The sequence below is a fragment of the Enterococcus sp. DIV1083b genome, from assembly GCF_051713705.1.
GTDB classification, from domain to species: domain Bacteria; phylum Bacillota; class Bacilli; order Lactobacillales; family Enterococcaceae; genus Enterococcus_D; species Enterococcus_D casseliflavus.
In genome coordinates this window covers 288,126-518,811 of sequence record NZ_JBIOQJ010000001.1, presented here as the reverse complement: position 1 = coordinate 518,811, position 230,686 = coordinate 288,126, and the positions used below count along the sequence as shown (strand labels likewise).

Sequence of the window (230,686 nt, the reverse complement as noted above, 5' to 3'; positions counted from 1 at the left end):
CTGCTTGCAAAAGCGGGTTTGAGTTGATCCATGATCGTTTTGAAGCCGGCTGCTACATCTTCATAACTTTCAAATTTATTCTTTTTCAATTGCTGCAGCTTCTGTGATTGCATCCGCATCCTTCCTTTCAATCAATGTCGCTTTAATAAAACCATAATATTCTCCGTAGACCGTCACCACATCTTGCAGTTTCAGTTGTTGACTTTGTTCATTGAATACTTGGTACTGTCCAGCCACTGTTTCTAGAATAAATCGATCCCCTTTCTCAATGTCTGCTGTTTTCGCATCACTCTTTACGATGGTGCCAGATAGCTTCACGAATTCATGCACCGGGACGACACCTTGCGAAAAATCTTCGTCAGAATAACAAAGCGCTCGTTCTTTTAATTGCTTTTCGCTGCTTTGAGAAAATGCTTGCGTCTGCGTTGCTTCATTTGGAGAACAAGCAGTCAACCCCATAAGTAGACCCAGGATAAATAACGAATTAATCCACTTCATTTATGCCACCCTCATTTTTAAAACGCTTTCTTCATTTCAAATCATACTTTTTTTTAGGAAAATAATCAATAGTTTTTCCTAAAAAAAGTAAAATTTTTACTTGCGAGCAATTTCTCTCTTGGTTTTTTTACTAAAAAGAAATATACTGAAGAGGAGAAGCATTGGAGGAGGGATTCTATGGCTACGATTACCGACATAGCGACCATAGCTGAGGTATCAATATCAACCGTATCACGGGTTCTGAACTACGATCCTAGTCTTTCAGTGACCGAAGAAACCAAACGAAAGATTTTCGAGGCAGCTGAAAAACTAAATTATACGAAATACAAAAACAAGCAAAAGCAGCGTGAACTACCAGTGGATGTACCAAAAAAACACAACAAATCGATCGGGATCGTTCAGTGGCGGATGGATGATGAAGAATTGGAAGACATTTACTATATGTCGATTCGTTTGGGTGTGGAAAAACGCGCCGCCGAACTGGGTTGTGATCTGTTAAAAATCTCCAACCTTGATGAGTCAGTGATCCAGTCCGTCGACGGCTTACTGGCGATCGGCAAGTTCACAGAAGAGCGGGTCAAGAAACTCCATGAGCTACACCCCAACCTCTGTGTGATTGGCAGTAACTTTCCGCTGGATGACTACGATTCTGTCAATACCGATTTTACGCAAGCAACGGAGTTGGCTCTTTCTCACTTGATGGGACTTGGTCATCAAAAAATCGCCTTTATCGGCGCCGAGGAAAGTCAAAATATGTATGGGTATCGGCGGTACAAAACGCCAACGGTCAACACCTATGTCGATATGATGCAGCATTATCAGCTGTTTGATGAGGATTATTTCATCGTGAAAGAAAATAGTCGGTTGGATGTCCAAACGGGGGAAGAATTAACGGAGCAGGCTTTGGCTTTGTGGCAAGACCGCTTGCCGACTGCGATTTTGGCAGCCAATGATGCCTTTGCGATCGGGGTCATCCATACGTTAACGGCTCATGGAATCAAGATTCCTGAAGACATCAGTGTTATGGGCATCAACGATATTTCGGTGTCCCGCTATGTCTCTCCACCCCTTTCTTCAGTCCAAGCATTTACTGAAGAGATGGGTGAAACGGGGTTAGAGCTACTCTATAACCGCATCGAAAATCCTGGGATCGCCAGACGCATCTTTTTAAGTACACAGCTGGTGATTCGTCAATCTACCGCAAAACCAAAAGAAGGCTGAGAAGCTGCGGTGTCTTCTTGCATTGATCAACGTCATTGCAAGGAAGCACCGCATCCTTCTCACCCTTTTTTTATTTTAATGGTCGTTTTGATTTCCCCTGTCTGCTCAAGCGCGTATTCGGCTTGGATCAAATACGCTTGTGCCTGTACACCATGGTGGTCTTGATAAGTGACTGGCTGTATTTGGATCTTATCACTGGTAAAACCAAGAACACAGCGTGCTTTTTTTGTCATTAGTTGAACGGTCTTATCTTGCACCATTGGTGGTATGTTCGTAATAAAGTTTTCCACCACCAGATTCTTTGGTTGGTGCTCGTCAAAGACAAAATGGTCTTCGATCGTTACTTGTTGCTGCGAGACCACGAAGCGCCGCTGGTATTCAGTGACCGCTGCTTTCGGATAGAACGCACTGAGGTCTAAGTCAAATTGCTGGTCATTGACCTGTAGCACTGTCGCTTCCTCGGCTGTTGTGCGTTGGGTGTGCTGGTTGATGATCGGCAGCGAATGACTGATTGCGGCTGCGGGAAAGTAGTGATAGCGCGTGTTCTCGTCAAAATACTCTTTGGTGTACTCCCCTGCACCAAGGTCCGTCAGAAATAACTCCTCCGTCGTTCCTAAAACAAAATGACCGACATCGAGATGATTGTGGCTTTCTTGATTGCTCCCCCCTTTGGCAGCAAAAAAGAGATCCTGCTGCACATCTTTTGCCATGAACCACTGTGCTTGTTCAAAATAGTGATGAAATGAGGCATTCGTTTCTCGTGTGATCGCTTCGTTATGCCAATACAAATTTCGATAGCTGTGGGCAAACCGGTAGCAAGGATCAAAATCTAACGGACTGACCCCCGATAATTGAGGAACCGCCACGCCCAAATGCTCGTAGCAATAACTGACCAAGCCACTAGGCAGTTCGATCGCCGAATAATCAGAAAAAGGAATGTAATGCCCTGGAGAAATCATCGTGTAGTAAGGAAAAGCGGCAATTTTTCTGGTTTTAGGCTGCTTTAGGTAGGTGTCTTCTTGCAATACTTCTGCCAACAATTGCGCATAATACAGAAAATAACCAAACCCATACGCCCAGTAACCGACGCCTTCTACACAAGCACCATCTTCGCCAAAGCTGTTGAGATAGCTTTGCATTGCAGTATCCAATCGTTTGATCATCCGCAATTGTCGCTTGCTTTTTTTCGGCAATACATAGAGCGCCGTCATTCCAAGACAGCCACCAATAACTGCGGACCAATTGTTCTCTTTTGTCTCCCACTCCCAGGTTTGCTCCTCGAAGGGTAAAAAAAGCCGTTGATCGATCTCATACAACACTCGTTCTGTGATGACTGGTGAAAGGTCTCCTCCAACCAACATAAACAACTCTGCTAAGGATTGCCCAGTTTCAGCTGCAAAAAGATCGACTGTGTGGCGCGCTTGCGAAGAAAACTGGCCATCGACAATCGGCAGATGCGCTGGCAGACACCATGTATATTCATTGCAGATTTCCCAAATCACTTGCTCCAACAGCACTTTGATCGCTGCCTTACGCTCCATTTCATAAGCAAGTCCTAAAACCACCAACATCCGTCGGCGGGCAAAATAATGGGATTCGAAGGCAACACGATTCCCCGATTCGAGATACTCTTGATAGCCTTGATAAGGCAAATAGGGAATCTCACCAGTCTCAAGATAAGCCTGTGCCGCCTGTAAAATTTCTTCTTTTACATCTGCTGGATTCACGCGTTTTCCTCCTGAATGGAGCGTCCGAAGACTTCGATTTGGGTCAACGCTGGAAATGGTGAGGGATCGTCATTTTGGATCAGCTCATGCAATTTCACCCAAGTGACCGTTCGCGGCTGGAAAGAAAACCGTTGAGGCTGGCTGCTTTTGACCGTCTGCAAGATTTCTTGACTGCCATCGGAAAACGCCAACGTGACTTGTTGCCAATAGCTATCATGGGGAAAATCCGCCCGTAACGTAAGCGCACATTGGTCGATGCGGACCTCATGACCAAAGTCGATCGTCAAAGCGGCATCTGCTTGTTGATTGATCCCCCATGAGCCATAGGGATAATTGCCATGAGACGTATTGGCAAAAATACCATCAATGGCGTTACAAGCGAAAAACGTCGCATCATCTCTTGTTTCAACATTGGCATGGGCATGCGGATAGGCACCCAAGAATTCTTTTTGATCATGAGGGTTTAAGGCGACGTTGCGGTAAGCCGCTAGTTCTTCTTTTGTTGCTACCCGCACACTCAAATAATGGCTTTTCCCAGCAAAACGGCCTTCTGGCGCGGCTTCTTTGGCATTTTCACTAAGATGTACGGGGTAGATCCACTCGTTGCCTTTGATGTACACCAAAGTAGTCGCCAGCGTTTCATCGAGTGTGACCCACACAAATTGTCCACTGCGTGAGAGCGAGACAACGATTTTATCTCCGTCCTCGTAACAATACGCTTGGGATGCCAACGTGACAAAGTCTTCCGCCGACGCTTGAAGAAGGGTAGGTTCACTTTCAGGTGTTCGTTTGCCTTTTTTTACTTGATGCTTCTGGTCATAAATCGTTAAGGAAATCTGGGTCATTGCATGTAGCTCCTCTCGTATTTTCTCCATTATAGCGATGTCGACAAAAAAATGTAACTGTTTCCAGCGGTTTTTTACTATTTTTTTACTTAAAATCGAGAAATGTAACAGTTTCCATTTCTTTATTTTACTAAATAAAGTAAAATAACAAATAAAAGGAGCTGTTTACATGAGAAACTTCCAAGAAGCATTAAGTAAGAACCCTCTTCGAACCAAAACCGATCTAGAAGAGGCCCTTGTTGATCTGGTCACTCCCGTATACGAATGTATGGCACGACAAGGAACTCCCGGGAGGGTCCACCTAGGAAATTCAGGAGCAGTGTACACCCAGGAAAAGAGTGACGTCGAAGGCTTTTTACGGACACTCTGGGGATTGGGCCCATTGTTCAGCCAAGAAGAAGCGTGCCTTCGTTACCCAAAACTTTTTCAACAAGCCAATGCCGGGATCGTTGCAGGCACCACCCCGACCTCTCAGGAGTACTGGGGAAAACTGCATGACTACGACCAATTGTTTGTGGAAATGGGTGCCCTTGCTAGCTATTTGATTTTTACCAAACCCGTCTTTTGGGATCTCCTCACACCAAGAGAGCAAACAAATCTCTTTGATTGGCTCAATCAGATCAATCAGCACACCATCCCTAAAACCAATTGGCTCTTCTTTCGGATTTTAGTTAATACCTTCTTTGAAATGGCAGCATTGCCTTTTGTAGAAACCACCCTTTTGGCTGATCAAGAAGAGATCGAGAGGTATTACTTAGCAGACGGCTGGTATTTTGATGGCTATGAAAACCAAATCGACTATTATATTCCTTTTGGGATGCAATACTACGGACTCCTTTACAGTGTTCTTACCTGTCGTTCCCAATGCCCGTATCAGTTTAGCTATCGTCAAAGAGCTGCTACGTTTGCTCAATCCTTTAAGCAGTGGTTCACGAAAACTGGTGCAGCATTGCCTTTTGGTCGTAGTCTAACGTATCGGTTTGCGCAATCAAGTTTCTTTGCTGTCGGTGCTTTCGCCGATATAGAATATGAAGGCTTCACAAAAAATGAAGGAAAATATTTACTGTTACAAAACATGCGTTACTGGTTTCGCCAACCAATCTTTACGCAAGAAGGCTTTTTAAGTATTGGCTATGCCTACCCCAACCTAAATATGGCTGAAGGCTATAACGCACCAGGATCGCCTTATTGGGCTTTCAAAAATTTCTGTGTATTGGCAATCCCAGCGGATGCTGAATTTTGGACGCTTGAGGAGCAGGTGCCAACCTTTACCACACCGGTGCGCAATCCGCATAGTCGGATGCTCTTGGTGCATAACCAAGAAGGCACAGAATTGCAAGCTTTCACTGCGGGGCAACATTCCCACGAACATGCTCACGGCAATGCCAAATACGAAAAGTTTGTCTATTCGACAACGTTTGGGTTTAGCGTACCGAAAGCAACCGTTTTATTGAAACAAGGTGCCTATGATAATACATTGGCGATCTCAGAGGGGCAGACGGATTTTAAAACAGCTTTTGGTTACGAAGCCTTTGCGATTGAAGATGACTACGTCTATAGTCGCTGGCGCCCCTACGAGCAGGTCGTCATCGAAACCTTTGTGATTCCGATGTATCCTTGGCATCTGCGTTACCATCGGATTCAAACGGATCGAAGGTTGCAACTGGTCAATGGCAGCTTTGCAGCACCAGCTGATGGTGCTGCGCTTTCTAGCAAAGAAGGCACCTTTTATCAAAGCTCGGTTGGCTGTGCCGGTATCAAAAGCTTCCCGACGCATCAAGAAGGTACCCTCTTGATGCCAGAACCCAACACGAATCTACTTTATAGTCGAACAGTCATCCCTCAAATAAGCAAAACCGTTCTCGCCGGACAACAGGAATGGCTCGTTGCGTGTTTAGGCAATGCCTTTTCTGATCAGATTCCATCTTTTGATGTCACTATCACAGCGGACAAAGTAGCAATGAGCCAAGGGGATCAGAGAAAAACCATTCAGCTTAGCTACTAGCAAAAAAATTACTGGCAAATGCTAGTAGAAAAGCTACCGAAAACACCTTTCTGATTTACGGGATTGAAGAATGTCCCCCCCAGAAGTTCGATTTCAGTCTAAGGTTTCAGCGTCGGAACATTCTGATCTCTCCGTTTCTATTGGCAAAAAGCAAAAAAATACTTGTACCACAAAACGGTGCTTCACGTATTGTGAAGTGCCGTTTTTTTGGTACAAGTGATTCATGTTTTGATCGACGATCAGTGCTTATTTCCCAAAAAGCTTTTGGAGAAACCCTTTTTTCTCAGGGGCTTCCTTTGTTTCAGTCACCTGAAGCGGTCCAGTTTCCTTCACGACTTGCTGAAAGCCACGATTGTCTTGCAGCAACAGACCGTTTAGTTCCAGGATCCCAGACAGACTGCCAATCATCCGCCGCACCTCTCCCGCACTTTTACCGAAAAAGCGCTGGTCGTCATTTGCTTCGGCTTCTTCCAAAATAACCAGCAGCTGTTGGATGCTTTGATTTTGTTCACCTAAGACGTACGACAACTGGTCAACTTCCACTGTTGTAGTGGCCGCTGACGGTACTAAATCCGTTACGAGCTTTAAGCTATCTAAATAATCCTTTAAGTCAAAAATGAACGTTTGTGCCGCTTCATTGTTCATTAATTGGCTTTGACTCAACTTACTTTGTAGCGCTTCCAATTCGTTTGAACGTTTAGAAAGTTCGCTTACGATCGTTTCTGTATCCATACGCCACCTCCTAATGACATTGTCCCGTTTTCTCTTTCATCCGTCAAGAATTCGTCGGACTTTTTTCTGCGTTTTTACCGATCAGACCTGCCTATTGCTCCTGTTGGTACTTTGTCGGTGCACAGCCATAGCGCTTCGCAAAGAGCCGATTAAAATGGTTGATGTTTTGGAACCCTGATTGAAACGCCGCCTCTCGAATCGTTAGTGTTTCGTTGCTGCGTAAATAAAAAAACTTTTGAAACCGAGCTTGCAATAAATCTTCTTTGGGCGTGGTATGAAAAAATTGTTGATAGAGCTTATAGAATTGGCTTTTACCGATGGAAAGCTCTCGGCTAAACTGGTAAAAATCCCATTGCTGTTCGCAATTGACTAACATTTTCAACCGCATCGCTTGAAACAGTTGATAGTGTTCGTTTTGTGGTTGCGGGATGCTTTCTTCAAAATTGCGTTCAAGTAAGACCAATAGGTTTGTCATATACGCCGCGATCAATTCTTCCGTGTGCCGTTGTGGCAACAAGGATTCATGATTGATCTTTTGGATCAATTTGTTGATTTGTTGAATATTTTTCGGCTGGAACAGTTGATTACAAGGGATCGCATAGGTTTCTTCGATCACCTGATCCGTTTGAAACTCAACAAAGCTATTAAAAAAATCTTCTTTGCCACGATAATCTTGATAGACGGTTGGAGGAAAAAGAATGCAGCTACCTTTTTCACTAGTTTCTTGATGACCATCTTCAAAAGTGAAAACCATTGGAGACAACGTCAACACGAAAAGATAATGCTTTAAGCCAGAGGGGCGATAAATATGATCGGAAACAGCATTGTGCATTTGAAATCCTGAATAGGTTACGTTCAACTTCTCACTCCTTCCTACTTGTCTTTAGTATAAAGAAAACGGACAAAACGTCAATAGAATAAGACAGAATGTAGTGTTTATTTTCATGGACTATCGCTAAAATGAAAGAAAAGAAAGGGGTTGCAAAATTGAAGAAAACTACGATGTATTTAGACAAACACTTTATTTTGGCACCAGTCGACGAACGGATCTACGGCTCTTTTGTGGAGCACTTAGGGCGCTGTGTGTACGAAGGGATCTATCAACCAGAAAGTCCTTTTGCCGATGAGCAAGGCTTTCGTCAAGATGTCGCTGCCTTGATCAAGCAGTTGAATGTGCCGATCGTCCGTTACCCAGGAGGCAATTTCGTCTCTGGGTATAAATGGGAAGATAGCGTCGGCCCTAAAGAGCAACGGCCAGCAAAAATCGATTTGGCCTGGCGGGTGATCGAAAGCAATCAGTTCGGCTTAAACGAATTTATGGATTGGACCAAACAAGTCAATACGGCACCGATGATGGCGATCAATCTTGGGACACGAGGAATCGAAGCAGCGAAAAACTTGATCGAATACACCAATTTAAAAGGCGGCAGCTATTATAGTGACCTCCGTCGTGCCCATGGGGTGGCCGATCCTCATGACATCAAACTTTGGTGTCTAGGCAATGAAATGGACGGTCCTTGGCAAGAAGGACATAAGACAGCCGATGAATATGGCCGGCTCGCAGAAGAAGCTGGCAAAGCGATGCGTTTGGTGGACCCAACGATCGAAACCGTCGCTTGTGGTAGTTCTTCTCTCACGATGCCGACCTTTGGCATGTGGGAAGATACAGTATTAAGTCATTGTTACGATCAAGTCGACTACATTTCCATGCACCAATATTATGGCAACCGTAACGGCGATAGCCAAGATTATCTAGCAAGCAATGTCGCAATGGATCAGTTCATCAGTCAAGTCGCAGCAATCTGTGATGCAGTGAAAGCCAAACGCCGAAGCAAGAAGACGATCAATATTTCCTTCGACGAATGGAACGTCTGGTATCACTCAAATGAACAGGATCAAAAAATTGAACCTTGGAGTCAACACCCACCACAATTAGAAGATGTCTATCACTTTGAAGATGCGTTACTCGTCGCAAGCATGATGATCACGATGCTTCATCACGCAGATCGCGTTAAAATCGCCTGCATGGCACAGCTGGTCAACGTGATCGCACCGATCATGACTTCCGATACTGCCGCTTGGAAACAAACGATTTTTTATCCCTATGAAATGATCAGCAACTATGGTCGCGGTCACGTGTTGCATAGTATCCTTCGAGGAGCTGATTTCGATAGCAGCCACGGAAAAGCTTCTTATGTGGATGCCATTGCGATCGAAAATGAAGATGACTATTTGACCTTTTTCTTAGTAAATAAGGATTTGCAGGATGCCAATGAATTCACTTGCGACTTGCGTCAATATGATTCATTGCAAATCGCTACCCATCAAGTCTTGCACCACCCAGACTTGCATGCCGTCAATACCGAAGCAACCCCGAACAACGTTGTGCCCGTCAATGGAAAAACAGCGGAATTGAATGACGGCATTTTGCGTGTCGTCTTGGAAAAACAAAGCTTCCAGATGCTACGCTTGAAGAAAAACGTCAGCAAGTAACGAGCGTATCTGTTTTAGCCAAAAAAAGCAGCAGCCTTGGTGACATCCTGAAAAAAAGAGACTTTTACGGAGTGGAGAAATCCACTCCTTTTTTATGATCCCCCTGTTCACTTGCTATTTTTCGCATTCTTAACTGATCTGGGCAAAAAGGCGGCAACTGCCAGCTTGTTTTCCAAAAAAAGAGACGACAAAAGAACACCCTGCGGCAGCTAAGATACCGCAGGGTGTTCTTGATTCATTGTTTAGCCGTTATAGGCATCAACGATGATTTGTTTCAATTCAGAGATTAGTGGTTCTTTTGGATTTGCTGTTGTACATTGGTCTTCATAAGCCAATTCAGCCATGCGATCAACTGTTGTATCTAGTGTTTGTTGAGTGACGCCTTGCGCTTTCAAGCTCATGTCGATACCCACAGATTGTCCTAATTCGTAAACAGCTGTTGCCAATGCTTCAACCAATTCAGCCGTTGTTTTGCCTTTAAGGCCTAAGAATTTCGCAATGTCTGCGTAATCTGTATCGGCACGGAAGAAGTCATATTTAGGGAACATTGCATGTTTTTGTGGGTCTTTGGCATTGTAACGGATGATGTGCGGTAAAAGAATCGCATTTGTACGTCCGTGAGGAATACCATATTCACCACCGATTTTGTGGGCTACTGAGTGACAAATACCTAGGAATGCATTGGCGAAGGCCATACCTGCCATTGTTGAGGCATTATGCATTTTTTCGCGAGATTCCATATCAGGTGTTTTCACTGATTTTTCTAAGTAGTCAAAGACTAACTTGATTGCTTGTAAGCTCAATCCACGAGTGTAATCAGATGCCATTACTGACACATAAGATTCGATCGCATGAGTCAAAACGTCCATTCCAGTGTCTGCTGTAACAGAAGCAGGTACTGACATTACGAATTGAGGGTCAACGATTGCTACATCTGGTGTCAATGCGTAATCAGCTAATGGGTACTTCACGTGTGTTTCACTGTCAGTGATAACCGCAAATGGGGTTACTTCAGAACCAGTACCAGACGTTGTTGGGATACAAACGAATTGCGTTTTTTCTGGTTTGTCGATCTTGTATGTCCGTTTACGGATATCTAAGAATTTTTGTTTCGCGCCGAAGAATGAAGTATCTGGGTGCTCATAGAACATCCACATGCCTTTGGCAGCATCCATTGCTGATCCACCACCAAGGGCGATCACTGTATCTGGTTTGAAATCAACCATCATTTTTGTTCCAGCGTAAACGGTGTTTGTTGATGGGTTTGGTTCTACGTCAGAGAAGACTTCGATTTTCACGTCATTTTTACGACGAGCAAGTACTTCACGAACCGTATCGCAATAGCCGAATTGAACCATACCAGGGTCACAAACGATCATGACACGTTCAACGTTTTCCATTTTCTCCAAGTACATTAGAGAGTTCTTTTCAAAGAAGATTTTTGGTGGCAATTTAAACCATTGCATATTATTTCTCCGTTTCGCTACAGTTTTCACGTTGATCAAGTTCACAGCAGAAACATTTCGTGATACAGAGTTTTTCCCGTATGAACCACAACCAAGTGTCAATGATGGAATCATTTCGTTGTAGATATTTCCGATACCACCTTCTGCAGATGGTGTGTTAACTAAGATACGGCAAGCTTTCATGCGTAGGCCGAAGGCTAATTGCAAGTCTTCGTTTTCAGTGTGGATCACAGCTGTATGGCCTAATCCGCCTAAATCAAGCATTGCTTCACATTTTTCGAACGCGTCTTCTGTGTTGTTTGCTTTGATCATTGCTAAAACTGGAGAAAGTTTTTCTCTTGATAGTGGGTAATCAGCACCGACACCGTCAAGTTCAGCGATCAATAATTTTGTTCCTTCTGGTACGTTGATGCCTGCTAATTTCGCGATTTCCATTGCTGAATGTCCAACGATTGCTGGATTTACGGCATATTTTCCTTCGTTCATCACGGCATCTTCAAGTTTTTGTAATTCTTTTGCTTTTACAACATATACTTGATGTGCTTCAAATTCTGCTTTCACAGAGGCATAGACTTCTTTATCAACGATCACTGCTTGTTCAGAGGCACAGATCATTCCGTTATCAAAAGTTTTTGATACGATCAAGTCATTGACTGCTCGTTTCACTTTCGCTGTTTTTTCGATATATGCAGGTACGTTCCCTGGTCCAACACCTAATGCAGGTTTACCAGTTGAGTATGCTGCTTTGACCATGCCAGCGCCACCAGTTGCTAATACGATCGCAATTCCTGGGTGGTTCATCAATAAGCCAGTCGCTTCGATTGATGGATGTTCGATCCATTGCACACAGTTTTCAGGTGCCCCAGCAGCGATGGCTGCATCACGAACGATACGTGCAGCTTCTGCTGAACATTTTTGTGCAGATGGGTGGAAAGCAAAAACGATCGGGTTACGTGTTTTCAAAGCGATCATTGCTTTAAAGATCGTTGTAGATGTTGGGTTGGTTGTTGGTGTTACCCCACAAACGACACCAACTGGTTCAGCGATTTCGATCAAGCCTTTTTGTTTGTCTTCATTGATCACGCCGACTGTTTTGTCATGTTTGATACTGTTCCAAATATATTCTGAAGCGTACATGTTTTTGATCGCTTTATCTTCATAGATACCACGGCCAGTTTCTTCTACTGCCATTTTAGCTAAAGGCATATGTTTGTCTAATGCTGCCATTGCCATTTCATGAACAATGTGGTCCACTTTTTCTTGATCAAAGCTTTCCATTTCCTTTAACGCCACATTTGCCTTCGTTGCTAAATCGTCGATCATTGCTTGTACGTCGATTGTCACTTCTTTTTCCAATGTCTTAGCCATTGTATGTCCTCCTAGTTTTTAAACATGTTTTGTTTGTTAACTACTTCACATACAGATCATACAACATCTTTTTCCGTTTGTAAATAGTTTTTGTGATTTTTTTCACAGTTTTATTAAACTCCCTTTAAATTAAGCGTTTTCATCGTTTTGCACCGCAATATTCCTTGAAAAAACTATCCTAGGCAGTAAGAAAAATGAATGTGTTATATTGAACAATATCTAAATTATTTATAAAGATTCGTGAACATGTGGCTTACTTAAAACGGACCATTCCGCAATCCGCTGCCCTTTCTCAATGAATTGTTTTTTACGTCCGTACTCACAAGCCTTCAACACTAGCGGTGAGGCATTGGCGGCGTGAAATTGTTCCAGCGGCAAAAAGACACAGCCTAACGAATCTTGTCCATCAAACTGCGGGGCATGTGAAATTGGTGTTCCTGCTGTTTCTTCGATTTGATAAAAAACACAGATATGATTGTTCATTGTTGTCTCTTTGTATCGCCAAGGATAGAGAAAATTAATTGTTCCTAATTGATGATAGCTAGTGACGGTCATGCCGGTTTCTTCTTTAAATTCTCGGCACAGCGTGTCTTCCAGCAATTCACCTGCCTCCATGCTGCCGCCTGGTAAATCATAGCGGTTTTGATAAGGTCCCGCCTTCTTTTTGATGACGGCCAAGTAGTTGCCTTGAAACAAAATTCCATATACTCCAAATGCGGTATGGTACATCTTCTCAACTCCTTTTATTGATCATATATCTTCCAGAAGCAAGAAGCAACAGATTGCCAAGTTTGGCTTAATCCGCTGCTTTTGCATTCCTAATCGATGAACCAAAAAGACTGCTGACCAATCCTCTATCGCCAGCAGTCTTCTATTAATTGCCTAATCGCCTGAAGGAAAAACCCCCGCCGATTCTTTAAATTCACGAATATCGGAAGCTGAAAGTACATTCAAGAAGGCGCATAGCAAGTGAATGGTTTGACGATAATCTTCTTTATGAATTACCAAGCGGGAAGAATGCATATAGCGGGTGGGGATCGACAGGGTCATTGCTGGGATGCCTTTCATTGCTTTATGGATATTGCAGGCATCGGTGCCGCCAACAGTCATAAAATCGTGTCGGAAAGATAGCTGCTGCTCAAAAGCGAGTTCTTCCATTTTTGCCACAAGACCGGGATTGCCGATCGTCAATGAATCAAGTACGGAAAGCACGGTCCCTCCGCCTAATGTCAATCCGCCCTGATCAAACAAGGTATCTTCAGCTGTCGTCACATCCAATGCGATCGCTAAATCCGGTTTGATTTGGTGTGCGGCCGTGCGTGCACCGCGAATACCGACTTCTTCTTGAGTTGTAGCAGCAAAATAAACATCCACTGCCAATTCTGAAGAAGCTAAGTTTTTCATTACTTCGATACAAGCTGCTACGCAAACGCGATCATCCCAAGCTTTACCCAGCAAAAAATCAGGATCATTCATTTCACGAAACATCGTATGCGGCGTGACCATATCCCCAATGGCGATCCCCAGATCTTTTACAGCTTCTGCCGAGGCCACACCGAGGTCTAAGTAAAAACGATTTGCCGGAATGACTTTGTTTTTCTCGCCTGTCGGCATACCATGAGGCGCACGGCTTCCGATGACGCCCACAAATTTCTCTCCAGATACTGTGGTGACACGCATTTCCTGTGCCGGCATGACGTGTCCCCACCATCCGCCTACCGGCAGAAGTTTTAGATAGCCCGCATCTGTGATTTCTTTTACCATAAAACCTACCTCATCCATGTGAGCAGAAAGCATGACTTTCGGTGCATTTTTCTGTGTGCTTTTTTTGACGAGGATCAGCGAACCTAAGGCATCATAGAACAAGTCATCAACATATGGCTGTGTATATGCTTTGACGATACGAGACACTTCTTTTTCCCGCCCGCCTATCCCATCAGCTTCACTTAGGGCTTTCAGAAGCTGAATATCTATTGTTTGATTTGTCATTAAAATCGTCTCCTAGCGGTTTTCTTCTTTGAAAGAACGGATTGCTTCTTCGTCAAGCTCAGTCAAAAAACGCGCCAATGCTTGCAGTGCTGTTTCATAGTCGCGGCGGGCAACGACTTGAGAAGCAGTGTTCTTGTTCCGCACAGACAAACTCGCTAACAAAATAGGACATCCGGTACGCAATTTGTTGAACCAAGCCCCATCTGATGCTTCAAAGGAAAAATAACTCTGACAGGGTAGATTCGCAGTTTGACAAACTGCTTTCAAGCGCTCCAGCGGCAAGCGATTTGGCAGAACGGTCGGATTGTAATACGTCAGCAGAAGGCCTTTACCAAAAAAACCTTGCTGATCTTCTTGTTCGTTTTGGTAATCCATTGCCTGGGCAGTATCAAGAACGATCGTAAAATCCGGTGCTGTTACATTGGCTGCTGTCTGAGCTCCTCTGGTACCGACTTGTTCCTGCACCGTACAGCCGATCATCAGATCGTAGGGCAATTTGACACTAGCAGCTGCCATTGTTTTGACTAAATCAATGGTTTGACTAACATTGATGCGCCCGTTCCAATTGGACGCAATCCATGCTTGTCCATTGCTGGTTTCTTTCATTTTCGGCGCAAAGGTCACCATGTCACCTAAAGTGATTTCCTCCGCTAAAACCGCATCTTTTGATGAAAAACCAAAATCCAACAGTACTTCATCTTTTTGACTTTTGCCATGATTGTCTTTATCGATGCCTAAAACCACCCCAAAATACTTTTCACCGCTACGGGTGATTAGCCGAACTTCTTGCCCTAGCAAGCTGTTGGCTTCGATTTTTCCCATGATGAGTCCGCGGATCAGTCCATTTGCTTCGATTTTTTTCACGAAAAAGCCTGCTTCATCCATATGAGCGCTCACCAGCACTTTAGGAGCCGCCGGTCTTTCTGATCGAATGACGGCATAAATAGATCCTAGATTATCGTAGATGATTTCATCGCAATAAGGCGCATACTTTTTTGCCAGTAATGCGGCTATCGGCTTTTCTCGTCCGGAAACACCAGGTGTATAAACGACTTCTTCTAACTGACGCATTAATTCTTCCATATTCTCGCCCTTTCTAATAGCAGTGCTGTTCAGCGAAGGCAGTGATCTCTTGGTGTGCTGCTTTCATTTGGCAAAGCGTCAGCATATCATTCATTGCCTCGGTCAATCCAGTACCGCCTTTTTTCGGCATCTTCACGATAGTGACTTGGTCTTTATATGTTTCAATTGCCTGCTGGCACTCTGGCGACATGGCGGCAACTGCTGGGATCTGTACTTTTTCTTCAATGATCTGCGCTGTTTGGGCAGCCATCTCGCCATACTTTTCATAGTTGAAACAAGGTCCACATAAGACCGCATCTGCTCCGAGTTTTTGAGCCATAGCAGCAATTTTTAGTGACGATTCTTTCGGATTTTGTAAATAATAGTCATCTCCGCAATAAATAGTGGCGAGAACATCGATTTCCTTTTGTTTCAGCAATTTCTCAAACATTTTGACTGATCCGATCGCCGTTTTTTGTCCGCCAAGCGGCTGATCACCATGCTCCTTGCCGCCTAATCCTGCTTGAATCTGATCTAATAGAAAAATAATTTTCATGGTTGCATCCTTTCTAAAGCAAATGATCGATGGAAAGATCATCAAAAGATAATTCCAAAGCGTCATTTTTGGCTTTTTCTGCTTCACGTTCTTCCTTCAGATATTGTTTGTCCAGCGTCATAATAAACGGATAATAGATCAAGCATCCAATGGCTAACAAAACAAACTGCCAGATTGAAGCTACCAGACTACCGGTACTCAAGTAGCCGGAAAAACCGATCGGAGTTGTCCATGGTAAAGATATCCCTGTTGTATAAGGAATCAATCCAAGATTCGTTACGAGAGTCGACAGCAAAAGATTGATCATCGGCACGGCAATAAAGGGAATAATGATAATTGGGTTCAATACGACCGGCAAGCCGAAAATGATTGGTTCATTGATCCCGAAAATCCCCGGCACTAGTGATAGTTTCCCTAATTCTTTGATTCGTTTTGATTTACAAAACAGCACCATGATGATGACTAGTGACAACGTCGAACCGCCGCCGCCAAAATTGGTAAAGAAGTTTGAAAATGGATCGGTAAAGATATTCGGTAACGCTTGTCCCGCTTGAAATGCATCTAGATTTTCCATCGTTAAAATACGCAAAATCGGTGAAAAGACGGAATTGGCGACTGCTGGACCATTGATGCCGAAGAACCAGAAAATCGTACATGCCAGACTGTAAATCAATTGGGCAGTCAAGGTATTGCCCGCTCCCTTGAGAGGCATTTGCAAGACATTAAAAATAAAGTCATGTACGGTACCATACGCGGTCAATCCAAATAAAATGTTGATAATAAAGAATAAAAGCATAACGAGGGCACTCGGAATCAATGCGGCAAATGATTTTGTAACAGCAGGCGGAACCCCATCTGGCATTTTGATCGTCCACCCTTTTTTCGTTGTATAGGCATAGATTTCAACAGAAAGGATCGCTGTCAGCAAGCCGACAAAAATACCGTTTGTTCCTAAATGATTGAAAGAAAGCCCGCTTATTGGGTCCGCAACGCCTTCAACTACCAATTTATTCGGCGTTAAGATCAAAAAGGCGATGACGGCAACGGCAGCTGCTTGGATTGGGTCGGTCTTCTTTTCTCTTCCGTAGGCATAGGCTGTTCCTAAGCAAGAGAAAAAACCGACCGTATTAAAGACAGAACCGGAAACTCTAGTCACCCATGATTCCCACCCGCTGCCAAAAAGTCCTGCCCAAAATTCTGACCATCCTGGTATCGGGAAATTGGCAAACAGCAAGAAGATCGAGCCAACGATTACCAGCGGCGTTGTGATTAAAAAACCATCGCGTACAGCGATCAAGACTTTATTTTGTCCGAGTTTGACTGCCAGAGGCATCAAAATATTTTCAATTTTATTGAACATTCCATTCTTCCTTTCATCTTGTGTCTTTCATGGTAAAGCTGGTTGATTCCTTGATCAAACTGGCGCTTTGATCCGTTCTTCATACGCCTCCAACCATTCTTTCGTGATGGGTTCGATCACGGTTGTCTGCTCAGGTCCTGGTGTTGCCATAAAAATAGCAGGCTCTTGATTGGTGGTTGCGACACTAAAGGTAAATTCTACATTGGTTGCCACCCCCCAGCGACCCTGTTTATCTAAGGCGATCAGCGAGAAGGCGCCGGCTTTGCCGTAGCGCTTCTTCAATCGCGCTTCAAAGTCGTAAACGGCTTGATCACATGCTTCTTGCGGTGCTAGCCCTTCTCCCATCAAACGGACGATTTCGTAGGAAAGGCAGCCTTTCATCAAGTCTTCCCCTAACCCTGTGGCAGCGGCACCGCCGATTTCACTATCCACATAAAAACCAGATCCAGATAAAGGTGAATCGCCAACACGACCGCTTTTTTTCATAAATAAACCAGAACTAGAGGTTCCTGCTGCCATGCTTTGGTGTTCATCCAGCGCAACTACTCCCACTGTATCGTGGCCGTCATAGGGATCGAGGTTGTTGGCAGCGATCTCTGCTTTGCGCTTTTCCCAAATGGTTTTGGCTCGCGGTGTCAGCATCTCTTTGGGCTGGAATCCTTCGGCAAGCGCATAAGCGACCGCTCCTTGGCCGATCCGAAAACTATTGAATTTTTCCTCACTTAGGCTGCGTGCCACGGAAATAGGATTTTCCACATCGACGATCCCAGCGACGGCACCAATTTTGAAGGTATCACCATCCATGAAGGCAGCGTCCATTTCCAACACGCCTTCTTCGTTTGGCAGTCCGCCATACCCCACCGATTTATAAAATGGATAATCTTCCACTGCTTTAATGGCTGTTTCTACTGCATCTTGGCAGGAGCCCTGTTGCTCTAATATTGCTTTAGCAGCGAGCACGCCATCGTGTGCCATCCGCCATGTAGCAATCATTCCCCACATAACTATCCCTCCATTTTTCATAGCGCTTTCAAGTATATTCTATACGGTATATACTAGTATGTCTATACTAAAAAAAAGAGTTTCTCAAAAAAATTGGAAAAACTCTTCTTCGTTCGTGTCTTCGCTTATTTTGTCAGTGCTTGTAAACTGCGCAAATAAATTTCAAGATTCGTCCGTAGATCGGCAACCGCCATGTACTCATCTTGGTTATGAGCGATCCCTTTTTGCCCTGGAAAAGACGGACCAAAAGCAAGGATGTTTGGCATCTTGCGGGCATAGGTTGCTCCTGTAGTCGTCACGGGGGTTGGATCATTGCCCGTTACTTGGTGATAGATCGTCGATAGCTTTTGGATTTCGGGAACATCTTTTGATCGGCAGAACCCTGGAATGCTGCGAAGGATCGTAAGTCTTGCCCCTTTTGGCAATGCCTTTTGCACCCCAGCGAGCACTTGTTCCTCCGTTACCGATACAGGATAGCGAAAGGCCACTTCTAACGCTAGTCCACTGGCGGATTTTTGGAGAACCACAGGGGTCAAGATCAATTTTCCTGAGTCGGCATCTTCTAGTACTAAATCAAGGCCTTCGCCATAGTGCTGCTGGTGAAAACTTTGGGTGATCCACTGCAAAGCTGCTTGCAATGACGGTGTCTCCGCTAGTTGCGGTGCTGCTTGCTGCGCAAGTTTTGTAATGGCATTGTCCCCTAGCTCAGGGGCATTGCTAGGGGAGCGTTTGCCTAGTGCTTCAAAGGACTGGCTGCCTACGGTTACCGATAGGTGGTCTGGCACATGATCGCGGAATTGATCGCCAGAAAACGCAGCTAACAGCTGCTGTTCTTGGACGGGCAATGGAAAATCAAGTTGCACATTGACGACACCCCGTTCGCCGTAAACCACTGGATACTTGCAGTCTGGCGTAAAACCAAAACGCGGTGGCTGCTCAACCGCTAGATAATGCGGGATATCCGACATGCCGCTTTCTTCATCTGTACCGAAAATGATCCGCAACGGTAATTGCGGTTGATGACCAAGGTCTTTCAATAATTTCATGGCAAACAAACAGCTGATGATCGGCCCTTTGTTATCTAAGATCCCTCGGCCATAAAAGTTGCCGTCTTTTTCAGTTAGTGCAAACGGTGGGTAGCTCCAGCCAGAACCTGCCGAGACGACATCCAAGTGTCCTAACACACCGATATAGTCGGTATCCGTTGGTCCCCAATGGGCATAGCCGATCGCATCATCGATGACCGTTGTTTGAAACCCGTATGCTGCGCTTTTTTCCATGACGTATGCTAACACTTCTCGTGGTCCTGTGCCATAAGGCGCATGGGGTGCCGGCTCACCTTTGACGCTTGCGATCTGCATCACTTCGCTCAAAAGCGTGAGAAATTCTGACCAATTGGCTTCAATACTTGCTGTGAGTGGATCCATTGTCTTCACCTCTAAAGGATTGATTTTATTTTTGACGCACTAATGTATTTTTGAAGGTATATTTGTCTGCTCGGTAATAGGATGTATCGTATAAGATCGGTTTGGCTGATGCGGAATAGGTCATCGAATGGACCAAAAGCATCGGTTCCTCTTGAGGCACCTGTAAAAGTTTCGCAATATCGGCAGGACTTTTCACAGCTTCCACCTCTTGATGGGAATAACCAATCTCGATGTTGGCTTCAATGACTTGATACAAAGACGACTCTAATTGAGCTTTCGTGAGTTCTGCGGTGTCTTTTTGCAGATAGCGTTTCAGTACGTAAAGATTTTCCACCGTCATCGGCTCATCATCAAAGTAACGCAAGCGCACCAAATAAACGATCGGTTCCTTGGCGTAATCGCCAAACAGCTGACCAATCTCTATCGGGAGCTCTTTGACGGTTTCGATATGCAAAACTTCCGTACGGGTCTTTTTCCCTTGGATTTTGGCGGTCTCGGTAAAACTTTGGAGCCCGCCAGAGCCGCTTTGGATCTTGGGCTGTTTCATGACATAGGTTCCTTTGCCTTTTTCTTTCACTAACAAATTCTGGCCAATCAATAGATCGATGGCTTTGCGCACCGTTAAACGGCTACACTGAAATTCCTCTGCTAAATCATAATCGGAAGGAAGCTTTTGGCTCGTCACGTACGTACCTTCATGAACCCGTTGCGCAATCTGCTGGGCAACTTCTTGAAATACTGCTTGTTTTTTCAACGTCTCTCCTACTTTCTTTCACTTTGCTACCATTCATAAAACGATCGATTGGCACTGACGCCAGAAGAAACACTGACAAATGCTTGTTCATCGATTCCTTGGATCATGCCTTCGACAGTCTTGAGTTCTCTATGGGAAATGACCAGTAATAATAGTTTTTTCTGTTGATGATCAAATCCACCTTCGACATCGTTGATGACCGTGATGCCTCGCTGCAAGGCACATTGCAACGTCGTAATGACGGGTTCTGCTTTTTCTGTAACGACCAGCAGCTGTACACGCCGCTGCTTCAGGTTGACGTAGTCGACCATCCGCCCACTGATGAAGAAGGAAATGGCACTATAAAAAGCATAAGGCCAACCAAAGATCAGCCCAGCTGCTAGCTGCAAACTGACATTGAAGCCGATAAAGAAACTGCCGATACTTCTACCAGTGGCTTTTTTCACTAAAATCCCTAAAATGTCAAGCCCACCCGTTGAAAAATCGTCGTTCAATGTCAAGCCCACCGACACCCCGTGCAGCAATCCGCCAAACACGGCACAGATCACCGGATCGGTCGTTAAAGCAATGACCGGTACTACCTTCATCATAACAGAAGACAGGACGACGGTACAAACCGTCATGATGGTAAATTCTCGATCGATTTTGACCCAAGCAACCGCTAACAATGGCGCATTAAAAAAAAGCACCAAAAGCGGGATCGAAAGCTGCAGATTCAACTGCTCATCTAAAAGCTGCGACAACAATTGCGACAAACCAGTGATCCCACTCGCATAAATATTTCCCGGCAGCCAAAAGAGATTTAGGGCAATCGACGACAGCAATGCATAGATCAAAGCAACAAGCATTCGTTTTCTATAACGTGCCATGTTTTTCCTCCTCCACTTCGCTTTTAGTATATATCATTAAGTATATACTGTCACGCAGAAAAAGCAGGCGAAATGAGGGGAAAAACAGGAACGAAGCAATGTAAAAATACGCCAAAATCAAGGAGTAAAACGTTGGTATCAAAGGTTTTTTAAGATTTTTTTAAAGCGAGTAAATCACTTGAAATTCGCTAAAAAATGAATAAAATAAAAAGTGTAAAAACAAAAGAATAAAGAAAGGATGATTCTTATGACACATGAGATTGTGCCACGCCGCTCAGATTCATACAGTATGACACCTTTTGATTTCTTTGAAGATTTTGGCCGCAGTTTTTTTGATGGGTTTCCATCGAACCTGATCAAAACCGATATTCACGAGAATGACAAGGAATTTCTCGTTGAAGCAGAACTGCCTGGCATCCCTAAAGAAAATATTCAAGTAACCTATGAAAATGGGGTTTTAACGATTACGGGACAACACCAGACGGATCATGCGACCGAAGATGAAAAAGGACGTCTGGTTCGCAGCGAGCGCAGCTTGACAAGCGTTCGGCGGCAATACCTGTTAGAAAACGTCAAAGAGGATGAAATCAAAGCCTCTTACGCTGAAGGAATTTTGAAATTGACGTTGCCAAAAGACCAAGGCAAACAAGCGTCAAAGAAACTGATTCCGATCGAGTAACCAAGGTAATCAAAGCACCGCAGCAAAACGAGCGATCTCTGTTTTGCTGCGGTGTTTGTTTTATTTTAGAAACTGTCCGACTACTAAAAAAATGCACCATCGCTTCTGAGAAAGCGACGGTGCGTTTGTGCTTATTCTTTGGTTTCGTCTTGGATGCTCGTTGCGTCTTCGACATCAGCTGGTTCGATTTGTGTTTCAACGGATGCAACAGTTCCAGGTTTCACTGTGCGGATCGCTGAACGATCAAACTCTAAGAAAATTCCTTCACAGTCGATGATCACGGTGCTTTTTTCTGTGTTGACTTCAGAAAGAACGCCGTGGAGTCCGCCGATGGTTACGACTTCATCGCCAGCTTTCATATTTTCTAAAAGATTTTTACGCTCTTGCTGTTGTTTCTTTTGTGAACGACTCATAAAGAACCACATTGCCACTAAAGCAACCAGCATAAAGAGCATTGGTAAAGATTGTGCCATTTTTTTCACCTCGATTTATTTTCTTTCCTATAAGATACTTTATCAGAATTCCTCTATTATTCCCACCATTTTAGTAGAGAATGTTAGAAATTCCTCGCATTTTCCTTGTTGAACCCATACTCTTCAATAAAATGCTCACGGAACTCCAACAAGTTGTCATCCATGATGGCTTGACGGACATTTTTCATCAGATTCAATAAGAAGTAGACATTGTGGTAAGACGTCAAACGCATACCAAAGGTTTCATCACATTTGATCAAGTGGCGGATGTACGCACGAGAATAGTTTTTACATGTATAGCAATCACATTTCTCGTCAATTGGTCGAAAGTCACGGGCATATTGCGCATTTTTCACGACTAAACGACCTTTTGAAGTCATACAGGTACCGTTTCTTGCGATCCGTGTTGGTAAAACGCAGTCGAACATATCGACTCCGCGAATCACGCCATCGATCAAGGAGTCGGCTGCCCCAACGCCCATCAGGTAACGTGGTTTGTTTTCTGGAATCCAAGGGGTCGTAAATTCCAACACGCGATTCATTTCCGCTTTTGGTTCGCCAACTGACAGGCCGCCAATGGAATACCCTGGGAAGTCCATACTGATCAAGTCTTGGGCACTTTGCTTGCGCAAGTCTTCAAAGCCTGCACCTTGAATGATCCCAAACAAGCCTTGCCGATCTGGATTGGCATGGGCTTTCAAGCCACGCTCCGCCCAGCGAGACGTCCGTTCCACCGATTTTTTGACGTAGTCATAGCTTTCATCAAATGGCGGACACTCATCAAAACTCATCATGATATCTGACCCTAATTTGTTTTGGATATCGATCGCTTTTTCAGGAGATAAAAACATTTTCGATCCATTCAAATGGTTTTTGAAATGGACACCTTCTTCGACGATGTTACGCATTTCGGCTAATGAAAAGACTTGGAAACCACCAGAATCTGTTAAGATTGGTTGATCCCAATTCATAAATTTATGTAAGCCGCCTGCTTCTGCAACAATGTCTTCTCCTGGACGTAACCACAAGTGATAGGTATTGCTTAAAATGACACCTGCACCCATTTCTTTCAACTCTTCAGGGGCAAGGGTTTTGACCGTTGCTAATGTGCCGACTGGCATGAACATTGGCGTTGGAAAGGTTCCGTGAGGCGTGATCAGTTCGCCTAAACGGGCACCGGTATGCTTTTCTTTCTTTATCAGACGATAACGAATGGCTGGTTCCGTCATTCATTTCCCTACTTTCTCTCTATACTCGATTAACTGTGCAACGCTATCTATGATAAGGGTTGCCCTTACATTTTGCAAGGAAGTTTAAAGAAACTAAGAGTATTTTCTCCTAGTCATGCGAAACATCTATTACTTTTTTTTGAAGATTTAGCGAAAGTTTGCTATCATGTTATTTATATTGAAGGGAGGTTTTTTGAAATGAAATCAAATAGAGAACTAAAAGCAGAAGCAAAAGCAATGCTGCGAGGACGCTGGAAAGACAGTGTTTTGATGTGTATTGTACCGACTTTGATCTCGATCGCTATCGCATTCGTCATTATCGTCCTTACTGTTATTCCATTGTATCAAAGCGGTATGTTCAATGATCTTGGTTCTACCGATGCAGTCAATTCCGCTAGCGGCAGTGGTGGCAGTGGCGGCGGTTTGATCAGCGGTCTATTTTCTGCCCTATTCGGTGCTGGGATCTCTTGGACTTTCCTTGATCTTTTACGCGGTAAAAAACAGTCGATCCAACCCTTTTCTGATGTCTTTCGTGGCTTCAGTGGTGCTTTCGTGTTAGGGATCATCGTCATTTATATTTTGTCGACTATTTTCACGACGTTGTGGACGTTCCTGTTTATCATTCCTGGGATCATCAAAGCTTATTCTTATTCTCAAGCATATTTTGTCTTTTATGATACCTATGAAGAAACGGGCATGCGGCCAGATTTTCTCAGCTGCATCACAGGTAGCCGTCATTTAATGAGAGGCTACAAAGGGCAACTGTTCATCCTTGATCTGAGCTTCATCGGCTGGCACATTTTGGCCATCATGACTGCAGGAATCGGCTACTTATGGCTGACACCTTACATCAGTGCAACCAAAGCAGCGTTTTATGACAATCTGCCTAAACGAGCACTTGCTTAAAAGATCGGTTCGCCGGTCTTTTTTTTTGAGGAAAACGACCTTTTTCTTTTGCAAACGCTTCCTTTTCGTGTTATAGTATACGTGTAAGGAAGGTAGCAACTCTGTTGGTGGTTTTCGTAAATATCGCAAACTCAATCTACTAAAAGTTGTTGAACGTACAAGTTTCACCTAGTACCAAACGTGTAAAGTAACAAGAAGAAAAACGTAACAAGGATCGAACATTTCCATATCGAAAAATGATACGTCTCATTTTGTATCGGAATACACGAAACATGTGTAAGTTTGTAAATGAAAACAAATTTTCGAGAAACATTGCTTTGCATGGACCACAAAAAGCGACCACCACTTATACCTTCCTCTAGTAGTAAGCTGGGCGACAAAAAAGCAGTTCTAAAAGTTGAGAAATTGTTTCAACTTAAAGAGCCGCTTACGTCGCTCAGTTTTTTTTGTTTATTTTAAGAACATCGCATCGCCAAAGCTAAAGAAGCGATACCGCTCATCGATGGCATGTTGGTAGGCAGAAAGTGTTAGGTCGCGTCCTGCAAAGGCACTGACTAACATCACTAAGGTTGATTTTGGTAAATGGAAGTTGGTAGAAAAAGCTTCCACGATTTTAAACTGATAGCCTGGCGTGATAAAAATACTCGTCCACCCACTATCGGCTTTGATTTGCCCATCAAACTTAGTCCCAATGGTTTCTAGCGTACGGATCGAAGTCGTTCCGACTGCAACGATCTTGCCGCCATTTGCCCGAACCTCGTTCAATTGCGCGGCAGCTTCTTCTGTCAAACGGTAAAATTCGCTGTGCATCTCATGATCAGCGATATTATCGACACTCACTGGACGAAACGTTCCTAAACCAACGTGCAAAGTCAGATAAACCAGCTTGACACCTTTTGCTGCGATCTGCTCTAGCAATTCTGGGGTAAAATGCAAGCCGGCAGTTGGTGCAGCAGCCGAGCCGTTTTCTTTGGCATAAACCGTTTGATAGCGGTCTGGGTCTTCTAACCGTTCTTTGATGTAAGGCGGTAACGGCATTTCGCCAAGTGATTCCAGAATCTCTAAAAAGATCCCTTTGTATTGAAAACGAATGATCCGGCCGCCGTGATCGAGCTCTTCTTCCACCACTGCCTCTAATCGTCCGTCGCCAAAGGTGATCTTCGTGCCGACTTTGGCTCTTTTGGCTGGCTTGATCAAGGTTTCCCACGTATCCCCTTCAATATTATTCAGTAAAAGGATTTCTAAATGGGCACCTGTTTCTTGTTTTTCGCCATAGATACGAGCTGGTAATACCCGCGTATCATTCATCACCAAAGCATCCCCTGGTGCCAATTCATCAATGATGTTATAGAAGTGCTTGTCCTCAAATTTGCCAGTCTCACGGTCAACCACTAATAAACGGGAACTTGAGCGATCGCTTAATGGCGTTTGGGCGATCAGTTCTTCCGGTAATTCAAAATCAAAATCTTCAGTTGTAAGCATGTTGTTCCTCTCTTTCCCTAAATTCTTCTCTATTCTAGCATGTTTTTATAAAAATTGAAAAAACAGCTTTTTATTCTGCCCTTTCTTAGAAAAAAATAAAGAGACTGCTGCCAAGGCGTTCTGCAAAAAAGCCCCCTTTTTCCCAATGAAAAATAACGGGGGATCTTTGCCGTTTCTTTTCTCTATGCATCGCTCCTTAATTTGGACTTGCTTATGGCGCTATTTTTAGTTTTGTCTATACAATTATGAAAAAAATGGGCAGATTATTTGAATAACAAGGGACTTTTCGGCATACTTAGTACAGATTCTAAGCCATTATTCAGATTGCTTAAATAAAAATAGAGGTGACATCATGATTGAGTTTCAGCAGGTATCCAAAATTTACAAAGGTGGTAAAGTCGCTGTTGAAGATGTGAATCTTTCCTTTGAAAAAGGCGAATTCATTTGCTTCATCGGGACAAGTGGTAGCGGAAAGACGACTTGTATGCGGATGATCAACCGTATGACGGATCCTTCTAAAGGAAAAATCTTGATCAATGGAAAAAGCGTTACAGAGATCAACCCAGTGGAATTACGCCGTCAAATCGGCTATGTGATCCAAAGCATCGGTTTGATGCCACACATGACGATTCGGGAAAACATCACATTGGTTCAAAAATTGTTAAAAGTCAGCCAAGAAGAACGCAACAAAACTGCCGAGCGCATGATCGACTTGGTGGAATTGCCGCGAGAAATGCTCGACCGTTACCCCAACGAATTGTCTGGGGGACAACAGCAACGGATCGGTGTTGTCCGTGCCTTGGCAGCTGACCAAGATGTCATTTTAATGGATGAGCCTTTTGGCGCACTAGACCCAATCACTCGTGATTCCCTACAAGATTTGGTCAAAGACTTGCAAGAACGGCTTGGAAAAACCGTCGTCTTCGTTACCCATGATATGGATGAAGCATTGAAACTTGCTAGCCGCATCGTGATCATGAGTGAAGGAAAAGTCATTCAATTTGATACACCAGAAAATATTCTGCAACACCCAGCAACACCGTTTGTGGAAGAATTGATCGGTGAAGACCGCTTGTTGCAAGCAAAACCTGACACGACGCCAGTCAAAGACGTGATGTTGAATACCCCGATCGCTATCACACCAGAAAAATCCTTACAAGAAGCGATTCACTTGATGCGGGAAAAACGGGTCGATACCTTGCTGGTTACCGACAATAGCAACGTGCTAAAAGGCTACATCGATGTCGAATCCATCGACCGCAACCGTGGCAAAGTTACTAGTGTCGGCGATATCTTGAACAAAGATGTCTTTTTCGTTCGTGAAACCGCCTTGTTGCGGGATACCTTGCAACGCATTTTAAAACGCGGCTTAAAATATGTGCCGGTAGTAGATGCCGACAAACATTTAGTCGGGATTTTGACCCGTGCTTCCTTAGTTGATATCGTTTATGACGTGATTTGGGGCGATGAGCCATCGATCATGGAAGCCATTGAGTCGGCGAAACCTGAAGAAACTGAGGAGGTCTAGCGCATGCAAAGCTTCTTTAATGAATATGGCGGCCAATTGGTCACCAAAAGTCTCGAACATTTGTATATCTCCTTTGCGGCTTTGCTCTTAGGGATTCTTGTTGCTGTACCGATCGGTGTGATCTTGACCCGTTTCCCCAAAGCAGCAACGGTCGTGATCGGCATCACCAGTGCGTTGCAAACCGTGCCTTCTTTGGCGCTATTGGCATTGATGATCCCGATTTTAGGTGTCGGAAAAGTCCCTGCTATCGTCGCTCTTTTCATTTATTCCTTGTTGCCGATTTTGCGAAATACCTACATTGGAATGAAAAAAGTCGATTGGAATTACCGCGATGTTGCCAAAGGGATGGGGATGACCAACTTACAGTCGATCATCAGTGTGGAATTACCTCTAGCGATCCCGACGATCATGGCAGGGATCCGCTTATCGGCCGTGTATGTTTTAGCTTGGGCTACCTTGGCTTCTTACATTGGTGCCGGTGGGCTTGGTGATTTGATCTTTAGCGGACTAAACAATTACCAACCGCCTTTGATTTTTGCTGGAACGATTCCAGTGACGATCTTTGCTTTATTAGCTGACTGGTTATTGGGTTTGTTAGAAAACAAACTGACACCAGCTGCCTTAAGGGGGGATGCGTAATGAAAAAAACTTCAAAATTAGCGCTGTTGTTTTCCTTAAGTGTCGCTTTACTGTCCGGCTGTTCTTTTCCCGGTTTAGCCTCGACTTCTGATGAGAATACCGTGGCGATCACAGGTGGGATCACTTCCGAAGCCCAAATTCTTGGCGCAGTGGTTGCAGGTATGGTCGAACACTATACGGATAAAAACACAACCGTCATTAACAACTTAGCAACAACGACCATCAATCACCAAGCGATGATGAATGGCGATGCGTCGATCTCAGCTGCCCGCTACACAGGAACTGACTTGACCACGACGTTAGGGTTGGAACCAGAATCTGATCCGCAAGCCGCCTTTGACAAAGTCAAATCAGAATTTGAGCAACGGTACCAACAGACTTGGTTCCCTTCTTACGGCTTTGATAACACGTATGTCTTTCTTGTCAGAAAAGATACTGCCGAAGAATACGGATTGGAAAAAGTCAGTGACTTGAAAGATGTCGCAGATCAATTGGTTGCAGGGGTCGATACCGCGTGGATCACACGGGTCGGCGATGGGTACGATGGCTTCCAGAAAGCCTATGGATTCTCTTTCCAAAACATCCTACCGATGCAGATCGGTCTCGTCTATGATGCTGTTGATAACGGAAAAATGGATATCGTTTTAGGGTACTCAACCGACGGCCGGATCGGCAGTTACGATCTCGTGATGCTAGAAGACGATCTAAACTTCTTCCCGCCTTATGATGCCGCACCGATCGTCGATGACAAATTATTGAAAGAAACACCTGAAATCGGCGATGCCCTGAACAAATTAGCAGGCAAAATTGATACCGAAAAAATGCAAGAATTGAATTACCAAGTGGATAATGACCTTCTAGAACCAACGGTAGTTGCCGAACGTTTCTTAGAAGAAAATAATTACTTCGAAGGAGAGTGACGAAATGGCAGACATGAATTTATTCCAACAATTTCTTTTCTATTTTCAAGAAAATGGCGGCTATGTTTTTGCCCAGTTCATTCGTCACTTCTTGATTTCAATCTACGGGGTACTTTTTGCCTCGATCGTCGGGATTCCAATCGGGATCTTGATTTCTAAAAAAATGCGTTTGGCAGATTGGGTGATTCGTTTCGCCAATATCATCCAGACGATTCCATCTTTAGCGATGATCTCGATTTTAATGATCGGCATGGGCTTAGGTGTGAATGTCGTGATTTTAACGATTTTCCTTTATTCTTTGTTACCGATCATCAAAAATACCTATACCGGCATGCGCCAAGTCGACCGCAATACGTTAGATGTCGGCAAAGGGATGGGGATGACTAGCTGGCAGCGATTGTATATGATCGAATTGCCATTGTCTGTTTCGGTGATCATGGCAGGGATTCGAAACGCCTTAGTCGTGGCGATCGGTATCACCGCTATTGGCGCTTTCGTTGGTGCTGGTGGACTGGGGGACATCATCATCCGTGGAACCAATGCGACGGATGGTGCATCGATCATCTTAGCCGGTGCTTTACCAACTGCCTTGATGGCGATCATTACGGATCTTGGGTTAAGCTTTATTGAACGCCGCTTAGATCCAGCCAGCCGTACTTCACGCTAAACTTATTGGGAAAAAGCAAAAACCGTTGTGACCATTTATTGGTCGCAACGGCTTTTTTGGTTCGGTCATTTTTCAGGAAAGTATCGCTTCAGCCGCTTCCCTTCTTAGGGTTAACGCCCTGCTCTTTTTTGCTATTTATCCATTCCGTATACTTCGACTTCATAGATTCGGGCTGCTGAGTCTGCTCCTTGTGTTGGTTTATCGATACTGATTTTTACATATTGCACCTTCTTGACGGCAAACGTATTGGTGCTATTGCCCGCTTCATTTTTCAACGTTCGTGAAACTGGCTCATAGTCTTTGCCATCTTCACTGACGAGCACCGTATACGCCCGCGTATTCATGTCTGGGCCTTCTCCACCAGCTTCCGCATGGGCGAGGCGTACTTCACTGACCGTTTGTGGTCGACCGAGATCGATCATCAACTCATGAGGCGCATTGCCTGTCGCACACCACTTCGTACTCAAATCACCATCCAGGGCAAAAGCTGGTGCTTCGGCATCATTGACAAACGATGAAGCAGTTGCTTCGGTATCTTTTGAAAGCAGCAGCAACTCTTTTGGCGCATCAGCAGAAATCGTGATCAATCCCGCCATTTCCAGAGGGGTCTCTCCTGCTTCGTTTTTGGCAACAAGCGTGACTTTGTAGGTACCTGGTTCCGAATAGGTCACTTGGGGATTTTCTTCTGTACTGCTGGTGATATCGCCGCCTTCAAACGTCCATTCAAATGCTTCGGTATTCGCAGATGAGGTATTCGTGAAGGTGATCGTTTCCCCCGGTGCCGCTAAGGTTTTAGAGGCTGTAAAGGCTGCTTTTGGCAGCTGATTGTTCGGCCAAGTGATCTCCACCGTATCGGATAGCTTGCCGCGATTGCCATAGCGATCCACTGCCACCACCGCGAACTTGGTTTTCGTCCCTTTTGGTCGTTCAACGGCATTCAAATAGTGGTTGGTTGCTGGCGTAGCTGCTAAGAAAGAGCGTGAGCCGTCATCGTTCAATTGGTAGACCTCATAAACGGCAGCTGTCTTGTCCTTGGCAGCTTCCCACGTTAAACGGACACCCGCATAGTTGCCCTCTTCTTCATCAAAGAGCACATCCTCAACCGTCAATGCTTCGGCAGCGAATTTCTCCGCTTTCTGATCTCCGATCGTTAATTGCCCTAAATTCAATTCATAGACATCACTGGTTTCTTTCGTGGTTATGTCATAACCGATCGCTGTCACTTCCCCTTTGATGTCTTTCAATGAGTAAGTGATCGTCGTCCAGTCTGTTGCGACCTCTTTGTCTCCTTTGATCGTTTGTGTTGAACCATCAGCTAAAGTCACGACCAAATCAAGAGCTGTCGGTACCGTTGCTTTGACAGTCGTCGTCAGCTTCGTCTTTTTCGTCACAGGAAATGCTGTCTGATACAATGCCATGTGACTGGTACTGCCTTTTGTCATCTGTCCACGTAGTTTCAATGCATTTCCGCCATTATAGGCATCCGCATAATTGATTGATACAGCCAGATCATTGTCTTTTCCATGGTCAAAGACCCAACGATAGGTCGGCAAAACAGCTTGCAAGCTTCGGTTGTTCCAATTGCGGCTGGACACTTTTTCTCCCTCGATAAAATAGTTGTAGCCATTCCCCAGACTAAAATTCGTCACAAAAGGCAGCTCTGTGATAGCGGTCTGTTCCAGGGCATAGGTGGAGATCCCAGGCCACTCTGTCGCTTCTGGCAGCTGGCTTTCCCGAGGATCGCCTGTGTTATTGACCCAAAAAGCATTCTCTTTGCTTTGGAAATCATCCGGCGTACTAGCAGAAGAATAGGTCCAGCTTGGCACATACAGGCCTAATGAGGTATAAGGAATGCCTTTTTCATCCGTAAACAGATCCCAGCGTACAGGCGTTGAATAACCATTTTCTTGCACATCGATCCCAGCAAAAAGATCGTAAGGATCGACACCGATTTCACGGGCTTTTTCATTGGAGGCCTTCAACAGCTCTTTGTCCGCCAGTTTGTCAGTGGTCCACCAGAAATTCAAGAACATACTATCTGCCAATGGGTTCATCTCTGCATCCACCAAATAGGCTTTGTTCTTATCCGTCAAAGCGTTTTGCCAATCCATTTTCCCATCACTCGTCATGGAATCATACCACATGATCTCTAAATGCTCGTCGGCTTGTTCTTTGAATTGGGCGATCAGTTCTTGCATCGCTTTGGCGTGGCTTTCATTTAGTCCTTTACCATCAGCCCCCGATTGTTCGACACCTTCCGCTGCATCATCAAAACTAGTGACCGCCGTATCGGTTTCTTGATTGATGAACCAGCCATCAAAGCCATACGTATTGGCAACTTCGATCATTTTTTCTACGATCGGAAAGTTGCCGTCCTCATCCTTAGCTAAAAACGTATCTAGCCATTCCAACTTCCCACCATGGGCAGTTTGTGGAAAGAAGATCGTTCCTAAAACCGGCACGCCATTCCTATGAGCAGCATCTGTCACATCAGGACTTGGTGGTACGATGATCCCTTCGCCAGAAGAGCCGCCCCAATAAACCAATTGATCGATGTATTGCCAATAAGAAAAGACATTGGCATCAAAGGTATTGATCCCACGTGGTGCATTGCCGCTCGTACTGCTATTCATGATCGAAAGCGCCACGACTTTGGTTTCTGCCGTTTGCGTGTCATTCATCTTCGGCAACGTCTCTTTAGCTGCCCGCTGCGCTAATGGAACAACGCTGGTATTGTATTTCGCATCTGGATCTTTTTCAAAAGACCATGCCAACAAATCCTCTGGGAACCAATAAGACGACTCCGGTTGATTGTCCATCGCTTTTTCCAACGTACTTTTGGCTGTTTCTTGGTAAACGACTTTTCCAGTTGTCTTCGCCTCACTTTGGGTGCAGCCGCCGATTGCCGTTGCCGCTGCTAATACCAACAAAGATGCGCCAACTTTACTGATTTTCCTTGTCACACTTCTTCCTCCTTGTTTTACATAAATCCGCCAACATTCCTACACTAAAACGATAACGCTTTCAAAGATAGGAATATAGGAACAAATTAAAGAAATCATGCAACAAATCCAAGAAGGTTGAGTTTAGAAAAAAAAAGAGCCTCCTTTTTGGGAAGCTCTTTTGTGATTTTATTTCTTTTAGACGATAAAAAAACGTTTAGTTTCAGCATAGAATGCGCATCTGCCAGTATTATTAATCATCAAACTTGTTCCCACATTCCTGCAGGACAGTTTTTCTTAGCTAAATTTGCGCGAAACCGATAAAAGCAGCCGCATTTGGTACAGGTATGATTCAATCGCAATGGACAAGTCTCACAAACAGCGATTCTCCTACTGACGATCTCCGGCGAAGCCAAGTCGCTTTCTAAAGAAAGTTGTTCTGCAATCAAGGATTCAATGTCTTCCTGTGCTGCTGCAGCAGCATCTTTCACTTCGCATCCTTTACAAGTCATGGGATCAGACTGTCAATGAGATCGTTAGAACACTCATTGCTGGCACCCGCAAGCTGACTTTGTTCTCTTCAACATCGTAAGCGGTGAAGTCTTGGATCACCACATCTTCAGGATGATCAAAATCATTGTGTGCGTTCATTTTGTCCCCCACGATATAACGAGCTTCTTTCACTTCATTGATCGCTGTTTCCAGGGAGAAGGTTAATTCTTCCGTGCCTTGGGTAGCAAAATTACAAACCGATAGATGGATCGTATCCTCTTTTTTCGAAATCGTATACGTAATGGTATCACTGCTAGTTCCATGGCTATCAATGGTTTCAGCATCTTGATGGACTTTGTACAAATCAAAGACATGATAGCTTGGGGTTTTCACCATTTGTTCGCCATCTGTCAAAATCATCGCTTGCAGGACGTTGACGGTTTGTGCGATATTTGCCATATGCACTCGCTTGGCATGTTTATGGAAAATATTCAAGGTGATCGCTGCGACCATGGCATCACGAATCGTATTTTGTTGGTATAAGAAGCCTGGATTCGTCCCAGGTTCTGCTGAGAACCAAGTGCCCCATTCATCAACAATGATTCCCACACGCTGTTCTGGGTCATACTGGTCCATGATCGCGCTGTGGCGGGTCAATAATTCATCCATGTAGGCTGCTTTTTCACAGGTCACTTGCCACTCTGCCTCATCAAATTCCAAGGCGCTCCCTTTTTCTTCCCAGCCCTGCGGATGAACGTAGTAGTGCAAGCTTAGGCCGTCCATCAACCAATGGGCGTTTTTCATCAGCGTTTCTGTCCAATGATAGTCTGCGACATTCGCTCCGCCAGCAACTTTGTAGATTTTTTTGTCACCGTATTGGCGGACATAGGTTTGATAGCGGCGATACAGATCCGCATAGTACTCTGGCCGCATATTGCCGCCGCAGCCCCAGTTTTCGTTTCCTACACCAAAGAATTTCATTTCCCACGCATCTTCATGGCCATTTTCTCTGCGAAGATCAGCCATCGGAGAAATGCCATCCATCGTGATGTATTCCACCCATTCCGACATTTCTTGCACCGTTCCGCTGCCGACATTGCCGTTGACATACGCGTCACATTCCAGCTGCTTGATCAATTCAAAAAATTCATGGGTCCCGAAATGATTGTTTTCAGTCACGCCGCCCCAGTGAGTGTTGACCATCGTTTTGCGGTTTTCTTTAGGACCAATCCCGTCTTTCCAGTGGTATTCATCGGCGAAGCAGCCGCCAGGCCAACGCAGCACAGGGATTTGAATGTTTTTCAGTGCTTCAACCACATCGATCCGCATCCCATTTTTATTTGGGATCTGCGAATCTTCTCCAACGTATAATCCTTCATAGATACAACGGCCTAGATGCTCTGCAAAATGACCGTAGATATATTTGCTAATCGTTGTTCCTGATTTTGTGTTTTGAATATTAATCGTCATTGTTATACTCCTATTCTTTGATTCCCCAAATGGACTCATTATTATCGCCAATCGTTGAGAACGTTAATTTTTGCTGCTCAAACTCTGTTATTTCCTGAGTTAATAAAATTCCTTTGAAGGTCGCTTCTTCAAAAGTCAATGCCAAGTATCCCGCATCGTACGTCCAAGTTCCGGTCAGGTCACCAGTAACGCTTCCATCTTTTTGAAGCTCGATTGTCTGCGTTTTTAGCATGGTCGTTCCATTGTCGGTACCATGGTTAATGATTTCATAGCGCCCGATAATGTCATCTTCTGTCAAAGCATCCGCTACTTGTTCATTGCCTCGATACTCGTAGGGTGCTGGAACTGGCCAGCCTTCCTCATTCATATACATTCTGTTGACCCGCACTTCATGGGCTTCGGTTCCATTGTTAAAGCGCGTATGGTACACCAAGGACCACTGACCATTCTCATCGATGATCGCCGAATTGTGTCCCGCTGCTCGATACCCCATTTGTTGAAACGAGAATTGGTAGTTTCCAATCAATTTGATGCCGTAGTTTGAATTTTGGTCCCCTTGTTCTAAGATTGGGCTATTTCCTTGGGCATCAAGGTAAGGTCCTTCTGGTTTTTCAGCGCGAAACAGTCGCATATTGTAACCACCTTTTGCTGCTAAACCACCGTAAGTGACGAATAGGTAATAATAATCGGTTTCCTCATCATATACAATATAGGGACCTTCTCCTGATTGATGATAGCCGCCAAAAAGCTTGATCCCGAAATAGCGATCAATGATACGCCCATCTTCCGTCGTGCTATCTTCCCCAGGATACATTGGTTTTCCAGTGGCTGGATCAACTTCCAATAAAAAGATACCGCCAGACCAAGAACCATAGGTCATCCATAGTTTCCCTTCTTCATCATAAAACAACGCTGGATCAATGGCGTTTGGTGCATAATCGGTGTTATACGTCAGACCATCTTCGATCGCCCAGTTTTCACTGAACCCACTGATTTTCCCCTCTTTGATCAATTTGGCCAAATGGGTATTTTGATAGTTGGTATTGCGTTCACTACCATCTGTCGAATCTTTTTCTGTAAAGCCAGAATAGATCACGGTATCCGCATAGCTATAGGGTCCTTCGATCGTTTTAGCTACGGCCAATCCAATCGCTGAACGCCGCCAAGTAGAACTAGCTGAGTAGTAGAGCATGTAGGCTCCTTTGTCTCCATTTGACCATTCATAATCAGCATTCCAAATGACATCTGGTGCCCAAAGGCTGTAACCACCTTGTGAATCGGCATCATCATAGCCTGCCCATTCAAAAGTCTCAGCTAGATTTTCTTTTGTGTTACCATAGATCATATTGTCTTCCATTGATTCATATTCGTGAGTGAAAGGCACTTCCCAAGTTTGTAAATCTTCTGTTTTCGCTTGGGCGAGATGCGAACCAAATACGTAAAACAGCTCTTGGTCACCAACATGAATAGAAGTAATCGATGGGTCATGAATCGACACTCGATTTTTTGTCGTTGTTTCCCACTCCTTTTGTGAAAGTTGCTCAGCAGCATCTCCTGTTTGACAGCCAGCAAGAAATAAACTAGTAAAAAAAACGGACATGGTTAAACAGAGCATTTTTCTTTTTGTATTCATTTTTTCCCTCTCTTTTATCTATCCTTTGACTACACCGGGTTCGCCAAAATCAGGTAATCCATTTTTTTTCCAAGTAAACGGTTGGACATACGCATGTCGATTGGGATTTTCTAAAGGATTACTGTAATCATTTTTTTCTGGTCTTGCATGATACACTAAGATCTCTTGTTCCCCCTCCTCATCGACTGTAAAGGAGTTATGTCCTGGTCCGTATAGGGAATTTTGTTCAGAACTTGAAAAGACTGGTTCCTTCAACTTATGCCAAGAATACCCATTCAATAAATCACTATCCTCATCTGCCCACAACAGTCCCATCGCGTAGTTTTCATCCGTCGCACTGGCTGAATAAGTAATGATCACTTTTCCATTTCTAATCAAAGCAGCTGGTGCCTCGTTCACTTTGAAGCCAATTTTTTCCCATTCATAATAAGGAATGCTCAGCAGAATCTGCTTTCCTTTCAATGTCCAAGGATTTTCCATCTCTGATAAATAAAGATTGGAATTGCCTGGAATGTTTGGATCTGCTTGTGCCCAGACATAATACAATCGGTTCCTGTGTTCAAATACCGTAGCATCTAAACTGAAACTCTCAAATTGCGTCTTGATCTGTCCTTTTTCTACCCACTCGCCTGCAAAGGGATCTTCATTCGCATTTTCGATCGCAAACATCCGATGATGATGCTGATCATTTCTGACTTCTCCATGATCTGCAGCAGCAAAATAGATGTACCATTTTCCTTGAATAAAATGAATCTCTGGTGCCCAAATCAGTTCACTCATGGGGCCTTCGGCATGAGCCGTCCAGATGACTTTTACTTCACCGTCAGCCAGTCCTTTCAAGGTTTTTGCGCGTCTTAATTCGATTTCCTGATACCCTGGTTTTGATCCAGTGAAGTAATAATATCCATCGGTATGCTTGTATATCCATGGGTCTGCTCGTTCTAATACAATCGGTTCCAAATAATTTTCTGCCATAAATTCTACACCTTCTTAAATAATTCCGTTTTCCGTTTTTAGTATTTTTATTGCTTTGTTTTTAGACATATACATCGTCGTAGCTAGTAAATAGAGGACAACACCGATCACATCATAGATGATCAAATGGATGATGACACAGGCGATCATCCAACGTATCGTTCCTTTGTTTATTTGTTTGTCTCGCATATTCTTCGCGTTGATCCAACTGATAACGCCCATCAAAATCGTCGCTAACGCAACGATCATAACTACCTTCGATATCATTCCTACCAGACTTGACTGCAAGTATTCATACTGATTTTGATTTTGAAATGCTGCGATCCCTTGTTCTTCAAACCAAGGATAATACCCAAACATCGTTACAAGACCAATACAGACATCCCAGACCGCACTGGCACGTAGTAAATTTCTTTCCAATTTTCGATTCATGATCTTCACTATCCTTTTATTCCTGCATTTAAGTTCATAGATTCAATGAAGTATTTTTGAGCAAATAGAAACAGCATGACGGTGGGAATGATCGCAATCAATGCCGAGCCCATCAATTGACCAATCATTCGGTAGTTGCCATAAATGTCTTGTAGTAATAGCAAACCGGCTGTGATCGGCATTTTACTAACATCCGTATACACGATCACTGGCCACAAGAAATCATTCCATGAACCTGTGAAAGAAAAGAGGCCTGCAACGATCAACACAGGTTTGATCAAAGGAACGATGATCTCTGCAAAAATTGTAAATTCATCTGCACCATCCATTCGTGCTGACTCGTCAAATTCAAGCGGGATACCTTTCATAAACTGTCGCACAAGAAAGATATTTCCCATTCCTGCTAAGCCTGGAATGATCATGGCAAGAGAAGAGTTGACCCAGCCGAAGGTTTCAATGATTTTGTAAGACGGGATCAAATTCACTACACCGGGAAACATCGAGATCCCCATCAAAAGATAAAAGATACGATCACGGTATTTAAACCGCATTCTGCCATAGCCATAAGCGGTCACTGAAACAACGATCACAACTAAAACAGTGTGCGTGACTGCGATAAACATTGAATTCCATAACCACTGCATAATTGGTGCAGTAGACGTATTAGTCAAAATCGCTACATAGTTATCTAATATCCAGTTTACGGGTAATAAACGAAACCCAGTGGAGACGATTTCGGTTTGAGAACGAAAAGAAGTGGCGAAGCTAAAAATCAATGGAATAACCCAGATGATACATAAAACGATCAGAAACAAATATGCGATGACCATACTAGGTATATGTTTCTTTTGTGTATTCATTTTTTTGCCCCCTTAAGTATTGCTTCTATCTAAAAGAAAATATTGAAATACGGACACACACATAATGATCAATCCTAAGATGACTGCCATTGCCGAAGCCATTCCTGCAATTGATTCTCCTTGACTAAAAGCCAGTGAGCGGATATACATCATCAATACAGTCGTGCTTTGGTTTGGACCTCCACCTGTCATCATCAAAGGCTGTGCAAAGACATTAAATGCTCCAGCAGTTGTCATCACGATCGTATATAATAGTGGAAAGCGAATAGATGGCAAGGTCACATTCAAGAATTTTTGGAATGCTCCCGCTCCGTCGATCTCTGCCGCTTCATAAAGGTCTTCATTGACACCCGCTAAAGCTGAGCGATAAATGATCATGTTACCACCGATCGCTCCCCAAATGCTGACAACAAAAATTAAGATCCAAGCATAGGGTTGTCGCGAAGCCCAAGAGAAATCGAACCCAAAAATATTATTGACGGCACCTAATCGAGAGTGGAAAATCAATGACCAAATCAAAGAACCTGCTGAAACAGAGATAAGACCTGGAATATATAGAATTGCTTGAAAAAGTCCTTTCAGCTTCACTTTTTTATGTTGCAATGCAGCTGCAATCATCAGTGGAATGATGATTTGTAACGGCACCATGATCAAAACGAAAATAAAGGTATTTTTCAAACCATTCCAAAATTGGGTATAAAACGTCGAGGAACTATCAAACAATAATGTTTTATAGTTGTTAAAACCGACCCAGACTGGATCAGAGATCAAATTCCATTGCGTAAATGAAGCATAAATACCATAGATCGTTGGAATACATACAAAAATAATAAAGAGTACCATGTGTGGTCCAATGAATGCGATCGATGCCCAGTTAATGCTCTTTTTTTTCATTCCTTTCATTCCCTTCTAAAAATTGGAAAAGGGGATAGAATTATCCCCCCTTCACTTATCTAGCTACTTCTGCAATCTTATCTTCGACATATTGTTGCATCGTTTCTAATCCTTCATCCATATCTAATTCACCGTAAGCGATATCTGTACTATAAACATCTAATGCTTCTAAGACATAAGAGAAATAAACGTAGTCAAAGATGTAAAGTGTTTCTTCTTCCTCTGGTGTAGAAGTAAAGAATGATTGTGGGTATTGTTGGTAATCATCACTTTCTAAAATATCTTTACTTGCAACGATTTGACCGGCTTTTGCCCATTCGATCGAGTTTGTACGAACGAATTCTAAAAATTGTGCGATTACTTCTTCTTTTTCTTCTGTTCTGCTTTCACTCTTCAACATGCCAAACATATGAGAAGCTGCTCGGTTGGTTGCGATGTCATCTGAAGTCGAATAAATATTTGTTACGCCCCAATTCAAGCCCTCAACCGCATCATGAGCGGTAGAAGTCCAAGTACCATCTGTTGATAAGAGTACGTTTCCGCCTTGGAACATCAAATACCCATCTTCTCCATAAGGTGTCATCAGGCCTGCATCTGTTAACGCTTTAATTCTTTCTAACGCTTCTTTCATTTCTGGCGTATTCACCGTCGGGTTCCCAGCATCGTCTGAAATCGCGCCGCCTAAGTTACGGATTTGCGCTAAGATAACCCAAGAAAGTAACGCATTATTTACGACATAATCGCCTTCTTCCATCTGCCCTGCTAATGACATCATTTCATCAAACGTCACGATGTTATCGTCTAACCAAGAAGTGACATTGTATTTTTCTAAAAGATCTTGATTGTAATACATGGCACTGGCATGGATATCTAATGGGATCGTATATTGAGTATCGCCGATTTTCCCTGCATTCCACGCCGTATCTAAATAATTGCTTTCTTCTAACTCAGGTTGATAAGAAACCAGACGATCAACCGGATCAATAATATCGGAATTGACAAATTCCTCTACTTTATAAGAATGCATCAAAGTCAAATCTGGAATCCCACTTTTAGAACTTACAACCGTACTTAATTTAGTGTACATATCAGACGTGATCACATGATTGATTGTATAATCGGAACCTGATTGTTCATTGAATTCATTTACGATCTGATCCATATAAGCGCCATCATCACCAGTAAGGGGTGACCAAAAATTAATCGTGTATTTTTCTTTTTCCGCTGCCTGATAACGATTAAAACCAATAAGGGCAACTGCAACGACTGCAACTAAAGCACCAATAATAATAAGTTTCTTCTTCATGTTTTTCCCTCTTTCATAGAAATTGAATTTTGGTCTTTGAAGCCGAACACGCCTATCCTCCTTCTCTTATTTGCTATCCCAGCATTTATAATTGCATTATTCATTTCTAGCGTTTGCAAACACTTTCAATTTACAAATAAATCATAACTTGATTTGTAATCGCTGTCAACAATATTTTGATTAATTTATTTAGGATAATATCTATATTAATTAATAAATATATTAATAACTAGCGAAATAAACAACGCTATTTACACAAATTAGCAAATATGTTAACATTCAAGTAAATCAAACAGTTTAAGCGGAGGTGACACGATGCAATTAGAAATCAATCAAGAAGCATTGCCTGTCTATGAGGCACTTGCCAGTAACGTGCGAATCAAAATCATTCAATTGCTGGCTAAAAACAAGATGAATGTCAAAGAGTTGGCACAGGAGTTGGGCTTAAGCAGCGCCATCATTACGATGCACATCAAAAAATTAGAAGAAGCCAAAATCATCAAAACAGAGCGTGTGGGGCAAAAAAAGATTTCCAGTTTGAGAGTGGATCATATCGATATCAACTTTCCTGAGAAAATCTTTAATGCCTTTGATACGAAAGAAACGGCGATACCGATCGGTCATTATACAAATTATTCGGTAGAACCAACGTGCGGGCTTGCTACTTCAGCTGATTTTGTGGGAATGGTGGATGAACCGAAGTTTTTCATGGATCCTCGACGAATGGATGCCCGCATCTTGTGGTTTACGAAAGGATTTGTTGAATACCAATCGCCAAACTTCTTAGCAAGAGAAGAAAAACTGGAAATGATGGAGATTTCAATGGAAGTTTCGTCTGAATTTCCTTTTTCCAATAACAACTGGCCGTCAGACATCACCTTCAGCTTAAATGGTGTGGAGCTTGGTACATGGACTAGCCCAGGGGATTTTGCAGATATTCGCGGCAAGTATACACCGGATTGGTATCCAGACAATCTCAATCAGTACGGGTTATTGAAGACGATCCGCATCATGGATCACGGAACTTACATGGAAGGTGTTCCTCTTTCCGACATTACGATCAAGGATATACCTGCCTACGAAGATACGTGGCACTTAAAAGTGGAAGTCAAAGAAGATGCCGAGCATGTCGGTGGTTGTACCCTCTTTGGCAAAGGGTTTGGGAATTACGATCAGGATATCAAACTGAAAATGTTTTATAGCTAAAAAAAAACGCTAGTCTTAGCGGCTGATCCAAACATTTCTTTTGGGAATCAGGTCGCTAAACTAGCGTTTTTGTTATTTCTTCAAATGGTAACTGTACGTACTTACAATGATGTTCTCACGCCAAGAGAGTCTGAAACGCAAGCGCAGGCTTGTTTGGTTGTGCAAAATATTTTGCCAGCGACGTCTTGGGACAAACTGTGGAATGATGACGGTCGTTGTGTAATTGTGTTTGGCTGCATTGCGGCTGACTAGATCCACATAACGCAAGATGGGATTTTCAATCGAACGATACGAAGAATGAACGACGGAGAAACGCACGTCTGGGAATTTTTGCTTAAATTCTTGTTCGATCTCTTTTTCTTTCTTCACATCTTCATCCAACGAGACGTGCATCGCCACGACATAATCACCAATCGATTGGGCATAGTTCAATGCGCCGATATTTACTCGGGTAACATTTCCGACGAGAACGATCACGGTATTTCCTTCATAGACATGCAGTGCTTCTTGTTTTTCCAATCGCAGCTGTTCTGCGACTTTTTTATAATGATCATGGATCTTGTAAAAGATATACAAGAGGATCGGCATGATAATGAAAAATGGCCAAATATCGCCTAAGCGATACATGAACAAGATGGCAATGATCGCAAAAGAAATCAAAGCCCCAATGATGTTGGCGATCGATTTAAAGAACCAGCCTTTGCCTTCTTTTTTCCATTTGACGACCATTCCGCTTTGGGATAGTGCAAAAGGAATGAATACCCCGATGGAATACAACGGAATCAAACGCTCGGTCGATCCTTGGAAGATAAACAATAGGACGATGGAACCAGCAGCTAAGGTGATGATCCCGTTTGAGTAGCCGAGACGATCCCCACGGTCTTGATACATGTGTGGCATATATTTGTCTTTGGCTAAGTTATACGCCAACACGGGGAAGGCGGAAAATCCAGTATTTGCGGCAACTGCTAAAATCAGCGCTGTGGCAAATTGCAAAACGTAGTACATAAACCCATGACCAAAAACAGCAGAGCCGATTTGAGATAGGACGGTCACTTCTGCTTCTGGTACGATACCGTACCAATAGTTGATAAAAGTGATACCGACGAAGAAGAACCCTAAGATCGCAGCCATGATCGTCAAGGTCGCAGCTGCATTTTTCGCCCGTGGTTTTTTGAAAAATGGCACCGCGTTACTGATCGCTTCGACCCCCGTCAAAGAAGAGGAACCTGATGAGAAAGCCCGTAAGATCAAGGCTACGGATACCCCAGGCACCACAGCTCCCGGCAGTGCGGTTGCATTCAACGGTTGCGCACCAGTTACGATGTTGTACAAGCCGACCACGATCAAGACTGTGATCACTGCGATAAAGGTGTAGACAGGAATCATCAAGAAGCTAGCTGATTCTCGCAGCCCTCGCAGATTCATCATCATGATCAAGAGTACGATCACGACAGAAATGGCCACTTGATGGCCGAACAACGCTGGCACAGCAGAAGTGATGGCTTCTGCCCCTGCTGAGACGGATACTGCTACTGTCAGCATATAATCGATCAACAGTGAGCCGCCGGCAATCAGGCCCGCATTTTTCCCTAAATTTTCACTACTTACTACATACGCCCCACCACCGTGAGGGTATGCATGAATGATCTGACGGTAAGACAAGGTCAATGAAATCAAAAGAATAATAACAAAAGCAGCGATCGGTAATGAATACCAGATAGCAGCAGCGGAAAGTGCCACTAATACGACAACGATCTGCTCTGTCCCATAAGCAATCGAAGACAAAGCATCAGAAGATAGCAACGCAAGGGCCGCCGTCCGGCTCAGTTTTTGTTCATCATTCTCTGCGGATTTCAATGGACGTCCGACCAACAAACGTTTCAAATACTCCACTTTTTCTACACTCCTTTTCATGAAAAAATCCTTCGTTAAACTTGTAACGATATCCTCACAAATATTGAATTATCAAGACTGTATGCTACTCTTGTAACCGCGAAAAGTCAATGAAAATCAGATGAAAAAACGACCCTTTTTCCCTCTTTTGATTATTAGAAATTTCACGTGATGGCACAAAAGCAGAAAGAACAAATGCTCTTTCTGCTTTTCGATGTTAGTGGAAGAAATGACTTTCTTTGGAAATGTCGCTTAATTTCTTCGTAGAGTTGACTAGATAAGGATACGCGTAGGTACCGACGATCCCAAAGACCAGGAACAAAATCGTTAAAATAACCAATTGTGGCACGGCATTTGGCCAATAGATCCCGCCAGCTGATTCTCTTAACAGATTGACTGCATGGGTAAATGGCAGCAGCGGATTAATGAATTGGAAGAACTTCCCAGAAACTTGGATCGGGTAGTTTCCTCCCCCACCTGAGATGGAGAGAACCAAAATGATGATGGCGATCCCTTTCCCGAGGTTGCCGAACAGTCCCGCCAGTACGTAGACGATCATCATAAAGGCGAGTCCGACGAGTAATGCGAAGAAGACACTGTACACAGGGTTGTGGACATCGACGCCTAATAAAAACATATTTCCTAGGGTCACGATCAAACTTTGGGCGACTGCCATCGTCAAGAACGTCAGCATCCGTGCCACAAAGGTTTCACGTTGTGTAAAGCGTTTTTTGTCTTTCTTCTCTAAATGATACTCCGTTGTAGCGACACTTGACAACAATAATGCCCCTACCCACAAACACAATGCGGTATAAAATGGTGTGCTAGCTGAACCATTGTTGGCGATTGGGTAGATTTCATTGCTTTTTAATTCCACTGGTTGTTTGAAGAAGTCGGCTTCATCCGTGGCATCAAGTTTCAATAATTTGATGACCTCCCCAAGATCGACTTCATTTTCTCCTACTCGGATCGCATCAGCGGCTTTGTGGATGCCTGCTTTGATACTTGGCCAATCGTTATTGATTAAATCAACAGCCGCATCCAAGGCTTTTTCAACTTCTGGCAGTTTTTCATCCACCATCGCCATCGTAGAACTGATTTCTGATTTGATGGTTGGCCAATCGTTTTGCAAGAAGTCTACGGCCAACCCTAATTTTTCTTCGACAACTGGCAATTCGTTGTTGTACAGGTCGGCTCCTTTGTTGATGGCATTGACGATTTCATCCATGTGACCATTCAGCATCGTATTGGCATCGTGCAATTCTTGCTTGATGGCAGGCAATTCTTTTTGGTATTTTTCCAAAATCGTCACGGCATTGCTGACCACTGATTTGGTGGAAGACAGCAACGAGTCAAAATCGATCTCTTGGGCTTTTTTCAAGACATCTTCGGCGGTGGTGATGGTTTCGATTAGTTTGGTTAGAATATCGTTGATGGTGGTGGTGATTGAATCAACATTGATGCTGTTCATGAGATTGGCAACATTTTGAGCAGCTGCGGTAACTTCACTAAGATATTGCTTAGCTGCCTTAACATCACCGCTTTGCACAGCGCTTCTAACCTTAGTTAACAATCCAGATACATTCGTCAAGCGCCCTTTTACGTCAGTTAACTGACCGATAACGCCTTGAATTTGGGCATTTTCAGCTGAGCCTTCAATATTTCCTAAAAATGCAATTAAGGCATCTAGCATACTTTGTTGTTGCTGAATACTTTGCTGCAACCCATCAATCGTTTGTAAAATTGATTCTCGATCTTGGTCCAACTGATCTTGATCGATTGAATCATTCAGTGCTTGCGACCACTTTGCTGTGGTGGTTGCCACTTGACTGATCGACTCAATCGTTACCTTCACACTGCTAGAAATACTTGGCAGGGCATCTTGTAACTGTTGCGCCCCATCTTTGGTCGCGGTGGCGAAGCTGGCGGCTTGGTCGCCTAGTTGTTCGATCTGTGGTAACGCGGCTTGCACTTGTTCAATGACTTGCAGTCCTTGCTTGGCGGTGTCGATGCCATCCGTCATAGTGCTGGCAATGTCATCGAAATCATCGTCGATCATCTTCAATTGTTTACCAGCATTTTGGATCTCTGGGATCTTTTCTTGCAAGGTCAAAATGATGCTGGCTTCTTTCTTCAATGCAGGCAGCTTATCGTTTAAACCGATCAGTTTTTCCCCCATGGCATCCACTTGTGGGATATAATCGGTGAATTCTTCGGCTTTTGCGATCTTTTCTTTGATTTCTGGAAACTTATCGTGCAAGGTGACGATCTCTTTCGTATAGCCATCGATCGTAGCCAAATTGTCATCGGTGTCTAAGATCATCGATTTGACTTTGTTGATGCTAACTAAGTTGGAATCAATGTCATAGCCGATTTCATTGAAGACTTTTATCAACGTGGAGCTGGCGGTTTCAATAAAGTTTTGTGAGATCTCTTCTTGAAGGCTGCTGGCTCCTTTATCGGTGATTTTTGGTGCGATGGCGTTGATTTTTTGGTTGCTATAATACTCGATGGTCGGTTTTTCGATTTTTCCACTGGTAAAGCTGATCAGATCATCTGAAAAATCCGCTGGTAGGTAAATACCCGCGTAATATTTTCCTGACTTGACCCCTTCTACTAAGTCCTCTTTTGAATCCAAGAAGCGCCAGCCCAACTGCTTGTTTTTATGGAGGGTGTCGATGACTTCATCACCGATATCGATGTGCTTGTCTTGAAATTCTGCCCCTTTATCCGCACTGTAAACGGCGATCGGCAATTCACTGGTGTTGCCGTATGGGTCCCAGAGGGCTTTGATATTGAACCACGCATAAAGCGAGGGTAAAATCATTAAGGCAATGATCAAAAATGCAGAGATTGGATTGCTGAAAATTCGTTTCCAGTCCAGTTTATATAAATAGAAAACATTCTTTAGTTTATTCATTTTTTCTTCCCCCACTAGTTCTTCGTCGAAGGATAATTTACCATGTTTTTCCCCTGCCGCCAACGGCTAGGATCGACCAAGAAAAGTCCTTTTGACAAATGGACGTTTTTGTCAAAATGAAACCCCTTTACTTTTTGTTTTTTTTCGCTTATTGTTAAACTTTCTTTAACTTTACCATGATGGCGAAAAACACACCACTCATATCCTTTGATCTGTTTTTTTACAGGTCTTTCCTATACAAAAAAAGTTTCCTTTTTCTGCAACGAAAAAGGAAGCTTTTTTAAGTATTATTTCAGTTGATCCTGTGCCAATAACTCATACACATACTTCAATGAGGTAGCTTCGCCATATAACTGAAGATCTGCTTTTTCCTCTGGGGAATAGACTTGATCAAAGCTTTGATCGGGAATCAGCACGACATCGATGCCCGCACGCGTCGCGGCTGTTGCTCCCACAAGAGAATCTTCCATGACTAAAGCTTTTTCCGCTGCGACTTGCGCTTTTTCTAAAGTCAGCAAGTAAGGTGCTGGATCAGGCTTATGGGCGGAGACGTCATCGCCAAAGGTCTGATAGTCAAAGGCCTGCAACAAATCGAAATGCGCCAACAATTCAGAGGCTCTTTTTTTCATCGTCGAGGTGGCTAATGCCGTTTGGAAGCCTTTCTCACGAGCCAAGGCGATGGTTTCTTTCGCATAGGGTTTGGTTTTGAAGGTGCCATCGGTTATTTGCTGGGCAATATAGACTTCCCGTTCTGCTCGTAATTCCTGCACCCGCTGCTGACCGCCTACGAGGTCGGCTAATTTAGTGGCAGTCTGTTGCCAACTTTGACCACGCCAACCAAAAATATCAGCGGCTGTAATCGGAAGCTCATACTTTTTAAATAGCGCCAACCACCCATCAAAATAGACTTTTTCAGTATCGACTAACAATCCATCAAAATCAAAAATCAAAAGTTCTTTCATAAACGCTCCTTCGTTTTGCTAAGATTTTTTCCTCACTCACTGGGGATCAAGACATCTCCCGACTTTTGTCAGCAGCTGCTTGCACTGCTTTGATGACAGCCGCCCGAAAGCCATTTTCCTCTAAGGTTTTGACTGCTTGGATCGTTGTGCCCCCTGGCGAGCTGACACGATCCTTTAAGACGCCTGGGTGTTCCTTCGTCTCTAGTACCATCTTCGCTGCGCCTAATACCGCTTGAGCAGCAAATTCATACGCCATCGGACGCGGCATTCCTTCTGCCACTGCTCCATCTGCCAAAGCTTCGATGAACAAATACGTGTAGGCTGGTGAAGAACCGCTGACACCAATGACTGCATCGATCATGCTTTCTGGTACTTGCTCGGCTTTGCCCAGGCTTTCAAAAAGCTGTTTGACTTCGTTGGCTTCGGCTTCCGTCACTTGACCGTTGGGACTGATAGAAGACATCCCTTCCCCCACCAGTGCAGGGGTATTTGGCATGACCCGCACGATTTTGTGCGCACCGATGATTTCTTCCATTTGCGCGATCGTCACACCCGCGGCAATAGACACTAGTAAATGCTCCTTGGTCAAGCCGTCTTTTAAATCAGCAAGCAAGCGGGGAAAGACAAAAGGTTTGACTGCTAAGACAAGGATCTCTGCTTTTTCGGCGACATCTGCCAGCTTAGTTGTCCCAGTGATCCCGGTTTCTTTTTCTAATTGTGCCAAAGTCGGCTCGTAGCGATGGTTATAAACCAAGATCTCTGCTGCTTCATACAGGTTTGCTGCAATCAAGCCGTTGATGATGGCTTTTGCCATGTTACCGGCTCCTAAAAAGGCGATTTTTCTCATAGTTTTCACGCTCCACTTCTGATTTTGGTACCACTTTTTGCTAAAAAAGCCTAATCAATGACTAGGCTTCAAACTCGATCATATACGGATGCAAGGCGGTGTTATAGATCCCTTCTGTATATTCTACCACTTCTCCTTGTAGATCATACGAATAACGGGTTCGTTTCAAGGCAGCGACCTCTGGCGTGATCATAAACTTCTGTTGCTCTTCGGTCAAGGTCGTTGCCACGAACGCATCTTGAAAGCGATCGATGATCATTCGATGTTCATCCAATAGGCGATACAATGATTTTTCTTCAAAGACCTCGATGGAGGTACCCTTTAGCTGCTTTGGCAAATGGTACTCATAGTAAATAAAGGGTTGGTGGTCAAAATAATACATACGACGTAAACGCATGACTTCTTTGCCCATCAAAGAATACGCGGGGTGCTCAGGCGCAAGTTCGACTAATTCATAGCTGAGGTTTTTCTTCGTGTATTCCTTGCCAGTCTTTTCAAGCAATTGGCTAAACGTCGTGCCTTTTGACAGCTTGTTATAAGGGCGATTGCTTAAAACCGTCGTCCCACGTCCGCTGCGTTTTTCCACATACTCATCTGCCGCTAACAATTCGATGGCTTTGCGGACAGTGATCTTGCTGACATTGAAGGTGGCTTCCAATTCTGTTTCCGTCGGTAAAAATGAACCAATCGGGTAGCGACCCGACATGATGTCTTCTTTGAGCTTATCGGCAACATCACGGTAAAGAATGTGTTTGCGTTTCATTGCTATCTCGCCTTTCTCTCATTGGATTGGTCTTGTTCTCCCTATTCATCAAAGGTAGGAATGTCTTCTGGTTGCGGCTCGATCAAGACTTTCCGCGGCTTGCTGCCTTCAGAAGGGCCAACAACACCTTGATCTTCTAATTCATCCACTAACCGAGCCGCTCGGTTATAGCCGATGCGAAAACGTCGCTGCAAGAGAGAAACGCTGGCGGTCTGCATTTCCACCACAAGGGCTTTGGCATCTTCGAATAGCTCATCTTGCGGTTGTCCGCTGCTGCCGGTACTCGTTTCTTCCTCAGTGACCATCATTTTTTCTTCATAATTGGCTTCTTGCTGATCGGTCACGAATTCAACCACTCGTTCGACTTCTTGGTCGGAGATAAAGGCCCCTTGGACCCGAATCGGTTTGTTCTCACCCATCGGCAGATACAGCATGTCGCCGCGTCCCAGCAGTTTTTCGGCTCCGTTCCCATCAATGATGGTCCGCGAATCGACACCGCTGGAAACCGCAAAGGCCATCCGTGATGGAACATTGGCTTTGATGATCCCTGTAATGACATCCACACTTGGTCGTTGCGTTGCCAGGATCATATGGATACCTGCTGCCCGTGCCATTTGCGCCAAACGAATGATGGCATCTTCGACTTCGTTGCTGGCAACCATCATCAAGTCGGCTAACTCATCGACGATCACTACAATGAATGGCAAGATCGGACGATTTTCGCCGTCTTCTAAATTCTTATTGATCACTAAATCGTTGTAGCCAGTAATGTTTCGGACCCCAGTTGCCGCAAATTTTTCGTAGCGCTCTTCCATTTCCTTGACAACTTTTTGCAACGCTTGCGCCGCTTTGCGGGGATTGGTCACGACAGGTGTCAAGAGATGGGGAATCCCATTATAAACATTTAATTCAACCATTTTCGGGTCGATCATCATCAGTTTGACTTCATGGGGTTTTGCCCGCATCAAAATACTGGTGATGATGCCGTTGATGGCTACGGACTTCCCGCTCCCGGTCGATCCGGCAATCAAGAGATGGGGCATTTTCGTTAAGTCTGCCGTTTGGACACGGCCAGAAATATCGCGTCCTAAAGGTACTTCTAATAGTTTATCTGGATGATCCGGTTGGGCTTCGATCACTTCTCGGAATGAAACCATGCTAACTGCACTGTTCGGAACTTCGATCCCAATCAATGATTTCCCTGGGATCGGCGCTTCCATCCGCACATCTTTGGCAGCTAAGGCCAAGGCGATATCGTCGGTCAACCCGACGATTTTGCTGACTTTGACCCCTACTGCTGGTTGAACTTCGAATTTGGTTACTGCTGGTCCTAAGCTGGCTTTGACGACTTTTGCGTCAACACCGAAGCTTTGGAAGGTGGTTTCTAACACACCGATATTTTGTTCGATCTTTTTGTACTCACTGCTTTGATCCGTTGAAGGGATCGAATCGAGTAATTGCGCTGAAGGCAATTCATAATCACGATTTTCAGCTTCTTCGGAAATCTCAAATTCCAACACTTCACCATCATCATCAAGGATCTCTCCGTCTTCATTGACCTTTTTGCTTGGTCCCGGTTTGTTTCCTGCTGGATGTGGTGCTTGAGCGGCCTCTGGTCCCGCCGCTTGCGGCAATTCCTGGAAGTGGTCGATGGGTACAAAGCTCAGCTGCTCTGGTTCAAAATCAGCTGGCGCTTGCATCTGTTGTTCTTTTGCTGATTTTTCGTCTTCTGTCATTGGTCGGACTTGATTCTTTTCTTTGATCTCCGCCATGACTGCTGCTCGTTCGGCTTCTTTTTTGGCTTCTTTCGCAGCTTGTTTCTCTGCTGCTCGTTCCGCTTTGCGGGCTTCTCGTTCGGCTTGCTTTTCTGGAGAGCCTTCTAACAACCGCTGCAGCTTGTCACCAGCTGCTTGCAGGTGCTCGACTAACTCGTGGCTGCTCATTTGGCTGAACAAGAACGCCCCAATCATCATGAGTAAAACAGCGATGATGTAGCTGCCGATCTGGGAAACAAGAAAATAGGTCGCCCCATAGAGCATGGCGCCAATCATTCCGCCCCCGACATTTTGGGTCACTTGGCTGCGCCGAATATCGCCTAACAGCGTCATCCACGTCGTTTGGAAGATATTGGCTTGTTCTCCCACCACATTACTAAAGATTTGCGCATGGAGGATGATCAGTAAACCAAAATACACCAATACACAGCCAATCACTCGCCGAATACTCTTAAAGCGAGCATCGGTCGTTTTGATCGCTAACCAGACACCATAAGCGGCTAGGGCAACACTCAAAAATTGGTACGTGTTTCCGCCAACGATCCGAAACCCGTTGGCAATCAAGGTTCCTAAAAAACCTAAATGGAAAAAGCCAAATATCGAAAACAAGACAAAGAGCAGGCCGACGCCGACCAGCATTAATTTCTCTTGCTGTTTTTGTTGTTTTTTTGTTTTGCGTTTCTTTGCGCGTTTTTTTTGCGCCATTTCTATCCCTCTTTTCATCTTTCCCTATTATAACGAAAAAAGAAGGCGAACAAAAGTTTTCCTGTGAGAAATTTTGGTTAGCTGTTGGAATTTAAGGAAAAAAGAGGATGTCTGCCAGATATAGCAGTGATCATCCTCTTTCTAGCTGGTCAACAAATTCAGCGACTGTATAGACAATCAGTCCCGATGATTCAAAATCAGCTGTATTGGTCGTTACTAGACTGTCGATTTGATTTCGCTTCGCACAAGCTGCTAAAACAGCATCCTCAAAATCTGTCATTGTTGAATCAAGCGCCTGAAGGCAATCTGCTTCCGTAACGGTTAAGACGGTATGCACTTGGATCAGTTTTTTGACTTCCCTCCGAGCATCGACTCCTGCTGCTCCATCGAGAATATAGAAAAGATCCGTTAAGGTACTTGCCGTAATCACGCCCTCGCAAAGTCCATAAATGGAACTGTTGTATATCTGTTTGATGGCTTCTTGATGGCTTTTAGACCCTCTTCCTAATAAATAGTCAAGGATCACATTGGTGTCAATCACGACTCGTTTGGCTTTGTATTTGGTCATGCTTATTTTATTCTCCCAGATATTTTTTCCTACGCCGTTCGTTTCTTACTTTTTTGATGTCCACAACGTCAGGTGTTTCAAATGAATCTGCTAAAATGCCTTGCAAAGAATCGACTAAACGAAGTTTCTCCTCTGGGGACAACGCTCCTACTGACTGCTTTTCTGTAATAACTAACTGTTTTTTGCCATTGACTTCTTCTGCCAGTTCCATTTCTAGTTCAGAACCTACCTGGAGATCCAATTTCCGAATCATTCTCTTAGACAAACGAACCCCCTGTCCGTTGCCCCACTTAATCAAATGAGCGGTCTCTTTATAATGTTCCACTCGGCTCCCCCCTCTTTATCGGATTTTCCTTACTACCTATCATTATAACATGAGCACGTATATGTATACACAAGTATATACTTCAATCGTTCCTTCTTTCCTTAAATACGCAAAAGAAATGAATGTATAAAAAAACACCAGCTGCTAAGCAGCCAGTGTATCTTGTTGACTTGTTTTTAGTTTGGTGTGACGTCTTCGCCAAACCACTTTTCAGAGATTTCAGCAAAGGTGCCATTGTCTTGCAATTCTTTCAAGCCATCATTGATTTTATCTGCCATGGCTTGATCGTCTTTACGCACACCTACAGCAAAATCTTCTGCTTCAAAGGGGCTTTCGATTTCGTTGAAGTCATCGGTTTTGCCTGTTTGAGTCAAATAATATTCTGCGTAGACGCGGTCGATCAAAAGACCGTCGATCCGACCGTTTTCTAGATCGATAAAGGCTTCATTAAAGCTGGCATACAAGGTTGCGTCATTGCCGTCTACGAGATCCTTCAAAACTTTCGGTTGGTTGTTGAAGGTCTCATAACCAGAAGAACCTTCTTGGGCGCCTAAGACTTTGCCCGCCATATCATCAAAGCTAGTAATGCCGCTGGCTTTTGCTGTGACCAAGACTTGTTTGTTTTCCATATAAGTATCTGTAAACAATACTTTTTCTTCACGAGCTGCGGTTTTGGTATACCCGTTCCAGATCATATCGATGGTGCCATTGCTTAGTTCGGTTTCTTTCATGGACCAATCGATTGGTTGAAATTTGACTTTGGTTCCTGTTAGATCCAAAATCGCTGTGGCTAAATCCACATCAAACCCAACGATGTTGCCTTGGTCGTCTTTAAAGCCCATCGGTACGAAGGTATCGTCTAGGCCGACGATCACTTCTTCTTTGTCAGCGGCACTTGTTGTGGTGTCATTGCTGCTGCCGCACGCCCCTAATAAAAATACACTTGCTACTGCGATTCCCGTTAATAGTAATTTTTTCATTTTGTTCTCCCCCTTATTCTCCTGCTACTTTTAATAATTGATCGCCGATATTTTCGGCAAAAACCAAATCATGGGTCACCACGATCTGGGTCACTCCTTCTTTTTTCAGATCCAAGATCAGCTGTTCGACTTGCTGTCTCAAGCCTGGATCTAAGGCGCTGGTAGGCTCGTCATAGGCCAACACTTTGGGATTCATCGCCATCGCTCGTGCGATAGCCACCCGTTGCCGCTGCCCCCCGGACAATTGGAAGGGATATTGGGCTAGTAGGTCACTTAACCCTAGTTTTTCTGCCAACTGTTCGGCTTTTGCTGTATACGCGGCCTTGTCTTGTTTTAGCACCATTTTTGGCGCCAAAGTGATGTTTTCAAAAACTGACAAGTGCGGAAACAATTGGAAGTCTTGGAAGACGACACCGACGACTTGTTCTTGTTCTTTTGTGTCGGTGGGATCAAAGGCTTTGCCATCCAGTAAAAAGCTTCCAGAATCGATCGTTTCTAACCCTGCTAGTGTCCGAAGCAAGGTGGTTTTCCCGCCACCGGAAGGACCGACCACTGCTAAGATACTGCCGTCTTCGATCGTCAAGTCTAGCTGATCGATGACTTTTTTGGCGCCAAATGATTTTGATACTTGTTTTAGTTCTAACATATGTGGTTCCTCCTAACGGTAATAGTCCAGTTTGGTCTCGATTTGTTTTAACAATAACGTAAAGACGCCTGTCATCACCAAGTAGATCAAGCCGACCCCAACTAACGGAAGCAAGGTACTGTCTCGCTCCATGGCGATTTTCCCGATTCGCATCACGTCTGACAATCCTAAGATGTAGACGAGGGATGTGTCTTTGACAAGATTGATGACTTCATTGCCGACAGATGGCAGGGTGATCTTGACGACTTGTGGGATGATAATTTTTTGGATCGTTTGGATCGGGGACAAACGCAAGACTTTCGCGGCTTCGTATTGTCCAGCTGGAATCGATTGGATCCCTCCACGGAAAATCTCAGCAAAATAAGCAGCGTAATTGATAATAAAGGCGATCAAGGCTGCCTCAAAGCGGTCAAAGACGATCCCTAAGATCGGCAGACCGTAGAATACGAAGATCAACTGCAGCAATAAAGGCGTTCCTCGCATCAACCAAACGTAGACTTGCACGATCAATTTCAAAATACGCAGGCGACTGGCTAAAACAAAGGCCAACAAGATGCCTAAGGGAATGGACCCGATTAAGGTCAGTGCGAACAATTTAACGGTGATTCCAGTTCCTGAAATCAGTTGGGGCATAACATTGACTAAATACTCAAACATGGTGACTTCCTCCTTGATAGGTTTCAATTTCGATTAGCAGCGATACAGCTTAGCGACGGTTTGCTCCGACGCTTATGTGACGCTGGGCGTTGGCTGGTGAGGGGCAACTGGCAAGTTTCATTTTTCTAAAAAAGAAAAACAAAAAAAGCGCACACTGGCATTTGCCAGAGGACGCTTGATACGTGGTTCCACCTCAATTTGCCTTTCCTTCACAGGAAAAGGCCTCGTGCAGTCCTTGTGATCCTTCCACTTTCTGTTTTCGGTGAGATGCAAAAAAAAGAGAAAAAAAAACGTCCCCTAGCCATTACAGCTAAAGGACGTTATCAACGCGGTTCCACCTTTGTTTATCAGTGCTTCACAGCAACTGAACTCAGAAAGTCATCAATCAATGACTGCTGCTGTAACGGGCAAACCCGGTCTCTCCTACTTTTCTTTCGGAAAAACGACTCCAAGATGTGTTTCACAACCATGCGTTATCTCTTTGCACCAACCAGAGACTCTCTTCAAACAGCAAGCCTTGCTACTCTTCTTTTCGATGTCTGTTTCATTAAGTTGTGTCTTACTTTACTCGCTCTTAAAGAAAATGTCAAACATTTTTTCTGAAATTTTCGAAACTTTGTCGCATGCACCGATTTCGAGGGGAAGATTCAGGGAAAAGAAGACGCAGCTGCTTAACCGAAGTACGCTTCAGCTAAGGCTTGTCCTTGCTTGATTTTTGCCCATTGCTGTTCAGTCGAAAGCTCATTGCCGCAGTCACAAGAGGCAAAGCCGCATTGATGAGAAAGATAAAGCCGCTCCTTAGGAATGATTTGGCTGGCTTTGTCTAATAAAGCGATCACTCGCTCTTCATCGTCTAATGTGGCGGTTTTGCTGGATAATAAGCCTAAGACAACCTCCACTTCTGGACGATCTTTCAGCACTTCTAAAGCCGAGATATCACCAGCACGGTCATCGTCCCACTCTAGGAAAAAGCGGTCATAATGCTGATCACGCAAGAATTTTTCGGCGATCGCTTTGTAGGTACCGCTGGCGGCCGCGCGGCTTTGGTAATTGCCGCGGCAGTTGTGGGTCCAGACTTTTAATCCTAATTCGTGGGCGTAGTCAGCGACTTCGTTGTTGATCGCCACGAATTCATCGGCTAACGCTTCTAAGCCGTCATTGCCTTGGGTAAAGAAGCTCTTGTCATTGTCTTCGGCAAATAATTCCCATAAACAATCATCGAACTGAACGATCTCACCACCGGCTTCTCGGTATTCCTGCAAGAATTCTTTGTAGGCGTTAAGCAGCCCTTCCCGCAAGGCTTCTTTCGTTGGATACACCTGACCTTCACCAACGAGGTCGTTAAAGACAGTCAGCTCGGTAAAGGCGTGGGCAGCCCCCCAGACGGTGATTTTGACTGGCAGGTCGCCAGCTTGGCGTTTGGTTTCTTTAAACAATGTCAAGTAATGATGGTTTTTGCCAGATAATGGTTCTGTGATTCGGATGCCGATGTCTTTACGCGTTTCAAAATGTCCACCGTCCAAATCTTCAAAGGCATACCCATGATCGGAAATATAGCGCTCAACGCCTTTTAATCCCCAGAGAAAATCCAGGTGCCACATTGAGCGGCCGTGTTCGCCGTCTGTGATGACTGTGATGCCGTGTTCTTTTTGCGCTGCAATGATTTCAGCGATCGCTTTTGCTTCCGTTTCTTGGTAGCCAGGAAACGCATCATAAAACGGGTAGCGGATGTCCTCCCGATGCTCGATTTGATTTTTGTAGTCCAATAAATCTTGTGGTCGTAACAATGACCCCACAAGCTGAAATTTGTCTGTTGCCATATCCATTCCTCCTATACAAAGTTTTCAAAATTGTTAGATTTATTCTAGCAAACATCTTATACTATAGATAATACTTATAAACTTATATATTCCATAGGCAATACCTATAACATAAAAAGGAGGTTGCATCCCATGCGTATCCAGCAGCTTGAATATTTGGAAAAAATCGTAGAAACTGGCTCTTTCAATGAAGCCGCTAAACAGCTTTTCATCAGTCAGCCCTCCCTCTCTCAAGCCATGAAAGAGTTGGAAAAAGAGTATGATCTGCAGCTGTTTTACCGCAGTAAATTAGGGGTGACCTTGACCGATGATGGCCGTTCCTTTCTCAACTATGCTCGAAATGTTTTAGACCAAGTCAATCTCTTGGACGAACGCTTTCGCAAAGACAGCCATCGCAAGCATGTTTTCAGTGTTTCCGCACAACACTATGCCTTCGTCGTCCACGCCTTCGTGGAGCTGGTCAAACAGTTAGGGGAAGATGAATTTCAATTCACCTTGCGAGAGACCCAAACACAAAATGTACTGGATGATATCCAGACGTTTAAGAGCGAATTGGGGGTCATTTATCTGAATGATTTCAACACGACAGTCTTGACCCGTTTGATCCACGAAAAAGACCTGCAATTCATTCCTTTATTTGAAGCCAAACCCCACGTCTTCATCGGCCGAGAAAATCCCCTGACTCAGAAAAAAAGCATCACATTAGCTGATTTGGAACCATATACCTATTTGTCGTACGAACAAGGGGAAACCAATTCCTTCTACTTTTCTGAAGAGATCTTAAGCACTTTACAGCGCAAAAAACACATCCGCATCAGCGATCGTGCCACGATCTTCAATTTGATGGTGGGTCTCAACGGCTATACCATCAGCTCTGGGATCATCAGCAGTGAGCTGAATGATGAAAAAATCGTTGCGATCCCTTTGGAGGTCGATGATGCGATGACACTAGGTTACCTAAAACACAAGAAAATGGAACTGAGTGAGATGGCTTTGGACTATCTCGCCTTGTTGAAGCAGCATATCAAAAACTACGGTTTCGACGTCTTTTAAAAAAAACGATCCGCAGACAGTCGGTCGGGCTACCTTAGTAAGGTGTCCCAACCCTGTTGCGGATCGTTTTGTTTCTTTTGTGCTTTTTTGTTCTTAAACTGTCTTACGTTGGCGTTGTGGAGAATAAATCAACGCAATGGTTTCCATTCCCACTCTTCGACTTCGGCGATATCATAGCCGTTTTCTCGAATAAAGTCATGGTGATACGCAACGGTGTCTGCCATTTTTTGGGCAAAGTCCGTTGCTTTTTCTCCATAGACCCATTCGGCGGCGTCTTTGGCTAAGTGGAAGCGATCCAATTCAGAAAGGATCCGCATATCAAACGGTGTCGTGATGTCGCCATTTTCTCGGTACCCATGAATATGAAGCTGTTGGTTGCGACGGCCAAAGAAGATATCGCGAATCAGTCCTTCATACCCGTGGAAAGCAAACACGATCGGTTTGTCTTTCGTAAAGTAGGCTTCGAATGCTTCATCGCTTAACCCACGAGGATCGACTTCTGGACGACGCAATTTCAATAGATCGACCACATTGATGAAGCGGACTTTCAACTCTGGGAAGGCTTCAATCAGCAACGAAACAGCAGCTAAAGCTTCCAAATTCGGTTCCGTCCCAGCAGCTGCGATCACAATATCGGGTTCTTGTCCTTCATCTGTCGATGCCCAGTCGATGACTTTCAAGCCATCTTTGACAAGCACTTTCGCTTCATCCGCCGAATAAAACTGCGGACGTGGGTGTTTTGAAGAGACCACTAGATTGATCTTTTCTTCAGAAGCGAGCGTTTCTGCCATGACAGCCATCAAGCTATTGGCATCGGCTGGCAAGTAGACCCGCACAAAGTCGGCTTTTTTCTCTGCAATATGGGTCATGATCCCTGGATCTTGGTGGGTGTACCCATTATGGTCTTGTTGGAAGACCGTTGATGAAGCAATCAAATTCAATGAGGGGTACGGGTTGCGCCAGTCAAGATCATGGGCTTTTCGTAACCATTTGAAGTGTTGCGTGATCATAGAATCAACGACTCTTAAGAATGACTCGTAGCTGGCAAAGAAGCCATGACGACCCGTCAGCACATAGCCTTCCAAGAAGCCTTCTGCTTGATGTTCTGATAATTGTGAATCAATCACACGGCCCACTGAAGACAGCCATTCATCATAATCAGGATGTTTTGGCTCCAACCATTGGCGGTCCGTGACTTCAAACACATGGTTCAACCGATTGGATTTGGCTTCATCTGGGCCAAAGATGCGGAAGTTGTCGGGATTTTCTTTGATGATGTCACGGGCAAATTTCCCAAAGACCATCATGTCTTGGGCAGTCGTTTCCCCTGGTGTCTCAATCGCAATGGCATGTGCTTGCCAATCTGGCAAGCGTAGCGGTTGCGGATCGATCCCCCCATTGGTGATTGGGTTGACCGCCATCCGCTGCTCTCCTTTTGGTGCCAATTCTTGAATCTCAGCTTTGATGCGGCCGTTTTCGTCAAAAAGCTCTTCTGGACGATATGACTGCAGCCAATCCGTCAAAGCATCCACGTGTTCCATATGTTTCGCATTGACAGGGATCGGTACTTGGTGGGCACGGAAGCCCCCTTCAATCGGCTCGCCATCCCAGACTTTCGGTCCAGTCCACCCTTTCGGTGTGCGAACGATCAAAACAGGCCAATGAGGCATAGCGGCTTCTTCCGCAGAACCTTTGCGGGCTTCTGCTTGGATCGCGTGGATCTGTTCAATGGCTTGATCCATTTTCTGTGCCAATTGCGGATGAACGGCTTCTGGATCGTCCCCTTCTACGAAATAAGGGGTCCAACCCATGCCTTCAAAATATTTCGTGAGATCTTGGTCACTTTTACGAGCCAAGATCGTTGGATTGGCAATTTTGGCGCCATTTAAATGCAAGATAGGCAAAATTGCGCCATCATTGACTGGATTGATAAAGGTATTTGAAAACCAGCTGCCCGCTAATGGTCCAGTTTCGGCTTCGCCATCACCGACCACTACTGCTGCAATGACATCGGGATTGTCTAAAATAGCTCCGGTAGCGTGGGCGATGGAATAGCCTAGCTCGCCGCCTTCATGGATCGAACCTGGCGTTTCAGGTGCCGCATGAGAAGCGATCCCACCTGGGAAAGAGAAGGTTTTGAATAGATGTTTCATCCCTGCTTCGTCTTGGGTGGCTTTTGGATAGATCTCGCTGTAGCTGCCGTCTAAATAAGCATTCGCAACCATGACTTGTCCGCCATGGCCTGGTCCTTCGATATAAAACATGTTTAAGTCGTACTTATTGATGACGCGATTGAGATGGGTGTAAATAAAATTTTGCCCTGCGATCGTTCCCCAGTGACCAATCGGATTCACTTTCAAATCTTTTTCTTCGATGGGGCGGCGCAATAAGGGATTGTCTTTCAAATAAATCTGACCAACGGAAAGGTAGTTGGCTGCTCGCCACCAAGCGTTCATTTTCTGATAATACTCTGGTGTATCGTAGGTTGTCTTCATTGTGCTCCTCCTTTTAGTCCATTGTTCCACTCTTACATAAAAGTCTATGCCCCCTATATTTAAAAGTCAATTTTGCTGATTGCTGGTGCTTTCAGGGGTCTGCTTATCCGCACTTTGCAGCTAGAAGGCAAGAAAGCTTAAGAAAAACGCAAAGAAACCGCCGACCATCGCCAACGGTTTCTTTTGTGATTGGGTACTTATTTGATCGTTACGTATTCTAATCCCACAAGCTTCGCCCATGTTTCGATCTGATCAGAATTTAGGACAAGTGAGACAACGGTGTGATGGCCACCGCCTGTTTCGATCCACTGTTTGACGCCATCGTGGAAATTTGGTTTTGGTGTCCACATTACTCGTGCAACCGGTAGTTTTGGTGCTTCTTCAGTTGGCTCAAAGGCATCGACTTCATTGATCAATAATTTGTAGTGGGTGCCAAAGTCGGCCATCGAAACCACGACACCTTCGCCGCCTTGGCCGTCAAAGACGAGTCGGGCTGGGTCTTCACGATCCCCCATCGACAATGGCGAAACCACGATTTTTGGTTTGTTGGCTGCTAATACTGGATCGACTTCCATCATGTGGGATTGCAAGATGGCTTCTTTTCCTGGTGTCAGCTCATAGGTATAGTCTTCCATAAAGCCAGTCGCTTTATTGTGGGCCATGATTTTCATCAAGCGGTCAATAGCGGCGGTTTTCCAGTCCCCTTCACCAGCAAACCCATAGCCTTCTGCCATCAAACGTTGTACAGCTAAACCAGGCAACTGCTGCATACCATATAGGTCTTCAAAGTTCGTGGTAAATGCCGTATAGCCGCCTGCTTCAAGGAAGCGGCGCAGACCGATTTCTTGTTTGGCTTGGGCTTTGACATGACGTGCCCATTCTTCTTTGTCGTAATCGCCATAATCGAAATCATACAGCTGGCTGTATTCTTCAAAGAGTGCATCGACTTCTTCGTCAGTCACCGCATCGACGACTTGAACCAAATCGCCGATCCCAAAATAATCAACGGTCCAGCCAAATTGGATCTGTGCTTCGACTTTATCGCCTTCGGTCACCCCAACGTTACGCATGTTGTCGCCAAAACGAGCGACTTTGATTTGGAAGCTTTCATTGTAGCCGACTGCCACGTCCATCCAAGCAGCGATTTCTTTTTGGATGGCTTCATTTTTCCAATAGCCGACAACGATTTTGTTTTGCTTTTTCAAACGGGCATTGATAAATCCATATTCTCGGTCACCATGAGCCGCTTGGTTCAAGTTCATAAAGTCCATATCGATGGTTTCCCATGGAATTTGTTCATTGTATTGAGTGGCAAGGTGCAGCAATGGTTTTTGTAATAATTTCGTGCCGCGAATCCACATTTTTGCTGGTGAGAAGGTATGCATCCAGGTGATCACCCCAGCGACTTCATCCCGATAGTTGACTTCTTTCATGATTTTCGTAATCGTATCGGCAGTAACAGCGAGTTCTTGTAAAACGACTGGATAAGGCAGCTTTGAGCTGTCATTTAAGCTTTTGACCATTTCTTCTGCATGGTCCCGTACTTCTTGTAATGCTTCTTCTCCGTATAAGTGCTGTGATCCTACGACGAACCAAAATTCTTTTTTCCCGATTTCTAACATTCTACTTGCTCCTTTTTCGTTATTTTTGCCCGTAATAGGCATTTTCTCCATGTTTGCGTAAATAATGCTTGTCTAAGACCCGCTGCGGCAATTCGGGTGCGTAACTGTTCAGCTGGCGCGTGATAAAATTCATCTTAGCAACTTCTTCTAAGACCACTGCGTTCATCACCGCCGCATCCGCCGTTTTGCCCCAGGTAAACGGTCCATGACCGTGAAGCAAGACACCAGGAATTTCTTCTGGCGTGATGCCGCGTTCCTTAAAGGTTTCGACGATCACCTGTCCTGTTTGTGCTTCATAGCCTTCATCGATCTCGGTTTGCGTCAAAAAGCGGGCACAGGGGACTGCTCCATAAAACGTATCGGCATGGGTCGTGCCCATCGCTGGCAAATCGATTCCTGCCTGAGCCCAGCTCGTCGCCCAAGTAGAATGGGTATGGACGATCCCACCAATTTCTGGAAATGCTTTGTATAAAACGGCATGCGTTGGCGTATCGGAGGAAGGATTTTTCGCTCCTTCCACTACGTTGCCCTCAAAATCACAAACCACCATATCACTGGCTTGCATGGTTTCATAGTCAACACCGCTTGGTTTGATGACAAACAACTGCTGTTGGCGATCCACTGCTGACACATTGCCCCAAGTGTATTTGATCAATCCTTGCTTAGGCAATGCCAAATTGGCCTGAAAGACTTCTTCTTTTAATCCTTCTAACACAAAATTCCCTTCTTTCTTTTTAAATCAACGCATCGATTGCCGCTTGCTCGATCGGCAACCCTGCTTGGTAACGTTGGGTAAAGACGGTGAACCCCTGAATGTCGGCTTCCGTTGGGGCTAACGTCACGCCGTGGTCATTTTTAAACACTTGATCTGCTAAGAATGCGGCCAAGGATTGTTCTGGCGTATGACGGCGAAGGTACGCTGCTAAAAGGGCGATCCCCCAGGCGCCGCCTTCACCAGCTGTCTCCATGACCGTGACTGGGGCTTCCATGACAGCTGCCAAGACACGCTGGGCAACTTCTGGTGTTTTGAAGATCCCACCGTGACCAACGATTCGATCAATAGCGACGTCTTCGGCTTCCAGAATCTTCATCCCGATCTTCATCGCACCAAAGGCACTAAACAGATGTAAGCGCATGAAATTTGCTAAAGTAAAAGAACTCTCTGGCGATCGGACGAAAAGTGGCCGTCCTTCAGGGATCTTAGTGATATTTTCACCAGAATAATAGCCATAAGAAAGCATCCCGCCACAGTCTGAATCCCCTTTCAATGCTTCGTTGAATAAGGTCGCAAACAATTCTTCCGTTGAAAGTTTCATTCCAGCTGCGTCGGCAAATTCGCGGAAAAGTTTGACCCAGGCATTGATCTCCGAGGTACAGTTATTCGTATGGACCATCCCCACCAAATCACCAGAAGGCGTCGTGACCAAATCGATCTCTGGATACACTTTAGTTAAGGGTTCTTCTAAGACGATCATGGCAAAAGCAGACGTCCCGGCTGAAACATTCCCGCTTCGCTGTGCCACACTATTCGTGGCAACCATGCCAGTGCCCGCATCGCCTTCTGGCGGGCATAACGGGATGCCAGCTTGCAAAGTACCAGTTGGGTCGAGTTTTTTTGCCCCTTCTGCCGTCAATGTGCCGGCTGGTTCGCCTGCTGTCAACACTTGCGGCAAAAGGTCTTTGATCTGCCAAGGATAGCCTTGACTGCTGATTTGTGCATCAAATTGCTGCAGCATATTCGCATCATAGTTTTTTGTCGTACTGTCGATTGGGAACATCCCTGATGCATCGCCGATTCCGATAACTTTTTCCCCTGTCAGCTGCCAATGGACGTAGCCGGCTAAGGTAGTGAAAAAAGCAACCTCTGGGACGTGGGCTTCTTGATTCAAAATCGCTTGATACAAATGCGCGATACTCCAACGCTGCGGGATGTTGTATTGGAACAATGCCGTCAAGGCTTTTTCTGCTTCTTCCGTGATCGCATTGCGCCATGTCCGAAAAGGTACCAACAGCGTGCCTTGCTGATCAAAAGCCATATAGCCGTGCATCATTGCAGAAAAACCGATACTGCCGATCGTCGTCAAAGGTACCTCGAATTGCTGTTGGATGTTGTGCGCCAACTCTTGGTAGCTGGCTTGCAGTCCTTGCCAAATCGCCTCTAGTGAGTAGGTCCAAATTCCTTGCTCCAATTGATTTTCCCATTCAAAGCTACCCGAAGCGATCGTCTGAAACTGCTCATCGATCAAGACAGCTTTGATCCGTGTCGAGCCTAGCTCGATCCCAAGAGACGTGCGCCCGTCAATAATTGCTTGCCTTACTTGTTGCGTCATCTTCTTATTCTCCTTTTTGGTTATTGACTGAACCGCGAACGATCAGCTCCGGTTCAAAATAAAAGCGTTGCGCTTCTGTTGCCTTACCTGTAGTGATCCATTGTGCCGCCAATTCCCCCATCGCTTCTTTCGGGTGAGTCAGTGTGGTGATCGTCGGTGTGGACAAGGTGCTAAGAGGCGAGTCATCGTTACCCACGATCGAAAAATCAGTAGGAACGTTCTTCCCAGCAGCCGTCAATGCTTGAATCAAGCGATGCGCGATCTCATCGTTGTAACAAACGATGCCTGTGACTTGATTATCGGCAGCCGTCAAGCGCTGGATCGCTTGTTCAATAACGGCTTCTTTCGTCTCCGTCGTATACGTCAAGACGTCTTCTGCTGCAAACGTCCGCTTGGCTTGGGTCAATGCTTTGACAAACCCTTTCATCCGATATTTCCCTTGTAAGTCATCGATTTTCGTGATCATCATCAACTGCTGATGCTGTTGTTCTAATAAATAATTGGTTGCTAAAAACCCAGAACGTGTATCGTTGACACAAATATGCGGCAAGTCTAGTTCTTCGTAATAGGCATTGATCATGACGAGAGGAATCCCAGCTTCTTGGAGGGCGACATAATAGGCAAGATTCGGGTTGTACTGGCTGCTCTTCGTTGGCTCAACGATCAACCCGTCTACCCCTTGATCCATCATTTGCTGCAAGCACGCTCTTTCTTGCTCATGGTCATTGTTGGTTGATCCTAGAAGCAGTGAATAGCCTTGCTCCCGCAATGTCTGCTCCACGCCGCGCATGATCGAAGGGAAAATATAATCAGACAAATAGGTCATGATGATCCCAATCGTTTTGCGGTTTTTATGATTGACAGTCTCAGGTTTTGAAACGTAGGTGCCTGAGCCCCGTTCTTTTCTTAAATAGCCTTCATTGACCAAAACAGCGATCGCTTGGCGCACCGTGTGACGGCTATAATGAAATTCTTCCTGTAAGGTTGCTTCTGAAGGGATCGCATCGCCTTCTTGATAGGTGCCTAAGCGGATCTTTTCTCTTAAGATATCCGCAAGTTGTTCGTACTTATTCGCCATTTTAATCCCATCTTTCAAAAGTTGTCCGTACATCTAAGATACCAAGAAACCGCTTCCGTGTCAATTGCTGCTATGACTTTTTTTCTAAAAAAACCTAACGAAAAGAAGGCAAATGATAAATTCCCCTTATTTTAATCAGAATAAAACGAATCAAAACACTATTTGTTGTATAATTGAATAAAATGTTGCTTATTACGTTTAAGGAGGTAAGTATTTTGACGAGAACACCTAATGAAACCTACGAGGAACCCATTATTTTGTATTCAAAAAAATATCGAGAAAATCGCAGACATGATGCCAGCTGTCGTTGGCTTATTACGAAAAAAGGCGTCTGGATAAACAACACCCATCCAAAAATCCCGGATGAAAAGATCCCCATGGCAAAAATTGCCGATGTGGAATTACATATAGGCAAAGGTCTCTTAGTGGACTACCTCCGACTGCAGGTACCAGGTAATTCTCAATTGCTCTATTTCACCAATCGAATCGATGCCCAAAAAGCCTATGAATTTTTAACGGATCATTTGGCAGCACTTGGTGGGCAATCAGCCAAAAGTTACGTGGATGAAGAGGCTGGAAAAATCAAATTACTTTCCTATCATTATCGTGATGCTTGGGTCATTTCAGAAGATACCCTCACGATCATCGATTACAAGAAGAAAGCGAAACAGGTTCTGCAGATTCCCCAAATCACCAGTGTCAATCTGAAAGAAGTTGCTGAATCAGGACTTTGGAAAGGCAATGGCTTTTTAGAATTGTATATTGGCGGCGGAGCGATCAGAGAAACCCATTCCTTCAGACGAATGGAACCGAATCACTCCCTTTGCTTTGCCGAAAAAGACTTGGTGATTGCTCGGATCATACAGCGCTACCTCACCAACTTCCCTCGGGAGCGGTCGGTCCCGTTAACGAACCCATCGCCGCCGCCAGCTGCGAAGCCGACGGAAGCGCTCATTGCTGAACTACGTGAACTAAAAGTGTTGGTCGACGAAGGAATTTTGACTGAAGAAGAATTTGCCTTCAAGAAAAAACAACTGTTAGGATTATAGAAGCAATCGCTTCGGAGAAAAAAGCAGTCCTCCTGCCATGAGAAGGCAGAGCTTTCGGTGAAGGGCTGTGCTTTTTTCCTGGGAAAATTTTGAACGGTTTTTTTAGAACATGCTATACTAATTGAAGAATACGTAGAGTATCTCAAAGGAGGTCTTTCTCATTTTTTCTTTTAATGACATCAAAGCACGTTTCCCCCAGGCAACGTTGCATGACAAAGTTGCCACAACGAAGGATATCGAATCCATCGCCTTCGGCAAAAAATATATTTGGCTGCCAACTGACCAATTAAGTGACAGTGAAAAATTGCTGATCCAACTGGGAAACGGCTCTTTGCAACCAGAAATCGATAACCGAAACCATCCATGGTATCCGATTTTATTTGAACATCAGCCCGTTCAAGAGCCAGAGTGGATTCGCTTGCTGCAAGTTCATTTCACCCGAACCATCGACTCTTTGCAATCCGAATGGCTCGCAGAGATCCAGCAAATGCTCCCTAGCGTGGTGGATCTTTTTTTCCTCACCGAAGACCATGCAGTGATCGTAGAAAAACAAGATGGTGCCAATTTGCCCATCGAAGATCTCGACGGCTTATTCGTCGCTTTGGATATGGATTTCGACTGCTATTCTCAGCTGTTCGTCGGTCCCTTCCATCATCCGCGCCACGATTTCACTACCTTATGGGCAAGTGAGTCTAGCCTGTTCAAAAATGAGTTAAAAACGAAAACCACCAGTAAAAGTATGGATCTGCCCAAAGTGGTCTTCTCTCTTTTTCGCAACGGCTTTTCCGAGTATATTTCCTTGTTTCGTACCTTGTATCTAGATTGGTTTGAAGAAGAGACCGAAACGATCATTCAATCCCTGTGGCGCAATCAAGGCAATGCAAGCTCCACAGCCAAAGAACTGTTCATGCATCGGAATTCTCTCCTATATAAGATCGATAAGTTTCAAACACTGACGCGCTTAAATTTAAAAAATATGGATGATCTGCTGCTTTGCTATCTATTGATCGATCAGTTCACCCATCAGAGCAATTAAACAACATGCACAAGAAAACGTTTTTTTCTTGTGCATGTTTCCGTTGCACCTTCGAAGCGTTTTCATTTATGATGTTCATGTAAACTAAATGGAAAGAGGTAATCCCAATGGTAGAAATGGCCTTAAAAAATATCCACAAAAAATATGATAATAATGATGCGTATTCGGTAACTGATTTTAATTTAGATATCGCGGATCGCGAATTCATCGTTTTCGTTGGACCTTCTGGTTGCGGAAAATCAACAACGCTTCGAATGATCGCTGGTTTAGAAGATATTTCTGAAGGCGAATTGAGCATCGGTGGAAAAGTAATGAACGATGTGGCACCAAAAGACCGCGACATCGCGATGGTTTTCCAGAACTACGCATTGTATCCCCATATGACTGTTTTCAACAACATGGCATTTGGTTTGAAATTGCGTAAATACGACAAAGAAGAAATTAAAAAACGGGTAGAAAATGCCGCTGAGATCTTAGGATTGACAGAATACTTAGATCGTAAACCAGCTGCCCTTTCAGGTGGTCAGCGTCAACGGGTTGCCCTAGGCCGTGCCATCGTCCGTGATGCCAAAGTCTTCTTGATGGATGAGCCGTTGTCAAACTTAGATGCGAAATTGCGGGTTGCCATGCGTGCGGAAATCGCAAAGTTACACCAACGTTTAGAAACAACGACGATCTATGTAACCCATGACCAAACAGAAGCGATGACCATGGCTGACCGGATCGTTATCATGAAAGATGGCTTCATTCAACAAATCGGTTCACCAAAAGAAGTCTACAACACACCGAAAAACATTTTCGTTGCCGGCTTTATCGGTTCACCAGCAATGAACTTCTTCAATGTTACGTTGAAAAACGGTATGATCTCTGATGGACAAAGCTTGAACTTACGTATTCCTGAAGGCAAGAACAAGATTCTTGTGGAAAAAGGGTACGAAGGCAAACAATTAGTCTTTGGTATTCGTCCAGAAGATATTCACAGTGAACAAATCGCATTGGAAGCTTCTCCTGAAGCAACTGTACGTGCCGAAGTAGTCGTATCTGAATTATTAGGTGCAGAAACGATGCTTTATACACGCGTAGGTGCGACTGAATTTATCTCGAAAGTTGATGCTCGTGACTTCCACCGTCCAGGTGAAACGGTTGATTTGGCTTTCAACATCAACAAAGCACACTTCTTCGACAAAGATTCAGAAAATGTCATCACACTTCCTTAATTTGTAGTTACCATGCACTGTTCTCGGATTTGCCCCCTAGGCAGTCGCATTTAACTAATATCCACTTTTATTCCTTATTTGTATCCCCTAAAAACAGACAGTCAGCAGACTGTCTGTTTTTGGGTTTCGTTGTGTTTCCTACGAAACGCTTAGTTACGAACGAGAAACCAGAAGCGGTGTAAGCAGCTCATTTCCCCCTCCTACCGCCCACAGCCACGATGCTTTAAGTACATGAAACACTCGTCCATCACTTGCCTTTAGACAGCATACGCGTGGTGTCAGCTTCGTCCTCTTCCCCCTCAACTTCTCTTTTGTTTGTCTATGATGCGATGTCCTAAACACGAGAAAACGAACCAACGGGCTTGCCACGCATTGCTGCTTAAGAGGGGCTTTCTTGGCTAGTGTAGGCAGAAAAGCACCGCAAAAAGAGTAGTGCTTGTGGGGGATGACAAGCACTACTCTGGGGAGCCTATTCAACTGCTGACCACCTAGCTTTTTGCCAAGCTGCTGGTTAGCGATCGTTTTGCAAGAGGGTCAGGCTGTCTGCAAGGACAGCTTCGCCATCTAACAACTCGTAATCTGTTTCTTTGATCAATTTATAAGGCACCGCTTTGACCATGAGAAAGTCTTTCAATCGATTGACTTCGTACTTCGACTGCGGACCGATCAGCAAGGCATCGACAGTCTGCTGCTGCAGGATCTGTTCAGCAATGATGGCTGGTGCCGAATAGATATGCACGGCTAATCCTTTTTCATCTGCAGCTCGCTGCATATTTTTCACTAAGAGACCCGTAGTGATACCTGCGGTACAAATCAATAAAATCGTCTTTTGTGCTTGTTCCTCCATAAACAGGCCCTCCTACGATATTTTCTTTTTCTTATTGTAGATATCCAACACGACCGCCAGCAGCAAAATCAACCCTTTGATGGCTTGCTGCCAATCGACACCGACTCCTAAGATCGACATCCCATTGTTTAAGACACCCATCACGAGCCCACCAACGATCGCACCCATCACAGTACCAATACCGCCTGAGGTGGAAGCACCGCCGAAATACACTGCGGCCATTGCATCTAATTCCATTGACGTTCCTGCTTGCGGGGTGGCTGCGTTCAACCGAGCGGCTAAAACCAAGCCCGCCAAAGCTGCCATCATCCCCATGTTCACGAAGACCCAGAAGGTGATTTTCTTCGTCTTGATCCCAGAAAGTTCGGCTGCTTTTTTGTTGCCGCCGGTTGCATAGATTTGACGACCAGCAACGGTTTTGTTAGTCAAAAAGCCATAAGCAGCCACGATCACCCCTAAGACGATCAAAATGATCGGATACCCTTGATAAGAGGCAAAGATATAGGTAGCGCCGAGAAATACGACCGCAGTAAAGACGGCTTTAAAGGCAAAGGCTGCCATTGATTCCACTTCAAAAAGATTTTTTTTGCGACGCTCACGGGTCCGCCATTGGCCTAAAATCAGGATGCCCGTGATCACTACACCTAAAATCATGGAAAGTAAATGGATCTGACCGCCTGCAATATCTGGCAAATACCCAGTAGAAATTTGTTGGAATGCCTTGGGAAACGGCGCCAATGATTGACCCCCTAAGACGACTTGGGTCAGTCCTCGAAACATCAGTAAACCAGACAAGGTCACGATAAATGCTGGGATACCGACATACGCGACCCAGAAGCCTTGCCAGGCACCGATCACTGCGCCCATCAGTAAGCAAAGAGGCACTGCCAGCCAAGGACTGATGCCGTTATTGACCATTAAGACGCCTGCAATCGCACCGACAAACGCCATCACGGACCCTACGGATAAATCAACATGTCCTAACAAGACGACCAAGAGCATACCAGCTGCCAAAACGAGAATATGACTGTTTTGCAACACGAGGTTGGTGATATTCAGCGGCCGCCAGAAAATCCCGTCGGTCATGAGCTGAAAGGCCACCAGCAGCACTGCTAAGATAATGATCATACTGTATTTGCTAAAGATTTCCAGTGCCTTTTCTTTCAGCGAATGGCTGCGTTCTTTTTTTAATTTATTGGTTGTTTCCATCTCAAACCCCACTCTCTTCTAATGTCATTAGATTCATCAATCGTTCTTGGTCCGCCTCTTCCCGTAACACTTCGCCCGTGAAGCGGCCTTCGTTCATCGTATAGATTCGGTCACACATGCCTAATAGTTCTGGCAGCTCCGAGGAGATGATGCAAATGGCTTTGCCAGCTGCTGCCATCTCTTCGATGATCGTATAGATTTCGTATTTCGCCCCGACATCGATCCCACGGGTCGGTTCATCTAAAAATAAGATGTCTGGTGTGGTCATCAGCCATTTTGCCAAAACGACTTTTTGCTGATTCCCGCCGCTCAAGCTGCCGACGTTTTGATAGATCGAATTGGTTTTCGTCCGCATTTTTTTGCGGAATTCTTCAGCCATCGTGACTTCTTTTTCTTTATCGATGACCCCTTGGCGGCTGATTTTGGCAAGACTAGCAATGGTGGTATTCTCGCGAATATCCATCAGCAGATTCAAACCCAGCGCTTTTCGATCTTCCGACACATAGGCTAACCCATTTTTGATGGCGGTTGGCACGTCTTTGACAGAAATCGGTTGGCCGTCTTTATAGACTTCCCCCGAAATCGAACTGCCGTAGGAATGACCGAAGACACTCATGGCAAACTCTGTCCGTCCCGCACCCATCAAACCGGCGATGCCGATGATCTCTCCTTTGCGGATCATCAAGTTCAAATTCTCATTCACCACACGGGTATGGTCGATTGGATGATGGACCGTCCAATTTTTGACTTCAAAAAACGGTTCACCAATAGTAGGGTTCCGCTCTGGGTAGCGATTGGTCAAATCTCGCCCAACCATGCCGCGAATGATGCGCTCTTCAGAGATTTCGGCACCACTCAGCGTCTCGATCGTTTGCCCGTCACGTAAAATCGTGATGCGATCCGCCACATTGACGATTTCATTCAACTTGTGAGAGATGATGATCGAGGTGATCCCTTGGTTGCGGAACTCTTTGATCAGCTCTAACAGATTGGCACTTTCTTCTTCATTCAACGCCGCGGTTGGCTCATCTAAAATCAACAATCGGACGGATTTTGAAAATGCTTTGGCAATTTCCACCAGCTGTTGATGCCCGACACCGATTTGTGAAACCAGCGTATTCGGGTCTAATTTCAAGCCAACGATCTTTAAGAGGTTGTCTGTTTTTTTTTCGGTCAGATCCCAATCAATGATGCCGTGTTTGGCTTGTTCGTTTCCTAGAAAGATATTTTCTTTGATCGACAGGTAAGGACTTAATGCTAACTCTTGATGAATAATAACGATTCCTTTGTCCTCACTGTCCCGCAAATCTTTGAACTTGCATAACTCCCCTTCATAATAGATCTCTCCGTCATAGCTGCCGTAAGGATAGAGTCCGCTTAAGACATTCATCAGCGTGGACTTGCCAGCGCCATTTTCTCCACACAGTGCGTGGATCTCTCCTCGCTCGATCGAGAGGTTGACGTTATCAAGGGCGCGAACCCCTGAAAACTCTTTGACGATGCCTTTCATCATCAAAATATTATCTGCCATGTTCTTTCACCCTTTTCCTTTTTATGTAAAAGTGGTGCGCTGCCTTTGTAAGAAAAGCGAAAAGAACGAATAGTGGGGATGATTCGTTCTTCCCTACTGCTTTCGGGGAAACTAGTATCTTTTCTCGCTGGATCAGCGCTTCTTGCTTAAATGCCTAGCTCTTCTTCTGTATAGTAATCGGTATCGATCAGTTCTTCTTTGTAGTTGTCGCTATCCACAGAAACGGGATTTGACAAGTAGGTTGGTACGACTTTGACGCCATTGTCATAGGTTTCCGTATCGTTGACTGGCACTTCCTCGCCATTGGTGATGGCTTCGATCATTTCGATCGTGTTTTTCGCCAACACCCGTGTATCTTTGAAAATCGTTTGGGTCTGTTCGCCCGCGATGATCGATTTCACCCCTGCCACCGTCGCATCTTGACCGGTAATCACAGGTAGTGGTTTATCGGAAGAACCATAGCCAACGCCTTTAAGCGATGAAATGATTCCTAGGCTGATTGGATCATAAGGTGAAAGAACGGCATCCAATGTTTGATCCGTATAGTTGGCACTCAACAAGTTGTCCATCCGAGCTTGCGCAGTTGAACCATCCCAACGCAAAGTAGCGATTTGGTTGAAGTTGGTTTGACCAGAAGGAACGACTAGCTGTCCGCTGTCAAAGTATTGTTGGAAGACCGAAAGGACCCCATTATAATTGATCAGTGCATTGTTATCATCTGGAGAGCCGCCGAATAATTCAATGTTAAATGGTCCTTCACCGTCTTTGAGACCCAATTTGTCTTCAATATAAGACGCTTGCAGCACGCCGACTCCAAAATTATCAAAGGTGGCATAATAATCGACGTATTCCGAGTTCATCAGTAAACGGTCATAGGCGATGACTGTGATATCTTCGTTATGGGCTTTTTCCAACACGTCTGTCAGTGCCGAACCATCGATCGAGGCGATCACTAAAGTATCAACGCCTTTGGTGATCATATTCTCAATTTGTGCCACTTGGTTTTCTACTTTGTCTTCTCCATATTGCAAGTCAGTTTTATAGCCGAGCTTCTCTAATTCTTCTACCATGTTGTCGCCATCTGCGATCCACCGTTCTGCCGATTTGGTCGGCATCGCGATCCCAACAAATCCTTTGTTTCCGTCACCGTTTGCCCCGCTGTCTGATCCATTCCCACAAGCTGCTAACAATCCGCCAACCAATAAGGTGGATGCTAGGACGACCAATTTACCAAAAGTACCTTTCATTGTGATCCCTCCATGTCTTTTTCTTACATTCTCAGTATAGCCAGTTAAGGAATCGCTTACATTTAGATTTTTTCGAGGTTTCTTGGATTTCTTGAGAAAAAACGACTCAGTTGCCCCCTTTTCTTTTCGTAATCTTGGATTTTTTAAGATTCCCTTGGTTTTTATTTGATTTGATATTTTGTGTAAAGCGCTTCCGTATTTTTTAGTAGAATAGACCATAGAGGTGAAAAAAATGAGGAATATAAAAATTGGGTTACTCCTTTGGTTGTGTTTGTCTTTCTTGGCTGGTTGCCAAGCAGTCAAAGAAACGACCGCTGAAACATCGGAAGAAAGTATCGTGATCGGTTTTTCTCAATCGGGAACGGAAAGCAGCTGGCGCAAGCGCCACACCGAATCGATTCGCACTGAATTAGAGAAGGAAGGCTATGAAGTGCTCTATCGTAACGGCTATATGAATCAAGAACGTCAGATTCAAGATATCCGCAGTTTTATCGTGTATCAAGTCGATGCCATCGTCTTTACCCCGATTCAGGAAAACAATTGGGAACCGATTTTGGAAGAAGCTGCGCAAGCGGGGATTCCCGTTTTCGTGGTGGACCGTCATGTCAACGTCAGCGATCCCTCCTTGTTTCTGACTCATATCGGGCCAAGCTTCAAAGCCGAGGGCAATCGTGCAGGTCTCTACGTCAGCAATTATTATAAAGAACATCAAAATGAAACGATCAATGTTTTAGAATTGACGGGACTGGATGCTACTTCTCCGACGTATTTGCGCTCAGAAGGGTTCCGAGAAACCATCAAGCGTGATTATGCCCACAACAATGTAACGATCCAAGTCAAAGATGAGCTAAATGGTGACTTCATTCGCCGCAAAGGCAAAGAAGTCATTGAACAATACATCGCAGAAGGCAAAATGGAGCAGATCGATGTCTTGTTCAGTCACAATGACGAGATGACTCTTGGCGCTCTTGAAGCCCTCGAAAAAACCGATATTGAGCCAGGGAAGGATTTGGTGATCGTATCGATCGATGCCCAAAAAGAAATGATCGACAAATTGAAGCAAGGGATCGTCAATTGTGTCGTTGAATGCAACCCAGATGCTGGTGTGTTCGTCAAAAATGCCATCTCGCGCTACTTGGCTCGCGGCGCCGATGCCATTCCTCGTGAAATCTATGTCCATGAAACAGTTTTTTCCAGTGATATGGACTTTGATCAGATTCCACCGAGAAATTATTGAGGAGATGAAGATGAAAACAAAAAGTATCAAGGGCATCTTCCAGCAGACCAACAAACTGATGATCCTCGTCGCCTTTATCCCCCTCGTAGTAAGCAGTGTCTTTTACTCGCGGCAGATTTTTATTTACCAAAACACCATCAACAATATTGAAGAAGCCAATCAATTATCGGAAAAAGTCGATGCCATTGTCTTGGAAGAAATGTGGGATTTAGTCTTTGGTCAAAAAACCGTCGCACAAGTCCAAGAAACCAATGTGATCGATGAACTAAGGAGCGATCTGCAGCACATTCAAGAAAATACCAGCACTGCCAAAGAGCTCAATATTTTAGCAGTCGCCTTTCGGACGCTCGATTCTTTAGAAACCTATCAGCAACAGTTGATCGATAATATTCTCAACGATGAACCGGTGGAACAAAACCAATACGTCATGATCCAAGTGGATTCGGTGATCGATTTGCTATCCGATATTTTGCAGCAGTTTGTCGGGGTAGAGATCAGCTTAGCCAGCCAAACCAATCACGAATTGGTCCAATCCGTGTTGCTGCTGATCCTTTTTCAGGTCGTGTTGCTTTTGATCATCTTTGCGATCATCAATAAAAACCGCCGCTTTGTTCGTGACAATCTGCAATACCCGCTGGATCGGTTGTTAGACCTTTCCAATGAACTATCCCAAGGACATTTGAGCTACCGAGCAGAACTGCCCGAAACCCCAGAGCTGCGGACTCTGACGAGTAGCTTGAATCGAATGGCAGATGACTTGACTCGGCTCTTGGAAGAAAATGCCTTGAAGCAGTATCACTTAGCCCAAAGTGAGGTGCGGGTCTTACAAGCCCAGATCACTCCACATTTCATCTATAATAGTTTAGATGCGATCGTTTCTTTGATTGAAGCTGCCCGTTACGAGCAAGCAACCGAAATGACTTATGCGCTGTCAGATTTTTTCCGCATCTCCTTAAGCAAAGGGCAAGACTGGATTCCGCTGGAAAAAGAATTGCGGCATGTGGACGATTACTTGAAGATTTTGCAGATCCGCTATGGCAGGATGCTGTCTTACACCATTGAAGATCAAACTGTCAGTCCAGAACTACAGGTTTTGAAAATGGTCCTGCAGCCCCTTGTTGAAAACGCCGTATATCATGGCACCAAGTTTGTCCGTCGTGTCGGCATGATTCGAATCACAGTGTCAGAATTGCCTCAGCAGATTCAAATGACCATCAGTGACAACGGTGTTGGGATCGACCCTGAGCGTTTGCAGGAGATTCGTCGTAACCTTAAAGAAACCACTGATCCCGCCTCTGAGAGCGGCTATGGCCTATATAACGTCTATCGCCGTCTCCAGCTGAACTACGGCAGCGAAGCGCAACTGACGATCCACAGTCAATACCAAGAAGGTACCACGATTAACGTCACAGTACCAAAAAGGGAGGAACCCAACCATGTACAAAGTGTTCATAGTTGAAGATGAACATCTGATTCGCGATAGTTTGCGCCACCAAATCATGACTCTCGCCAAACAATACCCGATCGTTTATAGCGATGAAGCAGCAGATGGCGAATTGGCGCTGGCTTCGATCCTTGATCTGCGTCCTGATATTATTATCAGTGATATCAAAATGCCGTTTATGGACGGCTTGGTCTTTGCGAAAGAAGCCAAGAAATTATTGCCGCAAGTTCGCATTATTTTCGTTAGCGGCTTTGATGATTTTGACTATGCAAAAACGGCACTGCAGCTGCAAGCAGACGATTACTTGCTCAAGCCCATCAAAAACGAAGAATTAGAACAAGCCATCAAAACCGTCGTTCAACACTTAGATGAACAACAAGCCACTCATCAGCAATTATCCAAAGAAGACGATTTATTCGAAATGGAAATCAAAAAAAATCACTTTCTGAATCACCTCTTTAAACAAAAGATCACGATCTCAGAAGCCTTTTTGCAAGCAGAAGAACTGGGCCGGCGCTTTTCAGGCAAACAGTTTTGTGTGCTGTTAGCAAAAACCCCCTTCAATCAAAGCTTTTCTGACTACACTCGCTTTAGCCAGCAGCTGACCAAAGCCTATGAACAAGATGATGCCGTCTTGTTCTCCAGTGTGTCTAGCCGCTTCATCAAGTTTTTGCTTTTTGACCATGACCGAGAACAAGTTTTAGAAAAAGCCTATCAGATCGCTCAAAGCCTCGTTCATGGTTCTGGGGAAGAAGTAGCAGTGGCGATCGGACCGGTAGCAGATCGCTTCTCGGGTATCTCTCTTTCTTATCAGAAAGCTCGTGATATGCTAAAAACCTATGGTAGCATCCGCAAGGAAAAAATCATCAGCTATGAAGACGACATTCGCGAAGGGGAACTGTCCCCCACCAATCCCTTCAAAACCGACCTTGCTTCACGGCTGGCAAATGCTGGGAATCAGACGATCCCTGAGCTGATCGCTGAATTGATGGCGCCTCAAGGAACCGTTGAGCGAACACAAATGTACCGTTTGTTCGTCTTAGTCGAACTGTTGGCATTGTTGAAGAAAAAAGACAGTCATTCGCTGCCCCAGATCATTCAGCACGCCCATGACTTAGACTATCTAGCGGCATTGACCCATGAGCCAGAGAACTATCAAACGACTCTGGCAGAACTGTTGCCATTATTAACCAAACAACCAATCAATCCTGCAATGGCGAAATATCAAAGCGTCATCAATCAAGCCAAAACCTTTATCAGTGAGCACTTTTCTGATCCCAATATTTCCTTAAATGTAGTTGCTGAAAAAGTTCATTTGAGTCCAGCACATTTCAGCACCATCTTCTCGCAAGCCACTGATTCTACGTTTATCGAATACTTGACCGAGCAACGGTTGACCTTAGCTAAGGAACTGCTGTTAACGACCAATCTGCGGCTATCTGAGATCGCCTTTGATGTTGGCTACAATGACCCAAATTATTTTTCCTTTTTGTTCAAGAAGAAAGAAAAAATCTCACCGAAAGAATACCGTCAAAAAAATGCCTAGATGAGTGAAGGGATGCAAAAAAAAAGAGTGAGGGACAGCAAAATCGTCCTCACTCTTTTTCATTTTCTACTTCATGCAGTTATTTCTTCTCCATAGCAGCTTTTAAAGCAGCTGCTAATGGGCTTTCTTGCGGTTCTTCTTGATTGATTTTATTCATCAAGCGGCGTTCTTCGTGTTTCGACAGCTTTTTGCCGCGCTCTTTTTTATCCGCCATTTTTTCGGTGGTCCCATCGAATTTACAGCGGAAATAGGCGCCGTTTTTGCCTTCAATGATCTCCATCTTTCGGTGGCATTGCGGGCAGCGTCGGTTTGAAACTTTCGGGTCTTTCCGACGACGGTACTTGCAGGTGCCACTGGAGCAAACATAGATCTTGCCATCACGGGTATTTTTCTCCCGCAAGGGTTCGCCGCATTCGGGACAACGTTTTTGGGTCAATGAGAAATCTTGGTACTTGCTTTCGCTTTGCTTGATTTCTTTGACCAGTTGTTTTGTGTCTGCTTCGATTTGTGCGAGGAAGGTTTGGGCAGAATAGGTGCCTTTCGCAATGGCTTCCAGTTCCTTCTCCCATTTTTCCGTCAATTCTGGTGTCACCAAAGATGGATTGACTAAGACTAACAGCTGCTTGCCTTTTGGCGATACTTGCAAGCCGCTTGGGGTCCGCTCCATCAGCTCAGATTTGATCAGCTTTTCAATGATCTCCGCACGGGTTGCCGGCGTACCAAGACTGTGTTTTTCCATTTTGCCTAAAAGAGTTCCTTCATTCAACGGTTTCGGTGGTGTAGTCAACTCTTTCTGGATGGTAAACTCAGGCTTGACGGTACTGCCTTTTTGCCAAGCCACATTACTGGTTTCTTCTTCAGAAGTCGTTTTCCATCCCGCTTCTAACACGGTATTGCGGTTGAATACAAAGGTTTCTGAACCAAAGGTCACGGTCACTTTCTGCTGCTGCTTTTTATGGGGTTTCGCAAAGAGCATTAAGAAACGACTAACGATCATTTGATAGATCCGTTGTTCATCGGTAGTTAATTTTTCATAACGTGCCCGCTGTTCCGTTGGCAATAGGGCATGGTGATCGGTAACTTTTTTATCATTGAAGACAGCTTGCTGCACCACTTGTCCGCCATTTTTCAAGTATCCTTTGACTTCTGGGGCAAAATCCGCAACTGCCTGCAGGCGTTCCTTCATGGTTGCCTTCATATCATTGGTCAAATACTTGGAATCCGTCCTTGGGTAAGTGACGATTTTATGGGTTTCATACAAGCTTTGAACAAGCGACAAGGTCTTCTTGGCTGAAAACCCATAACGCTGATTGGCTTCTCGTTGGATCTCGGTCAAATCATAAGGCAATGGCGCGCTTTCTGTTTTGACCTTCTCTTCGATCGCTGTCACGCGACCATTTTGTTGACTCATTTGCTTGACCAATGCTTCGGCGTCGCTGCGTTCTTTTAGTTGATAGGGATTTTTTTGCTGCAGGCGGGCCTTGGCATCGCCTACGTTTAGGGTAATCACGTGATAGGTTTGCGGACGGAAACTCTCGATCTGCATTTCCTGACTGCGCACCAAAGCTAAGGTAGGGGTTTGGACCCGACCCGCACTAAGATTGTCTTGATATTTGACCGTCAATGCCCGGGTGACATTCAACCCTACCAGCCAGTCGGCTTTTGCCCGCGCAAGGGCGGAGTAGTAAAGATTATCGTAGTGCTTGGCTGACTGCAATTTTGCAAAGCCTTCTCTGATGGCTTTAGGGGTTTGCGAAGAAATCCACAAACGTTTGACTGGTTTGTCAAAACGAACCCACTCCAAAATCCAGCGAGCGACTAGCTCCCCTTCTCTTCCCGCATCGGTGGCGATCACGACTTCCCCGACATCTTTTCTTTGAGCCAGTTGTTTGATGGCTTTTAGTTGATGACCGGTTTTTGGTAACGGCTTGATCCCGATGGACTTAGGGATCATCGGTAACGTTTCCATCTGCCATGATGCCCAGTCTTTGTTTAAATCTTCAGGCATTTTCAAGCCCAATAAATGACCAAGGGCCCAAGTAACGATCGCCTTGGGTCCTTCGTAATAATTTTTATGTTTTTGCTCACAGCCCAAAACTTTGCTGAGGTCTTTGGCAACGCTTGGCTTTTCCGCTAGAATTAGTTGTTTCATAAAAATCTTTCCTGCTTTCATCGACGACTTGCTGATATTCTTTAAGCAATGCCAGTCCAATATATTGTTGGAGGTAATCGTCGCATTCTTCGCACCAGCGTTCGTCTTCTTCATTCCAAAAAGCCGTCATAAAGTTTGATTTTGCATTTATGTACGAATACTCTTCTCTGATTTCTTGCCATTTTTGTTCATAAAATGACTGCGCCTCGCTGAAAGTTGCAAATGTGAACGCCTCTTGAATATCTGACTGCCATCCCTCAAAAAACCACCACGGTTCATTGTCCCCATACATGACTACTACTTGATACATTCCATTGCTCCTTTCACGATTCCTTCCTCATATTAGTCACTTTTACTTAAACTTGCAAGGAATAAGTTTCAGCATTTAAACATTGCTTTAAAAATTCATTAAACCCTCGTTTTTTTGTACGATTTATCGGTTGTTTAAGATTACATCATTTCTATGCCCCTATAGTCTAGCACAGATGTTTCCTGTTGTGAATATAACATCAAAAGATTAAAAAAATATCAAACAAGATTTATTTTAACCTCGTAAAAAAAATTTGACTGCGATGGATATGCTACAATAATGACAACCACGAAATTGCCAGGAGGTGCCCCATGTATCTCGAACAAATCACTTTTCCCGATCAAGAGACCGAGTTTGATTTTTTCCTTTCCATCAAACGAACCGTTTATGATTCTTACTACCCTTTTCAGATTCTCAGTGCCCGCCTTTTTCAGCAGATCGATTTTGAACCGGTCACGATTTTATATGGCGGCAATGGTTCTGGCAAAACCACCGCATTGAACGTGATTGCCGAAAAGATCCACGCGCAGCGCTTTGCTGCGTATAATCGCTCGAATTTTTTCGAGGACTACTTAGCCTACTGTACTACTGGCAGCATCGACGAACCGCAAGAAAAAGTACTTTTGACCAGCGATGATGTCTTTGATTACATGCTGGCTATTCGAAACTTGAATCAAGGGATCGATCATCGCCGAGAAGAAGTATTCCAAGAATACTACCAAGCAAAGTATGCGGACTTTCGTTTCACAGGTTTTGACGACTACCATAAATTGAAGAAAATCAATCTTGCACGATCCAACACACAGTCCAAATTCACCCGCAAGCACTTGATCGACAATGTCCGAGAATATTCCAATGGTGAAAGTGCCTTTCGCTTCTTTCAAGAAAAGATTCGTCCCAACAGCCTTTACTTATTAGATGAACCAGAAAATTCTCTTTCTGCTGAGCGTCAGTTGGAACTGGTGCAGTTACTGGAAGATTTTGTCCGCTATGAACAGTGTCAATTCATTATTGCTACCCATAGTCCTTTCGTTTTATCTTTAAAGGAAGCCAAAATCTATGATTTGGATCAAACGCCCGTCGATGTTCGGAAGTGGACCCAGTTAGCTAGTGTCCAGCAGTATTACCGCTTTTTTCAAGCACACCAAGCCGAATTTGATGATCGATCATGAGCCAAGCAACCCAGTTTCCGTCAAAGATTTCTTTTGGCGGCTTTTTTTTCCGCCACACTCACACAAAGACTAAAATCAAATTGATCAGAGCAATAAAGAAGGCGACAACTCCCGCAATTTTGCCCCACTTGACTTCTGCTTGATTATACTGATCGGAATGCCCCGCAATCTGAGAGGACAAAAAGTAGAACTTTTTAAAAACAATCAAATACCCGGCTAAACCCCATAGTACGGCTAAGGCAAGATGGTTGATTTGACTTGAAATGACCTGAGTCTGATGAAGCATCACCACCCCTACGATACTAACGACAAACCCCGATTTCATGAGATTGGCTTTTGTACGATTCATGCTCCTCCCTCCTTTCTTTTAAAAATGCCAATACATCAAAAACATTCATTTTCTATCTAAATTATAGCATAATTTGACTATTTTTTTAAAATGGAAAGCGCTCGCTCTAATCGGATTTTCGAATTGATTTATAAAAAGCCCTAGCTAAGTGCAACTGATTGGTTCAGTGTTCTTAGCTAGGGCTGATTGTGTTAGTGGTTAAACATATTGTAATTCTTTGGCTTCTTTGTAGGCTGCATCGATCAAACCGCCGCCCAAGCATTCCATCCCGTCATAAAAAACGACTGCTTGTCCAGGAGTGATGGCGCGTACTGGTTCGTCAAAAATCACTTCTGCTCGATCTCCATCTAATAGACGCACCGTTACCGGTACATCTTGTTGACGGTAGCGGAATTTTGCTGTGCATGAAAATTCCGTTCCGCGGTCTTGTTCTGTAGTAAAGTGGATTTGGCTTGCTTCCAAGCGATCTGCATACAATGCGGGGTGATGGAATCCTTGCCCCACATACAAAGTGTTGGTCGCCAAGTCTTTGCCTACTACAAACCATGGTTCTTGAGTGGCACCACCGCCGCCAATGCCTAAGCCTTGACGTTGTCCGATGGTGTAGTACATCAAGCCATCGTGTTGTCCTTTGACTTCGCCATCTAATGTAACCATATTGCCTTTTTTCGCTGGCAAGTAATTACTCAAAAATTGTTTGAAATTCTTTTCTCCGATAAAGCAGACACCCGTGGAATCTTTTTTCTTAGCTGTTGCTAGACCTGCCCGTTCAGCGATCGCTCGTACTTCTGATTTTTCCATGCCGCCTAGTGGGAACATGGTTTTGCTCAATTGTTCTTGTGACAATTGGCTTAAGAAATACGTTTGATCTTTGTTGTTATCCACGCCTCGCAACATATGAGTCACGCCGTTTTCATCAACGGTCACTTGCGCATAATGGCCAGTTGCTACATAATCGGCACCAAGATCCATCGCATAATCCAAAAAGGCTTTGAACTTGATTTCCTTGTTACACATGACATCTGGATTTGGCGTCCGTCCGGCACGGTATTCTGCAAGAAAATATTCAAATACACGGTCCCAATATTCTTTTTCGAAATTCACTGAATAATAAGGAATCCCGATTTGCGCAGCCACTTTGGCTACGTCTTTGTAGTCTTCTGTTGCGGTACAAACACCGTTTTCATCGGTATCATCCCAATTTTTCATAAAGATCCCGACAACATCATACCCTTGTTCTTTCAGCAAAAGTGCTGTTACTGACGAGTCTACCCCGCCACTCATTCCAACCACCACACGGGTGTTTTCGTTAGACATGATCGTTTCACCATCATTTCAATTATAGATTCTGAAATCATCTACGATTTGAAGGTCGCAACTTTTCAGTAATTTGCATTATACAACAAAACACAAAAAAGTTCACTGTTTGCTGTCTTTTCTTATAAATTCCTTTTTTAGAAAAGTCATCTGGAGGATACCCGCTGTCCGTTCTTCCCCCCATTCAGACCAATAGAAGAAGCGCTGCTTTTTGTGTATCTTATCGATAGCCGTCCAAACGACTCCCATTGTTCAAAGACAACTAGATAAGCGAATGCTAAGAAGCCGCATTTTACCTTTTAAACGGTCGTTTGTCATAAAATCGTATGGAATTCTTCAGGAAATGTAGAAATGCCGCTATCAGAAAAAGACTATACTTCTCTTAGATACTACTTTACGAGGAGGGGCATTTCATGAGATCACACACAGGGATATCGAAAACTAGGAGAAACGACGGAAAGAAAAGAAAAAGCCTTGCGCTACTACTTTTTCTCATCGGTGGTATTTTTGTCATTCATTACGTGATTGATCAGGTCAGGGATGCTGCGTTTGATCAGACAGCGCTTGTCTCAAAAGAGTTCACTCACCAAGCCAATCAAGCGATTCAACAAGCGATGGCAGACACGCAGCAAGTGCCGTTGATTGTACAAGCCGATCAACGCTGGGGCAATGACACATATGGATATGGAGAAACGCAAAATACGTTTGCAGCAAACGGGTGCGCTATTGCTTCTTTAGCGATGATCGATTCTTTTTGGACGGATCATCCGTCGAATCCTGACAAACTATTAAAGTGGGCTGGCGATCAATTTTATCTTCCCAAACAAGGAACGAGTTGGCAAATCTTTCCTCAGTTTGCCGAAGCTTTTGGTTACCAATTTGCCGATTTAGGAAGTTCCTTTGCGGCTGCCTATGAGAAAATGACACAAGGCATCCCCGTTGTGGTCTCGGTTCAAGCAGGAACCTTTACGACCTCAGGACATATCATGGTATTGGCTTTGAACAAAGAAGGAAATGTTCAAGTATTCGATCCTAATGATTCCCTCGAAAAAGCCCATTATGAGAAAAGCTATCCTAACGATGTCTTTCAAGCAGAAGGAATCCATTATTGGAGCTTTTGGCTTTGATGTTCTGATCGGCTGAAACTGCAAAAACACGCCAGTTTTGCGACAAAAAAAGACTAGCCGAAGCTAGTCTTTTGCTTATCTTACTATTATTGAACGCGTGGTTCGTTGTTTTCTTGAATACGCGTCGTTGTTCGGTTGAAGGCACCTTTGGCTTTACGTGTTTGTTTTGACGCAAAGTCGCCAGTTGTTTCTGCCGCACTGCTTACTTTGTCTTGAACTGTTTCAGAGTCTTTTTCGAATTGTTCACGTGTTTTGACATCTGCTACGTTCACGTTTACTTCGATGACGTCTAAATTCGTCATTTTGTTGACTTGTGTTGAAACAACCTCTTTGATTTGGTCGTAGATCGTGGTCATGTCGCTACCGTATTCTGCAACGATATCAAGATCGACTGCCACTTGTTTTTTCCCAACTTCAACGTTGATCCCTGAAGTCACATCATCGGTGTTGACTAATTTACCTGCAATATTTGAGAAGAAACCGCCATCGACTGTTAAGAGTCCGTCTACAGATTCTAATGCAATGCCTACGATTTTTTGAATCACTTTATCTTCGTAAGTTAATTCTCCTTTAACACCTGTTGTTGGTTTTGTTTGGTTTTCCATCGTACATTCCTCCTACTATAATCTTGATATAAATTAAACTAATAATGTTACCAAAGTTAACGGCGCGGTCTTTGAAATTGTTCAAAGAATCCGACTTCTTTGAGATAAAATCCCAGATACATACCTAGTGCCGTAAACAGCACCAGCAGTATGGTTTTCAAAAAGCCGATCGTTAGAAACAGGATCGCTAGGATCAAACCGAAACCTGCAAAGATAAGCGGGATCTTATAGTGGTAGAACCATTCACTCATACCTGTTCCTCCTAAACTACACGCGGCTGGTCATGGGCTGCTGGCGTTTCTTGCGTATCTTTTAAGACAACTTCCGTTTGGATATTGCTTTCGATACCGAAAAGCTGCTGCAGACTGCTGCTGATCTCACCAACCAATGCTTCTTGTTTTTGCGGGATGGCTGCTGTTTGTTTCATTTCTCCATCGATTTTTACGGATACTTTATTCTTGACGATTTTGATTTTTACGGATGGCTGATGGATGAAATCTGCTTGTTTCACCCGTTCAAGCACAAAATGCTCTAACGCCTTCTTCTGAATCACTAAATCGCCTGTCTTATGGGAAATGATCAAGCGGTCCGAACGTTTTGGATAAAACAAAACGACAAAGAGCGCGATCACGGTAAAAATGGCAAAGCCAACAGATAACCAAAAGAGCAGCATACTCATGGAAGATCCGACCCAAGGATATTCATCCAAAGGAATCAAGTAAACAGGCAATGAAGCCGCTTGCTGATTGGCGATGATCCCAAAATAAAAGACAAGTAAGAGTAAAAGCAATCCGATGATAAAAATCACTTTAGAAATCTTACGCATTGGCAACCTCCTTTACTGCTTTCTACTTAAAGCATACACATTTCTTAAATATCCATCAAATAATAACTCTTGGAATCGATTATTTTTTACATATAAAGTTTATTTTTATCAAAAAAATTTCCTTAATCAAAGCTTGCTGTCAAAGTCATCACAAAAAAAGCAAGCCGCCCAAATCTGTTTGGACGCTTGCTTTTTTTGTTATCTGTTAACGAGCCAGCTTAGTAAGTTCTTGTTGTTTTGCATGATACAACACCGCCAGTTCATTTTCGGAAACTGGTCGACCAAAAGGACGCGGCTGTGGCAGAAACGCCAATTCTGGTGCATCGACTCCTACGTTGAGATTCTCAGCGATCGGTACACTGTGATGATGAATATGCCCATGCAGATTACGGCTGTTTTTGGTGATCCCCAGCAGCATAGGATAATGGGTCAGTATAAATTGCTGATGAGCAAACTTCAGCAAGACACCGACATCTTCAAACGCATACTTTTCGGCTCCCAAACAACCAGGATCATGCTTGCGCAAGTACGCAAAGAAAGCTCGGGTATCATGATTGCCTTTGATAAAAACGATTTTGCCCTGCAGCTGTGCTAACAGCGCAGCAATTTCTGGAAAGCCCGCTTCGTAATCAGGGTGCATCGCGACATCCCCTAAATGATAGACGACATCTTTATCCGCAACGACCTCATTCCAGCTGGCGATCATCGTTTCATGCATTTGCGTCACTGTCTCAAAGGGGCGTGGGGCAAAGTCATTGTCCCCGAGCAAGGCTGCATGAAAATAGTGGGTATCAGACGTAAAAAATTTCATAGTCGCTCCTTACCTTGGTGCTTTTTCTGTGATCAGCGTCTTTAAATCATCGCTAGCGGCTGCTTTTTCGTCGGTGCAGGAAACCGCGCATCGATTGCTGCCAATTCGCTTTGGGAAAAAACGATTTTGCAAGCTTCAATGTTCTGCAGCATATGCAGCGAGTCACTGGTTTGGGGGATCGCTAAGACGTGGGGTTGTCGAAGGGTCCATGCCAAAAGCAGCTGAAAGATCGTGCAGCCTTTGGCTTCTGCCAGCTCTTTCAACACTTCATCATTTTTGAAGTGGTGCCCTAGCCGATCGCCTTGAGCAATGGGTGAGTAGGCAATCACAGGAATCTCAGCCTCTGCCTGCCAAGGCAAAAGATCGTATTCGATCCCCCGGGCACCTAAATTATAGAGTACTTGGTTGGTGGCACATTGATCGCCGTTTTCTAACCGCAACAGCTCCTCCATATCTGCCACGTCAAAATTAGAGACGCCCCATGCGCGAATTTTTCCAGAGGCTTTGGCAGCTTCTAGTGCGTCAACTGTTTCTGCTAACGGCACATCTCCTCGCCAGTGGAGCAGATACAGATCAAGATAGTCGGTGCCTAAACGCGCTAAGCTGCGGTCTAAAGCTTTCGGCAATTCATCTGCGGAGGCATTCCAGGGATAGACTTTTGAAATCAAATAAAGATCCCCTCGTGTAAAGGGCTGGATCGCCTTGCCAACTAGCGTTTCTGCGTTTCCCTCGCCGTACATTTCTGCGGTATCGATGACAGCCGCTCCAGCTTTGATGCCCGCTTGCAACGCATCGATCTCGGCTTTTTCCTTGGCTGGGTCATCCCCCATATGCCAAGTCCCCATGCCGACGGCTAGCACTGATTGCTTGTTTAAGGTTCGTTTCATCTTGATTCCCTCTTTCTCGTCTTAACTCATCCTGTTCCTGCGAACACCTAGGGTTTGTTTTCTATAGTATAAAAAGAAACCGCCAAAGATACAAAAGAAGTGTATCAATCCCATGCCTGCTTGGCGGAGTGACACACTTCTTGCCCTTTGAATGATATAGCTGCTTTTGGCAAAAGCTTACGCTTTGACAAACAACCCGCGGCTGATAAAACCATCCATTAAAAAGTAAAATTTTTCTTGCAGCATTTTGTGCTGTTCATCTTTGAAAATGTTGACTGCTTTTAACCCATTGGCTGTCGTGATGGACATCTTGAAGGTTTGCAGATCTTTTGCAACAGTGATTTTTAATTTAAAGCCTTCTTTGCTTTGGGGTGTTGCTTCAAGGCCGCGAATCAATTGGAAGTTGCCGCCGTTCGTTTCTGTAAAGCCATTGTCCCGCAACGTATATTTTTTTGCTTCAGGAGCAATGCGGTATTGGGTTGCTGCGCCTAAAACGGTTGCTGTTGTTTCAAATGCCATGTTCTTCACCTCTTTAACATCATTTCTTTCATTATAAATAGTTTTCAGCGAGATTGCTAGCTGTTCTCCTACTTTTTCGTTGCTAAGACAGTTTCTGCTAATAGCAGAGCAAATGCTTCGATTTCCGCCAATGTGTTGCCATAGCCAAAGCTGACTCTGACCGATTCCCGAATAGCTGGATGCTCTTTGCCCACCATCGCTTCGAGCACATGGGAGGGCTCCACATTGCCCGCCGTACAAGCGCTGCCTGTCGAGATCGCAGCCCCTTTTAAGTCCAATTTCATCAGCAGCAAGTCACTGCTGACACCTGGGAAACGCAGATTCAAAATATGCGGCAATTTGTGTGCTGGATCACCATTCAACTGAACATCGACGCCTTGTGCTGCTAAGGTCTCCATCAGTACATCGGCAAACGTTTGATATTGTTCCGCCGCTGCTTGCTGCGCTTCGGGGGTATGCAAAGAAGCTGCTTTGGCCATTCCCATGATGGCTGCTAAGTTTTCCGTCCCTGCTCGCCGTTTTTCTTCTTGCTCGCCGCCATGGAGTAGCGCAGGCAGCGACAAGCCATCTCGTTTATACAAAAAGCCGATCCCTTTTGGTCCGTTGATTTTGTGAGCAGAAATGCTTAGAAGATCAATACTGTTTTCATTGATTTCAAGCGGGATCTTGCCATAAGCTTGCACGGCATCGGTATGAAACACGGCGGGATGCTCCCGTAAAAGGGCCCCAATTTCTGCAATCGGCAGCAAATTGCCCGTTTCATTGTTTGCCGTCATTATGGATACTAAAATCGTATCGGGACGTAAGGCAGCCTCAACTTCACTGACGGCCAATTGCCCCTTTTGATCTACGGGCAAATAGGTCACCTCAAAGCCTAAGCCTTCTAAATAGCGCATACTCTCAATGACCGCCGGATGTTCGATCTGGGTCGTAATGATATGTTTGCCATGTGCTTGTTTGCTAAGGGCTGTACCGATGATTGCTGTATTATCACTTTCGGTACCACCACTATTAAAAATGATCTCATGTTCTTTGACTCCTAGCTGCTGAGCGATCGCTTGACGAGCCAATTCTAATTGGGTGTGGGCGTCTCGACCATAATGATGAATGCTTGATGGATTGCCAAAAAATGTCTGCATCGTTTCACTCATCACTTTGATCACTTCTGGATGCAGCGGTGTCGTTGCTGCATGATCTAAGTAAACCATTCTTTTCACCTATCCTTCATTACTGCCATTATAACAAATCTTCCTCAGACGTCTATCGTGAGTGTCCATACGAAAAAACCTGTCAGTCAAATGCGGAAAAATCGCCAATGATGACAGGCAGCTGAACGAGTTCAGCCTTACGAAAAATCAGGAACGTGTGCTGTTTTGCTTGTGCGGCTCACGTCACTTACTGATCGTTTTATTTTTTTCCAGGTTCAGAGGCAATGACAGTCAATTCACCAACCAATTCCCATTTCTTGATCGGGTTTGGCAAAATGCAGCTCGTGCCCATTTTTAGTTCATAGGAATGACCGTCGATCATCAAATGCCCATACCCATCGATCACGGTCATCAAGGTATAATCGGCCTTTTGTGCCAACGATAATTTTCCACGTACTTCCCACTCATACACATTGAAAAATGGCGTTTCAAGATAGGTAACGACTGCTGATTGTCCTTGTTTGACCTCACGGATCGATAATTCTGGCGTCCGTGCAGGAATCGTCGTCACATCGATCGATTGTTGGATATGCAGCTCCCGAGTTTGTCCTTGATCATCGGTACGATCATAGTCGTACACCCGATAAGTCGTATCCGAACTCTGTTGGGTTTCCAAGATCATGATCCCTTTTCCAATGGCATGGATCGTTCCACTTGGCACATAGAAGAAATCGCCTTTTTTCACAGGGACTTTTGTTAACAAATCATCCCAACGACCCGCTTCGATCATTTCCGCAAGTTCTTCTTTGGTTTGTGCATGGTGGCCATAAATAATTTCCGCACCTGGTTCGGCATCAATGATGTACCAGCATTCCGTTTTCCCTAATTCCCCTTCATGGGCTAACCCATACGTGTCATCAGGATGGACTTGAACGGATAGATCATCTTCTGCGTCTAAAATTTTAATTAATAATGGAAAGACTGGTTCGTCTGAATGACCAAATAGTTCTTGATGGTCTTGCCAAAGATCCGCCAATGTTTTGCCTTTAAACGGCCCATTTTCAATGACGCTCACCCCATGAGGATGCGCACTGATCGCCCAATCTTCACCGATCTTGTCGCTCGGTAAATCAAAACCAAAAACAGAATGCAGGCGACTGCCGCCCCAAATTTTTTCTTGAAAAACAGGTTTCATAAACAATGGTTCCATAATTGTTCCCCTCTCTAGTTGTTCGTGCATATTATAGCATGAATCCGCTTATTCGGCAGTTTCTTTTAAGTAACATTGCAGGATTTCGTCACGATGACCCAAATAGCTTTCTCGATGATCCACTGGATGGACCCGATTCGATAAGAAAATAAACGCTTTTTTGTTAGGGATATCTACTGCGAGAAACGTGCCTGTATAGCCTGTATGAAATAATTGATACGGTGCACCTAACAAGTCCCAACCATAGGTGCGAGGCTTTGTGCTTTCAGGCGTCTGCCGCTGAGCCAGCGCCTGCATGACTTTTTCTGAGAAAAACGGCGCTCCTTGCTGCTGACCATTTACCAGTAACAGTTGAACGAAAAGCGTCAAGTCATCCACGGTAGAAAACAACCCTGCGTTGCCGGCATGGTTTCCCAACACCCGTGCCTTAGGATCGTGGGTGATTCCTCTAAGGATGCTGCCGTCTGGCTGCTGCTGGGTAGGCACGATCATTGGCAGCTGTGAGGGAGGAAAAGGCGGAAAGCCGCTGTTCTTCATGCCTAAAGGCGTCAAGACTTCTTCTTGAAAAATCTCGGTCACTGGTTTTTGATACAGCTCCTCCAATAAAAAGCCCAGCAAAATCGTCCCAGTATCCGTATAGTTGACCGTTTGACCGATCGTATCACTGCTTTCAAGCTGCAAATACGCCTCGCGCAAGGCAGCAGCATCCAACTGGTCTCGATGAGGAATCCACGTGTTGATGGCTGCCGTATGCGTCAGCAAGTGCTTGATCGTTACCCGATCGTCTTTAAACGCTGGCAGCCAACGAGTAAGCGGCGCCTCCATCTCGATTTTTCCTTGATCCCACAATTTTAACAGAACACTCGTTGTACAAACGACTTTCGTCAATGAGGCTAAATCAAACAAATGATCTTTCGTCATAGGTTCGGTTTTCGGAAGAAGCGCTGCCTGTCCGAATACATGGGTCTCTTGGGTTTCACCAGCGATAAAACGCAGCACCGCTCCTGGGAAAACGGTCGGCATTTTTTCTTGAATGAGCTGTATTGTTTTTGGGTACATTGTCATCGTTCCATACTCGCTCCTTTCAGGCTTGTCTTGCTTCTAACTTTAGCACTTTTCGCCAATGAAAAAAACTACCCATTAAGGATAGTTTTCAGATTTTTTTCTAATCAGTGTTACATAGATTACTCGTCAGCTGGTGCAGCTTTTGCTTGCGCCTTTTGGATGATTCTCAAATAACTGTAACAGGCACATTGGCTACCTAGTCCCCCTACGATCAATCCCGCGAGTAAGGGATGGATCAAGACGAGCAGTAAAGCGAGGCCACTCAACAGCCCTAGCAACATCAGTGTCTGCAACGGTGCCCAAAAGATGATGAAAAAGCTTTTGATCAAGGCGAGCCGCATGGGTGCCGCCAAATGCACACTGTCGCAGATAAAATACAGCAGCCACACGAGTAAAATGATACTTAAAAACAAATAACCGACAGCCAATAAGGGCAGCTGAAAGGAATCGATTTGGCGATAAGAGCCTAACAGCAGCAAAGCGAGACTACCGAAAAAGAGGCCTGCGGCAAAACTGCGCCGATAATTTTCCCGATAGAGCCGCCAAAAGGTCCCTCCGATGGCCTGTCGTGGTTCTTGATAGTACAACCAGCGCCGCATGACCCCAAATAAAGCAAAGGTCGCTGGCAAAAGAATGCTAGGAAAACTAATGATCAAACCAACCAAAGAGAAAAGAAACTGACGAGGAGAGCTGGGGAAAATCAGCCCCAAAGCTAGCAATAGAACGGGCAGATCGAACAGTAACCAGTAGCCATTCAAAAGCAACATACTAGCTATCGCTTGACTGGCACCATACCAACGATACCATCGTTCATTTCCCATCAGTCCGCCTCCTTTCTCTAATCAGCTGATTTACCCTCTAGCGGGCTAAGTTTTGTAGATTTTGCTGCCATTTCTCTGTTTGATAATCCAGCAACTCTTGATAGCCCGCTGCTTGTGCTTGGGCTTCCGCCTCAGCAAAGATGTCACGCACTTCTTCATCGCTGTCAGCAAAGATCGCTGAAGCATTGGCTTCTTCAAAAATATCGTTGATCCGTTGCTGAATAATTCCTTCTGGTGAGTCTGGCATCGGGTTGATCGCCGCAAATTCCGTGTCGTCTTTTTGCGTGTCCCAAGTGATGGCATGCTGCCATTTCGTTGCCCAGTTCATTTGATCTTCTGGAAGATTTAACTCAAATTTTGTTTTGGTATTGTCTAAAAAGGCGGAGTTGCCGTTCCATTGGAAACTTGATGTTGCTTGCTCAATCTCCGAAACGCCTGCACTGTCTTCTGCATAGGCATCCGTAAATTGCGTATAGCCTTCTTCGTCAAAGCCATCCCAATACTGGCCTTCTGGACCAAACATCAAGATCGATTGGCCCAACGGTCCTGTCAACCAGTCTAAGAAGGCAAAGACTTTTTCTGGGTCTTCTGCATTTCTAGTAATGACACTGACATTCCACCCTAGCATTTCATAGGAACCTGGGAAAATATTGTCAGGATCTAGTCCTGGTTTTGCAATCGGCTCGATATAGAAATACCCCGCATCTGGATTTTGTTCTTGCAAGATGTAATGGGCATCGCGAGCATAGTTGGACGGGCTGGCAGCCGCATAGACAGCTACACGACCACTGGTTACTTTTTCTGCCACCATATCTGCATCTTGGGTCAAGGTATCTTGGGTCATCAAGCGCTCACGGTACAGTCTTGACGCATATTCAATCGATTCTACGTAGTTTTCATTGGCAAAGATCGAGGTCAATACGTCGCCTTCAGGAACAGCGCGAATGCGGATATCTGCGGGTGAACGCCCTTCTGCAAATGCGGAGTACAAGACATTGATCCCTTGTCCGCTGACATCTGTTTCAAATGGAATGACATCAGGAAACTCTGTTTGAACTTCTTTCAAATACTCATAAAGATCCTCTGTTGTTTTCAATTCTGGCGCCCCTAAAGCATCATGGATCTCTTTATTGACGACATAACCGGCATTCCCGAAAGGCTCCGAGCTATACCAGTTGGGAAACTGATAAAGTTTGCCGTCTTCTGAACGAAGCATGTTCAGGATGTCTTCTCCCGCCCATTCTTTCAAGTTTGGATACTTATCCAAGTAATCATCAAATGGCACTAAGGCACCCGCTTCTCGCAGCCGTTCCACATCCGACCCTCGATCAAGCCAAATAAAATCAGGTAGATCATCGCCAGCGATCATTGTGCTTAGCCGCTGTGCTGCATTCCCGCCACCATCGATTGCGCGAATATCTACCTTGGTCAGTTCTTTGATAGCAGCAGTTGCTGGATCATCTCCCCAACGATCCATCGTGTACCAATCATAATTACCAAACATCGTGATCTCCAACGGTTCACTACCTAATTCAAAGACCTCCGAACTGTCACGGTCATTCGCTGCCGCCCCATCACTTTCTTTTGTCCCTGACTCACTGCCGCAAGCAGCCAGTAAGAGACTCATCGCAGTCACTGACAGCACGCTTTTTAATACCTTTGCTTTCATTCTTTTATCCCCTTTCAACGTTTCGTTCCTTCTCCCCTCTAATCAAGAGAGTTCCTCCTGCTCTGCTAATCTTTCAACGAACCAATCAATACACCTTTTACAAAATACTTTTGGACAAACGGATAAACCATTACAATCGGCAAAGTCGCCACCATCATAATTGCCATTGATAAGGACTTGCCAGTGACACCAGTCATTTCCGCCAAACGTGCTGCTGAGCCAGAATCGATTTGACTCATTTGCGAACTCACCGTATTCGAATTCAAGACTCGCTGCAAAAAGGTCTGCAAGGGAATGAGATGATCTGAAGTAATGTAGATGCTTGGCATAAACCAATCATTCCAATGCCCAACGGCGGTAAATAGCGACAAAGTGGCAATGACTGGACCTGATAACGGCAAAATGATTCGGAAAAACGTGCCCCAATACCCACAACCATCAATTTTCGCTGAATCCTCCAATCCTTTCGGCAGTTGCTGAAAGAACGTACGGAAGATGATCATATTCCAAACACTGATCAGACCAGGAATGATCATTACCCAAAAAGAATCCATCAGTCCAAGTGAACGTACCACTAAAAAGGTTGGAATCAAGCCGCCGCTGAAGAACATCGTGAGGATGAAAAAAATCGTAATAAATTTTCGCCCCATCAGTTCTCTTTTTGACATTCCATATGCTGCCATCGCTGTCAGCATGATCGATGAAAACGTCCCGATCACTGTCCGTAAGACACTGATGAAAAAGGCATTCATCAAGCGCTGATCTTGAAAGACGATCTGATAGTTTTCCAACGTGAATTCTCTTGGCCAAAACGTGATCCCACCAGTCACCGTGTCACGTCCAGAATTAAAGGAAATCACCAGCGAATTCCAGAAGGGATAAAACGTCAAGAATGCAAGCGTTATCAAGAAGAGGTAAATAAAAATCATCATCGCTTGGTCGCCCCAATTTTTCTTCATTGTTCATTTCCTCCTCTGCTGATTACCATAAGCTGTGACCCACTTTGCATGCGAAAAAGTTTGCTCCGCTCAAAAGAGTGACACTAATGACTGCTTTGAACAAACCAACAGCTGTTGCGTATGAATATTGAGAGTTGCTGATCCCTACCCGATACACATAGGTATCAATGACATCCGCCACATTTCTAAGAGCTGGATTGCTCCCCAGTAAAAGCAAATCTTCAAAGCCCGCATTCAATAAGTTACCGATCTCCAAAATGAGAAAAATCGTAATGATTGGAACGATCGAAGGCAGAGTGATCAAAAAGACTTGCTGAAATTTCGTTGCGCCATCTAGTGATGCTGCTTCGTACAGTTGCGGATCGATCCCAGCAATGGCTGCCATATAGACGATCGAGCCAAAGCCAATCGATTTCCAAAGATTTGTCGTAACGATGATCGTCCAGAAATAGCGAGGGATCGATAAAAAGTTGATTGGTTCATCGATTAGGTTTAAACTCTCCAAAGCAATATTTAAGCTACCGTTATCCATCGATAAAATCGACATCGTAAACCCCGCCACGATCACCCATGATAAAAAGTGTGGGAGATAAGTAATCGTCTGCACCACACGCTTGAAGGCAACGTTCTTGACCTCGTTAAGCATCAATGCCAACAAAATCGGTGCTGGAAAACAAATAGCAATCTTTAGCACACTGATCATAATGGTATTCCGTAAAATTTCCCAAAAACGTGGTTCACTAAAAAAGCGCCGAAAATTATCAAAGCCGATCCATGGACTGCCTGTCATACCTTCAAAAATATTGTACTGTTGAAACGCCATCAAAATCCCGTACATTGGGATATAACTAAAAATGCCTACCAGTAAGATCGCAGGCAGTACCATCATCTGCAGATCCCACTGAGCAAAATATCGCTGTATCCACTTTTTTTCCATCACATCTACTCCTTGTCTTCCCAATTCCACCTTGTCGCACCCACAATAGAAACCGCATACAAAATAAACAACGAACAATCTCTGCGTCCAGAGCCATCGAATCTCGATTCTTTTTTATTATAAATTAAGAATAACCATAATTCAATATAATGTTTAGGTTTTTTGAATCATAATAGCTATTATATTAAGTTTTAAAACAAGCACCCAAACTATTAAATAACAAAACAAGAAAAGCCAAATAGATTGGACCTGCTCTGCTAATACAGATAAACTACCGTTTTTTCAATGATTGGTCTTCAAATCGATGTAACAGGTTTTTGCACTCTTTCGTGCGAAATAAAAACAAAAGTTTCTTTTTTTGACAAAAAAAAAGAAAAAGCAGAGAATCGCCCTCTCTGCTTTTTCTTTCATAAGCTATTATTTTTTAACGATAAACCACCATTCGATACCGATCGCATCGTAGGTCGTCAACAACTTCCGTTTTTTGTCGATGAAGAACTCTTGGTTCTTCTCAGACAAGTGCTTTTCCAATGTATCGATATCTTCTTGACTGATGGAGATTTTCAAGAAGTCTAAGCCAAGCACCTCATGGGTCGGCAAATCGATCGTACCACCTTGTGCTTCAGTCAAGCCGACTTGGAAGTCACCATCATTGAGGATAAATTCCTTCGTTTCGGCTTCTTTTGTTTTCAAGCCTAAGCTTTCTTCTAAGAAAAGCTGCTCTTTGGCTAGATCACTGACGTTTAAATACAGCTTGCCAAAATGAGCTTCTTTTGATAAGCCAGCCGCTTTTGCAGGTGCCGCTTTGATCAATTCTGCTTCGTCTTTTGGTACCGCAGTTCCTGCGGGTGCTGTAAATAAGACTTCAATTTTGTTCCCTTCTGGATCAGCTATAATAAAGCCTAATTGATTCGCTTCATAACGAGCTTCTTCGAAAGCAATCGCTTTTTGTTGGGCATTGCTCGCGATAGTTGCCGCTTCTTCTAATGAGGATACGGCTAAGACGATGCGCTGCATTTTTTTGATCTCGCCGAAGTGATCGTTGGCACGCGGGCTTTCTTCCAACCATAAAACTTCTCTATCTAATCCTTTTAGACCAAAGATGGCCAATTCATTTTCTTCTCTTTTCAACTCAAAACCAAGTACATCCCGATAAAAGGCAATCGCTTGATCACGGTCTTTTACCCGGATTGCAACAGTCAGCAACTTCGTACTGCTCCCCAATAAGAAATCTGTCATTGTTTCTCCCCCTACTTACATATGTACTCATTGTACTGATAAAACGAAATTCTAGCAAATGAAATCCCTACCTATTTTATTCTTTTTTTAGAGAAAATAAGAAGAAAAGCACAGAAAAGTCAGAATTTTGCATTTTTATGAGTAGAGAAGAGGCATTTGGGTGTTGCTGATGGCTTCAGCTACAGACAGCTGCGGCTGGACTTGCCGCGAGGATCTGGGTTCCTAAACGATCGATTCGATCGGTGATACAAACGGCAGCTACCCCTGCTTTCAAGGCTTTCTGCGCACTTTTTAATTTTGGCAGCATGCCGCCTGTGACTACTTCTTCGGTGATCAAACGGGGGATCTCTTCAAAAGAAACAGCTGATAACCACTGGCTTTCTTGCTTGATCCCAGGGACATCCGTCAACAAATATAGTTTTTCGGCTTGTAAACTAGCAGCAACCTGACACGCTACTTCATCGGCATTGATGTTCAGCCATTGCCCCTCTGGGGTAATTCCTAGCGGTGCTAGGATCGGGACATGTTTTTTCTCTGTCAAGAGCTGCAGGAAAGCAGCGTTGATTTGTTGAACCTTCCCCACCTGTCCTAATTTTTCTTCATTAATGACTTCTCCTTGAATCAGTTGATCACAGCCAGCATTCAGTCCTACGGCATGGAACCCAGCTTGCTGGAAAGCGGTCGTGATCAGCGGTTGAACTTGTCCCAAAAGGACCATTCTAGTTACTTCAAGCGTCTGGGGGTCGGTCACCCGCAGGCCGTCTTTGATCGTGACTGTCAACGCCATTTTCTCCATCATTTCTGAGATGTAGTGACCGCCGCCATGGACGATGACTACTTTTTTGCCCGCAGCTTGCCAATCTGCTATCGTCTCAAAGAATGACGGGGTTAAATTGTCTGAGGCGACACCGCCGATTTTTACTACGATCGTTTCCATCTACTCGCTCCTTTTTGTCTAGTACCTGATTTCTTTCAGGTATGATATAGTGCGTTGATTTTCACATAGTCATACGTCAGATCACAGCCCCAAGCGGTGCCAACGCCTGTCCCTTCTTTCAGCTCGACAGCGACTTTGACTTCATTTTCCGCCAACTGTTCTTGCATGATGGTTTCGTCAAAAGCTACCGGTGTCCCTTGGACAAAGACGGGAATGTCGGCTAATGCAATCGATATTGTTGCTGGATCGATCGGCTGCCCACTATAGCCCACTGCACATAAGATACGCCCCCAGTTCGGGTCTTTGCCAAAGAGGGCTGTTTTGACCAGTGGCGAACCAACGATGGTTTTGCTGATCATTCGGGCTGCTTCATCGGTCACAGCTCCACTCGTGTGAGCTTCGATCAATTTGCTGGCGCCTTCTCCGTCCTTTGCAACTGCTTTGGCTAGTGCGGTCAGAACTGCTTTGAGCATCCCTTTAAACTCATGATAAGCTGGCGTGTCAGCTTCAATCGTTGGATTTTTGGCTAACCCGTTGGCTAAAACTAACACCATATCATTGGTGGATGTATCGCCATCGACCGTGATTTGATTGAAGGTAACGTCGGTTAATTCTTTCAGCAGTGCTTGCAAGAGTGCTGGAGCGATCGCCGCATCCGTCGTAACAAAGGCCAGCATCGTAGCCATATTGGGATGGATCATACCAGACCCTTTGGCACAGCCCGCAATAGTCACCGTTTTGTCAGCGATCGTTGATTGGATGACACTGCTTTTTTCAGTCAGATCCGTCGTCAAAATCGCTCTTTGAAATCGGTGGGCATCCCCTTGCCTGTTTAGTTGCTGAATCCCTGCAGTGATTTTTTCCATCGGTAAGCTCTTACCAATGATCCCGGTGGAGGCTACCGCAAAGGCTTCGGGACTCGTATGCAGCTGGGCTGCTGCCAATTCTGCCATCTCTTGTGCATCTTTTAAACCTTGCTCCCCGGTACAAGCATTGGCATTGCCCGCATTGACGATCACGCCTTGCAAGGTGCCTGCTTGCATTTTTTCCTTTGTAACGAGAATGGGTGCCGCTTGTACTTGATTGGTGGTAAAGACTGCCGCAGCACTGGCTGGCACTTCAGAGACGATCCAACCAAGATCGACTTTCTCTTTCTTCAGACCGCAATGCAGACCGTCGGCAAAAAAACCTTTGGGGGTTGCGATCGTTCCTTCGATTTCTTTCATTTTCTTTCCTCCTACTGCCACCTTTTTGCGGATTGTCCACTGGCTGACACGAGTATCCTCACGCGTCTGTTGGCTATTTTATGGATATAACGGTGCTTGCATAAGACCAGTCGTTTCTGGTATCTTTGCCCATCGATTGAAGTTTTGGATCGCTTGGCCAGCAGCCCCTTTGCCTAAATTATCGATCACTGCGACAACGGTCAACACTTTGGTCAGCGGATTGAAACATATGCCAATGTCACAAAAATTCGTTCCCGTCACTTGCCGCAGCTCGGGCAGCTTTCCTAACGGTTGCACTCGGACAAACGGATGGTCTTGATACGTTTTTACGTACTGCTCATAGATGTCCTCTTGCGAAATCGCGTCTTTGATAGGCGCATAAAGCGTCATAAAGATCCCTCTTTTGACAGGCAGTAAGCTGGTAGAAAATTGGATCGGCGGCATTGCCTGATCCCATTGCTGAAACTGCTGCATGATCTCAGGAATATGCTGATGCTGATTTGGCTTATACATCGTCATGTTATCCGCAGCGGTTGCAAAGTGACTGCTGTCCGTCAATTTCTTACCAGCACCCGACAAACCCGACTTGCCATCAAAAATCAACGTACCGCTGAATAGTTTTTGCTGAACCAACGGCGCAGCAGCTAAAATGGCAGCAGTCGCATAACAGCCTGGATTGGCGATCAAATTGCCAGGAGTCGTTGCAAACTCAGGCAGCGAATAGGTCGCTTGTGCCAACAATTCGGCAGGTGCAGCTTCTTGGTGATACCATTTTTGATAGCTATCCCGATCCTTCAATCGCAGATCACCAGAAAGGTCAATCACTGGAAAGTCATTTGCGACAAAAGTCGCTGCGAGTTCTTTGCTGATTCCAGCAGGAGTCGCAAAAAACACGAGTTGATTTTCCTTTTGGATTTTTTCTGCATCAAAAGGTTCGATCAGCCGCTCCGTCAGTCCAATTAAATGAGGATACAAAACTGATGAATTTTCATGCATAGAATGACTATGCAAGGTGCCCACCTCCAATTGGGGATGTTGCTGGATCAAACGAATCAATTCAATTCCGGTATACCCTGTTACACCAACGATTGCTGCCTTCAAATACGTCACTCCTCAAAAGAATTTACTTAAGATTATAAGAAACTCCCATCGCTCTGTCAATGATTATTTATAAAACTATTCAAAATAAATTCGCTATTATTCGGTTTTTATAAGAAAAAAAGCCCGAAAAATCTATTTTTATGCAATTATGCTAAGACAGCTTGCAAAATCGCCAAGGCTGCTGTCGTTTCCTCTTGCGAGATCGTTAAAGGTGGCAGCAAGCGCAAAACCTTGGTTCCCGCTTTTAATGCGAGGAGGCCTTGGTTCCGCAGTTGGGTCAACACGGATTGCAAGCTTTCCGAATCGGCTAATTCGATACCGATCATCAATCCTTTCCCACGAATCGCCTGCACCTTAGATAGTCCTTGCAATCCGTCGAGAAACTGCTGCTGGCGCAATTGAACATTGACTTGAATGTCCCCTTCTTGCAACACACTGCAAACGGCACTAGCAGCGGCCATCGCTAATTTATTGCCACCAAAGGTCGAACCGTGACTACCGGGTCCAAAAGCCGTTTGCAAATGGCTTTTGCCTAGCATCGCTCCGACAGGGATCCCGTTACCAAGCCCTTTTGCTACGGTAAAAAGATCAGGTTCAATGCCATATCCTTCAAAAGCAAACAGTGTTCCTGTCCGTCCCATCCCGGTTTGGATCTCATCCACCACCAGTAGTACCCCCAACTCCTGACAAAGGGCTGCCACCGCTTGGACCCACGCCACCTCAGCAGGGATCACACCGCCTTCGCCTTGGATCAATTCTAAAAACACGGCTGCCGTCTGCTCATCTAAAACGGCTTGCAATGCCTCAAGGTCATTAAAGGGTACATACACCATCTCTGGTACTAACGGTCCAAACCCATCATGGATACTACTTTGCCCAGTCAAAGACATCGCCCCAAAGGTTCGACCATGAAAAGATTGTTCAAAACTAATGACTTTGCTGCGGCCAGTCGCTTTGCGAGCCAGCTTTAAAGCAGCTTCGTTCGCCTCAGCGCCACTATTGCAAAAATAAGCCAGATACGGTTCGTCTGAGGCGCTCTTTTGATTTTGGGTCAGTTTTTGGGCAACTTCTTCTTGCAACTGGCTGTCATACAAATTCGGCACATGCCAAATCTGCTCTGCTTGTGTCATCAATGCGGCTTGCACTTTGGGATGCCCATAACCGAGATTAACGACCCCGATGCCGCTTGTTAAATCTAAATATTGGTTGCCTTGCGAATCTACCACATAGCTGCCGTTGCCTTTCTGGATATCGATGGGTAAACGGCTGTAATTAGGAAAAAGATGACTCATTGGTTTCACTCCTTGTCTTAGATTATTCGAAATTATGTATTAATATACATTTTAACCCAGTTAATTGCAATAAATATTTAAATTAAAGCGATAAAAATTCATAAAAAAAAGAAAGCAGTGACAATCACTGCTTTCTTTCAGTCAACCTTTGGCGGTCTGTTTATCATCATTTGGGGAAGAATTTCTTTCATTACAAACAGTGGATCACGCCACTTCTTCTGAAAATTGACTGTTATACAGGTCTGCATAGAAACCGTTTTGTGCCATCAATTCCTCATGATTTCCAGTCTCAACAATGGACCCGTGATTCATCACGATGATATTGTCAGCATCACGAATTGTAGAGAGACGGTGAGCAACCACAAAGCTGGTCCGATTTTCTAACAAACGACCCATTGCTTTTTGGATCAAGATTTCCGTCCGCGTATCGACACTAGAAGTTGCTTCATCCAAAATCAAAACGTCGGGATCCGCTAAGAAGGCGCGGGCGATCGTGATCAGCTGACGTTGACCTTGGGAGATGTTGCTGGCTTCTTCATTCAAGACCGTATCATAGCCTTCTGGCAATTTGCGAACAAAATCATCCACATGGGCAGCTTTCGCCGCAGCGATCACTTGCTCTTTGGTTGCTTTTTCATTTCCATAATGAATGTTGTCATAGATGGAACCAGTAAACAACCACGTATCTTGCAGCACCATCGAGATATTACTACGCAACTCATCACGAGTCAAGTCTCGGGTATCTTTGCCATCGTAACGAATGCTACCGCCAGAAACATCATAAAAACGTTCCAAGAGATTGATCAGCGTGGTTTTCCCAGCGCCGGTAGGTCCTACGATAGCCACCATCTCACCAGCTTTGACATCCAGATTAAAATCGGTCATCAATAATTTGTCTGGGGTATAACCAAATTGAACATGATCGAAACGAACTTTGTATTCACTGTCTTCCACTGGCAATCCAGAAGGCTCATCAGTCATTTCTTCTTCATCCAAGACTTCAAAGACCCGTTCAGCAGATGCAACGGTTGATTGGATGGTGTTCAGCAAGCTAGCGATTTGAGTGATCGGTTGAGAGAATTGATTGGTGTATTGCAAGAATGCTTGCACATCCCCTAACGTCATGTTCCCATTCGCCACTTTGATCCCACCAAGGACAGCCACGAAGACATAGCCTAAGTTTTTAATGAAGTTCATCAAAGGCATAATGATCGCTGAAATAAATTGGGCTTTCCAACCAGCGGAATACAGACGGTCATTTTCTTCTTCAAAAACGACTTGATCGGCGGCTTCATGGTTGAAGGTTTTGACAACGGTATGACCGCCGTAAGTTTCTTCGACTTGGTCATTGAGCAATCCTAAACTTTTTTGTTGTGCCGCAAAGAATTTTTGCGATTTTGGTGCGACGATCATCACGACGATCAAGCTTAAAGGAACCGTTGCTAAAGCAACCAAAGTCAGTTGCCAACTGATCGTCAGCATCATCCACAAAACCCCGATAAAGGTCACGACACTCGTAATAAATTGGGTCAAGTTTTGTTGCAGGGTACTTGCGATATTATCCATATCATTGATCGCCCGTGACATGATATCCCCATTTGAGTGAGTATCATAGTAAGAGATCGGCAAGCGGTTCATTTTTTCATCTAAGTCACGACGCAGCTCATAAACCGTCCGTTGCGAGACACGGGTCATAATAAACTGTTGTAGAAAGTTGAAGACGGCTGAAATCACATACATGCCGATCGCGATCAAAATGATTTGACCAACTTTCTCAAAATCGATAGGAAATTCTGTTACCTGTTGGCCGGCTTGCATCTGCTGCGCACCGATCATGACACCTTTAAAAATTTCAGTGGTCGCTTCCCCTAAAATTTTCGGTGTTTGGATTTGGAAGATCACGGCTGCGATCGCTAAAACGAAGACGGCAATGATAGCGATGGAGCGTTTCGACATGTACCCGAAAAGCCGTTTGACCGTCCCCAAAAAGTTTTTTGGTTTTGGTCCTTTGGCACCGATGTTACGGCCTGGACCGCCGCCCATTGGTCCGCCACGGTGTTGTGTTGTTGTTTTCTTTTCACTCATGCAAGATCCTCCTCTCTCAATTGTGAAGAAACGATTTCTTGGTAGGTTTCATTGTCTGCCATTAATGATTCATGGGTTCCTTTTCCTACGAGTTTTCCTTCATCCAATACTAAGATCGTATCGGCATCCATGACGGTGCTGACCCGTTGGGCAACCACGACCATAATGCTGTCTTGCATGTCGCGTTTCAGCGCTGCTCGTAAGTTGGCATCGGTTTTGAAGTCCAGTGCGGAGAAGGAATCATCAAAGACATAGACATCTGCTTGTTTCACTAACGCACGAGCGATCGCTAAACGTTGACGTTGTCCACCAGAGAAGTTGCCGCCGCCTTGTTCTACACGGCTATCTAAGCCATCTGCCAGTTCGGAGACAAAATCTTTGGCTTGGGCGATCTCTAAGGCTTGCCAGATTTCTTCATCTGATGCATCGGGTTTTCCGTATTTCATATTTTCACGAATGGTACCAGAAAACAGTACCGCTTTTTGCGGAACAAAGCCCACGACTTCTCGTAGATTGTGCTGGGTGACTTCTGCAATATTGACCCCATTGATTTTGATTGCACCAGACTCCACATCGTACAAACGAGGCAAGAGATTGACTAAGGTCGTTTTCCCTGAGCCCGTCCCACCGATGATGGCAACAAAATCACCAGATTTTGCTTGAAAATCGATATCTTCCAACGCCAATTTCTCAGCGCCTTGGTAGCGATACGCCACATGGTCAAAGGCCAAGGTTGCTTGGTCCCCTTGTAAGCTCAATGTCGCTGGTGTTTTTGGATCGAGAATTTCATCTTCTTCATTTAAGACTTCGTTGATCCGATCAGCTGATGCTTGGGCTCTTGGCACCATCACGAAGATCATGGACAGCATCATAAAGCTGATCAAAATTTGCATTGCATAGGTCATAAACGCAATCAAGTTCCCGACTTCTAAGGTCATTTCGGCAATATAATGACCACCAAACCATGTGATGGCAATGTTCGTCCCACTCATGATCAACGTCATCAATGGCATCATCAATGCCACGATGGTATTTACTTTAATCGCGGTGTGGGTGTAATCTTTGTTGGCTTCATCAAAGCGATTCGCTTCATAATCCGTCTTGTCAAATGCCCGAATAACGCGGACCCCCGTCAAGCCTTCACGAAAGACTAAGTTCAAACGGTCGGTTTTCTTTTGCATACTTTTGAATAAAGGAACGGCAAAATACATAATACCGCCGACCAATACTAGCATGATAGGAATAACGACTAAAAAGATTCGGGTTAATTGGGCATCTTTTTGATAGGCCAAGAAACTCGCCCCAATCAGTGTGATCGGTGCATTGATCATCATACGTAAAAACATTTGCGTCACCATTTGAATTTGGTTGACGTCGTTGGTGGTTCTTGTAATCAATGATGCGGTCCCAAATTTATCAAAAGATCGAGAAGAAAAATTCTCAACTTTTTGGTAAATGTCCGAACGTAGTTTTTGTCCTAATTTTTGTGATTCTCTTGTTGCGAAATACGTATTTCCTAAAGCGGCGATGATACTGATCAATGAAAAGCCGATCATGTAAAAGCCGGTTTTCCAAATGTAATCAATGTCGCCTGTCGCCACCCCATTGTTGATAATATTGGAAGTCAATGTCGGTAGATACAAATCAGAAACGACTTGGATCACCATAAACACCACTGCCATGATTATGGAAATGACGGATACGCGTTTTATCAGCTTAATCATAGGTTTCCCCTCTTTCTTTTTTTGCGCCCTCTCTTAACCAGCGGACTTTACTGTTGAAATCAGCGATCGCTTCGGCAGGATCATAGTCTGGATCAAACGCTGATTGGCGATAGGCTTCGGCAATCGTCGAAAAGACGGTATGCATCAGCAGCTGGATCAGCATTTTCAACTCATGGTCGTCTTTGACTTTCAATAAATCTTTGTCGACCTCTGACAAAAAGATGGCTTGCTGCTTCTGCCGATCGGCTTTGTTTTCTTGATGCATCTTGTGCTGCATCTCTGGCACGACTTTATGGAAGGAACGATAATCCATACTCATAAATAAATTGCGGTAAAAGTTTGCGTTTTTGCCTTTGAAAACCTCGGCGATCATCCGTGAAAAGTACCATTCGAACCCCGCAAACAGATCCCCGTTTTCATGTTGGATCGATTTCAGCAGATCTCGCTGACTATTTTTTTTCAACGTATGGAAATAATAGTAATAAAGATCTTCTTTGTTTTCGAAGTATTGGTAAAAACTCCCGCGAGGAATCTCGGCATCTTTGATGATGTTGGCGATCGAGGCGTCTTTCAGCGGCAGTCTTGAGAATTCTTTTTTCGCCGCATTTAAGATGCGCTTTTGTTTTTCTGGCGGCAAGTGAAAAAATGTATCGGTCGGCATCACAAGCAACTCCTTTCTAATTTAAAATAAATCACAGCTCTCGATATGACACGTTGTCATATGACACTGTGTCATTATACACCCCTCACCAGAGAATGCAAGAATTTAAATTTGACTTTTTTATGAAGGAATCGATTCTGGTCTTTTTATAAAGGGCGTTATTTGAAAAGAAATAACCAATGAAATTTCTGAAAACAAAAAACCTTCGTTTCCCTGATGGAAAACGAAGGTTGCTATTTTTTCATTCTGACGATTATAAATAACAATCATTTTTTCTTGCGGCGCCATAGAATCAAGAAAACGATCAGCAGCAGGATAACACCTGCGATCAGTAAGGTATAGCTTGGCGCTTCATTGGTTTTAGGTAATGTTTTTTCACCATCGGCAGTAGTGTTGCCCTCTTTCGAAGAAGTCGTTGTCGCTGTTTCTTGAGCACTCGTCGATGTTGCGGTCGCTTCTTCAGTCGTACTCGTTTGCGTGCCTGTAGGCAGATACATGGAATCATTTGCCGCTTGAATGATATAAGAGATCCGTCCTGGGACAAAGGCACCTGGATCGACTTGCATCTCTTGTTCCATCTGATTTAAATTGGTCAAAATTGAGATCATCCATTCGTTGGAAACGGCTTGATTCAAATGTAAAAAGACTCCGTCTACTGGATAGACGACCCGCAAATATTCCTGCAGCTGATCCACAACAGGAATCAAGTCAGCAAAACTGGCGTAGCTATTCGCATCAAAAGCCAGTTGCGGCTCAATGGCTTCCCAGGATAACGTCTGATCGACAAACAAGGCACCGATGATTTTTGCTAAGTAAGCAATATCAAAGCCCATCGCATCACTGGAATAACGTAGCGCCAGACGATTGCCATTGGTCAATTCTTCATCTGTCAACTGGTCCAACTGTTCTTGGGTAAATGCGGTCACACTTCCTTCAGTGATCCCTTGGGTTAAGGCGCTACGCAGCGAACTAGGTTCATCGGCTAACGTGTTGATCCCATTGACATCTTGCGTCCCCGTCTCTGCTTGGATCGAGGCAATAACGGCTTGGGAATCGACTGGTTCTTGATTCTCGGTAGTCGTAGTTTCTGAAGCAGCGGATTGATCCGTCTCTTGATTTTCTACTGTACTTTCTTGGACAGCAGCTTGTGTCTGATCCGTTCCTGATTGCGCCTCTGATGAAAGCGTCTCGCTAACGGTAGCCTGATTGCCATTTTCACTCGTAGCTGTTTCATCTGCATGAACCATCAGTGGTGAAAAAGCCAGCGTCATTAGTCCGAACCAAATTATTTTTTTCATCCTCATTGCCTCCTCGAATGGGATCACTCCCTTTGTAACGAAACTGTAACATAAAGGAAAATTTTTCGCAATCTATTTAGTAACTTCTTAAAAAAAACCTCTATCTTTATCCGATAGAGGTTTTACCATTATTTTATCGTTGCCACGTGCATGACGGCTTGACCCGCTTTTGTTTCTGTTCCTGGTAACCCTTCGACATTGGCTACTTGCTCCATATTGGTAATGATCACGAGCATCTCAGAAGCTTTGCCTTTAGCCGTCAACTGTGCCAAATCGACTTGGGCAACTTGGGTAGCTGGTGTCACGGCTTGGCCTTCCTCCACCAGGATCTCAAAAGGTGCTCCTTGCAATTCGACGGTGTCAACACCCATGTGCAGCAGAATCTCTAGCCCGCTGGCAGTCTTGATCCCCAATGCATGTTTCGTGGGAAAAATCGTCGTGACGGTTCCTGCTGCTGGTGCAAAGATCGCACCATTGTCTGGCAAGACGAAATACCCGTCGCCCATCATTTTTTGCGAAAATACCGGATCACTTGATGCACTGATCGATTTTGTCGTGCCTGTTGCTACTGCGTATAAGGGTGTATCGATCGTTGTTGCTGATGAATTTGCTGTCGTTTCCTTTGCAGCCGTTTCACTCGTTTGTTTTGGTTGCGGTTGCACAGTAACGGTTGTAGCTGTTTTTGCTTCTTCTGCCTCGCTTTCTTTGACTGCTTCTAAGCGATCTTTCGGAATCCCAAAGAAGTAGGTGGCAACGAAGCCGCCAGCATAGCCTGCTAACAAGCCGAAAATATAGCCCATCCAACGGCCGTTGGCAATCAAGGGGATCAAAGCTAGCCCTGATGGTCCAATCGCCGTTGCGCCGATATTTGTCAAAGCGCCAATGACCGCACCACCGATCCCACCACCAATACAAGCAGTGATAAATGGTCGACCTAATGGCAACGTCACTCCATAGATCAATGGTTCGCCGATGCCCAAGATCCCAACTGGCAATGCACCTTTGATCATTTCAGAAAGCTCTTTGTCTTTACGTAGTCGTACCCATAAGGCTAAAGCTGCACCGACTTGACCAGCACCAGCCATGGCTAAGATCGGTAATAATTGTGTGCTGCCTGTTGCTTCGATCATTTGAATGTGGATCGGGGTCAAAATTTGATGCAAACCAAACATGACCATTGGTAGGAAGGCCGCCCCTAAGACAAACCCAGAGAAAGCACCGCCCACGTTCAAGACCCAAGTGATCGAACCGACTAAGCTGTCAGAGATCAGACCTGCCAATGGCATGATCAAGAAAATCTCCGTCAAACCGATGATCAGCAAACACAACGTCGGGGTCACGATAATATCGATCGCTTCAGGAATCACTCGATGCAGCACTGCCTCTAATTTCGCCAAAAGCCATACTGCGAAGATCACACCGATGATCCCTCCTTGGTTGGCAGCTAAAGCTTCGCCAGTGAACAAGTTTTGGATCGGGGCTTCTGGGTTCATACCTGTCAGCAAGATGATCGAACCGATCACGCCACCAAGGGTTGGATTGGCTTTAAAGACCTGCGCTGCATTGACCCCAGTAAAGATCGCTAAATAGGTGAACATCCCATTTCTGAGGACGTTTAAAATCATGACATAATAATTCCAAGTATCTCCATCTAATCGGCCAGCCGTGATCATATTGGTCAGGACAGAAGCGATCCCTGCGACGAGTCCTGCACCAACGAAGGCTGGAATCATTGGAACAAAGATATTAGAAATATCTTTCAGCAGCGACTTTAATGGTGATGATTTTTGTTTGGCTTTTTGGGCTGCTTTCATCTCTGCCGTTTTTTCTGATAACGCCTCTTTGCCTGATTTTTGCTGTGGGATCTCTTGCCCTAAATCAACACCAGCTTTTGCCACCATTGCATTGGCTACTTTGTTGACTTTCCCTGGTCCGATAATGACTTGCAGCTGCTCGTCATTGACGACACCCATCACACCGGGAATCTCTTTTAACCCTTGTTGATCGACCTTATCGTGGTCGCGGACGGTCATTCGTACGCGAGTCATACAGTGATTGACTGTTTCTACGTTGTCCATTCCGCCGGCTTCTTGAAAAATCTTCTCCGCTAACTCTTCTACCGTCAGTGTTTCTTTTGCCATTACTTTTCTCCTCCTAACGCCGTTTTGACAAACCCTTGTGCCGTGGCAAGTTTTGCTTGTGCTTCGTCTTTCGTACTATCAGTCAACAGCATCACGATCGCCAATTTGACATTCTGATCTGCTTCTTCAAATGCCGCGGCGGCTGTTTCATAATCAGCTTCAGTTGCCTGCATGATGATCCGTTTTGAGCGTTCCACCAATTTTTCGTTGGTCGCTTTCACGTCGACCATCAAATTATTGTAGACTTTGCCGATCCCTACCATCGATAACGTCGAGATCATATTCAAGATCAGTTTTTGGGCAGTCCCAGATTTCAAACGAGTCGAACCTGTCAGAAATTCTGGTCCACAATCGACCTCGATTGGAAAGCTGGCATGCTGAGAGATCTCCGCGTCTTTATTACAAGCGATCGTAGCCGTTGTGGCACCGAGCTCATTGGCATAGTCAAGCGCCCCGATCACGTAAGGGGTTCTGCCACTGGCAGCGATCCCGATCACCATATCATTTTGGTTCAACTTCAAATCGACAAGGTCTTGTTTGCCTAGCGTTAAGGAGTCTTCTGCTCCTTCGACAGCGACCGTCATCGCTTCTTCGCCACCGGCGATCAGACCGACCACCATCTCAGGTGATACCCCAAAGGTTGGGACACATTCGGCCGCATCCAAGACGCCTAATCGACCACTCGTCCCAGCGCCAAGATAAATCAAGCGTCCGCCCTTTTTAAAAGCGACGATGGTTTGTTCAATCACTTTTTCAATACTAGGAATTTCTTTTTCCACCGCATAGGCAACTTTTTGATCTTCTTGGTTCATTTTTTGACACGCTTCTAAAATCGTCATTTCATCTAAATTGCTCGTTTCACTATTGCGTCGTTCGGTCGTTAATTTGTCTAAATTGATTTTATTCATCGGAATCATCTCTTTCTAATTTAAATCGCATCCCTGCTTTGATTTGTTGGATCAACGGCAGATCGGCTGGTATCACCTGAGCGGCGAGGTTGACTTTTGGGTCTGCCGGCAAAGGTCGTTTGCACACCTGGATCTCTCCCATATAGCGCAAGTACTCTTGGTTATCGATCGTCACAGCACCCACTGGCCGCTCTTGACTCAGTTCAGGTTTGACTTCTGGAATCGCATTGAAACGGGCATCGGCGCTGCGCAAGACATCTCGAGCTTCATCGTAACGATTTTGGTGATTCCCTAAGACGTGTTCAAAGTAAGTGGAACCAAGATCTTTGACCCGCAAAACGATCCGTGCTTCTTCCAGATACGTCGCAAACTGCTGGGCACTTTTTTCAGAAACCATGCCATCGCCAATGTAAACAGCATCGACTGAGCCAGTTGCCAATAAGTCGATCGCTGCGGCAAAAGGCGACCAGTTGCGGTGTCTTTCCAGTGTGGGTAATCCTTGAAATAACGGTCCGCGTTTCTTGGCATCCCCTGGAACAAAGGCTTGGACGAAAAAGCCTTGTGCTTTCAACCAGCGGTTCTTCTCCTGAAACCAGCCAACATCCAGTCCCGTTTCTGTTCGGGGGTAATAATTGTGCCAAGCTTCCAAACGAGTAAAATCGGCTCCATACGCCTGCAGCTCTCGAATGTCTTTTTCCGTCAATGTACTGGCATTCAAACTGATGGTCATTTCTTTTGAAAAAGCTGCGATTTGCTGATTGTCGATCGCATAATCCATTCGTAAACCAGTGACACCGATCTCCCTTAGTTCCGCCAGATTGTCGATGGAAAAGCCCGCTTCTGCTAATGCGTTTCCAGAAATATCTACCATTAAAGACAGCTGATGGTCTTTTGCGAAACCTCCCAAGTCCGTCAAACGCTGCCGATAAGTACTGCGATCATCTTCTGGTATGTGCATGGAGGTGAAAATCCCTTTAAAGCCTGATGCCATCGCAGTCATCTGCTCAAGTTCTGCTACCGTCAAGTCTTCGTTCATAAATACAGAAAAGCCGAACATCTCTTTGCCTCCTTGGTGGGTCACTTTCGTGATACCGTTTTCTATAAAAGCATTATAACTGATTCTTCCTCTATTCGCAACTATATTTCATAATTAAATCATTAATATAGAAATATCGTTTCATTTAATAAGAAAGCTTTACCGTTTAAACTTTCTTATGCCCTTCTTTCTACACTTATGGTACACTTTATTAGGAACGAAACTTGCTTTCGTCATTTTTACATAGTAGGAGGAATCACATCATCAATGATTACAATGGATGATATTATTCGCGAAGGCAATCCAACCTTGCGTGAAGTAGCAAAAGAAGTACCTTTTCCTTTGAGCGAAGAAGATATCGCACTAGGAAAAGAAATGATGACCTTTTTAGAAAACAGCCAAGACCCAGTCAAGGCAGAAGAACTCGAATTAAGAGGTGGTGTTGGTCTAGCAGCTCCTCAATTAGATATTTCAAAACGAATCACAGCGGTCCTCGTCCCTAGCAGCGACCCAGAAAAAGCAGAACCTGATTTTAAAGATGTTCTTTACAATCCTAAAATTCTAAGTCATTCCGTGCAAGAAGCTTGTTTGGGTGAAGGCGAGGGCTGTCTGTCCGTGGACCGTGAAGTCCCTGGCTACGTGGTGCGCCATGCCCGGATTACGATCAGCTATTACGACATCAACGGCAAAAAGAAAAAAGTTCGTTTGAAGAACTATCCTGCGATCGTCGTTCAGCATGAGATCGATCATTTGAACGGGGTCATGTTCTACGATCATATCAATCAACAAAATCCTTTTTCATTGAAAGAAGGCATTTTAGTCATCGACTAACTAAAAAGTCTCTACCGACATTTTGCGGCAGAGACTTTTTTTCTATACTATTGACTATCTTCCTTCACGGTTTTGGCATTAATTGCCTTTCGCTAGGCTTTCTTGATGATCGGCTTTGATTTTTTCTAATAACGCTGGCTGCTCAAAAAGGTCTAATGCCGTCAGCGCTAAAAGTTCCGCCGCGATGGCGATCGATTGCAAGCCTTTTTCACTCTTGGCAGCGGCTTTGAATTCTTCCGAATGACCCGCAATGTAGTCATCTGAAATCGAAACGGTGGGTTGGATCGTCGGGATCACTTGACTGACATTGCCGACATCAGACGAACCAAGGCTTGTTTTGGCTTCCGTATCGATCTCATCGGCAGGTACGCCCGCTTCTTGGGCATGGGCGAAGAAGATCTCATCAAAACTTGGTGTCACGATCACATCGTCGACGGAGTTTTGGAACAAACCAAATTCATAGGTCGCTCCCGTAGCTAAAGCGGCTCCTTTTACGATGTTTTCGACTTTCTCGTAGACATCATTCAAGGTTGCTCGATTGGCAGCTCGTAAATAAAAACGACCGGCTGCATATTCTGGCACGACATTGGCTGCCACGCCGCCATCGGTGATCACACCATGAATATTGACATCTTTTGGTAAATGCAGGCGCAACCCATTGATCCCGTTAAAGACTTGCAGCAATGCTTCTAACGCGTTGATGCCTTTTTCTGGTGCAGCTGCCGCATGGGAAGCCCGACCATAGAACTTGATATCCACTGGATCATTGGCTAATGAAGCCGTCGTTTTGCCATAGCGATGGGCTGGATGGACACAAAGAGCGGCATCGACATCATCGAAGAACCCTTCACGGACAAAACTGCCTTTAGCGGAACCATTTTCTCCACCTTCTTCTCCTGGCGTCCCATAGACTCGAATCTCCCCGCCTAGCTCATCGATGAAAGGTTGCAGAGCACTGGCAGCTAAGACGGAATAAGTCCCGAAGAGATTGTGTCCGCAGGCATGACCGATGCCAGGTAACGCATCATACTCGGCTAAAAAGGCAATCGTTGGGCCCGGTTTTCCACTGACATAGCGGGCATCAAAGCCGGTGCGATGGCCTGCCACATCCTTTTTAACAGCAAAGCCTTCTTTTTCTAATTGGGCGATCAGGGCATCGGCTGAATAAAACTCATAGTTGCTGACTTCTGGGTGATTGTGGATATCTAATGCCAAGGCTTGATAAGCGGCTAAACGCTCTTGGATAAATGGTTTGATGGCTGCTTTCGTAATAGTTGCTGTTGTCATAATCAAATCTCTCCTTTTTATACATGCTTTTTCAGTTTTTTTATCAAATTACATGGTGCTTATTTTGCCCCAAAGGTTTCCCAAGCAGGAACGCTTGATCCTTTTGACGTTTCCTCGATGACTTTTTTCGTATCCTCTGTTTGGTAAGCAGCGACCACTTTTTGGTAAACTTCATTGTCTTCCTCTTCTTTACGGGCGGCAATGATGTTGACGTAAGGACGGGCCGTTTCATCAACAGGCTCTAAAAAGATCGCATCTTCGGTTGGTACAAATCCTGCATCCACCGCCATGCCGCTATTGATGACCGAAACATCGACATCCGAAAGTGCCCGGGCGGTTTGCGCTGCATCAAGTTCTGAAATTTCTAAGTTCAAACGGTTTTCTGTAATATCCGCGACCGTTGGTGTTTGTCCGGCTGCTTCATCCACTTTGATCAATCCAGCTGATTGTAATAAAAGCAATGCCCGACCACCATTGGTCACATCATTAGGGATCGCAACTTTAGCTCCTTCCGCCAAATCGTTGACATCCGTCACTTTGTCGGAATAAATGCCTAATGGCGCATTGACTGTATTGCCGATCGATACGAGATCAGTACCAAATTCTTCATTATAGTTGTCCAAGAAAAATTGGTGTTGGAATGAATTAAGGTCGATGGAACCATCAGCTAAAGCTGCATTGGGTTGATTGTAATCAGAGAATTGGACATATTCTAAATTGATGCCTTCGTCTTTCAAACGATCCTTGACATCATCCCAAACGTCGGTGTCCGCCCCGATCACCCCTAATTTCACCGTCACTTCTTCTTGGTCATTGGCTGCGGCACTGCCATTGTTTCCGCATCCTGTAATAAATAATAATGCTGCCCCTAAGACGATTGATTGTACGATTTTTTTCATTTTTGCTTCCTCCATAGACTTGCTTGATTTTTTATTTGTACGTAAGTGGTGGTCAGTGTGATACTCGTTTAATGAGTAGGTTGCTGACAAATTGACTGATAAAAACGAATACCAAGATGATCAAGGTCGCCATGATCGTGACATCGGTCTGGAATCGGTTGTACCCGCGGGTGATGGCTAAGTTGCCTAAACCACCAGCGCCAACAGCTCCTGCCATGGCGGTCAATCCGATCACATTGATCACGGTCAATGCAGAGACCCGAATGATTCCCGCCACGCCTTCTGGTAAATAGACTCGAAAAATGATACCGAAAGGACTGGTGCCCATCGCTTCAGCTGCTTCTACGACACCGGGGTCAACTTCTAGCAAGGCGATCTCGATCTGCCGAGCAAAGAAGGGGATGATCCCAGCAATCAGAGGAACCAATGCTGCTGTTTCGCCGATGGTCGTTCCAACAAGGAATCGGGTAAAGGTTCCTAGTAACGTCAATAAGATAATAAAGGGGATCGAGCGGACCACATTGATGACTTTATCGAGAAATTCAAAGAGCGGTCGATTTTCTAAAATCCCATTCGGTCGAGTTACTACCAAGACGATCCCTAACAAGATACCTAAGATGCCCGCAATCAAAGAGGTCCAAAAAACCATATACAAGGTTTGGATCGTTGCTGTCACAAATTCATCTTGGATCGCAACAACATTGGGAAAATATCTTTCTAATAAGGCAGCCATCTAAAATCCTCCTTTAATCACATTGTTTAATGGTTCTGCATGATTTTCTTTTAAAATATTGGTGTAAACTCCTTGCGCCTTCAAGTATTCTAAGGCATGTTTACGCTGATGGTATTCGCCAGATAAGCTAACGACTAAGCTGCCGATCGGCACTTCTTGCAAGATCTCCACGTTGCCGTAAAGAATATTGGTGGTCACTTTGTAGCGGCTGTACAATTGGGCGATCAGTGGTTCATTGGTTTGATCGCCAACGTAGGACAGCTCCACCAGCCATTCATTTGGTGCCAAGGAAGAAAACTTCGAACTGCCAAGGATCGTTTCTAAGGCTTGGTCGATGTGCGTCGCCGTTCGGATGAAATCTTTGGTCAATGGTTTTTCTGGTTGACTGAAAATCTGAACGCTTGAACCTTGCTCAATAACTTCACCGTCTTCCATCACTGCCACTTTGTTGCAGATTTCTTTGACGACCTGCATTTCATGGGTAATGATCACGATGGTCAAACCGAGAGTCCGATTTAATTTTTTCAACAAAGCCAATATCTGTAAGGTCGTTTTTGGATCAAGGGCGCTGGTTGCCTCATCACACAGCAAGATCTCTGGATCATTTGCCAAAGCTCTGGCAATGGCGACCCGCTGTTTTTGTCCTCCAGATAGTTGGCTAGGAAACGCTTGGGCTTTTTCTTCCAATCCCACCAATGCTAACAGCTCGGTAACTTTTTGATGACGTTCCTGTTTGGACCGTCCCCCATATTTCAAGGAAAAATCCACGTTATCAAAAACATTGCGACTGTCCATCAAGTTGAAGTGCTGAAAGATCATTCCGATCGTTTTCCGTTTTTCTCGCAGAGCTTTCGCCGAAAGCGTGGTCAGCTCCGTGCCATTGACGACGACGCTGCCGCTACTTGGGCGCTGCAATAAGTTGATTACACGGACGAGCGTACTTTTCCCGGCGCCTGAGTAACCCACGATGCCGTACACGTCCCCTTTGTCGATCTCGATCGATACGTTTTTGACCGCTTGGATCGCGGGTTTCTTTGGTTGATTGAATGTTACTGATATGTCTTTTAATGAAATCATCGTCTTCCCCCTAGTTCTTGTCTTTTTCAATAAAAAAAGGCATCCTCAAACAAGTCACCTGTGACTTGTTTGAGGACGCCTTTTTGCGTGTTACCACCTCAGTTTAAGCTGCACTCGCATACAGCTCCTTTTCGAGTACGATCATACTCTAGCCAGATAACGGTCGCTACCGTCGTCGCCTTGCAAACTACTGCTCGGAACGAATCACTCCTTGGCCATTTTCTAAAAGTCGTTTGATGCTTCTTTTCAGCTACCGAAGCTCTCTGTTGAAAAAACGTGCTTTTGTACTTACCAATTCTTCGTGTGTGGTGCTATTTGATTTTGGGTATAAAAAAAGTCCTTTTACCAGCGTTTGCTAGTAAAAGGACGAATACTCGTGTTACCACCTTTTGTTTAGAAGGTTTCCCTTCCCTCAACCCAACGTCTAGTCGTGCTAGAGATTGGTGCACTTTGTAACGGTAGTGCGCATCCGTGATTGCCTACTTATCGACAATCAATCCTCCAAGGCCATTTTTCATCGCTTCTGACTTGACTCTTTCCACCAACCAGAGTCTCTCTTTGAAGTATCCGCGGTTACTTTCCTTCTCAACAGATTCATTATTCTTGTTGAAGAGTACTTTACTCGAAAATGAACGCCTTGTCAACAAAAAATCACAATTTTTTCATCTGAGGATTTGCCAAGACTTCCGCAAAGCGTCCTTGCCAGATCATTTCGTACCAATCAATGATTTCAGCTGCTGATCGTCCTCGGCTTGGATACGTCGTTGTGGCTTGGGCATACACGACGTTTTGATAACCCAGACCATGCGCGAATTTGATCGTGCCATCAAGGCAATATTCCGTCTGAGCACCAGCAAATTCGATACTACGCACTTGGTTTGTCTGTAAGACCGCTTGTAGATCTGTTTGAAAAAAACTATTGGCGTGTTTTTTTCGAATCAAACGATCCGTTGGTTCATAGGCCAATGCTGGGTGCAGTTGCCATGCTTTGCTACCGTAGGGCAACGTCTCCTCTTCATGCTGAACAAAAATAACTGGTTTTTCTTCTTTACGATATCGTTGGATTCGTTGGTTGACGAACAGCAATAATTCCGACAAATGGTCAATTGTTTGGTCATTTGTTTGACAGACCCCATTTTGCAAGTCAATGATCAATAAGACATCTTGCATCACTTCACTCCTCAATTTTGGTAGAGCATGCCTTTTTCTGCTAACTGTTGTTTGGCTTTTTCCAGAGCCGCAGGATCGGTGTAGCGCAACGTATGCAAGTGTACCCCATTGGTTAAATCTGAGAGCAAGCGGGCTTCTGCATGTTTGGTTTTGTTGATGAAATCAGTCACGTCTTGGTCTGTTTGGATCTGCAAATTGCCAGTGATCTCTCCATAGATCTCATGCTCAACGATGACATCGACCACTTCCACACCACAAGCGACAAAGATGCGCAATTCTTCTTCCGTTTGTTCAGGTCGATGCTGCACTGCGAGCTTGCTGACATGTCCTGCCTCATCCAACAGCGCTTGCAGCCGATAGCCGCGAGCCGTAGCCACAATCGCTTCACCAGCTGCTCGCAATAAGGCAATGTCCCCAACGATGATTTGACGGCTGACTCCGAGGGATTCTGCCAGTTTGCTGGCACTGATCGCTTTGTCCGCTTGCTTCAATGCCGCTAAAATGTTTTCTCGACGTGTTCCTCCATCCATACTCATTCCTCCAATTGATTCTCTTGATAGGTTTTTGAGTGTTTCATAATTGATTGAAACATAGCCAAAATCGTTTCTTCATAGGCTTGATTAGAAATCGCCTGCCGAATGTTTTCCAGCACTTTCTCTTCACGATTTTCATCTAATACTGGCAATTGACTGCTTTTCTTCAATTGTACGATTTCGTTGACCGTGCTCATACGTTTTTCCAAAAGATGCGTGAGTTGCCAATCAATGTCATCGATCGCTGCCCGCTGAACAGCCAAGGGATCTTGCTGGTTGTTTTCTTCTTCTAAATCGATCGTCTTGATGACCCGTGCTGGATTTCCCGCCAACACAACATTGTCTGGGAATGATTTGGTAACGACACTGCCAGCGCCTACCACGACATTGTTGCCTAAGCGGACCCCTGGCAAAATCGTGGCCGCGCCACCAATCCACGCGTTATCGCCAATCACGATCGGTGCCCCTAATTCTAAGCCGCTGTTTCGTTTGACCGGATGCAATGGATGAGTCGCCGTAAACAACCGAACATTGGGTGCCAGCATACAATTGTCGCCAAAGGTAATCGGGCAAACATCTAATAGCACACAGTCGTAGTTAGCATAGAAGTTTTTGCCGACAGAAATATTGTAGCCATAATCAAAGCGGACATTCGGTTCGATATAGATTCGACCAGTCACAGAGCCGAAAGTTTCTTTTAGTAACTGCTCTTTGATTTTTGTATCAGTTTCTTGGTTGATCAGGTTCATTTGTTCACGGGCATATTTTCGATCTGCCACCAATTCTGGATCTGGGGAAAAGTACAATTCGCCAGCAATCATTTTCTCTTTTTCGGTACGTTGTGTCATATCATAAACTCCTTCATTCAATTTTCTGGAAAAACGTTTCGGCTGCTGCGGTCAACATGCCATATTCATTCGGGATCGCCAATGGTTCCTTATTGATGACCAACACCTGCTGGCTGTAATCGACTAGCCCTGCAAAAGGATAGACTTGCAGCGAAGTCCCCACGACCACCGTCAGGTCGGCTTGAGCAACGGCTTGAATGGCTCCCTCAATGGTTTCATCCGTAAATCCTTCCCCGTAAAGCACGATCGCTGGCCGAATCTGACCACCGCACCCTGCATGGTGCCAATCTTGCAAATACGATTGCCAAGGTACCGAATTGCCGCATTTTCGGCAATAACAGTTGTACAAGGAGCCGTGAAAATCGATTCTTTGGTGACTGCCTGCTTTTTCATGCAAGCCATCGATGTTTTGCGAAACGACCCAGACGGTTTTCTTCGCTTGCAGCTCAGCCATTTTCTGATGAATGATATTAGGCTGTGCTTGAGGATGGTAGAGGTGCTTGACGAACTGATAAAATGTTTCCGGTTCGTTTTCTAAACAGTCATGGCTTAACAAATACTCTGGCTGGGCCACTCCTTGATAGACCCCTTTTAAGGAGCGGTAATCAGGAATGCCAGATGGGGTCGAAACACCGGCACCCGTCAAAAAGGTCACGGATGATGCGGCGGTGACCGCTGCGATTGCTTGCTCAATAGATACCTTCATCGTTCTAACTTCCTTTATGGCTTTTCTCTTATTCTAACCGAAAAAGAACCGTTTTTGCGAAAAATCAGCCATTTTCTTTTTTAAAAGCAACTAATGCTTTTTCGTGCGGAATTGCTTATAATAGATGCAACAAATGCAAGGAGAATGGGAAAACCAAATGAAAATTTTGATTATCGAAGACAACAATGAGATCAGCGAAATGTTGGCTACTATTTTAGCAGCTGACTATACTGTCCATCAAGCCTATTCAGGCACGGAAGGTCTGCTACTTTTTCAGCAAGATGCTTTCGACTTGATTTTGCTAGATCGAATGCTCCCTGGTAAAGATGGGACACAAGTCTTGCAAGAGATTCGCCAAACCTCCACGGTCCCCGTCATTATCTTGACTGCCTTAGATGAACCAGCCGATGTTTCCACCCTTTTGCTGGCGGGTGCCAATGATTACTTGACCAAACCCTTCAATGTCGAAGAATTAAAAGCCCGTATCATTGTTCAGTTGCGCACAAATAAACAAGCCTCTCCTGTTGCCAGCAGCCTCTCGTATAAAAACATTCAACTGTTGCCTGACTCGTTTCAGCTGCAACGAGGAGAGGCAACGGTTCAGTTAAAGAAAAAGGAGTTTGAGATTTTTTCCCTGCTCTTAGCCAACCCAAAAAAAGTTTATACCAAAGAAATGCTCTATGAAGCTGTTTGGCAAGAACCTTACTACGGTGAAGAAAACACGATCAATGTCCATATCAGCCATTTACGCAGCAAAATCAAAACACTCGATCCAGAGGAAGCGTATATCGATACTGTCTGGGGCATCGGCGTCAAGCTAGCTTAAAAAGGAGGAACCTCATGCATATACTTCAGTTTTTCGCCGCTCTGATCGTTGTGTTATTGTTGGGCTATTGGTTTTTCTTACTCTATGATCTGAAAAAGTACCACCAGCAATTAGCAAGAATCAGCGAAATCGAAACAAATCAAGAGATCCATTTGCAGACCCGAGTGCCCGCTTTAAAAGCGATCGCCTTGTTAAACAATCAGATACTTAGAAAAAATAAGCAGCAGCACTATCAAATACTGCAAGAAAACCAGCAGTTGGAACAAGCCATTCAAAATATCTCTCACGACTTGCGCACACCTTTAACGGTCGCCAGCGGCTACACACAACTGCTGCAAGCCGATAAGACCCTCAACAACCAACAGCTGCAGCTGTTGGAAAAAGTCAGCAGTAACCTAGAAAAAGTCGAAAATCATCTGGAACAGTTATTGACCTATCAGCGCCTCAAAGACAATCAACTGGCTTTGACCTTAGAAGAATTCGATCTTTCTCGTTTGCTGGAGGAGGAACTGCTCCAACTCTATCCTTCTTTTGAGGAAAACCATTTATCACTGACGGTTGCGATCCAACCCAATATCATGATCATTTCAGATAAAAAAAGTTGGCAGCGTATTTTTCAAAATGTCCTTGGTAATCTGCTGGAACATGGCAATGAAACGGGAACGATCCGCTTGAAACAACAAGGAGATCGCATCGTTTTCCAACAGGAAAATCAGCTGAGGACACCGATCCAGCACCCAGAAAAATTGACTCACCGCTTTTATACGGAAGACCTTTCACGGCACAAACAGCAAGCTGGACTTGGTCTGTATATCATCGCGGCATTGACTCATGCATTAGCTGGCGAGATTCAACTGGATACAACCGAAGAGACGTTTCGTTTGACTTTGTCTTGGCAGCAGTCTGCTAAGTCCCGTTAATCACTGGCTACACGGACAAAAACGCCCAACAGTCTGACCTTTTGCGGTCGGTCCTGTTGGACGTTTTTCTTTTCTTTATAATTCTTGTCTCTTAAACACCAGATGTGCAGCCAAAAGACAAAGCAACAAACTGATCAGACTCCCGACAAAAATTGGTTGAACCATTTCCCACGTTTTGAAAGTGGTCATAGTCACCATTTCTAATCCGCCTTGGAAATCCAAGTATTCTAAGAATTTCCAGGTTGGCAAAGAAAAACGTGCAATCGCAAAGCCCATCGGAATAAAGATCGTCGCCAACACGCTGACTGCTGTATTTTTGGTCAAATACAACACCAACAAGGCAAAGGATGAGGTAGCCAGTAAGATCAATACAAAGCCAGCGAAATAATACACTAAGTTTTCTAGCTGAGAGATGTCTTCAAAGCCGACACCACCAATGATCGTCCCCGTAACAAAGCTCACTAAGCATATAGCCAAAATTTGCAAGACAAGTACCAACGCATACACTAAGAATTTTCCAAAAAGATAGGCGGGTTTAGAAACACCGACGGTAATGATATTCTTCATCGTCCCTTTCGTGTACTCACTCCCTAAAACTTGCATCACTAACGGCAGTGAATAATACAATAACATGGAAGACAGGCTGGTCTGGATCGCAAGAAAGCCCGTCATTTCGGCAAGGCTGCCTGTGGTTTGCGTACTATCTCCCAGGGTGACTCCCACGTCACCATTTGAAACAACCGCTAAAATCACCAACAATAAAATAATTCCTTCTGTGATCCAAAAACTTTTACTTTTAGATAAACGATACAAATCTGCCCGAATAAAATTCAACATCTTAATTTCCCCCTTCACTTGTCACTAACTCTTTGAAATACGACTCTAGGTTTTCCCCTTCAAAAGAAATCTGGTCGATAGCGATCCCTTCATAAACCAATTGACGGATTAGATCACGAATCAATACATTTTCTTGGTAGATGTGGATCTTGTGGTCACTGACAACTTTATATTCAGAAATCAGCTGACTGTCCAGTAAGCGGCTAGCTGTGGCTACATCATCGACTTCTAATTGAATAAACCGTTTCGCCATCAGATCGAATTCGTGTTTGGTCATCTCTTTGATCAGACGCCCCTCACTAATGACTCCAAAGCGTGTAGCCACTAAGTACAGCTCTTCTAAAATATGGCTGGAGATCAAAATCGTCATGCCGCGTTCTTGATTCAATCGTAAAAGCAGCTCTCGAAATTCAACGATCGCGACAGGATCCAAGCCATTGATCGGTTCATCTAAAATTAGAAAATCTGGCTGATTCAATAAAGCAATCGCTAAGCCCAGTTTTTGTTTCATCCCTAAAGAAAAATCACGGTATTTCTTGTTGCCGACATTGGTCAAACCAACAAACGCCAGTGCTTTACTAACGGCATCAGGTTCCACCACCCCGCTGATTTTGCAATAATAGTTCAAATTTTGTTCTGCGGTCAATTGGTCGTAAGCAACTGGGGTCTCAATCACATTACCGACCCGTTTCAGCATCTGGATGTAGGATTTGCCGCCTTCAACACCAAACAATTGCAGACTGCCACTGGTGGGTTGGATCAACTGCACGATCGCTTTTAGTAAGGTCGTCTTCCCAGCACCATTTCTCCCTACCAATCCATAAATATCTCCTTTGGCGATCGTTAGATCGACATCATGCAGCGCCAGCTGTTTGCCGTAACGCTTGTTTAATCCTTTGATTTTAAGAACATTTTCCATTTCTACTTCCTCCTTGCTTGCTTCTGTGATCATTCTAGCAAGCAGATCTAAATCAGCTATTAACTAATTATTAATTGATTCTTAACTCGTAGTTTTTTGCAAAAAAAACAACTTATTTCTATTATACACAGCTGAAAATGCACCTTTTGAAGAAAATCCCTCTTTGGCAGCAACCCCTCTAGCAATAAATATAGCAAACGATCATTTTGCTGCAGCTTTTGCGCTTTGTTTTTTGCCTCACAAAGAAAGAGATTCCTTCATGACAAGGAACAAAAAACGTGGTAAACTAGTCACGAATCAAAGTGAGGTGAAATACATTGGTAGCAGCTATTATTTATTGGGCAATGATCATTATCAGTTTCGGTTGGTTGGCAGTCAGCTTATATTTCTCTATCTTCTATTTAGCACGTAAAGAAAATGGCAATTTATGGGCATTTGGCTTTTTAAATGTCATCACAGCAATCATTCAAGCCATCGTCCTTGTGGTTTACCGTACCTTAGGACAAGATTGGGGCGTTACACAATACTCAAGCCTCATCTATCTAGCACTTGGCTTATTGCTTGGCTTGACAGTCATCCAAGCTGTTTTAGGCCGTGAACCAAAAGCGAAAGTCGCTTAAGGGTTCCAATAGACACTCGTAAAAACGATCCGCTTTCTCTTTGATAAAAATAGGGAAATGGTCGTTTTTTTGTTAAAAAGAATTGACATTTGGGTGCTTTTCTTCTAAACTCTGAGAAGAATCAAATTAAATACGAGTACCCTTTAACATTTAGGTAGAGGTCGCGAGGTTCATTAATCCTGCTGAGTGAAGCAACACGTTTACAGCAGAGCTAGGGAACATCGCCGAAACAAGATCGGTTTTGCTTGCATCGATTTTGTTGGGCCGCAAATGAACAATTTGCGGACTGTCTTAGCTTGTCTAAGTTGCGCTATGTTTTGTGAAAGGTTTGTCGACGATGACCTGTCAACAGCCGTTTTCCAATCATGGAGTACGGCTGTTTTTTTGCTTTTTCATCCTTACCTGCTTGTCCAACTCGTGAAAGGAAAGAGATAAAATGAAAAAAAATAATTGGATCTGGGCGGTCTTCGCCCTCTGTCTAACCCTCATTCAGCTGCCCCTAACCGTGCAAGCGGATGACCAAACGCCTGCGGAACAATTCCGTGTCGGTATGGAGGCAGGCTATGCCCCCTTCAACTGGACGCAAACGACGGACGCCAATGGTGCCGTGCCGATTTCTGGGGAAGAAGGCTCGGCGTTTGCCGGCGGTTACGATGTCCAGATCGCCAAACGAATCGCTGAAGGTTTAGGCAAGGAATTAGTGATCGTTAAAACCCAATGGGACGGTCTGCCGCCAGCTTTACAGGCGGGGACTATCGATGCCGTCATCGCTGGTATGTCACCAACGGCCGAACGCCGCGAGCAAATTGATTTTACCGATCCTTACTATGAATCCGACTTGGTGGTCGTAGTACGTAAAGATGGAGCATTCGCCGATGCCAAAAGCCTCGCCGATCTTTCGGGGGCAAAAATCACTGCTCAGCTGAATACCTTCCATTATACGGTCATTGATCAAATCCCTGAGGTCCAAAAAGAACAAGCCATGCGGGACTTCTCCTCCATGCGCGTTGCTTTAGCTTCGGGCATCATTGACGGCTACGTCAGCGAACGTCCAGAAGGCGTCACTGCCGTCGGGGCAAATCCTGATCTGAAGATGGTCGAGTTCGATGAAGGGGCCGGTTTTGAAACCAATCCAGAAGACGTCCAAGTAGCAGTCGGGATGCGCAAAGGCGATCCCGATGTTGAAAAAGTCAATGAGATCCTTGCAGGAATCTCTGAAGAAGAACGGGTTTCCCTGATGGATCAAGCAGTCTTAGATCAGCCTGCAGATGCCAGCGGAGAAACGGCGGATCAAGGTCTGATCGCTGATTTCAAAAAAATCATTGATGATTACGGCATGCTCTTTTTACGAGGCGCTGGCTTGACCTTATTCATCGCGATCCTTTCAACGATCATCGGATTAATCATCGGTCTTTTAGTCGGTATCTTCCGGACACTGCCGCTTTCAGAAAATCCAGTAGGACGTTTCTTCCAACGAATCGTCAACGGCCTGCTGACCATCTATATCGAAGTTTTCCGCGGTACCCCAATGATGGTTCAGGCAATGGTTATTTTCTACGGAACGGCTCTAGCCTTTGGTGTCTCCATGAATCGCACGCTGGCAGCTGTGCTGATCGTTTCTATCAATACGGGTGCCTACATGTCTGAAATCGTTCGTGGAGGGATTTTTGCTGTAGATGACGGCCAATTTGAAGCAGCTCAAGCCATCGGAATGACCCATTGGCAAACCATGATCAAAGTCGTGTTGCCGCAAGTAATGCGCAATATTTTACCAGCTACCGGAAATGAGATCATTATCAATATCAAAGATACTGCCGTCTTAAGTGTCATCAGTGTTGCGGACCTCTTCTTCCAAGGTACATCAGCTGCTGGAACGAACTTCCAATACTTCCAAACATTTGCGATCATCGGTGTGATCTACTTAGTCTTGACCATCAGTGCCACCCAGATCTTGCGCTTTGTTGAACGCAAAATGGACGGTCCCAGTGCGTATGTCAAATTAGAAGACATCAACCCGAACGAATAAGGAGGAAGAACATGTCAGCAATCATTGAAATTGACCATTTAAAAAAGAGTTTTGGCGACAACGAAGTCTTAAAAGACATCAGTTTGTCTGTTAATAAAGGAGAAGTTGTCACGATCATCGGTTCTTCTGGTTCAGGAAAATCCACACTTCTTCGCTGCATCAACTTGTTAGAAAAACCAACCAGTGGGCAAATCATCTACTTAGGTGAAAATGTGCTGGAAAAAGGCTATGACTTGCCGAAATACCGTACGCATCTAGGAATGGTTTTCCAATCCTTTAACCTATTCAACAATATGAATGTATTAGAAAACTGCGTGACGGGACAAGTCACTGTTTTGAAACGTGATCGCAAAGAAGCAGAAGCGACTGCCAAAGAAAATCTGGAGCAAGTCGGTATGGCTCAATATGCCAACGCCAAGCCTTCCCAGCTTTCAGGCGGACAAAAACAACGGGTAGCCATTGCCCGCGCCTTATCGATGAATCCAGATGTCATGTTGTTTGATGAGCCGACTTCTGCGCTGGATCCAGAAATGGTCGGTGAAGTGTTGAAGACCATGAATACGTTAGCTCATACTGGCTTGACGATGGTGATCGTTACCCACGAAATGGGCTTTGCCAAAGAAGTGTCTGATCGGGTCATCTTTATGGATCAAGGTGTCATTGCCGAACAAGGGACGCCTGAAGATATCTTTATTCATCCAAAAGAGCAACGCACCAAAGAATTCCTTTCCCGTGTGTTGAATTAATTTTCTGTCTTGAAACACTTAGCGATCTTCTTCCGAGCTTTTTCGTCCTTTTTCAGTACGCTTGGAAGAACTCAATGCTAAGTGTTTTTTTATTGCAGGAGGAGGAATTGTCAGAATTTATCAAAAAATCACAAAAAACCATTGCTATTTGTTAGAAACTTTGTTATTTTTTTTAAAACTAAGGAATTATAGGAGCTTTCATTTATGGAAAAAAAGTTACAGTTTAAGGATTATATGTATGTTGGATCAATGCTTTTCGGTCTTTTCTTTGGTGCCGGAAATCTGATTTTCCCCGTTCACATGGGACAAGAAGCTGGCGCGAATGTCGGCTTAGCCAACCTTGGCTTTTTAGTTACAGGGATCGGCTTGCCATTTTTAGGGGTCATTGCTATTGGCGTTTCCCAAAGCAGCGGTGTTTTTGAATTAGCTTCTCGGATCAATCGCCGCTATGCAATGATATTTACGATTTTGCTTTATTTAGTGATTGGGCCATTCTTTGCTTTGCCCCGTTTGGCTACCACTTCTTATGAGATCGGGATCGCTCCCCATGTTTCGTCTGACATGCAAACTTGGTTATTGGCGTTGTTTTCTGCCCTCTTCTTTGGCGCTGCCTGGTGGTTTTCTCGTAAACCAAGCAAAATCTTAGATTATGTAGGGAAATTTTTGAATCCATTATTTCTGGTCTTACTAGGCGTTTTGCTGTTTTTTGCTTTTTGGCAACCTCTAGGAACCATCAGCGATGCGCCGATCTATCCTAGCTATCAAAGCGATGCTTTCTTTACTGGTTTCACCAACGGTTACAATACCCTTGATGCGCTGGCATCTTTAGCCTTCGGGATCATCATCGTCTCGACGATTCGTAATATGGGGGTTGAAAAACCCACGACAGTCGCAAAAGACACGATCCTTTCTGGGTCTGTCAGCATCGTGTTGATGGGGATCATCTATACCTTACTTTCTTATATGGGAACCAAAAGTCTAGGGCAATTTCCTATCAGCGAAAACGGTGGGATCGCTTTGGCACAAATCGCCAACCACTACCTTGGCACTGTTGGCAGTCTGCTGTTGGCTTTGATCGTTATCTCCGCTTGTTTAAAAACTGCCATTGGTTTGATCACGGCTTTTTCCGAAACCTTTGCTGGATTGTTTCCCAAGCAAAGCTACGGGTTCTTTATCGCTTTGACAAGTATCTTGCCAGCGATCTTCGCCAATGTCGGCTTGACCAATATCATCGAGTTTTCTATTCCAGTCTTGATGTTTATCTATCCACTGGCGATCACGTTGATTTTGTTGGCGATCATCAGTCCCTTGTTTCATCATCGTGCCAGTGTCTATCGAATGACGACATACTTCACATTGATCGCTGCAATCATCGACGGCTTAAATGCAAGTCCTGCAGTGATTACCAACAATGCTTTCGTGCAAGGAATCTTGTCTTTTGCATCAGATTATCTGCCTTTCTTCCAAATCGGGATGGGGTGGGTCGTACCGGCTGCGATCGGATTTTTGATCGGTTTGCTATGGTCGTGGTTCAAAAAAGACCCTGTTTCAGCCTAAATTAGTTAAAAAGATGAAAATAACCTACCTTTTTTTAAAGGGTAGGCTATTTTTTTGATTAAAAAGACTGACAGTTTCGTAAAAAAAAGATACAATAGAGCCACAAAGGAGGATACCTATGTTTTATGAAGAACTTATGATGGACCCGCAAACATTAATTAAATTTAAAATATTCCGGCGTATGCTGACTCTGCAAAACCCTAGCCACCCAATCGCACAATTGGCAAAGGAAATGGAGTTAAGCTACCAACAAGCTTTTATAGAGTTGACTGAGATCGACCAAGATCTAACTGAGTTAACTCCGGATCATATGTCGATACTCGGTCGTGGCGGTAAATTACAGCCTCAGAATATCGCGGTAACGATCGATGAATACCGCTTCTATTTATTGAATAAAAGCGTTCCGTTCTTATATGTTCTTTACATGCTGAATGAAGACCATCCTACGATCACGGATTTTTGTGCAAAATACGATGTCAGTCGTTCAACGGTGTCTCGCAAATTTGAACATCTAAAAAAACATTTGAAGCAATTTCAGCTTCGCTTTACGTACACTGAATCAAACTTGGTGGGCGATGAGCGTCTTGTGCGGCTCTCCCTATTCAATATCATTTGGTTAGGTACTCGTGGAATAGAATGGCCATTTGCGATCGCTGAGAGTGAGACAGAAAAAATGGTGGATCGATTCACGGAGTACTTCCCAATGACTCATTCTTATCTTGGCCGATTAGAGTTGAAATATTTCGCCGCCTTGATTCTTTTACGAATCAAAAAAGGAAATTTTGCCAAATACGACAAGCGGTACAATTTCCTAATGAAAAATAATCCATATTTCGATTTTGAGCGTTTGACACAAGTCGTTGATCCTGAAGTTTCAATGACAGACAAACAATTAAAAGGCGAATCAGGGTTTATTTACTTGATGGCGCAAATCTTCCCATTCTATTTGAGTCCTGAAGAAGAAGCGTTGCAACAAACCTTGCAATTCTTTTCAAGCAAACAAAACCCAGTTTATCCATTAGTCGCAGACTTGTTAGCAGAGATGAAAGCAACCTTCTTTGCTTCACAACCTGGCCTGTTAGATGAGCCATTGGTCGTGGGTAATTTAATCAATGTGACTTTCGGCAACTACGTTTTCCGTCAGCCGTTTCCAAATATCTATCGCTTGCTGACGCCATCGATCAATCGCGGGTCTGCTGAAGAGCAGCTGCAGCAAAAAATCGATGAATTCTTAACGAGTTATCGCGAAGAATCCGCGGTGGACTATATCAACGATGAAAACCAAGAGCAGATGGCAACGATGTATACCCACGCCCTGCTGCCGTTTTATGATCAAATCCGTTATTCGAATCGTTTACGGGTAGGGGTTGCGTTAGAAGACAATTTCTTAGTCGTTCAAGGATTGAATCAATTCTTACATGACTTGACCTTCGTAGCAGCAGAACCTTATGATCTAAACCAGCAAGAAAACTATGATGTCATCGTTAGTTCCAATCAGTTGATGAAAAAACTCAAACCAGAAAAAATGAGTTATATTTGGGATTATGCGGCAGATGATCGGCAATACATTGATTTGTATCGTACCTTGAAAAACCGTTTTGATGAAAAGAACCTTTCTCTGTAATCAAACCGTTACGGTTTCTTAAGAACTTCCGAAAAGATTTGTCACAAAATATTCATATTTATCTCGTATACTCTATGTATACCAACAAACAACCCTAACTAACACTTTTTCATTTTTAACTCCTTCCCGTCGGCCACCCACCGACGGGTCTTTTTTTGCTTCTTTTCGCAGCCAGCAAACTTAAACACTTTCCAATCTTTTCTCCACAAAAAATTCATATTTGGACAGTATAGTATACATAACCCAACAAACAACCCTAACTAACACTTTTCATTTTTACTCCTTGCCTGTCAGCTACCCACTGACAGGCTCCTTTTTTTCTTACGGGGTTTGCCGTATACTAAAGCCAGGAGGTGTCCTATGACAAAAGCCATTACGACAGTTGACCAATACATTGCAACAGCTCCAGCAGAACGACAAGCGACTTTAAAAAAGGTCCGTCAAACCATCAAAGCCGTTTTACCTGAAGCGGTTGAAAAAATCAGTTATCAAATGCCTACCTATCATCAGGGAGAAACTATCGTGCATTTTGCCTGCGCCAAACAGCATCTTGGCTTTTATCCCACGCCTTCTGCGATCACGGCCTTCCAAGAAGACCTACACCCCTACAAAACCAGTAAAGGGGCGGTTCAGTTTCCTTTTGCACAGCCGATCCCTTACGAACTGATCGCTGTGATGACCGCTTGGCGACTCGCAGAAGTCAAAAACAAGCACGCTTAACCAGCAATAAAAAAACCGCTGTGTCTAATGACGCAGCGGTTTTTTTGCTATGCACAGGCTTGTCTACAAGCCAGGTTTTGTATTCAAGGTGCTAACTTTCAGCACATGATGCAGGGGAATAATCCGCAGCTGCTGACGGTCGCTTTGTAATTTCAAGACAACTTGTTCTTTTGCTACCGTTTTGCCGACGATCCAGCCGGTAACGGTTTCAAAACCACCCAATTTCTCTGTTTTTACTTGCAGCACGACCAGGTGCTTGGCAGCGGCTGCCTCTTGCAGCGTTCGCTGGATTTCTTTGACTTTTTCAGACTGATTCTTCTTGTCAGCATCATCACTGAAAAAGGTATCCAGCAACGTTGTGGATGTCATCACAATGAGTTTGCCCAATTGTTTGATGGGCGATGGTTTCTTTTCCATTGGACATTCCTTTCTGCGCGTTGCAGCAGTTTATAAAAACCACACATACGTTCGCATTTCCATGGTTCTATTTTAGCAAATTTTTGGTAAAATACAAGCGAACACGCCTTATTTTTCAGAAGAAATAACCTCTAGCCAAAAAGGAATTCCTTCTTGTAGCAGTTGATAGGTCTCTTCGAAATCTCCTGTATAATAAGGATCTGGTACTTCCGCGGTTTCTTTGCCAGGAACAACACTCAAATACGAACGAATCTTTGCGGTGGTATCGGCAGGTGCCAGCGCTTGAAGTGTTTCAACATTGCTTTGATCCATACCGATGATCCAGTCAAATTTGGCAAAGTCTGCTTCTGTGATCTGCCGTGAAATGAGTCCCTCGCTGGATAAGCCTGCTTGACGCAATCTTTTTTTGGTTCCGGGATGAGCAGAATGTCCGACTTCCCATGAGCTGGTCGCTGCCGAATCGATCTGCCAATCCAATTTGCGTTTTGCTATTTCTGCTTTATAAATAGCTTCTGCCATGGGGGAACGGCAAATATTACCTAAACAAACAAATAAAACTTTCGTCATCGCTCACTGCTCCTCTTTTTCATAGATTTGGTGGCCAAAAAATTCCACATCCTTCGCCAAACGAAACAATTGCGTTGCAATCTCTAAAGGGGTCTCTGGAAAGTCGTTGTGAATCCAATTTTCCAAAATGCCTCCGCAGCCGTAGGAAAAGAACCGGCTATAAAATAGAATGTCTTGTTTCGTCAATTGTTGCTCTTGATCGACCTCCAAGAACAAGCGCTGAAAAAGCGGTTCTGTGATCTGTAGAAATCCATTCATTAAGATTTCGCGGTCATAAGCCAGTGATTTGCGGTAAAAGGCCGGCGCTTGTTTCATTGCTTTCAACATGCGCAAGGCGGCTTCTTCCCAGTTATCAAGGGAGACATCTTCTGTCGTCAAAAAAATCAGGGCATCTTGCCGATAGATCCATTGGATCAAAGCTTTTTTATCAGGAAAATGGTAGTAAAACGTCTGCCGATTGACTTGCGCCTTTTCGGCGATCTCCTGTACGCTGATTTTATTCACTTCTTTGGTCTCACAAAGGGTGATCAATGTCTGGCCAATCACAGCCTTCGTTTGTTTCCCATCCATCATAGGGCACCTCTTTTTCTTCTCTTTCTATCATACCAAATTTTCCTGCAAAAAAAAATCCTATCAAATGGTCCTTTTTCACAGACCTTCCCCGAAACCTTCATCAGAGCAATAGATTCCTGGGCGCTTTTTAAAATAGGACAGGTTTCTACAAAAAACGTCTGCCTCCATTTGAGGCAGACGTTGCTTTCGATAGTTAAACGGCAGGTTGCTCATTGTGCCATTTTGGTTTGAAACTGTTCTCTTCGAATCACACTGACTTTTTCAGTGAAATTGGCCCAGTCGATGGGTCTAGGTGGTGCCAGCCATAAGATATGGTCGATCCCCAATGCACCATAAAAGGGTAAGTTTGAAAGAATCAGATGCGTATGATCATCTGGGTAACTTTGGAATTGGACATTTAAATCGAGGATTTTTTCGATATTCTTTTGGATCATCTGATTGTAGGAATCGCCAAATGAAAAGTCCACGCAGACATACAAGGGAACCAAAATCTCTTTTAGCGGAATCGTGGAAATCAACAGAATCAGATACCTGAAAAACAAAAACTCTTTATTGTTCCATAAGATCGGCCGGTTGCGGCTTTCTTCCAGATAGTTACGGCAAAAGGCAGCATATTCTGGATAGGTTTCAAGAAAATACGTCACATCCATATATTGGTATTCATAGCGAGAACTAAAGGAAAACGACAAAAGCTGATAATGGATCGTTGTCGTTTCAGCATGAAGAAGTGCCAACGTGTCCGCGGTTAAGGAAAACTGCTGTTGGACGGCTTGAATAAAATGCTCGTTTAATTGTTGGATATAGGTTTGTTCTTGATCGATGTAGCTATTGTTGTCGATCAGCCAGCCCTCAACGATCAAAAAGCGCAAAATATCTCGAGCTTCACGCTCTAGCACTTCTTGATCGGTGATCGTCAAAATCTCCTGCAGCCAGCGTTTCAATTCCTCAATGATCACGAGATGTTTGGGCAAGACTAAATCATTTTCCACGCTGTTTTGCAGGTAATGACCATTCGTCATCCGTGCCAAAACGATTCCTAGATAATGTTTCTTGCGAATCCGCATGCGAGCAGACTGTTCTGGTTTAAGCCAGGTGCTTTCATTAAAACGATCAAAGGTCTTTTCTTTTTCTAGGATTTCTTTTGGAAAAGGCGAATGATTCAGATAGTATTCCTTCATAAAAAAGAGAAAAATAAATTCCCTGATCTCACTTTCCTCCCCAACCAGCTGAAATTCTTTCGTCACTTCAATATCATATTCTTTCAAGATCAGTTTGAACTGTTTAAATTCTTTATAGACGGGATTATGGCTTAAATAGTGATTGGTGGCAAATTCGTATAAAGAAGACAATTGCTCAAAAAAACATTCTTTCAACATGGAAAATTTCAACGCTTGATCCAAATAATAGGTCAGCAGTGTATCGGAAGTTGCCAGCCCCGAGGCATTCAGTTTAATGACCGTCCCATCGGTCACGATCTCAAATTCCTCGTTCAATCCAAGTTCATAAAAATCAAGATTCAATTCTTGAACGGTTTTGTTGATCAAAAATTCCGACATGGTCAATTGATCCATCAATGTTTCCTTCGTTTCCGAAAGAGCGACTGCGTTTTCCAAATATTGCAGCATCACCAGTTTTCGTTTGTCCGCCTTATTCAAAAATGTCACAAACATGCGTTTTCAAGCCTCCATTGTTTTTTTGGCCATAAAGGACGTTTCCTGAAAATAAGTAGCACAAGCTGGCAAGATAAGAAGGCTTATCATCGCCATCACCATCTGTATTATTTCCTGGCAGTGCTAGATCGACGTTCAAACGATCCGGCGCAAAGACATCCTCCAGCATGACTCGTTGGGCAAAATGTTTTTGCTTTTCCAAAAAACTGCTTTCTGACAGTGAGGATCGCTCCGGCTCTTTTTTCGGAACGGTTTCTGGTTCAGGCGCGGGTTGTTCTTTGGATTCTTCCATTTCAGTTGGCGGTTCCTCCACTTTTTCTGGTATTTCTTCTGGTGGGTCCGTGGGGACGATTTCTTCTGAGGGGTCCAGCGGATTATAAATGGTCGCAAAAACGACTTGTTCTGTAACAAGATCGATCATTCCGATAATCATGCACGCACCAATGACAAAGCCAAATCTGCGTTTCATTTTATTCACCCTCCTTATCATCAGCGCATCTTCTGATGATGTTTCTACGACGCTGAACGGTCCAACAACTTATGGGCGCCCAGCAGACATCCACTAATTATAAATAAAATAACAAATAAAAGAAACCAATTTTTCATTGATTGTTGTTTCCATACCGTTTCTTGTTTTTCAACCATCACTTTTGCTGCTTTCGGCGTGCTGATTGTCGCCGCTGGTTTTTGTGGGTGATCGGCAGTTGCCTGCTCAACAGGAATTGCTGTCAGCACGTACCGTTCTTCTGTTCGAGTAGGCGTAGGACAAGTGATCAAGGTCAATTTTGGTGTCTGTTCTTCCTCTAGCACCGACAAGTCCGACTCGTCTACGATTTTTTTATCCGTGATGATATACTGTTGGCTCTCCTCGAGATAGGTCACTGATACTTCCATCCCCACCTGTGCTTCTAGCAACTGACCAAATAACAAACTTTGTCTGCCAAGATGATGCCCTAAAACCACAAAATTGCTATTTTTCAACGAACGTTCGGGAAACATCACGACGCCGCCTCTCAGCAGCTGTTGATTCGTTAGTCCCACCAACGGCGGCTGCTGGAAATCGATCGCCTCGATTGCGACAAAGCCGTACCCAGTGATCGTTGTCGGCTGAGGCGCCAATACATCTGACAGAGCTGGCATTTGGATCGTTTCTTCTTCTGGAATCGTTGCCGGCAGCTGCGTGGCTATCGTCAATTGCGTGGTGCGTAATTGCCAACTGACGATGCTTTCTTTTAGAAAAGGCAGTGCCAGCAAAAGAATACCTACGATGATCAACCCATCGATCAAGCATTTCTCAAAGTGCTCACGCTTCATCCGTTTCATTTTTTTTCTTTCGTCGGTACCATAAAAGCAGCAGCAAGGCGAGTAGTAGCAACAGTCCGCCGATCAAGAAATAAAGCCATGTGTAATCTGTTTCGATCGTCACATCCTTCTTATTAAGATCACGTGCGACCTCTCCAGTCACTGTAAATTCTTTTTCGAAGGTCCATTTATAGAGATAGCTTTCTTCTTCGCCTTCTTCATTTTCAATTTTGTATTGCCCTTCATCGCTTTTTCCACCATAAGCAACGGAAGTCAACACGTAGGTCCCTGCTTCTAAACGTTGTCCTTCTAAAGAGATTGGGTACGAGAAGTTGGAATTAGGTGCCATTTGCATTCGTGAGGTATCCGAAGAATACATGACGTCGCTATCACCTTTTTTCTTCACTTCATTGATCAGGCGTAATGAATTCAAGTAAGCTGCTTCAGGATTTTGAAGGGTGACATTGATAGTATTTCGGGCGTTGACTTGACCTGGTCCAACATCCAGCAGTTTTAGATCCGGTGAAACTTCTGTTGTGTTTTGTCGCAGTAAAATCGCAACGACATAGGCATACTCATTCTTGATAGCTAACCCTTGCTCTTCTTCACTGTCAGCAGTATCGGCTTCCTCTGTCGTCTCTTTTAAGGTCAATCCGCCTGCGATGACCCCTTCAAAGGATTCTGAAGGCATGGTGATCTTTAAGGGCAAGGTGATTTGGGATTGTTTGGGGATCGTGATCTCTTCATCCACTTCAATCAAATCAGCCATATCATAAGGCAAGGTTTCGTCCGCTTCGATGTCATTTTCGCCATATTCCACGACTCCGTTTAAGTTTGTGGTAGCTGAAGCGATCACTGGCGCGATGACGACCTCTTGATCGGTGTCATTACGCAATTGAACTTCAACGGTTTGTACCGTACCCGGCGCCATTTTCAAGTCAAAATAAGTTTTTTCTTTATCGATTTGATTTTCTGGAATTACGGGATTGACGGCAAAGTTAAATTCAGAAGCGGTTCCTATCGTTGGTACAAAAAAGAAAATACTTGCAAATAGGAGCGCCAAAAGCTGGTTGATTTTTTTCATGATGGATGTCCCTTCTTTCTATGTATTCTCCTTAAACCACGAAAGGGTTCAAGGAGAAAGCTGGTACTTATGGGTTTGTTGGTGTGTCTGTCAGTAACCAAGTAAACGTGGTGTTGTATTGGCTGGCATATTTTGTCGTTGAGCCTGGAACTTCCAACTCAATGCTATCCATAGCTGCAGCTAAACTATCGCCCCAGCTCATTAGATAGGTCCCTGCCCCTTCGCCATCTTGGGCACTCATCACTAAGGATTGGGCACCATTTGGATTCAATGTGATCGTTGAACTCACATTTGATGGTTTTGGTGACAAGGAAGGTGTTACTACAGTTCCCTTCGTCAAGCGAATTTGCGCGGCGGACAATTCTTGATCTTCTGCTGTTTTGAACTGACCATTTTGGCGAACATTCAATGTCCAACCGCTCTCTGTTCCCCGATTGTCTGTCACTTGGACAAAATTTGGTCCTTCTTGATTATCACCAACTGAATCCACATATTTTTGGGTTTCCGCATGGTAGATCTCTGTTTTTGAGGTGATTTTTTGCGTACCAAAGTAAAGGCTTGAAGCAAAATCAATCGATAACGGTCCGTTGGTTCCTGGATTTGGTCCATCTGGGTCCGTTGGGTCAACTGGTTTGATCGGATTTTCTGGATCTGGGTCTGTTGGACTGATTGGATTGGTTGGGTCTGTATTTGGTTCAAAAGTGATCTGTCCGTTTGAATTGTATTCTGCGCTGTCCGCTGCTTGTGCCAGCACAGGAGCAGCGAAGCTTAGCCCTAATACTGAGAGAAATGCTAGTGTTTTTTTCATGTCTATACTCCTTATCCTTCCGTTCCTGGTGTATCTGATAATACCCAAGTTAGTGTAGTCGTGTAGCTAACGGCATCTTTTGGTGTGCTGCCGGGTACAGAAAGTGCGACTGCTTTGGTAACATCTGCTTGTACTTCTTGGCCATCCTTATCTATTTCAGTGACCGTCTCAACGCTTCCCCAAGCGTTGACCCATGTTCCAGCACCCGTTTGATTTGCTGCGGTCATCACCACTGATTCAGCACCTGCTGCATCCAATGTGATCGTCGCTTCTGCCACTGGAGCAGTAACGCCGATCGCATTTGATTTAACGGCAGGACTTGTTAGGGTAATGACAGAACCAGTCAATTCTTGATTCAACGTCGATTCGTTTTTGAATTGACCATTTTGCTTCACAGACAACCGCCAACCAGCATTACTACCGCGATTATCCGTTACTTGAACATAATTGGCAGTTTTTAATGTAGAAACTGTGTCATCGTCATTCAAGTACCCTTGTGCTCGTGCATAATAGACTTCGTTTTTATTGGAGATTTTATTGACGCCAAAATCTAAGCTAGAGGCATAATCGATCGATAATGGTCCATTCGTTCCAGGGTTTGGTCCATCTGGATCGGTTGGATCCACAGGATTGACTGGGTTTTCTGGATCTGGATTTTCTGGATTGACTGGGTTCGTCGGATCGGTATTTGGAATAAAATCAACCGCCCCATTTGAGGTGTAAGAAGCCGCTTCAGCTGCTGAAACCTCAGTTGCTGCACTCGCTGCTGCCAATACGGCAAGACTTAAAAAGACCCATGCTGTTTTTTTCATTTCTATTTGACACTCCTTTATCTGTTTTACTGAAAATCAGTGATTTTAATTGCTTTCAGGGACATTCTTTAAATTCCAAGTCAATGTCGTCCGATACTCTTTGGCTAATTTTACGGAACTGCCTGGTACATTTAATTTTACTGCCGTTGACCCTTCCGTTGCATCGTTCCCAAACTTGTAGATCCAAGTGCCCATTCCTTTTCCGACAGGTGCGTTGACCAATGTGATTTCACTATCGGGTACAAAGGTATGATTTGCCGTAACCGTTGGTGCATACTGCATATCGGTGACCGAAGTTGCTGCACCTGAGGCGATCGATAATGAAGCCCCGACTAGTTCTTCGTCATCAGCCGTTTTGAATTGTCCGTTTTGCACAACGCTCAATGACCAGCCTTCTTGCGTTCCTCGTTTATCTGTTACTTGCACATAGTTTGGTCCAGCAGCGCCAGCTGTGAACTCTTGCAGCTGTGCGTAATAATCTTTTGTTTCGGAAGTGATCAGTTGGTTGCCAAATTGAAAGCTTGAAGCAAAATCGATCGATAATGGTCCAGCTGTTCCAGGGTTTGGTCCATCTGGATCGGTTGGATCGACGGGATCCACCGGTTTTTCTGGATCGGTCGGATCAACTGGATTGGTTGGATTCGGGTCCGCTTCAAAAGTGATTGCTCCATTTGAGGTGTATTCAGCGGCATTAACGGTTGTTGGTAACAGAGCAGTGCTCATCAATAGAATGCCTGCCGTCAAGAAAAGTTTTTTCATTTTTTGTTCTCCTTTTGATTAAAATGATTCCTGCTGCCAACAAAACGACAAGACCACTGCTTTGATAGCTATTAAAGTGATCCGACCCTGTTGCCGGCAGAATGTTGTTGCCTTTTTGATTTACTTGTTTATTCCCTTGCTGTTCTTTTACGGGCTCTTCTGGCTCCTCAACTGGTTCTTCATAGACACCGAAAAAGGAAGTAATGCCATTGCTGTCATAGGCACCTGCTTCGGCTGCTGAAACGAGCTGAGGAAACATTAATAGACAGCCAGCAATAATACCGATCATGATTTTTTTCATTTATTTTCCTGCCTTTATGGGTTGCCAGGTGCCGAAACTAGCTGCCAGCTCAAGGTTCCTTGATAGTCCCCGACTTTTTGCTGTTCGACTGGAACGGTAAGCTTGATTCCTTCATTCTGACTTTCGCCCCAGTGCTGGTTCACGACGTATGTGCCATTTTCTGTCAATTCCGTTTCCTCGATGATCATTTCCCCACTGGTTATCATCTGTTCTTGACCGTTTATCACAAAGCGGAAGACATCGGTTAATTGATCTGTCCCATCCGTTAATGGCTGTTGCTCTTTGACCGTCAAGCGCCATGGACTCCGTTCGGACCCTCTCGTATCTTTCACTGCTAGCTCGCCTGTGATCGTTGGCCAATAATCTTGTGTTTCTGTGGCAACTTTCTGCTGCCCAAAATCAAAGTCTGTTGGCACACTGCTTAAAATAAGCTCGCCGGCAACTGCGACATTGACGACTTTTTCTGCCCGTTGACTGCCTGCTTCATAATGGTAAGCCGTTGACACATTTTTCAACAGCTCAGCTTCCGTTGCTTGCTGGATCGCGGCAAAAGCTTGTGGATCGACAGTCGGTGGTACATTTGCCCGATTATCTGCAAAAATCGTGGTTGCTTGGGTATAGTCTGCCAAAGCGGCTTCATCGGCCAGCGCCGTTGCTTCCGGTAAGGTCAAACGGACATCTTTTGCATAGACGGCAAATTGCCGGTCGTCAGAAATGACACTTTCATTTTTGACCACCACCAGATTCACGGTAGTTTCTGCCTGATTCTGATCGTTTTCACCTACTGAGAAAGTGATCGCTTGTTTGCGATAGACCGCTGTTTCTAACGGTTCTTGAATCGCATCTAAGACCTCATCTGTCAGCGTATCCTTAAAGAAAGGACGCCCGCTGGCTTCGAGATAAGTCACGGCTTGTTCTTTTGTCAGCGATTGTGCCTCCTGCTCTGTAAGGATCACATTGCGGGCTTGGACTTCCGCCTTATTTGAGTAGCGGACACTGATATCGTAACTATACTCCCCATCAGGACTCGTCCAATCAACTGGCTCTGAATCTGGTTGTTCCGTCAACTGCTGATCCGTGCTATCCAGCTTGCTGGATTTGATTTGACCCCCATAGACCCATGAACCGGACGTTTGAGTTTCTGGTGTGAACGTCAATGTTGGCAATTCCGTTACCGTGTAGGGAATCAATAAACGCCCTTTTTGCACCTGCGTCCCCGCCTGCTCAGTTCCCCATGCTTGCAAAGTCAGCGGCGTATTGTTCTCTTTGACTGCCGTTACATTGTGACTAATGGCACCGATCCCATTCGCGACTCCGGGTGTTTCGACTTCGTAGTTAATGATCGAACCTGGTATCGCGATACCGTACCCGTTGGCTGCATTGGTCACATCGTTGTCCCCGATAAAGGTTTTCCCAGTCGCTTTTTCGATCCCGCTGAAATTGATTGGTGTGATTGCTGCAGCATTAGCAGCAGTTGGATTTATGGTCAGTACTTGATAGGCACTAACCGCCCCAAACCAAGTTCCTTGACTGTTGACTCGAGAACCTGCATCATTGGTCGTCGTTTTCAGCCACGTTAAGTGATCTTTGTCCGTATCTGGTGTGGCGAAATCTGACAGATTGATTCGCCCCGTTCCCGGCGGCGACTCGATTGTCCCTTTGTCTTCTACCGTTAACTTCGCCCCAGAAATCAAATTCGTTGCGGAAGAAATCCCGATACCAGCATCCTTGGAAAGATGGATGTCACCGAACTGATGATAGGTCGTTGCGTGATTGGCAGCAGTCGCTGAACGGCCATTTTTGATGTCTCCCCCATTGGCCATCAGCTTGATGCCGTTTGTCACATTCAATTCGGTAAAGTTGACGATCCCCAGACCCGTCACAGCGATTGGATCAGTTTGATAAGAAGCTGTCCCATCGACATTTTCACCAAAGTTCATCTTCACTTGATTACTGCTGTTGGCTACGATCGTGTTCGTAAAGTTATCTGACGCGTTTCCGCCTGAGATCCCATTGATACTTTTGGCTCCTTGAAGTCGCATCTCGACATCTCTTAAAATTTGATTGGAAGAAATATTGGAATAATACGTGGTGTATAAATTCCCGATACTTGATCCTTCCGCCTGGATATTCATATAAATTTTGCCACTTCTCGTATTGCTAGCAGTCCGTCCGCCATCACCATAGATCGTTGCCCCATTCAGCGCATCTGACCCCGGCTTTGTGTAAATGTTCAATGTAATCGTATTGGAGCTGTCGGTCCCAACGATATTTGTACTGTTAAACGGATTACCGCCTGAGATGTTCGTTCCAGAAGGAAGGGCAAACTCACCATCGTAATTTCTCAAATCCAATGTCAAACTGGCATTTCCTAATAACCGTCCATTGTTCGTAACACCGCCTGAAAAACCATTAGACCCTGTACGTGGAGTACCTGAGAAGTTTCCGCCAAACACTCGATTATCTGAGTTTCCGTTAATGGTGTGGGAAGAAGCGACACCATAAGAGGCACCGAGTGAGGCATTGATCACCCCATCATAAACCGTTACTGCGACATTGCCGGTCACTAATAAGTCATCCCAGCCGCCACCAGATAAAAACCAGTCTACTTGCCCATTATTTACTGTCGTTCGTCCATCTCCGTAAACACGGCGTCCAGTATAGCCTGTTCCTTCTAGCGTATCGACGATCCCAGAGTTCAAAGTATTGGAAGAATTTCCCTCAATGACACCTGAGAAGGAACCACCGTAGGTCCAGCGAGCAACCGTGTTATTCAAGATCGTTTTGGTATTCCCTTTAATATAGATATCCCAAGCTGTTCCTGGATAACCGCCGCCACCAACGATATCCCATCCAGATGAATAACCTCTCGTTTTATTGCTCGTTGAGTAATCTAGATTTGTCGGTCTGGTGCCTGTGTAAGCAATCCCATCTCCCCCAGGACTACCATCCGAAGTGATCGTACCAACTTCAATCGTCGTATTTCCCTCAACATAGCCGCCTCGACCAGCTGCCGTCGAATAAATCGCACCGTTTGAAAAGGACCCGCTGACTAGATGAGAAGTGATATCGCCATAAACTTTAAAACTTGCCGCTGCTTCTGCCAGTGCTGCTCGTTGCTCAGGAGTATAATTGTCATACGTCGTCGTATTCGAAGCCCCCATTGAACTTTGAGTCAAGGTACTAACGTTGTTTCCCCCACCGCCGTTAAAATCACCAATTCCGCCAACGCTGGCACTCGGTCCCGCTTTCACGGTGTTGACGATGTTTCCTGTGATGGTACCAGTATTCCGGTTGCCACCTTCAAATTCACTCCGTCCAGTGGAATAGCTGCTGGCATCAAGGTTGGTCACGATGGCATCCTTAGAACGGTCAGAGCCGATGTTGCCATAAAATGAACCGCCTACAAACCGATTGGATATACCTGACCAACCGCCAGCACCCGAGATCGTACTGCGGATCGTTCCATTGATGTTGCCATATTGAACGCCACCAGCAAAAGTACTTAAACGGAAGCTTGCATTGGTGGTTTGAATCGTCGTTTCAACATTGCCTGTCACATTGGCTGTATTGGAAGCGTTTGTTCCAAAACCACCGCCATAATAACTACCTAAGGTCCCATTCAAACGATTGATCGTGACACTGGTATTCCCATCAATCGTACCGATATTGGCACCTCCAGCGATCGTACTGATATTACCTACTGTATTATTTACGACAATCGCTGTATTCCCGGTCAACGTACCACCGTTTTGATTCCCCCCATAAATGTTCCAAGTTCCTGAACCTGTCGCATTCAATGTGATTGTTGGGTTTCCCGAAAGGTCGCCATTGTTGCTTCCCCCATAAATCGCAAGACCATTCCCGGTGGACCCACCGTTCAATGAAAGGCTATACCCATTCATGTACATCCTCGTACCACTATAGTTGAGGTTTCGAATCACTACATCAGAACCGAAGTAAATGTCCGTGCCAAGTGCAACTGTGCGACTCCCAGTGGTCAACGTTGTTGCATCTGTGATGGGATCATCACTATGCCCTGTGATGATCAAGCGGCTGACTTTTCCTTGTAGCGCATAAAAAGTCATGTTCGTATTATCGACTGTGGCTGGAATCGTCTTTGAAGTCAGATTCGTTGGCAGTGATAGCGATCCACCCGAGCCAACATACAAAGCAAATTCTTGGCCATTGCCGTTTTGATACATATCAAACAACGCTTGACGAATGCCTTCAGCACTATTGGTGTATTCCGCATATGCTGATCCATCTCCAGCTGGGCTTGGTACAGCGATCACTTTCGTTTTATCGGCTTCTGCAATGATCTCTTTGATCGATTGCTCTGCCAACGAGATGTCCGCCGCTCTTGCCTTAACCGTCGGTTTAAAAACAGCAGTTAAGGTTTGGTTCTCCGTGAGAATCAATTCGGTCAACGCTTGACTTGTATAGACCGTGCCATCTAACGACCAGCCTTCAAAAGCAGTATCATCTTCGAAAACTGGCAACTCACTTTCTTTTAGTGCTTCCCCTTTGTTTTTGCTGATCTGAGTGCGGGTTTCCCCGGTAGCAAATAGATGCTCCGTGTCTGTCAGAAAGGTCACCTGTACTTCTTCTGCAGCTTCCGATGAAGCTTCTGTTTCAGATGAAGCTGTGTCAGTGGCTCCTGTAGACGAATCTGTCGAAGCAGGTTCACTAGATGCTTGCACTTCAGTTTCGTTCGTCTCTTCCAGACTGTCGATCGATGAAACGACAGGGTCAGAAGAAGACATACTTTGTTCTTCACTTGTTTTTGTAACACTTTCGGCTTGTGCCACTACCATTGCATATGAAAAACACGGACCTGATGTTAGTAGAAAAACAAGTAAAGTTGTTAAAAACCGTTTCACTTTATCCCTCCTATCTAAAAAAAATAAACGTATCGCGCAGTGCACGCCCTGTGTTACAACTCTTAGTTTAGCGAGTTGGCGAAAGAGAATTATAATTCTTTTTTTCTTCCATTCAAAATTATGATTATAATTGATTTTTCATAATTCTGATTTTTGTAACTTCCACATCTTAGAGCTATCTGTGACTCATCGATTGAAAAAAAGCGCAAATTATCAGGATGAACCATCGATTGTTTTCAAAAAACTGCTTTTCTCTTTCATAAATCATACAAAAAACGAGGGATAAATCAACACTCATAATTAAATTAAGATGAGAAAAATAAATAAAAAGTTAGAATATTTGACAAAATTCAGCGGCACAAAACTCTTTTCTAACGACCTAAAATAATAAGTTAAAAGAACGCTTCCTATCTTCTGACTGTAGATAATGATAATGTTATAATCAAAAATGAATAAAAAACGTTATTTAAAAATCCCATTGCACATAAAATAACAAAATAAAAATTATTATTTTTTTTATAAATCACTGATTTTGATAAAATAAGTAAAGTTATTTTTGAAATAACGCAAAAAAAGCCTCAAACAGCGTTCTCTGTTTGAGGCTTTTTCAACTCTTTTTTCTTTAATGGATCAATTAAATAAATGATCCGCCATCCACAAAAGTGGTATAAATATGCTCGTCCGCCACTGGATCCCCTTGGATCGATTGTACGATTTTCTCAGCTGCCACCATGCCCCATCGATGTTTCGAATAGGAGATCGTCGCTAAGCGCGGCTGCACAAAAGCGCCTAATTCCGTGTTATCAAACCCGATGATGCGGATCTCTTTTCCGATGCGATAGTCGGTCTCGCGGACATATTTGTAGACACCGATCGCCATCTCATCATTGAAGGCAAAGATATCAATGGGAAACTGGGGATTATTTGCTAAGAGCTGTTTTGCCGCTCGATAACCAGAAGGTTCCGTGAAGTCACCAGGAATGACTTCATAAGGAATACCAAAGCGCGTCAATTCTTTCGTACTGGCTTCCAAGCGCTCCCGACTGTCGTAGCCTTTTTCTGGCCCTGCTAAGAGGAAGACTTTTTGGCTTTGTCCAGCGATCAAGCGATCGATCGCCAGCGCCGCCCCTCCTTTATTGTCTAACAAGACTTGATGGATATTTTCATGAGACAAGACACGGTCTAACACGACGATTTGATGTCCTCGTTGGGCGTATTGCTCGATTTCCTTTGCTGGAAACGTCCAATCCAAAATGATGGCACCGTCCACCATCCGCTCAGGAATAAACAAGTGTGATTTCTTGCCGCTGCAGACGATCATTTCATAGCCGAAAAGTTCCAACCCTTTCTTGATGCCATCTAGCAATTCCCCATAAAAACTTCCGGCATAATCGGCGAGATAAACACCGATGATGTTGGTTTGTCTGCGTTTCAGTGTGCGAGCAGCCATGTTCGGAACATAGTTCAATTCGTTTGCGATCGCTTGAATCCGCGCGCGGGTTTCCTCGGTCACTTTTGGACTGCCATTCAATGCATACGAAACGGTGGATATGGAGACACCCGCTTTTTGGGCAATATCTTTGATTCCTACCATGGCTTCTCCTTTCTTAACGATAAATATCGATCGTATTGGTTTGGTTTTCGTTTAATTTGGCGCAGAGTGCTGCTTTCTTCAGGACAAGCGCACCTTGACGGTAGCGATTTTCCGCAAACTCAGTGGACATTTCTTCCCCGTTGATCAATACTTTCGGCGTACTTGCCGAATGATAGACGATTTCGACCGGCCGATCAAAGAGTCGATACGTCAGTGTCAATCCTGCTAGCTCCGCTGGCAAGACAGGATCAAGTTCAACGTGATCAACAAAGGTCCGAATGCCTAACACATTGCTGATCAACTGATTCATATAGATCCCTGGACCACTAGAATAGATGCGCCAGCCGCCTTTGACGCCGACTGCTGCCTCCTTAAGTTTACCAAAATTTTCTTGGGCTTCAACCCTTGTTTTGAAATCGCCATCAGAACTGCTGAAATACGCATTTGCTTGACGAATCTCCGCGTTTTCGACCCGTTGAGCGATCTGGATCGGATTGATGACCCCAAGCGCTTGCCAAGTCTCTTCTTCTCGACCTAATTTCGCCATCGCTTCGGTAAAGCGGATGTGGGCGTGAACGTACTGCAAACCGATTTCTCGTCCAAAGTTGGCTGCTTGTTCTGCTCGCTTGAAATTGGTGCTGACACCACCCGCATAAGTCGCTGGACGATTCATCAAGCGCACCCCATCTGGAAATTGCAAATGCTCCTTGATGATCGCCACATGATGATCGGCTTGTTCGGGAGATAACAGCTCACCGATCATGCTTTGTTGCATCGGCAGCAAGCGGTATTGGATACCAGTTTTCTTGTCAGTCGGATGGACCATCAGTTCCACGTGCTCGCTATCTTCCATATAGACAAATCCTGGCAACGTGCCATCAGCTAACATGTATTTTTCAAAGTCGTGTTTGATGCCCTTAGACAGTTTTGTTAAATGTTTGGCATACTCTGGGTCAAATGCCTGCAACTGGCTGGCTAATTTTTTCAATACTTCATAGGTCAAGGCAACGGTCCAGCTGCTGGCCATTTGTTTCTTCAACTTACTGTTATTTGGCTGCAAGGTGTCATCCCAATCGCCATCGCCATAACAAGACAGATACGTTCCTTCCAAGAAGTTCGCTTCGATATACGCCACTTCTTTTTTCAAATGATCAAACAATGAAGCTTTGGTCTTGGTTTTCAAGAAGGTCGCGCGATCCGTATAAGGCAGTTCTTTTTCCAAAATCGCGAAATCTTTGGTTTTTTCGAGATAGTCACTAACGACTTTCATTGGCCAGACGATCACATCTCCGTGGCTCTCATCGGCTTTTTGTTTCTCATAGCGGTCAAACATAAACCATTGTGGCCAGTTGCCGTCATCTGCAAATTGATTTTCAAACAAATGCTCGATGATGGACGCCACCATTTCAGGACGATTAAGTGCTAAGAAATACTCAGTCGGTCCTTGGGAAACGTCTCGAGTCCCCCAAGCAGCACCACCGTACTGTTCAAGACCATGAGGAGACAGGTAATGAACAAGCATATTGTGGGTGTACCAACGTGCCAAGTGATTGAAGGATGTAACGTCCGCCTGCGAATGTTTCAATTCAAACTGATTCAACAAATCATCGACAAAGGCCGTATAGGCAGTGTCTTCTTGCTGGCGATCTAACGTTTCGGAAACAAAGGGTTCACCAGTCAGTGTGCCTTGGATCACGAAGGAAACCGTCGCCTGTTCTGCAAAGGTCAATACGGTCGTGCTATCAGCAGCGGCCACATTGAAGATTGCTTCATCGGTCAGTTCAAAAGGTTGAGCTGCATGGAGATAATACGTCAATTCTGGATAAGTTTCCGCAATCGGTGAATCCGCTGTTCCTTTTATGGTGAGCAATTGTTGGTCTCGCGTAACAGTAGCAGTTGGTGCGGCTTCATCGATCCCCATCACAAATTGATTAGTGATGGCCCAGGTGTAGGCACGTCCTGTTTCACTGGTGATGGTGGTTGCGATCGTGCGTCCCTTTGCTTTCGTGAAGGTCGTTACTTGAATGACATCATCCGCTGTTTTGTAGTACCACGTCGCCGAATTCAAGCCCATTTCAAAAGCAGATGGCATCGTTAAAATCCGCCATTGATCGCCGTCTTTCAGGTAGATCCGCTGACCAGAACGTTTGACCAGATTCAATGAGTTGCGGCTATTACTCAACAATTTGTTCATGTTCGTATTGCCTAATACGATTTGGGAGTTAAACATCCCCGTCATGTAAACGGTCGTGCTCAAAATGGGTTGATCAACGATCAACTCTTGTCCGCTCATCAAAATATGCCCATGGGAGCGTTCCATCTGTGCTTCTTTTTCCTTCAACACGACATGGTGATAGTCAGGGGTAAAAAAGGAATAAAGCTGCTTATCAACGATTTCCACTGCTTCTTGCTGCGGGAACCGCTCGTTGATTTCTTCTGTGGAAAATGTCAGCCCTGTGAGTGGTCGACCGAAGTTTTTTCGTGGCTGCGCCGTTGCTTGCAACGAGTCAAAGGACAAGGCTTGATACGTTTCTTTCAGCGTTTCAAGTGCAAACTGCGGTTCATTGACTGCCGTCGCTTGATTGGCTTTGACCGCTGCGTAAAAAACGATTTCTGTAGGCGTCTCACTTACCATCAACCATTGCGTTTGCAGTGCCGTATAGGCAAATTCGTATTGATACACTTCATTGGCTAACGTTTCTTGGCTAAGTGCAGCTGGTTGATTCGTTTCTTTGTAGCTGCGACCGAAAAATTGATAGCCATCCGTTGAGAAGCCTTTTAAGGCTTGGAAGCTGCCCTGTTCCACTAATGGAAATTGACCATTTTGTGGTTGATTTTGGCGCGAAGAAAGCACGATGCGATCCTTATCATGGCTAACATGATGGTCGATATATTGCGAAACATAGGCTTCATTGGATTGAACAGCCCCTTTGGCGGCATTGCCAAGATCTTGTCCGTAAACCAGTTCCGCTTCCCCAGAACCACTCAATTGAACCCGCCAGAACCAGCAATCTTGTGCCAATTGGAAATCAACTTGGTAATCGATGGACTGGTAAGTCCCAGTCCAAGTCAGCTGTTTTTCTGAGTAGGCAAAGGCACTGTTAGCATTTGAACCAATCAAGGGAATAAAGGACAACTCCCCCGCCTCACGCAGACGTAGATAGATTTGATTCAAACTACCATCTAGCGCATTTCCGTTCAACTGATTGATCATCACACCGTGACTTTGGATCTCATATAAATCACCGTTTGGTAAAAACGTCACGGTCGTATTTGCGTTATTCATCACTATTTTTTTCGTCATAGAAACCTTCCTATCTTACCTAACTAATTGCAGGGTTGTTTGTTGGGTGTCTCGGCTGTTCCCACCAATCATGATGTGGAATTTCCCTGGATCACTGCTTACTTGTTGGTTGCTGTGGACATAGCGCAGCAGTTCTTCCGTGATCTCAAATTGAACGGTTGCTGATTCGCTAGCCTCTAGCCAAATTTTCTTAAAGCCTTTCAGTTCTTTCACTGGGCGAACCACTTCACCGACTAAATCGCGAATGTAGCATTGGACCGTTTCCCAGACCGCTGCTGTTCCTTGGTTCGTAACAGTGATGGAAGCCGTAACCGTTTGATCTTTGGTCATAGTCGGCTGATCCAACGTCACCGCAGAATACGCAACTGGGCTATAACTCAAGCCAAACCCAAATGGATATTTGGCATAATTGGAGACATCCAAATATTTTGAGACATATTTTTCATCCGGTGCACTTTCATAAGGACGACCGGTATTGTCAACGTTGTAATACACAGGAACTTGTCCAACGGTTTCTGGGAATGACATGCTCAAGCGACCGCTTGGATTGTATTCTCCCCACAGAATCTGAGCAAGTGCGTTTCCGCCTTCGGTTCCAGGGAACCAAGCCTCGACGATCGCTTTGGCTGCATCCACCCCTTGCAAATCAAGAGGACGACCGTTATAAAGAGTTACGATCAATTGCTCGTTGTATTCTTTCAAGGTTTCAACCAAGGACAATTGGGCTTGCGGCAAACGAATGTCGCTGCGGCTGGCAGCTTCACCGCTCATCCATTCCTGCTCTCCTAGCGCTAGGACCACTTTATCGGCTGCCTTCACTAATTCGATCGCTTCTTGGATCGCCGCTTCAGACGGTGCAAAATAATCAAAGGGCTCTTGACCGATCAACAGATCCGCACCCAAGGCTTGAGCACCCTCCACTAATGTCACTACTTCTTCTTGTTTTCCTTGCCAAGACCAAGCCCCTAATAGATCACGGGAGTGAGCACCTGGGCCCACGATCGCGACTTTTTCGGTTTTCTGCAACGGCAGAACACCTTCATTTTTCAACAACACCATTGATTTCTTTGCGATATCGCTGGCGATCTCTCGGTGTTCTTGAGACAAAACAGTGGCTGCTTCAGCGGCTTCATCAGCGCCGCGGTATGGATTTTCAAATAGCCCCAGCTCATTTTTTAAGGTCAAGATTCTTAGCACCGCTTCATCGACTAAGGCTTCCTCAACGGTGCCTTCTGCGATCAACTCTTTCAAGTTATCGGTGTAGCAAGTCGTCATCATCTCGATATCGACCCCAGCTTTGATGGCTAGTTCAGCGGCATGTTTTTCATCTTCCGCTGCGCCATGAGCGATCACTTCTTTGATTGCTGCCCAGTCAGAGATTACAACGCCTTCAAATCCGAATTCTTCTCGCAAAACATCGCGGAAAAGCCAGCGATTGGCCGTGGCTGGAATGCCGTCCACCGTATTGAAGGAGGTCATCACCAGCTTAGCACCAGCATCAAGGGCTGCTTTATAGCCTGGCAAATAACTTTCTCGCAGTTGGCGTTCTGACATATTGACCGTGTTGTAATCGCGACCACCGATAGCCGCACCGTAAGCCGCAAAATGTTTGACACACGCAGCCACGCGGTTGAAATCCGTTCGCAGATCATCCCCTTGATAGCCTTTGACAAAGGCTTCAGCGAAGCGACTGTTCAAGTAAGGATCTTCCCCCGTCGATTCCATGACACGGCCCCAGCGTGGGTCTCTTACTAAGTCCACCATCGGTGAAAAGGTCACATGCAAGCCAGAAACAGCTGCTTCTTTGGCAGATACTTCCGCCATTTTCTCCGCTGCTGCCAAATCCCATGAACTACCTAATCCTAATGGAATCGGGAAAATCGTCCGAAAGCCGTGAATGATGTCCGCCATCAATATCGTCGGGATATTCAAGCGGTTATTGGCGATATACTCTTTTTGGACGCGGATCGCTTCTTTCGCACCAGAAACACCTAGCGTTGTTCCCGCATTGTTGATGTTTTCTTGTGTCAGTCCTAAGTCGCCCATCGGGCCGGTTTTCTCTTCTGCTTTATCTGAATAAAAAGCCGCTGCCAGTTGCAGCAACTGATCGATTTTTTCATCTAAGGTCATTTCTGAAAGTAGTTCGGTTAATTTCTGCTGTTCCATTTTTATTCATCCTTTGCTTTCTTCAAATTGGACTTCTGCTTCTAAAGGGAAATGATCGGAGGGAAAACGACGATCACAAGAATCCGTTAGACAGGCGGTTTTGACCACCGTGAAGCCTTTCGTATAGATATAATCAATTTCTTCTAGTTCTTGCCATGGTAACGTATAAATAAAATTTTGATAGGAGCCTTTTGGCCCATGATGGGGCTTTTGTCCATGTTCTTTGGCATTTTGAAAATGCTGCTCTAAGTACCGATGCACCCGCTCGGTTGGCTCCGCATTCAAGTCGCCCATTAGTAATACAGGGTAGCGTTCGATCTGATCTGCCAGCTGCTCAAAGATCACTTTCATCCCTTCAAAACGGGCCATTTCTGAAATATTATCTAAATGGGTCGTGATGACAAGAAACGGCGGATTTTTTTTTTCCTGTAAGACTGCCCAAACACATAAGCGTGAATACGCAGCTTCTGGATGAATACTTGGTTCAGTCGGTGTCAATGACAACCAAAACGAACCTGAAGCTAATAACTCGAAAGCCTCTTTTTGATAATACAGTCCGATGCCTTCGCCTAAGCCATCACCGTCACGTTCAGCCGTGACGGAAGCATACTGCGCTAACTTTGCTAAATCTGCAAATTGGCTGGGACGAGCTTCTTGGATCGCCAGAACATCCCAGTCGTAGTAATCGATCAAGGAACAGACCGCCTCCGATCGATAGTGCCATTGCCATTCTTGGTCATAGTCGGTATCGACTCGTAGATTGTAGGTTGCTACTTTCATCTGCATTCATTTCCTTTGAGTAATTTTGTGATTTGCTGCATTTCACGACGGATTTGTTTCGCTTCGCCGCCGCCATGCCCTTTATTTAAGTAAATACGCAATTCTTTCGGTCCAGGAATCTTTTTATAGGAAACGAAGAAATCTTCCATGGGACAGATGGGATCAGCACTGCCGACCGATGTATAAACAGGACCAGTTATCTGATGAGCAAAATACTTCAAATCAAAATAACTCATGACTTGATAGATCGTTTCCCGCGTTTCTGGAAATTGTTCGATATACTCTTGAATCACCTGGTAACTTCCTATTTTTTGTTCGATCCGATGGACAAGATTGGAGTGGCTTGGCACATCGGCAAACGTCGCAAAAATCGGGACGTTCGTTAATGCGTTGACCAATAAGGCGATGCCGCCTCCTTGTGAGCCGCCTCTTAAAATAATGCGCTGCGGATCGATTTCCGGTATCTGTTGAAGGACTTCTAGTGTGCGCAAACTATCTGCGACCAATCGCTTCATATAAAAATCTTCTTTTTTCAAGATGCCGCGTCCAAAAGGTGCTTCATGCTGCGTGGTTTCATAGGGAACCTGATCTTGCGTGCGTCCCCCTTGTCCGCGATTGTCGATGACAAGACAGCCGCAGTCGATCAATAACCAATGAGCAAATTGGAACGGTTCTTGCACATGATTCATATAGCCTAAAAAATCAATCACGATTGGACAATCTGCCGCTTGTTCTGGCAGCAGCAGATGCCCATAGATCGTTTCATTACCAAGACTTTGAAAAGAAATCGTAAAACAATCAATCCCTTTCAGCAAAGGCGCTTGTTTGGTTCTTTCAAAGGCTAGCGGAAGGGTGTCAAGTTCTTGTTGGACCGAAGCCCAAAAATAGGATCGATCCGTCGCTGTGGATTCAGTCATTTGTCTCTTCTCCCTTCGCTAATACTTTATTGAAAAACAACACTTGGACAAAGGCTGAGCCTGAGATCCCTAAACAAACAAATAAGAATAGGTTCACTTTGCTGCACAATACAAAGACAAGAATGGGGATCACCAATAAAATGATCGCATTCGCCGTACTGCTAAGAACCGCATACGCCGTTTCTTTTGCTGTTTCTTGCAATGATTGGGCAAACAAGCTGTACAAGAGAACGAACACGACGAGATACAGCGCAGCCAAGCTAACGAGGATCACGGCTAAAACGCCAAAGTAAGGTGTAATCATCATCAAGGAATAGATCAACCCAGCAAAGACTGCGACATACGCAATACCAAGACCTTCTAAGAAGAGCCCACGTTTGAGGTTGCTTAAGAATGCTTGCTTGTATCGTTGCCAAATTGGGACATCCCGTTCCTTGTACAATTGATCGATCGTCTGATACAGCGCGATCAATGCTGGTCCTGCGAGAATCAGCGTCATTGCTGGAATCATAAAGAGAAAGCTAACAATGATCATATCTGCTAAAAAAGCAAAGACCCGATAGTACCATCCTTCATAAGAAAATAGTCGATTCATTATGATCCTCCAATCAAAACTTGCTGATTTGTGCTGCGGGTGCTACGTAAACTTGTTTCTTGCCTTCTTGTGAATTTGGGTCGTTTCTCAACGTACAGTTTTCTGGGTTGCAGCTTGCATGTCTCACTACGTGAGCCAATCGCAGTGATTCTTTGTATGGACACTACGCTCCCTGTGGTCGCCTAGTACTTTGAAACATCAGATTTTGCGCAAAGTGCGCGCAAAACCTGTGTTTCTTTGGTTGGTCACTACGCTCCTTACAGTCGCCTAGTACTTTGAAACATCAGATTTTACGCAAAGTGCGCGCAAAACCTGTGTTTCAAAGCAAAGGAGAGGAAAGGTCTTTTTTTTGGCTTCCTTTCCTCTCCTATGGGGGTTATTTTAGTCGTTCGCGGTTTTCGGCCATTTTTTCAGTTTTAATGTCTTTGATTGCATCCCAGTTGTTTGAATCTAAGAAGCTTTCAAAGTCGGTTAGTGTGCTGTCAAATGTTCCTTCATCTTTTGAACGGATCAATGAGATGATCGTGCTGTTGATTTTGGTTTTGATGGCTGTGTTTGAACGTGCTTCAGCAGTTCCAGCATCTGGATCCGTATTTTCGATCACAAAGTGTGGATACAATTTGCCTTCGCCCCATTCTTGCATTTGAGTCAACGCATTTTCAGTTTTGACTTTCAGTGCATTGACACGGTCATTGTTAAAGTAGTTGAAACGGCTGATACCATATTTTTTGTTGTAGCCCTCGTTGTCGGTTTGTTCCATTTCTTTGATTTCTGGCAAGTAATCGATTTTGCCTTCATCGTTGTATTCATACGTCACGCCTTCAACACCGAATTTTGTCAAAATTTGTCCTGGTTCATCGATCAAGTACGTGAAGAGTTGGGTTACTTTTGCTGGATCCGCCGCATCTTTTGTGATGTAGTTGATCAACCAGCCAGAGATTCCTGTTTGGTTCAAGGTTGCTTCACGACCAGACGTGCTGGCAGGGCCATCGATTGCGATGTAACGCGTGTCAGAGTTTTTCATGAATTCGGTGAAGTTCCCACCTTGTCCGCTCGTTCCTGCTACTAAGATCGTTGCATAGTCCCCTTGTTTTACTTTTTCATCATAGGTTGGGCCGTCATCGGTAAAGCTATCATCACTGATGTTGCCGTCACGATACACTTGATTGAAGGTTTTCAACCATGAGATATATTCTTCATCTAAATTACGGTCGTAGAAAGCACCATCTTCATCTTCTAATGGAACACCTAAGAAATCTTGCAATTTATCTAAGAATGGTCCTGCTGTTTCGCCGATCGTTGTGAAGCCCATTGGTGTCAAATCAGGGAATTTCTCGCTGATTTCTTTCATGACTTTCACATAGTTTTCTGGCGTCGAAACATCTGGTTTGCCTAATGCTTCATAGACATCTTCACGGATCACAAAGTTGTCGTTGACGGGAATATTGCCGCTTTCGTAGTCTGCTGCTGTGTTGGAATAGTTTGGATAGCCATAAGTTTTGCCATCATCTAAAGCAAACCATTTGAAGGTATCTTCGGTCACGACATTCATCAAATACGGATCGTATTGTTCCGCTAAATCGTTCAATGAGTATGCCCAACTATCAGCTTTTGTGGCTGCTTGGCTGGTTTTATCCATCAACGTCACGATATCAGGCATATCACCACTTGAAATCAAAGCGTTTAATTTCGAATCATCCCCTGAAATAAATTCAATATCAATGTTCAAATCTTTTTTGATTTGGGCTGTCGTCACATCTTCACCAAATGGCAAAGCTGTCCAGTCTGAATTGATGTACCATGTGATCTTGGTTGGTTCTTCTTTGGTATCGAGTTTCCATGCTGGTGTCTTTTCATCTAACTCATACCGATCTTTGATAGAAAAATCCGAACTGCTGGCATTGTCTGAGCTGCCGCCACATGCTGCTAAGCTGAGTAATGCTGATGCTGCCAATAAACCGCCTACTACTTTTTTCATGTCTATCCCTCTTTCTATTCTTTTACTGCACCGGCCATCATACCGCCGATAAAGTGTTTTTGAAGCAATGGATATATAATTAAAATTGGCACTGTCGTGATGACGATCGTAGCCAACTGAACCCCACGGGTCGTTGCTTGGACGATAAAGTCGGTACTACCGCTTTCAGTCATCGTACTCAAGTTGGATTGGACGATGATTTCATAAATCTTCATTTGCAGCGGATAGAGATACTCTTTTGTGATATACAGTTTTGTCGTCATAAAATCGTTCCATTGGCCAACCCCGTTGAACAAGATGATGGTTGCCAAGGCCGGTTTCGTTAATGGTAAGAAGATTTTATAGAAGATTTGGAATTCACTTGCACCGTCGATCTTCGCAGATTCTTCGAGTGAAGGCGGAATCTCACGGAAAAAGTTCATTAAAATCACGACATCATAGTAGCTGAACAAGGCTGGAATAATGTAGACCCAGAAAGAATCCAGTAATCCTAGCGAGCGAATCAGCAAGTACGTTGGAATCATCCCACCACTGAAGTACATGGTGATGACCCCCATCGTTGTATAGATGTTGCGGCCGACCAAGCGTGATTTACTCAATCCGTAAGCCACGATCGCACAAAACAAGGTATGGGTCGCAGCTCCAAGAACCGTTTTTAACACTGAGATCAAGAAGGCACGGGGGATACTTGCGTCAGAAAAAACTTTCCGATAGTTTTCCCAGGTAAAGCCTTTGGGCCATAACACGAGGCCGTTGCCCGCTAATCCAGAACTAGAAGACACGGAGGAAACCAAGATATTCCAAATCGGTACGATGATCATCAATGAGAATAAAATCAAGATCACGGTATTGAAGAAGTAAAACCACGTGTTTTCTTTTGCTTTTCTTTTGATCATGTTTTTTCCTCCTATAAGATAACTGAATTGCCGTTGTTCAACTTGCGGGTCACTCGATCCGTGATCACCAATAAGATGACAGAAATGACCGCGATCCCCAAGCCGACAGCAGTTGCATAAGAGAAATCACCTTGCGTCAACCCCATTTTATAAACGAAGGAGTTGATGACTTCTGAACGGTTTTGGTTCTGTGAATTCATTAAAACTAATGTTTGATCTAGGTTTGACCCTAAGATACCGCTCACATTCAGAATCAAGTTTAAGGAGATGATCGGTGTCAGTAATGGCAATGTGATCGAACGAATCTGTCTTAGCTTGCTGGCACCATCGATTCGTGCGGCTTCATAAAACGTTGGATCGATCCGCGACATACCTGCCAAGTAAAGGATCGTTCCCCAGCCGACTTCTTTCCATAGATCAGAAAGGACCGCGATCCACCAATATTTGCTTGGATCCAATAGATGATTGACCCCTTTGTCCATCAATCCTACGGACATCAACACTTGGTTGATAAAGCCGTTCGTTGACAGCCAAGAAATCATCATCCCACCTAGCACGATCCATGAGAAAAAATGGGGAATGTATGAAACCGTTTGAATAAATTTCTTCAAGCGGCCATCTTGCATTTCAAAAATCATAATGGCTAACACAATCGGGATCGCAAAACCTAAACCTAATTTCAATAAGCTGATGGCTAACGTATTTCTAACCGCTTCCCAGAAAAAACTGTCATTCATAATGATACGGAAATTCTCTAACCCGACCCATGGTGCTGATGAAATCGTGTCAATCACCGTATAGTTTTTGAAAGCGATTATAATTCCGTAGATCGGAATATAATTAAATACGATCATAAATGCCACGCCGGGAAAAACCATCCAGTGAAGCTGCCGTTGACTATAAAACTTTTGCAGTTTACTCATACACAAAATCTCCTTCTTTCTATCCTCGCAACACTACGTATATCTCCACATTTTGGTGAAACGTTTCTACAAAAAGATTATATCCGCTGCCAATCGAAAATGCAAGCCTTTCCAATTATTTTTTTCAGCTTTTCTTTTTTCACAAATTTCGTTGGGTTCCTCACAAATAAAAAAGCTTTCATATCAGCTTTTTCAGAAGAAATCATTTTTACAAACATTTCCTTTTAATCAAATTTCACAAATATTGTATTTTTTCAACATCGATTAATTCACAGAAATCATTAAAAAATAAAAAGAAACGTTTCACCAAAAGCACAAAAAAGCAGCAACCATCGCTGATTGCTGCTTCGTTCTATTCACTTCTTTTGGGATAGCCAAAATGGTCATAGGCTAACGGCGTTGCGATCCGCCCACGCGAGGTGCGTTTCAAAAATCCTTTTTGGATCAAAAACGGTTCGTACATATCTTCCACTGTTTCGGTTTCTTCCCCGATATTGACAGCGATCGTACTTAATCCCACCGGGCCGCCTTGGTACAATTCGATCATCGTGCGGATCAATTTCTGATCGATATAATCCAAGCCAGCGTGATCGACTGCCAAAAGCGCCAATGCCTGGTCAGCAACGGTGCGATCGATCAATCCATCTGCTTGCACTTGCGCATAATCGCGAACTCGTTTAAGCAACCGGTTGGCGATCCGTGGAGTGCCTCGGGATCTGCGGGCGATTTCGATCGCCCCTTCTTCCACGATATCCGTTTCAAAGATCGACGCAGTCCTCTGCACGATCTCTTTTAAATCATGGTCTTCATAATATTGCATATGAGAAATGATCCCGAAGCGATCCCGTAGTGGCGCCGAGAGCATCCCCGCCCGCGTCGTGGCGCCGACTAAGGTAAATGGCGGGAGCGGAAAATGAACTGGGTGAGCCGTTGTCCCTTGCCCCACCATGATATCCACATAAAAATCTTCCATTGCCGAATAAAGCATTTCTTCGGCGACACGAGGCAAGCGATGGATCTCATCGATAAACAGAACATCCCCCGGCTGCAGCTCATTCAAGATCGCAATCAAATCCCCTGGTTTTTCGATCGCAGGACCGCTGGTCGTCTTGATTTGGACCTGCATCTCGTTGGCGATCACCATTGCCATCGTTGTTTTCCCTAAGCCTGGCGGACCATATAAGAGGACATGATCCAACGCTTCTTCTCGATTTTTCGCCGCTTGGATATAAATCGAAAGCTCCTGCTTGACTTTGTCTTGTCCGATATATTGGGCAAGGGTTTGCGGACGCAAGGATTTTTCGATGATCTCTTCTTGTTCAGTGCTTTCTGGCGAAACAATTCGTTCATCCATCGTCTACTTGCTCCTTACTTTTTCATCATCAATCGGAGAGCTTCCCGCAAGTACTCATCCGTCGATTTTGTGGTATTCGCCGCTAATTGTTTTTCGGCTTTCTTGACTTCTTTTTCGCTATAACCCAATGCTTTCAAGGCTTCCATTGCTTCATCTAAAGCAGTCGTTGCTACGCTTAGAGGAACGATCGCTTCTTCTCCAACCAGTTCAGCCACTTTGCCTTTCAAGTCTAGGATCATTTGCTGCGCCGTCTTTTTACCGACACCTGGGAACTTAGTCAAATAGTTGACGTCCCCATTTTCGACTGCCGTGATCAACCCTGTATGGTCTTCATTGGCCATGATTGCTAACGCACTCTTTGGTCCAATACCTGAGACACTGATCAATTTTAAAAACAACTGCTTGCCTTCGATCGTGGCAAAGCCGTAGAGACTATGAGCATCTTCACGAATCACTTGGTGCAGATAGATTTTTACTTCTTGGTTCAACTTGCCGCTAAATGAATACGGATTGCCAAAAGCGATCTGATAGCCGATGCCATGGGTCTCAACGACGATATACGCCGGAAAGATATCCGTTACTTTTCCTATGATATATTCGTACATGTGCTTTCCTTTCTGTACATATGTTCCCTTTATTGTAGCACAGACGAGAGGGCAAAAAAAGGACTGTGAACGAAGGAAAAGGCTTAGCAGGAAACAAACGGAGGAAAAACCGTTGTTTCAGTCGCATTTTTTCAAACGAGACATGCTGCTGCGTCTTTTTTTCGCACACAGTTCCTAATACTTACTCAACGAGTGATTTGAATTCGCCATAGCCTTTTTCATCCATTTCTGCTAAAGGGATGAACTTCAATGCTGCCGAGTTGATACAATAGCGCAAACCGCCTTTGTCCTGAGGACCGTCTGAAAAAACATGTCCTAAATGAGAGTCAGCTTCTTTGCTGCGGACTTCTACCCGATGCATGCCGTGAGAAAAATCGGCTTTTTCTTGAATATCTTGGCGACTGATCGGTTTCGAAAAGGACGGCCAGCCACAACCTGCGTCATATTTATCAGTAGAAGCAAACAATGGTTCTCCGTTGACGATATCAACATAGATCCCTTTTTCATAAAAATCATCATACTCGCCAGTAAAGGGGCGTTCGGTTGCATTTTCTTGGGTCACCGCATATTCGATTGGCGACAATTTTTCTTTTAATTCTTTTTTATCTGTCATTTTTTCACCTGCTTTTCCTCTAGACTCATCCTGTATGCTCTATCATGCCTTTTTTCTTAGCGAATGTAAAATGACTTGCTCAAATTGCTTAAGGGTTTTGCAGCTTTTGCCAACGAGTCGTTGGTTCCGCAAAATGGTAAAACTGCGGTTGATCTTTTGTATAGATTTCTTCGGTTAAGACAGCTTCTGGCAAATTGCCAAACAACCCAGCCGCAAAAAAATAGGTGTGTGCTTCTTTGAGGTAAAAGAACAGGCTCGAGCCGCATTGACTGCAAAATCCTCGCTGTGCCCACTCAGAAGAATCGTAACGTCGCAGCCACTTCGCTCCTTGAAGAGCTATCTGGTCCTCAGCGCATGGCGCAAGAGCAAACATCGGGCCGCCGTGAAATTTCTGACAGAGACTACAATGACAAACCGTGATTTCTTTCGCAACTCCCGTCAAGTTGATCGTGACTTTGCCGCAAAGACAACTACCAGAAACATCCATCCTTATTCCTCCTCCATAAACTCTTGCAACAACTGATAGACCGTAGTGACAGGAAACCCTACAATTGTATAAAAATCACCGTTTATCGATGAGACAAATATTTTGGCTGCCCCTTGGATCCCATAGGCGCCCGCTTTGTCTTGGTACTCATCTAAGGCAAGATACTTGTCGATCTCTTGATCCGTCAAAGGACGAAACACAACTTCCGTCGAAACCACTGCTTGGCGTTGCTGTTTGCCTTTTTGCAAAACGACGGCGGTATGCACCCAATGGGTACGTCCGCTCATTTTTCGCAACATCGACCGAGCATCTTTACGGTCGACTGGCTTTCCTAAGATTTCTTCATCCACCACGACCGTCGTATCGCTCGCGATCACCAGATCTTCAGGATTGGTTTGTGCAATAGCCGCCGCTTTTTCTGCTGCCATCCGTTGGACATAAGGGATCGCCGCTTCGTTTGGTCGGACCGACTCGTCGATATCTGCTGGTATGACCGCAAATTCCGAGACTAACTCTGCTAATAATTCTTTGCGCCGCGGCGACTGTGAAGCCAAAATAATCATTCCATGCCACTCCTTGCTCGATGAGGATCTTGAATCCGTTTGAACATCCGCTCCATGTCGCTGTTGGTGAAATGGATCAGCACCGGACGACCATGGGGACAGTTGAAGGGATTCTCGCATTTCGCTAAATCTTGCAACAAGATCCTAGCTTGTGCTTCATTCAAATAGTGATTGGCTTTGATGGATCGTTTGCAGCTCATCATGATCGCGGTTGCTTCACGAAACTTTTTGACACTGACACTTCCTGTCGTCAATAACATATCGATCATTTCGCGGATGATGGCTTCTTCTTCACCGCTAGGGTACCACGTCGGGTGCGCTCGGACGATGAAACTATTGGTCCCAAAAGATTCCAGATGGATCCCGACTTCTGCCAGCTTGTCGCTTTGTTCTTGTAATTGCAGTGCATCACTGTTGGGATAATCCAAAACGATCGGCACCAACAATTCTTGCAGGTCATTGGTCACTTCGCCGATTTTTTCGCGGTAATACTCGTATTTGATTCGTTCTTGCGCCGCATGCTGGTCGACGATATATAGCCCCGCCTCGCTTTGGGCAAACAAATAGGTCCCATGCATCTGCCCAAAATAATCCAATTGGGGAAAACGCTCCTTCGCTGGTTCTTCTTCCAGCAACCGTTCGACCGTTTTCAGGTAGTTGCGGTCATCCCCATGCATTTCAGGGTGCAGAGTCGCTTGACTTTGCAGATCTTGCGCCGTAAGCTCTGGTGTCTCATCTGGGAGAAAGGCTGGCGCTTCTGGCAGCGGCGCTTTTGTTTCCATCTGGTCTTCCACAAATGGTTTTCGGACAGGCTTATTTGGCAGCGTCTCTTCCAAACTGCGAAAGGTTTCCTCAGTTTCTTCCAACAGGTTTTCGCTAGATTCCTGTGGCATTTCTGGAAGTTTTCCACCTTCCTCCACAGGTTTTTCCACAGAGTTATCCACAGTCTGTTGATAAGTATTGCCCTGAACCTCAAATTTCCCTGTTTCGCGATTATAAGACAACCCAGAAGTCGAATTTCCTGCTGACTCCAGTTCCAAGCCAAGCTGCTGGGCTTTTGGCTGATCGGCAACTTTTTTCTTAAAACGCAGATTGTCAGCCGCGTTAGGAATCAAATTGATTTCCCGCAGCGCCTCATTGATGGCTTTACTGATTAGCTTGGTCAATTCTTCTTCTTTTGACAAACGAACTTCTTGCTTAGTCGGATGAACGTTGACATCGACTAATAAGGGGTCCATTTTGATTTCAAGGACAGCTAATGGAAAACGACCGACCATCAATTTTGATCCGTAACCAGCAACGATCGCTTTATTCAAAGCGAAGTTGCGAATATAACGACCATTGATGATCGTGGATAAATAGTTGCGGCTGGCTCGGGTGACTTCTGGCAGTGACACAAAGCCAGTGACTTTAAAGTCGAGGTCCTCAGTATCGATCGCGATCATTTTTTTGGCGGTTTCCACCCCGTAGATCCCTGCGATGGTTTGTTTTAACTGCCCACTTCCAGTGGTGCTCAACATCTTATTGCCTTCATGAACGAGACGAAAAGCCACTTCTGGGTGGCTCAGGGCGATCCGATTGACGATGTCGCCGATGTTCGCTAGTTCCGTTTGCAGCGTCTTGACATATTTCAAACGTGCCGGTGTATTGTAAAAGAGGTTTTCCACAGTGATCTTGGTTCCTTGCCGCAAGTTGGCAGGCAGATGCTCTTCAACAGCGCCGCCTTTTAAGCGCACAAAGGAGCCTTGTTGGGCGCCTTTGACTGCCGTTTCAATCGAGAGGATCGAAACCGAAGCGATACTAGGCAAAGCTTCCCCGCGAAACCCGAGGGTACGTATTCGAAACAAGTCATCCCGATTGTGGATTTTACTGGTGGCGTGGCGTTTAAAGGCAGTCAAGACATCTTCTTCTGCAATTCCTTCGCCATTATCGATGACTTGGATTTTACGCAAGCCCGCTTCTTCAATAAAAATATCGATTTGGGTACTGCCGGCATCCACGGCGTTTTCAACTAATTCTTTGACGACAGAAGCCGGTCGCTCAACGACTTCTCCTGCCGCGATTTGGTTCGCCAGACGTTCGGATAACTCTTGGATCTTTCCCATCTGCTGACCTTCTTTCTAAATTCGTTTTTGCAGCTCGTACAATGTATTCAGAGCGTCCATCGGGGTCATTTCCAACAGATTCAATTTCTTCAATTGATCGATGACGCCGATTTCTTCCGTAGATACTTCACTAAACAACGACAACTGCTGACTTTCTTCGACGACAGGTTTTGGTTGTACCGTCGGTTCATGTTCTTCCAGCGCTTTTAAGATCGTGGCTGCGCGCTGTAAGAGTGCACTTGGCAGTCCAGCGATTTTGGCTACATGGATCCCATAGCTTTTATCTGCGGGACCTTCCATCATCTTATGCAAGAAGACGACTTCGCCTTCTTTTTCAACGGCACCAACATGGACATTGCGCAAGTGCGCCAATTCCTCATCTAAAACCGTCAGCTCATGATAATGGGTGGAGAAAAGTGTTTTGGCATGAACTTCTTTGTGGATATATTCAATGATGGCTTGTGCCAATGCCATCCCATCATAGGTCGCAGTCCCACGCCCTAACTCATCAAACAAAATCAAGCTGTTAGGCGTTGCATGACGCAGCGCTTGGTTGGCTTCCATCATCTCCACCATAAACGTGCTTTGACCGGCGATCAGATCATCGCTGGCACCGATGCGAGTAAAGATCCGATCGAAAATCGGCATCTCTGCAGATTGTGCCGGTACGAAACAGCCAATCTGCGCCATAATGACTAGCAAGGCAAACTGCCGCATGTACGTACTTTTCCCAGACATATTTGGGCCTGTGATCAACAAGATCTCTGTTTCTTCATCCATCACGATACTATTTGGAATGTACTCTTGGTGACCAAGGACTTTTTCCACTACAGGATGACGGCCGTCGATGATCGATACCGCTCGTTTTTTCGCTACTGTCGGCCGCACGTATTGGTAGCGTTCCGAAACCGTGGCGAAACTTTGTAAGACATCGACCGCGCTGACGGCTTTGGCTAACTTTTGTAGACGTGTGATACTCTTTTTCACTTCTTCACGGACGTCAAGAAACAGGCGGTATTCCAAATCCACCGATTTCTCTTCGGCTTCTAAAATCAAAGTCTCCAGTTTTTTCAACTCGGGGGAAATAAACCGTTCCGCATTGGCTAACGTTTGCTTGCGCTCGTAGCGAGAGGTATCTAAATTCACTAGATTGGCTTTCGTGATCTCAATGTAATAGCCAAAGACGCGGTTGAATCCAACTTTCAGGTTTTTGACCCCCGTCGCTTGGCGTTCGTTGGCTTCTAATTCCGCCAGCCATTGCTTGCCGTTACGCATCGCTGTACGGTATTCATCTAATTGTTGATGGAACCCGTCTTTGATGATGTTGCCTTCCGTGATCTGCAACGGGGCATCTTCATCGATCGCCGCTTCGATCAGTGCAACCAAATCATCTAGGGGCGTTAATTCCAGCAGCAAGTCATTCCACTCGCCACGGTTGATGCCTTGCAGCAATTGCGCGATCAGAGGCACTTGCTCCAAAGAAGATTTCAACTGCAGCAAATCGCGGCCATTGACATTTCCGAAGGCGACCCGTCCGACTAAGCGTTCCATGTCATAGACTTTCGTCAACGCTTCTTGCAGATCTGCTCGCTCAAAGAAACTGTCCAGTAACGATTGGACCATTTCTTGGCGGGCAGTGATTTTCTTTGGCTGGATCAAGGGACGGTCCAACCATTGCTTTAACAAACGCCCCCCCATTGCGGTTTTTGTCTCGTCCAACAACCATAAAAGAGTCCCTTGTTTTTTTCCGGTTCGAATCGACTGCGTCAATTCTAAGTTGAATTTGGAATAATGATCCATTTTCAAGGCATGATCGGGCTGATATTCCACGGCTTGTTGAATATGCGCTAAACTGCGTTTTTGGGTGATCGCCAAATAACTTAGCAACTTCCCTGTGACTACTTTTTCTAACTCTTGAGAGAGAGGTTCTGTTAAAAATTGAAATTCGGCATTTTCTTCCAACGTTTCTTGCTTAGAAAACACGACATTCAAGCGATTGGTCAGTGTTGTTTGCAATGACTCAGGGATCTCGCTGCACAAAACGACTTCTTTCGTTTGCAGAGCGGCGGCCTCATTGACGACAGCTTCTTCATCTTCCAATTGCGCTGCTTTTAATTCACCGGTACTTAGATCGACATAGGCAAAGCCAAAACGCTCCCCTTGCTGCAAAACAGCTGTCAAAAAGTTGTTTTCTTTGGCGGATAGGCCTTTGCTGTCCATCACCGTTCCCGGCGTGATCAGTTGAACGACTTCGCGTTTGACCATTCCTTTGGTGGTTTTTGGATCTTCCACTTGCTCACAAATCGCTACTTTGTAGCCTTGCTCGATCAAGGTGTCGATGTAATTGCTGGCAGCGTGGTAAGGCACTCCACACATAGGGATCGGTTCCTCCGCATTTTTGTTGCGGCTGGTTAACGTCAGTTCTAAAATTTGTGCTGCCTTGACAGCATCCTCATTAAATAATTCATAGAAATCCCCTAAACGATAGAATAAAAAAGCATCTTGGTACTGAGCCTTGATGCTTAAATACTGTTCCATCATCGGGGTATTTTTAGTTTTTTGAGGCATTGGTTTCATCCTCCTCGATGGCTTTATTCATTTTCTTTTGGATCTCCGTCGTGACATATTGCAGCAATTCATCTGCTTGCAGTAACGCTTGGCGATAAGCAACCACTAAAGGATGCTGCTCGTATTCGTTTGTCAATGACGCATAACGCTGCTCGGCAGCTTTTTTTGCTTCGGGTTTCTCATACTGCTCAAATTGAACGATCTCTTTTTGCGCTTGCTTCAGCGCTTCTTCCAGCTCCAATAGCCCTTGGTTTTGCAAGGCTCGTGCTTGAATTTCTTGAAATTCTTGAACGATCGGATGATCAGACAAGAGCCTTTGCAAAGCAGCCAGCTCTTGGGCAACGTGTGGTTCCTTGGCTAATTGCTCTTCCATGCTTCTCCTATTCTGTAAACGGGCGATCTTCACTGATTTGGATCGGACGGATCGATTTTGCTTTACCAGTGGCTTCATCAATCTCAAGCAAGCAAGCCGACAAAATACTGCGGCCTTTTTCAATCACTTCAAACCGTTGCGGCAACGCCGTCAAAAATTTTTCAATGACTGGTTCGCGTTTCATCCCCAAGATCCCATCATAAGGACCAGTCATGCCGACATCTGACAAATAAGCTGTTCCTTGGGGCAAAATCCGCGCATCATTGGTCTGGACGTGGGTATGCGTGCCGACGACTGCCGAAACACGGCCATCCAAATACCAGCCCATCGCTTGTTTTTCGCTGGTGGTCTCCCCATGAAAATCCACAAAGATAAACGGTGTACGTTTGCGGGCAATCGCAACCAGTTCATCCATTTTGCGAAACGGATCATCAAGGTCTACCATGAACGAGCGAGCTTGCATGTTGATTACCGCTAATTCAATGGTGTTGACTTTCACAAATACCATGCCGACGCCCGGTGTTCCCTCTGGAAAATTGGCTGGACGAATCATTTTCTTCGCATCGCCAATAAATTCAAAAATGTCACGGTTGTCCCATGTATGATTGCCTAGTGTCACGACATCGACACCATCTTGCAAAAATTTCTTATAGATTTTACCAGTGATCCCACGACCCGCCGCCGCATTCTCGCCGTTTGCGATCGTCACCTGTGGTCGATACGCCTTTTTTAATTTTGGAAGGTACTCCGTGATCGTTTCTCTTCCTAATGAACCAACTACATCTCCAATGAATAATACCCGCACACATTTTTCCTCTTCTCTTTTAGCTTCTTTTCTATTATAAGGGTTTTGGTCCAGAAAAAAAAGGTTCTTTCACTTGCGGTTCTTCCCTGCAGCAGGACAAAAAAACACGCTAGACTCTTTCGCATCAGTCTAGCGTGTCGCTTAATTCTCTTAGGAAACAGTGGTGTCCTCTTGTCCTACGTGTTCTACGATCGCCACGATCAAATCACGGGCTTTTTCCATCGCTTCCACGGTAATAAATTCATACTGGCCATGGAAGTTTTCACCGCCGACAAATAAGTTCGGTGTTGGGATCCCTTTATAGGTGATTTTCGAGCCGTCGGTCCCGCCACGAAACGGTGCTTCGATCGGCGTCACGCCAATCGCTTGCATCCCTGCTCGGGCAGCTTCGATACTGCGGGGATCTTTCTTGATCAAATCCCCCATATTGTAATATTGGTCATACAGCGTATAGGTGATACGTTCTTGCCCATAGGCTGTGTTCAGTTCATCAATGATCCCCACGATGTTGGCTTTTCGCTGTTCAAAAAGCGTATGATCGTGATCACGAATGATATAAGAAACTTCTGCTCGACCAATATGTCCCGTCAAATTGTGCAGCAGGTAGAAGCCTTCATACCCGCGGGTGCGTTCAGGAACTTCCTCTGCTGGTAAGGCATCATCGATTTGATGCGCGATTTTCAAGGCGTTGACCAAACGACCATAGGCAGTCCCAGGATGCACACTCGTACCGTCGATCGTTATATCGATACGAGCCGCATTAAAGGTTTCATACTCCATATGGCCCACGCGACCACTGTCCATCGTGTAAGCAAATGCTACTGGAAAATCCGCCGCATCAAAGCGATCAGCGCCAGTCCCGATCTCTTCGTCAGGACCAAAAGCGACCCAGACATCGCCACGCTTATGCGCATCCATCGTTTGTAAGATCCGCAGCGCATCAATGATCTCTGCGATACCAGCTTTATCATCTGCACCCAGCAGGGTCGTTCCATCCGTTGTGATCAACGTTTCGCCGACATAGTCTTTGAGATTAGGAAATTCAGCAGTTGTCATATAAATGGCTTTTTCTTTATTTAAACAAACATCCTTGCCATCGTAATTTTCATGGATCTGCGGTTGAATATTTTCAGCTTCGAAATCTGCCGTATCTACATGGGCAATAAAGCCAATCGCCGTTTTTTCAGGATTACCAGGTAGACGTCCGATCACAAAACTATTCTTTTCATAGTAAGCAACATCCGCTAATCCCATCTCGATCAACTGATCTTTCAATAAAAGAGCCAACTCAACTTGTCCCTGCGTCGTTGGGATGGTCTGACTCGTGGCATCCGAGCGAGTATTCATTTTTGCATAGGTCAAAAAATCCTTTAAGATTGCTTTCAATTCTGCACATCCTTTTTCTTCAATTCTTCTACTATCTTTATAACGACAGGGGACGATTGTCCGTTTCGTGGATCACTTGTCGAAAATCAGCAAAGCCAGCTGCTAACCCGCGCAGCAAGATCTCTGCCGTTCCCATATTGGTGGCTAAAGGAATCTCGTACACGTCTGACAAGCGAATCAATGCCGTTACATCTGGTTCATGGGGTTGTGCGGCTAAAGGATCGCGCAAAAAGATCACCATGTCCAAGTCATCTTGCGAAATCATGGCGCCAATTTGCTGGTCTCCTCCCAGCGGCCCTGATTTGTAGCGGTGGACAGGCAACTGGGTTGCTTCTTCGATCCTCTTCCCCGTAGTTCCTGTTGCGAAAAGTTCATGCTGCGCTAAAATTTCTCGATAGGCAGTCACTAATTTTACCATTACATCCTTTTTTCGATCATGAGCAATCAATGCGATTTTCATTTGCTGCATTCCCCCTTTTTTCTATTGTACCAATTTATTTTCTTTGCGACCGAGAAAAAACAAAAAAACATAGCACAGATGCCGCAAATCGACTGTGCTATGTCTAAAGGATTCCTTTTTAAATCAGTTGTAATTCTTTCAAGGCTAACCAGATGCCATCTTCATCATTGCTAGTAGTCACCATATCTGCGACTTGTTGGATCTCAGGGACCGCATTGCCCATTGCCACACCGACACCTGCGGCAGTCAGCATCTCACGATCGTTTTGGCCATCACCAAAACAGATCACATCTTCTTGCGCTATCCCTAATTGTTCTGCGACACACAGGATCGTTGCTGCTTTGGAGCCTTCTTTTGGAACGACATCCACACTGTTTTCATGCCAACGTACAAAACGCAGTTTGCTGTATTTCTCGTCAAAGAAATGCTCATACTCTTTTCCGTAAAAAGCCAATGCTTGATAGACTTCTTTTTCTTCAGGAAAGTCCATGTCCAACTCAGGAAGTTGGGCGCCAAAGGAATGCATCGCTGCTTCCATTTTAGCAATATCCAACGAAGACGCTCGTTTCGCTGTATCCATCCCGACAAAGGCCGTATCGATCCCAAGCTCTTGGGCTTCTGCCACGAAAGCAGCCAATTGCGTTTCATCGAGCAAATTTTTATACACCTGCTGATGCGAAAGAAAGGCGGCTGCCCCATTACATAAAATGTAATTATCAAAGGACAACGAACGAATAATGTCTTGGGCGTGAAAACGACTGCGCCCAGTGGCAACGGTCACGAAATGGCCAGCATCTCGCAGAAGATCAAGGGCTTTTAGCGTACTGTCTAGTGGCTGTTTGTTCGAGTCAAGCAAGGTTCCATCAATATCAAAGGCAAAGAATTTCCGATTCATAAAAGGTTAAGGCTCGCTTTCTATTAAGAAGTAACTAAGATTTTGGTCTTGGTTGCGGTCATTTTTACAAAAAACAGCAAGAAAAACCGTACATACTTATTCTTAACACAAATGACCGCTGATTTCAACGCTCCGTTAAGGGATGATAGCTTCTTCCTAGAGAAATGTTAGAGAAAAGAAAAAAAGAAGCATCGCTGCTTCTTTTTGTAGGTTCTGATTAGTCGACATAGGTCGATTTTGAGTTGTTCAACCATGCATAGCCAAGTCCCATGACCAAGCCACCGCCGATATAGTTACCGATAAAGGCAAAAACTAAATTATGGATCACACTGCCGACAGTCATGCCTGCCAAGTGTCCGCCTGAAGCCCAAAAAGCTAAGGTAAACGCTGGGAAGTTAGCGATGACGTGTTCGAAGCCTAAGAAAGCAAAGATAAAGATGATGAAAATGATTGCTGCGACTTTTCCAGCATCGTCTTTCATCCGCATGCTTACCAACACGGCTGTGTTTACCACGATATTAGCGAACATCGCTTCCACTAAAATTTGGATAGTGGATTTTTCTAATTTTGCAGTGATCGAGGTCAGCATAAAGTTGTCTGCGGTCAGCCCTTGAAAAGGTCCCGTTAGCGCAACGATCGAGCCGAAGATCACCCCGCCGATCAAGTTGAACAAGACACACGTAAGCAAAATTTTCAATGCCAAAGGAATACTTAGACGTTTACGGTAAACCCCAACAGTCATATACAACATATTCGATGTTCCTAATTCTGCGTTCATATAAAGAATCATGACTAAAGACCAGCTAAACATAAATGCATACAAAATTTTTCCTAACCCGTGAACCATTGATTCACCTTTCATAGCGATCGCAAAAGCAATAGCTGTTCCGAGGGTCAAGAATAAACAAGCCATCATCGCACGTACAGCGTAACGCAAATAACTACTCTTGATCAAATCGATTTTCTTTTCTATGGATGAATCGATCTTCTCAAATAATGGGGATACTGGATTCATTTTTCTACTCCTTTTATGAAAAATTTTACTTCGTTATAATTTGCACAATACTTCCATATTCTAATGACGAAATGCTGATTTGTAAAGAGATATTTGAAAATATAAGTAATTAATGAAAAATTTCAAGCTTTGTTTTCATCAAATCCAAAGCCAGCTCCATCTTGACTTTTGCCCCTAGTTTGTCGTATACTATTCCTTGTGTAAAATAATGCAGCAGGAAAATAACAGCTCGTCACCAGTTCGTTGCCCCTCGGGTGCAATTGCGTAACCGCGGCTGCAAAGGTGAAGATTGAAGAACGAACTGCACGAATGTGAGTTTTTCAACGGATTATTTTACTCCAAACTATTTTATTGGAGGAACTAAATTATGTCTCGTTATACAGGACCATCATGGAAAATTTCTCGTCGTTTAGGAATTTCTTTATCAGAAACTGGAAAAGAATTGGCACGTCGCCCTTACGCTCCAGGTCAACACGGACCAAACAGCCGTGGCAAAAAATCAGAATACGGTATGCAATTAACTGAAAAACAAAAATTGCGTCATATGTATGGCATGAACGAACGTCAATTCCGTACATTGTTTATCAAAGCAAGCAAAATCAAAGAAGGTAAACACGGTGTTAACTTCATGATCTTGCTAGAACAACGCTTAGATAACGTTGTTTACCGTCTAGGTTTAGCAACTACTCGTCGTCAAGCACGTCAATTAGTAAACCACGGTCACGTTTTAGTTGATGGCAAACGCGTTGATATCCCTTCATACCACGTTGAAGTTGGACAAGTCATCAGCGTTCGTGAAAAATCACAAAACATCTCAACAATCAAAGAAGCAGTTGAAGCAACAGCTGGCCGCGCGTCATTTGTAAGCTTTGACAGCGAAAAATTAGAAGGTTCATTAACTCGTTTACCTGAGCGTGATGAATTGTCTGCAGAAGTTGACGAAGCACTAGTCGTTGAATTCTACAACCAAAAACTTTAAGATTTCAAACGACACGATTCCTTTTTGGAATCGTGTTTTTTTGTGGACTCAACGGATTTACGGATCCTTTAAGAAGACCCTTAAAAAATACCAAAAAAACCGACAATGATACATCGCTGTATTCATTTGCCGGTTTTGTTCCTATTTTAGATAAAGTTCGCAACAGATTCGCCTTCTTCTTGCTTTTGGCGATAATTAAACATGAGCAGCTCTGTTTGGCGACGTTTGAAAATGATCTTTCGTAAGTTTCGTGGCACGAATTTACGAATGTCTTCTTCATTGTACCCCACTTGGAGCTTGTTCTCATCTAAGATAATTGGTCGTTTCAATAAGTTCGGGTATTTTTCGATCAATGAAAGTAACTCTTCTAGCTTCAACTCTTCTAAATCAATGTCTAGCTTTTGGTACACTTTCGAACGAGTAGATATAATGTCTTCCGTTCCATTTTTCGTTAAAGAAAGAATCTCCATTAGTTCATCACTATTTAATGGATCGCTAAAAATGTTTCTCTCTTTAAATGGTAGTTCATTTTCGGTCAACCATGCACGGGCTTTACGACATGACGTACAGCTGGGTGTTGTATATAGTGATATCATTTGTTCATTCTTCCTTTCTCTTTAATGTACTTCGATTTTTTGTCTGGTGCTCAACCTTCGATTTGATCGATCGTTTCCTGTTTGACGATATCGGCGATTCGAATATTGATCTCTTTGACTTTCAAAGAAGTCAAGCGGCTAATTTCTTCTAAGACCACTTCTTGGACTTGCGCAAAGAGTTTGGGGATATCTTTGCCGTAAGCCACGATTACTTCCAAATCAACTGCAACCTCTTCTTTGCCAACTTCCACATCAATGCCAGAAGCGACTTGCGGCTGTTCTTCAAGGTTTTCGGTCATATCTGAAAGAAATCTGCCATTTACACTAATCAAGCCATCAATTGACTGCAAAGCGACACCAACAATTGTTTCAATGACTTTCTCTTCAAAGGACAGTGGACTTGCTTGCGCTGCTTCATTAGACACATTCGTTGTTTGCTGATCGTCAGTCATTTTTCACACTCCTTGGTTAAATAAGAAAGGATACTAGAGACATCGCAAAGTCGCATACACGACCTTGTCTAAAGTGGACATTCCTCTTGGGAATTTTTTTCCCTACCTTTCTAGCATAAATTCTTTTTGTTTTTTTTACAAAGAAAAACACTTGTTTTCGGAATAAATTTATCGTGCAAGATAAAATGAATGCGCTAAAAAAATCTCAAAGCATAATTTTCCTGAAATGATTCGTTTTTCTTGACAAAAAAAAAGAAAGCATCTACAACGCTCTCTTTTTTTCGTGTTATTTTGACAAAACTTCCAACGGATCAATCAGTTGGTGTCGCGCTAAACTTGGTGAAAGACTGACTTCAAAATGCAAGTGCGGGCCTGTACTGTTCCCCGTACTTCCCATAGAAGCAATCACCTCGCCTTGTTCGACCGTTTGACCGACTTCCACTAAATTGCGATGATTGTGGGCATACAATGTCGTCAGCCCATCTTTGTGCTCGATGGCAACATAATTTCCCCATGAAGAATGATATTCTGAGCGGATCACCGTTCCTGAAAGACTAGCCATGATTGGCGTTCCTTGTGGTGCGGCGAAGTCCACTCCACGATGAAACCCATTGCCTCGCGGACCAAAGACAGAGGAGACAACTGGATTGCTGACAGGATAGATCATCTTTTCGCTGCCTGTCGGTAATTCTGGTTTCTCTTTGTCATAACTCGTCAGGGCATACGCTTCGATCAGCGCATTCAGCTTCTCATTGTATTGTGTATCTGATGCATAACGTCCGGTCAGATATTCCGTGGCGTCTTCATAAGATTCCGTTTCTGATTTCCAAACACCTTTATAAAAATTCGGATTGTGGTCCAATCCTTCTTTTAACAATTTCGCATAATCTTTCAAAGAAGATTCGATGCTGTCATATTGGCGAAAAGTGGCATGAACTGTGTATAAATTACCAGAACCATCGTCTTCTTGTGTTTGGAAGGAAATCCCATTCCCTTCATAAAGTCCCTTAATACCAAATAAGTTATAAAAAGGCTCCTGGCTCAGACGGCTTCTTCCGCTGCCAGACTCTAAAATCGCTTGGGCAATCATGACCGATGCGTAAAGATCTTCTTCTTGTCCAACTTTACGAGCATCTTCTCCAATCTCCATAATAAAGTCCCACGTTTCTTTGACTGGCGTGACTTCAAATTTTGCTGGCTCATCTTCTTGCGGCGGCGTTACCGTCAACTCTGGTACATTCGGTACTTCTTTGATGTCAGGCGAAGGCTGGCTTGGTGTTGATTCTGGCTCGGGATTTGGTGTTGTCTCTGGTTCTGGTTCTGGATTTGGTTCTGGATTTGGTTCTGGTTCTTCTGGTTCTGGCGCCGGCTCAGGTGTTGGTTCTGGTTCTGGATTCGGCTCAGGATCAGGATTTGGTGTCGGCTCTTCTGGTTCTGGTGTTGGTTCTGGTGTCGGGGTTGGTTCTGGTTCTGGCAAAGGTTCTGGTGTTGGCTGTTCAGGAGCAGGTGTTGACTCTCCTGGAACTACTTCGCCGTTTTCTCCTGGTACCGTTGCGGCATCTTCAGGGACCAAGCCCATGGTTGGCCCGTTCACTCCCGGAACCGTTGACTCAGCTGTATTTTGACCTGCAGTAGACTCGTTCGTCAAAACAGATGCCGCAGCCGATACTGGCAGCATTGTTGAAAATTGACTGGTAATAATGGCAATCGCCATCCATTTTTTTATTTTCATTCGTGAACTTTCCTCCTTTATTCCTCCCTCTATCATACAAAAAATGCAAGAAACTTTGTAATCAATTTTTGCATTCCTATATGAAAAACGAGAAAAACTTGATTTTTCTAATGAACGAATGAACCAAGCCATTCATTTGCTCTCTAGTAAAAATACGCAAAAACGGCTCAATTCTCCTCTTTTCGAGTGTCCAAAACAAAAACAGCAGCGAGCTTCCTCCCTGCTGTTTTGATCTATCTTGACTCTATATCGATATATTCCCGATCATTTGACACTTCTTTGTAGGCGGGACGCATGATTTTTTGTGCGTTGACCAGCTCTTCGATCCGATGGGCGGACCAGCCGACGATCCGCGCGATAGCAAACATTGGTGTATACAGTTCTTCTGGTAGATCCAACATGTTATAAACAAACCCGCTGAAAAAGTCGATATTGGCACTGACTCCTTTGTAGATTTTGCGCTTTTCATTGATGACTTGAGGAGCAATACGTTCGACCATCGTATACAATTGATATTCTTGCCAAGCTTCTGATCCTTTTTCTTGGGCCAGTTTTGCCACATAATTTTTAAAAATCGCCGCACGGGGATCGTTGTCGCTGTATACCGCGTGGCCCATGCCATAAATCAATCCTTTACGGTCAAACGCTTCTTTATCTAAGACTGCTTCCAAATAGCTGCGGATCGCCTGTTCATCGGTAAGGTCAGCAACGTTGCGCTTCAAATCTCCCATCATTTCCGTCACTTTGATATTAGCACCACCATGTTTAGGCCCTTTCAAAGAACCTAGCGCTGCAGCAATCGTTGAATAGGTATCCGTCCCACTGGAGGTAACGACTCGTGTCGTAAAGGTCGAATTATTCCCGCCGCCATGTTCCATATGCAAAACCAGTGCCATATCCAATGTTTGGGCTTCTTGGAAGCTATATTCTTTCGTTGGACGTAGCATAGTCAAAATCGTTTCAGCTGTACTCAACTCTTCGGTCGGACGGTGGATATACATACTCTCCCCTTGATTGTAATGATTGTAGGCATGATAGCCGTAGATTGCCAAGAGCGGAAAGACACTGATCAGCATCAGACTTTGTTCCAATACATTTTCAATGCTGATGTCATCTGCTTGTGGATCGTAACTTGCCAGTGTCAAGATACTGCGAGATAAGCTATTCATGATATCAGAAGAAGGTGCTTTCATAATGACGTCACGAACAAAATTGGTCGGCAATGTACGTTTTTCTGCTAATAGGCAATGAAAGGCCGCAAGTTCTGTTTTGTTTGGCAGTTCGCCGAAAAGTAATAAATATGCAACCTCTTCAAAGCCAAAGCGTTTTTCATTGACGAACCCTGCAACTAACTCGTTGATGTCAATTCCGCGATAACGCAGCTCGCCACAAGCTTCAATTGGCTTGCCAGCAATGATTTTTTCTGGATAAATGGTTGAGATCGTCGTAAGCCCTGCTAAGACCCCCGTGCCATTTAAATCCCTCAGTCCACGTTTCACATCATATTCTGAATAAAGATTCACATCTATCAAATTGTATTTCTGACATTGCGATGCAAGATAGGACATCTTCTCTTTCTTTTCTAATCTTTCCACGGTGATGTTACCTCCAATCTTTCTACAAACTATCGATTATAATGTTATTTAACCGTATACAAACATCGTTAAAATAGTCATCCTATAAAATCGTTGCTTTTTAACAAACTTTCACACATTATAGCACGATGTTGAGAAAATGAAATATTTTTCATAAATTTAATTGATTTTTTAAATTATCAACGTATAATTATTCCTAATAAGTACGTTTATCTTCGTAAAAAGGAGGATTCTTATGAAGTGGCAATCTCAACTCACCGTCAATGATACGCAATACACGTATATTGACTTAGCGAAAATCACCCAAGACTTAGGGGCTGATTTATCTCGCTTACCCTACTCCATTCGAGTTTTATTGGAAAGTGTTGCTCGTCATCAAGACGAGGAAATTACAGAGGATTATTTACCATTTTTAGCGAACTGGCAGGCAGAAACCCCTACTGGTGTCGTGCCATTCAAACCAGAGCGGGTCGTTTTGCAAGACTTTACTGGGGTACCCGCAGTCGTTGATTTGGCTGCCATGCGGGATGCGATGGTCGCTTTAGGCGGTGCCGCAGAAGACATCAATCCTGAGATCCCCGTCACACTCGTCGTCGACCACTCTGTGCAAGTCGATCAAGCCGGTACTCCTGGGGCGATCGCTTTTAATACGGAGCGGGAATTTGAACGCAATGCAGAACGCTATCAATTCTTGAAATGGGCGCAAGGTTCTTTCGACAATTTCGAAGTCGTACCGCCTGAAACAGGGATCATTCATCAAGTCAACATCGAATCGTTATCTGATGTAATCTTGCAAAAAACACACGAAGATCAACGACTGCTGTTTCCTGATACATTGCAAGGAACCGATTCTCACACCACGATGATCAACGGCTTGGGGGTTCTCGGTTGGGGGGTTGGCGGTATTGAAGCGGAAGCTGCGATTCTTGGCGAACCTTCTTTCTTCCCTACGCCTGAAGTCATCGGGGTGAAATTTATCAACGAGATGCCTGCAGGTACCACCGCCACCGATTTAGCACTAAAAGTAACTGAAGTGCTGCGGATCGAAAAAGTGGTCGGAAAATTTGTCGAATACTTCGGTCCTGGCTATCGTCATTTAAGTTTAGCTGATCGAGCAACGTTAGCAAACATGGCTCCCGAATATGGTGCGACTTGCGGTTTTTGTCCGATTGATCAAGAGACCTTGAACTACTTAGCAACGACCGGTCGCTCCAGCGAGCTGATCGAACTCGTTGCCGCTTACGCCAAAGCCAACCATTTCTTTTATGATGAAACGATCGTGCCGACCTATACTAAGACGATCACCATCGATCTAGCAGAAGTTCAGCCAGCATTAGCGGGCCCTAAGCGCCCGCAAGATCGGATTTTGCTTCCAGCAGTCCGTCAGGATTTTGAACAATCGGTCACGGCTGCCGTCGGTCCCAAGGGCTTTGGTCTTTCAGAGGACGAATGGCAAAAAGCAGCCAGCGTTACCTGGCCAGATGCTGCACCTGACAAATTAGTGACCGGCGATATCGTATTGGCGGCGATCACTAGCTGTACGAATACTAGCAATCCCTTCGTCATGCTCTCGGCAGGCTTATTGGCTAAAAAAGCCATTGAAAAAGGTCTGACCGTCTCTCATACGGTCAAAACCTCCCTTGCACCTGGCTCCCAGATCGTGACCACCTATTTGCAAAACAGTGGTTTGCTGCCGTATTTAGAGCAACTCGGCTTTTATTTAGTGGGCTACGGTTGTACCACCTGTATCGGAAATTCAGGTCCTTTAGAAGCGCAGGTCGCTGAAGCAATTGAGGCAGAAAATCTACTGGTGGCATCGGTTCTGTCAGGCAATCGAAATTTTGAAGGAAGAATCCATCCACAGATCAAAGCCAATTATTTGGCTTCACCGCCATTAGTTGTTGCCTATGCCATCGCTGGCAGCATTCGCAAAGATCTCACAAAAGAACCGTTAGCTATCGTCAATGACGAGCCGGTGTATTTGTCTGATATTTGGCCTAGCAATGAAGAAGTCAATGCTTACGTTCAAGAGTACGTCGGACCAGAAGCATTTCGCGCTGCCTATGAGCATCTTTTTGATGCCAATGAACGCTGGAATGCGATCGAAACCACCACGAGCGCATGTTATGAATGGGAGGAACAATCCACCTACATCGCTCATCCGCCCTACTTTGAAACATTGACCAAAGAGTTGCCTAAACCAGATGTCTTAGCTGATCTGAAAGTCTTGGCAAAATTGGGTGATTCCGTCACCACTGACCATATTTCTCCTGCTGGCAGCATCAGTATGGATTCTGCAGCTGGAAAATTTTTACAAGAAAAAGAAGTTCCGTATCGTGAATTCAACTCCTTTGGTTCGCGACGCGGTAATCATCAGATTATGATGCGGGGGACTTTCGGCAACATCCGTCTGCAAAACCAGCTAGTGCCTGGCAGTACTGGCAGTGTCACGCATTATTTTCCAACTGGGGAAACCCTGTCGATATTTGACGCAGCTATGAATTACCAAAAAGCTGGTCAAAGCTGTATCATTTTAGCTGGTAAAGATTATGGCATGGGTTCTTCTCGCGACTGGGCCGCCAAAGGAACACAATTGTTAGGCGTTAAAGTCGTCTTAGCAGAAAGCTTCGAACGAATCCATCGCAGCAACTTGGTCATGATGGGGATCATTCCGCTTGAATATCTTGCTGGTGAAAGTGCCGCATCGTTTGATTTGGACGGCAGCGAAACATTCTCGATCGCTTTGCCAGAAGAGCCAGTGGTCAAGCAGCTGATCGAAGTCACTGCGCAACGGATCGACGGAGGGACTGTCTCCTTTATGACCCGCCTGCGCTTTGATGCCCCTGCAGATATTCGCTATTGGAAGCATCAAGGAATTTTACCGATGGTCATTCGAAAAAAAGCTGAATTAGGAGGAACTGCCCATGCCTAACCAAACAACCCATGAAGCAACGACGATCACCATTCCTTACATTGCAGGAGACGGCATCGGTGCCGAGATTTGGCAGGCTGCGCAACCTGTGATTAATGCCGCTGTAAATAAAGCCTATGACAATCAACGCCGCATCGAATGGCTGGAAGTTTTAGCTGGAGAAGCCGCCTTTGAACAGACGGGGGAATGGCTGCCGCAAGCAACCATCGATACGATCAAGGCTCAACAATACGCCTTAAAAGGACCGTTGACTACCCCAATTGGCGAGGGCTTTCGCTCCTTGAATGTCACCTTGCGGCAAACGCTGGATCTTTATGCCTGTGTCAGACCTGTTCGCTATTTTACAGGGGTCCCTTCGCCTTTAAAGCAGCCAGAAAAAACCGATATGGTGATCTTTCGAGAAAATACTGAAGATGTTTATGCTGGCATCGAATTTGCCAAAGACGACGACGCAACGCAGCGTCTGATCCAGACATTGCAAGCAGACTTTGCTGTCAAGGCGATTCGTTTTCCTAAAACTGCCGCTATCGGCATCAAGCCGATCTCTTTAGAAGGCAGTCAGCGCTTGATCGCTGCTGCCATTGAGTATGCGATCGCTCAAAAGCGGCCCACGGTGACACTGGTGCATAAAGGCAATATCATGAAATTTACAGAAGGCGGCTTTAAAAACTGGGGCTATCAGCTTGCAGAGACCACATACGCCGACCAGTGTTTTACAATGAATCAATACAACAAAATCAAAGCAGAAAACGGCTCAAAGGCAGCCGAAGCCGCTCTTGCCTCGGCAAAAGCGGCTGGGAAAATCGTTGTTAACGACGTGATCGCCGACAACTTTTTACAACAGATCCTTTTGTATCCAGAAAAATTCGACGTCATTGCCACTTGTAATTTGAACGGCGACTACATTTCTGATGCACTTGCTGCACAAGTCGGCGGCATCGGGATCGCCCCCGGCGCCAATATCAACTACGCTACTGGGGCAGCCATCTTTGAAGCTACCCACGGAACAGCACCGGATATCGCAGGACTTGGCAAAGCCAATCCCTGTTCACTGCTGCTATCGGCATGCATGCTATTAGAACATTTGAACTGGCCAGAAGCAGCCCAAATCCTAACACAAGCCATTGAACAAGCCTTGCAAAGTCAGCACGTCACTGCCGACTTCGCGCAGTTGATGCCAGAAGCGGTCTGTTTAACGACACAAGCGTTTGGCGAACACCTCCTTCAGTTGATCCATTCGTAAACTCAAGCTGTGATTGAGTCGGCATTTGCCTGCTCAATCACAGCTTGATTGCGTTTTCACCTTTTGAGAAACTATACTTAGAGCATGAAAGGGGGAATTCATTTATGAGTGAATTCAACATGAGAAAAATCGGTCAGCAGATCGCTGCCAAACGCAAAGAAAAAAACCTGACCCAAAGCAACTTGGCCGACCAATTACTTGTCAGCTATCAGGCGGTCAGTAATTGGGAGCGGGGCAACTCACTGCCGGACATTGAAAAATTGCCGCAGCTAGCAGCGATTTTAGACCTATCCATCGATGAGCTGTTAGGAAAGCCAGCAGCTGCGGTGCAACATTATCAAGCGGGAACCGCACAGCCAGAAGAAATCGCCGAACTAGCTCCGCTGATCAAACCGCAAGAATTGTCAGCGTTGATTCAAGAAGAACCGTTTCAAGAAACTTCTTTAGATTTAGACTTATTGCCTAGGCTAGCACCTCATTTGACCAGCGCAGACTTGCAGCACCTGCTAAATGGTGCCGAGAATATCCCAGAAGAGGTACTGGAAGAACTCCTGCCGTTTTTGAAAAAGCCCCAAGTAGAAGAGCTCCTGAAAGGCAAGCACTATTCCATGGCTTTTTGGGAAGAGGCGGCGCCCTTTTTACCCTCCAACTTTTTGGCGGGAGAAATCAAAGGCTGGCTTGAAAATCCTGACTTCCGCTTTTCTGAGATTGAAGAACTGCTGCCCTTTTTACCTGCGCCGTATCTGGATGAACTCCTGCTGACCGCCCTGGAACAGCCAAACGTTGCCGCAGCAGAACGCTTGGCTTATGATGAAATCGAAGAACTGCTGCCGTTTCTAACAGAAGCAACGATCTGCCGGCTCGTTCAAGCACTGCCCTTCTCAACAGATGAGCTGGAAGAGATCGCCCCTTTCCTCTCCTCAAAGAACTTGATTGTCCTTTTAAAAAAAGGACACTAAAAAAGCAAGATTCTTCTTTACTTTTGGTAAACCACCGTTTATAATTTCGTTAACCAAATAAATTAATTTTAGGTTAACGAAATTATTAGTAGAGAGAAGGATTCGATGAAATTATCATTACGTGAACAAATCCATGCCGCTTTATTTGCGATCATTATTGCTGGTCTTTCCCAACTGACGATTCCATTAGGTTTGATCCCATTGACAGGACAAACCTTTGCGATCGGGCTGGCGGTGACTTTCCTCGGCACGCGAACTGGAACGATGGCGATCGTCATCTACTTGCTGTTAGGATTGATTGGTTTGCCCGTTTTCGCTGGTTTTTCCAGTGGTGTCGGTGTTTTGTTAGGACCAACTGGTGGCTATTTAGTCGGCTTCCTCTTTAATGGAATGCTTACTGGATTGATCGTAGAAAAAACAGCGTTTCGCTACACAGGAGCAGTGATCGGCAATATTGTCGGTGCGCTGGCAACTTTGTTGTTTGGTACATTATGGCTGAAATGGAGCACGGACATGGCATGGCCGGCTGCCTTTAACGGTGGCTTTGTTCTGTTTATTATCCCTGGGATCATCAAAGCCGTTGCCGCAGCTTATCTAGGTATCTTTTTAAGAAACCGCTTGGCGCAACCATTGGCTTTACGTTAATAAAAACACTCGCGTCATATGCAGCGATTCCCATCAGTTAGCTTTTTCGTCTAACTTCTGGAAATCGCCGCATCACGCGAGTGTTCTTTTTTATTTCTCACCCTCTTCAATCGAGAGCTGCGGCCAAATTTTCTGCCACTGCTTCATCGCTTGGCGTTGTCGATAAACCGCAAGATACTGTTCATTTTGGGCAAAATGCGGTGTTGGACGCACCCGAAAACTGCAAATATCCTGCCAACCAAAAGGCGCCATCAATTCAAGCTTGCCTTGATTCATTCGTGCCGCTACCGCTGTACAACGCTCTGGAAACTTCGTTAAAGCATCGAAGGTACTTGTATAAGGCGGCTCCTCGGCAAAATTATGTTGGTGCATCAACGCTTGGTTTCGAACCTCCCAAGGAAATTCGGGAAACGAGCGGCGCAGTTGCGCTTCGATCGCTGCTGTTTCTTCTATGCTTACAGTCGGATCATAAAACACGACATCAATATCGGTTATTGGCACCTCCGCTATTTTTCCACTGAGAAACCCCCATAAATAATTCCGCAGGTACCCAGCACACAGCCAGCAATCCGACAGCTGCAACGCTTCAATGATCGTAAGCAGTTGTCGACATTCACGATTTTTTGCAAACAAGTTCTGGATCGCTTGTTCCTTCATTGGCGTCCTCCTCTAATGGGCTCAGGCTAGTTATTTCAAGGTCCAACCACCGTCGATGGGCACGATCGTCCCCTGCAAGTAACTAGCTTGCGGACTGGCAAGAAAAAGAGTCAGCGCTGCAACTTCTTCTGGTTGCGCCCAACGCTTGACCGGCGTCTCCTCTGCCACCCATTGCGCCATTTTCCCGTCACCGGCAAAATCAGCCGCATTCATCGGCGTTTGAATCGCACCGGGCGCGATGCCCTTCACCGAGATCCCTTGATCTGCAACATCCAATGCCAACTGTTTGGTAAACCCGACGATCGCGTGTTTTGCGGTTGTATAGGCGATCCCGCCCCCACCTGCGACCATTCCAGCGATCGACGCCATATTGATGATCGTTCCGCCGCCATTGGCTTGCATCAGCGGCAAAATTTCTTTCGTTAAATAAAACATGCTGGAGACATTGGTTTGAAATATCTCCTCCCACTCCATTGACGTCGTCTCAGCGATCGTATGATAGCCGTCAAGCTTTCCTGCTGTATTTAACAAGACCGTGATACCGCCAAAGTGCGTCACACAAGCTTGGACCGCTGCAAGACAATTTTCTTTCACCGCTAAGTCACAACATGTGCCGAAAAAGCGGGGCTGGGCTAAAAGCGAATCAGGAAACGATTGGCAGTCAACACCAAATACTTGAGCGCCTTCTGCAAGAAACGCCTCTGCTTGCGCTTTACCGATGCCTGAAGCAGCCCCTGTGACAAACACAATCGTTTTGCCATCGATCCACGCTGCCGTCATTCCACGATTTTCCAATCTTCCGCAAGAATGTCGCAAACAGTCGGTGCGAAACTCGAGAATCCCTCATCTGCTGTTTTGATCAAAAAGTAAGGGGTGACTGGGGCATTGTCGTACACTTCGCCTTCAACGAATGTCACATAAAGTTCAAAGCCGCCCCAACCTTCACGAATGATTTTTTTGCCGGCTTTTAATTCTGGTAAGATTTCTTCAAATGTCATGATTTTTCTCCTTTGCGTGTTTCTTCTAATGGTTTAAATTGCTTGGAAATTCAATCACGAAAACAAGCAGGACTCGTTTGCTGCGCTAATACGGCAGCAGCGTGATCGCTTGCGCCAATTCCTCTAAAAGATGCGCCGTTTTATAGTCCTCAAATGCCTCATGATGGTTTCGCAGCAGCGTCCGAACTTTCGTTGGAGAATATGCTTCTGCTAAGTGATTTTCCAAAACGAAGCGTCGGGTCAACTGCCATTCATAATAGTAGCCGAAGGGACGGCAATAGTAGCTGGTTCCCGCAAGTTCTTTTTTCTCAAAGCGTCGATGGGTATGCCCAAAGACGACTGCCCGCACATTGGCGTACTGATCGATCACTGCGCCAAAATCAGGCGACCCCAAAAACGCATTTAGGTGGTTCCAGCGGGCGTACTTGCCGGTCTGCCGCACAATAAACGCTTCTTGGGGCACAAAATGCGTAGAAAGAAGAATTTCTTGGTCTTGCGGCAAATGGGCCAATGTTTCCGCTAAACGCTCATTGATGGCTTGGCTGATCTCCTTATCCGATCCCTTTCGTTGAATCATGCGGTCATACCAAAACAAATTTTTCAGCCGCAAGATCTCACCTTCACTGGTCAGATCAGAATATTGGTAGTCATACCAGCCATTGATTCCCAACAGCAGTGTTTTTTCTGATAAGCGATACGTCTGAAAATTAAGAAAGGCGGGATCATCGAAAGCCTCGATCTCTTGTTCCGTCAAGTCCACCATTTCATGATTGCCCCAGTGAAAGGTCGTTGGCACCTGTCGACTTTGAAAAAATGCGACCACGTCTAATAGCCGTTGTTTTTTATTCGCCACATCTCCTGCCAGATGCAGATGGGTCACCTGATTTTGCTGCAAATAATCAGCGATCAGCTGCAGATGGGGATCAAATAATTGGTTGATATCGACGTGCAAGTCGCTAATAACCGCCAGCGTGCCCATCTCAGCGGCCCGCCGTCTGCTTTTCGATCCGTAACAATTGGACATCGTTAGCTAAGATCCCGCTATTTCCCACCAATTGCAACCGTTGATAGGTCGGTTCCACCTGCATCCGAGTCTGTTCTTCTAAATACACCTGAGCCCCTTGCTTCAACCAAATCGTGCCTAAGGGTGTCGTTAAAGGGGTGTCGTAGATCGCCAATCCTTCTTCTGGATAGCTTTGCGGCACGATGATCAGGCGAAAATGGATGTCCAAACGGCAGGTGATCTCCGTTGCAGGAAACGGACCAACGCCGTCTTCAAAATCCAAGTAGAGACGATCATCTGGCTGCACATAAGGGGTTATTTTTTCAATTGCTGCTGGCTCAATGTTCAGTTCCATGACGAGAGCCCTCCTTTACATGATACGTTTTTTCCATTCCTCAAGGGTGATGCCACGCGTGACTTCATCGATGATTTCTTCACCCGATTTGCGGGCAGCTGGGATCGTTGCTTCCAATTTCATCCCAATTTTCTCCATGACCCGTCCAGACTTGGGATTTCGGGCATCATGTCGAGCAAAAATTCGAATCAATTCGAGTGTTTCAAAACCGAAATGCAGCAGTGCCATTGCCGCTTCTGGCATAATCCCTTGCCCCCAATAATCGCGACTCAATGTATAACCGAGCTCAGCGATCTCTTTTTCTGATTCTACCCGCAAATCGATGGTCCCGATCATTTTTCCTGAGTCTTTTTCTTCGATCGCAAATTTTCCTAAGGGTGCAGCAACAAAATACTCGGCGATGCGTAGTTTTGTTTCTTCAACCGACCCATGTCTAGCAAAGACGAAGGTCGTCGTTTCTTCATCATTTGCATAGGCAAACATGTCCGCTGCATCCGCCAAGGAAACAGGACGCAAGAGCAGCCTCGGTGTCTCCAACCGTTGATTTTCTGCTAACAATAGCAAATGTCGTTCTTTTGTTGTCATAGGATCCCTACTTTCTGTCAATACTCTCTCACGATCGCACCCCTCTTTTGCTATTTGCTGGATATGCTATAATAAGCATAAGTAAACGCTTTGAGGAGGATACTTCAATGTCAGACGAATTAGAAAAACGCCTTGATACAGGAATGTATGGGACGCCTCGCGTCAACCCAGATGAACAGCGCAAGTATTTAGGCACGTTTCGTGAACGGTGTTATCTTAGTATGACAGTAACAGAAATGAAGAAGAAGGACAACCAGAAAACGCTCTTGAACGCCTTACCAGATTATCAAGGAGCGCTCGTGCTGCTTAATGGAAAATTGCCAGAATCGATCCAGACCGATTACATCACTTTACTGACCAAGCAACAGATGGAATTTCGGATCGTCTCCGATGCCCAAGATGCCGGTCCAGACAGTATCGGCTTGCTGATTGCTGGGAAAGAAGCCGTCAATGAAGACGTCATCGATATCGAAAAAAAATTCCCTGCAGCTGCCGCTCCATCGGATAAAGAGCAGGAACAACCAGAGAAAAAGTCATTTTGGAAACGTCTTTTCCATTAAAAGGAGGAACTATCATGGAACAATCAACACCGCCCTACCTTTCATTAAAGAAAGAACTGCTTGATGCTTTGGATCTGCATATCGATTTGTTAAAAACGGCACCCACGATCGAATCCAGCCATCTAGATGGCGTATTGTTCATGATGCGCAGCTTGGGTTTTATGCTGGATCGCGCTCCGAAAGTACTCCTGCTGGAGGATAAGAATGAAATGAACTTTATGATGTTTCAATATTATAGCCTCCTGTCGGAACTGAAGTACAATCTGGTTTTAAACTTTCCCTACGCCTCGATTCAAGGCGTACCGTTATTAACCTTGATCCAACGTTTTCCTACCACGTATGAAAAAGAAATGAAACAATGGTGGGAAGCCCGAACGGGTCTCAAGGTGGAAGAAACAAAACAAACGATTGAGATCGCTGCTTTTGAATCCTAATAAAAAAACTGCACACTTTGAAAGGAACTCTCCTTCCAAAGTGTGCAGTTCTTTGCTTTTTGTACTTCCATCAGCTCTCGAAGACTTCAGGGAACAACAGGCGTAAAACAGACATAGTTAAGCGTCGGCCTTTCCCGCTGTATGGATAAACGTGCATATGCATCGCTGGGTTGAAATTGGCTTCAATGATTCCATAAGCCCCCGGTTCATTGGCTGGCTTGGTTTTATCTGGAATAATCAGATCGATTCCGCTGATAGATGCTTGTAATGCGGCTACCGCATCGACTGCTACTTGTTTGTAATCATCGTTGAAGTCATCCGTCACATCGATAGAATCACCGCCAGTACTGATATTCGAGTTTTCTCGCAAATAAACGATCTGCCCCTCTTCGGGTACTGAATCCACTTGATACCCTTGCTCTTTTAACATCAGTTGTTCCAGTTCCCCTAATTGGATCAGCTCTAATGGGGTCCGATGATGGGTGCCGCGCAATGGATCAAGATTTTTCTCTGCGACGAGTTCCGTGATCGTGCGCTTGCCGTCACCCACGACATTGGCAGGGATACGTAGTAAAATCGCATCGACTCGCCCATCGATCACGAAGAACCGATATTCCGTCCCTGACAAAAAAGTCTCAACGAGGATCGAATCATCTTCCGCAAAGGCAATGGCGACCGCCGCTTGATAATCCGCTAAAGAGGCACCTTCTTTGAAAATCGAGATACCGATCCCATAGTTGGTGGTTTTCGGTTTTACCACAAACCCGCTGTGGGCAATCTGAGGATAAAACGCGATCGCTTCTTCTGCCGAAGCGAACTCAGCGCCACTTGGTACATGAAAGCCATTTTCGGCTAAGATTTTTTTAGTGACCGTTTTATTCGCCATGATCAATGGGACGATGTACTGATCCTTACTGGTCATATTGGCATTTTTAACATATTCGATGTGGTCTTTCACGGCTAATTTCAAGAATTGATCCGTTTCATCCAGTACCGTCACTTCGATTCCTTTTTGGATCGCATCGAACAAGAGAATCTGGGTCGACAATTCCATTGCTCGAAAGCCAGCTAATTGATACGGTTTTTCCCAAGCAGCTTGATGATACTTTTGTCCCAGCACTGTTGCTGTCTGGGCTTGACTGGTTGCTTGACTTGCTGAGAAAAGACGTCCCGCGAAGGTTCTTTCTGGTTCAGCCAGCATTTCTGAGAGCTGATCCAAAAATGGTGGATGCGGCAGCTCAAGGGCTTGGGCAAAGTCCATCATTTCAGTAATCAGCGCTTGCGCTTCTTGCTGATAAGTCAAAGGTGCAAGCGGATGTTCTAATGCGACCTGATCATTTCTCTGATTGCCCTCTTCGATCCACGCATCCGCATCGCTGCCTTCTTCTTTTGTACTTAAAAACAATAAGAAGAAATGCAAGAATGCGACTTGCTCTTTGGAAATCCCATAGCGGGCAAAGGGATCGATGTCAATATTTCTTAACTCAATATAACGGATACCCGCTGAGGCTAAATCTGCGACCCGTTTTCCCCCACGTAGACGCACTGGCGCATAAAATTCTTTTTCTTCTGAAAGCTTTCCCGTCTCCACTAATTTGGCAATATCTGCAAGATAGGTCTCTAACGAAGCGTAAGATACCTTGACGTCTTCGTGATTCGTGTACCCATAGCGGCTATTGCGAATACTGCGGACTGGTTCTTGCGGTCCGTTTTCTGTCGTAAAATAATTGGCTTCTGAAGCAGGAGTCGCCCCAAAGAAATACGTCAAAAACCAGCGATAGTGCAAATAATTGCGAGTTACTTTCAAATAAAGTGCCGTTTTAAACGTCTGGAAGCTTTCCTTCGTTTCAGACAAAGCATACAGCTGCTGCAAAAAGTCTTCCGCAAATTCGAAATTGAAATGAATCCCACTGACCATTTGCTTGCGGCGACCATATGTTTTGGCTAAATAGCGGCGGTAGAGCACATCTTCAAATTGGTCTAATTTAGCAATGACGATGTCTTCTTCTTTTTCTGGTAAAGCCGGTGGCATACTCAATGGCCAGAGCATTTCTTCTGCTGACATCGAACGATACGCTACATCATGAATAGCCCCTAAAAAACGGAACAATTCATCCACGGAATCAGCGACGGGCGTAATCAGTTCCAGTTGGTTTTCGGAAAAATCCGTTTGGATATACGGATGGAAGCGCCGATTGCCTAATGTTTTAGGATGATCGGTACCTGCAAACGTCCCATCGAGCCGCACCCGCTGCGCTTCACGCTCAATCCCGTAGCGTCCTTTCAATAAATAGGGAAAAAGCTCTTTATGTGATAACAATGTTTTTATTTTCATTCGACTGCCCTCTATGTTCTTCTACTAAATTTTTTCTCAAATGCTATTTCTTTCCATCTATTATAGTGAAAACTGGTGAAAAATGCAGAAATTTGCTCCTCACTTGTAATATCTCTTACTAAAATTACCAAGAATTTATAAAATACTTGAATAAATTTGATATTTACCTTCAAAATAAAGTATACTTCTTATAGAACAGTAAATTATTATGTCCATATTACTCTTTTTTGAAAGGAAGAATAGTGAATGAAGCCACTTAATCTTACCAAACGCGAACGTCAAATCATGAATATCTTTTGGAATTCAGACAAACCTCTTTCTGCAAATGACATTGCTGTCCAACAGCAAGATCTAAGCAAGAATACCATTCAAGCAGTCGTACGTAAACTAAAAAACCACGACTTATTGAAAGTAGCGGATATCGGCTACAGCGGTACTGTTTTGACTCGGTTGTATTCTCCGAATGTGACCCAAGAAGACTTCTTAGCAGCAGAATTGTCTGATCAATCTTTATTGAATTTGATTACGAACTTTATCGAAACCAATAAAGATATCGATACATTGAACAACTTGGAAAAAATGATCACTGAGCGCCAAGGGGAACTTAAGAAATAATCTTTCCCTACCGTTGAACTCGTTGTATTCTGCCTGATACTTCCCAAAGTTTTTAGACAGTGCAGAAGAAAACGAAGTCTTCAAACTGCTTTTCCTGATTTTTGGCAAAGTCGTGCATCGCTGTACCCACATTTGCCACGCCAAGTGTTCTCAGCTTTACGTCACAAGTCAAGCTCGTGGAAAGAGACGACGACCCGTTTTCTCTTCCCTTTGATCTCACAAAAGCAACAATAAAGGAGAGCCATGTGTAGGTGTATCACCTAACACAGGGCTCTGTTTTTTTATTCTTTGATCAAGCCTTTGAATAAGCCAACGACAAATTCATTTGGATCAAATGGTTCTAAATCATTGATGCCTTCTCCGAGTCCCACTAATTTGACTGGCAGCCTCAGCTCGTTACGGATCGCCAAGACGATCCCCCCTTTAGCCGTTCCATCAAGTTTGGTTAAGACGAGACCAGAAACATCCGTCGTTTCTTTAAATTGTTTTGCTTGATTCATCGCGTTTTGACCTGTTGTTGCATCCAACACGAGCAGGACTTCATGAGGGGCCGTTGGGTCCACTCGTTGAATGATCCGTTTGATTTTTTCTAGTTCGTTCATCAAATTGACTTTGTTTTGCAAACGACCCGCGGTATCTACTAATAAAACGTCAGCATTTTCTCGTTTTGCGCGCTCCATCGCATCAAACACGACTGCTGCTGGATCGCCTCCTGCATTGCCACGAACGACTTCAACACCAGCTCGTTCACCCCAGACCACTAATTGATCGATGGCACCGGCACGGAAAGTATCCGCTGCAGCCAATAAGACTTTCTTGCCTTCGGCTTTGAATTGGTGGGCTAATTTCCCGATACTGGTGGTTTTTCCAACACCGTTCACGCCAACAAATAAAATGACGGTCAACCCCGACTGCATATTCAACTCGTTGACTTCACCGACACCTGCTTCCCCATATAGGTCAACCAATTTTTCGATGATGACATTTTGGACATCTGCCGTTTTCTTCACATTACGTAGTTTGACTTCTTGTCTCAATGCATCCGCGATCTTCATCGCCGCATCAAAGCCGACGTCTGCGCCGATCAGCGTTTCTTCCACTTCTTCGAAGAAGTCTTCGTCCACCGTACGGAAGTTGGCAAACAATTCGTTCATCCGTTGCCCAAAGGTTTTCCGTGATTTCGTCAATCCTTTGGTGTATTTATCCTGCACACTTTCCGTTTCTGGCGCTGGTTGAAGGATTGGTTCAGAAGCTGGTACTTCCTCTGATGGTGTATCCTTAGCCACTTCTTCTGGAATACTTGGTGCTTCTTCTCCTTTATTCGCTGTCGTTGCTTCTTGCTGCGGGGACATTTCAGCAGTTTCTTGCTCTGCCTCCAAATCACTGGAGTCGGCGGCTTCTGCAGGTGCCACTGGTTCTGAAGCGCCTTGTTCAGCAGGAGTTTGTGCTGGCTGGCTTTCTTCTGAACGCTGTGCCTCTGGTGAGTCAGCATCGACTAACGGTTTGTCGGTTTCTTGCTCTGCTTCTTTGGTTTCTCCAATCAGCGCTTTTTTGATTTTGTCAAAAAATCCCATCTTACGCACCTCCTTTTAAGACATATTCTTCAATCACTGCTGCCACACCGTCTTCTTGGTTTGAAACGGTGACAACGTCAGCTGCCTCTTTAATGATTGGCACGGCATTGGCCATCGCTACGCCAATCCCTGCATAGCGAATCATCGGCAAGTCATTTTCTTCATCACCGATCGCCATCACTTCTTCTTGCTTGATCCCTAAATCTTGCGCCAATAGGCTGATACCATAGGCTTTGGTGATTCCTTTAGGCATAAATTCCAACAGATTATTCCGGCTTTTGATGATTTCATATTTCTCGCGGATCTCTGAGGAAATCTCAGGGATCTTAGGATCCAAAACTTCCTGATGGTAGGCGATCACCGCTTTATTATAGAGCATCGATTCATCCAGATCAGCTACGGCAAAAGGACGACAATCCAATAAAGGATTCAAGGAGCCATAAATCGATGGATGCGCTGCTGAAGTCGGCAAGCTCAAGACGATCTCTTCTGATACCACGTCTAGAGGCAAATTTAAGTCTTCCGCCACTGAAACCAATTCATGGATATCTGCCAGCTGCATCGCTGCTTTTTCAATGATCTCGCCGGTCTCATTTTTTTGAACCAAACCGCCGTTAAAGGTGATACTGTAGTCGCCGGGTTCTTTCAGCGATAATTCTTCTAAATAGGGACGGATCGCCCGCAATGGACGTCCGGTACAAATAACGATTTTCACGCCTTGTGCTTTAGCACGAGCAAGTACCTCTTTGTTGCGAGGAGTCACTTCTTTTTTGTCATTCAATAACGTTCCGTCTAAATCGATCGCAATCAGTTTAATCATATCATTCCTCCTCTATGCTTGATCTGCTGCAAAACTACCGCCTTCACGCACTTCTTCTAAGCGCACGGACACGGTCTTCGACACTCCAGATTCTTGCATGGTCACACCATACAACACATCTGCTGCCTCCATCGTTCCTTTACGGTGAGTTACGACGATAAACTGTGTATCATTTTGGAAAGCACTCAAGTAATGACCGAAACGAGAGACATTGGCTTCATCCAATGCTGCTTCCACTTCGTCAAGCACACAAAACGGTACTGGACGAACTTGAATAATGGAAAACAATAACGCAATCGCAGTCAGTGCCCGTTCGCCCCCTGATAGCAAGCTGAGGTTTTGCAATTTCTTGCCCGGTGGTTGGGCTTCGATCTCGATCCCAGTGTTCAATAAATCTTTCGGATCTGTTAAGACTAATTCCGCATGACCGCCGCCAAACATATTAGGAAATACTTGTTTGAATTGCAAACGGATCGCATCGAAGACTTCGCCGAAACGGGTTTTGACTTCTTCATCCATTTCAGACATCGTATCAAACAGCTGTGCTTTAGCCGACAGCAGATCGTCTCGCTGACTCGTCAAGAACAAATGCCGTTGATTGACTTGCTCATATTGTTCGATCGCATTTAAATTGACTGGACCAATTTGCTCGATCGCTTGTTTTAGTTCCTGAATGTCGACTTTGGCTTGTTCTGCATCCTCAATTTCAGGGAAATCTTGCGCTGCCTTTTCAAAGGTGAGATTGTATTCTTCTTGTAAATACAACAAACGATTATCCATCACCAATTCTGCGCGATTTTTTTCGATCTCAACTTCGGTTTTTTCTGACAGCTTTTCTTTTTGCGTTAAGTTTTCAGCACTCAGGGCTTCGTCTAATGCGCCGATTTCTTGTTGAACGACTTGACGTTGTTCACGAATCACCGTCAATTCCGCTGTTACCTGCTGCTTGGTTTTTGTGAAGGCTTCAATTCGCTGAAGAATGCTTTCTTCTGAAAACTCATGATCGCTGACGTTGCTTGTCAAGGCAGCTAACTGCCGTTCTAAGGAGAGTTGACGCGCTTCGTTTTCTTCTAATGCTTGATTCGTAGCGGCAATTTTTTGCTGCAAATGCGCCACTTGTTCTTTTTGAACTGCGAAAGCTGCCTGCAAGCGCGCACTTTCTTGTGCTAAGGTTTGGCGTTTTTCCTCGATCAAGTCTTCTTCGGCATTCATTTGATGAATATCTTGGTCGATTTTCGCCAATTGCGCTGCAATATTCTTTTGCTGTTCTTCCAAGCTCGTCTTCTTCTCATCATATTCCTCAAAGAAGGCTTGCACTTCGCGATGTTCAAAATCAAACACTTGCTGCTCTTGCTTCAAGCGGCTCAGGTCATTCTCAAGATTTTGTAAGCGGCTTTGCAGCTCATGCTCCGTCATGCGAGCCTGTTCTCCTTGCGTCCGCAATTCTTCTAATGCTGCTTGTGCTTCTTTGGTCGCTGCTTCAAAATGCTGGACTTGCTTTTCCGTTTTTAAAAGCCGCTCATCCAGTTGCGCCGCTTGTGCCGTCAATTGTTGCAGCTCGTTGCTTTGGCTAAACAAACTACCGGCATTTTTCTTCGTTGCGCCACCCGTCATGGAACCGCCAGCATTCATGACATCCCCTTCTAAGGAAACGACCCGATAGCTATAGTTCAATGCCCGTGCTAACGCATTGGCACTTTGCAAGTCTTCGGCAATCAAGATACTGCCTAACAAGTTATCCGTAATCGTTTGGACGTGTTCCGGCGACTGGACCAATTCGCTGGCAACGCCGATAAATCCAGATACTTGCTTGGCTTGATTGCGGGCATAATCTGGCAAATGACGGGCTTTGATGGTCGTCAGCGGTAGGAAGGTTGCACGCCCCCCTCGATTTTCTTTCAAATACGTGATGGCTGCTCGCGCATCCCGTTCATTTTCAACGACGACATGCTGTGCAGCGGCGCCTAATGCGGTCTCGATCGCCACGGTATAGTCTTGCGGCACATCGATCAACTCCGCTACTGCGCCAACGATACCGCTGATCTGCTGTTTGTTTTTCAAAATCAAGCGAACGCCTTGATAAAAGCCGCTATAATTTTCTTGAATGTCTTGCAGACTGCGCTGTTTCGCTCGTACCTGCTGCACTTGACTCATTAACTGATACATTTTCTTTTGTTCTTCATCAAAGCGTTTTTTGTTGGTCTGAGCTTTTTCTTGAAGATGGATGTATTGCTTGCGTTGTTCTTCTAAAATCGCTTTAGCCTGCGTCAGCTGCTCTTCCACGATTTGCGCTTCCGTCGTCTTTTCTTTCAACGACGTATTCATTTGCGTCTGCTTGCTTAGCGCCGTTTGATTTTTCGCGGCTTCTTGTTGGTATTGACGCTCCAAGTATTTCAATTCGTTTCCAATCGTTGCCTGCTCCTGCATGGCTTCAACATATTGGCTACGCAACTCTTCAATGATTTCTTTTGCTGAACGTTGGTACTTTTCTTGCTCTTGCTGACACGCCAGCATCGCTGCTTCAACTTCCTGCACACTACGATTCTTTTGTGAAAGCAAGCCGATCAGTTCCGTTTTTTCTTCATTTAAAAGTGTGACCCGCTCTGTGACTTCCTCTAAAGTTTCTTGGTATTCGGCAGAGCTTTTTTGCGTATGCTTTGAACGTTCATCCAAGACTTCTTTTTGCCCTTCGGCTTGCTTCAGTCCTTCGGTGACCTCTAAAAGCTGCTGATTCAAACGCTCCAACGTTTCATCAAAAGCAGTACGTTGTTGCCGCAAAGAATGTAGCGACAGTTCCCCTTGGTTGATCTTTTCGGAAATCTGCGCCAGTTCTTGGTTAAAGGTACTCAGTTGAGCTTTGGCTGTCTCCCACGCTTCTTTTGCTTTCGTGATCTCTAAGACCGCATAGGCCACATCGACCGTCGTCAATTTTTCTTTTAACGCTAAAAAGCGGTTGGCTGCATCACTTTGGGCTGCCAGAGGCACCAACTGATCTTCTAGTTCATAAATGATATCTTGTAGACGGCTTAAATTGTCTTCAGTTTCAAACAATTTTTGCTCGGCTTTCTTTTTCCGCTGTTTGTATTTCAATACCCCCGCCGCTTCTTCAAAAATCCCACGACGGTCTTCTGGTTTGCTGCTGAAAATTGCTTCTACCTTGCCTTGGGAAATGATCGAAAATGATTCTTTCCCCAACCCAGAGTCCATAAATAACTCTTGGATATCCTTTAAGCGGCAAGCTTGTTTATTTAAGAAAAAGTCGCTTTCGCCGGTTCTTCTCAAGCGGCGAGTCACGCTGATCTCACTGTAATCCATCGGCAAGTAATGATCGCTATTGTCTAAAACGATCGTCACTTCCGCTATATTTAGCGCTCTGCGGGTGTCAGAACCTGCAAAAATAACATCAGGCATTTTGCCACCACGTAGATTTTTGGCAGATTGTTCTCCTAAAACCCAACGAATCGCTTCGGTAATATTGCTCTTGCCGCTGCCATTTGGTCCGACGACTGCAGTCACTCGATGTTCGAAATCAATGACTGTGCGGTCGGCAAAGGATTTAAAGCCGGCAATCTCTATTCGTTTTAAATACACTCCGCCAGTCCTCTCTTACTGTTCAAGATCCGCCAAGGCATTCGCAGCGGCGTCCTGTTCTGATAATTTCTTCGATTTTCCTTGTCCTTTTCCGATCAAGGTATCATCGCAATAGACTTCCGTCCAAAAAATCCGTTCATGGGCGGGGCCTGCTTCTTTGATCAAACGATAATTGATGGAAACATCGCCGCCACGCTGCAAGACTTCTTGCAAGCGGGTCTTGTGATCCATCTCATGGGAAAAAGCACCTGCTTTTACTTTTGGAAAGACAACTTTCGTCAAAAAGCCGCTGACACTTTCAAGTCCTTGGTCCAAGTATAACGCACCTAAAAAGGCTTCAAATAGATCACAAAGCAAAGAAGGTCGTTTACGACCGCCAGAGTTTTCTTCCCCTTTGCCTAGACGAATGTATTCATCGAATCGGCAATCTTTGGCAAACATGGATAAACTGTCTTCGCGAACGATTGCCGCCCGTAGCTTCGTCAGCTTACCTTCGGGCAGATCTGGCAATTCACGATACAAATACCGTGAAACGATCAACTCTAAGACAGCATCGCCCAAAAACTCTAAACGTTCGTTATCTGACAAGTGCAAGTTGCGGTGCTCATTCACATAAGATGAATGCGTAAACGCTTGTTCAAGCAGATCTACATCATGGAACACAATATCAAACTTTTCTTTTAGTTCTTTCGTTAATTGTGTATTCATTTGTCACATTCCTTCATTAGTTTATCGACACTTCCCTATTATACTGGTTTTTGCCGAATTATGAAATGTTTCCTCCAAATTCTTGGAAAGACTGTAATAAAATTTTATTTACTTAATCTTCTCCTGTATAAAAAAGCCTGTTTTCCTCAGATACTCGCAAAAAAACAGAAAAAAAAGACGTCCTGGAAAGGACGTCTTTTCATCGATCATTGATTAACGAGATTCAGCTGTAACTGAGACTGTTGCCCATGTGTTATGGTCTGCATCGTAGGCCCATGTAAAGTCTTTCACGCGGTTTGAAATTGGTAAAACTTCATTACGATAAAGTGTTGGGATTACAAATGCTTCATCAGCAGCATATTCTTGCCATGCATCAAATGCTTCTTTACGTTTTGTTTCGTCAAATGAATCTTTTGAATCAATTGCTTCTAAAAGCTTCGTGTTTTCTTCAGATTCAAAACGAGTGTAGTTGAATGCTGAGTTTGGTCCGTAAAGGCCAGTTGGAGAAGGATCTGATCCAGTTCCCCAAGCTCCTTGGAAGACATCAACTTCAGGATCATCATTTTTCAGCTTGTCATAGAATGCTTGGAAATCGATCAAGCGACCTGTTGTGTATTGTACATCAAGTCCGATTTCATTCCATTGTTGGATGTAGTAATCTGCTAATGGTTGAGCAGTTTCGCCACCTGACATTGAAGCAAAGTTGATGGTTAATTTCTCACCATTTTTGTCTTCACGCATGCCATCGCCATCGACATCTTTGTAGCCCGCATCATCAAGTAATTGATTTGCTTTGTCGATGTTCAATGTGTAGCCTTCTACTTCCGTATTGTGTAATGTACCAAATACTGGTGGGATTAATGTCGTTGCATTTGTACGTAAACCATTGTAGAAACGGCTTCCGACAGCATCATTATCTAATGCATAGCCCATTGCTTGACGCAATGATTTATCTGCCATTTTTGATTCAGGATCGTAATTAACTTTTCCTTCTTCATCATTCCAAGTTCCCATTTTGAAGCCGATATAAGTATAGGCTTGTTCAGGACGACCTAAGATTTGGTAACCATCAGTATCTTTGTAGGTTGGGTACGTATCTGTTGGCATTGACAATGCAATATCATATTGTTTCGCATTCAAAGCTTCTACGATTGAAGAAGTTGGAACAGCTTTAAATGATAATTTATCCATTTTAGGAGCGCCGCCATAGTAGTACTCATTTGGTACATACTCAACAGATTCTCCTGCAACAATATTTGACATTACATATGGACCAAAGACGATTGGTGTTTTACGAACAGGATCGCTTGATTCCATGTCTTTGACTTCAATTCCTTCAAAGGCGTGTTTTGGTAATGCTGAAGACCAAATACCGCCACCTGCTTGCATCATACCAGGATGAACTTCTTTGTATTGAATTTTAACAACTTTGTCACTTTCTTTGGTGATACCAGAAATTGTATCAGATTTGCCATCATGATAATCTTCCATACCAACAATGTTAGTAAAGTTATTATCGTAACGGATACCTGTATAATCTTTATGACCGATTACTTCATAAGAGAAGATCACGTCATCTGCCGTTACATCTTCACCGTCAGACCATTTCAAGTTGTCCCGCAATGTGATTGTTGCTGTGTTGTTCTCTTCGTCTAATTCAAGATTAGCCGCACCACCATCAACGATTCGGAAATCGGCGTCTGTTAAGAACAAACTTTCATTACTTGGTTGCATAAATTGGAAATCATAGTTATCTTGATAAAATTCTGTTTGGAACAACCCTTGGAACTGCGTATCCATCACTACTGCAACGTCCAATGTTCCGCCTTCGATTGCATCCTCGTCATTGTTGACTTCTGTTGGCATTGAGCTGATATCTTCTGTTTCTGTCGCTGCATTGCCGCCACCAGAAGAATCAGTTCCGCCGCCGTTGCTGCCACAAGCTGCCAATGCTAACACTGACAAAAGAGTGACCATACCAAAAATATTTTTCTTCATCCTGTATCCTCCTTGTTTATCCTAGTCGTTGACGCGCATCCGCTGAACGCTTAAATGCTTGACCAACGTAATTGATACTCAACATCAAGACTAAAATTAGAATTGATGCGGGTAACCAGATCCACTGTCTGTTGACCAGCACATCACCGCTGCTGGCATATCCGATCAGTGTTCCCAAACTTGGAACATTGGTCGGCAGACCAAAACCTAAGAATGTTAGTGTCGTTTCAATACCGATATTCGCTGCAAAGTTCATTGTTAAGTTGGTGATGATCAATGAGCTAAGGTTCGGCATGATTTCGCGGAACATGATGACAAAGTCATTGGTTCCGAGGGTTTTCGATGCACTAACATAGTCGCGACGGCCTTCTGAAAGGGTCTTACTTCGGAAGAGCCTTGCTTTTCCGACCCAGTAAAAGGCACTCATGACCCATATAAAGGTCCAAACGTTATAACGAGGTACGATCGATACGATAACGATAATGATCAGCATGATCGGTAAAATCATAACGAAGTCAACGATACGCATCAAAATATTATCAATGATGCCGCCGTAGTAACCTGAGATGATCCCTAGTCCGACCCCAACGATCGACGTAATGATCGTGATTGAAAAACCAATCAAGATTGAGTTACGCGCACCGATGATCAATTGTCCCCAAACATCACGGCCACCTTCATCCGCCCCTAAAAGGTAGGTGCCGCCGTTTGGCGAAATCGCGCCGGGTACAGCGTATTTATCAAGGATGCTGACACGCATCACTTGTGATTGGTCGATAACTGCTGAGCCGATAAACACGAACAATAAAACTGCGACTAACAACACTAGTGAAAAGATCGCCATTTTATCTTTTAAGAATTCGCGAAAAATCATTTTTAATCCCATAGGCGGGATGCTCTCTTGTTTTAGTACTTTTTCTTTCTTTTCAGACACATTTATCCCCTCCTATTACTGGATTCTGATTCTTGGATCGACAATACTCATGATGATATCTGATAGCAGCGTACCGATCAAGGTCGCTAGTCCTAAGATCAATGTCAGTGAAGTGATCACGGCATAGTCCCGTTGGACGATACTATCGATAAACAGTTTTCCGACACCTGGGTAAGCGAAGATTTTCTCAATGACCACAGAACCTGCGATCAATGATGTGATCTCGTAGCCCATTTGTGATGCGATCGGCAACGATGCATTACGGAAAACGTGACGTGAGAAGACTTTATTCGTTGGTACCCCTTTTGAACGAGCGGTACGAACGAAATCCAATGATTTCGAATCAATGACTTCACTTCGCAAGTATTGGATCGTCACTGCTGTTCCTAATAATGCAGAAGTAATCGCCGGTAATAGTAGGTGATACAAGCGACTCCAAAACTCAGCCATGCCGCTGACCCCCGGTGCAACGGAACCACCCGTTGGGAACCAAGCCAATCGATAACCGAAGATGAACAATGCGATCAACGCAAAGATAAACAACGGTACGGCGAAACTGAAGAAGTTGTAAACAACGACGACTTTATCAAGCAATGAATTTTGGTAACGTCCTGCCCACATCCCTAAAGGAATGGCAATCACGTAAGTCAAAATGACCGTCAATAAAGATAACCACAATGTATTGCTGATACGTCCTGCTAATAACGTTGAAACAGGTAATTTAAAGATGAAACTTTGCCCAAAGTCCCCTTTTAAGGCATTTCCGATCCAACGGAAATACTGGGTATACCATGGGTCATTCAAACCAGCGGCTTCACGCATCCGCTCAATAACAGCTGGATCTTGGTTTGGATTGATCAAACCAGTAAATGGATCCCCAGGCATTGCTTGTGCGATCAAGAAAATCAAGATACTCAAAATAATGACTTGCGGGATCATCAACAACAAACGACGTAGAATTGTTTTCCACATTATTCAGCACCCCCGTTTTTCAATGCGACTTGGTGCGACTCGGTGATTTTACGCAAGTCATACACTCTGCCAGATTCGTCGTAGTAATCTTTTTGATGGGTCACATATTCCAACTCGACCTTGCGGCGGTTTTCTTTGTGAGCATCGCGATTTTTTACGTCGATTTGAGGAATCGCTGATAATAAACGTTTTGTATAGATGTGACGCGGGTCTTGATAGATGTCTTCCCGTGTCCCGATCTCAACGAAGCGGCCTTTGTACATGATGGCGATATTGTCACACATGTGTTTTACGACCCCTAAGTCATGAGAGATAAATAAGAAACTTAAGCCAAATTCTTGCTGGATCCGTTTCATAAAGTTCAGCACCTGCGCTTGCACGGATAAGTCAAGGGCTGAAACCGGCTCATCGGCGACGATCAGTTTTGGATTGGATGCTACCGCGCGGGCAACCCCTAACCGCTGACGTTGGCCACCAGAGAACTCGTGAGGATATTTGTATAGGGCATCTTCTGGCATCCCAACGATATCCAGAAGGCTTTTCACTCGTTTTTTCTCTTCTTGATCGCTTAAGCGTTCAAAGTTGCGTAATGGTTCGGCGATAATGTCGACCACGCGTTTTTTAGGATTCAAGCTGGACATTGAATCTTGGAAAATCATTTGGACATCTTTGTTGTAGTTCATTTTTTTGCGGACGGAACGTTTGGTCACGTCTTGCCCATCATAAATGATTTCGCCACTGGTGATTTTTTCTAACCCAACGATGGCTTTCCCCGTCGTGGATTTACCAGAACCAGACTCACCAACCAATCCGTAGGTTTTTCCTTTTTCTATGATGAAGTCCACACCGTCAACGGCATACACATGATCCGTGACGCGGTTGAAAAATCCGCTGCGAATAGGATAGTGGACTTTCAGATCTTTAATTGTAATTAATTCTGTCATCTACACTTCTCCTTCTTCGTCTCTAAAATGAAAATGCTTGTAGCATGTGCAACGGACCAAATGATCAGGTGCTACTTCATGCAAGACTGGGTTTGCTTCGTGGTCGCTTTCAGGAATCCAAGGAATCCGTGCGGCAAACCGACAACCCGTCCGTGGCATATTTTTCAATGAAGGAACTACGCCTTCGATCACGTGCAGTTCACTGTCTTGTGAATTTTCTTGAGGGATCGAGTTAAGCAATGAGCGGGTGTATGGATGTTTCGGATTGGCAAACAACTCTTCGGCTGTTGCGACTTCCACAAACTGCCCCCCGTACATCACGGCTACTCGGTCGGCCATCTCTGCTACGACACCTAAATCGTGGGTGATCAAAATGATCCCCGTCTGTGTTTCTTCTTGCAAATCTTTTAGTAGATCAAGGATCTGTGCTTGGATCGTCACGTCCAACGCGGTCGTTGGTTCATCGGCAATAATGATTGGTGGTTTGCAAGCAATCGCGATCGCAATGATGACCCGCTGACGCATCCCACCAGACAATTCATGAGGGTATTGACGTCCTACTCGCGGCGGATTGGGAATCCCCACTTGTTCTAATAATTCTAATGCTCGTGCTTGACGCTGTTCGGCGGTCATATCCGTATGGTAGGATAACCCTTCTTTGATTTGATCTTCGATCCGCATCAAAGGATTCAGTGCAGACAATGGATCTTGGAAAATCATCCCAATATCATTTCCGCGAATTTTGTTGTACAGCGTTTCGTTTAAGTTTGACAAGTTTAAATCTTTATATAAGATTTCTCCGGTGATTTTCGTGTTGTTTGGGTCATGCAGCCCCATGATCGTTGTAGCTAACGTACTCTTGCCGCAACCAGATTCTCCTACGATCGCTAAGATCTCATTGCGATCCAGTGTAAAAGAAATACCATCTACTGCGTCATAGTAATCGTCTTTAATACGAAAACCTGTGTGAAGGTTTTGAACATCTAGTAATTGATTATCTCTGGACAATCGAATACCCCTCTCTACTTTCTAAGATGTCTTGCAATTTAATGTAAAAAAAGAAGGAACATGCATTTCATTTCCAAAAGCTTTCTTAACATTGTATAATATATTCTTAATAATTATATAGAAATGCCACCAATAATGCAAGTCCCAGAAAAGTTAATACACTGAATTTTCAGAAAATTTACATTACGCTTTCAACGCCGTCATGTCAGGTTTAACGATCGTTTTTTAGATTTTGATTTTAAAGAAAAGCCGCCCAAATCACAGCGGATCAATTATGAGAAAGAAAGAGCTAAGTCATCTAGGACTTAGCTCTTATGTCTGTCTTAAGCAAGATGGCTTGAAATATAATCAACCGCTCCACCGACTGTTTCGATCTGCTCGGCATCTTCATCAGAAATCTCGGTACCAAATTCATCTTCTAGTTCAAGGACGAATTCCATCACACTGATCGAATCAGCGTTCAAGTCGTCTTTAATGCTCATCGTATCCGTTACGTTCTCTGCGTCAATTTCAAAATGATTGGCGATCACGACCGCAACTTTCTTGAATACTTCATCTCGTGTCAACTGGCTTCACCTCCACGCGTTTGCACAAAACATAGAATGGCTAACAAACATTGTACTGCTTTCTATGCTTTTTGTCTAGATATTTTTGCAATTTCATTACAATCATTGCATTATGATTGCGTTTCGTCTTTGTCAGTCGGCATTTCTTCAAAATGGGCGACCAATTGTGCCACGACATCTGTCGCTAACATCGTATGGATCTGCTTGATGGTGTACGCCACCGCTTCTGGTCCTGTCGCACCATGGGTTTTGATGACTGGGGCTTTCAATCCAAACAATACGGCACCGCCGTGTTTCGCATAATCCATTTCATTTTTCACTTTCCGCAACGCATCTTTTAATAATAATGCGCCTAATTTCCCTTTGGCACCAGAATCGAGAATCGATTGTTTCAACAGCGCCATCAAATTCAAGGCGGTTCCTTCGATCGATTTCAAAACAGCATTTCCAGTAAAGCCATCTGTCACGACGACGTCAGCTGCACCATCCAATAATTCCCGAGCCTCGACATTGCCGATAAAGTGGATCGTCGGGTCTTGCGAAAGCAGTTCAAAGGCTTTTTTCGTTAATTCACTGCCTTTGGTTTCTTCCGTTCCGTTATTTAACAAGCCGACCCGTGGTCGATTGATCCCGCGAACTTTTTGGGCATAAAAGGACCCTAAAACGGCATAGTTTGCCAAATGTTCTGGTTTATTGTCGGCATTGGCACCTAGATCCAGCATGTCAAAGCCAGCATCTTTGCCGATCACTGGCATCGTGGACATCAATCCGGGACGGTCGATCCCTTTGATCCGACCGACAATAAACAAACCAGCCGCTAATAAGGCCCCAGTATTTCCAGCTGAAAAAATCGCATCTGCCTCACCATTTTTGACCGCTTGTGCTGCCAAGACCATTGAGGCGGTTTTTTTTCGTCTGATCGCTTTGACAGGTTCATCATCACTATTGATTTTTTCATCCGTGTGGATAATGGTGACATTTTTACCATCCGTCATGTATTTTTTGATTTCATTTTCTTTTCCGTAAAGGAGGAATTCAATCTCTGGAAAGTCTTTTTTTGCCAGCATGACTCCTTCTACGATCGCTTTTGGGGCGTTGTCTCCGCCCATTGCATCAACAGCAATCCGCATCTCGCTGCCACTCCCTTCATTTTCCCAATCAGTATAGCATATTCTTTAATCAAAAAATTGTTTGTCTGCTTTTTTTGCTGCTAAATAATTCGCCAATGCCGAAAATTCTGGCAACAGCTGCCAGCCATTTTTTTGCCAAAGCTGGGCAGCTTCGACTTGTGCCACTTCTAGAATATGGGCATCTGCGACCAAATCGGCAGCCGCAAACTCTGGCAAGCCCGATTGTCGATTGCCGAAGACTTCTCCTGGTCCTCGCAACTGCAAATCTTTTTCGCTGACTACAAAGCCGTTGGTGGTTTCTGTCATGATCTTCATTCGCTCGACCCCTGTCTCATTCTTCGGGTTTGCGATCAATATACAGTAAGAAGCATCAGCACCGCGCCCTACCCGTCCACGCAATTGATGAAGCTGGGCTAACCCGAAGCGATCGGCGTCAATGATCAGCATCACTGTCGCATTGGGGACATTGACCCCTACTTCGATGACCGTCGTGGAAACCAAGATCTGCAGTTGATTTTCTTTGAAAGCTTCCATAATGCTGTCTTTTTCTTGATTCTTCATTTTCCCATGCAGCATTCCCACTTGATAAGTAGGAGAAAAGTAACTTTGCAGCTGCTCATAAATCTCCGTGGCATTCTTGACATCCAGCATTTCGGATTCTTCGATCAAAGGACAGATGACATACATCTGATGCCCTCGTGCCAATTCTTTTTGCGCCCACTCTAAGATCGATTCAAACTGCGGCGGACGGACCCAGCGAGTCTCTACAGGAATCCGTCCTGCTGGCATTTCATCGATCACCGAAACATCCATTTCGCCATAAGCCGTGATCGCTAACGTACGAGGGATTGGTGTGGCGGTCATAAAGAGCACATCAGGCAGATAGCCTTTTTCCCGTAAGACTTTTCGCTGATTGACCCCAAAACGGTGTTGTTCATCGGTGATGACTAAGCCAAGATGTGCAAAGTCTACGCCTTCTTGAATCAGCGCATGGGTCCCAACGATGATGTCGATCTCCCCGGCTGCTAATTGTTCTAAGATGACTCGCCGTTCTTTTGGTTTGGTCGAGCCTGTCAAAAGAGCGGTGGTCACTTCTAAGGGGTCAAAGAGCTGATTCAAGCTTTCTAGGTGCTGCTGAGCCAAAATCTCAGTCGGCACCATCAGTGCGCCCTGAAAGCCAGCCGTCATCGTGGCATAAAGGGCGATCGCCGCCACGACTGTTTTTCCGCTTCCTACGTCTCCTTGCAAGAGTCGCTGCATGTGCTGCGGACTTTTCAGGTCATGGCAGATTTCATTGGTCACGCGCTTTTGCGCATTCGTCAATTCAAAGGGCAGTTTACGAGTAAACTCTTTCAAGCGTTGCACATCATAATCGATCGCCAAGCCGTTTTTCTCGGCTTTTTCGCTTTTCTTCAGTCCTTGGATCTGCATTTGGAACAAAAAGAACTCTTCAAAAATCACCCGCCGCTTCGCTTGATGGCTCTCTTGGGGATCTTTAGGAAAGTGCATCGCAAACATCGCGGATTTTCGATCCAACAAGCGATATTTTTCGATCAATGACAAAGGCAAGATCTCTGTGATCTGATCACCAAAATCAAGGAATGCCTGTTTGATCAGTTCGATCAACACACTTTGACGCACGGCTTTATTGACATGATAAATGGGGGCAAAGTCTTCTGCGCTCTTGCTGCCGAGAATTTTCATCCCCGTCAGTCCTTTGCGTTTGGCGTCCCATTTGCCATAGACGGCGATCTCTTCTGAGACCTCTACTTTATCCTTCAAATAAGGCTGATTGAAAAAGGAGACATTAAAGACATCGTGGTCTTGCATCATGCGAAATTGCAACCGACTTTTCTTATAGCCAAAGCGATTGACGACCGGCGGGGAAACGACGATCCCCTTGATCGTTACTTTTTCTTGGTCTTGAATCTCCGCTAATTGCCGTTCTTGAATGTCTTCATAACGAAACGGATAATACTTCAGCAGGTCTTCAATGGTTTCGATCCCTAAACTCGCCAAGTCTTGGGCGCGTTTTTCTCCGACACCCTTTAATACCGTAAGTGGCTGATTCAGCATAGGTACCCTCCTTTTCCAAAGTGATTTTGTTTATTGCAGAGATTCCTGCATTCATAGAAAAAGACGGAGCCAAAAATCATCTACGATTTTTGCCCCCGCCGCCTAATTTGTTTATTCTGCTGAGAAAAGATACGGATAAACTGGCTGATCGCCTTGATGGATCTCTACTTCGATCTCAGGATGCAGTTCAACGATCGCTTCTTCGATTTTCGCTGCTTCTTTGGCTTTGCCTTCTTCACCGATAATGATGGTGACGATCTCAGTATCTTCTGTGATCATTTTTTCTAAGGTAGTCATGGAAGCAGAGAAACGATCAGGAACAGAAACAACGATTTTGCCGTCGACCATTCCTAAGAAGTCGCCTTCTGTAATTTCGATGCCATCAATTGATGTATTACGGATCGCATGAGTCACTGATCCGCTGACAACACTTGCTAAGACATCGGTCATAGCTTGCTGATTTTCAGCTAGTGTGGATTGCTCGTGGAATGCCAGCATCGCTGTCATCCCTTGTGAGATCGTCCGTGTTTCAACAACCGCTACTGGAATCTCGGAAACTTCCGCTGCTTGCTGTGCAGCCATAAAGATGTTTTTGTTATTTGGTAGAACGATCACTTGGTCGGCATTAACTTCATTGATCGCCAACAAAATGTCTTCCGTACTTGGGTTCATCGTTTGGCCGCCACTGATGACATATGAAGCACCCAGGCTAGTGAACAATTCTTTCAAGCCTTCGCCAGCCGCGATCGCGATGATCGCAAATGGTGTCCGTGGACGTTTCACTGGTTCAGGTTTTGCACCTTGCTGGTCGTGTTCCAAAATCGTTTCATGCTGAAGACGCATGTTGTCAACTTTGATTTTCACCAATGAGCCGAATTTTTGACCATAATTCATGACTTCGCCAGGATGTTCCGTATGGACATGGACTTTGATGATCTCATCGTCGTTGACCACTAATAAGGAATCCCCTAACTCATTTAAGTAATTACGGAATGTTTCATAATCAAATTCACTATCTACAGTCGGACCTTCACCGATCTTCACCATGATTTCTGTACAGTAACCAAAGGTGATATCTTCTGTCGCTAAGTGTCCTTGAACGCTGCGATGATGTTCGGCATTGACCATTTCGTCCATAGCCGCTGGGGAAGGTTCGAAGATTTCATCGGCTGGGTATTCACCCGTCAACGCATTTAAGAAGCCTTCATAAATGAACAACAATCCTTGACCGCCGCTATCTACCACGCCGACTTCTTTTAAGACGGGCAATAGATCTGGGGTTTTCGCCAATGAACGTTTTGCACCGTGAACCACGGCTTTCATCACTTCGATACAATCATCGGTAGTTTGTGCTTTTTTCTCGCCATATTCAGCTGCGATGCGTGCCACAGTCAAGATGGTTCCTTCCACAGGTTTCATGACTGCTTTATAGGCGGTTTCTACTCCATGAGTAAAGGCTTGAGCCAATTCTGGTGCAGTGAGTGTTTCTGCGGTCGGGATAGCTTTAGAAAAACCGCGGAATAATTGAGATAAAATGACGCCAGAATTCCCACGTGCGCCCATCAATAGTCCTTTTGAAAGTGTAGCGGCAAGATCGCCGACGTTTTCTGAAGTCGCATCTGCGACCGCTTTTGCTCCACTGGTCATGGATAGATTCATGTTTGTCCCAGTGTCTCCATCTGGAACAGGAAACACATTCAATGAGTTGACAAACTCTGCATTAACTTGTAGACGAGCCGCGCCTGCCTGCACCATTTCTTGAAACTGACTTGCGCTGATATTCGTTACCTTCACTTAGATAGTCCTCCTTAAAATCATCCGCCATGAACGGATCCCTTGCCTAATCTGGCAGTACACGTACGCCTTGAACAAATACATTTACCGAGTTCGCAGATACACCTAGCATCGTTTCTAAGTTGTATTTCACTTTTTCCTGCACGTTGCGGGAAACTTCGGAAATCTTTGTTCCATAGCTGACGATCGTGTATACATCCACTGCAATGCCGTTTTCTTCTTGGCGGACAACGACACCGCGAGAATAATTTTCTTTTCGTAAAATTTCATTGATGTTATCTTTGATTTGTTTCTTGCTAGCCATACCAACAATGCCGAACACATCTGTTGCTGCGCCTCCGACCACTGTTGCAATGACTTCATTGCTGATTTCAATAATACCTGATGAGGTTTGAATTTTTACAGCCATTTTATAGCCTCCTTCAATGGGCATGACCCATCTTTCTTCTTACATATTTTATCATAGCTGTACCGCAAATAAAAGGATGAGACATATGAAAAGGGGCTTTCTGACCAAACGTCTTGCATTTCGACCTTGTTTAATTTACAATGTTTACCGGGAAAAGTCAATGTTTCTTGAAAATTACTCTTGCTTTTTTCACCTTTCTGTGATAAATTCAGATGGTATGAGCTGAAATAGCGCTCCAACATCAAGGCAAAGGAGGAAATAACCACATGGCTAAAGTTTGTTACTTTACTGGACGTAAAACTACAAGTGGAAACAATCGTTCTCACGCAATGAATGCGACAAAACGTACTGTGAAACCTAACTTGCAAAAAGTTCGCGTTATGATTGACGGAAAACCTAAAAAAGTTTGGGTGTCAACTCGTGCTTTGAAATCTGGAAAAGTTGAGCGCGTATAATTAGACCTTTTCGGCCGTTCGTTTTGAACGGCTTTTTTTGTGCCCTTTTTTCTTTGGTGCGCTTTCACTTAGGTTTTCATTAAAGAAAACAGGTCTTTGTTTTTTTAATCGATTCACCTGTGGTAAACTAAGAAAAAATTGATAAAGAACAGGTGACTTCTTGTGACGAAAATAAAAACATTTGCCAAACAACATTGGCCTTATATGCTTGCTAGTTTCTTCTTGCCGTTTCTTATCATGGCAGTGATCTATTTGACCATCGGCATCTACCCTGGCAGCAGCCGCAGTGTCTTAGCCAGTGATGCCTTTTCGCAATTCTCAAACTTTCATGCCAGCTTTCGCAATATGCTCTTAGGCAAGCAAAGTATCTTTTATACATGGAATGCCTCTTTAGGCTTGAATTATCTGGCACTGATCTCCTATTACTTAGGCGGGATCTTCACTCCTCTGGTCTTGTTTTTCCCAAATCAGCTGATGCCAGATGCGTTGTACTTCTTGACCTTGATCAAGATCGGCAGTGCGGGCTTGGCGTTTTGGTTTTATGCCAGCCAAACCTTTAAGATCCAACGTTGGCAGCATGTGACCTTAGCCGTCTGTTATGCCTTGATGTCCTTCATCACCGCCCATTCGGAACTGATCATGTGGCTTGATGCCATGATCTATCTACCGCTAGTGATTTTAGGTATTGACCGTTTAGTGAAAAAGAAAAAACCAGTCGTGTTATTTATCAGTTATCTGCTGTTATTTTTATCCAGTTTTTACATGGGCTTTATGATCGGTCTCTTTTCCGTGATGTATTTCTTGGTTCAGTTGGGGCGCAACTGGAAGCAAGCTCGGGGGGCGATCATTCCTTACGGCATCACCTCCTTGTTAGCTGGCGGCGCCTCAATGGTGATCATCTTACCTGCCTTATTGGATTTGCGCTCAAACGGGGAAGAATTAACAACGATTTCTTCCTTTAAAACCGAAGCCACCGATGTCTTTGACCTCGTGATGAAAAACATGATCGGTGTTTACGATACGACAAAATACGGCTCCATTCCCTTCATCTATATCGGCTTATTGCCGTTGCTGTTGTGTATTTTATATTTTGTTTCGAAGAAAATCCGCTTGAAAGATAAATTCTTATACGCTGGCATGTTTGCTGTTTTGATCGCCAGTTTTTATATCGTGCCGATGAATCTTTTTTGGCACGGGATGCATGCCCCAAATATGTTCCTTTTCCGCTATGCCTATTTGTTCTCCTTCTTAGTGATCATGCTGGCGGGATACGGATGGGAGCAACTGCAGCAAAAAGATCGCGGATTGTTTCTCATTATTGGTCTTTCTACGATCGTGGTATTTGCCCTCTCCTACGCATTGAAAGGAGCCGGAACCTATGAATATGTTTCCGCTACTTCCTTTGCGCTAACGATCGTATTCTTTGTTCTTTACTTGTTATGTATTGGGTTCGGGCAATTAGGTCTTTTAACACAAAAACGAGTGACGATCTTGATGCTGATCTTCGTCTGCGGAGAAATGGCCGTCAATACGAGCGGCATGGTTCGCGGAATTTTGAATGATTGGAACTATGCTTCTCGCAGTTTGTATACAGAACCTTATCCGGACATCAAAAAACTAGTCACTCAAGCCAACGAAGACAATGATACCTTTTTTCGATTAGAAAACCTTGATCCTGTTTCTTCCAACGATAGTATCAATTATGGTTACAGCGGGGTCAGCATGTTTTCTTCAATTCGTAACCGCAATTCCTCAAGCTACTTGGATAAGCTGGGCTTTCGGTCTCGCGGCACCAATTTAAATATCCGCTATCCGAATAATACCTTGCTGATGGATGCTTTTACAGGAATCAAATACAATATCTCCAAGCCAAATCTCACCAAATACGGCTTTCAACGAGTCGGAGAATCTGGTGAATACAAGCTCTATGAAAATCAAAATGCGTTACCTCTAGGTTTCTTGGCTGAACCGACCATCGAATCGATTGAACAGCCGCAAAACGACAACTTGACGAGCCAGAAAAATCTTTTCAATGGCTTGGCCGATTTAAATTTAGAGTATTTTGCCTTTCAGCCGATCACGGTGATCCATAGTAAAAATACAGATATCACCAATGACGGCATGTATATGAAATTTACTGAGCAAGAAAGCAATGTCGCAAAAGAAGTGACTTGGCAAGTGGAGGTTCCGGCGAACTCGCAAGCGTACTTGAGTCTCTTCCCTGCCAACTTCGGAGAATTGGAAAGCTCATCTGCCACCGTGACAGTCAACGGTCAGCAGCGAGAAACGCAAATCAGTATCAACGGTCAATACTACGACTTAGGACATTATGAGACCGATACGACGGTTCAAATCACCGTCAGCTTCTACGGAACGCCTGAAATCTCATTCCAAAACCCGCAAGTCGTGACCTTGGATACCAACGCCTACCAACAAGCAATTGATGCGATCCAAGAACGAGGGGTCGCTATGACTGTCGGCAAACGCAGTGCCAAAGCCGACATCACGACTGAAAAAGAGCAGCAGCTTGTAACAACCATCCCTTATGACAAGGGCTGGACTGCTACGCTTGACGGCAAAGAAGTCCCAATCACGGCCTTTCAAGATGGCTTTATCAGTGTGACGATCCCAAGTGGCACCCATCACTTGGAACTCTCCTTCTTACCGCAAGGCTTTGTTATCGGTGTTTGCTTGTTCTTTGGCTGCATCGCATTGTTTATCTTGTTTGCTTGGTTTTACCAGAAACAAGTAGCCAAAAAGCAAGTCTTGGACAACCAACGCCAACTCATGGATCAACCACCAGAAACCTAATCGAAAAAGAACCAACTCGTCCCTTTGAGGCGCTCCCCGTAAGTTAGAGCAAAAGCTGACTTATGGGTGTCTCTCAATGATCGGTGAGTTTGGTTCTTTTTTGTGCTCAGGTTCCGCAGTTGTTCGCTCTAGTGGTCTTAGCATCCATTACCCGCTAGATCCCCTTCGATTCGGGGAGCAATGCCTAGCCCGTTAGCCCTTAGAGCGTTTAGCGAAACATAAGATAACTGTTGGGTTCTTCCGCATTTTTCTTGATGGAGTGCAACGATCGCTCCCATAATTTAACCATTTTGGTTTGTTTTAAGACGCGAAAGATCGAAAGCCCTTGATCGATTTTCAACAGTCCTTTTTCTTGATCGCCATAAATATACCAGTACCATCCTTGATAGCAAAGAAGATGCGTACTGTTTAGCATGTCTCCGCGATCTGCCAATAATTCCTCTGCAATGGTCAACACCTCTTTTGCCCACTCCAGGCGGCGAAAATTGACAAACGTCGTAAAACAACTAAAAATCAAATCCATTTGAATTTCTCGCATCAAGGACAAACCTTGTTCTTTTTTTGTGCGAGAGATAGCGATCTGCAGTAAGTGATAGGAGGTTTCGACAGGAAATAAGAATTGAAAATAACGAAAAAGCAAAATCTCATAAACGCCCCAGTTGTCTACTTTCGTAAGGTAGGAAATGACGGGGCGAGTTTTGGTGCGTAGCTTTTCCATATAGTCACCAGAAGAGTGATTGAGTTTAGGACCTGAGAGATTGATTTCATGTATCTCCTTTGTGATCTCAAGGTACAGAAAAACAAAAGAATGCTGTTTGGAAGCGGCGATCAGTTCGCTACGCATTTCCTCCAGCCCTTCTTTGCTTCTCTGGGCGTGGGCGTTACTCAAATAAGCTTCTTTGTTGATCCCTAAAATTCGATCCAGTAAATCCATAAATTCGCTCGTCATATAGCTGGGAAAGCTCATCAGGTTGTCGTGCCCTTTTACGCCCTTTTGCTGCGCACGCAAATAATAAAACTCCTCCACTGTGACATGGATATTTTCTAATAAGCGTTCCAATCGATGAATACTGATACTTGAAGCACCTTGCTCAAATTTACTGATAAACGAGCGACTGTTTTGTTCATCCGCCACTTGAGCGATCGTATAGCCGCGCTCTTTGCGCAATTGTCGGTACAGTTTTCCTTCTTCCATAACCATCCTCCTCACAACGATCGGTCTACAAACGCCAAACCAATCCCACTTCACGAATGAAGCTCCGCAATTAAATTTTCCTGTTCTAGATTCAAGTTTAGATTCAAACCTATAAAATGTTGAGGAGCAAAATCTGCGGCACCTTATTTACATGCCACTCTTTTAACTGCTAATCACTCGTGACAGTAACCTCTGGTATGCTCCTGGTACATTTAAATTCCACTATAGTGGATTATTTTCTTCTCTTAGTATAAAGCATCCTATACTGATTTTACAACGTAGAACGTGAAAGGATGATTTCGATGAAAGAATATCAACAAAACAACGGCTATCGTGCCTTAGTCAACGCCGCCCTACTCAGCGGTATCGGCATGAGTTTATTTAATATCGTCTTTGTAGTTTATGCCAGTACTTTACCCTTTAATGCCCTTGCTGTTTCCTTAGCCTCCATGGCACTGCTGATCCCTGATCTCTTACGGATCCTGACCGGCTATCTAGCCGATCGTACCAAAAACAAAGTGCAATGGATGATCAGCAGTCGACTATTACAAGGAGTCCTTTTCGTGGCACTCGCTTTTTTGATCCAACTGCCGCCTAGTTTATGGTCTTTCTTCCTTTTGCTAGGCATCAACATTGTATCTGATTGTTTGGGCGCTTATTGTTCTGGGTTACAGCTGCCCTATGTTCGCCGTCTTGTGCCTGCTGATGCCTTAGACAGTGCCATGGGCTTTCAAATGGCGTGTCAAACCACCGTTCAAATCGTCTTTCAAGGCATCGGTGCTTGGGGGATCATTTTACTGAATAATAACTTTGCGGCTTTTGGTTTGATCAATGCCGTGACGTTTTTCTTAGCCGCGATCGTGATCTTCCTGAACCGCTCGCTCTTCTATGCGGTGCCAGGGAAAATCAATCAAGCAGCAACACCACTCTTTCAGAATTTCTCGGATACTTTTAAATTATTGACTGGTACGGCTTTTCTTAAAAAGATGATCCTCTTTGCCTTACTGATCAATACCTTAGCTGCTAGTACGAGCGGTCTACTAAATCTCCAGCTGTTGGATGACCTTGCGCTTTGGTTTGCCACTTATGGCAACACCGTTGCGATGGCAGGCATCGCTACTTCGATCGGTATGGTCGCTGGCGCCTTGTTTGCTGCCGACTGGTTCAAGAATACCGGTCTGGTTCGCTTGATTGCGTATACCTCTTTCGTTTTATGTCTGTTGACCTTGAATTTTCTCTTCCTGCATAACCGTTGGCTCATGATTGCGCTGCTCTTTGCTGAAGGCTATCTGATTGGAAAAATCAATCCTCGTTTTTCGGCACATCTGATTCGTGAGATTGATGAAGAACATCTCGCCATCAGCAGCGGGATCTTTTCCACCATTGTGATGCTAGGGGGACCTGTCGGACAAATGGTCTTTTTAGGCATCGGCAATCGCTATCACGTTGCTTGGAGCTGGCTGCTTTACTTGCTTTTCGCATTTTTGGTAGCCATCGCCGCCTTAGTCGCTGCCGGTACCTTGGAAAAAACACCCACCACTGCTGCGCCTAAAATCGCTGCGGAAAGGACTGAAGATTGGCAAGAAACCACCTCTGTTTTACCTGAGAAAAAATAAAAACACAAGCTTTCGCTATCTCTTGTTGTGTAAGAGCAGCGAAGCTTGTGTTTTTCCTTATTCATAAGCAACATGAACCAAATACAATCCTTCTGGATGAGCCGTGGGACCTGCCGCATTTCGGTCTTTTTGCGCAATGATTGCAGGAATGCTGTCAGGTGCGATCCGTCCATTGCCGATTTTCAGCAATGTGCCCACCATGATCCGGATCATCTTGTACAAAAATCCATCGCCGCGAAAGGTAAAAATCAACTCATCTCCAGCGTCATTGACCGCCATGGACGCCTCATGGATCGTCCGCGTCTTGTCATCGACTGAACTGCCCGTCGCACAAAAACTGGTAAAGTCATGGGTGCCTAAAAAATCTGGCAACGCCCGTTGGATTTTTTCCAAATCTAGCGGATACGGATAATAACTTGCATAATGACGGCGGAAAGGACTGCGGGGCTTCCCAATGTCTACCCGAAACTGGTAGGTTTTTTCAATGACTAAGTAGCGGGCATGGAAGGTATCGTCAACGATCTCCACCGATTTTACCGCAACATCTTCTGGCGTTTGGGTATCTAATCCAAAGCGCATTTTTTCCAGTGGACGCTTTTGAGGGAAATCGAAGTGGATCACTTGCCCTTGCGCATGGACCCCCGCATCGGTGCGGCCAGAGCCATGAATCTGGATCGGTTGCCCATTGTTCATCTTCGTTAATGTCTTTTCAATCTCTTCTTGAACCGTTCGTCCATTGGGTTGACGCTGAAATCCTTGAAAATTCGTACCATCATAAGCGATCGTCGCTTTATAGCGGACCATTGAATCACCTGTTTCTTTCTATTTTTTCAAAAAAAGGCCTATGAGAAAAGTCTGATCGATCGACAGGCCTTTTCGAACCAGCCGCTGGGATTGCCAGCAGTCTCGTTGCTTCGTTAAGAACCTTTCGTGGGTTGACTTCAATCATAGGTCTTCGTTTATCCTCTTAAGAACACTAATGCTACTGTAAAGAGCGCAAAAACGATGACAACCAATGTGTCCCGTTGGTGCCAGTGCAAAATACGATACTTGGTACGCCCTTCGCCGCCTTGATAGCCTCTGGCTTCCATAGCGGTAGCTAGATCTTCCGCACGGTTAAAGCTGCTGACAAATAAAGGAATCAATAAAGGAACGATCGCCTTCATCTTCTGCAACAGTCCCCCTTCGCCGAAATCGACCCCGCGGGCACGCTGAGCATTCATAATTTTTTCTGTTTCATCCATCAAGGTTGGCACAAAGCGCAACGCGATCGACAGCATCAGTGAGATTTCATGGACAGGGAAACGGATCGCTTTTAAAGGACGCAAAATGTATTCGATCGCATCTGAAAGCTCTAATGGAGGCGTCGTTAACGTCAACAAGGTCGACATGAAAATGATCAAAACAAAACGGCAAAAAATAAAAATCCCGTTTTGGACACCAAATTCTGTGATGTTAAAGATCCACCAAGACCAGTAGACGTCGCCGCCGGTAGTAAATAAAATCTGTAACGCCACAGTAAATAAAATCAGCCAAATCAAAGGACGCACGCCTCGAATAAAGAAGCCAAAATCGATTTTTGAAAAGGAGATACAAAAGAGCGTAAAAGCACCCGCTAATAAATAGCTTTGCCAATTATTCGCCAAAAAGATAATCGCGATAAAATAAAAACTAGCAATCAATTTGACTCGTGGATCTAAACGGTGGATCAAGGAGTCCCCTGGAATAAAACGACCGAAAATCAGTTTATTCATCATGGGCAGTCGCCCCCTTTGCTACTAAAACATCTGCCAGCTCATCAGCTGTTAGCGGCAACTGCTCAAATGCCAATCCTCTGGCTTGTAGTTGCTCCGCAAATGCGGTTGCTGTCGGTACCCCCAACTGCTTTTCTTGCAGCCAGGCAGTGTCTTGAAACACAACGGACGGCGTGCCTGCTTTGACGAGACGTCCCTTTTCTAACACATAGACATAATCAGCATAGTTCGCCACATCATCCATCAAGTGGGTCACTAAAATGATCGTCATGTTCTTTTCCCGATGCAGGCGATCAAACATTTCCATCATCTCTTTGCGTCCTTGTGGATCTAAGCCAGCTGTCGGCTCGTCTAAGACCAAAACTTCTGGTTCCATAGCCAAGACCCCAGCAATCGCTACACGGCGCATTTGGCCCCCTGAAAGGTCAAAGGGTGAACGTTCCAGAAAACTTTCATCTAAACCTACCAATTGAATGTATTCTTGGGCTAAACCTTTGGCTGCTTCTTCGGAGACCCCAAAGTTTTTCGGTCCAAAAGCGATATCTCTTGCAACGGTTTCTTCAAATAATTGGGATTCAGGAAATTGAAAAACGATCCCGACTTTTTTACGTAACGGTTTTAGATTTTTGTTATCTGTCTCGGGTTTGATGACTCGCTCACCGATCGTGACCGTGCCGGTCGTTGGTTTTAATAATGCATTCAAGTGCTGCAACAACGTAGATTTTCCGCTCCCTGTATGACCGACTAAGGCAGTATAAGAGCCTTCTTTGATCTCTAAATCAATATCGAACAAAACCCGTTGTTCAAACGGAGAATGCGGTTGGTAGGTGAATCCTACTTGTTCAAAACGGATGTCCATAGCCAATCCACCATCCCTTCTTCAGTTAAGTACGCTTGCGGTACCGTGACGCCCCGCTGTTTTAGTGCCGCCTTTAATTTTTCAGGAAATGGCAGATCTAAGCCTAGCTCAATCAGTTCTGGACCTGCAGAAAAAATCTCTGCGGGTGTCCCTTCGCGGACGAGCTCTCCTTGACGCATCACCAGCACCCGATTGGCATTGGCTGCTTCATCGATATCATGGGTGATCGAAAGCACGGTCAAATTGTTTTTCTCTTTGATTTTTTTGATCGTTGCGGTCACTTCTTCACGACCTTCTGGATCTAGCATACTAGTGGCTTCATCAAGAATGATGATATCTGGGCGCAATGCAACGACGCCCGCAATAGCTACCCGCTGTTTTTGACCACCAGAAAGACGCGCGGGTTCCCGGGTCGCAAACTCGCTCATCCGTACTTGTTCCAGAGCGTCTTTGACACGAACCAGCATTTCTTCACGTGGGATTCCTTGATTTTCCAAACCGAAAGCCACATCATCTTCCACCGTCGAACCAACGAATTGATTGTCAGGGTTTTGAAAGACCATACCGACCATTTTTCGAATATTCCAGATATTTTCTTCATTCAAAGGCAATCCGCCGACAGAAACACTGCCTTCTTGCGGCAAGATCAAGCCATTGATGGTTTTTGCTAAAGTTGATTTACCAGAGCCGTTATGGCCGATCAACGCCACCCATTCCCCTTTGTTGATGGAAAAGGATACGTTATTTAACGCGGCACGCTCTTCTTCGCTATAACGCACAGTAATAGCATTCAATTCAATGATTGGCTTCATGATAGACTCCTTCATTTGCGATTAATTCTTTCTAACACTACCAAAAAAGCGCACGTTTTTCAATGATTCACGCACGATTTGTCTCCAGATCTTTTTTTCACTTGCCATTACCTGTCTTGACAGGTAATCGAAAGTAAAAAAAAAGCACTTTATGATGAGTGCGTACACCTCGAAATACATCGAGGTGTAGGCGCTGAGCTAGACTCGGAAAGTTTCTTCCAACATCATAACACTCTTAGTAAACATCTATAAAGTGATGATAAGTGTGATTTTAAACAAGTTCTAGGATAACCATTGGTGCAGCATCTCCGCGTCTTGGTTCTGTTTTCAAGATACGAGTATATCCACCTTGGCGATCTGTGTAACGAGGAGCGATATCATTGAATAATTTTTGTAATGCTGATTCAATAACTACTTCTTCGTTTTCTTCACGTACACTTGCAACTTCATTACGAACGAATGCTGCTGCTTGACGACGTGCATGCAAATCACCACGTTTACCTAAAGTGATCATTTTTTCTGCAGTTGAACGAACTTCTTTCGCACGAGCTTCAGTCGTAACGATACGTTCGTTAATGAATAAATCAGTTGTCAAATCACGCAACATCGCTTTACGTTGGCTAGATGTGCGTCCTAGTTTACGATAACTCACGTGGTTTCCCTCCTTCACTTTCGAATGTTGTATCGGTCAGACGAACCGAACTAACGTAATCGAAAACGGTTTAATCGTCTTTACGTAGTCCTAAACCTAAATCATGTAATTTCACTTTGACCTCTTCAAGAGATTTACGGCCTAAGTTTCTTACTTTGATCATTTCTGGTTCAGATTTGTTTGTCAATTCTTGTACAGTATTGATTCCTGCACGTTTTAGACAGTTGTATGAACGAACAGATAAGTCTAATTCTTCGATCGTCATTTCCAACATTTTTTCTTTTTGTGTTTCTTCTTTTTCAACCATGATTTCAGCGTTTTTCGCTTCATCCGTTAGGTTAACAAAGATGTCTAAATGTTCAGTCATGATCTTCGCAGACAAACTCATTGCTTCCAATGGTTCGATTGAGCCATCAGTCCATATTTCCATCGTTAATTTGTCGAAATCATCCCGACGACCGACACGTGTGTTTTCTACTTGGTAGTTGACACGACGTACTGGTGTATAGATTGAATCGACTGGAAGAACGCCGATCGGCATGTCTTCTTTTTTGTTTTCGTCCGCTTGAACGTAGCCGCGGCCAGGTTTCACTGTTAAGCGAGCATGGAACGTAGCACCTTCAGAAACGGTACAGATATACATATCTTTGTTAAGGATTTCTACATCACTATCAACGATGATATCGCCAGCAGTTACTGTAGCAGGTCCTGAAATATCAATTTCAAGGGTCTTTTCTTCATCCCCGTACATTTTCAATGCAAGACCTTTAATATTCAAGATGATTTGAGCAACGTCTTCCCGAACACCCTTAACAGTTGAGAATTCGTGTAAAACTCCATCGATTTGAATATTGGTGATTGCCGCACCAGGTAAAGAAGATAATAAAATACGACGTAGGGAATTTCCTAGTGTAGTTCCGTAGCCTCTTTCAAGAGGTTCCACGATGAACTTGCCATAATCTTTGTCTTCATCAATCTTTGCGATTCTTGGTTTTTCGAATTCAATCATTCTTATCTATTACCCCTTTCAAAACGAAAAGTGTCTTGTTCAATGACGTATTTGTTACACTCAAAATGAGCAGCACTCATTAAACACGACGGCGTTTTGGAGGGCGGCATCCATTATGAGGGACTGGAGTCACGTCACGGATCGCACTCACTTCCAAACCTGCTGCTTGTAATGAACGAATTGCTGCTTCACGTCCAGAACCAGGTCCTTTAACTGTTACTTCAACAGTTCTTAATCCGTGTTCCATTGCTGCTTTGGTAGCTGTTTCTGCTGCCATTTGAGCGGCAAAAGGAGTAGATTTTTTGCTTCCTTTGAAACCTAATGAACCAGCTGATGACCATGCTAATGCATTACCATGAGTATCAGTGATCATTACGATTGTATTATTGAATGTTGAGTGAATATGTGCAATACCCGCTTCAATATTCTTTTTCACACGGCGTTTACGACTCACTTTTTTTGCTGCCATGAAGTTTTAACCTCCTTCACTTAGGAATTATTTTTTCTTGCCTGCGACTGTTTTAGACGGGCCTTTACGAGTACGTGCATTGTTTTTCGTGTTTTGTCCACGAACTGGCAATCCACGGCGATGACGGATTCCACGGTAAGAACCGATTTCCATCAATCGTTTGATGTTTAAGTTCACTTCACGACGAAGGTCACCTTCAACTTTTAATTTATCAACTTCCGCACGGATAGCATCTGTTTGTTCATTCGTTAAATCACGAACGCGAACTTCTTCAGACACGCCAGCGTCAGCTAAAATTTGTTTTGCAGTCGTGTTACCAATACCATAGATATAAGTAAGTGAAACGACCACACGTTTATCACGAGGAATATCTACTCCTGCAATACGAGCCATATTTGTTACACCTCCGATTATCCTTGACGTTGTTTATGTTTTGGATTTGCTGGGCAAATCACCATAACGCGTCCTTTACGACGAATTACTTTACAATGTTCGCACATTGGTTTTACTGATGGTCTTACTTTCATGATAATACCTCCTGTGGTTTTACGGAGTACAATTATTTAAAGCGATAAGTAATGCGGCCACGGTTCAGATCATACGGGGATAATTCCACCGTCACTTTGTCTCCAGGTAAAATACGAATGTAGTGCATCCGGATCTTACCAGAAACGGTCGCTAGAACTTGGTGTCCGTTTTCCAATTCTACTTTAAACATTGCATTCGGCAAAGTTTCGACGACTGTACCTTCGACTTCAATCATATCTTCTTTTGCCACGCACAGTACCTCCTTGTACTTGTGATTTTCACACGATAAAATGGCGGAAACTCGGTTCCCACCTGATATTCTCAAACTATGCTCCTACTTAATAAAAAGTAGAAGTCGGACTGACATATTCTATCATATCCTGTCAAAGATTTCAAGAGAAAGTTTTAAGCTGCAAGTTGGACTCGGGCAATCTATGATTAGTCAATGATCTTTTGAACATCTTCGAATACAGCGTCGATGTCGCGATCCCCATCAATCGATTGCAATAACCCTTTGTCTTTGTAATAAGTCAAAATTGGTTCACTGCTTTTGATATTGACAGCTAGACGATTTTTGACCGTCTCAGGCTTATCATCTTCACGCTGGTAGAAGTCATGACTTCCACAACGATCACATGTTCCTTCCTCTTTTGGAGGATTGAACAATTTATGATAAGTTGCCCCACAATTGCGGCACATGAAGCGGCCGGCTAAACGTTCTACAAGAACTTCTTCAGGAACATGAATATCAATAACGGCATCAAGTTTTTTGTTAAGGTCAGCTAGCATCTCATCTAACGCTTTTGCTTGATCCAATGTACGAGGAAAACCATCTAATAAGAAACCTTTCTCGGTATCAGGTTCAGCTAAACGTTCTTTAACGATCCCATTTGTAACCTCATCAGGAACTAATGCGCCTTGATCCATGTATGATTTTGCTTTAAGGCCTAGTTCTGTTTCGTTCGCCATCGCAGCCCGAAACATATCGCCTGTTGAAATATGAGGAAGACCGTATTCAGCAACGATACGTTCTGCCTGAGTACCTTTTCCAGCACCAGGTAATCCCATTAAAATGAAGTTCATTCTAATTCCTCCTGTAAGTTTTTGAATAGTGTTGAGGAAATCCTCAACACTTCAATAACTTTAATTGATGAAACCAGTATATTTCCGTTTCAGCATAAGCCCTTCTAACTGCTTGGCAGTATCAAGTGCCACACCGATAATGATCAATAGACTCGTTCCACCTAGACCGATCGATTGCGGTAGATTCCAAGCCATCTGAGCGATGATTGGAAGTAAAGCAACCAATCCTAAAAAGATCGATCCAACCGTGCTTAATCGCATCAACAAACGTGATACATATTCTTCGGTTCCTTTACCAGGACGCACACTCGGAATGTAACTTCCTTGTTTTTGCAAGTTTTCCGCTAATTTCTCAGGGTTCACTTGAACAAATGCGTAGAAGAAAGTAAACGCAACGATCAAGACAGTATAGATGATCGCACCCGGTACAGTGTTGTAACTAAAGATCGTTTGCACCACTTCGTACCAAGTTTCTCCTCTATATGAACTACCTAATGCTTGAATGATCGCATTTGGTGTTGTAATAAAAGAACTGGCAAAGATAACTGGGATAACCCCGGCAGCATTTACTTTCAAAGGAAGGTAACTGCTGGTAGGCGCTCCTGCTACCCGTTTTGTATATTGGATCGGAATCTTGCGTTCTGCTTGTTGAACATACGTTACTAAAGTAATGACGATCAACACAGCGATCACAAGCAGCGCCATAAAGATAGCATTTAGCCAGATATCCGATTGATCCACGTTAATGAAGTAATCTTCAATCAATTCTTTGATGCTTGCTGGTAAGCGTGAAATGATCCCTGCAAAGATGATCATTGACACACCGTTTCCGATACCACGCTCGGTGATCTGCTCTCCTAACCAAGTGACTAACATCGTTCCGGCTGTTAAAATCAGACCGATCACGATATAGGTTGCCATATTAGGATTGTTTACAAACCCGAGTTGAGTGTAATAGTTAAATCCAGCCGTTAATGTCATGGATTGGACAAAGCCCAATACCAACGTCAAGTAACGTGTTGCCTGATTTAGTTTCTTACGACCCACTTCACCTTGCTTCGACCATTCAACAAATTTAGGGACGATATCCATCTGCAACAACTGAATAACAATTGAGGCAGTGATGTAAGGCGAAACCCCCATCGAGAAAATCGAAAATTGTTGCATGGCGCCACCACTTACCAAGTTTAACATGTTTAAAAATGGTAGATCCGCGATGGTATTTAGGCGACTTGCGTCTACGCCTGGCACAGTAATATGTGTTCCCAGACGAAAGACAAACAAGATTAAGACGGTGAACAATATTCTGGATCTAATATCCTTAACCTTAAAGGCATCCTTCAATAGTCTGATCATTAGATCACCTCGATTGATCCACCAGCAGCAACGATTGCTTCTTCAGCTGCTTTTGAGAATTTAGCTGCTTTCACAGTCAATTTCTTCGTTAATTCTCCGTTAGCTAATACTTTGATTCCAGCTTTTTCGTCTTTGACGATTCCAGCTTCGTGTAAAGCAACAGGTGTTACTTCAGCACCGTCTTCAAAGCGGTTCAAGACATCAAGATTGATGACTGCATATTCTTTGCGGTTCACATTTGTAAAGCCACGTTTTGGTAAACGACGGAACAATGGTGTTTGTCCACCTTCGAATCCTAGACGTACTCCGCCGCCTGAACGAGCTTTTTGACCTTTTTGTCCACGTCCAGCTGTTTTACCGTTACCAGATGAAGTTCCTCGACCGACACGGTTACGTACTTGGCGTGAGCCTTCTGATGGTTTTAATTCATGAAGTTTCATAGGTTTGGCACCTCCTTAATCAAACTAGATCTGCTGATCCTTAGACCTCTTCAACGTCCACTAAGTGAGAAACAGTGTTAACCATGCCTTTGATTGCATCATTAGCAGGTTTTACAACTGTTGAATTCAACTTTGTAAGACCTAACGCTTTAACAGTATCACGTTGGTTTTGGGGACGTCCGATAATACTGCGTTTTAAAGTAATTTTCAATTCAGCCATTATAGTGTCCTCCTTAACCGATTAATTCTTCTACTGATTTGCCGCGAAGTGCTGCCACTTCTTCAGCGCGTTTTAATTGTTTTAAACCTTCAACTGTTGCGCGAACAACGTTGATTGGTGTGTTAGAACCTAAAGATTTAGATGTGATATCAGCTACCCCAGCTAATTCCAATACGGCACGAACTGGTCCACCAGCAGCTACCCCAGAACCTTCTACAGCAGGTTTCATAAGGATGCGTCCGCCGCCGAATACACCGATAACTTCGTGAGGGATTGTAGAACCAACCATTGGTACTTCCACCAAGTTTTTCTTCGCGTCTTCGATTGCTTTACGGATTGCTTCTGGTACTTCTTGTGCTTTACCAGTACCGAAACCTACGTGTCCGTTTTTGTCACCGACAACAACTAATGCAGCAAAACGTAGACGACGTCCACCTTTAACAACTTTAGTTACACGGTTGATCGCAACAACGCGGTCTTCTAATTCCAAATGTTTTGGATCAATATAAACCATGAATGGTGTTCCTCCTTCTCTTAAAATTCCAGTCCATTTTCGCGAGCTGCTTCAGCTAAAGCTGCTACACGGCCATGGTAAAGGTATCCACCACGGTCAAAGACTACTACTTTAATACCTTTTGCTGCTGCACGTTCTGCGACTAATTTACCGACAGCTTGTGCTTGTTCAGTTTTTGTTGCACCTGAAACTTCTTTGTCTAAGGCAGAGGCACTTGCTAGCGTCACACCCGCTACGTCATCAATTACTTGTGCGTAGATGTTTTTGTTCGAACGGAATACGTTTAAGCGTGGGCACTCAGCAGTACCAGAGATTTTGTTACGTACACGACGATGTCTTTTCTGACGTGTCTTGTTTTTATCTGGTTTTGTAATCACAATTTGTCACCTCTTTTAATTTTGCTAGCCTAAGCTGCTAGTCGTAAAGAATTACGACTATTTACCAGTTTTACCTTCTTTACGACGTACAAATTCGCCAACATAACGAATTCCTTTGCCTTTATAAGGTTCTGGAGGACGAACGCCACGGATATTGGCAGCCAATTCGCCAACGACTTCTTTATCTGATCCTTTAACGATCACAGAAGTGTTTGAAGGAACTTCGATTTCGATTCCAGCTGGCGCTTCGATTTCAACTGGATGAGAGTAACCAACGTTCAATACAAGTTTTTTTCCTTGTAATTGAGCACGGTACCCAACCCCGATTAATTCTAACGCTTTTTGGAAACCTTCAGAAACACCAACAACCATGTTGTTGAAGTTTGCACGGGTAGTTCCGTGGATAGTTTTCATTTCTTTACTATCATTTGGACGAGTGAATGTTACTTCGTTTCCTTCGATATTCATTGTGATATCAGAAGAGAAAGTACGTGTTAATTCACCTTTAGGTCCTTTAACTGTAATGTCGTTTCCGTTTTGCTTGATTTCAACACCAGCAGGAAGAACGACGATCTTATTACCGATACGACTCACTTAGAGGCACCTCCTTGTGGAATATTTTAAATTACCATACATAAGCGACTACTTCGCCGCCAACATTTTTTGCTCTAGCTTCTTTGTCAGTGATTACACCGTCAGAAGTTGAGATAATCGCGATTCCTAGACCATTCAATACTTTTGGTACTTCGTCAGCTTTGACATAAGCACGCAAGCCTGGTTTAGAGATACGTTTTAAGTTTGTGATAACACGTTCACCGTTTTTACCGTATTTAAGAAATACGCGGATCACGCCTTGTTTGTCATCTTCAATGTATTCAACATCGCGGACGAAACCTTCACGTTTCAAGATTTCAGCGATATCACGTTTGATTTTTGAAGCAGGTACTTCTAGGCTTTCGTGTTTAACCATGTTTGCGTTACGCACGCGCGTTAGAAAATCTGCAATTGGATCTGTCATGACCATGGGATAATTTACCTCCTTTATGCGAGTATAGTTTACCAGCTAGCTTTCTTCACGCCGGGAATTTGTCCTTTATAGGCAAGTTCGCGGAAGCAAATACGGCAAAGATGAAATTTACGATAAACTGAATGTGGACGTCCGCAACGTTCACAACGAGTATATTCTTGCGTTGAGAATTTAGCAGGGCGTTTGTTTTTAGCAATCATTGATTTTTTAGCCACGTAGTTCGCCTCCTTTTTTTATTTTTGGAATGGCATGCCTAATTGTGTCAACAATTCACGAGATTCTTCATCTGTGTTTGCTGTTGTTACAATCACGATATCCATACCACGTACTTTGTCGATCAAATCATAATCTACTTCAGGGAAAATCAATTGTTCTTTGATACCTAAAGTGTAGTTTCCGCGTCCGTCGAACGCTTTTTTGCTCACACCGTGGAAGTCACGGACACGTGGCAATGACACACTTACTAGTTTATCTAAGAATTCATACATTCTTTCGCCGCGTAGAGTTACTTTCGCACCGATTGGCATTCCTTCACGTAAACGGAATCCTGCGATAGATTTTTTCGCTTTTGTGATCAATGGTTTTTGACCTGAGATCAATTGTAATTCTTCAACAGCTTTGTCTAAGTTTTTAGCATTAGAAACAGCGTCACCGACACCCATGTTGATAACGATTTTATCAACTTTTGGTGCTTCCATGATTGAGCTGTAGTTAAATTTGTCCATTAATGATGGGACAACTTCTTTTGAATATTTTTCTTTAAGGCGGTTCATCTGTTAGCCCCTCCTTCCTTCATCAGATTATTTATCAAGAACTTCTCCGGTTTTCTTAGAAACGCGGACTTTTTTGCCGTCAACTTCTTTGTAACCGACACGCGTAGCTTCACCGTTCGATGGATCAACCACCATCACGTTAGAAACATGAATTGGTGCTTCCATTTCAACGATTCCGCCTTGAGGAGCAGTTTGAGAAGGTTTTTGGTGTTTTTTTACAACATTGACACCTTCAACAACGACTTTGTCATTTTTAGGAAACGCTGCTAGCACAACGCCTTCTTTGTTTTTGTCTTTACCAGTGATAACTTTAACTTTATCGCCTTTTTTAACAAACATGTTTGTTTCGCACCTCCTTTAGATAAGAATCACTATTACAATACTTCTGGTGCTAGGGAAACGATCTTCATAAAGTTGCCTTCACGCAATTCGCGGGCAACTGGGCCAAAGATACGAGTTCCACGAGGGCTCTTATCGTCACGGATAATAACCGCAGCATTTTCATCGAATTTGATGTATGAACCGTCTGTACGACGAGCTCCTGATTTAGTACGAACGATAACGGCTTTAACGACGTCACCTTTTTTGACAACCCCACCTGGCGTTGCTTGTTTAACCGTAGCAACAATCACGTCACCAATATTGGCAGTTTTACGACCAGATCCGCCAAGGACTTTGATCGTTAGAATTTCACGGGCACCTGAGTTGTCCGCCACTCTTAATCGGCTTTCTGCTTGGATCACGATGTGTATCCTCCTTTCAGATTTTGCAATTCACAATCTATATAGGAAAATCTCGTGTGATTAGATAATCACTGCCTTTTCAACAATCTCTACTAGACGGAAACGTTTCGTAGCTGATAATGGACGAGTTTCCATAATTTTCACGATATCGCCAACTTTTGCTTCGTTGTTTTCATCGTGTGCTTTGTATTTCTTAGAATAGTTCAGACGTTTGCCGTAGATAGGGTGGTTTTTCTTTGTTTCAACGACAACAGAGATAGTTTTATCCATTTTGTCTGATACCACGCGACCTTGGTAAACTTTGCGTTGATTTCTTTCTTCAGTCATACGCTAAATGGCCTCCTTCCACTATTACTTAACTTGTTCACGCAATACTGTTTTAATGCGTGCAATCGATTTACGTACTTCTTTGATACGTGCAGTGTTTTCTAATTGACCTGTTGCTAATTGGAATCTAAGATTGAACAATTCTTCTTTCAATTGTTTTTCTTGATCTAGCATTTCGGCAGTGGTTAATTCTCTGATTTCTTTAACCTTCATTCGATTCACCACCCATTTCCTCACGTTTTACGATCTTCGTTTTCACTGGTAATTTGTGAGAAGCAAGACGTAGCGCTTCGCGCGCAACTTCTTCAGGTACACCGGCAATTTCAAACATGATTTTACCACGTTTAACTGGTGATACCCATCCTTCAGGAGCCCCTTTACCAGAACCCATACGTACCCCGATAGCTTTGGCAGTATAAGATTTGTGAGGGAAAATTTTGATCCATACTTTCCCGCCACGTTTCATATAACGAGTCATTGCGATACGGGCAGCTTCGATTTGACGGTTTGTGATCCAGTGTGATTCAACAGCTTGTAAGCCGTATTCACCGAATGCTACTTCTTTTCCGCCTTTCGCTTCGCCACGCATTTTTCCGCGGAACTCACGACGGTGTTTTACACGTTTAGGTACTAACATGTTTATTTCCCTCCTTTCTCAGTGTTCTTTTTAGTTGGAAGAACTTCTCCACGATAAATCCACACTTTAACTCCTAGTTTTCCGTATGTTGTATCTGCTTCTTCCCATGCGTAATCGATGTCCGCACGTAATGTATGAAGTGGAACGGTTCCTTCTGAGTAACCTTCTGAACGAGCGATATCCGCACCATTTAGACGGCCAGAAACTTGTGTTTTGATTCCTTTAGCGCCAGAACGCATTGTGCGTTGGATCGCTTGTTTTTGAGCACGACGGAAAGCAACACGGTTTTCTAATTGACGTGCGATTCCTTCGCCTACTAATTTAGCATCTAAATCTGGTTTTTTGATTTCAACGATGTTGATGTGAACTCGTTTGCCAGTTAGGCTATTTAATTCTTTTCTTAGGTTTTCGACTTCAGATCCGCCTTTACCGATAACCATACCTGGTTTAGCTGTGTGGATTGAAATATTCACGCGGTTTGCTGCACGCTCGATCTCAACTGTAGACACAGCGGCATCAGCAAGTTTAGATGCGATAAATTTACGGATTTTCAAATCTTCATGTAGAAATTCAGCATACTCTTTTTCAGCATACCATTTAGCATCCCAGTCACGGATGATGCCTACACGCATTCCAATTGGATGTACTTTTTGACCCACTGATTGTCCCTCCTTATTTTTCTGATACGACTACAGTAATATGACTTGTACGTTTGTTGATCGGTGAAGCTGAACCTTTCGCACGTGGACGGAAACGTTTCATCGTTGGTCCTTCGTTTACGAATGCTTCAGAAACAATCAAGTTTTCAACATCTAAGTCAAAATTATTTTCTGCATTGGCAATAGCTGACATCAAGACTTTCTCGATGATTCCAGCTGCTTTGTTTGGTGTGAACTTTAAGATCGCGATTGCTTCAGCAACGCTTTTCCCTCTGATTAAGTCAATAACTAGACGAGATTTACGAGGAGAAACGCGGACTGTTTTAGCAGTTGCTTTCGCTGATGTGATTTGTTCTGCCATTTTTGGATATCCTCCCCTCAAAATTAGCGTCTTGTTTTCTTATCATCGGCAGCATGTCCGCGATAAGTTCTTGTTGGTGCAAATTCACCTAATTTGTGTCCTACCATGTCTTCTTGGATGTAAACTGGTACATGTTTCCGTCCATCATACACAGCAATTGTAAATCCGATAAAATTAGGGAAAATTGTAGAACGACGTGACCAAGTTTTGATCACTTTTTTCTTTTCAGCGCCTTCTTGTGCTTCGACCTTTTTCATCAAATGGTCATCGACAAAAGGTCCTTTTTTCAAACTACGACCCATGGTGTACCTCCTCTCAAAATGTGCGACACACGGTCAAGTATATTACTTAGTTTTACGACGACGAACGATAAGTTTGTCTGATTTTGCTTTTTTGTTACGTGTTTTGTAACCAAGTGCAGGTTGTCCCCAAGGAGAAACTGGTGCTTTACGTCCGATTGGTGCTTTACCTTCACCACCACCGTGTGGGTGATCATTAGGGTTCATTACGCTACCACGTACAGTTGGGCGTTTGCGCATCCAACGAGAACGACCGGCTTTACCGATGTTGATCAATTCGTGTTGTTCATTACCAACAGAACCGATTGTTGCACGACATGATGCTAAGATCATCCGTACTTCACCAGAGTTCAAACGGATCAATACGTATTTGCCTTCTTTACCAAGTACTTGAGCACTTGTTCCAGCTGAACGAATCAATTGTCCACCTTTACCAGGTTTCATTTCGATGTTGTGGATAACAGTACCGACTGGAATGTTTTCTAGTGGTAATGCATTCCCTACTTTAATATCTGCATCTGGACCAGAAACGACAGTCATGCCAACTTCTAATCCTTTAGGTGCTAAGATGTATGCTTTTACTCCATCCTCGTAATGTACTAACGCAATGTTAGCAGAACGGTTTGGATCATATTCAATCGTTTTAACCGTAGCAACGACGTTGTCTTTGTTACGTTTGAAATCGATCAAACGGTATTGACGTTTGTGACCGCCACCTTGATGACGAACCGTGATACGTCCGTTGTTGTTACGACCAGCATTGTTTTTCAAAGGAGCTAACAATGTTTTTTCTGGTGTTGAAGTTGTGATTTCAGCGAAATCAGAACTTGTCATATTACGACGGCCGTTCGTGGTAGGTTTGTACTTTTTAATCGCCACGTCTTTTTCCCTCCCATGTAAAGTTTATGCGTGAGTTGCTTATTCAGCAGCTTCGAAAATTTGGATTTCTTTAGAATCTTCAGTTAAAGTCACAACAGCTTTGCGACGTTTTTTTGTATATCCTGCATATTTACCCATGCGTTTGAATTTCGGACGAACGTTGATGATGTTCACGTTTGCCACTTTCACTCCGTCAAAGGCAGCTTCTACAGCTTGTTTTACTAAAGTTTTGTTAGCTTTTGTGTCCACTTCAAAAGTGTATTTCTTGTCATCCATGGCAAGCATTGATTTTTCAGTGATCACTGGGCGTTTAATAACGTCTAGTAAGTTCATTATGCAAGCACCTCCTCGATCTGAGTAAGAGCAGTTTGTGTCACTAACATTTTGTCGTTAGAAACGATGTCTAAAACACTAATGTTATCAGCAGTAACTACAGAAACTTTTGGCAAGTTGCGCGCAGATAAAGCGGCAAAGTCGTTTTCAGATTCTAAAACTACCAATACTTTAGAGTCAATTGTCAAGTTAGCTAAAACTTGTTTGAATTCTTTTGTTTTTGGAGCATCAAAGCTTAATCCTTCTACTGCTACCAAGTTATTTGAAGCAACTTTTTCTGACAATACAGATTTCATTGCTAAGCGACGAACTTTTTTAGGAAGTTTGTAGCTGTATGAACGTGGTGTTGGTCCGAAGACTACGCCACCTCCACGCCATTGTGGTGAACGGATTGAACCTTGACGGGCACGTCCAGTTCCTTTTTGGCGCCATGGTTTACGGCCACCGCCACGAACGGCACTGCGGTTTTTCACAGCGTGTGTTCCTTGTCTTAATGAAGCGCGTTGCATGATGATTGCATCATAGACAACTGATTCATTTGGTTCGATTCCGAAGATTTCTTCGTTCAATGTAATTTCGCCATTTTGGCTTCCATCTTGTTTGAATAATGCTACATTCGGCATTCCTTAGTTCCTCCTTTCTTCCTATCTACTTATTTAGCTTTCACAGCTGATTTGATTGTAATCAATGATTTTTTCGCGCCAGGTACATTACCTTTGATCAAGATAACGTTGCGTTCTGCGTCTACGCGTACGATTTCCAAGTTTTGGATCGTGATGCGATTTCCGCCCATACGTCCAGCAAGACGTTTGTTTTTGAATACACGGTTAGGTGCAACTGGACCCATTGATCCAGGACGACGGTGGTAACGAGAACCGTGAGCCATTGGTCCGCGGCTTTGTCCGTGACGTTTGATAACGCCTTGGAATCCTTTACCTTTCGAAGTGCCGGTTACATCGATGATGTCTCCTGCTTCAAAAATATCAACTTTGATTTCTGATCCTACTTCTAAGCCCTCTAGCTCTACATTCTTGAATTCGCGAATGAAGCGCTTAGGAGCCGTGTTTGCTTTTGCAACATGACCTTTCGCAGGTTTGTTAGACAAAACTTCACGCATATCTTGGTAGCCGACTTGAATTGCTTCGTAGCCGTCATTTTCGATTGTTTTCACTTGTAGCACTACGTTTGGTGTAGCTTCTACTACAGTTACTGGAATCAATTCGCCAGATTCAGTGAAGATTTGAGTCATTCCCACTTTTTTCCCTAAGATTCCTTTGGTCATGATTACACCTCCATCTTAATTATTATAGTTTGATTTCGATATTAACACCGCTTGGCAAGTCTAGCTTCATTAAAGCATCAACAGTTTTTGGTGTTGGATTCACAATGTCGATTAGACGTTTGTGTGTACGCATTTC

The 230,686-nt window shown here is 44.4% G+C and carries 220 protein-coding genes, 1 riboswitch and 2 other annotated features (2 of these 223 only partly in view); of the genes, 39 read left to right on the top strand and 181 right to left on the bottom strand.

The window, feature by feature from the left end; genetic code table 11:
* Both IGI69_RS02400 and IGI69_RS02395 read right to left on the bottom strand, forming a co-directional pair.
* Positions 1-113, bottom strand: partial view of a DUF2264 domain-containing protein gene (locus IGI69_RS02400; RefSeq protein WP_167826670.1) — the start only. The gene continues 1,729 nt to the left of window position 1, outside the view; the window shows 113 of its 1,842 coding nt (coding positions 1-113); it begins with the start codon at positions 111-113; its stop codon lies off the left edge, out of view.
* Entirely contained in the window at positions 76-498 is a 423-nt protein-coding gene (locus IGI69_RS02395) for a hypothetical protein (protein ID WP_438739586.1), read from the bottom strand. The genes IGI69_RS02400 and IGI69_RS02395 overlap by 38 nt, the downstream gene beginning before the upstream one ends.
* A 177-nt stretch (positions 499-675) precedes the next feature.
* Here IGI69_RS02395 and IGI69_RS02390 point away from each other — a divergent pair, with 177 nt between their 5' ends.
* On the top strand, positions 676-1,719 hold the full coding sequence (locus IGI69_RS02390; protein WP_005232137.1) for a LacI family DNA-binding transcriptional regulator: 1,044 nt from the start codon (positions 676-678) through the stop codon (positions 1,717-1,719).
* A 59-nt stretch (positions 1,720-1,778) separates the two neighbouring features.
* Here the strand turns inward: IGI69_RS02390 and IGI69_RS02385 are convergent, their stop codons facing one another.
* Entirely contained in the window at positions 1,779-3,446 is a 1,668-nt protein-coding gene (locus tag IGI69_RS02385) for a heparinase II/III family protein (RefSeq protein WP_201691270.1), read from the bottom strand.
* Positions 3,443-4,291, bottom strand: coding sequence for a hypothetical protein (locus tag IGI69_RS02380; protein ID WP_201691262.1), 849 nt, complete (start codon positions 4,289-4,291; stop codon positions 3,443-3,445). Before IGI69_RS02380 ends, IGI69_RS02385 begins: the two co-directional genes overlap by 4 nt.
* Positions 4,292-4,460: 169 nt before the next feature.
* On the opposite strand from IGI69_RS02380, the gene IGI69_RS02375 reads away from it, so the two are divergent.
* On the top strand, positions 4,461-6,296 hold the full coding sequence (locus tag IGI69_RS02375) for a DUF2264 domain-containing protein (RefSeq protein ID WP_438739583.1): 1,836 nt from the start codon (positions 4,461-4,463) through the stop codon (positions 6,294-6,296).
* Positions 6,297-6,542: 246 nt separating this feature from the next.
* Here IGI69_RS02375 and IGI69_RS02370 read toward each other — a convergent pair whose 3' ends face one another.
* Together IGI69_RS02370 and IGI69_RS02365 are read right to left on the bottom strand one after the other, a co-directional pair.
* The gene (locus IGI69_RS02370) at positions 6,543-7,028 is read right to left on the bottom strand and encodes a hypothetical protein (protein WP_438739581.1); all 486 of its coding nucleotides are present in this window, start codon (positions 7,026-7,028) and stop codon (positions 6,543-6,545) included.
* Positions 7,029-7,119: 91 nt separating this feature from the next.
* A complete protein-coding gene (locus IGI69_RS02365; protein ID WP_015508907.1) occupies positions 7,120-7,887 on the bottom strand; it encodes an AraC family transcriptional regulator in 768 nt (255 codons plus the stop codon).
* 101 nt (positions 7,888-7,988) lie between these two features.
* Between IGI69_RS02365 and arfA the strand changes: the two genes are divergently transcribed.
* Entirely contained in the window at positions 7,989-9,521 is a 1,533-nt protein-coding gene (gene arfA / locus IGI69_RS02360) for an arabinosylfuranosidase ArfA (RefSeq protein WP_077453702.1), read from the top strand.
* Positions 9,522-9,763: 242 nt separating this feature from the next.
* On the opposite strand, the gene adhE is transcribed toward arfA, so the two are convergent.
* From adhE to IGI69_RS02310, 10 genes are all read right to left on the bottom strand, one after another.
* Positions 9,764-12,355 carry a bifunctional acetaldehyde-CoA/alcohol dehydrogenase gene (adhE, locus tag IGI69_RS02355; RefSeq protein WP_010748754.1) on the bottom strand — a complete coding sequence of 864 codons (2,592 nt, stop codon included), beginning with the start codon at positions 12,353-12,355 and terminating at the stop codon, positions 9,764-9,766.
* Positions 12,356-12,583: 228 nt separating this feature from the next.
* Positions 12,584-13,084 (bottom strand): NUDIX hydrolase, encoded by a 501-nt coding sequence (locus IGI69_RS02350; RefSeq protein WP_438739578.1) that lies wholly within the window; start codon positions 13,082-13,084, stop codon positions 12,584-12,586.
* Positions 13,085-13,237: 153 nt separating this feature from the next.
* Positions 13,238-14,344, bottom strand: coding sequence for a M42 family metallopeptidase (locus tag IGI69_RS02345; protein ID WP_438739576.1), 1,107 nt, complete (start codon positions 14,342-14,344; stop codon positions 13,238-13,240).
* A 12-nt stretch (positions 14,345-14,356) separates the two neighbouring features.
* Positions 14,357-15,427 (bottom strand): M42 family metallopeptidase, encoded by a 1,071-nt coding sequence (locus IGI69_RS02340; RefSeq protein WP_438739574.1) that lies wholly within the window; start codon positions 15,425-15,427, stop codon positions 14,357-14,359.
* A 13-nt stretch (positions 15,428-15,440) separates the two neighbouring features.
* Positions 15,441-15,962 carry a GrdB-related putative oxidoreductase gene (locus IGI69_RS02335; protein WP_010748750.1) on the bottom strand — a complete coding sequence of 174 codons (522 nt, stop codon included), beginning with the start codon at positions 15,960-15,962 and terminating at the stop codon, positions 15,441-15,443.
* Positions 15,963-15,975: 13 nt separating this feature from the next.
* Positions 15,976-17,322: a PTS sugar transporter subunit IIC gene (locus IGI69_RS02330; RefSeq protein WP_438739572.1), complete on the bottom strand. Its 1,347-nt coding sequence runs from the start codon at positions 17,320-17,322 to the stop codon at positions 15,976-15,978.
* Between the two features lie 54 nt (positions 17,323-17,376).
* Entirely contained in the window at positions 17,377-18,324 is a 948-nt protein-coding gene (locus tag IGI69_RS02325) for a N(4)-(beta-N-acetylglucosaminyl)-L-asparaginase (RefSeq protein ID WP_005227347.1), read from the bottom strand.
* A 125-nt stretch (positions 18,325-18,449) separates the two neighbouring features.
* The gene (locus IGI69_RS02320) at positions 18,450-19,751 is read right to left on the bottom strand and encodes a Sapep family Mn(2+)-dependent dipeptidase (protein ID WP_438739569.1); all 1,302 of its coding nucleotides are present in this window, start codon (positions 19,749-19,751) and stop codon (positions 18,450-18,452) included.
* 25 nt (positions 19,752-19,776) lie between these two features.
* Positions 19,777-20,505, bottom strand: a complete 729-nt coding sequence (locus tag IGI69_RS02315; protein WP_438739567.1) for a GntR family transcriptional regulator, LSA1692 subfamily — start codon at positions 20,503-20,505, stop codon at positions 19,777-19,779.
* Positions 20,506-20,531: 26 nt separating this feature from the next.
* Positions 20,532-21,374, bottom strand: a complete 843-nt coding sequence (locus tag IGI69_RS02310) for a YitT family protein (protein WP_005227341.1) — start codon at positions 21,372-21,374, stop codon at positions 20,532-20,534.
* A gap of 247 nt (positions 21,375-21,621) precedes the next feature.
* Here IGI69_RS02310 and IGI69_RS02305 point away from each other — a divergent pair, with 247 nt between their 5' ends.
* Positions 21,622-22,053: an Hsp20/alpha crystallin family protein gene (locus IGI69_RS02305; protein ID WP_005227339.1), complete on the top strand. Its 432-nt coding sequence runs from the start codon at positions 21,622-21,624 to the stop codon at positions 22,051-22,053.
* Between the two features lie 131 nt (positions 22,054-22,184).
* Here IGI69_RS02305 and yajC read toward each other — a convergent pair whose 3' ends face one another.
* Both yajC and tgt read right to left on the bottom strand, forming a co-directional pair.
* Positions 22,185-22,526 carry a preprotein translocase subunit YajC gene (gene yajC / locus IGI69_RS02300; protein WP_005232170.1) on the bottom strand — a complete coding sequence of 114 codons (342 nt, stop codon included), beginning with the start codon at positions 22,524-22,526 and terminating at the stop codon, positions 22,185-22,187.
* A gap of 83 nt (positions 22,527-22,609) precedes the next feature.
* On the bottom strand, positions 22,610-23,755 hold the full coding sequence (gene tgt, locus IGI69_RS02295; protein ID WP_005227333.1) for a tRNA guanosine(34) transglycosylase Tgt: 1,146 nt from the start codon (positions 23,753-23,755) through the stop codon (positions 22,610-22,612).
* 198 nt (positions 23,756-23,953) lie between these two features.
* Here tgt and IGI69_RS02290 point away from each other — a divergent pair, with 198 nt between their 5' ends.
* Positions 23,954-24,661, top strand: coding sequence for a DUF975 family protein (locus IGI69_RS02290; protein WP_413153825.1), 708 nt, complete (start codon positions 23,954-23,956; stop codon positions 24,659-24,661).
* A 450-nt stretch (positions 24,662-25,111) separates the two neighbouring features.
* Here IGI69_RS02290 and queA read toward each other — a convergent pair whose 3' ends face one another.
* Complete coding sequence (queA, locus tag IGI69_RS02285; RefSeq protein WP_010748742.1) at positions 25,112-26,143, bottom strand: tRNA preQ1(34) S-adenosylmethionine ribosyltransferase-isomerase QueA; 1,032 nt, start codon at positions 26,141-26,143, stop codon at positions 25,112-25,114.
* A gap of 352 nt (positions 26,144-26,495) precedes the next feature.
* Between queA and IGI69_RS02280 the strand changes: the two genes are divergently transcribed.
* The 4 genes from IGI69_RS02280 to IGI69_RS02265 are packed head-to-tail and all read left to right on the top strand — an operon-like array spanning position 26,496 to position 29,897.
* Positions 26,496-27,671, top strand: coding sequence for a betaine/proline/choline family ABC transporter ATP-binding protein (locus IGI69_RS02280; RefSeq protein WP_005227327.1), 1,176 nt, complete (start codon positions 26,496-26,498; stop codon positions 27,669-27,671).
* Between the two features lie 3 nt (positions 27,672-27,674).
* Positions 27,675-28,310, top strand: a complete 636-nt coding sequence (locus tag IGI69_RS02275; RefSeq protein ID WP_016609633.1) for an ABC transporter permease — start codon at positions 27,675-27,677, stop codon at positions 28,308-28,310.
* Positions 28,310-29,230 (top strand): osmoprotectant ABC transporter substrate-binding protein, encoded by a 921-nt coding sequence (locus IGI69_RS02270; protein WP_005227318.1) that lies wholly within the window; start codon positions 28,310-28,312, stop codon positions 29,228-29,230. The genes IGI69_RS02275 and IGI69_RS02270 overlap by 1 nt, the downstream gene beginning before the upstream one ends.
* A gap of 4 nt (positions 29,231-29,234) precedes the next feature.
* Positions 29,235-29,897 (top strand): ABC transporter permease, encoded by a 663-nt coding sequence (locus tag IGI69_RS02265; RefSeq protein ID WP_005227316.1) that lies wholly within the window; start codon positions 29,235-29,237, stop codon positions 29,895-29,897.
* Between the two features lie 131 nt (positions 29,898-30,028).
* Here the strand turns inward: IGI69_RS02265 and IGI69_RS02260 are convergent, their stop codons facing one another.
* The 9 genes from IGI69_RS02260 to IGI69_RS02220 all read right to left on the bottom strand — a co-directional run bounded on the left by IGI69_RS02260 (position 30,029) and on the right by IGI69_RS02220 (position 40,901).
* Complete coding sequence (locus tag IGI69_RS02260; protein ID WP_438739564.1) at positions 30,029-32,860, bottom strand: endo-beta-N-acetylglucosaminidase; 2,832 nt, start codon at positions 32,858-32,860, stop codon at positions 30,029-30,031.
* 239 nt (positions 32,861-33,099) lie between these two features.
* Positions 33,100-33,351, bottom strand: coding sequence for a DUF6171 family protein (locus tag IGI69_RS02255; protein WP_118215042.1), 252 nt, complete (start codon positions 33,349-33,351; stop codon positions 33,100-33,102).
* Positions 33,352-33,355: 4 nt separating this feature from the next.
* Positions 33,356-34,801: an alpha-N-arabinofuranosidase gene (locus IGI69_RS02250; RefSeq protein ID WP_010748730.1), complete on the bottom strand. Its 1,446-nt coding sequence runs from the start codon at positions 34,799-34,801 to the stop codon at positions 33,356-33,358.
* A gap of 10 nt (positions 34,802-34,811) precedes the next feature.
* A complete protein-coding gene (locus IGI69_RS02245) occupies positions 34,812-36,434 on the bottom strand; it encodes a glycoside hydrolase family 43 protein (RefSeq protein WP_010748729.1) in 1,623 nt (540 codons plus the stop codon).
* Between the two features lie 18 nt (positions 36,435-36,452).
* Positions 36,453-37,409 (bottom strand): glycoside hydrolase family 43 protein, encoded by a 957-nt coding sequence (locus IGI69_RS02240; RefSeq protein WP_121260156.1) that lies wholly within the window; start codon positions 37,407-37,409, stop codon positions 36,453-36,455.
* 15 nt (positions 37,410-37,424) lie between these two features.
* Positions 37,425-37,841 carry a hypothetical protein gene (locus IGI69_RS02235; RefSeq protein ID WP_010748727.1) on the bottom strand — a complete coding sequence of 139 codons (417 nt, stop codon included), beginning with the start codon at positions 37,839-37,841 and terminating at the stop codon, positions 37,425-37,427.
* An 8-nt stretch (positions 37,842-37,849) separates the two neighbouring features.
* The gene (locus IGI69_RS02230) at positions 37,850-38,701 is read right to left on the bottom strand and encodes a carbohydrate ABC transporter permease (protein WP_005227285.1); all 852 of its coding nucleotides are present in this window, start codon (positions 38,699-38,701) and stop codon (positions 37,850-37,852) included.
* A gap of 12 nt (positions 38,702-38,713) precedes the next feature.
* Entirely contained in the window at positions 38,714-39,604 is an 891-nt protein-coding gene (locus IGI69_RS02225) for a carbohydrate ABC transporter permease (RefSeq protein WP_005227284.1), read from the bottom strand.
* 46 nt (positions 39,605-39,650) lie between these two features.
* A complete protein-coding gene (locus IGI69_RS02220) occupies positions 39,651-40,901 on the bottom strand; it encodes an extracellular solute-binding protein (protein WP_005227283.1) in 1,251 nt (416 codons plus the stop codon).
* 315 nt (positions 40,902-41,216) lie between these two features.
* Between IGI69_RS02220 and IGI69_RS02215 the strand changes: the two genes are divergently transcribed.
* Complete coding sequence (locus IGI69_RS02215; RefSeq protein ID WP_005227282.1) at positions 41,217-42,107, top strand: ArsR/SmtB family transcription factor; 891 nt, start codon at positions 41,217-41,219, stop codon at positions 42,105-42,107.
* 72 nt (positions 42,108-42,179) lie between these two features.
* Here IGI69_RS02215 and IGI69_RS02210 read toward each other — a convergent pair whose 3' ends face one another.
* From IGI69_RS02210 to IGI69_RS02155, 12 genes are all read right to left on the bottom strand, one after another.
* Entirely contained in the window at positions 42,180-44,003 is a 1,824-nt protein-coding gene (locus IGI69_RS02210; protein WP_438739560.1) for an APC family permease, read from the bottom strand.
* Positions 44,004-44,220: 217 nt separating this feature from the next.
* Positions 44,221-46,923: a YhgE/Pip family protein gene (locus IGI69_RS02205; protein WP_438739558.1), complete on the bottom strand. Its 2,703-nt coding sequence runs from the start codon at positions 46,921-46,923 to the stop codon at positions 44,221-44,223.
* 287 nt (positions 46,924-47,210) lie between these two features.
* Entirely contained in the window at positions 47,211-47,885 is a 675-nt protein-coding gene (locus IGI69_RS02200; RefSeq protein WP_438739556.1) for an HAD family hydrolase, read from the bottom strand.
* A gap of 46 nt (positions 47,886-47,931) precedes the next feature.
* Entirely contained in the window at positions 47,932-48,732 is an 801-nt protein-coding gene (proC, locus tag IGI69_RS02195; RefSeq protein WP_438739554.1) for a pyrroline-5-carboxylate reductase, read from the bottom strand.
* 61 nt (positions 48,733-48,793) lie between these two features.
* Positions 48,794-49,495 carry a GntR family transcriptional regulator gene (locus IGI69_RS02190; RefSeq protein ID WP_005232219.1) on the bottom strand — a complete coding sequence of 234 codons (702 nt, stop codon included), beginning with the start codon at positions 49,493-49,495 and terminating at the stop codon, positions 48,794-48,796.
* A gap of 41 nt (positions 49,496-49,536) precedes the next feature.
* The gene (locus IGI69_RS02185; RefSeq protein WP_005231469.1) at positions 49,537-51,975 is read right to left on the bottom strand and encodes an FtsK/SpoIIIE family DNA translocase; all 2,439 of its coding nucleotides are present in this window, start codon (positions 51,973-51,975) and stop codon (positions 49,537-49,539) included.
* A gap of 130 nt (positions 51,976-52,105) precedes the next feature.
* Complete coding sequence (locus IGI69_RS02180; RefSeq protein ID WP_086294490.1) at positions 52,106-52,543, bottom strand: PIN domain-containing protein; 438 nt, start codon at positions 52,541-52,543, stop codon at positions 52,106-52,108.
* 7 nt (positions 52,544-52,550) lie between these two features.
* On the bottom strand, positions 52,551-52,868 hold the full coding sequence (locus IGI69_RS02175; RefSeq protein ID WP_231435526.1) for an AbrB/MazE/SpoVT family DNA-binding domain-containing protein: 318 nt from the start codon (positions 52,866-52,868) through the stop codon (positions 52,551-52,553).
* Between the two features lie 176 nt (positions 52,869-53,044).
* The gene (locus IGI69_RS02170; protein ID WP_438739551.1) at positions 53,045-53,848 is read right to left on the bottom strand and encodes a transporter substrate-binding domain-containing protein; all 804 of its coding nucleotides are present in this window, start codon (positions 53,846-53,848) and stop codon (positions 53,045-53,047) included.
* Between the two features lie 13 nt (positions 53,849-53,861).
* A complete protein-coding gene (locus IGI69_RS02165) occupies positions 53,862-54,494 on the bottom strand; it encodes an amino acid ABC transporter ATP-binding protein (protein ID WP_005227272.1) in 633 nt (210 codons plus the stop codon).
* A gap of 12 nt (positions 54,495-54,506) precedes the next feature.
* The gene (locus IGI69_RS02160; protein WP_010748717.1) at positions 54,507-55,151 is read right to left on the bottom strand and encodes an amino acid ABC transporter permease; all 645 of its coding nucleotides are present in this window, start codon (positions 55,149-55,151) and stop codon (positions 54,507-54,509) included.
* 310 nt (positions 55,152-55,461) lie between these two features.
* Positions 55,462-55,696 (bottom strand) — a binding site (T-box leader).
* A 126-nt stretch (positions 55,697-55,822) separates the two neighbouring features.
* A complete protein-coding gene (locus tag IGI69_RS02155; RefSeq protein WP_438739548.1) occupies positions 55,823-56,977 on the bottom strand; it encodes a cobalamin-independent methionine synthase II family protein in 1,155 nt (384 codons plus the stop codon).
* A gap of 126 nt (positions 56,978-57,103) precedes the next feature.
* On the opposite strand from IGI69_RS02155, the gene IGI69_RS02150 reads away from it, so the two are divergent.
* A complete protein-coding gene (locus IGI69_RS02150; protein ID WP_005227268.1) occupies positions 57,104-58,024 on the top strand; it encodes a LysR family transcriptional regulator in 921 nt (306 codons plus the stop codon).
* 128 nt (positions 58,025-58,152) lie between these two features.
* Here the strand turns inward: IGI69_RS02150 and IGI69_RS02145 are convergent, their stop codons facing one another.
* From IGI69_RS02145 to IGI69_RS02125, 5 genes are all read right to left on the bottom strand, one after another.
* The gene (locus IGI69_RS02145) at positions 58,153-60,519 is read right to left on the bottom strand and encodes a phosphoketolase family protein (RefSeq protein ID WP_005227267.1); all 2,367 of its coding nucleotides are present in this window, start codon (positions 60,517-60,519) and stop codon (positions 58,153-58,155) included.
* Positions 60,520-60,716: 197 nt separating this feature from the next.
* Entirely contained in the window at positions 60,717-62,141 is a 1,425-nt protein-coding gene (araA, locus tag IGI69_RS02140; RefSeq protein WP_005227266.1) for an L-arabinose isomerase, read from the bottom strand.
* Positions 62,142-62,160: 19 nt separating this feature from the next.
* Entirely contained in the window at positions 62,161-62,856 is a 696-nt protein-coding gene (locus IGI69_RS02135; protein ID WP_373192449.1) for an L-ribulose-5-phosphate 4-epimerase, read from the bottom strand.
* Between the two features lie 19 nt (positions 62,857-62,875).
* A complete protein-coding gene (locus tag IGI69_RS02130; RefSeq protein WP_081116183.1) occupies positions 62,876-64,471 on the bottom strand; it encodes a xylulokinase in 1,596 nt (531 codons plus the stop codon).
* Positions 64,472-64,475: 4 nt separating this feature from the next.
* Positions 64,476-65,582: a GntR family transcriptional regulator gene (locus IGI69_RS02125; RefSeq protein ID WP_016609602.1), complete on the bottom strand. Its 1,107-nt coding sequence runs from the start codon at positions 65,580-65,582 to the stop codon at positions 64,476-64,478.
* Positions 65,583-65,731: 149 nt separating this feature from the next.
* Between IGI69_RS02125 and IGI69_RS02120 the strand changes: the two genes are divergently transcribed.
* The 3 genes from IGI69_RS02120 to IGI69_RS02110 all read left to right on the top strand — a co-directional run bounded on the left by IGI69_RS02120 (position 65,732) and on the right by IGI69_RS02110 (position 68,851).
* Entirely contained in the window at positions 65,732-66,598 is an 867-nt protein-coding gene (locus tag IGI69_RS02120; protein ID WP_074934402.1) for an SHOCT domain-containing protein, read from the top strand.
* A 205-nt stretch (positions 66,599-66,803) separates the two neighbouring features.
* Positions 66,804-67,634 (top strand): helix-turn-helix domain-containing protein, encoded by an 831-nt coding sequence (locus IGI69_RS02115; protein WP_332281896.1) that lies wholly within the window; start codon positions 66,804-66,806, stop codon positions 67,632-67,634.
* Between the two features lie 107 nt (positions 67,635-67,741).
* Entirely contained in the window at positions 67,742-68,851 is a 1,110-nt protein-coding gene (locus IGI69_RS02110; protein WP_005227260.1) for an ABC transporter ATP-binding protein, read from the top strand.
* A gap of 511 nt (positions 68,852-69,362) precedes the next feature.
* Here the strand turns inward: IGI69_RS02110 and IGI69_RS02105 are convergent.
* The 4 genes from IGI69_RS02105 to chvE form a co-directional block, all read right to left on the bottom strand.
* Positions 69,363-69,698: a PTS sugar transporter subunit IIB gene (locus IGI69_RS02105; protein ID WP_010748708.1), complete on the bottom strand. Its 336-nt coding sequence runs from the start codon at positions 69,696-69,698 to the stop codon at positions 69,363-69,365.
* A gap of 12 nt (positions 69,699-69,710) precedes the next feature.
* A complete protein-coding gene (gene mmsB, locus IGI69_RS02100) occupies positions 69,711-70,907 on the bottom strand; it encodes a multiple monosaccharide ABC transporter permease (RefSeq protein WP_005227258.1) in 1,197 nt (398 codons plus the stop codon).
* Position 70,908: 1 nt separating this feature from the next.
* On the bottom strand, positions 70,909-72,438 hold the full coding sequence (gene mmsA / locus IGI69_RS02095) for a multiple monosaccharide ABC transporter ATP-binding protein (RefSeq protein ID WP_005231476.1): 1,530 nt from the start codon (positions 72,436-72,438) through the stop codon (positions 70,909-70,911).
* Between the two features lie 146 nt (positions 72,439-72,584).
* Positions 72,585-73,685 carry a multiple monosaccharide ABC transporter substrate-binding protein gene (gene chvE / locus IGI69_RS02090; protein WP_096742173.1) on the bottom strand — a complete coding sequence of 367 codons (1,101 nt, stop codon included), beginning with the start codon at positions 73,683-73,685 and terminating at the stop codon, positions 72,585-72,587.
* A 232-nt stretch (positions 73,686-73,917) separates the two neighbouring features.
* On the opposite strand from chvE, the gene IGI69_RS02085 reads away from it, so the two are divergent.
* The 3 genes from IGI69_RS02085 to IGI69_RS02075 are packed head-to-tail and all read left to right on the top strand — an operon-like array spanning position 73,918 to position 77,912.
* Positions 73,918-74,922, top strand: a complete 1,005-nt coding sequence (locus IGI69_RS02085; RefSeq protein ID WP_008376147.1) for an ABC transporter substrate-binding protein — start codon at positions 73,918-73,920, stop codon at positions 74,920-74,922.
* 10 nt (positions 74,923-74,932) lie between these two features.
* Positions 74,933-76,381 (top strand): sensor histidine kinase, encoded by a 1,449-nt coding sequence (locus tag IGI69_RS02080; protein ID WP_208788472.1) that lies wholly within the window; start codon positions 74,933-74,935, stop codon positions 76,379-76,381.
* Positions 76,359-77,912, top strand: a complete 1,554-nt coding sequence (locus IGI69_RS02075) for a response regulator (protein WP_438739542.1) — start codon at positions 76,359-76,361, stop codon at positions 77,910-77,912. The genes IGI69_RS02080 and IGI69_RS02075 overlap by 23 nt, the downstream gene beginning before the upstream one ends.
* Before the next feature lie 79 nt (positions 77,913-77,991).
* Here the strand turns inward: IGI69_RS02075 and IGI69_RS02070 are convergent, their stop codons facing one another.
* Positions 77,992-80,064, bottom strand: coding sequence for a DNA topoisomerase III (locus IGI69_RS02070; RefSeq protein ID WP_438739540.1), 2,073 nt, complete (start codon positions 80,062-80,064; stop codon positions 77,992-77,994).
* Complete coding sequence (locus tag IGI69_RS02065; RefSeq protein WP_005227251.1) at positions 79,997-80,374, bottom strand: DUF1033 family protein; 378 nt, start codon at positions 80,372-80,374, stop codon at positions 79,997-79,999. The genes IGI69_RS02070 and IGI69_RS02065 overlap by 68 nt, the downstream gene beginning before the upstream one ends.
* A gap of 311 nt (positions 80,375-80,685) precedes the next feature.
* On the opposite strand from IGI69_RS02065, the gene IGI69_RS02060 reads away from it, so the two are divergent.
* The gene (locus tag IGI69_RS02060; protein ID WP_438739538.1) at positions 80,686-81,546 is read left to right on the top strand and encodes an AAA family ATPase; all 861 of its coding nucleotides are present in this window, start codon (positions 80,686-80,688) and stop codon (positions 81,544-81,546) included.
* A 58-nt stretch (positions 81,547-81,604) separates the two neighbouring features.
* Here the strand turns inward: IGI69_RS02060 and IGI69_RS02055 are convergent, their stop codons facing one another.
* Entirely contained in the window at positions 81,605-81,895 is a 291-nt protein-coding gene (locus IGI69_RS02055) for a hypothetical protein (RefSeq protein WP_142973132.1), read from the bottom strand.
* Between the two features lie 198 nt (positions 81,896-82,093).
* Positions 82,094-83,212 (bottom strand): tRNA 2-thiouridine(34) synthase MnmA, encoded by a 1,119-nt coding sequence (gene mnmA / locus IGI69_RS02050; RefSeq protein WP_026008140.1) that lies wholly within the window; start codon positions 83,210-83,212, stop codon positions 82,094-82,096.
* A 413-nt stretch (positions 83,213-83,625) separates the two neighbouring features.
* Between mnmA and IGI69_RS02045 the strand changes: the two genes are divergently transcribed.
* Positions 83,626-84,339: a C39 family peptidase gene (locus IGI69_RS02045; protein WP_438739535.1), complete on the top strand. Its 714-nt coding sequence runs from the start codon at positions 83,626-83,628 to the stop codon at positions 84,337-84,339.
* 86 nt (positions 84,340-84,425) lie between these two features.
* Here the strand turns inward: IGI69_RS02045 and IGI69_RS02040 are convergent, their stop codons facing one another.
* The 25 genes from IGI69_RS02040 to IGI69_RS01920 all read right to left on the bottom strand — a co-directional run bounded on the left by IGI69_RS02040 (position 84,426) and on the right by IGI69_RS01920 (position 111,465).
* A complete protein-coding gene (locus IGI69_RS02040) occupies positions 84,426-84,944 on the bottom strand; it encodes an Asp23/Gls24 family envelope stress response protein (RefSeq protein WP_005227237.1) in 519 nt (172 codons plus the stop codon).
* Between the two features lie 56 nt (positions 84,945-85,000).
* Positions 85,001-85,195 carry a DUF2273 domain-containing protein gene (locus tag IGI69_RS02035; protein ID WP_005227236.1) on the bottom strand — a complete coding sequence of 65 codons (195 nt, stop codon included), beginning with the start codon at positions 85,193-85,195 and terminating at the stop codon, positions 85,001-85,003.
* 11 nt (positions 85,196-85,206) lie between these two features.
* A complete protein-coding gene (gene amaP, locus IGI69_RS02030) occupies positions 85,207-85,770 on the bottom strand; it encodes an alkaline shock response membrane anchor protein AmaP (protein ID WP_060792382.1) in 564 nt (187 codons plus the stop codon).
* Positions 85,771-85,975: 205 nt separating this feature from the next.
* Positions 85,976-86,581 (bottom strand): metallophosphoesterase, encoded by a 606-nt coding sequence (locus IGI69_RS02025; RefSeq protein WP_005227234.1) that lies wholly within the window; start codon positions 86,579-86,581, stop codon positions 85,976-85,978.
* Between the two features lie 41 nt (positions 86,582-86,622).
* Positions 86,623-87,468, bottom strand: a complete 846-nt coding sequence (locus tag IGI69_RS02020; protein ID WP_438739533.1) for an aldo/keto reductase — start codon at positions 87,466-87,468, stop codon at positions 86,623-86,625.
* A 177-nt stretch (positions 87,469-87,645) separates the two neighbouring features.
* Complete coding sequence (locus IGI69_RS02015; RefSeq protein WP_005232263.1) at positions 87,646-87,987, bottom strand: DUF1831 domain-containing protein; 342 nt, start codon at positions 87,985-87,987, stop codon at positions 87,646-87,648.
* Between the two features lie 68 nt (positions 87,988-88,055).
* On the bottom strand, positions 88,056-89,195 hold the full coding sequence (locus tag IGI69_RS02010; protein WP_438739531.1) for a cysteine desulfurase family protein: 1,140 nt from the start codon (positions 89,193-89,195) through the stop codon (positions 88,056-88,058).
* Positions 89,196-89,394: 199 nt separating this feature from the next.
* Positions 89,395-90,348, bottom strand: coding sequence for a mannose-6-phosphate isomerase, class I (gene manA, locus IGI69_RS02005; protein WP_170920124.1), 954 nt, complete (start codon positions 90,346-90,348; stop codon positions 89,395-89,397).
* Positions 90,349-90,393: 45 nt separating this feature from the next.
* Positions 90,394-91,410, bottom strand: a complete 1,017-nt coding sequence (locus IGI69_RS02000) for a serine hydrolase domain-containing protein (RefSeq protein WP_438739530.1) — start codon at positions 91,408-91,410, stop codon at positions 90,394-90,396.
* A 119-nt stretch (positions 91,411-91,529) separates the two neighbouring features.
* Complete coding sequence (locus IGI69_RS01995) at positions 91,530-92,231, bottom strand: DUF624 domain-containing protein (RefSeq protein WP_438739528.1); 702 nt, start codon at positions 92,229-92,231, stop codon at positions 91,530-91,532.
* A gap of 37 nt (positions 92,232-92,268) precedes the next feature.
* Entirely contained in the window at positions 92,269-93,900 is a 1,632-nt protein-coding gene (locus tag IGI69_RS01990) for an extracellular solute-binding protein (protein WP_438739526.1), read from the bottom strand.
* 65 nt (positions 93,901-93,965) lie between these two features.
* Positions 93,966-94,859 (bottom strand): carbohydrate ABC transporter permease, encoded by an 894-nt coding sequence (locus IGI69_RS01985; protein ID WP_005227226.1) that lies wholly within the window; start codon positions 94,857-94,859, stop codon positions 93,966-93,968.
* A gap of 22 nt (positions 94,860-94,881) precedes the next feature.
* Positions 94,882-95,796 (bottom strand): ABC transporter permease, encoded by a 915-nt coding sequence (locus tag IGI69_RS01980; protein WP_438739523.1) that lies wholly within the window; start codon positions 95,794-95,796, stop codon positions 94,882-94,884.
* Between the two features lie 417 nt (positions 95,797-96,213).
* Complete coding sequence (locus IGI69_RS01975; protein ID WP_015508862.1) at positions 96,214-97,035, bottom strand: VOC family protein; 822 nt, start codon at positions 97,033-97,035, stop codon at positions 96,214-96,216.
* A gap of 175 nt (positions 97,036-97,210) precedes the next feature.
* On the bottom strand, positions 97,211-97,972 hold the full coding sequence (gene argB / locus IGI69_RS01970) for an acetylglutamate kinase (RefSeq protein WP_086294469.1): 762 nt from the start codon (positions 97,970-97,972) through the stop codon (positions 97,211-97,213).
* A 35-nt stretch (positions 97,973-98,007) separates the two neighbouring features.
* Positions 98,008-99,198 carry a bifunctional glutamate N-acetyltransferase/amino-acid acetyltransferase ArgJ gene (argJ, locus tag IGI69_RS01965; protein WP_438739520.1) on the bottom strand — a complete coding sequence of 397 codons (1,191 nt, stop codon included), beginning with the start codon at positions 99,196-99,198 and terminating at the stop codon, positions 98,008-98,010.
* Positions 99,199-99,276: 78 nt separating this feature from the next.
* Complete coding sequence (gene argC, locus IGI69_RS01960; RefSeq protein WP_438739518.1) at positions 99,277-100,299, bottom strand: N-acetyl-gamma-glutamyl-phosphate reductase; 1,023 nt, start codon at positions 100,297-100,299, stop codon at positions 99,277-99,279.
* Between the two features lie 146 nt (positions 100,300-100,445).
* A complete protein-coding gene (locus IGI69_RS01955) occupies positions 100,446-101,591 on the bottom strand; it encodes an acetylornithine transaminase (RefSeq protein WP_438739516.1) in 1,146 nt (381 codons plus the stop codon).
* Between the two features lie 204 nt (positions 101,592-101,795).
* Entirely contained in the window at positions 101,796-103,676 is a 1,881-nt protein-coding gene (locus IGI69_RS01950) for an ABC transporter ATP-binding protein (protein WP_201691165.1), read from the bottom strand.
* Positions 103,673-105,400, bottom strand: coding sequence for an ABC transporter ATP-binding protein (locus IGI69_RS01945; protein ID WP_005227218.1), 1,728 nt, complete (start codon positions 105,398-105,400; stop codon positions 103,673-103,675). The genes IGI69_RS01950 and IGI69_RS01945 overlap by 4 nt, the downstream gene beginning before the upstream one ends.
* Positions 105,393-106,061 (bottom strand): TetR/AcrR family transcriptional regulator, encoded by a 669-nt coding sequence (locus IGI69_RS01940; RefSeq protein ID WP_005227217.1) that lies wholly within the window; start codon positions 106,059-106,061, stop codon positions 105,393-105,395. Before IGI69_RS01940 ends, IGI69_RS01945 begins: the two co-directional genes overlap by 8 nt.
* Before the next feature lie 266 nt (positions 106,062-106,327).
* Entirely contained in the window at positions 106,328-107,359 is a 1,032-nt protein-coding gene (locus IGI69_RS01935; protein WP_438739513.1) for an LPXTG cell wall anchor domain-containing protein, read from the bottom strand.
* 128 nt (positions 107,360-107,487) lie between these two features.
* The gene (locus IGI69_RS01930) at positions 107,488-109,500 is read right to left on the bottom strand and encodes a glucose PTS transporter subunit IIA (RefSeq protein ID WP_201691161.1); all 2,013 of its coding nucleotides are present in this window, start codon (positions 109,498-109,500) and stop codon (positions 107,488-107,490) included.
* Positions 109,500-110,408: an N-acetylmuramic acid 6-phosphate etherase gene (gene murQ, locus IGI69_RS01925; protein WP_010748684.1), complete on the bottom strand. Its 909-nt coding sequence runs from the start codon at positions 110,406-110,408 to the stop codon at positions 109,500-109,502. Before murQ ends, IGI69_RS01930 begins: the two co-directional genes overlap by 1 nt.
* Complete coding sequence (locus tag IGI69_RS01920; protein ID WP_201691150.1) at positions 110,401-111,465, bottom strand: DUF871 domain-containing protein; 1,065 nt, start codon at positions 111,463-111,465, stop codon at positions 110,401-110,403. The genes murQ and IGI69_RS01920 overlap by 8 nt, the downstream gene beginning before the upstream one ends.
* 246 nt (positions 111,466-111,711) lie before the next feature.
* Between IGI69_RS01920 and def the strand changes: the two genes are divergently transcribed.
* Positions 111,712-112,275: a peptide deformylase gene (def, locus tag IGI69_RS01915; RefSeq protein WP_008376209.1), complete on the top strand. Its 564-nt coding sequence runs from the start codon at positions 111,712-111,714 to the stop codon at positions 112,273-112,275.
* A gap of 78 nt (positions 112,276-112,353) precedes the next feature.
* Here def and IGI69_RS01910 read toward each other — a convergent pair whose 3' ends face one another.
* From IGI69_RS01910 to IGI69_RS01875, 8 genes are all read right to left on the bottom strand, one after another.
* Positions 112,354-113,562, bottom strand: coding sequence for a M20 family metallopeptidase (locus IGI69_RS01910; RefSeq protein ID WP_015508853.1), 1,209 nt, complete (start codon positions 113,560-113,562; stop codon positions 112,354-112,356).
* A gap of 59 nt (positions 113,563-113,621) precedes the next feature.
* The gene (locus IGI69_RS01905; RefSeq protein ID WP_005227209.1) at positions 113,622-114,461 is read right to left on the bottom strand and encodes a MetQ/NlpA family ABC transporter substrate-binding protein; all 840 of its coding nucleotides are present in this window, start codon (positions 114,459-114,461) and stop codon (positions 113,622-113,624) included.
* A gap of 52 nt (positions 114,462-114,513) precedes the next feature.
* The gene (locus tag IGI69_RS01900) at positions 114,514-115,194 is read right to left on the bottom strand and encodes a methionine ABC transporter permease (RefSeq protein WP_010748680.1); all 681 of its coding nucleotides are present in this window, start codon (positions 115,192-115,194) and stop codon (positions 114,514-114,516) included.
* The gene (locus tag IGI69_RS01895) at positions 115,195-116,271 is read right to left on the bottom strand and encodes a methionine ABC transporter ATP-binding protein (RefSeq protein WP_010748679.1); all 1,077 of its coding nucleotides are present in this window, start codon (positions 116,269-116,271) and stop codon (positions 115,195-115,197) included. It lies immediately after the preceding gene.
* A gap of 359 nt (positions 116,272-116,630) precedes the next feature.
* Positions 116,631-116,869, bottom strand: a binding site (T-box leader).
* A 53-nt stretch (positions 116,870-116,922) separates the two neighbouring features.
* On the bottom strand, positions 116,923-117,441 hold the full coding sequence (locus tag IGI69_RS01890; protein ID WP_086293862.1) for a cysteine hydrolase family protein: 519 nt from the start codon (positions 117,439-117,441) through the stop codon (positions 116,923-116,925).
* 11 nt (positions 117,442-117,452) lie between these two features.
* Positions 117,453-117,977, bottom strand: a complete 525-nt coding sequence (locus IGI69_RS01885) for a transcription repressor NadR (RefSeq protein WP_005227206.1) — start codon at positions 117,975-117,977, stop codon at positions 117,453-117,455.
* Positions 117,974-118,822, bottom strand: coding sequence for a chorismate mutase (locus tag IGI69_RS01880; RefSeq protein WP_008376222.1), 849 nt, complete (start codon positions 118,820-118,822; stop codon positions 117,974-117,976). Before IGI69_RS01880 ends, IGI69_RS01885 begins: the two co-directional genes overlap by 4 nt.
* A 13-nt stretch (positions 118,823-118,835) precedes the next feature.
* Positions 118,836-119,528, bottom strand: a complete 693-nt coding sequence (locus IGI69_RS01875) for an NAD-dependent protein deacylase (protein ID WP_438739508.1) — start codon at positions 119,526-119,528, stop codon at positions 118,836-118,838.
* A gap of 157 nt (positions 119,529-119,685) precedes the next feature.
* Here IGI69_RS01875 and IGI69_RS01870 point away from each other — a divergent pair, with 157 nt between their 5' ends.
* Both IGI69_RS01870 and IGI69_RS01865 read left to right on the top strand, forming a co-directional pair.
* On the top strand, positions 119,686-120,354 hold the full coding sequence (locus IGI69_RS01870; protein WP_438739506.1) for a response regulator transcription factor: 669 nt from the start codon (positions 119,686-119,688) through the stop codon (positions 120,352-120,354).
* A gap of 14 nt (positions 120,355-120,368) precedes the next feature.
* Positions 120,369-121,274, top strand: coding sequence for a sensor histidine kinase (locus IGI69_RS01865; RefSeq protein WP_438739504.1), 906 nt, complete (start codon positions 120,369-120,371; stop codon positions 121,272-121,274).
* A gap of 75 nt (positions 121,275-121,349) precedes the next feature.
* Here IGI69_RS01865 and IGI69_RS01860 read toward each other — a convergent pair whose 3' ends face one another.
* A complete protein-coding gene (locus IGI69_RS01860) occupies positions 121,350-122,111 on the bottom strand; it encodes an ABC transporter permease (RefSeq protein ID WP_438739502.1) in 762 nt (253 codons plus the stop codon).
* Position 122,112: 1 nt separating this feature from the next.
* On the bottom strand, positions 122,113-123,030 hold the full coding sequence (locus IGI69_RS01855) for an ABC transporter ATP-binding protein (protein WP_438739500.1): 918 nt from the start codon (positions 123,028-123,030) through the stop codon (positions 122,113-122,115).
* A gap of 317 nt (positions 123,031-123,347) precedes the next feature.
* Between IGI69_RS01855 and IGI69_RS01850 the strand changes: the two genes are divergently transcribed.
* From IGI69_RS01850 to IGI69_RS01825, 6 genes are all read left to right on the top strand, one after another.
* On the top strand, positions 123,348-123,650 hold the full coding sequence (locus tag IGI69_RS01850) for a hypothetical protein (protein ID WP_005227198.1): 303 nt from the start codon (positions 123,348-123,350) through the stop codon (positions 123,648-123,650).
* Between the two features lie 147 nt (positions 123,651-123,797).
* Positions 123,798-123,971, top strand: a riboswitch (Lysine riboswitch).
* Positions 123,972-124,086: 115 nt separating this feature from the next.
* Entirely contained in the window at positions 124,087-125,676 is a 1,590-nt protein-coding gene (locus IGI69_RS01845) for an ABC transporter permease subunit (RefSeq protein WP_016609561.1), read from the top strand.
* An 11-nt stretch (positions 125,677-125,687) separates the two neighbouring features.
* A complete protein-coding gene (locus IGI69_RS01840) occupies positions 125,688-126,422 on the top strand; it encodes an amino acid ABC transporter ATP-binding protein (RefSeq protein ID WP_005227196.1) in 735 nt (244 codons plus the stop codon).
* A gap of 204 nt (positions 126,423-126,626) precedes the next feature.
* Positions 126,627-127,979 (top strand): branched-chain amino acid transport system II carrier protein, encoded by a 1,353-nt coding sequence (brnQ, locus tag IGI69_RS01835; protein WP_074535362.1) that lies wholly within the window; start codon positions 126,627-126,629, stop codon positions 127,977-127,979.
* Positions 127,980-128,097: 118 nt separating this feature from the next.
* The gene (locus tag IGI69_RS01830; RefSeq protein WP_005227194.1) at positions 128,098-129,603 is read left to right on the top strand and encodes a helix-turn-helix domain-containing protein; all 1,506 of its coding nucleotides are present in this window, start codon (positions 128,098-128,100) and stop codon (positions 129,601-129,603) included.
* Positions 129,604-129,963: 360 nt separating this feature from the next.
* Positions 129,964-130,323: an iron chaperone gene (locus IGI69_RS01825; protein ID WP_275852930.1), complete on the top strand. Its 360-nt coding sequence runs from the start codon at positions 129,964-129,966 to the stop codon at positions 130,321-130,323.
* A gap of 63 nt (positions 130,324-130,386) precedes the next feature.
* Here IGI69_RS01825 and IGI69_RS01820 read toward each other — a convergent pair whose 3' ends face one another.
* From IGI69_RS01820 to IGI69_RS01655, 34 genes are all read right to left on the bottom strand, one after another.
* A complete protein-coding gene (locus IGI69_RS01820) occupies positions 130,387-130,740 on the bottom strand; it encodes a hypothetical protein (protein ID WP_005227192.1) in 354 nt (117 codons plus the stop codon).
* Between the two features lie 108 nt (positions 130,741-130,848).
* On the bottom strand, positions 130,849-131,307 hold the full coding sequence (locus IGI69_RS01815) for a low molecular weight protein-tyrosine-phosphatase (RefSeq protein ID WP_074535364.1): 459 nt from the start codon (positions 131,305-131,307) through the stop codon (positions 130,849-130,851).
* Between the two features lie 3 nt (positions 131,308-131,310).
* The gene (locus tag IGI69_RS01810) at positions 131,311-131,880 is read right to left on the bottom strand and encodes a TetR/AcrR family transcriptional regulator (RefSeq protein ID WP_005227190.1); all 570 of its coding nucleotides are present in this window, start codon (positions 131,878-131,880) and stop codon (positions 131,311-131,313) included.
* Positions 131,881-132,089: 209 nt separating this feature from the next.
* The gene (locus IGI69_RS01805; protein ID WP_010748665.1) at positions 132,090-133,550 is read right to left on the bottom strand and encodes a helix-turn-helix domain-containing protein; all 1,461 of its coding nucleotides are present in this window, start codon (positions 133,548-133,550) and stop codon (positions 132,090-132,092) included.
* The gene (locus IGI69_RS01800; RefSeq protein WP_015508844.1) at positions 133,528-134,019 is read right to left on the bottom strand and encodes a hypothetical protein; all 492 of its coding nucleotides are present in this window, start codon (positions 134,017-134,019) and stop codon (positions 133,528-133,530) included. The genes IGI69_RS01805 and IGI69_RS01800 overlap by 23 nt, the downstream gene beginning before the upstream one ends.
* Before the next feature lie 44 nt (positions 134,020-134,063).
* Positions 134,064-134,864: a class A sortase gene (locus IGI69_RS01795; RefSeq protein ID WP_438741484.1), complete on the bottom strand. Its 801-nt coding sequence runs from the start codon at positions 134,862-134,864 to the stop codon at positions 134,064-134,066.
* Positions 134,854-135,936, bottom strand: a complete 1,083-nt coding sequence (locus tag IGI69_RS01790) for a DUF916 and DUF3324 domain-containing protein (RefSeq protein ID WP_438739496.1) — start codon at positions 135,934-135,936, stop codon at positions 134,854-134,856. The genes IGI69_RS01795 and IGI69_RS01790 overlap by 11 nt, the downstream gene beginning before the upstream one ends.
* A gap of 67 nt (positions 135,937-136,003) precedes the next feature.
* Positions 136,004-136,744 carry a WxL domain-containing protein gene (locus tag IGI69_RS01785; RefSeq protein ID WP_438739494.1) on the bottom strand — a complete coding sequence of 247 codons (741 nt, stop codon included), beginning with the start codon at positions 136,742-136,744 and terminating at the stop codon, positions 136,004-136,006.
* 11 nt (positions 136,745-136,755) lie between these two features.
* A complete protein-coding gene (locus IGI69_RS01780) occupies positions 136,756-137,556 on the bottom strand; it encodes a WxL domain-containing protein (RefSeq protein WP_016609550.1) in 801 nt (266 codons plus the stop codon).
* A 45-nt stretch (positions 137,557-137,601) separates the two neighbouring features.
* Entirely contained in the window at positions 137,602-138,315 is a 714-nt protein-coding gene (locus tag IGI69_RS01775) for a WxL domain-containing protein (RefSeq protein WP_438739492.1), read from the bottom strand.
* On the bottom strand, positions 138,248-138,616 hold the full coding sequence (locus tag IGI69_RS01770) for an LPXTG cell wall anchor domain-containing protein (RefSeq protein WP_438739490.1): 369 nt from the start codon (positions 138,614-138,616) through the stop codon (positions 138,248-138,250). Before IGI69_RS01770 ends, IGI69_RS01775 begins: the two co-directional genes overlap by 68 nt.
* Positions 138,617-138,630: 14 nt before the next feature.
* Entirely contained in the window at positions 138,631-143,499 is a 4,869-nt protein-coding gene (locus tag IGI69_RS01765) for a hypothetical protein (RefSeq protein WP_438739488.1), read from the bottom strand.
* 634 nt (positions 143,500-144,133) lie between these two features.
* Entirely contained in the window at positions 144,134-145,093 is a 960-nt protein-coding gene (locus tag IGI69_RS01760) for a LacI family DNA-binding transcriptional regulator (protein ID WP_438739486.1), read from the bottom strand.
* Positions 145,094-145,106: 13 nt separating this feature from the next.
* Complete coding sequence (locus IGI69_RS01755) at positions 145,107-148,397, bottom strand: GH36-type glycosyl hydrolase domain-containing protein (RefSeq protein ID WP_438739484.1); 3,291 nt, start codon at positions 148,395-148,397, stop codon at positions 145,107-145,109.
* 15 nt (positions 148,398-148,412) lie between these two features.
* On the bottom strand, positions 148,413-150,563 hold the full coding sequence (locus IGI69_RS01750; RefSeq protein ID WP_422704953.1) for a glycoside hydrolase family 3 N-terminal domain-containing protein: 2,151 nt from the start codon (positions 150,561-150,563) through the stop codon (positions 148,413-148,415).
* Positions 150,564-150,569: 6 nt separating this feature from the next.
* The gene (locus IGI69_RS01745) at positions 150,570-151,349 is read right to left on the bottom strand and encodes an endonuclease/exonuclease/phosphatase family protein (RefSeq protein WP_438739482.1); all 780 of its coding nucleotides are present in this window, start codon (positions 151,347-151,349) and stop codon (positions 150,570-150,572) included.
* Positions 151,340-152,260 (bottom strand): acetylxylan esterase, encoded by a 921-nt coding sequence (locus IGI69_RS01740; protein WP_438739480.1) that lies wholly within the window; start codon positions 152,258-152,260, stop codon positions 151,340-151,342. The genes IGI69_RS01745 and IGI69_RS01740 overlap by 10 nt, the downstream gene beginning before the upstream one ends.
* Complete coding sequence (locus IGI69_RS01735) at positions 152,253-152,855, bottom strand: DUF624 domain-containing protein (protein ID WP_096742130.1); 603 nt, start codon at positions 152,853-152,855, stop codon at positions 152,253-152,255. The genes IGI69_RS01740 and IGI69_RS01735 overlap by 8 nt, the downstream gene beginning before the upstream one ends.
* Before the next feature lie 376 nt (positions 152,856-153,231).
* Positions 153,232-154,833 carry a sugar ABC transporter substrate-binding protein gene (locus IGI69_RS01730; protein ID WP_005227174.1) on the bottom strand — a complete coding sequence of 534 codons (1,602 nt, stop codon included), beginning with the start codon at positions 154,831-154,833 and terminating at the stop codon, positions 153,232-153,234.
* Between the two features lie 14 nt (positions 154,834-154,847).
* On the bottom strand, positions 154,848-155,729 hold the full coding sequence (locus IGI69_RS01725) for a carbohydrate ABC transporter permease (RefSeq protein ID WP_005227173.1): 882 nt from the start codon (positions 155,727-155,729) through the stop codon (positions 154,848-154,850).
* 11 nt (positions 155,730-155,740) lie between these two features.
* Positions 155,741-156,652 carry an ABC transporter permease gene (locus tag IGI69_RS01720; protein ID WP_005232388.1) on the bottom strand — a complete coding sequence of 304 codons (912 nt, stop codon included), beginning with the start codon at positions 156,650-156,652 and terminating at the stop codon, positions 155,741-155,743.
* A gap of 352 nt (positions 156,653-157,004) precedes the next feature.
* Positions 157,005-158,006, bottom strand: coding sequence for a Holliday junction branch migration DNA helicase RuvB (gene ruvB / locus IGI69_RS01715; RefSeq protein ID WP_142966933.1), 1,002 nt, complete (start codon positions 158,004-158,006; stop codon positions 157,005-157,007).
* A 14-nt stretch (positions 158,007-158,020) separates the two neighbouring features.
* The gene (ruvA, locus tag IGI69_RS01710; RefSeq protein ID WP_005232405.1) at positions 158,021-158,611 is read right to left on the bottom strand and encodes a Holliday junction branch migration protein RuvA; all 591 of its coding nucleotides are present in this window, start codon (positions 158,609-158,611) and stop codon (positions 158,021-158,023) included.
* Positions 158,612-158,792: 181 nt separating this feature from the next.
* Positions 158,793-159,224: a peptide-methionine (R)-S-oxide reductase MsrB gene (gene msrB / locus IGI69_RS01705; protein ID WP_008376288.1), complete on the bottom strand. Its 432-nt coding sequence runs from the start codon at positions 159,222-159,224 to the stop codon at positions 158,793-158,795.
* A gap of 88 nt (positions 159,225-159,312) precedes the next feature.
* On the bottom strand, positions 159,313-159,711 hold the full coding sequence (locus IGI69_RS01700) for a GFA family protein (RefSeq protein WP_438739477.1): 399 nt from the start codon (positions 159,709-159,711) through the stop codon (positions 159,313-159,315).
* 2 nt (positions 159,712-159,713) lie between these two features.
* Positions 159,714-160,274: a Maf family protein gene (locus tag IGI69_RS01695; protein ID WP_438739475.1), complete on the bottom strand. Its 561-nt coding sequence runs from the start codon at positions 160,272-160,274 to the stop codon at positions 159,714-159,716.
* Positions 160,271-162,379 carry a DNA mismatch repair endonuclease MutL gene (mutL, locus tag IGI69_RS01690; protein WP_438739473.1) on the bottom strand — a complete coding sequence of 703 codons (2,109 nt, stop codon included), beginning with the start codon at positions 162,377-162,379 and terminating at the stop codon, positions 160,271-160,273. The genes IGI69_RS01695 and mutL overlap by 4 nt, the downstream gene beginning before the upstream one ends.
* 15 nt (positions 162,380-162,394) lie before the next feature.
* Positions 162,395-164,947 carry a DNA mismatch repair protein MutS gene (gene mutS / locus IGI69_RS01685; RefSeq protein WP_010748644.1) on the bottom strand — a complete coding sequence of 851 codons (2,553 nt, stop codon included), beginning with the start codon at positions 164,945-164,947 and terminating at the stop codon, positions 162,395-162,397.
* Positions 164,931-165,320, bottom strand: a complete 390-nt coding sequence (locus tag IGI69_RS01680) for a YlbF family regulator (protein WP_438739471.1) — start codon at positions 165,318-165,320, stop codon at positions 164,931-164,933. Before IGI69_RS01680 ends, mutS begins: the two co-directional genes overlap by 17 nt.
* Positions 165,321-165,327: 7 nt before the next feature.
* Positions 165,328-166,125: a TIGR00282 family metallophosphoesterase gene (locus tag IGI69_RS01675; RefSeq protein WP_010748642.1), complete on the bottom strand. Its 798-nt coding sequence runs from the start codon at positions 166,123-166,125 to the stop codon at positions 165,328-165,330.
* A gap of 150 nt (positions 166,126-166,275) precedes the next feature.
* A complete protein-coding gene (gene pepT / locus IGI69_RS01670; RefSeq protein WP_005227162.1) occupies positions 166,276-167,511 on the bottom strand; it encodes a peptidase T in 1,236 nt (411 codons plus the stop codon).
* A gap of 37 nt (positions 167,512-167,548) precedes the next feature.
* Positions 167,549-167,971, bottom strand: coding sequence for a methylglyoxal synthase (locus IGI69_RS01665; protein WP_008376307.1), 423 nt, complete (start codon positions 167,969-167,971; stop codon positions 167,549-167,551).
* Between the two features lie 118 nt (positions 167,972-168,089).
* Complete coding sequence (locus IGI69_RS01660; RefSeq protein WP_221692593.1) at positions 168,090-168,866, bottom strand: Cof-type HAD-IIB family hydrolase; 777 nt, start codon at positions 168,864-168,866, stop codon at positions 168,090-168,092.
* Between the two features lie 217 nt (positions 168,867-169,083).
* Positions 169,084-169,881, bottom strand: coding sequence for a formate/nitrite transporter family protein (locus tag IGI69_RS01655; RefSeq protein ID WP_005227159.1), 798 nt, complete (start codon positions 169,879-169,881; stop codon positions 169,084-169,086).
* 367 nt (positions 169,882-170,248) lie between these two features.
* On the opposite strand from IGI69_RS01655, the gene rpsD reads away from it, so the two are divergent.
* On the top strand, positions 170,249-170,860 hold the full coding sequence (gene rpsD, locus IGI69_RS01650; RefSeq protein WP_005227158.1) for a 30S ribosomal protein S4: 612 nt from the start codon (positions 170,249-170,251) through the stop codon (positions 170,858-170,860).
* A gap of 146 nt (positions 170,861-171,006) precedes the next feature.
* Here the strand turns inward: rpsD and spx are convergent, their stop codons facing one another.
* The 4 genes from spx to IGI69_RS01630 all read right to left on the bottom strand — a co-directional run bounded on the left by spx (position 171,007) and on the right by IGI69_RS01630 (position 175,235).
* On the bottom strand, positions 171,007-171,456 hold the full coding sequence (gene spx / locus IGI69_RS01645) for a transcriptional regulator Spx (protein WP_010748641.1): 450 nt from the start codon (positions 171,454-171,456) through the stop codon (positions 171,007-171,009).
* A gap of 50 nt (positions 171,457-171,506) precedes the next feature.
* On the bottom strand, positions 171,507-171,908 hold the full coding sequence (locus IGI69_RS01640) for an Asp23/Gls24 family envelope stress response protein (RefSeq protein WP_005227156.1): 402 nt from the start codon (positions 171,906-171,908) through the stop codon (positions 171,507-171,509).
* A 286-nt stretch (positions 171,909-172,194) separates the two neighbouring features.
* On the bottom strand, positions 172,195-173,640 hold the full coding sequence (locus IGI69_RS01635) for a peptidoglycan DD-metalloendopeptidase family protein (RefSeq protein ID WP_338400948.1): 1,446 nt from the start codon (positions 173,638-173,640) through the stop codon (positions 172,195-172,197).
* A gap of 233 nt (positions 173,641-173,873) precedes the next feature.
* The gene (locus tag IGI69_RS01630; protein WP_010748638.1) at positions 173,874-175,235 is read right to left on the bottom strand and encodes a citrate/2-methylcitrate synthase; all 1,362 of its coding nucleotides are present in this window, start codon (positions 175,233-175,235) and stop codon (positions 173,874-173,876) included.
* 235 nt (positions 175,236-175,470) lie between these two features.
* Here IGI69_RS01630 and acnA point away from each other — a divergent pair, with 235 nt between their 5' ends.
* From acnA to IGI69_RS01610, 4 genes are all read left to right on the top strand, one after another.
* A complete protein-coding gene (acnA, locus tag IGI69_RS01625; protein ID WP_438739467.1) occupies positions 175,471-178,167 on the top strand; it encodes an aconitate hydratase AcnA in 2,697 nt (898 codons plus the stop codon).
* A complete protein-coding gene (gene icd, locus IGI69_RS01620) occupies positions 178,160-179,410 on the top strand; it encodes an NADP-dependent isocitrate dehydrogenase (RefSeq protein ID WP_413135013.1) in 1,251 nt (416 codons plus the stop codon). Before acnA ends, icd begins: the two co-directional genes overlap by 8 nt.
* A gap of 104 nt (positions 179,411-179,514) precedes the next feature.
* Positions 179,515-180,369: a helix-turn-helix domain-containing protein gene (locus IGI69_RS01615; protein WP_015508825.1), complete on the top strand. Its 855-nt coding sequence runs from the start codon at positions 179,515-179,517 to the stop codon at positions 180,367-180,369.
* A gap of 105 nt (positions 180,370-180,474) precedes the next feature.
* Positions 180,475-181,014, top strand: a complete 540-nt coding sequence (locus IGI69_RS01610) for a biotin transporter BioY (protein ID WP_422704961.1) — start codon at positions 180,475-180,477, stop codon at positions 181,012-181,014.
* Positions 181,015-181,104: 90 nt separating this feature from the next.
* On the opposite strand, the gene IGI69_RS01605 is transcribed toward IGI69_RS01610, so the two are convergent.
* From IGI69_RS01605 to IGI69_RS01580, 6 genes are all read right to left on the bottom strand, one after another.
* Positions 181,105-181,671: a nucleotidyltransferase family protein gene (locus IGI69_RS01605; RefSeq protein ID WP_159161093.1), complete on the bottom strand. Its 567-nt coding sequence runs from the start codon at positions 181,669-181,671 to the stop codon at positions 181,105-181,107.
* A gap of 30 nt (positions 181,672-181,701) precedes the next feature.
* The gene (locus tag IGI69_RS01600) at positions 181,702-182,451 is read right to left on the bottom strand and encodes a 3-oxoacyl-ACP reductase (RefSeq protein WP_422704962.1); all 750 of its coding nucleotides are present in this window, start codon (positions 182,449-182,451) and stop codon (positions 181,702-181,704) included.
* Positions 182,448-182,669: a DUF2829 domain-containing protein gene (locus IGI69_RS01595; RefSeq protein ID WP_005227147.1), complete on the bottom strand. Its 222-nt coding sequence runs from the start codon at positions 182,667-182,669 to the stop codon at positions 182,448-182,450. The genes IGI69_RS01600 and IGI69_RS01595 overlap by 4 nt, the downstream gene beginning before the upstream one ends.
* An 85-nt stretch (positions 182,670-182,754) precedes the next feature.
* Positions 182,755-183,648 carry a metallophosphoesterase gene (locus IGI69_RS01590; RefSeq protein WP_422705059.1) on the bottom strand — a complete coding sequence of 298 codons (894 nt, stop codon included), beginning with the start codon at positions 183,646-183,648 and terminating at the stop codon, positions 182,755-182,757.
* Position 183,649: 1 nt separating this feature from the next.
* Positions 183,650-184,027 carry an iron-sulfur cluster biosynthesis family protein gene (locus IGI69_RS01585; protein WP_005227145.1) on the bottom strand — a complete coding sequence of 126 codons (378 nt, stop codon included), beginning with the start codon at positions 184,025-184,027 and terminating at the stop codon, positions 183,650-183,652.
* A 15-nt stretch (positions 184,028-184,042) separates the two neighbouring features.
* Positions 184,043-184,612 (bottom strand): GNAT family N-acetyltransferase, encoded by a 570-nt coding sequence (locus IGI69_RS01580; protein WP_005227144.1) that lies wholly within the window; start codon positions 184,610-184,612, stop codon positions 184,043-184,045.
* 107 nt (positions 184,613-184,719) lie between these two features.
* Between IGI69_RS01580 and IGI69_RS01575 the strand changes: the two genes are divergently transcribed.
* Positions 184,720-185,172: a YueI family protein gene (locus tag IGI69_RS01575; protein WP_422704963.1), complete on the top strand. Its 453-nt coding sequence runs from the start codon at positions 184,720-184,722 to the stop codon at positions 185,170-185,172.
* 14 nt (positions 185,173-185,186) lie between these two features.
* The gene (locus IGI69_RS01570) at positions 185,187-185,606 is read left to right on the top strand and encodes a hypothetical protein (RefSeq protein ID WP_005227142.1); all 420 of its coding nucleotides are present in this window, start codon (positions 185,187-185,189) and stop codon (positions 185,604-185,606) included.
* A gap of 70 nt (positions 185,607-185,676) precedes the next feature.
* Here the strand turns inward: IGI69_RS01570 and gshAB are convergent, their stop codons facing one another.
* A complete protein-coding gene (gshAB, locus tag IGI69_RS01565; protein ID WP_074535384.1) occupies positions 185,677-187,941 on the bottom strand; it encodes a bifunctional glutamate--cysteine ligase GshA/glutathione synthetase GshB in 2,265 nt (754 codons plus the stop codon).
* Positions 187,942-188,187: 246 nt separating this feature from the next.
* On the opposite strand from gshAB, the gene IGI69_RS01560 reads away from it, so the two are divergent.
* Positions 188,188-188,556, top strand: a complete 369-nt coding sequence (locus IGI69_RS01560; protein ID WP_005227140.1) for a BlaI/MecI/CopY family transcriptional regulator — start codon at positions 188,188-188,190, stop codon at positions 188,554-188,556.
* A gap of 281 nt (positions 188,557-188,837) precedes the next feature.
* Here IGI69_RS01560 and ftsY read toward each other — a convergent pair whose 3' ends face one another.
* The 14 genes from ftsY to IGI69_RS01490 all read right to left on the bottom strand — a co-directional run bounded on the left by ftsY (position 188,838) and on the right by IGI69_RS01490 (position 207,080).
* Entirely contained in the window at positions 188,838-190,130 is a 1,293-nt protein-coding gene (gene ftsY, locus IGI69_RS01555) for a signal recognition particle-docking protein FtsY (RefSeq protein WP_438739461.1), read from the bottom strand.
* 1 nt (position 190,131) lies between these two features.
* Entirely contained in the window at positions 190,132-190,950 is an 819-nt protein-coding gene (locus IGI69_RS01550; protein ID WP_005227138.1) for a Cof-type HAD-IIB family hydrolase, read from the bottom strand.
* A gap of 12 nt (positions 190,951-190,962) precedes the next feature.
* Positions 190,963-194,541, bottom strand: a complete 3,579-nt coding sequence (gene smc, locus IGI69_RS01545) for a chromosome segregation protein SMC (RefSeq protein ID WP_422704964.1) — start codon at positions 194,539-194,541, stop codon at positions 190,963-190,965.
* Between the two features lie 15 nt (positions 194,542-194,556).
* The gene (gene rnc, locus IGI69_RS01540) at positions 194,557-195,249 is read right to left on the bottom strand and encodes a ribonuclease III (RefSeq protein WP_005227136.1); all 693 of its coding nucleotides are present in this window, start codon (positions 195,247-195,249) and stop codon (positions 194,557-194,559) included.
* A 213-nt stretch (positions 195,250-195,462) separates the two neighbouring features.
* The gene (locus IGI69_RS01535; RefSeq protein ID WP_422704965.1) at positions 195,463-197,247 is read right to left on the bottom strand and encodes an oligopeptide ABC transporter substrate-binding protein; all 1,785 of its coding nucleotides are present in this window, start codon (positions 197,245-197,247) and stop codon (positions 195,463-195,465) included.
* Positions 197,248-197,263: 16 nt separating this feature from the next.
* Positions 197,264-198,133, bottom strand: a complete 870-nt coding sequence (locus IGI69_RS01530) for an ABC transporter permease (RefSeq protein ID WP_153883525.1) — start codon at positions 198,131-198,133, stop codon at positions 197,264-197,266.
* Between the two features lie 63 nt (positions 198,134-198,196).
* A complete protein-coding gene (opp4B, locus tag IGI69_RS01525) occupies positions 198,197-199,153 on the bottom strand; it encodes an oligopeptide ABC transporter permease (protein ID WP_005227132.1) in 957 nt (318 codons plus the stop codon).
* Positions 199,153-200,097, bottom strand: a complete 945-nt coding sequence (locus tag IGI69_RS01520) for an ABC transporter ATP-binding protein (protein ID WP_074934440.1) — start codon at positions 200,095-200,097, stop codon at positions 199,153-199,155. Before IGI69_RS01520 ends, opp4B begins: the two co-directional genes overlap by 1 nt.
* Positions 200,098-201,105, bottom strand: a complete 1,008-nt coding sequence (locus IGI69_RS01515; protein ID WP_005227130.1) for an ABC transporter ATP-binding protein — start codon at positions 201,103-201,105, stop codon at positions 200,098-200,100.
* Between the two features lie 323 nt (positions 201,106-201,428).
* Positions 201,429-201,671: an acyl carrier protein gene (gene acpP / locus IGI69_RS01510; protein WP_005227129.1), complete on the bottom strand. Its 243-nt coding sequence runs from the start codon at positions 201,669-201,671 to the stop codon at positions 201,429-201,431.
* 110 nt (positions 201,672-201,781) lie between these two features.
* A complete protein-coding gene (gene plsX, locus IGI69_RS01505; RefSeq protein WP_422704966.1) occupies positions 201,782-202,801 on the bottom strand; it encodes a phosphate acyltransferase PlsX in 1,020 nt (339 codons plus the stop codon).
* Positions 202,802-202,846: 45 nt separating this feature from the next.
* Complete coding sequence (gene recG / locus IGI69_RS01500) at positions 202,847-204,877, bottom strand: ATP-dependent DNA helicase RecG (RefSeq protein ID WP_438739457.1); 2,031 nt, start codon at positions 204,875-204,877, stop codon at positions 202,847-202,849.
* A gap of 111 nt (positions 204,878-204,988) precedes the next feature.
* Positions 204,989-206,671: a DAK2 domain-containing protein gene (locus IGI69_RS01495; RefSeq protein WP_438739455.1), complete on the bottom strand. Its 1,683-nt coding sequence runs from the start codon at positions 206,669-206,671 to the stop codon at positions 204,989-204,991.
* A 46-nt stretch (positions 206,672-206,717) separates the two neighbouring features.
* Positions 206,718-207,080 (bottom strand): Asp23/Gls24 family envelope stress response protein, encoded by a 363-nt coding sequence (locus tag IGI69_RS01490; protein ID WP_005227125.1) that lies wholly within the window; start codon positions 207,078-207,080, stop codon positions 206,718-206,720.
* A 266-nt stretch (positions 207,081-207,346) separates the two neighbouring features.
* Between IGI69_RS01490 and rpmB the strand changes: the two genes are divergently transcribed.
* Positions 207,347-207,535, top strand: coding sequence for a 50S ribosomal protein L28 (gene rpmB, locus IGI69_RS01485; RefSeq protein ID WP_003128045.1), 189 nt, complete (start codon positions 207,347-207,349; stop codon positions 207,533-207,535).
* Positions 207,536-207,697: 162 nt separating this feature from the next.
* On the top strand, positions 207,698-210,346 hold the full coding sequence (locus IGI69_RS01480) for a YfhO family protein (protein ID WP_438739453.1): 2,649 nt from the start codon (positions 207,698-207,700) through the stop codon (positions 210,344-210,346).
* Positions 210,347-210,554: 208 nt separating this feature from the next.
* Here the strand turns inward: IGI69_RS01480 and IGI69_RS01475 are convergent, their stop codons facing one another.
* Positions 210,555-211,541, bottom strand: coding sequence for an Rgg/GadR/MutR family transcriptional regulator (locus IGI69_RS01475; RefSeq protein ID WP_008376357.1), 987 nt, complete (start codon positions 211,539-211,541; stop codon positions 210,555-210,557).
* A 302-nt stretch (positions 211,542-211,843) separates the two neighbouring features.
* Here IGI69_RS01475 and IGI69_RS01470 point away from each other — a divergent pair, with 302 nt between their 5' ends.
* The gene (locus tag IGI69_RS01470) at positions 211,844-213,157 is read left to right on the top strand and encodes an MFS transporter (RefSeq protein WP_074535394.1); all 1,314 of its coding nucleotides are present in this window, start codon (positions 211,844-211,846) and stop codon (positions 213,155-213,157) included.
* A 57-nt stretch (positions 213,158-213,214) separates the two neighbouring features.
* Here the strand turns inward: IGI69_RS01470 and truA are convergent, their stop codons facing one another.
* The 33 genes from truA to rpsJ form a co-directional block, all read right to left on the bottom strand.
* Positions 213,215-213,961, bottom strand: a complete 747-nt coding sequence (gene truA, locus IGI69_RS01465; protein WP_008376361.1) for a tRNA pseudouridine(38-40) synthase TruA — start codon at positions 213,959-213,961, stop codon at positions 213,215-213,217.
* A 155-nt stretch (positions 213,962-214,116) separates the two neighbouring features.
* The gene (locus tag IGI69_RS01460) at positions 214,117-214,914 is read right to left on the bottom strand and encodes an energy-coupling factor transporter transmembrane component T family protein (RefSeq protein ID WP_005227113.1); all 798 of its coding nucleotides are present in this window, start codon (positions 214,912-214,914) and stop codon (positions 214,117-214,119) included.
* Positions 214,904-215,770: an energy-coupling factor ABC transporter ATP-binding protein gene (locus IGI69_RS01455; protein ID WP_005232516.1), complete on the bottom strand. Its 867-nt coding sequence runs from the start codon at positions 215,768-215,770 to the stop codon at positions 214,904-214,906. The genes IGI69_RS01460 and IGI69_RS01455 overlap by 11 nt, the downstream gene beginning before the upstream one ends.
* Entirely contained in the window at positions 215,746-216,582 is an 837-nt protein-coding gene (locus IGI69_RS01450) for an energy-coupling factor ABC transporter ATP-binding protein (RefSeq protein WP_438739450.1), read from the bottom strand. The genes IGI69_RS01455 and IGI69_RS01450 overlap by 25 nt, the downstream gene beginning before the upstream one ends.
* 271 nt (positions 216,583-216,853) lie before the next feature.
* Positions 216,854-217,234: a 50S ribosomal protein L17 gene (gene rplQ / locus IGI69_RS01445; protein WP_003128038.1), complete on the bottom strand. Its 381-nt coding sequence runs from the start codon at positions 217,232-217,234 to the stop codon at positions 216,854-216,856.
* Between the two features lie 70 nt (positions 217,235-217,304).
* Positions 217,305-218,243, bottom strand: a complete 939-nt coding sequence (locus IGI69_RS01440; protein WP_008376367.1) for a DNA-directed RNA polymerase subunit alpha — start codon at positions 218,241-218,243, stop codon at positions 217,305-217,307.
* Positions 218,244-218,322: 79 nt separating this feature from the next.
* Entirely contained in the window at positions 218,323-218,712 is a 390-nt protein-coding gene (rpsK, locus tag IGI69_RS01435; RefSeq protein WP_005227104.1) for a 30S ribosomal protein S11, read from the bottom strand.
* A gap of 27 nt (positions 218,713-218,739) precedes the next feature.
* The gene (gene rpsM, locus IGI69_RS01430) at positions 218,740-219,105 is read right to left on the bottom strand and encodes a 30S ribosomal protein S13 (RefSeq protein WP_005227102.1); all 366 of its coding nucleotides are present in this window, start codon (positions 219,103-219,105) and stop codon (positions 218,740-218,742) included.
* A 17-nt stretch (positions 219,106-219,122) separates the two neighbouring features.
* Entirely contained in the window at positions 219,123-219,239 is a 117-nt protein-coding gene (rpmJ, locus tag IGI69_RS01425; protein ID WP_002288710.1) for a 50S ribosomal protein L36, read from the bottom strand.
* Between the two features lie 32 nt (positions 219,240-219,271).
* Positions 219,272-219,490: a translation initiation factor IF-1 gene (infA, locus tag IGI69_RS01420; RefSeq protein WP_002288695.1), complete on the bottom strand. Its 219-nt coding sequence runs from the start codon at positions 219,488-219,490 to the stop codon at positions 219,272-219,274.
* Positions 219,491-219,678: 188 nt separating this feature from the next.
* Positions 219,679-220,323 carry an adenylate kinase gene (locus IGI69_RS01415; protein WP_005227100.1) on the bottom strand — a complete coding sequence of 215 codons (645 nt, stop codon included), beginning with the start codon at positions 220,321-220,323 and terminating at the stop codon, positions 219,679-219,681.
* Between the two features lie 60 nt (positions 220,324-220,383).
* Positions 220,384-221,679 carry a preprotein translocase subunit SecY gene (gene secY, locus IGI69_RS01410; protein WP_005227099.1) on the bottom strand — a complete coding sequence of 432 codons (1,296 nt, stop codon included), beginning with the start codon at positions 221,677-221,679 and terminating at the stop codon, positions 220,384-220,386.
* Positions 221,679-222,119 carry a 50S ribosomal protein L15 gene (gene rplO, locus IGI69_RS01405; RefSeq protein ID WP_003128016.1) on the bottom strand — a complete coding sequence of 147 codons (441 nt, stop codon included), beginning with the start codon at positions 222,117-222,119 and terminating at the stop codon, positions 221,679-221,681. Before rplO ends, secY begins: the two co-directional genes overlap by 1 nt.
* 40 nt (positions 222,120-222,159) lie before the next feature.
* Entirely contained in the window at positions 222,160-222,339 is a 180-nt protein-coding gene (rpmD, locus tag IGI69_RS01400) for a 50S ribosomal protein L30 (protein WP_003128015.1), read from the bottom strand.
* Between the two features lie 13 nt (positions 222,340-222,352).
* The gene (gene rpsE, locus IGI69_RS01395; RefSeq protein ID WP_003128014.1) at positions 222,353-222,853 is read right to left on the bottom strand and encodes a 30S ribosomal protein S5; all 501 of its coding nucleotides are present in this window, start codon (positions 222,851-222,853) and stop codon (positions 222,353-222,355) included.
* Between the two features lie 20 nt (positions 222,854-222,873).
* Complete coding sequence (rplR, locus tag IGI69_RS01390; RefSeq protein WP_005227097.1) at positions 222,874-223,230, bottom strand: 50S ribosomal protein L18; 357 nt, start codon at positions 223,228-223,230, stop codon at positions 222,874-222,876.
* A 57-nt stretch (positions 223,231-223,287) separates the two neighbouring features.
* Positions 223,288-223,824, bottom strand: a complete 537-nt coding sequence (gene rplF, locus IGI69_RS01385; protein ID WP_005227095.1) for a 50S ribosomal protein L6 — start codon at positions 223,822-223,824, stop codon at positions 223,288-223,290.
* Positions 223,825-223,855: 31 nt separating this feature from the next.
* Positions 223,856-224,254: a 30S ribosomal protein S8 gene (rpsH, locus tag IGI69_RS01380; RefSeq protein ID WP_005227093.1), complete on the bottom strand. Its 399-nt coding sequence runs from the start codon at positions 224,252-224,254 to the stop codon at positions 223,856-223,858.
* A gap of 32 nt (positions 224,255-224,286) precedes the next feature.
* A complete protein-coding gene (locus IGI69_RS01375; RefSeq protein ID WP_003128010.1) occupies positions 224,287-224,472 on the bottom strand; it encodes a type Z 30S ribosomal protein S14 in 186 nt (61 codons plus the stop codon).
* Positions 224,473-224,490: 18 nt separating this feature from the next.
* Positions 224,491-225,030: a 50S ribosomal protein L5 gene (gene rplE, locus IGI69_RS01370; protein ID WP_005227088.1), complete on the bottom strand. Its 540-nt coding sequence runs from the start codon at positions 225,028-225,030 to the stop codon at positions 224,491-224,493.
* Positions 225,031-225,057: 27 nt separating this feature from the next.
* On the bottom strand, positions 225,058-225,369 hold the full coding sequence (rplX, locus tag IGI69_RS01365) for a 50S ribosomal protein L24 (RefSeq protein WP_005232526.1): 312 nt from the start codon (positions 225,367-225,369) through the stop codon (positions 225,058-225,060).
* A gap of 35 nt (positions 225,370-225,404) precedes the next feature.
* Positions 225,405-225,773, bottom strand: a complete 369-nt coding sequence (rplN, locus tag IGI69_RS01360) for a 50S ribosomal protein L14 (RefSeq protein ID WP_003128006.1) — start codon at positions 225,771-225,773, stop codon at positions 225,405-225,407.
* Positions 225,774-225,833: 60 nt separating this feature from the next.
* On the bottom strand, positions 225,834-226,100 hold the full coding sequence (gene rpsQ, locus IGI69_RS01355; protein ID WP_005232528.1) for a 30S ribosomal protein S17: 267 nt from the start codon (positions 226,098-226,100) through the stop codon (positions 225,834-225,836).
* 24 nt (positions 226,101-226,124) lie between these two features.
* Positions 226,125-226,313 carry a 50S ribosomal protein L29 gene (gene rpmC, locus IGI69_RS01350; RefSeq protein ID WP_005232529.1) on the bottom strand — a complete coding sequence of 63 codons (189 nt, stop codon included), beginning with the start codon at positions 226,311-226,313 and terminating at the stop codon, positions 226,125-226,127.
* Entirely contained in the window at positions 226,303-226,737 is a 435-nt protein-coding gene (gene rplP, locus IGI69_RS01345) for a 50S ribosomal protein L16 (RefSeq protein WP_005226918.1), read from the bottom strand. The genes rpmC and rplP overlap by 11 nt, the downstream gene beginning before the upstream one ends.
* Before the next feature lie 2 nt (positions 226,738-226,739).
* Entirely contained in the window at positions 226,740-227,396 is a 657-nt protein-coding gene (gene rpsC / locus IGI69_RS01340) for a 30S ribosomal protein S3 (RefSeq protein ID WP_005226916.1), read from the bottom strand.
* A gap of 13 nt (positions 227,397-227,409) precedes the next feature.
* A complete protein-coding gene (rplV, locus tag IGI69_RS01335; protein ID WP_003127973.1) occupies positions 227,410-227,757 on the bottom strand; it encodes a 50S ribosomal protein L22 in 348 nt (115 codons plus the stop codon).
* 23 nt (positions 227,758-227,780) lie between these two features.
* Entirely contained in the window at positions 227,781-228,059 is a 279-nt protein-coding gene (gene rpsS / locus IGI69_RS01330) for a 30S ribosomal protein S19 (protein ID WP_005226914.1), read from the bottom strand.
* A gap of 42 nt (positions 228,060-228,101) precedes the next feature.
* Positions 228,102-228,935: a 50S ribosomal protein L2 gene (rplB, locus tag IGI69_RS01325; protein WP_005226912.1), complete on the bottom strand. Its 834-nt coding sequence runs from the start codon at positions 228,933-228,935 to the stop codon at positions 228,102-228,104.
* A 39-nt stretch (positions 228,936-228,974) separates the two neighbouring features.
* The gene (locus IGI69_RS01320; RefSeq protein ID WP_005226911.1) at positions 228,975-229,268 is read right to left on the bottom strand and encodes a 50S ribosomal protein L23; all 294 of its coding nucleotides are present in this window, start codon (positions 229,266-229,268) and stop codon (positions 228,975-228,977) included.
* Positions 229,268-229,891 (bottom strand): 50S ribosomal protein L4, encoded by a 624-nt coding sequence (rplD, locus tag IGI69_RS01315; RefSeq protein WP_005226910.1) that lies wholly within the window; start codon positions 229,889-229,891, stop codon positions 229,268-229,270. Before rplD ends, IGI69_RS01320 begins: the two co-directional genes overlap by 1 nt.
* A gap of 29 nt (positions 229,892-229,920) precedes the next feature.
* A complete protein-coding gene (rplC, locus tag IGI69_RS01310; RefSeq protein ID WP_003127967.1) occupies positions 229,921-230,550 on the bottom strand; it encodes a 50S ribosomal protein L3 in 630 nt (209 codons plus the stop codon).
* 22 nt (positions 230,551-230,572) lie between these two features.
* Positions 230,573-230,686: the 3' end of a 30S ribosomal protein S10 gene (gene rpsJ, locus IGI69_RS01305; RefSeq protein WP_003127966.1), read on the bottom strand. Its footprint extends 195 nt past the window's final position; the window shows 114 of its 309 coding nt (coding positions 196-309); its start codon lies beyond the right edge, outside the window; it ends in the stop codon at positions 230,573-230,575.

Excerpts from the sequence above, each read along its gene's own strand:
- IGI69_RS02395 (WP_438739586.1), bottom strand. The coding sequence starts at position 498 with ATGAAGTGGATTAATTCGTTATTTATCCTGGGTCTACTTATGGGGTTG.
- IGI69_RS02390 (WP_005232137.1), top strand. The coding sequence starts at position 676 with ATGGCTACGATTACCGACATAGCGACCATAGCTGAGGTATCAATATCA.
- IGI69_RS02380 (WP_201691262.1), bottom strand. The coding sequence starts at position 4,291 with ATGACCCAGATTTCCTTAACGATTTATGACCAGAAGCATCAAGTAAAA.
- IGI69_RS02375 (WP_438739583.1), top strand. The coding sequence starts at position 4,461 with ATGAGAAACTTCCAAGAAGCATTAAGTAAGAACCCTCTTCGAACCAAA.
- IGI69_RS02370 (WP_438739581.1), bottom strand. The coding sequence starts at position 7,028 with ATGGATACAGAAACGATCGTAAGCGAACTTTCTAAACGTTCAAACGAA.
- arfA (WP_077453702.1), top strand. The coding sequence starts at position 7,989 with ATGAAAGAAAAGAAAGGGGTTGCAAAATTGAAGAAAACTACGATGTAT.
- adhE (WP_010748754.1), bottom strand. The coding sequence starts at position 12,355 with ATGGCTAAGACATTGGAAAAAGAAGTGACAATCGACGTACAAGCAATG.
- IGI69_RS02350 (WP_438739578.1), bottom strand. The coding sequence starts at position 13,084 with ATGTACCATACCGCATTTGGAGTATATGGAATTTTGTTTCAAGGCAAC.
- IGI69_RS02345 (WP_438739576.1), bottom strand. The coding sequence starts at position 14,344 with ATGACAAATCAAACAATAGATATTCAGCTTCTGAAAGCCCTAAGTGAA.
- IGI69_RS02340 (WP_438739574.1), bottom strand. The coding sequence starts at position 15,427 with ATGGAAGAATTAATGCGTCAGTTAGAAGAAGTCGTTTATACACCTGGT.
- IGI69_RS02335 (WP_010748750.1), bottom strand. The coding sequence starts at position 15,962 with ATGAAAATTATTTTTCTATTAGATCAGATTCAAGCAGGATTAGGCGGC.
- IGI69_RS02330 (WP_438739572.1), bottom strand. The coding sequence starts at position 17,322 with ATGTTCAATAAAATTGAAAATATTTTGATGCCTCTGGCAGTCAAACTC.
- IGI69_RS02325 (WP_005227347.1), bottom strand. The coding sequence starts at position 18,324 with ATGTGGGGAATGATTGCTACATGGCGGATGGCACACGATGGCGTGCTC.
- IGI69_RS02320 (WP_438739569.1), bottom strand. The coding sequence starts at position 19,751 with ATGGATCCACTCACAGCAAGTATTGAAGCCAATTGGTCAGAATTTCTC.
- IGI69_RS02310 (WP_005227341.1), bottom strand. The coding sequence starts at position 21,374 with ATGGCACGTTATAGAAAACGAATGCTTGTTGCTTTGATCTATGCATTG.
- IGI69_RS02305 (WP_005227339.1), top strand. The coding sequence starts at position 21,622 with ATGACACATGAGATTGTGCCACGCCGCTCAGATTCATACAGTATGACA.
- yajC (WP_005232170.1), bottom strand. The coding sequence starts at position 22,526 with ATGGCACAATCTTTACCAATGCTCTTTATGCTGGTTGCTTTAGTGGCA.
- tgt (WP_005227333.1), bottom strand. The coding sequence starts at position 23,755 with ATGACGGAACCAGCCATTCGTTATCGTCTGATAAAGAAAGAAAAGCAT.
- IGI69_RS02290 (WP_413153825.1), top strand. The coding sequence starts at position 23,954 with ATGAAATCAAATAGAGAACTAAAAGCAGAAGCAAAAGCAATGCTGCGA.
- queA (WP_010748742.1), bottom strand. The coding sequence starts at position 26,143 with ATGCTTACAACTGAAGATTTTGATTTTGAATTACCGGAAGAACTGATC.
- IGI69_RS02280 (WP_005227327.1), top strand. The coding sequence starts at position 26,496 with ATGATTGAGTTTCAGCAGGTATCCAAAATTTACAAAGGTGGTAAAGTC.
- IGI69_RS02275 (WP_016609633.1), top strand. The coding sequence starts at position 27,675 with ATGCAAAGCTTCTTTAATGAATATGGCGGCCAATTGGTCACCAAAAGT.
- IGI69_RS02270 (WP_005227318.1), top strand. The coding sequence starts at position 28,310 with ATGAAAAAAACTTCAAAATTAGCGCTGTTGTTTTCCTTAAGTGTCGCT.
- IGI69_RS02265 (WP_005227316.1), top strand. The coding sequence starts at position 29,235 with ATGGCAGACATGAATTTATTCCAACAATTTCTTTTCTATTTTCAAGAA.
- IGI69_RS02255 (WP_118215042.1), bottom strand. The coding sequence starts at position 33,351 with ATGACTTGTAAAGGATGCGAAGTGAAAGATGCTGCTGCAGCAGCACAG.
- IGI69_RS02250 (WP_010748730.1), bottom strand. The coding sequence starts at position 34,801 with ATGACGATTAATATTCAAAACACAAAATCAGGAACAACGATTAGCAAA.
- IGI69_RS02245 (WP_010748729.1), bottom strand. The coding sequence starts at position 36,434 with ATGAATACAAAAAGAAAAATGCTCTGTTTAACCATGTCCGTTTTTTTT.
- IGI69_RS02240 (WP_121260156.1), bottom strand. The coding sequence starts at position 37,409 with ATGGCAGAAAATTATTTGGAACCGATTGTATTAGAACGAGCAGACCCA.
- IGI69_RS02235 (WP_010748727.1), bottom strand. The coding sequence starts at position 37,841 with ATGAATCGAAAATTGGAAAGAAATTTACTACGTGCCAGTGCGGTCTGG.
- IGI69_RS02230 (WP_005227285.1), bottom strand. The coding sequence starts at position 38,701 with ATGAATACACAAAAGAAACATATACCTAGTATGGTCATCGCATATTTG.
- IGI69_RS02225 (WP_005227284.1), bottom strand. The coding sequence starts at position 39,604 with ATGAAAGGAATGAAAAAAAAGAGCATTAACTGGGCATCGATCGCATTC.
- IGI69_RS02220 (WP_005227283.1), bottom strand. The coding sequence starts at position 40,901 with ATGAAGAAGAAACTTATTATTATTGGTGCTTTAGTTGCAGTCGTTGCA.
- IGI69_RS02215 (WP_005227282.1), top strand. The coding sequence starts at position 41,217 with ATGCAATTAGAAATCAATCAAGAAGCATTGCCTGTCTATGAGGCACTT.
- IGI69_RS02205 (WP_438739558.1), bottom strand. The coding sequence starts at position 46,923 with ATGAATAAACTAAAGAATGTTTTCTATTTATATAAACTGGACTGGAAA.
- IGI69_RS02200 (WP_438739556.1), bottom strand. The coding sequence starts at position 47,885 with ATGAAAGAACTTTTGATTTTTGATTTTGATGGATTGTTAGTCGATACT.
- proC (WP_438739554.1), bottom strand. The coding sequence starts at position 48,732 with ATGAGAAAAATCGCCTTTTTAGGAGCCGGTAACATGGCAAAAGCCATC.
- IGI69_RS02190 (WP_005232219.1), bottom strand. The coding sequence starts at position 49,495 with ATGAAACGCAAACACATTCTTTACCGTGATGTTGCCGATAAGCTCAAA.
- IGI69_RS02185 (WP_005231469.1), bottom strand. The coding sequence starts at position 51,975 with ATGGCGCAAAAAAAACGCGCAAAGAAACGCAAAACAAAAAAACAACAA.
- IGI69_RS02180 (WP_086294490.1), bottom strand. The coding sequence starts at position 52,543 with ATGACCAAATACAAAGCCAAACGAGTCGTGATTGACACCAATGTGATC.
- IGI69_RS02170 (WP_438739551.1), bottom strand. The coding sequence starts at position 53,848 with ATGAAAAAATTACTATTAACGGGAATCGCAGTAGCAAGTGTATTTTTA.
- IGI69_RS02165 (WP_005227272.1), bottom strand. The coding sequence starts at position 54,494 with ATGTTAGAACTAAAACAAGTATCAAAATCATTTGGCGCCAAAAAAGTC.
- IGI69_RS02160 (WP_010748717.1), bottom strand. The coding sequence starts at position 55,151 with ATGTTTGAGTATTTAGTCAATGTTATGCCCCAACTGATTTCAGGAACT.
- IGI69_RS02155 (WP_438739548.1), bottom strand. The coding sequence starts at position 56,977 with ATGGATATGGCAACAGACAAATTTCAGCTTGTGGGGTCATTGTTACGA.
- IGI69_RS02150 (WP_005227268.1), top strand. The coding sequence starts at position 57,104 with ATGCGTATCCAGCAGCTTGAATATTTGGAAAAAATCGTAGAAACTGGC.
- IGI69_RS02145 (WP_005227267.1), bottom strand. The coding sequence starts at position 60,519 with ATGAAGACAACCTACGATACACCAGAGTATTATCAGAAAATGAACGCT.
- araA (WP_005227266.1), bottom strand. The coding sequence starts at position 62,141 with ATGTTAGAAATCGGGAAAAAAGAATTTTGGTTCGTCGTAGGATCACAG.
- IGI69_RS02130 (WP_081116183.1), bottom strand. The coding sequence starts at position 64,471 with ATGACGCAACAAGTAAGGCAAGCAATTATTGACGGGCGCACGTCTCTT.
- IGI69_RS02125 (WP_016609602.1), bottom strand. The coding sequence starts at position 65,582 with ATGTACGGACAACTTTTGAAAGATGGGATTAAAATGGCGAATAAGTAC.
- IGI69_RS02120 (WP_074934402.1), top strand. The coding sequence starts at position 65,732 with ATGTTGCTTATTACGTTTAAGGAGGTAAGTATTTTGACGAGAACACCT.
- IGI69_RS02110 (WP_005227260.1), top strand. The coding sequence starts at position 67,742 with ATGGTAGAAATGGCCTTAAAAAATATCCACAAAAAATATGATAATAAT.
- IGI69_RS02105 (WP_010748708.1), bottom strand. The coding sequence starts at position 69,698 with ATGGAGGAACAAGCACAAAAGACGATTTTATTGATTTGTACCGCAGGT.
- mmsB (WP_005227258.1), bottom strand. The coding sequence starts at position 70,907 with ATGGAAACAACCAATAAATTAAAAAAAGAACGCAGCCATTCGCTGAAA.
- mmsA (WP_005231476.1), bottom strand. The coding sequence starts at position 72,438 with ATGGCAGATAATATTTTGATGATGAAAGGCATCGTCAAAGAGTTTTCA.
- chvE (WP_096742173.1), bottom strand. The coding sequence starts at position 73,685 with ATGAAAGGTACTTTTGGTAAATTGGTCGTCCTAGCATCCACCTTATTG.
- IGI69_RS02085 (WP_008376147.1), top strand. The coding sequence starts at position 73,918 with ATGAGGAATATAAAAATTGGGTTACTCCTTTGGTTGTGTTTGTCTTTC.
- IGI69_RS02080 (WP_208788472.1), top strand. The coding sequence starts at position 74,933 with ATGAAAACAAAAAGTATCAAGGGCATCTTCCAGCAGACCAACAAACTG.
- IGI69_RS02075 (WP_438739542.1), top strand. The coding sequence starts at position 76,359 with ATGTACAAAGTGTTCATAGTTGAAGATGAACATCTGATTCGCGATAGT.
- IGI69_RS02070 (WP_438739540.1), bottom strand. The coding sequence starts at position 80,064 with ATGAAACAACTAATTCTAGCGGAAAAGCCAAGCGTTGCCAAAGACCTC.
- IGI69_RS02065 (WP_005227251.1), bottom strand. The coding sequence starts at position 80,374 with ATGTATCAAGTAGTAGTCATGTATGGGGACAATGAACCGTGGTGGTTT.
- IGI69_RS02060 (WP_438739538.1), top strand. The coding sequence starts at position 80,686 with ATGTATCTCGAACAAATCACTTTTCCCGATCAAGAGACCGAGTTTGAT.
- IGI69_RS02055 (WP_142973132.1), bottom strand. The coding sequence starts at position 81,895 with ATGAATCGTACAAAAGCCAATCTCATGAAATCGGGGTTTGTCGTTAGT.
- mnmA (WP_026008140.1), bottom strand. The coding sequence starts at position 83,212 with ATGTCTAACGAAAACACCCGTGTGGTGGTTGGAATGAGTGGCGGGGTA.
- IGI69_RS02045 (WP_438739535.1), top strand. The coding sequence starts at position 83,626 with ATGAGATCACACACAGGGATATCGAAAACTAGGAGAAACGACGGAAAG.
- IGI69_RS02040 (WP_005227237.1), bottom strand. The coding sequence starts at position 84,944 with ATGGAAAACCAAACAAAACCAACAACAGGTGTTAAAGGAGAATTAACT.
- IGI69_RS02035 (WP_005227236.1), bottom strand. The coding sequence starts at position 85,195 with ATGAGTGAATGGTTCTACCACTATAAGATCCCGCTTATCTTTGCAGGT.
- amaP (WP_060792382.1), bottom strand. The coding sequence starts at position 85,770 with ATGCGTAAGATTTCTAAAGTGATTTTTATCATCGGATTGCTTTTACTC.
- IGI69_RS02025 (WP_005227234.1), bottom strand. The coding sequence starts at position 86,581 with ATGAAATTTTTTACGTCTGATACCCACTATTTTCATGCAGCCTTGCTC.
- IGI69_RS02020 (WP_438739533.1), bottom strand. The coding sequence starts at position 87,468 with ATGAAACGAACCTTAAACAAGCAATCAGTGCTAGCCGTCGGCATGGGG.
- IGI69_RS02015 (WP_005232263.1), bottom strand. The coding sequence starts at position 87,987 with ATGGCATTTGAAACAACAGCAACCGTTTTAGGCGCAGCAACCCAATAC.
- IGI69_RS02010 (WP_438739531.1), bottom strand. The coding sequence starts at position 89,195 with ATGGTTTACTTAGATCATGCAGCAACGACACCGCTGCATCCAGAAGTG.
- IGI69_RS02000 (WP_438739530.1), bottom strand. The coding sequence starts at position 91,410 with ATGACAATGTACCCAAAAACAATACAGCTCATTCAAGAAAAAATGCCG.
- IGI69_RS01995 (WP_438739528.1), bottom strand. The coding sequence starts at position 92,231 with ATGGGAAATGAACGATGGTATCGTTGGTATGGTGCCAGTCAAGCGATA.
- IGI69_RS01990 (WP_438739526.1), bottom strand. The coding sequence starts at position 93,900 with ATGAAAGCAAAGGTATTAAAAAGCGTGCTGTCAGTGACTGCGATGAGT.
- IGI69_RS01985 (WP_005227226.1), bottom strand. The coding sequence starts at position 94,859 with ATGAAGAAAAATTGGGGCGACCAAGCGATGATGATTTTTATTTACCTC.
- IGI69_RS01980 (WP_438739523.1), bottom strand. The coding sequence starts at position 95,796 with ATGGAAAAAAAGTGGATACAGCGATATTTTGCTCAGTGGGATCTGCAG.
- IGI69_RS01975 (WP_015508862.1), bottom strand. The coding sequence starts at position 97,035 with ATGACAGATTTCTTATTGGGGAGCAGTACGAAGTTGCTGACTGTTGCA.
- argB (WP_086294469.1), bottom strand. The coding sequence starts at position 97,972 with ATGGAAACGATCGTAGTAAAAATCGGCGGTGTCGCCTCAGACAATTTA.
- argJ (WP_438739520.1), bottom strand. The coding sequence starts at position 99,198 with ATGAAAGAAATCGAAGGAACGATCGCAACCCCCAAAGGTTTTTTTGCC.
- IGI69_RS01955 (WP_438739516.1), bottom strand. The coding sequence starts at position 101,591 with ATGAGTCATCTTTTTCCTAATTACAGCCGTTTACCCATCGATATCCAG.
- IGI69_RS01950 (WP_201691165.1), bottom strand. The coding sequence starts at position 103,676 with ATGAGTGAAAAGAAAACAACAACACAACACCGTGGCGGACCAATGGGC.
- IGI69_RS01945 (WP_005227218.1), bottom strand. The coding sequence starts at position 105,400 with ATGATTAAGCTGATAAAACGCGTATCCGTCATTTCCATAATCATGGCA.
- IGI69_RS01940 (WP_005227217.1), bottom strand. The coding sequence starts at position 106,061 with ATGCCGACCGATACATTTTTTCACTTGCCGCCAGAAAAACAAAAGCGC.
- IGI69_RS01935 (WP_438739513.1), bottom strand. The coding sequence starts at position 107,359 with ATGAAAAAAATAATTTGGTTCGGACTAATGACGCTGGCTTTTTCACCA.
- IGI69_RS01930 (WP_201691161.1), bottom strand. The coding sequence starts at position 109,500 with ATGGCAAAAGAAACACTGACGGTAGAAGAGTTAGCGGAGAAGATTTTT.
- murQ (WP_010748684.1), bottom strand. The coding sequence starts at position 110,408 with ATGAATAAAATCAATTTAGACAAATTAACGACCGAACGACGCAATAGT.
- IGI69_RS01920 (WP_201691150.1), bottom strand. The coding sequence starts at position 111,465 with ATGTTCGGCTTTTCTGTATTTATGAACGAAGACTTGACGGTAGCAGAA.
- def (WP_008376209.1), top strand. The coding sequence starts at position 111,712 with ATGATTACAATGGATGATATTATTCGCGAAGGCAATCCAACCTTGCGT.
- IGI69_RS01910 (WP_015508853.1), bottom strand. The coding sequence starts at position 113,562 with ATGACAACAGCAACTATTACGAAAGCAGCCATCAAACCATTTATCCAA.
- IGI69_RS01905 (WP_005227209.1), bottom strand. The coding sequence starts at position 114,461 with ATGAAAAAAATCGTACAATCAATCGTCTTAGGGGCAGCATTATTATTT.
- IGI69_RS01900 (WP_010748680.1), bottom strand. The coding sequence starts at position 115,194 with ATGGCTGCCTTATTAGAAAGATATTTTCCCAATGTTGTTGCGATCCAA.
- IGI69_RS01895 (WP_010748679.1), bottom strand. The coding sequence starts at position 116,271 with ATGATTTCATTAAAAGACATATCAGTAACATTCAATCAACCAAAGAAA.
- IGI69_RS01890 (WP_086293862.1), bottom strand. The coding sequence starts at position 117,441 with ATGCAAGATGTCTTATTGATCATTGACTTGCAAAATGGGGTCTGTCAA.
- IGI69_RS01885 (WP_005227206.1), bottom strand. The coding sequence starts at position 117,977 with ATGAGTATGGATGGAGGAACACGTCGAGAAAACATTTTAGCGGCATTG.
- IGI69_RS01880 (WP_008376222.1), bottom strand. The coding sequence starts at position 118,822 with ATGACACAACGTACCGAAAAAGAGAAAATGATTGCTGGCGAATTGTAC.
- IGI69_RS01875 (WP_438739508.1), bottom strand. The coding sequence starts at position 119,528 with ATGAAGGTATCTATTGAGCAAGCAATCGCAGCGGTCACCGCCGCATCA.
- IGI69_RS01870 (WP_438739506.1), top strand. The coding sequence starts at position 119,686 with ATGAAAATTTTGATTATCGAAGACAACAATGAGATCAGCGAAATGTTG.
- IGI69_RS01865 (WP_438739504.1), top strand. The coding sequence starts at position 120,369 with ATGCATATACTTCAGTTTTTCGCCGCTCTGATCGTTGTGTTATTGTTG.
- IGI69_RS01860 (WP_438739502.1), bottom strand. The coding sequence starts at position 122,111 with ATGTTGAATTTTATTCGGGCAGATTTGTATCGTTTATCTAAAAGTAAA.
- IGI69_RS01855 (WP_438739500.1), bottom strand. The coding sequence starts at position 123,030 with ATGGAAAATGTTCTTAAAATCAAAGGATTAAACAAGCGTTACGGCAAA.
- IGI69_RS01845 (WP_016609561.1), top strand. The coding sequence starts at position 124,087 with ATGAAAAAAAATAATTGGATCTGGGCGGTCTTCGCCCTCTGTCTAACC.
- IGI69_RS01840 (WP_005227196.1), top strand. The coding sequence starts at position 125,688 with ATGTCAGCAATCATTGAAATTGACCATTTAAAAAAGAGTTTTGGCGAC.
- brnQ (WP_074535362.1), top strand. The coding sequence starts at position 126,627 with ATGGAAAAAAAGTTACAGTTTAAGGATTATATGTATGTTGGATCAATG.
- IGI69_RS01830 (WP_005227194.1), top strand. The coding sequence starts at position 128,098 with ATGTTTTATGAAGAACTTATGATGGACCCGCAAACATTAATTAAATTT.
- IGI69_RS01825 (WP_275852930.1), top strand. The coding sequence starts at position 129,964 with ATGACAAAAGCCATTACGACAGTTGACCAATACATTGCAACAGCTCCA.
- IGI69_RS01820 (WP_005227192.1), bottom strand. The coding sequence starts at position 130,740 with ATGGAAAAGAAACCATCGCCCATCAAACAATTGGGCAAACTCATTGTG.
- IGI69_RS01815 (WP_074535364.1), bottom strand. The coding sequence starts at position 131,307 with ATGACGAAAGTTTTATTTGTTTGTTTAGGTAATATTTGCCGTTCCCCC.
- IGI69_RS01810 (WP_005227190.1), bottom strand. The coding sequence starts at position 131,880 with ATGATGGATGGGAAACAAACGAAGGCTGTGATTGGCCAGACATTGATC.
- IGI69_RS01805 (WP_010748665.1), bottom strand. The coding sequence starts at position 133,550 with ATGTTTGTGACATTTTTGAATAAGGCGGACAAACGAAAACTGGTGATG.
- IGI69_RS01800 (WP_015508844.1), bottom strand. The coding sequence starts at position 134,019 with ATGAAACGCAGATTTGGCTTTGTCATTGGTGCGTGCATGATTATCGGA.
- IGI69_RS01795 (WP_438741484.1), bottom strand. The coding sequence starts at position 134,864 with ATGAAGCGTGAGCACTTTGAGAAATGCTTGATCGATGGGTTGATCATC.
- IGI69_RS01790 (WP_438739496.1), bottom strand. The coding sequence starts at position 135,936 with ATGAAAAAAATCAACCAGCTTTTGGCGCTCCTATTTGCAAGTATTTTC.
- IGI69_RS01785 (WP_438739494.1), bottom strand. The coding sequence starts at position 136,744 with ATGAAAAAAACACTAGCATTTCTCTCAGTATTAGGGCTAAGCTTCGCT.
- IGI69_RS01780 (WP_016609550.1), bottom strand. The coding sequence starts at position 137,556 with ATGAAAAAAACAGCATGGGTCTTTTTAAGTCTTGCCGTATTGGCAGCA.
- IGI69_RS01775 (WP_438739492.1), bottom strand. The coding sequence starts at position 138,315 with ATGAAAAAACTTTTCTTGACGGCAGGCATTCTATTGATGAGCACTGCT.
- IGI69_RS01770 (WP_438739490.1), bottom strand. The coding sequence starts at position 138,616 with ATGAAAAAAATCATGATCGGTATTATTGCTGGCTGTCTATTAATGTTT.
- IGI69_RS01760 (WP_438739486.1), bottom strand. The coding sequence starts at position 145,093 with ATGGTAGGAATCAAAGATATTGCCCAAAAAGCGGGTGTCTCCATATCC.
- IGI69_RS01755 (WP_438739484.1), bottom strand. The coding sequence starts at position 148,397 with ATGACGAAAAAAATAGTGATGAATAACGCAAATACGACCGTGACGTTT.
- IGI69_RS01750 (WP_422704953.1), bottom strand. The coding sequence starts at position 150,563 with ATGGAACAGCAGAAATTAACCGAACTACTTTCAGAAATGACCTTAGAT.
- IGI69_RS01745 (WP_438739482.1), bottom strand. The coding sequence starts at position 151,349 with ATGCAGATGAAAGTAGCAACCTACAATCTACGAGTCGATACCGACTAT.
- IGI69_RS01740 (WP_438739480.1), bottom strand. The coding sequence starts at position 152,260 with ATGACTGAATCCACAGCGACGGATCGATCCTATTTTTGGGCTTCGGTC.
- IGI69_RS01735 (WP_096742130.1), bottom strand. The coding sequence starts at position 152,855 with ATGAATCGACTATTTTCTTATGAAGGATGGTACTATCGGGTCTTTGCT.
- IGI69_RS01730 (WP_005227174.1), bottom strand. The coding sequence starts at position 154,833 with ATGAAAAAAGTAGTAGGCGGTTTATTGGCAGCATCAGCATTACTCAGC.
- IGI69_RS01725 (WP_005227173.1), bottom strand. The coding sequence starts at position 155,729 with ATGATCAAAAGAAAAGCAAAAGAAAACACGTGGTTTTACTTCTTCAAT.
- IGI69_RS01720 (WP_005232388.1), bottom strand. The coding sequence starts at position 156,652 with ATGAGTAAACTGCAAAAGTTTTATAGTCAACGGCAGCTTCACTGGATG.
- ruvB (WP_142966933.1), bottom strand. The coding sequence starts at position 158,006 with ATGGATGAACGAATTGTTTCGCCAGAAAGCACTGAACAAGAAGAGATC.
- ruvA (WP_005232405.1), bottom strand. The coding sequence starts at position 158,611 with ATGTACGAATATATCATAGGAAAAGTAACGGATATCTTTCCGGCGTAT.
- msrB (WP_008376288.1), bottom strand. The coding sequence starts at position 159,224 with ATGACAGATAAAAAAGAATTAAAAGAAAAATTGTCGCCAATCGAATAT.
- IGI69_RS01700 (WP_438739477.1), bottom strand. The coding sequence starts at position 159,711 with ATGGATGTTTCTGGTAGTTGTCTTTGCGGCAAAGTCACGATCAACTTG.
- IGI69_RS01695 (WP_438739475.1), bottom strand. The coding sequence starts at position 160,274 with ATGATTATTTTGGCTTCACAGTCGCCGCGGCGCAAAGAATTATTAGCA.
- mutL (WP_438739473.1), bottom strand. The coding sequence starts at position 162,379 with ATGGGAAAGATCCAAGAGTTATCCGAACGTCTGGCGAACCAAATCGCG.
- mutS (WP_010748644.1), bottom strand. The coding sequence starts at position 164,947 with ATGCCTCAAAAAACTAAAAATACCCCGATGATGGAACAGTATTTAAGC.
- IGI69_RS01680 (WP_438739471.1), bottom strand. The coding sequence starts at position 165,320 with ATGGAAGAGCAATTAGCCAAGGAACCACACGTTGCCCAAGAGCTGGCT.
- IGI69_RS01665 (WP_008376307.1), bottom strand. The coding sequence starts at position 167,971 with ATGAAAATCGCATTGATTGCTCATGATCGAAAAAAGGATGTAATGGTA.
- IGI69_RS01660 (WP_221692593.1), bottom strand. The coding sequence starts at position 168,866 with ATGAATCGGAAATTCTTTGCCTTTGATATTGATGGAACCTTGCTTGAC.
- IGI69_RS01655 (WP_005227159.1), bottom strand. The coding sequence starts at position 169,881 with ATGAATCCAGTATCCCCATTATTTGAGAAGATCGATTCATCCATAGAA.
- rpsD (WP_005227158.1), top strand. The coding sequence starts at position 170,249 with ATGTCTCGTTATACAGGACCATCATGGAAAATTTCTCGTCGTTTAGGA.
- spx (WP_010748641.1), bottom strand. The coding sequence starts at position 171,456 with ATGATATCACTATATACAACACCCAGCTGTACGTCATGTCGTAAAGCC.
- IGI69_RS01640 (WP_005227156.1), bottom strand. The coding sequence starts at position 171,908 with ATGACTGACGATCAGCAAACAACGAATGTGTCTAATGAAGCAGCGCAA.
- IGI69_RS01635 (WP_338400948.1), bottom strand. The coding sequence starts at position 173,640 with ATGAAAATAAAAAAATGGATGGCGATTGCCATTATTACCAGTCAATTT.
- acnA (WP_438739467.1), top strand. The coding sequence starts at position 175,471 with ATGAAGTGGCAATCTCAACTCACCGTCAATGATACGCAATACACGTAT.
- icd (WP_413135013.1), top strand. The coding sequence starts at position 178,160 with ATGCCTAACCAAACAACCCATGAAGCAACGACGATCACCATTCCTTAC.
- IGI69_RS01615 (WP_015508825.1), top strand. The coding sequence starts at position 179,515 with ATGAGTGAATTCAACATGAGAAAAATCGGTCAGCAGATCGCTGCCAAA.
- IGI69_RS01610 (WP_422704961.1), top strand. The coding sequence starts at position 180,475 with ATGAAATTATCATTACGTGAACAAATCCATGCCGCTTTATTTGCGATC.
- IGI69_RS01605 (WP_159161093.1), bottom strand. The coding sequence starts at position 181,671 with ATGAAGGAACAAGCGATCCAGAACTTGTTTGCAAAAAATCGTGAATGT.
- IGI69_RS01600 (WP_422704962.1), bottom strand. The coding sequence starts at position 182,451 with ATGACGGCAGCGTGGATCGATGGCAAAACGATTGTGTTTGTCACAGGG.
- IGI69_RS01595 (WP_005227147.1), bottom strand. The coding sequence starts at position 182,669 with ATGACATTTGAAGAAATCTTACCAGAATTAAAAGCCGGCAAAAAAATC.
- IGI69_RS01590 (WP_422705059.1), bottom strand. The coding sequence starts at position 183,648 with ATGGGCACGCTGGCGGTTATTAGCGACTTGCACGTCGATATCAACCAA.
- IGI69_RS01585 (WP_005227145.1), bottom strand. The coding sequence starts at position 184,027 with ATGGAACTGAACATTGAGCCAGCAGCAATTGAAAAAATAACCCCTTAT.
- IGI69_RS01580 (WP_005227144.1), bottom strand. The coding sequence starts at position 184,612 with ATGACAACAAAAGAACGACATTTGCTATTGTTAGCAGAAAATCAACGG.
- IGI69_RS01575 (WP_422704963.1), top strand. The coding sequence starts at position 184,720 with ATGTCAGACGAATTAGAAAAACGCCTTGATACAGGAATGTATGGGACG.
- IGI69_RS01570 (WP_005227142.1), top strand. The coding sequence starts at position 185,187 with ATGGAACAATCAACACCGCCCTACCTTTCATTAAAGAAAGAACTGCTT.
- gshAB (WP_074535384.1), bottom strand. The coding sequence starts at position 187,941 with ATGAAAATAAAAACATTGTTATCACATAAAGAGCTTTTTCCCTATTTA.
- IGI69_RS01560 (WP_005227140.1), top strand. The coding sequence starts at position 188,188 with ATGAAGCCACTTAATCTTACCAAACGCGAACGTCAAATCATGAATATC.
- ftsY (WP_438739461.1), bottom strand. The coding sequence starts at position 190,130 with ATGGGATTTTTTGACAAAATCAAAAAAGCGCTGATTGGAGAAACCAAA.
- IGI69_RS01550 (WP_005227138.1), bottom strand. The coding sequence starts at position 190,950 with ATGATTAAACTGATTGCGATCGATTTAGACGGAACGTTATTGAATGAC.
- rnc (WP_005227136.1), bottom strand. The coding sequence starts at position 195,249 with ATGAATACACAATTAACGAAAGAACTAAAAGAAAAGTTTGATATTGTG.
- IGI69_RS01535 (WP_422704965.1), bottom strand. The coding sequence starts at position 197,247 with ATGAAGAAAAATATTTTTGGTATGGTCACTCTTTTGTCAGTGTTAGCA.
- IGI69_RS01530 (WP_153883525.1), bottom strand. The coding sequence starts at position 198,133 with ATGGGATTAAAAATGATTTTTCGCGAATTCTTAAAAGATAAAATGGCG.
- opp4B (WP_005227132.1), bottom strand. The coding sequence starts at position 199,153 with ATGTGGAAAACAATTCTACGTCGTTTGTTGTTGATGATCCCGCAAGTC.
- IGI69_RS01520 (WP_074934440.1), bottom strand. The coding sequence starts at position 200,097 with ATGACAGAATTAATTACAATTAAAGATCTGAAAGTCCACTATCCTATT.
- plsX (WP_422704966.1), bottom strand. The coding sequence starts at position 202,801 with ATGCGGATTGCTGTTGATGCAATGGGCGGAGACAACGCCCCAAAAGCG.
- recG (WP_438739457.1), bottom strand. The coding sequence starts at position 204,877 with ATGCTGAATCAGCCACTTACGGTATTAAAGGGTGTCGGAGAAAAACGC.
- IGI69_RS01490 (WP_005227125.1), bottom strand. The coding sequence starts at position 207,080 with ATGGCTGTAAAAATTCAAACCTCATCAGGTATTATTGAAATCAGCAAT.
- rpmB (WP_003128045.1), top strand. The coding sequence starts at position 207,347 with ATGGCTAAAGTTTGTTACTTTACTGGACGTAAAACTACAAGTGGAAAC.
- IGI69_RS01475 (WP_008376357.1), bottom strand. The coding sequence starts at position 211,541 with ATGGAAGAAGGAAAACTGTACCGACAATTGCGCAAAGAGCGCGGCTAT.
- IGI69_RS01470 (WP_074535394.1), top strand. The coding sequence starts at position 211,844 with ATGAAAGAATATCAACAAAACAACGGCTATCGTGCCTTAGTCAACGCC.
- truA (WP_008376361.1), bottom strand. The coding sequence starts at position 213,961 with ATGGTCCGCTATAAAGCGACGATCGCTTATGATGGTACGAATTTTCAA.
- IGI69_RS01460 (WP_005227113.1), bottom strand. The coding sequence starts at position 214,914 with ATGATGAATAAACTGATTTTCGGTCGTTTTATTCCAGGGGACTCCTTG.
- IGI69_RS01455 (WP_005232516.1), bottom strand. The coding sequence starts at position 215,770 with ATGGACATCCGTTTTGAACAAGTAGGATTCACCTACCAACCGCATTCT.
- IGI69_RS01450 (WP_438739450.1), bottom strand. The coding sequence starts at position 216,582 with ATGAAGCCAATCATTGAATTGAATGCTATTACTGTGCGTTATAGCGAA.
- IGI69_RS01440 (WP_008376367.1), bottom strand. The coding sequence starts at position 218,243 with ATGATTGAATTCGAAAAACCAAGAATCGCAAAGATTGATGAAGACAAA.
- rpsK (WP_005227104.1), bottom strand. The coding sequence starts at position 218,712 with ATGGCAGCAAAAAAAGTGAGTCGTAAACGCCGTGTGAAAAAGAATATT.
- rpsM (WP_005227102.1), bottom strand. The coding sequence starts at position 219,105 with ATGGCTCGTATTGCAGGAGTAGATATTCCTCGTGATAAACGTGTGGTC.
- rpmJ (WP_002288710.1), bottom strand. The coding sequence starts at position 219,239 with ATGAAAGTAAGACCATCAGTAAAACCAATGTGCGAACATTGTAAAGTA.
- IGI69_RS01415 (WP_005227100.1), bottom strand. The coding sequence starts at position 220,323 with ATGAACTTCATTTTAATGGGATTACCTGGTGCTGGAAAAGGTACTCAG.
- secY (WP_005227099.1), bottom strand. The coding sequence starts at position 221,679 with ATGATCAGACTATTGAAGGATGCCTTTAAGGTTAAGGATATTAGATCC.
- rplO (WP_003128016.1), bottom strand. The coding sequence starts at position 222,119 with ATGAAACTTCATGAATTAAAACCATCAGAAGGCTCACGCCAAGTACGT.
- rpmD (WP_003128015.1), bottom strand. The coding sequence starts at position 222,339 with ATGGCTGAATTGAAAATTACTTTAAAACGCAGTATTATCGGACGTCCC.
- rpsE (WP_003128014.1), bottom strand. The coding sequence starts at position 222,853 with ATGGTTTATATTGATCCAAAACATTTGGAATTAGAAGACCGCGTTGTT.
- rpsH (WP_005227093.1), bottom strand. The coding sequence starts at position 224,254 with ATGGTCATGACAGATCCAATTGCAGATTTTCTAACGCGCGTGCGTAAC.
- rplE (WP_005227088.1), bottom strand. The coding sequence starts at position 225,030 with ATGAACCGCCTTAAAGAAAAATATTCAAAAGAAGTTGTCCCATCATTA.
- rplX (WP_005232526.1), bottom strand. The coding sequence starts at position 225,369 with ATGTTTGTTAAAAAAGGCGATAAAGTTAAAGTTATCACTGGTAAAGAC.
- rpsQ (WP_005232528.1), bottom strand. The coding sequence starts at position 226,100 with ATGACTGAAGAAAGAAATCAACGCAAAGTTTACCAAGGTCGCGTGGTA.
- rpmC (WP_005232529.1), bottom strand. The coding sequence starts at position 226,313 with ATGAAGGTTAAAGAAATCAGAGAATTAACCACTGCCGAAATGCTAGAT.
- rplP (WP_005226918.1), bottom strand. The coding sequence starts at position 226,737 with ATGTTAGTACCTAAACGTGTAAAACACCGTCGTGAGTTCCGCGGAAAA.
- rplV (WP_003127973.1), bottom strand. The coding sequence starts at position 227,757 with ATGGCAGAACAAATCACATCAGCGAAAGCAACTGCTAAAACAGTCCGC.
- rpsS (WP_005226914.1), bottom strand. The coding sequence starts at position 228,059 with ATGGGTCGTAGTTTGAAAAAAGGACCTTTTGTCGATGACCATTTGATG.
- IGI69_RS01320 (WP_005226911.1), bottom strand. The coding sequence starts at position 229,268 with ATGAACTTACTAGACGTTATTAAACGCCCAGTGATCACTGAAAAATCA.
- rplD (WP_005226910.1), bottom strand. The coding sequence starts at position 229,891 with ATGCCGAATGTAGCATTATTCAAACAAGATGGAAGCCAAAATGGCGAA.
- rplC (WP_003127967.1), bottom strand. The coding sequence starts at position 230,550 with ATGACCAAAGGAATCTTAGGGAAAAAAGTGGGAATGACTCAAATCTTC.